The sequence below is a fragment of the Maribacter sp. 1_MG-2023 genome (assembly GCF_030547005.1).
Classification (GTDB): domain Bacteria; phylum Bacteroidota; class Bacteroidia; order Flavobacteriales; family Flavobacteriaceae; genus Maribacter.
This window is the reverse complement of sequence record NZ_JAUOPN010000005.1, coordinates 1-230,686: the sequence shown is the minus strand read 5'-3', so window position 1 is coordinate 230,686 and position 230,686 is coordinate 1. Positions and strand designations below refer to the sequence as shown.

Genomic DNA, 230,686 nt, shown 5'->3' with positions numbered 1-230,686 from the left:
GAAGCTACACGCCCACGCATATTATCGGGAGTCTTTAATTGTAATATGGTTTGTCTTATAATCATTGATACGCCATCAACCGCACCACTTAAAAATAATGCTATAACCGATAACCAGAAATAGGTAGATAGCCCGAATACAATCATACAAATTCCGAATCCAAATACAGCGAGTAATAGTTTTTTACCCGCATTCTTATGTAACGGAAATCTCGTAGACCCCAACATCGTTATGGCAGCGCCAACAGCAGGTGCTGCTCTTAGCACACCAAAACCTTCTGAACCTACATGTAATATATCTTGCGCAAATATGGGTAATAAAGCTACGGCTCCACCAAATAAAACAGCAATCATATCTAAGGTCAATGCGCCTAATACCGCTCTGGTCTTAAATACAAATGTTAGTCCCTCTTTTAAACTTTGAAAAACGGGCTCCCCTATCTTCGGATTAAGAATTGGTTTTTTAGAAATATTGAAAAGTGCCGTTAATGCCAGTAACGAAAAGCCAAAAATGACACACATGGACCAGTGCACCCCAATTAAACTAATAGAAAATCCTGCTAATGCCGGACCAAGTACAGATGCCATTTGCCAAGTAGTACTGCTCCATGTAGCAGCATTGGGGTATATTTTTTTTGGTACAATTAAAGCTATTAATGAAAATATAGTAGGACCTAGAAAGGCACGAACTAATCCGCCACAGAAAACCAAGGCATAGATACCATATAAAATTACTTTAGTTTCATACGTCTCTAGAACTGAAGGCATACTCAACATAAAAAGCCCAAAACTAATGACAGAGAACCCGAATATGCATTTTATTAAAAGATTTCTTTTCTCTTTTTGATCCACGATATGACCCGCAAAAAGTGCCATACCTACTGCAGGTATTACTTCCATCAAACCAATAATACCTAATGACAATGGGTCTTTGGTCATAGAATATACTTGCCATTCTATGACTATAAATTGCATTGACCAGGCAAAAACCATGGCAAAACGAACTAGAAGAAAAATATTGAATTCCTTATATCTTAAGGCTGCATATGGATCATTAACGCTCATAAGGCAATCGCTAAATAGGGTCTAAAGATATTTAATAAATAACAGGGCATATAAATAATAGCGAACTAATTAATCGACAGCAACAGTACAAGTTTCATTGCACACTAATCAATGCCTAATTCGCCAAAAAAAGTATCTAACTCTAGTTTAAATAATGTGCCATTTATTAAATCTCTTACCTCTACAGCTTCTTGATAACTTACCGCAAAGGTTACTTGATGTGCAGGAGTGCTCAACAATAGAGACCTGCAAGTCTCTTTTGTTTTACAATCTCCACAAAGATGATCTTTACCATTTTCAACAGTATCTGCAATGCATTTAGAAAAATGGCGCAATTCACTTTGGGTAAGTAATAAACCTATATCCCTGAAAATCACTTGAACTTTATTGGCTTGGCTAGCTTTATTTTTTTTCCATTGGAAGGCTATTCCAAAATCATTCTGGTAAATAGGATATATATCGTTCATAAGAATCTACATATTTAGTATAAATATATGCATCTTATTTAGAACTATTATAAATAGTATTGTTAAATGGTGATTTCTATCTGATTACCTTCCGGGTCTAGTACAACACTTTCATAGTAACCATCGCCGGTAGTCCTAGGTTCGCCGGCAATTGTAAATCCGTCTTCTCTCAACTTTTCAGTTAAAACATTTACTTGCTTTTTTGAGCCTACGGACATGGCAAAATGTATGAATCCGGTATTTACTTCATTATCTGTAGATGCAGGAATACTTGGTTTATGCATAAGTTCTAACCTTGCACCATCAGTAAAACTTAAAAAGTAAGATGTGAATTCTTTCGTAGGGTTATGATATTTTTCTCCTGCTATGGCATTGAAATACGTTTCATAAAATGTACGCATTGCTTCTAAATCAATAACCCAAATAGCGATATGCTCTATTCTCATTTAATATCCTTTAATTTCAATTGCAAATTCACATTACCTTGCCATTCATTTTCATCAATAGAGAAAACGGCGCTAAAAGGTTTTCTACCCGTTACTAATGATAGTTTATCGCCCTTATTAAAGCCAATACCATCAATTTTATGACTGTCTTGCTGTACCACCGAAACTTTTAAATGTGCTTCTTCTTTACCAACACCTTTTGCATAACCCGTATCTTTTAAGTCTTCTGCCATAAATATCGGAGACATATTACCGGGACCGAAAGGAGCAAACTGCTTTAGAATTCGCATTAATTTTGCATTGATATCTTTCAACTCAATAACCGTATCTATTGTAATTTCTGGTATTAACATTTGCGGGTCGATACTCTCTTTCACCACTTTCTCAAACTGATGTTTGAAGTTGTTATACTGTTCTTCTAACATCGTTAAACCCGCTGCATATTTATGACCACCAAACTGTTCTATGTAATCTGCACAACCTTCTAAAGCATTGTACACATCAAAACCTCTAACTGATCTTGCCGATGCTGCCAACTTATCACCACTTTTTGTAAAAACCAGCGTTGGTCTATAGTAGGTTTCCGTTAATCTTGATGCTACAATACCGATAACTCCTTTATGCCAAGTATCTTTATAAACTACAGAAGTAAAACCTTCTTCCTCTTGATTTTCTTGAATTTGCCCTAGTGCCTCAATCGTAATTTCTTGATCTAGCCCTCTTCTATCGGTATTGAATTTTTCGATTTCAGAAGCAAATTGTATGGCTTGATTCATATTGGTTTCTGTCAATAAGTTTACTGCATATTGACCATGTTTCATTCTACCGGCTGCATTAATTCTAGGTGCAATAATGAAAACTACGTCGGTAATGGTAAGTTCTTTTTTATTGATTTGATCAATAATAGCTTTAAAACCGATTCTAGGCTGCTGATTGATAACTTGCAAGCCATAAAAAGCCAGTATTCGATTTTCTCCAGTTATCGGTACAATATCCGCTCCAATTGCAGTTGCCACTAAATCAAGGTAATAGATAACATCGTCAATAGTTTCTCCTCTACGGGAACCTAATGCCTGAATCAATTTAAAACCAACTCCACAACCACATAACTCATCATACGGATATGAACAATCTTCTCTTTTTGGGTCTAAAACTGCTATTGCACTTGGTAATTTTGTGCCAGGCCTATGGTGGTCACATATGATAAAATCGATTCCCTTTTCTTTGGCATACGCTACTTTGTCAATTGCCTTCACTCCACAGTCCAACGCAACGATCAATGTAAACCCATTATCCTCTGCAAAATCAATTCCTTTATACGACACTCCGTATCCCTCATCATACCGATCGGGAATGTAGGTCGCCACATTCGGGTAATAACTCAACAGGTACGATGACATTAAAGCAACCGCCGTAGTACCATCTACATCATAATCACCATACACCAAAATATTCTCTCCGTTGGCAATGGCTTCCTCAATCCTGTTTACGGCAATATCCATGTCCTTCATAAGAAAAGGATCATGCAAATCTTCTAACTGTGGACGAAAGAAATTCTTCGCCTCTTCATAGCTAGAAATACCTCTTTGCAACAATAGCTGTGCTACCAAAGCATCGACACTTAGCGCATCGGCTAAAGCATCGATGTCTTCTTGTTTCGGTTTTGGTATAATTGTCCAGCGCATTCTATTCAAATTAAAGTTCAAGTTCAAAAATCAAGTTCAAGTTCAAAACCCTTAATAGAATCTTTACAACTCCTTAATAAATTCGAATTTAGTTTACTTTTTATTTTTAATGATTGTTGCTATAATTCGTATTAATTGTTCTAATTCGTCTAATATTTCAACTCTTTTAGATGCATTTCCATATTCTACTTTAGTCAAAATCTTAAGATTGACCCTAGACTCCTTCAATTCTTTTAAAGATATAGAAGCTTTATTAATATAATCTTTAACTGTATTTGTTCCTTGCGCTTCACCAAAATTAAGCGCAGAACTTCCTGCTGATCTTAGCAATTGATTACCATAATACTGACCGGTCATATCAGACGGCAAGTCTTTACAAAAAAGTACAATATTAGCTGCAAAATCAACCAATCTATCTTCAAGATCAAACTTTTTATCCGGCATCATATTTTATTTGAACTTGAACTTGTAAATTTATTTTTTGTGAAAAACAGTCTTAATATCAAGCTCGGCAAATTGTCTGAACATCTCCATTACTCCGCAATATTTTTCGACGGATAAGTCTACTGCTCTTTGTAATTTTTTCTCGGCTAAATTTGCGCCATGAAAATGATATTCTATAATTACTTTGTCATAAAACTTAGGATGCTCATCTGTTAAGTTTGCAATTGTTTCTATGTGAAACTCATCTACTTCTAACTTCATCTTCTTGAACATTGCAGCTACATCTAAGCCAGAGCAACCAGCTAATGAAGACAACATTAATGCTTTTGGTCTTAAACCACTACCATCGCCACCATCTTCTTTTGCAATATCCATTCGTAAAGAATGCCCTGAAGGATTATTACTTTCAAAGGACATGTTGCCCAACCACTTTGTGCTAATATGATTTGTTGTACTCATAATTTTATGTTTTTTGTAGGCTACAAAAATACAACAATATAGGCTGGGATGTTGTTTGGTAGATGGATGAAAAGAGCTAATGATTTAGGTGTTGGCTGTTGGCTGTTGGCTGTTGGCTGTTGGCTGTTGGCTGTTGGCTGTTGGCTGTTGGCTGTTGGCAAAATAAAAATCTGTCTTTGGAAGTGCAAGACAAACTGTTTATTTCAAAACTTATTTTTCCAGTTGTCTCTATTGTCAGTTCAAGTGGTTTTTATTTCAATTTTTCATTGAATTAAAAAATGTATTGAGAACCCTTCGGCTGTGCTCAGGACATCGCCTTTAGAACATGATTGCTTCTCGATACTAATTTTCACGTGCCTTCAAAATTTACTCGAAGTGATATTAAAAAGACTAATTAAATATCCTCCTTCGTAGCAATTAGCTATCGGAATCGCAACAAAGTCAACCCTACTCTAAAATCTTAGCCACTAATTCCTGCAACTCCCCAACAACCTCATCTTCGAACCATGGATTCTTTCCTCGCCAAAAATGATTTACTGGTGATGGATGTGGTAAGAGAAAAAACTTTGGCAGGTATTCTTTATAGTGCAATACATTCTCGGTCAAGTTCTTTTTGGCTTGCTTACCTAAGTATTGATCTTGAGAGTATTTACCGATCAGTAAAATTAGCTGTACATTTTTGAATTGGTCCCAAACCTGAGAATGCCACAAGGGGGCACATTCTTTTCTGGGTGGTAAATCGCCGGTCTTTCCCTTTCCCGGATAACAAAAACCCATGGGTAACACTGCAAAATTATCAGGGTTATAAAATACCTCTTCATTAACACCAAGCCACTCTCTAAGCTTTTTACCACTTGGGTCATCCCAAGCTTTGTTTTCAACATGGGCTTTTCTGCCTGGAGCCTGACTTACCAATATAATTTTAGAATTGTTAGTACCCGCAACAATAGGTCTTGGTTCTAATGGCAAATGTGCCTTGCAAACCTCGCAACCTCTTATTTCAGCTAATAATTCTTGCACGTTATCTTTCTATTGAATTGATTGTTTAATATAAATACTAACGAATTACCTTTTAGCAATGATAAATTAGATTGCCTTTAAAGCAACTTCAATGCTTCACTATCAAAAGACAATCCTTCAAAACCTGTTTCTATAAAGTTTCTAATATTTTGATGTGAGGTTCCTTTAAGATCCAACAATACCTCATCAAAATAATATTGACCAAAACAGGCCAAAGTTTCCTTTTTTGAAAGTCCTTCTTTTATGGCGAAAGAGAATAATTTACAAGACCCAGAATTCTGACCAACCTCATTTCTAACTTCACCATTGGTATAAGCGGTTGGCGTAAATGCATATTTAGAATCGATAGCCACCATAGTATCTGAAAAGGAAATCTCTTTAGGACTAGTAGCTAATTTTTTCTTGAATTCTTCTAAGGTCATGGTTAGTTATTTAGTTTTGAAAATAATCATCAATTAAATATTGATGTTCAAATATAACGAAACCCTATTTTTTACTTCAACTTTTCCTTCGTTCAAGTACTTAAATATATTTTACTTATTCCCTCCAACAATAATAACAATTTCTCCTTTTGGTGGTTTTTCGGTAAAATGCTTTAGAACTTCTTCGGCAGTACCACGAACAGTTTCTTCATAAAGTTTGGTCAACTCTCTAGAAACAGAGATAGGTCTTTCTGCTCCGAAATATTCCACAAAATGCGCTAATGTCTTTAGCAGCTTATGCGGAGATTCATAAAAAATAATGGTACGTGGTTCTTCTGCTAATAATTTCAACCTTGTCTGTCTTCCTTTTTTTACGGGTAAAAAACCCTCAAAAACAAACTTATCATTCGGCAAACCACTATTGACCAAAGCTGGTACAAAAGCCGTTGCACCTGGTAAACATTCTACCTCAACACCTGCTTCTACACAAGCGCGTGTTAAAAGAAATCCAGGGTCAGAAATTGCCGGGGTTCCTGCATCTGAAATTAGTGCAATATTCTCACCTCCTTTTAGCTTACCTACTAGATAGTCGACCATATTATGCTCGTTGTGCATATGATGACTTTTCATCTGCGTACCAATCTCAAAATGATGTAATAATTTTCCGCTGGTACGTGTGTCTTCCGCAAGTATTAAATCTACTTCTTTAAGAATACGAATCGCCCTTAAGGTCATGTCCTCTAGATTCCCGATAGGTGTAGGCACTAAATAAAGCTTTCCCATGTATTTTAAAGTGAAAAACCTCAAGGCATGCCCTCGAAGAATTGAATTGAAAATTTAATTTAGATTTCGGCGCAAATGTAAGAGCTTTTAAATCTCTATTATCGTGTAAAAAACCCAACACAGGTGCTGGGTTGCTGATACATATATTGTATTAACTAAGAGAATCTACGCGATACCAATTCTATAAAACGCTCTTCATATGGTTCTTTACCAGCCCAGTTATTATAATCTGGTTTTACCATATTTTTTATAAAAGATATCGAACGCTCTTCTGTATCAATAGTATTTAACTGAGATAGCACACGGTTATAATCTTCCATACTATTATTAAACAAATGTTTTACAAATGCTAAACGATCATTCAAATCTACTTTTACATTACTTTTTGCCAAACGGTCATTTAATGATTTTGGCGCAGCATCCGTTTTCTTTAAGTCTTCTTTAGATGGTGTAAAAAGCTCCATGTCATTTTTCATTAAATTAGGCTTTGACATAAATTCTGCCAAAACATCTTCTAACTGATCATTATCTGGCATTTCAGAAATAAAACCCTTAATAGTTTCCATGCCTGGGTGCTTCACTATATCCTCTTCATGCGGATTACTTTCCGGCACTCCTGTATTTCCTTTCATTACGGCATTCGCCATTTCTTCGAATTTTGCCGCAATAGCATTTTTAGAAACATCAACTTCCATATCATTGAGTTCTACCTCAATAAATTTAAGCACAGCGAGTTTCTCATATAGGCTTTTAGAAACCTCATACAATTTTGTAACATCATCTAAGTTCTCTGCAGTTAAAATTTCTGTAGATAACTTTCTCAATTCCAGTTTCAACTTATTTTTCATCTCACAATTTTTACGGTAAAGACCTAAATAGTGGGTTTTTTAAATACCTTTATCATCTTTAAAGAATAAACGAAAAACCCATTATTTTCGTCTAAAATTACAAAATGTTTCTTGAAAACACAGTTAATCATAAAGAACAATTCGGCTGGATAGAAGTCATTGCCGGGTCGATGTTTTCTGGAAAGACAGAAGAATTGATCCGTAGACTTAAAAGAGCACAGTTTGCCAAATTAAAGGTTGAAATCTTTAAACCTATGGTAGATACCCGTTATGATGATGAAATGGTGGTGTCGCATGATGCCAATGAAATTCGTTCTACTCCGGTACCCGCAGCTGCCAATATTCGTATTCTTGCAGATACTTGCGATGTCATCGGCATTGATGAAGCCCAATTTTTTGATGATGAAATAGTTACCGTTTGCAATGACCTAGCAAATAAAGGGGTTAGGGTAATTGTCGCGGGACTAGATATGGATTTTAAAGGAAAACCCTTCGGACCCATGCCTGCTCTTATGGCTACCGCAGAATATGTTACTAAAGTTCATGCTATTTGCACCCGTACAGGCAATTTGGCAAATTATAGTTATAGAAAATCTAGCAACGATAATTTGGTGATGTTAGGTGAAGTAAATGAATATGAACCTTTAAGCAGAGGTGCATATTACAAGGCTATGCTAAAAGAAAAGGTAAAAACGATGGATGTAAAATCTGAAGAAATCGATACCCTTAAAAAGAAGCAAAATGGCTAAGGCAGAAGAGACCGTTTTAGAAATTGACCTAAAGGCACTTGGTCATAACTACTCTTATTTGCGATCTAAAATAAAGCCGGAAACTAAATTTATGGCTGTGGTAAAAGCATATGCCTATGGTAGTGATTCTGTAGCTATTGCCAAACATCTTCAAGATTTAGGTGCCGATTATTTTGCCGTAGCTTATGTAGATGAAGGTGTAACACTTAGAGAAGGTGGTATTACCGCTCCTATTTTAGTGCTTCACCCACAGAAAACTCATTTTAAAATGCTCATCGAAAACAATCTTGAGCCTAGCATATATTCCAAAACTATTCTATCTGATTTTATAGCAACTGCCGAAGAAATGGGTAAGACGGATTATCCTATTCACTTAAAATTTAATACGGGACTTAATAGATTAGGTTTTTCTGCGGATGACTTACCTGAAATTTCTACTATTATTGATCAACAAAAAGCAGTTCAGGTAATTGCATTGTTATCACACTTGGCAGCAACGGAAGATTCTAACGAAACCGACTTTACCAACCTTCAATTAGAACGGTTTGATGCTATTTGCAAAAAGGCGGATGCACTGTTTAAAACCAAGACTTTAAAGCATGTGCTAAATACCTCGGGTATTATAAATTATGGGCAAGCACAATATGATATGGTTAGAAGTGGAATAGGACTTTATGGATATGGAAATGAACCCCATATAGATGAAGCATTGCAACCCGTAATGACTTTAAAAACAATTATTTCTCAAAAACATACCATCCCTACAGGGGAGTCTGTTGGTTATAATCGTAAATACAAATCTGATCATAAAACCGTAACCGCTACGTTGCCTTTGGGTCATGCAGACGGTATTGGCAGGGAATATGGACATGGAAAAACGTATGTACTTATACATGGCAAACCAGCTCCAATTATTGGTAATGTTTGTATGGATATGATCATGGTAGACGTCACCGATATCGAATGTGAAGAAGGGGATGAAGTAGAGATTTTTGGAAAAAACCTGTCTGCGAACAAATTTGCAGAAACAGCTAATACCATAACGTATGAAATACTTACGGGACTTTCTCAACGCATTAAGCGAATTATTAAAAATTGATTCGTTAACATTTCATTAAGGAATCGATTTTTTTAGTAAATTGCGATACCTTTTAAAATTAACCATTAATAAAAATTAAGTAAACATGTTAAAAGAATTCAAGAATTTTATTTTGACGGGTAACGTCATCGATTTTGCTGTAGCAGTTATTTTAGCCGGAGCAGTAGGATTAGTAGTAAACGGATTTGTTGCTGATATCATCATGCCAATCGTAGGTCACTTCGCAGGTGGAGTTGATTTTGCAGATTTGAAATTGATCTTAGATGAAGCAGTAGTTGGTGCAGATGGCGCAATTGCTAAGCCAGAAAATGCTATCCGTTGGGGTGCATGGATCAACACTATTGTTAACTTATTGATCGTTGGATTCGTAATGTTCTTAATCGTTAAAGCTTACAACAAAACTAAAACTCCTCCAGCTCCAGCTGCTCCAGCAGGACCAACTGCTGAAGAGTTATTAGCAGAAATAAGAGATGCTTTAAAAAAGTAATCTAAAATACACACCCTAAAATTTGGGGAACCGTTGCACTGCAACTCAAATTAATTAAAACCGTCAACTTTGTTACGCTAACATTGTTGACGGTTCTTTTTTTTAGCACATTTTCCAAATTACCTCCCAACAAACAATTGTTATAATTTAAACAATTTGTTATATTTTGATTATTCTTTTCTTTTTTACTTGCGCAAGTACCAGTATTACCTATTTTTGCTGCTTAATATAATTGTTTTACAAATGAAAGTAGCTGTAATTGGTGCCACAGGCATGGTTGGCGATGTAATGTTGAAAGTATTGGCTGAGCGTAATTTTCCGTTAACGGAATTATTATTAGTTGCCTCTGAACGTTCTGTTGGTAAAAAGATGACCTTTAAAGGTAAAGAGTATACGGTTATAGGTTTAGCAGATGCTGTAGCCGCAAGACCTAATATTGCCATATTCTCTGCAGGTGGTGACACCTCTTTAGAATGGGCTCCAAAATTTGCAGAAGTGGGTACTACCGTAGTAGATAACTCTTCTGCTTGGCGAATGGATCCAACCAAAAAATTGGTTGTTCCTGAGATCAACGCTCACGAACTTACCGCTGAAGATAAAATTATAGCAAACCCAAATTGCTCTACTATTCAGTTAGTAATGGCACTATACCCATTACACAAAAAATATAAAATGAAACGTGTTGTTGTTTCTACCTATCAGTCGGTTTCTGGTACTGGGGTAAAAGCAGTAAAACAATTGGAAAATGAAATTGCGGGGGTAAAAGGCGAAATGGCATATCCTTACCCAATTGGCAGAAATGCATTGCCTCACTGTGACGTTTTCATGGAAAACGGATACACTAAAGAAGAAATGAAATTGGCGCGCGAGCCACAGAAAATTCTAGATGACCGTACTTTCTCAATTAGCGCAACAGCAGTACGTATACCTACCGCTGGCGGACATTCAGAATCTGTAAATGTTGAGTTTGAAAATGATTTTGAGCTAAACGAAGTGCGTCGTTTGTTAAACGAGATGCCCGGTGTTACCGTTCAAGATAATCCAGACACCAATACCTACCCAATGCCAATATACGCTCATGATAAAGATGAAGTTTTTGTTGGTCGTATTCGTAGAGATGAAACCCAAAGAAACACCTTGAATATGTGGATTGTTGCCGATAACCTTAGAAAAGGTGCAGCAACAAACGCTGTTCAAATCTCAGAATACCTAGTAGAAAAAGGCTTAGTTTAATTTATACCCTTTACAACGTTAAAACCTTCAAAACTTCACTGTTTTGAAGGTTTTTTTATGGTATTTTAGTACAAACTGAACTACTAATGAAAAAAGTAATACCTGCGCACTTGTCTTTGCCCTAATCTCTTCCTGTAAAAACGAATCTAAACCTGAACCCATTATTGTGAATTATCCTGTTACCGCAAAAGTTGATACTTTAGATACTTATTTTGGAACCGAAGTTAAAGACCCCTATCGTTGGTTAGAAGATGATAGAAGCCCAGAAACCGAAGCTTGGGTTAAAGAACAGAACAAAACTACATTCGGTTATTTAGAACATATTCCTTTTAGAAATGATCTAAAAAATCGTCTTGAAAAACTATGGAACTACGAAAAACTAGGTTCACCGTTTAAAAAAGGCGACTATACCTATTTCTATAAAAATGATGGATTACAGAACCAATATGTGATATATAGAGCCAAAGGTGATGAGGAGCCAGAAGTATTTTTAGACCCAAATACATTTTCTGAAGATGGTACAACTTCTCTAGCAGGATTGAGCTTTACTAAAGATGGCTCATTAGCAGCCTATCAAATTTCTGAAGGTGGTAGCGATTGGCGAAAAGCAATTATTTTAAATGCCGAAACCAAAGAGATCGTTGAAGATACTTTGATTGATATTAAGTTCAGCGGACTCTCTTGGAAAGGAAAAGAAGGCTTTTACTATTCCAGCTATGATAAACCAAAAGGTAGTGAGCTATCGGCTAAAACCGATCAGCACAAAGTATATTATCATAAATTAGGTACTCCTCAAAAAGACGACGAACTTATATTTGGTGGTACTTCTTTAGAAAAGCATCGCTATATTGGAGCTAACGTTACCGAAGATAACAAGTACCTATTAATAAGTGCATCTGTTTCTACTTCTGGCAACAAATTGTTTATTCAAAATTTAGAAGACCCTAACGGATTACTTATCCCAATGGTCGAGGACACTGATTCTGATAATTACGTTATTGACAACATCGGTTCTAAACTGTATATCGTCACCAATAGAAATGCACCTAACAAGAAAATAGTTACGGTTGACGCTGCTAACCCAGAAGCAAAGAACTGGGAAGATTTCATCCCTGAAACAGAGAACGTATTGAGCCCGAATACTGGTGGCGGTTATTTCTTTACCGAATATATGGTAGATGCCATTTCTAAAGTGAATCAATATGACTATGATGGTAAACTAATTCGTGAAGTAGAGTTACCAGGTATAGGATCCGTTGGCGGATTTGGTGGTGAAAAAGAAGATAAAGAACTGTATTTTTCTTTCACCAATTACAACACACCCGGTTCTACTTATAAATACGACCCCGCAACCGGTGAATATGAATTGTACTGGAAACCAGAAATAGATTTCAATCCTGAAGATTATACTTCAGAACAAGTTTTCTACTCTTCAAAAGACGGCACTAAAATTCCAATGATCATCACCTATAGAAAAGGTACAGAATTGAATGGTAAGAACCCAACCATTCTTTACGCCTATGGCGGATTCAATGTTAGCTTAACCCCGTCTTTCAGTATCGGTAACGCGGTTTGGATGGAACAAGGCGGAATTTATGCTGTTCCCAATCTACGTGGTGGTGGCGAATATGGTAAAAAATGGCATGATGCTGGTATCAAAACTAAAAAGCAAAATGTATTCGATGACTTTATAGCTGCCGCTGAATATTTAATAGAAAATAAATACACTTCAAAAGAATACTTAGCTATACGCGGAGGTTCTAATGGCGGATTGCTAGTTGGCTCCACAATGACACAGAGACCAGATTTAATGCAAGTAGCGTTACCTGCAGTAGGTGTAATGGATATGTTACGCTATCATACATTTACGGCTGGTGCCGGATGGGCTTATGATTACGGTACCGCAGAAGACGATAATGAAATGTTTCAGTACTTGAAAGGATATTCACCTGTACATAATGTAAAAGCGGGTACAGCTTATCCTGCTACTTTAGTTACTACCGGTGATCATGATGACAGAGTAGTACCAGCACATAGTTTTAAGTTTGCTGCAGAATTACAAGAAAAACAAGAAGGCACAAACCCGACCTTAATACGAATTGAAACAAATGCCGGTCATGGTGCTGGTACTCCTGTTAGTAAAACTATAGAGCAATATGCAGATATTTTCGGCTTTACACTCTACAATATGGGCTATACAGAGCTACCGAATAAAAGTGTTTTAAAAGATTTTAAGGAGTAATTACCTTTTGAAATCAATAAATTATTGAAAAATCCGTTTCAAATTGGAACGGATTTTTCAATTTTGCATTCCTAAGAACAAAAACATGTTACGAGTAGAGAATCTATCATTTTCATATGATAAACTTCCAGTTTTAGAAGCTATCAATTTACGTATTCAACGTGGAGAGCATGTGGCTATTATTGGTGAAAGTGGATGCGGTAAAAGTACCTTGCTGAAACTTATGTATGGTTTAATGGATTTAGAAGAAGGAGAAATTTTCTGGGAAGATGAACAAATTTTAGGTCCGGCTTACAATTTGGTTCCAGGTATGCCTTTTATGAAATACTTGTCTCAAGATTTTGATCTAATGCCGTTCATTACCGTTTCTGAAAACATTAGCCAGTATCTTTCTGTTTTTTATCCTGATGAATTAAAAGAAAGAACAGAGGAGCTATTAGAGATGATAGAGATGATCGAATTTGCCAATAAAAAGGTAAAAACGTTAAGCGGTGGTCAGCAACAACGTGTAGCTTTAGCAAGAGTATTAGCACAAAAACCACAAGTGTTACTTTTAGATGAACCCTTTAGTCATATCGACAACTTTCTCAAAAACAGTTTACGTCGAAATATTTTCAATTACCTGAAAGAGAATCTAATTACAACTATTGTTGCAACCCACGATGTAAACGATGTTTTGCCTTTTGCCGATCGTGCCGTTGTTTTACGAGATAAAGGCATTATAGCTAGAGCAAGACCTATGGAGCTTTATAAAAATCCGAAAAATCTGTATGTCGCTTCACTTTTCGGTGAGGCAAGTATGATTTCTATAGATGTGCTTAAAACGTACGCAAATACTAAAAGAAAAATTATCGTTTATGCACATGAGTTTCGAGTTTCACCTTCACAAGGATTTCATGTTTCGGTAGAAAAAGCATACCCTATGGGTGCCTATTACTTGACTGAAAGTAAAAGCGATGAGAATGAAACTATCTTCTTCAATGCAGATAAATTATACCCAAAGGGGAAAGAATTGTTTTTGAATGTGGCCATTGAAACTATCAATCAACGCATACAAGAAGCAGCTGCTAATTAATTTAAAAGCGTGTTGTGAACCAAGAACAAATACTTACCGAGTTACAATTTAAAGCCATTAGAAGTAGTGGTCCTGGTGGTCAGCATGCCAACAAAGTTTCTTCTAAAGTAGAATTATCTTTCCATGTCGAATCTTCAGCCGGACTAACAGAGCGCCAGAAAAAGAGGGTGCTACTAAAATTAGAAAATAAACTTAGTAAAGAAGGACTTCTAATATTACAATGTGATGAATCTCGTAGTCAGCACAAAAACAAAGAATTGGTTATTAAACGATTCTTGAAACTTTTAGAAAAATCTTTGGTAGTACCTAAGGCAAGAAAGAAAAGCAGACCCACCAGATCATCTATTGAAAAAAGATTAAAAGGCAAGAAAATTGCTTCACTTAAAAAGCTGAATCGCGGTAAGCCAGACTACTAATAGCTATATGGTTTTATGCGAAAATGGAATAGAATACAAAAACGGTTATCGCACCTGTAAGACCAAGAACACCTGTACCTAAGCCGAAAAGACGATATCCTGTTTTTACGTTCATGCCGCTCATTTGTGTTACCACCCAAAAGAAGCTATCGTTCGCATGAGAAATAACTGCAGAACCCGCACCAATAACCACAACTACCAAAGCTTTCTGTATTTCAGTATCAAAACCAAGTGATGACATCATCGGCATGATTATAGATGCTGTTGTTACCAATGCTACAGTAGAAGAACCTTGCGCGGTTTTCAATGCTGCAGCTAAAACAAAAGGCAAGAAAATACCCATATTATAATCGGTCAATGTTTGCCCTAGTATATCGGCAATACCTGAGTTCTGTAATATTTTACCAAAAATGCCACCAGCACCTGTTATCAATAGTATAGAAGCCGCATCTTTAATTGCCTTGCCTACCCAACCTGCAGATGAGAGCATATCGTAATTTAATTTTTTAGGCAATAGTAGACATAAGAAAACCCCTATCAATAGTGATATTACCGGTTCACCCACAAAATTAATAAAATCTAATAGTCCGTTTTCTTGTCCGATATCCATGGAGTTTAAAACGGACTTCAAGACAATTAGAAAAATAGGAACCAGTATTGGTATAGATGCTTTTAATGCACTAGGCGAATCTTTAATTTCTTGTTCTGCCTCTAATGCATCTTCAACATCAGGTTCTATCATGGTTTTAGATGCATATTTCTTGGCGAATATGATTCCGACAATCAATGCAACAATACTTGTTGGAAATCCGAAAGCGATAACCAAACCTAAATCTGCCCCAAGAATACCTGCTGCAGCTATAGGACCAGGAGTTGGCGGCACCATCGTGTGCGATGCCATTAAGCCCAAACCTAATGCTATTGCCGGACCGGCAATTGAGATTTTCGCTTTTTTGGAAAGACTTTTATTCAAAGGATGCAGCAGCATAAAACCACTATCTGCAAATACCGGAATAGAAACAATATAACCGATGATTCCCATTGCCATCGTCACCCGTTTCTTCCCTATTACACCCAATACTTTTTCTGCAATTGCAAATGCACCACCGGTATGTTCTAAAAATGCACCGATAATAACTCCAAGCACTATAATCAACCCTATTTTACCAAGTGTACCACCAAAACCTTCATTGATAGAAACAATGATTTCAGCATAAGGCATGCCAGCAAAAATGCCATATAAAATTGAAATGATGAACAATGCCAAAAAAGCATGGATCTTAAGCTTTGTCGTCATTATAATTATGGCAATGACCGCGATTAGTAAATAGAATATTTCCATGATTGGTGGTTATAAAAGTGGTTAAGGGTATTTTTACTGGTTTAAGATAGCCAAATAAATATCAGGATGTATTTATTGAATACCAACTATAACCAACTCCTTACCATTAAAACTAAAAACATCCCCGACAGCTTTACCAAATACTAGTTTGCCGATAGGTGTTGCGGCAGAAATACAATAGACAGACCTAGGTTTACTTTTAAATTCCCCTGCCGATATGGCTATATAATAATTAAAAACATCTGTGATGACCAAACTACCCAAACCTACGGTTGGGGCATTTCTGTCTTTTGGCACTTTTGAAAGTAGTTGTTGGGTTTTTTCTAATTCTGCTAGTTGTTGACCTAGCTTTTCTCGCTCTAATTGTATCATGGCACGACCAGTCTCATGCTTGTCACCAGCGCTACTCTTAGTCTCTGAGGTTAATGCCGACTCCAATTCTTTAATTTGATTCTGTATTCTTGCCAACCTATCGTTTACAAAAAGAACACAAAAGTCGTAAGCGTCTTTTTTTAAAATATCAAGTGATTCAGTTTCCTTCAATGTGATACAGATCTGCTAGTTTATAGATCAAGTAATTTACGATTTGATTATCACTTTCACCACCACTTATCATCTTTTGAATCTCGATTTTATTTTCAGCTTTAAAATAGTCCAAATCACCAGACCGATCATCACTAAAAATATTCCACGATTTAAGTCCGTTTAGCATTGCTTTATGTGCTTCATACCGGTTTGTAATTGCTTGAACTCTCTTCTTATCAATTTTTACCACTGACTCGTTTTCGTCTAGCAACTCATAATCGGCCGTAATTTGTGCATCTGCTTTTTCTGCTTCGGTTATAATTTTAAAATAAGCTCTAGATACTAAAGATTCATATTTAGAATAGAATCTAGATTCCACGATATCATCATCAGCTAATGGCACTTCAGCATCTGTACTAGCATATAAGTCATCTTGGTTATATGAGTTATCAGCAATCAGCGATTGTTTCCAAGCCTCGCTCTTAATATGTTCTTTCCAGACTTTTGCATATTCTCGTTGGTAGTCAGTTTTCGACAATGCACAACTGTTAAGACAAAATGCTGTAATTACAACTGTTAGCACAGCTGAAGTATTTCTTTTAAAAAATGTTTTCATATAGTATAATGCTATTACAAACCATCTTATAAGTCTACTGTTCTAGATAAACTGATAGGTGCACTTTTGGGTAATAGATAATCAGAGGGGACGTACAATTTAAAAATAAAAACAAGAGTACAGTTGCCTTTTGGATAAGATTTAAAAAAACTGGTTAAACGGGGCAAACATTAGTTCATCAAATTAGCCAATCTCTTACCAGTTGTACTACCTATGGCAATGCCCATACCGCCTAGTCGGACTCCGCATCCCACATTGTTAGACACTTGTTTTACTATTGGTTTCTTTTGTTGACCAACACCCATAATCCCACTCCAGCTGTAATCGATTTCAAAGGCGGTATTTGGTAAAATGACTGTATTTAATAGTTGCTTTAGTTTGTTTTCGACCAAGGTAGTAGTAGCAAAATCAGTAGTTTCTTCTGTTTTAAAGTCCAAATTACGCCCACCGCCCAACAAAATTCGATTATCAATATTTCTGAAATAGTAATAGCCTTCTTCTAAATGAAAGGTACCTTTAACATGCAGGTTTTTAATAGGTTTCGTAATCAACACCTGCGCACGTGCCGGTTTAACATTCTCAGATAATAATTGAGCTGCAAAACCATTTGTTGCTATCAGTAATTTTTGGGTCGTAAATTCTAGGTCATCTGTTCTGACTATTACTTCTGCACCTGCATCTTCAAAAGAATGTACTTCGGTTGAATTTATAATTGTGATGCCTTTTTGCTGTGCTAATTGCACTAAAGATATCATCATTTTACCGGTATCAATTTGCCCTTCAAAAACCTGAGATATATAGTTGCTATTGATTCCTTTGAAATTAAAACTATCTGATGTAATCTTAAAGGCATCCTCGTTAAAAATGGGTTGTAGTAGTTCATTTACCGACCTTAATTCCGTCAGACAACGCTCGTACAGCTCTAAATCTTTGCTTAAAAATAACTCGTGCCCACCATTGTTCTGATATCCAATTGCGTCATCACCTAAAAGATTTCGCAAAGAATGTATACCATCATATCTTTCTTGCACTAAGTTAATTACCTCTTGTTCTGAGTGTGTTTTTAAGTCGGATAAAATTTCTGAAATACTGCCAAAACAGGCAAATCCGGCATTTTTGGTACTGGCACCTTGGGGAAGTTTCCCTTTTTCCAAAATAAGAATACGTGCCTTCGGATGCATCCGTCTTAATTCTAAAGCACAATTTAAGCCTACAATACCACTACCAATAATTGTATAATCGATATTCAAAAACCACGATGTACGTTCCCAGTAACTTAAATTCATAGTAGTATGTTGATTGCGATAGAAGATAAAAAAATCAATCTAAAAAAAGGATAAAAAAAACTCCAACATTGCTGTTAGAGTTTTTTTGATTAATCTTCTTTAGGTGGATTCATTTTCCAACTATCCATAAAGGCTGTTGTATAATTACCAGCCAAATAATCTGGATGGTCCATTAATTGCCTGTGAAACGGAATAGTCGTCTTTATTCCTTCAATTACAAACTCATCTAAAGCACGCTTCATTTTATTGATTGCCTCTTCCCTAGTTTGGGCAGTAGTAATTAACTTAGCAATCATTGAATCGTAATTTGGAGGAATACTATACCCACTATATACGTGCGTATCCATTCTTACCCCATGACCACCTGGTGTATGTAAGGTTGTAATCTTACCTGGCGATGGTCTAAAATTGTTATATGGGTCTTCCGCATTAATTCTACACTCGATAGAATGTAATTTTGGAAGATAGTTTTTACCTGAAATTGGCACACCTGCAGCTACAAGAATTTGCTCACGAATTAAATCATAATCAATAACCTGCTCTGTAATTGGGTGCTCAACTTGAATACGGGTATTCATTTCCATAAAATAGAATTTACGGTGCTTATCTACCAAAAATTCGATAGTACCGGCGCCTTCATATTTTATAAATTCGGCAGCCTTAACAGCAGCTTCACCCATTGCTTCTCTTAACTTGTCCGTCATGAAAGGTGACGGAGTCTCCTCTGTCAACTTTTGGTGACGACGTTGAATAGAGCAATCTCTTTCTGATAAGTGACATGCTTTACCGAATTGATCACCTACAATTTGAATTTCAATATGTCTTGGTTCTTCAATCAACTTTTCCATATACATACCACCATTACCAAAAGCAGCAGTTGCTTCGTTAACGGCACTATCGAAAAGCTCTTCCATTTTGTCTTCAGAGAACACAGCGCGCATACCCTTACCACCACCACCAGCAGTAGCTTTAATCATTACAGGGTAGCCCATTTTCTTGGCTATTTTCTTGGCATCTGCAACATCTTTCAATAGACCTTCTGAACCAGGCACACATGGTACACCAGCTTCTTTCATGGTTTCTTTGGCTGTAGCCTTATCCCCCATTTTGTCTATTTGGTCACCAGAAGCACCAATAAATTTTATATCATGTTCTGCACATATACGTGAGAACTTTGAGTTTTCTGAAAGAAAACCATATCCTGGGTGAATAGCATCTGCATTTGTAATCTCTGCAGCCGCAATTATGTTAGGGATCTTTAAATAGGATTCGCTACTAGCAGCAGGACCAATACATACAGCTTCATCTGCAAAACGCACATGTAAACTTTCCTCGTCTGCCTTACTATATACAGCTACCGTTTTAATACCCATTTCTTTACAGGTACGAATAACACGCAAAGCGATTTCTCCCCTATTGGCAATCAGTATTTTTTTAAACATCTTTTAAATTTTAAGTTCTTGGTTCCATAACATTCTTAAACATCGTTTAGCAACGGCATCTAACAATAACTACTCAAAATTTAGTTAAGACGGATCTACCAAGAATAATGGTTGATCAAACTCTACTGGTGAAGAATCATCTACCAATATCTTAACGATAGTACCAGAAACTTCAGATTCTATGTCGTTGAACAATTTCATTGCCTCAATAACACATAGTACATCTCCAATACCAATAGTTTGTCCTACCTCAACAAAAACAGGTTTGTCAGGAGAAGGTTTTCTATAAAAAGTACCAATAATCGGAGACTTTATAGTGATGTATTTATCATCTTCAGCTTTTTGCTTTTCAGCTTCTGTAGCTCCGGCTGCTGCTGGAACTTCTACTGGTGCAGGAGCTGCTGGCATAGCTTGTTGAGCCATAGGCATCGTATGCACATAAGTTGGCTCAGAATTAGCTGATAAGCTTCCGGTACGAATGGTGATCTTAATATCATCCGTTTCCAGTTTTACCTCGCTAGCGCCAGACTTGGCAACAAACTTGATAAGGCTTTGAATTTCTTTAATATCCATATTTTCTAAGTTATAATTGGTAGTTGTTGTTAGTTAATAAGCCCATTTCAAGTAGATAGAACCCCAAGTAAAGCCGCCACCGAAGGCTGCAAATACCAGATTATCTCCCTTTTTAAGCTGTTTTTCGTAATCGAATAATAATAATGGTAAGGTTGCTGAAGTGGTATTACCGTAACGTTGAATATTCATCAACACTTTTGATTCGCCTACACCCATTCTTTTAGCAGTGGCATCAATTATACGTTTATTAGCTTGATGCGGCACTAGCCAGTCTACATCCTCTTCAGTAAGATCATTTCTATCCATGATCTTCGCTGCCACATCTGCCATATTAGATACCGCAAATTTGAACACCGTTTTTCCTTCTTGAAAAATGTAGTGTTTTTTATTGGTCACGCTTTCTATAGTAGCCGGCATTAATGATCCGCCACCTTCCATGCCCAAAAATTGTCTTCCGCTACCGTCTGCTCTCAAATACTCATCTTGTAGACCAAGACCTTCTGTATTTGGCTCAAAAAGCACGGCCCCGGCACCATCTCCAAAAATGATACATGTGGTACGGTCGGTATAATCAATAATAGATGACATTTTATCTGCCCCTATAAGTAGTACTTTTTTATATCTACCGGTTTCGATATGACCGGCAACTGTTGACATGCCAAAAAGAAAACTTGAACATGCAGCTAATAAATCGTAGGCAAAAGCATTAACGGCTCCAATTTCTGAAGCAACAAAAGCAGCTGTAGAAGCTACCATACTATCGGGTGTTGCCGTAGCAACTATTACAAGGTCTATTTCTGAAGCATCTAGCCCCTTCTTCTCCATTAGGTCTTGTGCCGCTTTAATGGCTAAATACGACGTCCCTTCTCCTTCTTCCTTTTTTAGTACCCTTCTTTCTTTAATGCCTGTTCTGGTAGTGATCCATTCGTCATTGGTTTCAACCAAATCTTCAAGCATTTTGTTGGTCATTACAAACTGGGGAACATAACCTCCTACCGCGGTAATAGCTGCTGTAATTTTAGTCATACTTTATTTGCTTTCTTGTAAAAAACTTAAAAAACCTGTCAAAAGTCATGAAAATTAGTGATTTTCAACGACTTTTTGGGTAAAGTTATCGGGTTTTTGAAAAATTGCAATTAATAGCCATATCCGTTTAAGCCCTTAGATTATCTGAATAACAAGGTGCTAAAAAACAAATTGGACTAAAAAAAACTCCCTCCTTCAAATGAAGTGGGAGTCTAGTATAATATAAAAGGGGCTTAAGCTTCTGCTTCTTCAGTTTTGTCAACCAAAACTTGACCTCTATAATGTAATTTTCCTTCGTGCCAGTGAGCTCTGTGAAATAGGTGAGTCTCGCCAGTTGTAGAATCTGTAGCCAAAGTAGGAGCTACTGCCTTATAATGTGTTCTTCTTTTGTCTCTCCTTGTTTTGGAAATTTTTCTCTTAGGATGTGCCATTTAAACCTTATTTATCCGTTAATAGTTTCTTTAATTCGTCCCAACGGGGATCGTTTTCTTCTTTTTCTGATCTTTTCTCTTTTGGTTGAAGCTCGTTTAACCTGTCTAACACTTCAGATTCTAAAGTGCCATCTTCAATACCAGGATGAATTCTTTTTTGTGGAACTGCCAATACTAGCATTTCATACACATACTGATCAATGTTCAATTGGTGTTCGTTATGCGGAAGAATTAATATTTCATCATTCTCATCATTATACTCTTCACCAAACTTAACTACCAAATGCAAATCTCCGCTTATAGCTTGATCATACGGCTCGCTAGTTATGTCACAATCAACATTCACTGTTCCTGATGCTTCCAAATCAACCTCCATCATTGTACTTGTTTTATGAAGTACTACATCTAAATTGATGTTGGTAGCATTGAATTCATCGTATCCAAAAGAATCAAAGAACGTATTTTCAATCTGGTAATTAAAGTTGTGTTTCCCTTGCTTCAATCCTGAGAAAGGAATATTGAACTCCTTTTGCTTCATCTCGTACACACTTAAATTAACACTAATCGCCCACAAAAGGCGGGTGCAAAGATACTATAATTTTGATAAAAGACAATAGTTATCAACTATTTATCTTTATAACTTTTTAATTGAACCAAAAATTAACGTTCCCGCTTTAAACGCTGCTTTTTTAACACGTCTTTTGTTAGCTCTTCGTACTCGGTTCTATTCTTAAATATCTTCAGCGCCATGAAGACCGCTTCTTCGAACGAACTCGAATCAGCCACCCCTTTTCCAGCTATTTCATAGGCAGTACCGTGATCCGGCGATGTTCTCACTTTACTTAACCCTGCCGTGAAATTTACACCTTGACCAAATGCTATTGTTTTAAACGGAATTAATCCTTGGTCATGATATGCCGCTAAAATTGCATCGAACTTTTTATAGCCATCAGATCCAAAAAAGCTATCTGCTGAATATGGTCCATATACTAAGTGACCCATATTTGACATTTCTTTTATCACCGGCTTCATTACCTCATCGTCTTCTTTGCCAATTACGCCATTATCTCCGCTATGCGGATTTATACCTAACAAAGCGATTTTTGGTTTACGAATACCAAAATCCATCATCAACGACTTTTCTATGGTATTGATCTTATCGCGTATTAATCTAGGAATTATTGCTGCTGAAACATCTTTTACCGCAACATGATCGGTTAGTAAACCAACCTTTAAGGTATCTGTCACCATAAACATTAAACTTTCGCCTTCTAGTTCTTGCGCTAAAAAGTCCGTATGCCCTGGGAATTTAAATTCTTCTGACTGAATATTGTTCTTATTGATCGGTGCCGTTACCAACACATCTATATCTCCCTTTTTTAATGCGTCTACTGCAGCTCGCAATGATTTAATGGCATATTCACCACCTTCTTTAGTTGCCTGCCCAAAATCAATTCTAGGCATTTCTTTCCAAACATTTACAATGTTAATCTTATTGTCTATGGCTTTCGAAGCTTCTGGTATACCATTAAAAACAATATTGAGCTTCAATTGTTTCATTTGAAAGGAAACCGTCTTATTAGAGGCAAATATAACGGGAGTACAAAAATCTAACATTCTGCTGTCTTCGAATGTTTTTAATGCTACCTCACAACCTATTCCGTTCAAGTCTCCTATAGAGATGCCTAACCTAATTTTCCTGTTTTCCTCCATGATAATCTGTACCTTTGTACTCAATTTTGAATATTCAAAATTACTTAAATTAAACGACACATGTTTACGGGAATTATTGAAACATTAGGTAAGGTTACTTCTCTTGAAGCTAAAGGCGGTAACTTAGATATAACTATAGAATCTAGTTTAACACCTGAACTGAAAATAGATCAAAGTGTAGCTCATAACGGCGTTTGTTTAACCGTTGTTAGCTTAACGGATACTACCTACACAGTAACTGCTATTGCTGAAACATTAAGCAAAACCAATCTTGATAGTTTAAAAACAAACGATACCGTAAACTTAGAACGCGCTATGATTTTAGGATCTCGGTTAGACGGACATATTGTTCAAGGTCATGTAGACCAAACGGGCGAATGTACTAGCGTAAAAGAAGATAATGGAAGTTGGATTTTTTCATTTACCTACGATTCGAAAACTGGAAACCCAACTATTGAAAAGGGGTCTATTACCATTGACGGTACGAGTTTAACGGTAGTGAATTCTGGCAAGAATACTTTTGAAGTAGCGATTATACCCTACACCTACGAGCATACTAGATTTAATACTTACAAACCGGGTACTATTGTAAATCTGGAGTTTGATGTTATTGGGAAGTATGTTGCAAAGTTGATGGCGAAATAACCCGCTATACCTTAATAAATATCTTTTTCTGATATAGAATATAGCCCAAAAGGCTATAAAACAGCACTACACTTAACCCGTACAAAAGGGATGATGTTTCTAGTGCCAGAAAATCATGGACATATACTGTTTGAAATAACCACCCATGTAAAGAGGTGTCACCAATTTTTATTTGCCCCATTACCTTACTGATAAAACTTGACAAGAAATAAATAACAATAGCATTTGCCCCTGCATACCTGAAGACGGAGCCGAATTCTATTTTCTTGACATCTGTTAAATAATAAATCAACGCCAGTATAAGATTTGCCCAACCTGCGGTTACCAACACAAAACTGCTTGTCCAAAGGGCTTTATTGATTGGAAAAATAATATCCCAAATATGCCCTATAATAAGAAGACTGCCGCCCAATCCCATTAATATAGTTGCTTTCTTTTCTTGCTTGCTGGTTAAAATGAGACCTGTGAACACTCCTAATAAGGAGCTTGCGATTGAGGGTATGGTGCTTAACAATCCTTCTGGGTCATAATCTGGCTTGTAATTATGTGAACCGAAGATTTTTACATCTATCCAATTGGCTAAATTATTTGGTGCCCTTTCTAATGTTGATGTCACTCCGTCTACAGGAACAAAAGTCATCAACAACCAATATCCTATTAATAATATCACTGTTACCCAAATCAACTGTTTCCAATTCAGGTTGATGAATAACAATGCGCCAAAAAAGAACACGACACCGATTCGTTGCAACACTCCCGGAAAACGAATATCACTGAAGCTTTTAAAGAACGGAAAGTGAATAAGAAACGCACCTAAGAAGAGTCCCAATGCAATTAACTTCAATGCTCTTATCGCAATCTTCTTATAAGCTTTAGCATCTACGGTTCTATTTTTATAAGAGAATGCTATTGATGTGCCCACGATAAATAAGAAGAAAGGAAAAACTAAATCAGTCGGCGTATAGCCATGCCAATCAGCATGGAGGAAAGGGGCGTATACATTAGACCATGTACCTGGTGTATTTACCAAGACCATTAGTAATATGGTAGCTCCCCTAAAAATATCGACCGATAAAATTCTGTCTTTTATCATCCTATTACTATAAGATATTACCTTTTAAGCGGTTCCAAGCTTTTACCAACAACACTCCTGCAATTGCTGATACTACGGTTAAAACAATAGCTTGTGTTGTTCTGCCATAGATCCAATACCCTGTAGCGAACATTATAGAATAAATTAGAATAACCCCTAACAACATTGCCGTTATACCTGCGGGTACACTCCACTTTTCTTTATCTTTTACAATCTCTACTGCATCGGTTTTTGCATCGGCGACTACTTTATACCAACCTGGTCCACCCGGTTGAATCTTCTTATAGAAACTTCTTAAGGTATCGTTAGATTCTGGTTGTGTCATAAATGTCGCTATCAACCAAATCGCCGTAGTCAACACTACAATAAATATGTATTCTGACCAGTCTGGCAAAACGCCTGTTTCCGTAGCAAAAAGATATGCACCTACGGGAGTCAGTTTTAATATGATAGAAATAATACCCGATGCGAACATCGCAGTAATCTCACTCCATGCATTAATTCTCCACCAGAACCATCTTAGTATAAATATAAGTCCGGTACCGGCACCAAATGCTAATAATATATCAAATAACTGAAGTGCATTTTGAAGCAACAATGCCAATGCAGCACTAAATAGCATTAAAACAACTGTTGAAATTCTACCTACTGCTACCAATCTCTTTTCAGATGCATTAGGATTTATCTGTTGCTTATAAAAATCAAAAACGATATACGAAGATCCCCAGTTTAACTGTGTACTTATCGTACTCATATATGCTGCGACTAAGGATGCTAAAACAACACCCAACAATCCGCTAGGTAGTTTGGTCAACATTGCTGAATATGCTAAATCATGACCTAATTTATCTGGAGTTACATTTGGGAAAGCTTCTTGTATACTCGCCAAATCTGGATATACTACTATAGAAGCTAATGCCACCAAAATCCATGGCCACGGTCTTAATGCATAGTGCATGATATTAAAGAAGAATGTTGCACCAATTGCATGATTTTCATCTTTTGCCGCTAACATACGTTGTGCAATATAACCACCGCCACCTGGCTCTGCACCTGGGTACCAAGAACTCCACCATTGCACGGCTAGGGGAATTATAAATAAGGTAATCAATGCCTTCTTATTACTGAAATCTGGCAATATGTTCAATTTTGAAGCTACATTTTCATTCGCCATTAAGGCTTCGATACCGCCAACCTCGGGAATATTCACTAAGTAATATGCTGCACCTATTGCCCCTGCCATTGCTACAAAGAACAAAAGGAAATCGGTATAAACAACACCTTTGAATCCGCCAAGGGCGCTAAAAGTTACTGTAATTAATCCTGCACTTACAACAGTCTGCCAAGGCTCTAAGCCTAACATAATGCTTCCTATCTTAATCGCTGCCAAAGTAACGGCAGACATGGTAATTACATTAAAAATAACCCCTAAGTAAATAGCTCTAAACTTTCTTAAAAAGCTAGCAGGTTTTCCGCCATAGCGCATTTCATAAAATTCTAAATCTGTATTTACATTCGACTTACGCCATAGTTTTGCATAAACGAAAACCGTTAACATACCTGTTATTAAAAAACACCACCAAACCCAGTTCCCTGAAACTCCGTTGGTACGTACGATATCTGTTACCAAATTGGGTGTATCTGTTGAAAAAGTAGTTGCTACCATTGAAAGCCCTAAAAGCCACCAAGGCATTGTACGTCCTGAAAGAAAAAATTCCGAAGAACTTTTACCAGATGTTTTAGATACATAAAACCCTATGCCTAAGACAAGGGAAAAGAAAACTATAATAAAAGTATAGTCTAGCGTACTGAGTTCCATAAGTTGGTTTTAGGTTGATTGTTAAAGATATATTATTTTAGGACATTCTTATACCTAATACGCTAAACGTACCACGTGCTTCTATCAATAACTACAGAAATTACCCCAACCGCTTGGATCTTGGCATCAATTGCGACCTTTATCATAGGGTTATCTAAGGCAGGCATTAAAGGTATTGCTGTTTTAAACGTTACCATAATGGCTTTGGCATTTGGCGCAAGACAGTCTACAGGCATGGTGGTACCTCTTTTAGTTCTTGCTGATATTTTTTCCGTTATCTACTATAATAAATATACACAGTGGAAATATGTTTTTAAAGTATTACCGTGGATGCTCGTTGGTTTATTAATAGGTGTATTCATAGGAAACGAACTGCCCGAAAAGTTCTTTAAAATAGCCATGGCAACCATAATTATCATCACCGTTGGTATGATGTTTTATTGGGATCGCAAAAAGGACAAGAACGTACCTTCTCACTGGACATTTGCCGGAGCCATTGGCACCATAGCAGGTATTACTACCATGGTAGGTAATTTAGCGGGAGCTTTCTCTAACATTTACTTTTTAGCCATGCGCTTGCCAAAAAATCAATTTATAGGTACGGCAGCTTGGTTATTTTTAATTGTAAATATCATTAAACTTCCATTTCATTTTTTCGTCTGGAAAACCATATCTATTGAAACTTTACAATTGAACTTGATGCTTTTACCTGGTATTCTTTTAGGGTTTTTCGTTGGAGTCCGATTTATAAAACACATTAAAGAAGCTTTCTTTAGAAAGATGATCTTAGTATTGACAGCTGTTGGTGCTGTGCTTATTATGCTTAGTTAGTACTTTGTTTTAAGTTTGAGTTATTTTGGTGTGAAAATCAATTTTAAAGACCTTTTCCGATACTAGATGAAAAATTACATTTTAATACTTTCAATTTTTTCTGTCTTAAATATATTCGGTCAAGATTCGATGACTGCAAGTTTAGTTGAAAGTGTTATTGATCATGATTTCCCGAAAGACTTTGAGCACTATTTGTTATTTAAAGAAGGTTTAGAAGAACCTATTATTAACGATTCGCTTCAAAAATTTCAAATACGAGAATTAAAATTGATAGCCAATAATTTTCCTTTAGACTTGATATATAAATCAAATGAGGAAACTATAGACTGGACAAACTACTCTTTAAAAAATGTAAAAAATCTGTCTAGTAAAAAGTATAAAAGATTTTCTCCACCTCTAGCAAAGAGTATCATTTTTGTAAAATATAATATTAGTCCCGGGAAATACGATAGTATTTTAAGAAATAAAAAACGCCATTCTATAGTTGTAAAGAAAAAACTTCTTTGGAATAAAAATAAGATTTGGGCAAATAAAAAACTTAACGAAGAACTGGTTAAAGCTTGGGAAATTGACGAGGAAATTAATGAAGAAGAGAATATATACTTTCAAATTTCTAAGCCTATATTTTCAAAAGACCATAAATATGCTAAAATTTCTATTTTTGAAAACCACCGTTGTAAAGGTGAAGGTTACACCCTACTTTATAGAAACCACAATGAAACTTGGGAAATGCTATTGAGATACAATTTTGTGTCATCTAAGATTTGGACATCGCATGCAAAATGTGGCAATATTCAAATAGTAGGCAAATAATATATTACCAAAGAAACAAATCTAATTAATAGGATTATTTTGGTGTTGATTTCTGTGGGAGCTGTGCTTATTTTGCTTAGTTAAAGATTGGATTTTTAAGTTTAGATTAATTATTCTCAACACGCTTGTAAATGAAACCAGAAGAATTTAAAAAATTATGGACTTCAAATGAAGAAAAACTTAACCCTATTAGTACAAATAGGTTAAATGAACTTGGATTACGTGATGCCTCTATCCAATTTCTAAACACAGTTGGACTTCCAGAAAGTGCTGCTCCATTTCTTAGTTTCGTTACGGATTCAGATGATTTATACAAGGGAATCCATAAACTGACAAAAATTTATGAGTTCTTAGAGCCTGAATTTGACAAGTACATAGTTATTGGAAGTTGCAGTGATGGAGACCCCATTGTCGTAAATACAGAATCAGAGGATCGAATAGAATATCTTGATCATGAAGATTATTTCTCCCCCAAACCTTTCAACTCAAATTTTAGCTCATTGACTGACTCCTTAATTGCTTACAAAAAATTCATTGATAGAGTTCTAAAAGAAAACGGAGAAGACGCAATTATGAATTCTAATTTTTCTGATGAACAATTTGAAGCCCTAAAATTGGAACTATTATTAGCAGATTCTAAAATTATAAAACAAGATGGGTTTTGGTTGGAGCAAATAGAAATGGAATTGGAAATGAGAAAAGATTTTCGAAACGAATAAGCTTTCTATAAATACATATAAAATGAAATATTAAATTTTAACATCAACCCAAAACCATTAACCCAATAAAGTCCACATATTTCAGATTAGGGTTAATCTTTACCTCACGTAACCAGTAATTTAGCAATACTAACCTAAATACCGTTACATATGAATATCATAGGAAATTTTATAAAAGGAGTTATCGATATTACCGACAAAATTACTGGTGATGATAACCCTATTGCAGATCAAAAAGCTGTTCTTCAAAACCTTTTAGAAACTGCAAAAGATACTTCTTTTGGTAAAGCCTATGACTTCAATAATATTCTAGAAAATGATCATCCGCAGCAAGCATTTCGTGATGCCGTGCCTTTTTTCGACTATAATCAAATCAATGAAAAATGGTGGCATAAATTGCACGAAGACCAGACCGATGTAACGTGGCCCGGTAGTCCAGATTATTTTGCGCTGAGTTCTGGCACTACAGGTAAAACTAGTAAGCGCATTCCGGTGACCGATGCTATGATAGATGCTATTAGACAAGCGGGTATTAAGCAAGTGTTGGCAATTTCGAATTTCGATCTTCCGGCAGATTTCTTTGAAACGGGAATTTTAATGCTGGGCAGTTCTACTGATTTAATAGAAAATGATGATCACCTAGAGGGCGAAATCAGCGGTATTAGCGCAAGCAATATACCATCTTGGTTTAGTGGATATTACAAACCCGGAAAAGAAATTGCCAAAATTGATGACTGGGATGAACGTGTTGCTAAAATTGCTGAAAAAGCTGCAGATTGGGATATTGGCGCACTGAGCGGAATCCCTTCTTGGATCGAGTTAATGCTGAAAGAAGTCATTAAAAAACACAACCTCAACAACATTCACGAGATTTGGCCTAACCTGCAGGTGTACACTTCTGGCGGAGTTGCATTTGGACCTTACGAAAAAAGTTTTAATGCCTTAATGGGGAAACCTGTAACGGTAATTGACACCTATTTAGCATCTGAAGGATTTATTGCCTTTCAAGCTAGACCAGAAACTGATGCGATGAAATTGGTGACGGATAACGGAATTTACTTTGAATTTGTTCCTTTCAATCCCGATTATATTTTAGAAGATGGTTCTCTTTCACAAGATGCTCCTTCACTAACATTATCTGAGGTTGAAACCGGTCAGAATTATGTACTTATTATTAGTACGGTTAGTGGTGCTTGGCGTTACCTTATTGGTGATACTATTGAGTTTACCGATGTGGAACGTGCCGAAATTAAAATTACGGGGCGTACCAAGTTCTTTTTGAATACTGTCGGCTCACAATTATCGGTCAATAAACTGGATGATGCCCTACAAGACATCATGGAAACTTTTGATATTGAAATACCCGAATACACACTTTGTGCGAAAAAGTACGAAGACGGATTTTACCATACCTGGTATTTAGGAACTAACGCTACCCAAGACCCAAAAGAAATAGCTAAAAAGCTAGATGAGTCTTTAAAAGCTGCCAATAAAAACTACAAAGTTGCAAGGTCTAAAGCTCTAAAAGGAGTGAAGGTTTTTACTATTAATCCTGATGTGTTTTACGATTGGAACGATAGCAACAAAAAGAAAGGCGGACAAGTAAAAATGGAGCGAGTAATGAAAGAAGAAAAGTTTGCCGAATGGGAAGCTTTTGTAAATGAGCACAATTAAGCCCCTATTTACCTTGACTTAACGCATCTCTCTCTTCAACCAATAACATAATTTCTTCTGGAGATAGGTACAGGTTTTTAATACGGTCTACATATTCTTTTGTTAATCCTGCTTTCTTTAAAATAAATTCTTTGGTGGCAAGAATATAAGTTTCCATACCATGTGTAACGGCAAAAGAATCTGCACGACGCTCTGCCTCTCGTATATAATTTTCAGAGGTTACATATTTAAATCCGAAGCCTATTAAATTAAAACCGCTTCGCTGCTGGTAATCCATTACATGACCAAGTTCATGGCCCAACCACCCTATCATAATTTCTGAAGGTATGTCTTTGGTATAGTACACCGAATCGGCAATCTTTATCCTTTCGCTAATCAAAATATTATAAGACCTATTTTTCTTAGACTTAAATACACTCCAAAATGAGGGCTGTGCCTGCATTGTTGACTTTTTGATTTCCTTTTTAAACTTAAATTCAATTTTAGTATTCGCAAGCTCAGGATAGTGAGACAGCGCAATTTTTGCTTCTTCAGTTATTTCATTGGGTATTGTATGTTGTGCAGATGCAACCATAGTGTAACTTAATAGTATTAAGATTAAATAATTCAATTTGTATTTATATAAGGGTTTTATCAAAGTAGGGGACTAAAGAATTTGGCAAGACCTTCTAAAAACTTACTGAACGGCGATCTCTTTTTAAATTTTTCTAAATCTACCTTCGCCTCATCGGTACAATGTTTTGAAAATAGCTCTTCTATTTCAGAAGCTTTTTCTTTATCATACAAAATAGCATTGGTTTCAAAGTTGTGCTCAAAGCTTCTATAATCAAAATTACCTGAGCCTACAGAAACTATTTCTCCATCGATAATGATAACCTTACTATGAGAAAAATCTGGTCTTAAATAAATATTAGCTCCTACTTCTAACAAAGCTTCAAAAGTGGAAAACATACTATATTGAGCCAATAAAGAATCTGATATTTTAGGGGTAAGCAAAGTAACTTCTACTCCGCTTAGTGCCGCTATTCTAATTGCTTCTAAAACCGGCTCTCCAGGTATAAAATACGGATTAGCGATACAAATACGTTTTGTTGCAATATTGATCATTGCCAAGTATTGCTGCATAATTGCAGGATATTTAGAATCTGGTCCGCTTGAAATTATCTGTGTAACCGTATTACCAACAGGTTCTACTTTTGGAAAATACTTGTCTTGCAACAACAATTCTTCTTTACCTGCAAAATGATAATCTTTTACAAAAACTCGTTGTAAACTATTTACTGCAGGACCTTCTATTTTTAAATGTAAATCTTGCCACACACCAAGTTCAGATACTGGTTTCATGTATTTATCAGACACATTGAATCCGCCAGTGAAACCAACTTTGCCATCAATGATTATTATTTTTCTGTGATTTCTATAATTAAGGGTGAACAATAGATTTCCGAAACGAATTGGCATCGTCGGATATGCTTTTACCCCAATATCTATAAACCGTTTTACCCTCTTGCCTCGCATAGAATTGCTACCAAAAGAATCATATAACATTCTAATTTCAACACCTTCTTTTATCTTCTTTTGAAACAGTTCGTGAAATCTGTCTAACAACATGCCTTCTGCTAAAATATAGTATTGAAGGTGTATGAAATCTTTAGCCTCTTCTATGGCTTTAAATATAGACCCAAACGCTTCTTCTCCACTATTTAACAAAGTTACCTCATTACCTTCATAGGGCGCGAAATAGCTGTTTTTTCGAATAAGTGAGGCTAATTTTTCTGGCTTATAGTCGTCGAACCTATGCACACTTTGTTCACCACCCTCAAGCTCTTTATGGGTTTCTGAATACAGTCTTCGTTTTTCGGTCTGCTTTAGTTTAAACAGCTTAAATTTTCTTCTGTTAATACCAAATAGGTAATATAAAAGCGGACCCAAAAAGGGGAAAATTATTACAGATAAAGACCAACTAACCATCTTAGTTGCCTTAGATCCATTAAATATAATATTGACTATACTCCATAAAGTTACCGCTATGTATGCAAGCCAAAAAACAGTATTCATTATTAATTATTTTGTTCCATAACAAGATACTATAATTTGCTTAAGCCCTAGTTTGATTAAACCTATTAAGATACTTTTAATTTTAAACGAGTTAATTACTACCTCTAGATGTGAGTACTTTTAAAAAAAAGTAATGGGAGTGATCGCTATGGACATAAAACAAATAACCTTATATTATAGTTCGCAAAATTCTATAGGCAAGCAATTGAATGCCTATGTTGAATCTTCAGGTAAAGATCATTTAACTATAGATATTTCTAAGACGAACGTGACAGGTACCCAATGGGCAGAATTAGCTGATGGGCTAACTAAAAACATTTCTGACTTGGTGAATACCGAGCACCCAGATTTTAAAGAAGCATATGGCGAAACATCTGTTGATCTTGATGATGACGGTTGGTTGAAAATTTTAAACAAGAATCCTAGTTTTTTAAAAAACGCCATCGTTATAAAAGGTGAAGATTTTATTGAGCTTACAAGTGCATCTGACTTTAAGAAATATATGGACCCAGATAGTACAGGTTTTGAAAAGCCTTATAAGTAGTAGCGATTTCAAAAACGCAACGCTTACACTGATACATAGGGTTTGCCAAACTTCTAAACAAATTGCTTTTAAAGATACCTTATGTCCAAAATTTTAAAATGGCTTGTTTTACTTCTTATTTTCTGCGTTGGTGGCTATTTGCTTGCCAAATGGAAAATGAAAAAAGAGGTTGTTAGCTTTTTAGAAAGAAAGGTACCGGATCATATAGATTTTTCATACGAACAATTGAACATCAGCCTTATAAAAGGCAATATAGCATTTAAAGACGTTGCCGTAATTAGCTTAGGTAAGCAGACTTCTTCTTGCGAAATTAAGGTGGATGCTGAAATGCTTTCAATTAGCGGATTTGACTATTGGAAAATACTATTTCAAAAGTCCATTTTTATTAAGTCTCTAACCCTTACCAAACCTCATCTAAATTTTAAAACTTGCCCTGAAAATGTTGACAATGAAGTTGCCAGCAAAAGCAACCCCATCAAATTATTAAAAGAAATATTTATTGAAGAAATCATATTCGATGCCGGTAGGGTAGAAATTTGGGATTCTAACGAGGAAGTAGCACTTATAGCTGTCGACCAAATAAATCTTACGTTAAAAGAAGTAGCTACCGATCCCGATATTATAACAAAATATGTTCCGTTCACATTTACAGATTACAACATCGAAATTCAAAACTTCAATGCGCCTTTAGGTAAATTCGAAAAGCTTGAAATGCAGTCGATGGTGATAAACAATTCCACTGTTGATATTACCGATATTGTACTTTCTACTGTCTATTCTAAAGCTGAATTAAGTAGAGAATTCACCTATCAAAGAGATTATGTTCATTTATCTATTCCCTTAATAAAAGTTGAAGACCACAACTATTTGGTCAGTAATGATTCGCTACATGTAAACCTCAAAGAACTTTTACTTTCACAACCTAAACTAGAAGTATACCGCGATAAATCCAAATTAGAAGATTTTAGAAATAAGCCTCTTTACGGTAGATTACTGCAAAAACTACCCTTTAAAGTGGCAATTGACTCTATTTTTATCAAAAAAGGAGCAATTGTCTATGAAGAGAATATTCCGAATAATGTAAAAGCCGGTGCATTGAGTTTTGAAAATTTAGATGCAGTAATCAGTAATTTATCAAATAAAAAAAATATTGAAGACCCTGTTCAAATTCAACTAAATGCCGATTTAATGGGAACAGGAAAATTTCATCTTAATTGGCAATTTGATGTTTATGATTCCCGGAGTACTTTTCTGATTTCTGGCGGATTAGCTAATTTCAATACTTCTAGTTTAAATGATTTTCTGGTGCCCAATTTAAGAACCCAAACTACAGGAACTATCGACCAGCTTTACTTTACTATTTCTGGAGACGAGTATGCTGCTGCAGGAGATATTAAAATGAGGTACGAAGATTTTAAATTTCAAGTACTCAACAAAGAAAGAAACGGAGTAAAAAAAGTACTTTCATTTATTGGTAATCTATTTATAAACGATGGGTCAAAAACAGATGAAAATGGATATAGATTTGGTGATATAGAAACTGAGCGAATAAAGAATAAATCTTTCTTTAATTATCTATGGATCAATTTAGAAGATGGTCTTTTAGATATACTAACAGGTAACGGAAGGAAAGATTAAACTAGACCGCTTAAAATTATTTTACTACTTTTCGCATTATATATAACATACCAAATTTCTTGGCAGCCGAGAATGCGGTCGATACCCAGTTATACGGACTCAAATCTTCTTGTACATCTTGTTTCAATCCTTTAAGCTCTTCTAAAGCAATTTCGCGCTCTAGTTTTAAGCGTTTTAAATTGAACTCTATTTCCTCAAAATTTTTGTACATATCTTCTTAATTAAAGAATTTAACAGACAGCTTTTTTACTAGCATATTATCAATTTTACCTCTAAAAACATAAGCTAAAATTAATAACGCTATAAATAAAGCTCCGGCAATTAAACATGCGCCAACCATACTCTCAAGAATGTTCGCCAAGAAAACGACACCAGCTACAGTTATAAATATAAGTGCCAAAAAAGCAAGACCACCTATAACTGCCATTTTTAGCAGCATACCGGTGGTCATTGTTAATTGTTGAAACACTTTTAGCCTGTAGTATTCTTGGGTTTTCTTATAGTAAACCTCTCCTACATCAATTGCCTTATTAGACGTTTCGTTAAGTGATTCAATTACTCCCATTTATACTGTTTTCTGCAGTTTCTTATTTTTTGTCTTCAACTCAGACAATTTCTTCTCTAAGGTTGAAATCACATCTTCTGTTTTGTAACTTAAATCAGATACTAAAGATTCTACTCTTGTATCTAAGGTTTCTCTCTCGTCAGACATTTTAGAGGCAACCCTGTTTTTAAGATCCACTGCACTATCTGCAAAATTATCTCTTGTAGCAGCTGCTTGGTCAGCAATTAATCTTCTTGTATTCTCACCTTTATCTGGTGCGTAAAGAATTCCTAAAGCTGCACCTATGGCAGATCCTGCGATAATTGCTAATAATGTATTTCCACTATTGTTCATATTATATATTTTAGATTAAACGTTTTTTTGTACCTGATAAAATATTTATTATCCTGCTTTACAAATGTCTCAAATAAAGATACAACTACTTAACTCAAAACCTTTTAATATTGACGTTAACAATAGCTAAAAGGGTTAAGAATTTTATGGAACGAATTAATGCATCAAACTGTTTAACTCTAAATTTGTAACATGAAAGAATATCAAACTAAAAATCCGTACAACGGTGAGGTTGTAAATACATATACACAAGACAGCACTGCCTATATAAAAGAAAAAATAAATAAAGCTTTAGCTATAGAAGCCTCTTGGGCAGCTATGGAAATTGAAGATAGGTGCGAACTTCTCACTAACGTAGCAGAACTGCTAATAGAACGTAAAGAGCAATATGCAGAACTCATGACACAAGAAATGGGAAAACCTTATTCGCAAGGTATTTCTGAAATTGAAAAATGTGCTTGGGCATGTGATTTCTATGCACATAACGCTGAAGACCTTTTGGCTGATGAGGTCATAGAAACAGACGCTGACGAAAGTTTTATAAGTCATGATCCCTTAGGTTGCATTCTTGCCGTAATGCCATGGAATTATCCTTTTTGGCAAGTACTTCGTTTTGCAGCACCTACATTAACCGCAGGTAATACTGCATTACTTAAACATGCGCAAAATGTAACTGGTTGTTCTATGGCTATTGAAAAACTATTCTTAGATGCGGGTTATCCTGAAGGATGTTTTCAAAGTTTAAAAGCGGGACATGAAGAAATTGAAAAACTTATTGCCAATGACGGAATCAAAGCAGTAACCTTAACCGGAAGCGAAAAAGCTGGTAAGTCAATAGCAGGTACAGCAGGGAAAAATTTGAAGAAATCTGTTCTTGAACTTGGTGGAAACAATGCTTGTGTTGTTTGGGAAGATGCCGATTTAGATCAACATATAGATACTATGGTGACCGCACGTATGCAGAATACCGGTCAAAGCTGTATTGCTGCAAAACGCTTTATAGTTTGTGAGGGTATTTATGATGTTTTTCTAGAAAAATTTACTGCAAAGATAAAGTCACTTCAAGGTGGCGACCCTATGAAAAAAGATACGTTTATTGGTGTAATGGCTCGCGAAGACTTAGCCAAAGAACTTCAAAAACAAGTGAACGACTCTATAAAACAAGGTGCTAAAGTTGTGTTAGGTAATATGCGAAATAATGCTTATTTCTCACCTACCATACTAACCGATGTTACTGTAGACATGCCGGTATTTAAAGAGGAAACATTTGGACCTGTTGCTGCCATCACCAAAGCAAAAAATAGAGAAGAAGCTATTGCCTTAGCGGCAAATTCTAGATTAGGACTTGGTAGTATGTTATTCACTGAAGATATAGATGCCGCAATGGATGTTATATCTAATATACCTGATGGCGCATTCTTTATAAACGATATGGTCAAATCTGATCCACGATTGCCTTTTGGTGGTACAAAAGCATCTGGCTATGGTAGAGAACTATCTAGAGAAGGCATCTTAGAATTCGTAAACAAGAAAACCGTTTACATCAAAAAATAGAATTATGACACAAGAGACGAAATTTATAAAAGAATCAGAAGAAGAAACACAACAATATATTCTACAAAAAAATAAAAAGACTAAAGTTGGCGTAACCATACTAGTAGTCTTTTTGGTACTTCTTATTGTTGGTGTCGTAATTTCAAACGTATTTTTTACAAACTAAAGAACAGGACCAACATATAAAAAGGTGAGCATAATTTATTCTCACCTTTTTTTAGTCCTATCTAACTCAAACCTTATGTGCTAAGGTTTATCGATTCTTACTTTCAATGAAGATGAATTCACGAAGGTTTCGAATTATCCACTAAAAGCAAGAGAATTATTTTTGTACTTTTCTAAAGTATTATAAAACTATCATGTCTATACTAGTTTCTACAGCCGAAGAATTTGCCACTAATCAATTAACAGGCAATACTGATCCAAAATTTTTGTATCATAATCTTAGGCATACACAACGTGTTGCAGATAGCACTAAAGAACTAATTGAAGGCGAAAAAATTGGCGATGAAGAGAGCGAATTACTTTTAGTTGCAGCTTGGTTTCATGACCTTGGTTACACTGTTTCTTATGAGAACCATGAAGAGCATGGCTGCCAATTATCTAGAGATTTTTTAACCAAGCATAATTGTACTCCAACTTTTATCACCAATGTTTGCAATCTAATTCTAGCGACGAAAAAGGGATACGAACCAAAAAATGAACTAGAAAAAATAATTCGCGATGCAGATTCTTCTCATTTTCATGTCAAGAATTTTATGGCAACGACCGAGTTACTAAGAGAAGAGCTTGCTTTAGTTGGTAAAGAAAGTAACACTTCTGCAGACTGGCTAGAAGAAAATATTATCCTATTACGAGCTAAGCACCATTTTTATACCAAATATGCCATAACTAATTTGCAAGAAGGAAAAGACAAGAATATTAAGAGGCTCATCAAAGCAAAAAAGAAGAATAAAGAGCTCATTAAAAAGGAAAGTTTAAAAGCTAAATTTAAAGGAGAATTACCAGACCGCGGAATACAAACATTATACAGAGTTACACTAAGCAATCACTTAAAACTGAGTGATATTGCCGATACAAAGGCGAATATTTTACTTTCTGTAAATGCTATTATCGTTTCTATGGCATTGGCCAATTTGGTGCCTAAATTAGATAACCCTTCTAATGACTATCTATTTTACCCAACGTTTTTGTTTATAATTTTTAGTGTTGTATCTATGGTGATGTCCATTTTAGCGACCAAACCGAACGTAACCTCTGGTCAGTTTACAGAAGAAGAAGTAACTAGTAAAAAAGTGAATCTATTGTTCTTCGGTAATTTTCATAAAATGAAACTAGAGCAATATAATTGGGCAATGTCTGAACTTATTAAAGATAAAGAATACATCTATAGTTCATTGACTAAAGACCTTTATTTTCTGGGGCTTGTTTTAGAGAGGAAATATCGAATTTTACGGTGGACGTATACCGTTTTTATGATTGGTATGATAATTTCAGTAATTGTATTTGGTATAGCGCTGAAGTACTACGGTCCAGAACGAATATTAGAACTACCCGTGATGCAGCCCTAATTAAAGCGGCTATTCTAAATTTAGAAACAATAAGCTAATTGCATTAATCACACTCCGAAAGTCATTAAAAGTATACACAACAAAATGCCGATTGCAGCAATTACAATAGTGAACTTTAAAGCTTGTGCCAATGCTGGTTCTTTTGTTTGATTATTTACATTTACCCTGGTCATGAGCGGTTATTTAGAATTATACCACAAATTTATGCCGAAACATTCTAGAGTTTTAACTTCATAAATGAATTTCTTGTCTTCATTGCATTCTATCTAACTCATTGACATCGTGTAAAGTAAAATTAACGGACAGTTACCTTTAACTCATTTGTATCATTGCTTCCTTAAATGTAGCTTTTGGAGCCGAACACATTGGGCACTCATACGAGTCATCTATATCTTCAAATTTGGTGCCTGCGGCAATATTAAATTCTTCATCACCAAAAGTCGCATCATAAACCGTTAAACAGTCTTGGCATTGATATAGCGATTGTGTTGCTTCGATAACTTCAACTCTAGTCGTTTCTTCATCATCTTCAGCGCGACCTAACTGATCAAAATACATTTTACTTAATTCCATTAACAACCCTGGCAATTCTATTTTATCTATGTCTTGAGCATAGGTAATGTACTTTTGGCTGTTAGGGTCAAAATGCTCAAAATGTAACACGTTATATGTGGGGCGCACTTCAAATTCTTTAACAATGGTGGGCAAACTATTCTTTTCAATAATCACCGAGGCAAAGTGCGAACGTTTACCCACCTCATTGCTAATGCCAAAAGTAAGACCGTAGGTACTAATATCATTTTGATCAAAACTTCTTACTAAATACTTCTTTAATTCTAAGGCCTCGCCATCATCAATAGGCACATGCCAATTCATCTCTAATTGAGAATGTCTTACATTGATTCCTCTTTTACCTAAAAAGCGCTCTAAGGCAGGTCTGCTAGATTTCTTAATACCTTTTACAACAAAAGATTTCCATGGGGTAATACAGATTTTACCAATACTGTTATCTAAACAAAAGCCGCAGAATTCTTTTAAGAAGGATAGGTCATATTTATTATTTCTCCAATAAAGACCAAGCCAATACATATCTGAACCCAAACGGTTCATACCTTCATAATACGGAAAGGTCTGAAAAGGAACTTTCAGTTCCTTTTCCATGGTTTTATTATTCGTTTCTAGGTTCTTGTTCATCACAAAGAACAACTCATCTATATCGGTAATATCTTCATAAATTTCTTCGATCTGTTTTGAGATAGAATTGATATCCCAACTATAGATAAGCACCGGATAAAAAGCAGATGATTTCCAGTGTGGTAATTTAATATTCAAATACCAATAATCTTCTTGTTCAGATGCTATAAAGTTGAGGTTACCACTAAAAATGGGAACTAAGCGTTGTTTTGGATCGGTAATATTGATTTTCAACTTCGGTAAAAAATCAAATCCTTCTAGAATATAGAGATAAGTAGAACCCTTAAGCCAATGGGTCATATCAAAAATATCTGCCGACACATAAGAACTGACGATGTTCTGATACGTGCGATTGGCAATAATATCGGTATTAAACTTAGAAATACTTTCTAGCTGCTCTTCTTTAGCTTCCTTTAGCGGAAACAAAATATCTTGTCGAGACCCAAAATTCACACTTGTGAGTCCGGCAGATTCCAGCATGGTAATAATATCTTTCAATTCACCAGGAGATGTAACACCACCTTTTATCAGTATTCTATGAAGATCATCGTTCATGTCTCGCTATTTTAATTTGCTAATACCAGTTGTTTCTTTAATAAATCTTTAATCTCGGGCTTACAACTTCCGCAGCCCAAACCGGCACCCGTTTCTGAGCATAATTTGTTGAAATCTGAGCATCCGCCATTGATGGCATCTACTACATTACCTTCACCAACCTGACTACAAGAACAAACCAATTTACCTTTTAGTGGTACAGAGGTCGAAGCTCCGCGCAGTAACTCATTCCGTTTTTCAGATAGTTCGATCTCTTCTTCTATCAGTCTTTTAAATTCTGCAAACTCATTTTTATCACCCAATAAAATGGCTCCTTTAAGCGTATCATCTTTTACAATACACTTCTTATAAAAGCGCTTGCTCACATCCATTAAAATAATTTCTTCATAAGAAGAATCTCCAATGGGTGAATTCACCATACCAATACTACAGAGATCAAGGTTTTCGAACTTTAAAATGTTCATTAAAACCGAACCGTTGTAAATACTACTAAAGTCTCCTAGAATAAAATTGGCTGCAATATCTGCTTGCTGTTCGGCTGCTGAGGTAATACCGAAAAGTGAATTTTTAAACTCAGCAATTTCTCCCAAAGCAAATATCGATGGGTCACTACTTTGTAAGTATGAATTTACCACCACACCTCTTCGAGTTTTAATCCCCGTAGGTTTTGCCAATTCTATATTTGGTCTTGTACCAATTGCATAAACTATAGCATTGCACTGAATAGAACGTCCTGTTTTTAGGTTTACAGATAGGCTATGTTTTTGATCTTTATCTTCAAAAACAGTACTCACTTCATTATCGAAATACAGATTTATACCTCGTTCTACGACATCTTCTGCCAATAGACGACTGGCAACATTATCTAACTGACGCTCCATTAATCGTGGTGCGCGTTGAATAATACTTATATTAATATATATTTTCTTAAGGGCGGCAGCGAGTTCTAAACCTAAAAGTCCGCCACCAACTATAACCACATTTTGGTCTTTAGCCTGCAGTCCGGTTTCTGCGAGGTATTTTCTTAATTTATCGGCATCACCTCTTTCACGCATCGTAAAACGACCAGGTAACTGTATCTGTACATCGCTAGGTATAAATGCCCTACTACCTGTTGCCATGATCAACAAATCATAGGTGTGTTCTTTTCCGTCAGAATCTAAAACCGTTTTATTCTCCGCATCAATATTGTCGATACCAATACCTTTATGTAAAGAGACCTCTAGCTTTTGTAGCTCGCCATCTTTTAACTTCTCTAAGGCTTCCCAAGAAAGCTCATCACTTACATACTCAGGTAGCAATACACGATTATAAAAAGGATCTTTCTCTTTTGAAAATACGTGTAACTCGTCTATACTATTTTTCTCTCTGTACGATTGTATAAAACGGTATGCCGCAGCACCTGCCCCAATAACAACAACCTTCTGTTTTTCTTTTACAAACTTGGTAACCTCAACGGCACAGTACTTAAAATCTGGCTCTTTAGATACGGGATCAACCAAATCGTTTGTTAAGTTATTTGCCCTACCAAAATCATTATTTAATACTTTACCCCAATGCATGGGCAAGAAAACAACAGACTCTCTTATGTCATAATTGAGCTGCACTTTTACTTGTACTTGCCCTCTTCTACTTTTTACTACTGCAATATCACCTTCCTTAATTTTTCTCAAATAGGCGTCTACCGCATTCATTTCTAAATAAGGCTGCGGTATATGGGTCAATAATCTTTTTACCTTACCCGTTTTGGTTCGGGTGTGCCATTGATCACGAACGCGCCCTGAATTCAATATTAGCGGATAGTTATTATCTGTTTCTTCAGACTTATTATACAGTGTCGACGGAGCATTAAAATGTGCTTTCTTATCATTGGTAAAGAACTGACGATCTGTAAATAATCTTGGTGTGCCTTTATGTGTTTTATGTGGTACCGGCCACTGAAAACTTCCTTCAGTGATTAAGCGTTCATATGACAAGCCTGAGATGTCTATTTCAGTGCCTTTTGTCAATAAACAGTGTTCGTCATAAACCTCGCTACTATTTTTATAATCGAAACCTTTATAGCCCATTGCCTGTGCAAAGCGCCATATGATTTCTGCGTCTGGTAATGCTTCACCTGGTGCATCTATTACTTTTGACAAATGACTAATTCGTCTTTCTGAATTGGTCATTGTACCTTCTTTCTCTAACCAACCTGCTGCAGGTAATAATAGATCGGCAAATTTTGTTGTTTCAGAATTATGAGAAATATCTTGAACTACTACGAACTTTGCCTTTTTTAAAGCTCTTTCTACTTTGTTCGAATTAGGCATACTTACAGCAGGGTTGGTACAGACAATCCAAACTGCTTTTAACTTTCCTTCATCGAGGGCATCGAACATTTCTGTTGCTGTGTACCCTGGCTCTGCTTGTATTTCACCACCTCCCCAAAAGTCTGACACTTCTTTTCTATGTGCCGCATTCCCTAAATTTTTATGTGCCGCCAATAAACTTGCCATACCACCAACTTCTCTACCACCCATGGCATTTGGCTGACCTGTTAATGAAAACGGGCCAGCACCTGGTTTGCCTATTTGTCCTGTTAATAATGATAGATTTAATAATGATACGTTTTTAGCTACACCAATAACACTTTGGTTCAAGCCCATAGTCCACATGCTTATGAACTTCTTTGCATTACCGATATATTCGGCAGCTTTACGAATATCACCTACAGGAATACCACATTTTTTTGCGGCTTCTTTAAGGGTTAAGGTAAACGCCATTTCTTTAACTGCCTCATAATTCGCGGTGTGCTTTTTTATGAAGGTGGAATCTATTTTTCTTTTATCGATTAACCTACGTGCAATGGCATTGAAAAGAATTACATCGGTGCCCGGTAAAATCTGTAAATGTAAATCTGCTCCTGCACAAGTCTGTGTTTTACGGGGATCTACGACAATTATTTTTACCTGCGGATTCTCCTCTTTGTGTTTTTCTAACCTTCTATATAAAATAGGATGACACCATGCCGGGTTAGCCCCAGCAATTAGAAAACAATCAGCCAACTCAATATCTTCATATGAAATAGGCACAGAATCTTCACCTAAGGTTTTTTTATAACCTACCACGGCAGAACTCATGCAAAGTCTAGAATTGGTGTCTATATTATTGGTGCCAATAAACCCTTTTGTTAGCTTATTGATAAGGTAATACTCTTCTGTTAAACACTGACCAGATACATAAAAACCTACACTATCAGGACCATGCTTGGCAATAATACTTTTGAATACCGCAGCGGCACGTTCAAAAGCAGCATCCCAAGAAACACGTTGCAAGGGGTGATTTCTACTCCACTTCATTTCTGGATACAGAATTCGATCTCTAGTATCTTGAGCTACGTAGTTAAGATTTCGTCCTTTAGAACACAGCATGCCTTTGTTAGATGGATAATCGGGATTACCATCTACAGAAATAGTTCCTTTTGCGTCAACATCTACAAGTATACCGCAGCCGACACCGCAATAGGAACATATTGTTTTATGAGTTTTATTACTATTCATTTTATCACTGATAAAGAATGGTTCAGAAGTATACTGCAAATTATAAAAAGTACGTATAAATACGTACTTTTTTATCGTAAATGTTCTGCGTATAATCGAGTGATCCGCAATTATTCTGCCTTAAGACTGAGAATGGATCAATAAATAGGAAAGTGAGGTGTTGAAATGTTAAAGTGAAAGAACGTGATGTAAATTGATTAATTCTTTAATTATAATAGAAAGTTGATTCTAAATATAGTACAGAGACATAAAGATTTTTGTTTTCGTGTACCTCTTAAGGTTATGCCGGCTGTTTAGTTTATTGAGTTACCAAGATGGTATAAATTCCATTTTCCTCATTCAATTCAAATTCAGCATTTTCAATTCTAATGTCATTATATCTCGTGAACTCGCAGCAATCTTCAGTAGTTCGTTCGGCGTCCACTATTAAATTTAAAATATCAATGCCAGACACATTTATTAATACATCTACCTTTTCAGACTCCCAGCCTATTGAGTTTAATTGAATCAAGTTAACATTATTCTCATCGATAAAATCAAATTCTAAATTCGAATTGTCGGCAAGGTTTGTCACACTAATTTCATTGGAATTAAAGGTCTCGTTGGTAAATAGATTTTCGTTTGTTGTTTTATCAACCAATTCAAAGGTGAATCCATTTGGCGGTGTAAAACAAGCTTTATCCTTACATTCATCGCAAGAGTTAAAAATCATGACAAATGTAACAAAGGCTATTAAGACGCTCCTTTTCATTTAAAGTATTTTCTTACAATATTATAAAAAAATCTCTAAATCAAATTGTGCTTCTGCGATTTTTTAGAAAGATCAATAAGATTTTTTACGTCCATCTTACGCATTAAATTAAAACGGTGCGTTTCAATAGTACGTTTGCTATTTTGTAGCTTCTCTGATATTTGTTGATTGGTTAAACCTGATAATACTAACTCCAATACCTTTAATTCTTTATTGGTCAAATCAAAGACATTATCTCCCGTTTTGCGAGGCGCTTCTTCTTTTACTTCTTCTTTTTTGGCACCTAATAAGTTATTTACTAAAACATTACTTATATCTCCACTAAAGTATTTACCGCCTTCTCTTACCGTATGTATTGCCTTAATGAATTCTGACTTGTCGGTGTCTTTTAATAGATACCCATTAGCGCCAGAGCTAATAGATTTTAAGATGTATTCTTCTGAGTCGTGCATGGAAAGAATAATGGTCTTCACTTGCGAATTGCTTTTGGTTAGTTCAGCTACGGCATCAATACCGTTCATGACGGGCATTCTAATATCAATGATTAAAAGATCAGGATCTACCTTCGCCACCAATTCAATAGCTTCTTTACCATTCGATGCTTCACCGATTACTTCCAAATCAGATTCAGATTCCAACAAAGAACGGATTCCGTCCCTAACCAAAGCGTGATCATCTGCCAATACTATCCTCGTTGTTTCACTCAAAATATAGGTAATTATACGTACCCTGCTAAATTACATATTTTAAAAACAACAATACGGCCTACACAACCAAGGCTGTATAGACCGCATAACTAACTACTTACTTTTATAAAACTACTCTTTCTTTGTGTTCAAAAATTGAGGTTTAATCGTTAATTGAACCCAAGCCCAATTTTGACTGCTAGCCGCCAAATCTTCTGTAACCCCTTTAAGTTCATACATACCATCTGCAGCAAACATTTGAGAGTAGCCAATTGCAAGACCATAACCATTGAACTTTTTGGCAAATACCATATCAATTTCTGTACCTAATGATTTTTCTCCGCTCGGTAACTCTTGCTCTCCACTAAAGTTCAATACTTTAACCAATAAACTAGATTTCTTTCCTAAATCGAATTTTGCACTGGCGTGAATATCAAATAGCCCTACAGAATTTGCGTGGTTACCTACATAGAAATAATCCATAAATCCGTTGAACTTATGATTGGTTCCGTATAACGGAAAAAATGCCTCTGTTTTGTCTGTGGTATCAGCTTTGTTTCCGCTGATTACTTCTGTACCTAAACCTAAAGACACTTTATCGCTAGCCTTATACCCAAGCTCTAAACCTAGCAAATAGGCACCCCCAACTTTAACTTCGTTCTGTCTTTCACCGGTTTGGATAAATGCATTTGCCTCTGCATTAAATTTACCTGCTTTATAACCCAAATGAGTACCTATAGTTTGTAAACTGCTTACCCCATCTGCATCGCCTTCAGTATCAAAATTCTGGAAACCATTATTTAATGCCAATATGCTACCGGAGAATTTATCCCATTGTTGTTTTGCATATAAATATTGCATGGTTTTATAGGTGAAAAACCCAGATGTGTTATACGCTGTACCTACAGATTGAAATCCTGTTGGGTTATCAAAATCTTGACTAAAAGCAAGACCTACATCCAACATAAATTTATCTTTCTTATACTTTAAAAGTCCCGCGTCATGGTTTCTACCTTGTTGCGCCCAATCGAGTCCGCCGAAAATACGTTGGTCGTCATATGAAATAACTTGTCTACCTAACTTAGTAGACCAGCCTTTGCCTAAATTAATGTTTGCCCATGCTTCAAATACTGAAAAAGAATCGTTTTGGTCAGCTGGTAGAATTTGTCTGTTCTCACCCCAAACCATCACATCTTGTATACTTAAATAAAATTGATATGCTTCCGATTCATACTTTGCATTTAAACGTCCACGTGTAGAGATTGCGAAACCGGCATCTGCAGCATCAGGAATTATACTTCCGAAACCATTTCTATATTCTGTTCTTGGTCTAAACTGCCCGTCTAATGTAAATTGGGCATAAATTGAATTTGCCGCCAGAAACAATAAGGTGATGAGTAAATATTGCTTTTTCATAATAATAAAATTTAATAATTGAGTTTGTTATTTGTTAGTGTTCTAAAAAGTCTATTAGGTGTTTTCTATACGTGTAATAATCATCGTTCTCCAAAACCGATTTACGAGTTCGTGGCCTTTCAAAATCTATAGAAAGGATATCTCCGATTTTAGCACTTGGTCCACTGGTCATCATCACCACACGATCTGCTAAAAAGATGGCTTCATCTACATCATGTGTAATCATGACCGCAGTAATTTTTTCTTTGTTCCAAATTTCTATGAGAATATCTTGAAGTTCTCCCCTGGTCAAAGAATCTAGCATTCCGAATGGCTCGTCTAGCAAGAGTACTTTTGGCTTTATGGCAAATGCTCTGGCAATACCAACACGCTGTTGCATACCTTGAGATAATTCTGATGCCTTTTTATGGAATGCATTCTCTAAACCTACTTTATGCAAATAATACTTTGCAATGTCTTGGCGCTGCCCTTTGGTTGCATGCGGAAAAACTTGGTTTACCCCTAACAATACATTTTGCAAAGCGGTCATCCACGGCATTAAACTTGGAGATTGAAATATGACCCCTCTATCTGGACCCGGACCTTTTACCGGATTTCCCAGTACTGAGATATTACCGCCAGAGATTGGGTTCAGCCCTGCAATCATAGAAAGCATGGTTGTTTTACCACAACCTGAGTGCCCTATTATCGTTACAAATTCTTCTTTTAAAATTTGTAAGTTCAAATCTTCGAGCACTACGTAATCTCCCTTTGGCGTTGGGTATACCTTTTTTAATTTAGAAAGGTCAAGCATTACATTATCAGGGTAGACAATGCCATTTTCTGAATATACTTCGTTAGATTGTTGTGTTGTGTTCATTTACTATTTCTTTAGGCTACAAAGCTTTTAGGCGTTAGCTCTGGTAATTTATATTCTACCTCTGATATTGTTTTTCTCTCATCGCCGATATCCATTAGATATTCTATAATGGCATTTCTGGTTTTCTTATATTCAGGATTATCGTTCATTGCCGTTTTATCCCTTGGTCTTTCAATGTCTATTTTAAACTCCGGTCCCAACGTTGCATTTGGCCCTGGCTTTAGAGGAATAATTCTATCTGCCATATAAATACCTTCGTCAACATCGTTAGTAATCAACAATGCCGTACGCTTGTCTTGACTCCAGATATTTAAAATTTCATCTTGTAGATTTCCTCGGGTCAAAGCATCTAAAGCTCCTAAAGGTTCATCCATAATGATCATTTCTGGATTCATGGCCAACGCACGGGCTACCGCTACTCTTTGACGCATACCACCAGATAATTCTTTTGGTCTCTTATTAATTGCAGGACTAAGGTTTACCATACCTACATACTCTTTTACCCTTTCCATCAGTACTTTTTTAGACTCTTTTGGAAAGGCTTCTTTTACTGCCATGTAAACATTTTGTCCTACCGTCAACCATGGTAAAAGCGAATAGTTTTGAAATATTACACCGCGCTCATGACTGGTATCGGTAACGGGAACTCCTTTAAAAAGCACCTCACCGCTAGTTGGTTGTAACAAGCCGTTTATAAGATTGACCAAAGTGGTTTTTCCACTTCCGGTAAAGCCTACAATAGCTACAAACTCTCCTTCTTCCATAGTAAGGTTGATATTAGAAAGTACCTCTGTACTATTCTCTCCCTCACCATAGGTTTTGTATATATTATTTAGTTCTAAGTATGCCATGTTCTATCTTTTAAAAACGTTATGCCATTTCATTTTTATTGAAAGAAACCATATTCTGCACGGCCAGCATCAGTCTGTCTAACAAGAAACCAATAATACCAATGACAAACATTGCCACAATGATTTTTGAGTTAGAATCATTAGCCCCGTTCTGAAACTCTTCCCAAACGAAAAGCCCTAATCCCTGACTTTGTGCTAAAAGTTCAATAGCGATCAATACCATCCAAGCCACAGAAAGTGTAATACGTAGTCCTGTAAAAATCAATGGTAAAGAAGAAGGTAAAATCACCTTGAACACTTTTTGAAAAGTGCCCAGCTTTAATACTTTGGCAACATTGATATAATCTTTATCTACTGATGCAACACCCATTGCCGTGTTGACCAAGGTAGCCCACATGGCACAAAGACCAACACTAATAAATGAGATAACAAATGCATTATCAGAACTGTCACCGATATACAATGTCTTTACGATCATAAAAACCAACAGGTACCATACAACTGGCGATACCGGTTTAAAAATTTGAATGAACCAGTTGAAGGCACTTCTTAATGACGGACTAAGACCTATAATTATGCCAATAGGTACTGCGATAAACATTGCTAAAAGAAAACCGGCAAATACTGTTTTTATACTTGTTAAGACTATATCTACAAACGAGGCTCTACCTGTATATACAATTGGATCTTTACCCTGAGAAATCATTTTCTCATTAGTGACCGCCATTTTCTCTGCAAATGCAGCTTTATCGGCACGAATGACCTGGTGGTCTGCGACTAAAGATTTTAATGATGCCCATACTTGAGAAGGCGATGGCAATGTATTTGGTTGACAACTACTATCACCAGATTCAATACACACACGTTCTGCAACAGCAGCCTCTTCGCCTCTTTCCGTTAGTGCTTTTTCAATTCTGTAATCTGCTTCTTTGTTGTAAAGTGCCTTAGAGCCCATTTGCCATAAACCAATAAACAATAAGATGGATAGAAAAGTTATACCAGTATTTTTTAAGGATTTTATAATACCATCTTTTTTAATACTTGGCGTAAGTTTCAAAAGCATTTGCTTCAAGCTAGAAAACAAACTATTCTCGTTTTTTAAGACCATTTCTTGTTCCATACTATTTAATTTAAGGTCAATGAATTACTTTAATTATTTCTTGTCTTTGTTTCCAATCGAGAAACTATTGATATACCCAATTGGATCTTTGGCATCATAGCTCGTTCCATCTATAAAATCTGAAGTCGCTGCTTTGTAACCATCAGTATCTGGAACATCTGCTGCTGGTATTTGACCCTCTGCAACCAAAAGATCTGCTGCTTTTTTCCAAATATCCGGTCTGTAGATATCTTTTATTGTACTTGCGTACCAATCGGAAGATTTTGATTCAGGAATTTGACCCCATCTACGCATTTGTGTCAAGAACCATATTCCGTCAGAATAGAATGGATATGTTGCGTTGTACTTATAGAAAACATTAAAATCTGGCATTTCACGCTTATCGCCTTTTTCAAATTCAAATGTACCTGTCATAGAGTTTGCCAACACTTCTTTTGGCGCACCAACGTATTGTGACATTGAAAGTATTTCTACCGCTTCGGCTCTATTAGTTGGTTCATCTAACCACTTACCAGCTCTGATCAATGCTTTAGTAACCGCTATGGCAGTATTCGGATTTTGCTCTACGAATTCCTTCGTCATTACAAATACTTTCTCTGGATTATTTTTCCAGATATCATAGTTTGTTGTAACCGGTACACCGATACCTTTAAAAACAGCTTGTTGGTTCCAAGGCTCACCTACACAGTATCCGTAAATAGTACCTGACTCTAATGTAGCTGGCATTTGTGGCGGAGGCGTAACTGAAAGTAAAACCTCGGCATCTATTTGACCTTGTACATTATCTGCAGTATACATACCTGGGTGAATACCAGCAGCAGCTAACCAATAACGCAATTCATAGTTGTGTGTAGATACTGGGAAAACCATTCCCATTTTAAATGGTTTCCCTTCATTTTTATACGAAGTAATCACCGGCTTTAAAGCATCTGCCTTTATTGGGTGAATTGGCTTACCATCTGAATCTGCAGGTACATTTGGCTTCATTTTAGACCAAACATCATTAGATACCGTAATTCCGTTACCATTTAAATCCATTGAAAATGGAGTAACCAATTCTGCTTGTCTACCAAAACCTGCTCCTGCAGCAATTGGCTGACCTGCCAACATATGTGATCCGTCTAATTGACCATCGATTACACGGTCTAAAACATTTTTCCAGTTAGATTGTGCTTCTACCGAAACGAAAAGTCCTTCTTCTTCAAAAAAGCCTTTTTCTTTTGCAATGGCCAAAGGCGCCATATCGGTAAGTTTTATAAAACCAAAAGTTAACTGCGGCTTTTCAATATCTAGCATTTTAGTTTTTGAGGCTACCGCTTCTTCTGCAATAGCTTCAGCTTTCTTACTCTTTGTATCTCCACAAGCCGTAAATACCAAGGCGAGGGAAAGAGTTAAAATAGATGAGGTAAAAATGTTTTTCATAATCTTATAATTTAGTGTTCTACGTATTAATACTTATTTCTACAAATATATACGTAATGATGTTTTTCATAAATGACATTAGGAATGTTCAAACGTCTTTTTGCACCATATTTTAATATGACCAATAACCATATCATAATATGCGAAAAAGCAGCTTTTATTTATAAAATGCTATTTAACAGCAACTTATTAAGTAAGAAACAGGAGAATTTAACTACGTAAGTACCGGGTTTGAGGAAGTACGTATTATTAACTATCTAAGTAGAAGTTGTGTTCTGAGATTTCTTTTTTAAGTAAATCAATATCAGAAATACCTACTCTTTTACCTTTAGTAATTAATAAGCCTTCTTTTTTAAGAATAGAAAACATTCTTATGACCTGTTCTTCTGTAGTACCAGCGTAGTCTGCGTACTCCCGTCTACTTAATAACAAGGAAGAAAATCCGTTGGTTTGCCCAAACTTACGATTGATATATAATAAGGTATCTATGACACGTTCTCTAACCGTCATTTGAGATAGCGATTTTACTCGAATTTCACTGCGATTAAGTTCGTTCGCATAAAACAACATGAAATCATATGTTAGGGTAGGTGTTTCTCTTAATGTTTTCTGTAATACTTCTTTTGAAAAATAGCAGAGTGTACAATCTACCAATGCAATAGCACTTATGGGGTAGGTTTCTTCTGTGCCAAAACCTCTATGCCCAATAATTTCACCCGGAGTTGCAAAGCGTACAATTTGTTCTTTACCATGAAGACCGGTTCTTAATACCTTGACCTTGCCACTTAGTAGAAAAAATAGTCCGGTAACAGAAGCACCTTCCATGATAAACTGCTGCCCCTTTTTACATTTAATTTCTTTTCTTGCTTGTACTAATTCGTCAATATTAGAAGAATGAATATTCTTTTGAATTAGGCATTTCTTATTGGTACAAATACCACAGGCACTATCAAGTAGTTCCGAATTATCGGAAGAGAACTTTGATATGTTTGTTGTGCCTGTACGCATAGTTAATCTTATTTATATAGTACTTGGAGATAAATCAATTACTGGCTTGCTAACTTTATTCAATTCTTCTTTTACTTGTTTTTCATCTTCTACAGAGAATTTAATAGCAAGTGTTGTCAAGGCCGTAACTACTACAAAACCACCAATTATGAAATAACCGCTTGACACTGCACCTGAAGCAGCAGCAGCCTGTGCCGCTTTCATGGCTTCTTCACCTAAATTTGAATTCGCCGCTAAGGCATTTGTTTCTGCCATTGCCGATTTCGATTTAAGTAATAATGCCGCTAAAAATGCACCAACATTACCACCTGCACCTACAATACCAGATATAGAACCAATTGCTTTTTTGTTTATAAATGGTACTACCGAGAAGGTTGCACCTTCTGCCATTTGTACCGTAACACTAAAAGCAATTAAGAATATAATACCCATGGTAAAACTTGTAGCTAAAGAAAATGTTGAAAGCATAACACCTTCAAGCGCTAGTATTACTGTCAAGAAAAGTACCCTACCTCTCAAACCTTTTAATCTACCAAAGCGATCACCGAAAAAGCCACCTAAGGTTCTTGCAAATATGTTCATTAATGCAAAAGAAAGTACCAAATTACCAGCCGTAGACCTTGTTAGTCCGAAGGTGTTTTGCAAGTAATCATCCATTGTACCATACACGGTAAGTTCCATACCAAAAGATGCTGCATAAACTATGAAAAGTATCCACACTCTATAATCTTTCAATACACTTACAAATGATTCTTCATCTTTTTTAAGCTTCGGCATTTTGCCAGCTTCTTTCAATTCTTTAAAATTGCCTTCGGGAGTATCTTGCGTAAAAAAGTAATACACAACACCCATTAACATCGCAATTACACCAGCGATGATCATTGAATATCTCCAAGCAATTTCATCGGCAACTCCAAAACTCACCACTGCAGCAGCAATTAATGGCATACCAAGACGATTGGCACCACCACCTAAATTACCCCAGCCAGCTGAGGTAGCATTGGCAGTACCCACAATATTGGGGGCAAACATAATAGAAGTATGAAACTGAGTAATTACAAATGATGCTCCAATAAACCCTATAAACAATCTACATATTAAGAATTGCGTTGGTGTTTGAACAAAGCCAATTAGTATTACTGGTATGGCTCCTAATATTAATAAATAGGTATAACATAATCTAGGTCCGTATTTATCACAAAGCTTACCAATTAACAGTCTAGCAAAAACGGTACCTGTAACCGCTAATATTATAGAGTTCCATTTTTGATCGGGAGTCAACCCTAAATCCTTAACTACATCTGGCATAAATGGTACAATACCAAACCAAGCAAAGAAGCATATAAAGAATGCTATTGATGTAATCCAAAAAGTACGTATTGGCATACTTTTCAAATCAGTTAACTTTAAGGTTGTGGATTTTTTAGATTGATTTTCCATAATAGTAAAAGTTTCGTTTATAACTCAGTACAAACCTACTATATTTAATACGTAATTATACGTAGTTTTAAATAATTTGATCATTTACTACGTATAATTGCACAATTTTAATTATTACGGCTGGTCAATTATCACATTCGGAATTTCAATAAGATGAAAATCAATTATTCGGAATTTCAGATTTAAAACAAGAAGTTATTTTCTAAAATTGCTACGTAGAAAGTAGTGTTTAAAGGAAGAGATATGCTTTAAATAGCATCATGTAATATACGCTGTACTTCTTCTTCAAAAAAAGATGGATGATCGGCTACTACATCACCTATTACTATAATTCCATGCATATTTGTATCTATGGATGATTGGTGTTGATGAATACTATCTAAGGTAGCCACAACGCAGCTTTCATTTTCTGTGGTTCCGTTTTGTATTACAGCTATAGGTGTCATTCTACCCCTATATTTACTAACCTCATCTACAATTTCATTAAGCTTTCTTATCCCCATTAATATGACCATTGTGGTAGATGATTTTGCGGCATATTGCAAATCTTGTGAAAATGTACCATCTTTTTTAGTGGCGGTCATCACCCAAAAACTACTGCTTACCCCTCTTTTGGTCATAGGTATTCCTTGACTAGATGGTACGGCAATTGAACTTGAAATACCCGGTATAATACTTACAGGTATACCAAAAGCCTCTACATATTCTATCTCTTCATTAGCTCTACCAAAAACAAATGGATCTCCGCCTTTTAATCTCACTACATGTCCAAACTCAAATGCGTATTTTACTATAAGTTCATTGATTTCATTTTGGGTATGAGAATGTTTACCACATCTTTTTCCTGTATATATCTTAGGTATATCGGTACGTAGTTCAGATAATAATTCATCGCTAATTAATGCATCGTATAATATAACATCCGCTTCGTTCAACACCTTCAAACCCCTTACTGTTATTAGATCTTTAGCTCCCGGACCCGCTCCTACTAAACTAACTTTTGCCGTTTTCTCTAATTCCATCTTCATAGTATTTAGCATTATTAATTATCGATTTAGCAACAAGAATACGTATTTATTTTGGTATAATTATAGAATATGTACGTATTTATACGTAATATTGCTATATAGCTAAATAAGTAAGCGTATGAAAACTATACTAGTTGTCGGTAATGGAATGGTAGGGTACAAATTTTGTGAGAAGTTTGTAGCTAAAGAAGAAAGCAAACAATTTAAACTTGTTGTTTTTGGAGAAGAGCCCAGACCTGCATATGATAGAGTTCACCTAAGTGAATTTTTTGAAAACCAAGATGCTAAAGCCCTAGAAATGGCTCCGGCAGAATGGTACGCAGAAAATGGTATAGAATTAATTGTAGATGAACGTGTTGCTGACATCCATAGAACCAATAAAACCATCACTACCGCAAAAGATAGGGAGTTCTCATATGACTATCTGGTTTTAGCCACAGGGTCATCTGCTTTCGTGCCACCTATTAAAGGTGTTGAGAAAGAAGGTGTTTTTGTATACAGAACTATAGAAGACTTAGAAGGCATGTTGGCTTATGCCGCTAAACTAAAGGCAAAAAACCCGAATGCAAAAGCTGCTGTTTTAGGTGGCGGGCTTTTGGGTCTAGAAGCTGGTAAAGCAGTAATGGATATGGGCTTAGAACCACACATTGTTGAGTTCGCCCCAAAATTAATGCCAAGACAATTAGACTCTAGAAGTAGTCAAGTACTACAATTGAAACTAGAATCTATTGGTTTAAACATACACCTTAGTAAAGCTACAAATCAAATTCTTGGGGATGATGGATACATTACAGGAATGGAATTTGGAGAAGATGATGTTTTAGATGTTGAAATGTTAGTAGTTTCTGCAGGTATTCGCCCAAGAGATGAATTAGGCAGAAGTTCCGGATTAGAAGTTGGTGTTCGTGGCGGTATTGTTGTCGATAACAAAATGCTAACATCTGATAACAATATATATGCGATAGGCGAGATTGCTCTTTATAATCAAATGATTTACGGGTTAGTTGCACCTGGCTACGATATGGCTGGTGTGGCAGTAGACCAAATTTTAGGCCATACAGAAACACTAATGCCTGCTGAGATAGACATGTCGACAAAACTAAAGTTAATTGGGGTTGATGTTGCTAGTTTTGGCGAGCCTTTTATGCCTGCAGCAAAGGGACACTCCATAATTTTTGAAAACAAAACACAACATTTATATAAGAGAATTAATGTTAGTCTCGATGGCAAAGAACTGCTAGGCGGTATTTTAGTTGGTGACGCATCTGATTATAGTATGCTACACCAAATTTACTTGAACGGAATGGCAATACCTGAAGATGCTTCTCAATTAATTCTACCTGCAAGCGAAGGTGGTTCTGCTTTTGGAAGTGCTTTAGATTTACCAGATGAAGCTCAAATTTGTTCTTGTGAGAATGTAACGAAAGGTGAAATTTGCAATTCAATTAAAGATGGTACTTGTGAAGATTTAGCTGGTGTTATCGGCTGCACCAAAGCAAGTACAAGTTGTGGTGGTTGTAAACCAATGGTAACGGATCTAGTAAATGAAACTTTAAAGTCTCTAGGTAAAACGGTTAAAAATGTTATCTGTGAGCATTTTGAATATAGCCGTCAAGAACTATACATCATTATAAAAACCAAGAAACTAACAAGTTTTAATGAAGTTTTAGATACTTGTGGTACCGGTCATGGTTGCGAGACTTGTAAGCCTTTAGTTTCTTCAATATTCGCAAGTTTATACAATGTTACCCCTAACGTAGAAGATGTTACTCAAGATACGAATGATAAGTTCTTGGCAAACATTCAACGTAATGGAACATACTCTGTAGTACCAAGAATCGCAGGTGGAGAAATCACACCTCAAGATTTGATTGTACTGGGTAAAATAGGTTCTAAATATAACCTGTACACCAAAATTACAGGTGGTGCACGTATCGATTTCTTCGGAGCGGAATTAAATGATTTACCTGCCATCTGGAAAGAATTAATTGATGCTGGTTTTGAAAGCGGACATGCTTACGGTAAATCTTTACGAACGGTAAAAAGTTGTGTAGGATCAACATGGTGCCGTTACGGCTTAGATGAAAGTATCTCTTTTGCAATAGAATTAGAAAATAGATATAAAGGGTTACGTTCACCACATAAATTAAAAGGCGGCGTATCTGGTTGTATACGTGAATGTGCTGAAGCACGTGGAAAAGATTTTGGCGTAATAGCAGTAGAGGGCGGTTGGAATTTATATGTTGGTGGTAATGGTGGTGCAACACCTAAACATGCCAAATTATTAGCCGAACAGATAGATAACGAAACTGTAATAAAATATTTAGACCGATATCTAATGTACTACATACAAACTGCTGCACCATTAATGCGAACAGCAGCTTGGTTAGATAAATTGGAAGGTGGTATTGAGGAGCTTAAAAAAGTAGTTATCGAAGACAGCCTAAACATCAATGCCGAGTTAGAGCAGCAAATGGCATTTTTGATCGATGCATATGAGTGCGAATGGAAACAGGCAATTGAAAATGAAGAAACAAAGAAACGTTTCAACCATTTTGTGAATTCTGATGATAGAGATGACAACTTAGTTTTTGTACCGTTGCGTGATCAGAAAATGCCAAAACATTGGGAAGCCAAACGCAAAAAGGCTGAAGAAGTACTATAAGCTATAAAAAAGGCATTGTTTTAAAAGATAAAATTATGAGCGAATTACTTTCAAAATATAAAACGGTAAAAGAAGAAGAAGTTAGCGTATGGTTTAAAGTTGCTCCTGTAAGCGCTTTTCCTAATGATGGTGGATCATGTGTAAAATATAAAGATTTACAGATTGCCGTTTTTAATTTCTCAAGACTTAACAAGTGGTATGCTTGCCAGAATTTATCGCCTGAGAAACTCGAAAATGTTTTGTCAAGAGGTATGCTTGGCGACCATAAGGGAATTCCGAAAATAGCTTGCCCATTACACAAAAGGACTTTCTCGTTAGAATCTGGCGAAAATTTAAATGGAGATTTGGACGCTATCGCCATTTACCCGGTAAAAATAGAGTCGGACTTTGTGTATGTTGGCTTTTCTGAATAGCTTTGAGTAAATAATTGACTTATGGCGACGACAGAAAAATTACTGGTAGCATTTCAACATTTTGACGAAGCCAACAAGCAAGATCCAAATACTGAAATTTTTGAAGGTACTACCTACCCTAAAGAAGTACTCTACGGTATTCGAATGACAGAACGCCTAAATGAGTTTGACCCAACTGCATCTGAAGCATTACGCCTTACAGCGCGTTGTCAACACATCTGCAGATGGGAAATACCTAGAGAGTCTTATGAAATGAACCGCGAGGGATATCTAAGATGGCGACAAGAACTAAAAAAATTCCATGGCAAGAAAGCTGCTTCTGTTTTAGAAGATGTTGGTTATGATGATAAAACCATTGACAAAGTCAAATTTCTTTTAGAGAAAAAACAGCTAAAGAAAAACGAAGAAACTCAATCTTTAGAAGATGTTATCTGTCTAGTATTCTTAGAGTTCTATTTTGAACCCTTTTCTCATAAACATCCTGAGGATAAGACTATAGACATCGTTCAGAAAACATGGAAAAAAATGTCTAAGAAAGGTCAAGAAGCGGCATTAAAATTACCGTTGTCTAAATATTCTTTAGATTTAATTACCAAGGCACTGCACGCCTAAGTATAATTTACTAATTACTTTTATGGCCAATAACGAGCACAATATACCATTGGATACGGCTACGTTTATACGTATACGTAAGTGGTATTTATTGGCATTGGCTGCCATTGCGCTTACCGTTATTATAGCCCAAGTACTTATTCAACTTCACCTAAAAGCACAATCTGGCGATTCTGAACTTATTAATGTAGCGGGTAGACAACGTGCCTTTAGCCAAAAACTGGTGAAAGAAACCTTGCTACTAAAAAATAGTAACGACCCTACAGATAAAAAATTAATATTATCTGAAATTGAGAAAACACTAAGCGTTTGGAAAGTATCGCACGACGGACTTCATTTAGGCGATGCTTCTTTTAACCTGCCTTACGAAGATGACCCCAAAGTACAGTCACTTTTCAAAGAATTAGAGCCGCACCATTCTGCCATGGTCACAGCTGTTGAAAACATTCTTGCAACTCACGAGCAAAATATCAACGCCAATGTTCAAGAAAATGACCTTAATACATTGTTGCATAATGAACGTCCGTTTTTAAGTATTATGGATCAAATCGTTAATGAATATGATGCCCGCAGTAATGAACAACTTCAGAAACTAAAAAGAAAAGAGTATTGGTTATTGGCATTCTCTTTGGCAATTCTTCTTCTAGAAATCTTTGTTATTTTCCGACCGTTATCCATTCAAATTAAAAATACCATCGGTCATTTAATGGGTAAAGATGAAGAGTCAAAAGATCAACTAGTAAAGATTCAAAGTTTATATGACGAGAAAGAACGCTCGCTCAAAGAGTTGCAAGAACTAAATTTTGTTATTGATAATGCTGCTCTTTTTGCCAGTATTCGAAAAGATGGTACCATCGTATTTATTAGTAAGAAATTCTTAGACTTATTAGGGCATGATACGGCACCTGTAAACAAACCTATTTCTGAAATACTCACTATTGAAGAAGGTCAGCAATCGTACCTTAAAGAGGTGCTGAAAATCAATAGAAAAAATGTAATGCGTAATGAAGAGCTGCAGGTAGTAACCACAAAAGGCGCTACGATTTGGTTAGATATGTCTATCGTACCCATGCATCAATCTACTTTAGAGCAAGACATTCTTATTCTATGCTCAGACATTACAGAACGTAAAGAAAATCAGCTTAAAGTACAGCAATTGACCAAGCAGAATTTTGAAGAACGCATGCAGCAAAAAAAAGTGCAGGCAAGTCAAATAGTTGAGGGTCAGGAAGAGGAACGCAAACGTATCGCCAAAGATATCCATGATGGAATCGGACAAATGTTGACCGCACTTAAATTCAATATTGAATCTATTGATATTGAAAACAAGGACAAGACGAGAGAGAAAATCGCCTATTTAAAATCTCTGACATCAGACTTAATAAAAGGTGTTAGAACAGCTACCTTTAATCTTACTCCACCAGAGTTAAGCGACCATGGTATATTCCCTGCAATTCATAAAATGACCACAGAGCTTTCTAAATTAACAGGTAAGACGGTTCTGTTTAAAAATAAGACCGATGCTAATATTAGGTTCGACTCGCTAGCTGAAACTAATATTTATCGCGTTACCCAAGAAGCGGTTAACAATGCCATAAAATATGCAGAAGCAAATTATATTTTGGTTACCTTAAATTACTCCTATCCTATTTTAAGTGTAGTCATAGATGATGATGGTAAAGGTTTTGATGATTCTATTTTAGGAAAATTACCAAAAAATAATAGTGAAGGCGGTATGGGTCTGTTTTTTATGAAAGAACGTATCGACTATATTAACGGTCGTTTATTCATAAACTCAGAACTTGGACAAGGTACACGTGTTACCATCAATTATAAAACAGAAGAAAACAAAATTGCAAATGGAACGGAATGAGCTTTACCCTGTATTTTTAAAAGTATCTAACCTTAAGATTTTAATTGTTGGCGGAGGCAATGTTGCCTTAGAAAAATTGACTTTCTTGTTAAAGTCAAGTCCGACCGCACAAGTTGAAATGGTGTCGCCAATGTTTAGGGAAGAAACTATTGCATTGGCCAACAGGTTCGACATAAAAATGAATGTAGCGCCCTATGAAGTATCATACTTAAAAGGAAAACATATTGCAATTGCGACTACAGACAATGTACCGGTAAATGAGCAGGTATATCATGATTGTAGAGAACGGCAAATATTAGTAAATGTAGCCGACAACCCTCCTTTTTGCGATTTCTACATGGGCGGCATCGTTACCAAGGGAAATGTAAAAGTGGCGATTTCGACCAACGGAAAATCACCTACCACCGCAAAAAGATTGCGTCAATTTTTTGAGGATGTTATTCCAGAAAATATAGACGATCTTGTAAAAAACCTTAACGAGTTTCGAAAAACCATCAAAGGAGATTTCGAAGAAAAAGTGGAAACCTTAAATGAGTTTACTAAAGGTTTAGTGAATAAGAAAGAGGAGTAATCTAGTTTTCAAAACTAAGATGGGCAACGTCATGGCTACAGCTATAATGCGCATTGTCTGCTGCATATACTGCTGAATCTGCAGACTCTTGTGCATCTCGCATAAGCCTTTGCGCTTTACGCATGTAAAACTGTAAGTTACCTAAGTTGTTTGCCTTTGCCGCATTTTTTACATTCTCATAAGCTTCGGTTGAAAAATCGCGAGAATCTATAGTATGTCTTTCGGCATCGATAGTATAGCTCATGGCGTCTTCTAAACCACATATTTGAGAATCGTATTGCGCTTCTGAAGCTAAAATTACAGCTTCATCGGTAGCATTAACTGCCTGTCCCATTAATAGCATTGCTGTTTTAGTATTTTTTCGCGCCGTACTTATAGAGGCGTCAAAAGAAGCAATCTCAACAGCGGTACTCAATGAATCTGAGAGCTGACTAAATTGCGACATGTACTGCTGTACATCGCTAATTTCACTTTTAAAAACTTCACATTGGGCATGAACATACGTTGATGTTAAAAACAGTACTGTAACTTTTAGGTAGGTTTTAAGCGTAATCATATTTGGGGGAAATTTGATAGGTTATGATACTAACTGCATTATTTTACAAATCGTATTATTATTAGGCCAACGGCATAAAATAAAGAAAATTCTTATTAATTAGGCTTTAATGCTCTCATAACCATTGCTCAAAAAAATGCCTAAGTTTCAATACCTTTAACCAATGAATCGTAGCGCTAAAACATGACTAAAGAATCCATCCGAAAAATACTTTCTGAATTCAACCTTAATGGAAGTTCTTTGCAATGGACACCCTTGACTAGCGGACTTATTAATGACACGTACTTGGTTACGGAGGATGATGACCAACAATATATACTTCAAAAGATAAATACACAGGTGTTTAAAAATGCTGGTATTCTGATGGATAATATTCAATTTGCTTTACCTGCCCTTAAAGCAGACTATTATAGCCAAATTACTTTTCTGAATACAATTGCTGGAACTAATCATTTAATTCTGGAGGATGATTTCTGGAGGATGATGACCTACATACCTAATAGTACCACCTATAATACAACAACCGAAACCTCAACTGCCTTTGAAGCGGGACGCATTATTGGCAAGTTTCATCAGCTCTTGCAATATTCAGATACGGCATTATTTAATGATACCCTACCCAAGTTTCATAATCTAGCTTTTAGAACTCTAGAGTTTCAAGAAGCACTGCAGAATGCTGATACGCAAAAAATAGAAATTGCCGACGGCGCCATTAAAAAGGCACAGTCACTTCTTAAAGAGCTTCAATATTTAAATACTAGTAATTTACCCACTAGAATTTGCCATAATGACACCAAGCTTAATAATATCTTATTCTCTAAATCGACAAAAAAAGCATTGTGCCTTATTGATCTTGATACTATTATGAAAGGCTATTTCTTCTATGATTTTGGTGATGCCATTAGAACTGTAGTTAACAATGCACCTGAAGATGAGCAGAACCACGAATTGATAAACTTTGATGAATCATTGTTTAAAGCTTTTGTTGATGGCTTAGCTGTTAATAGTTCATTTTTAACGACTGAAGATAAAGACAGCTTACCCTTAGGTGCCGTTTTTATGCCATTTATTCATGGTTTACGTGCATTGACCGACTACCTGAACAATAATAAGTATTTCAAAGTAATGTACGAGAATCAGAACTTAGACCGTTGCTTAAGCCTTTTTGATTTTGCGGAAAAAGCGTTAACCAAAAAAGATTTTATGGCGGCTTGTATTAAAAAACAACTTATCTATTCAGAATAATTTAAAACTAAATCATCTAACAGATTGCGTATTTTTTTACTGTTCCAATCTGCGGCACCTGTTTCTTTTATGATGATTTTTCCTGTAGCATCAATGACATAATTAGTGGGGATGCTATTTTCTTGTAACACTTCTGGAGCTTGCATTTGCGGAAAATAGATAGGTAATTCATATTCTTTTTTATCAATAAACCGCTGTACTTTATCTGGCTCTTCTTGGGTTAATAATATAAAATTGACTTTGTCTCCGTAGTCTTTATACAAATCTTGAATTCCTGGTAATTCTGCAATACAAGACGGACACCAAGTTGCCCAATAACTGATAAAAGTAACCTTGCCTTTACCTACAGAAATACTCTCGGTATCGCCTTGTAAATTAGTTACTGCATATTGAAATGGAGTTACTTGATCTTGGTCTTCTTCATCTTCAATACTGGGTGACCAAATTGCTACTTTCAGCTTATTGACGGCTACCTGAATTGGTGTTCTTGTCTGTGGAATTATCAACAACAAAATGAACACGACAAAAATGATATCACTGATTTTAAATTTTCGCTTTTTCATGTGATGTGTGAGTCGAAATACTTGGTGATTGTTTACGGAAATTTTAATTTCACAAACAAAACAACACTATTTTACCGCTTTAATGTATCATACAGCCTATAAAAAGTAATATTGTTCAACTTATAGTGTGATTATGAATTCTTTCGCTCCTTTAAATATCCATTCAAAATCACTCCAAATAAAGCAAACCAAATTAATCGATACATCCAAATATCCATTTCATAACCGAAGAATCGTCCTGTATCTCCCATACCCCAAAAGCTGTATGCGATGGTTATTAAAGCTAATATCATTCCAATAATTGACAGTGTTTTTCTCATAATATTTAATGTTATTTTCCTAATTAATTGCCTGAAAACTTAACGCTTATTTTCTGGAATCTAACTCCTTTTTCAGCGCATTCATATTCTTTACATTTAAGGGTATAATTGCTGATAACGCTAACGGAACTACCAATAACGGAGTAAATCCATCTTGAATAGAAACATAGATAAAAAAGAGTTAAACTCCAGTTAAACCTATCGCCAAAAGCCACACCATAGTTTTTGCTGCTGTATGCTTTTTTAGTAGTTCTTCGTTACTTAATTTAGAGAGTGATTCTTGATTCATATACGTTAAATTAAAATTTTATCACCAGTTTCCTTTCTCATATAAATCTAAGAAAGCTGCTGCTGAAACGCCAAGAAAATCCACTAAAAAGTGAGAAAATATTGTCCAACGTAAGCTGTTTGTCTTTTTATAAACCCATGCCCAAACGATACCCATGATCAAGGTAGAAATAACCAATTCAAATCCGCTATTGACTACAGAATTGACTCCGAATGCTGCATGATTAATTGCAAATAGTATTCCCGTAAACAACACAGAAGACCAATTAGACCACTTTTTGGTGTAATCTAACAATAGTCCGCGCCAGTAAAACTCTTCAATAAAGGGATTAAATACTGCAAGTAGAATCCAAGGTAACCAAATGGTCCAATGATTTAACAATTGGTAGTGCATTAGAAAAAGGGGTAACGGAATCAATCCGACCAATACCGCTACCAATTTCCAACCTAAAGCTCCTTTAGCTTTCTTTAACCAATTGGTAATCGATTCTTTTCCTCCGTATTTAACAATAAAGAACAACCAAAGAACCCAACCTATAAGAATCATGGGTATAAATGCCCATTTTCCCATAAATTCACCGAAGCCAAAAGCAACAGCAAAATTCACGGCAATTATCAAAAAAGGCGATACAATTACTAGCTCTCTTTTCTGAAATGCCATAGCATATATTTTTAGTTTAGGTTACAGTTATGTTGTGTAGTCTTGTTCTTCCATTGAATCCAATATTCCTGTAGTCCTTCAGTGGTCGTTTTTAGCTTACTGATATCTAAAGACTCGCCAGGCATTAAAAGAGAACTTAATTCCTTCTTTCTTCTGGGTAAAGATGGTGTATGATTCCAGCCACCAACATGATCAAAAGATGTATAGGCATCACATTTTGTAGCCACCGTAACAAACGGAATTTTCAGCTCATACCTCACCATACCAGAACCCATGCCCTTAGTAGACATCTCTATATTCTCAAAATCTACTTTTACGTATTTATCTTTAGACTAGAATTCCTTTAATTTATCCCCTACTTTACCTGACATGCTGTTAGAGAACTGATGAGCTACATCTGAACCATCTATAAATTCTTTGCCATAATAACTACCAAAACAACCATCGTCATTGCATTCAATATTGACTGTAATTTGTGTCTGAGTTTTTACTACTACTTTTTGAGAATAGGCAGCTTGAGACATCCAAGTAGAAATAAGAAATACTTGCATGTACTTTATAACTCTCATTTTTTATTAATTATAGCGAATGGATCTGCCAAAAGAAAATCTACTCTTCCACTTCTTCCTTGGACTTATTGTATTTGGTGAATTCTACCTTTTTGTCTTCCAAAATTTTGTAGAACCTACGGTGACTAATTTTAAGGTCTTTGGTTATTTGAGCTACCTTCTTCTTTTTCTTCTTGTACAGTTTTATCTCTGCCGTTACGGCTTTGTTGAAGTAATATTTGTGAAGAGCGTCTACTACCTCTAGTTCTGTTTTGCCGTTAGTACCAACTAACTGGTCAATTTCAGATTTTATTTCTTGTAAGCCTTTCATAGTATCACTTATTTTTCTGGAACAGCAGCTGAGAACTTGTTTATAAGATGGGCATACTTATCTAAATCTTCTAGAGAATGATTACCGTAATCATTGACGACATTAAATTTTATGTTGTTGTTTGCCAAGAAAGTGGCTACTCTTTCAAGCTCTTCGGGGGAACCTTTTATTTCAATTTTTGCCATTATTTACAAATGCATTTTATTAAGTGTTTGCCTAATTTAAGATTATTCTTTGAATTCTGTGCGGTAAAATACACCTCCAAGGCATATACCTTTTAAAGTTAATTGAATTTTTAGAATTTTCGCTGCTACACTGTCTATATAATAGATTTTGTTGAAAATGAGTTTTTGGTTTTTACTTGAATGAGGTAATTGGAGTGTAAGAAGTCTTGTCTCGAACGGACATCAACAAAAAAAGCCCAATAATAAATAGCTACACTAATAGATTCTGGGGGAACTTTAGTATACTAGTATTAAGGGCTGCCTCAATTTAATATTTTATTAGTAAATACAGAAATCAGTTTTTTAAATTTAATTGGACCAAATAGCATAAATATTACCTAAAAACCAAGAAAGCAGCCTTTTAAGGCTGCTTTTTATCATTCAAAAAATATCAATTTTCTAAGTTTTAACATCGGTTAGTATTTTTCAAATACATTATTCTGCCGCTCCTTCAAAAATGGAGTTGAATATAAGTTTATACGTTCCTCTTGGTTGCGCTCTAAATTGTGGTCTAAATGCAAATAACACAACTGATCCTTTGCCGTAAGTCGCTTTTACCATAGCTGGCTTTTTAGCAATGTATTTTTTCTCGCCCATTGCCCAACCGCTCATTAATAAATCTTTCTCTGCATAATTGGCAATAACCTCAACTTCTGGCACCGGCGCATCTTTAATCTCTTCTGTACCACCTTCTCCTTTTTTAGATTGCTTATCAATAACAAAAGCACGACTCTTATTAAATGAAACCGCTACCGTGTCTTGCATACCAAATGCTAACGGATGTGTGGTGTCAATTCCCGTTTTTATTAATGACCCGGGAATAAAGAATTCATTGCTATCCGTACCTTCGGTAGCATCTTTCAACGGCAAACCAAATTGCTCTATTACATAGTTACTAGCTTCATCGAAAGCCAATAATGTACCGCCATTTTTAACATAATTACTCAGTGCTAGCGATCCTTCTAGACCAATACCACCTGTAAATTTCTCTGGCATTTTTAAAGGAGAATTACCATGTAATATGGACTTTGGTCGTTGCGATGGTATGATTAATACATCATACTGGGATAAATCTTTTGTTTGAATGTCAGTATCATGAAGCGTATCTGTTTCGAACGAATATTCATCCATTATAAAGCGAGTCCATCCTTCATCCATATTAGCAACCCATGATTTATACAAGCCAACTTTTGGCGCATGCACTTTAGTTAGTTCTATTTTTGGTTCTGCGGATAATCCTATTACTTCTAAGCCATATTCCGTAGCCAAATCTTCTACAGACGCACTACCGCCAGAAACAATATAAGCACCTGCCGGATATGTTGTTTTTCCTGATTTGAAGGATGCTTTTGTTTTATAAGCCGTCCCACCTGCTTTTAATACTTTATTAGTTACTATAACCGATGCATTACTGTTGGCGCTTAACAAATACCCGTAAGAAGCATTCCCTTTTACTTCACCTTCATAATATGTAGCTGAATCCAACACCTTTTCTGTAGCTACCTCAAAAGGTTCTGCTATTTTATCTACAGTGATCCCCATTTGCATTGGTAGTGTCCAACCTGCTAAATCATAAGGAGTATCTGGTGGTCCACCTGGGTATTGAAAACGTGTTGGGTAATTTTGTTTCTCTAAAAGATCCATCAAATACGGTCTAAACGCTTGTGCCGTGTAAATTACATAGGCACCTTTCTCGTATTTCTTACCGTTGATTTCAACGCTTTTAGTGGTTTTTTCTATTTCGATTCCACCTTTAAGCAACACATTTACCAAGTTTACAGACTCGAAAGCATCCCATTGATCTTTACCGATTACGTATGCAAACGGACCTTCTTCTTTCGACTTCTCGATTGCCGAAGCTCCCATTTTGTAAATGTTATATAAATAATTACTCTTACGATCGGCAGCCAAATCTAAGGTTGCCCAGGTAGCGGTCAACATATAATCTACCGCATCTCGAAAGTGAGACTCACCACCTTTCCATGGATCAGGGTACATAATATCTGTACCATCCGTCGGTGTACCACCAGCAACAGTTTTAGGTAATTTCTCTGGATCATAAAATCTTGGTGTTGGAGAAGTATGACCAACTTCTGTTAAAATACCGATCATATTATGGTAGTAAGGCACAGTACGCCCACCACCGTTCCAGAACATAGTATAAAAATTATCGGCAATAGCACCTGGCATATTCTCAAGTGAAAATCTTTTAGTCATTGCTGAACCAACCTCACTAACACCTGCAGTAATTGCTGGGTGAATTCTTGGGTTTACTGGATCTGCATATGGTGGTAATGATATTTTTGTCCAAGATGGAGAAGATTGATGGTGGTTATACACAATCTGCGGATACCACTCATTGTACAATATCTTCGTAACATTATACGTCTCTGGCATGGTATTCATGAACCAGTCACGGTTATTATCGTGCCCCATGTAGTAGTGATACAAAATTGGAGGTCTTGATGTTTCATAAGCAGTACCTAAGTTCTTCTTGTACCAGTCTACAACAATATCCAGCCCATCAGGATTCATTACAGGCATCAATATCGTAATAACATTCTCTCTAATTTTCTTTATTTCTGTAGTTTCAGAAGTAGCCAAAGTATATGCAAATTCAGAAGTCATTTGCCCATGCGCCAATTCAGTAGAGTGCATACCGCCATCAATCCAAACCACAGCTTTACCTTCTTCAGACAATTTCATGGCTTCATCATTAGAAACTTGTACTCGTGCAAGTTTGGTGCTAATGTCTTTCCACTTGTCTAAATCTTTAAGATTCTCTTCGCTAGAGATGAATAAGATATACATTTTTCTACCTAGTACGGTAGACCCAATCTCTACTTTTTTTACACGCTCGGAAGATGCATCTAGTTGAGAAAGGTAATCTTCAATTTGGCTGTAGTCTGCCAATTTGTAGTCGGTACCTACCTTAAAACCGTAGACATCTTCTGGTGAAGGTACGGTTTGCGCCATCGTCACAGATATGCACGAAATGGCTAGTACAAAGGTCAGCAACGCCGCCTTGTACTTAGAGTTTTTTGTGGTCATTTTCGAATTAGTTTGTTTGAACTAGTAAATTAAGAAATAGAACAGAGTTGGGTAAATCTAACTAAGAAAGATTGTGTTAAAAGAAATGTTAATTTCTGATTGCGTAATCTGATGGGGGTGTTGTTGAGAAATTGGTGGTTGGTTTTAAATAAATGATGTCTACTTAATTGTAGATATCATTTATTTTACTCTTCTCTTATCATTCGATTAACTTCTTTAAATAAGTTTTCTAATTGTTCAATAGTTTCGGTAGAATATTCAAATTTGTACTTGATTATCTTTATATTTTCAATTGCCAAAGTATTCTCTAAATATGAATATTTCTCAATGAAATAATCCAAAGGCTTAATTTTAAAATCATCTCCAATAATTTCCCAATATTCATTTAAAAATAAGTTCTCTATAAATTCAGTCTTACTTTTAAATCGCGAAATGCGCTGATTAAGCTTACCCTCAAAAATTGACAAAACAACGTCTTTGCTTAAATTTTTGATTTCAGGTAAATCCTCTGATACTCCAATTATACCCAACTGCGGACAATTTACTACTAAGTCATTCTCTTCAGTATAATAAAGTAGTTGTACTATGGCTTCAGCTTTTTTCATATTTACTTTCAAACTCAATTTTAATGTACACTATAAAATTAATCAAATGGTTTTCAATACTTGTATATAAATATTCATGAAATAACTTAACATAGAACTTGTTAATTATTGAATAGTGTAAAGCGGTATAACTCTAAAATAAAAAAACCTCTCAAAAACTGATGTTTTGAGAGGTTATATGTGGTCCCACCTGGACTCGAACCAGGGACCACCTGATTATGAGTCAGGTGCTCTAACCAGCTGAGCTATAGGACCGGTTATAATTTTGAAATACGTATTCTGTTTAAAATCAGTAAGACTGGTGCTCATACCAGCTGCATTACAAAACCCGCAAATTGCGGATGCAATATTACTACTTATTTTTAATCGACACAAGATTTTTATGCATAGTTCGTGGATTAGTTTATTTGGATTAAACTAGCAATTGTTAAATGCCCAAGAGAAACGTACTAACCCACTAGGCAATTCGACTGCGCTCAGTATGACATCTCAACATTATTTCAGCAAACTTAAGCACCTATGACAGTTCGAGTGAAATTCTATTTTCAGAATTTTGTATCGAGAACCATTCTCGTTCGAAAAATTAAATAAAGTGAATCTTTACTCTCTAATTTCTTGACACAACTCTACCAACACTCCATTTGCAGTCTTTGGGTGAACGAAGGCTACTAGCTTGTTATCAGCTCCTTTTTTGGGTTTTTCATTCAATAAAGTGAAGCCCTCTTTCTTTAGCCGTTTCATTTCTGCAACGATATCTTCTACTTCAAATGCAACATGATGTATGCCCTCACCTTTTTTTTCTAAGAATTTGGCAATGGGTCCGTCTGGTTCTGTGGCTGCCAAAAGCTCTATCTTATTAGGTCCGTTTTGAAAGAAAGAAGTCATTACGCCTTCAGACGCTACTTCTTCTTGTTTATAGGGAGCAACACCCAATAATTTCTCAAAAAGCGCATTAGAATCTTCCATGTTCTTCACCGCTATACCTAAATGTTCAATCTTTTTCATGCCTTATTTGCTTCAGTGTACATCATATAGGGGTTAAGATACAATTTCTATGTATTTTTGCAGTATGGAAACGCAAAGACAACGTAAAATAGCTGGGGTCATTCAGAAAGATATTGTAGATATTCTACAAAAGGCTGCCATTGATGGCGGACTACGTAATACCCTAATATCAGTGTCTAAAGTTGCTGTAACTACCGATTTATCTATCGCGAAAATTTACTTAAGTATTTTTCCAAACGATAAAGCAGGTGAATTAATGGAAGGTATTAAGTCGAACCAACCGCTTATTAAACATGAGCTTTCTCAACGTACACGTAACCAATTACGTAGAGTGCCCGAGTTACTTTTTTACCTAGATGATTCCTTAGATTATATTGAGAATATTGAGAAGTCGTTAAAACGCGAAGAGAACCCAATAGAAAATAGAGATTTGTTACCTAAACGTAAAAAGTCCTGATCGATTGAATTTTCCTCTCTATATAGCTAAAAGGTATGTGCGTTCTAAAAGCACACAGAACGCGGTCAACATCATTAATTTTATCACCTTTTTAGTTATAGTTATTGGCTCTGCAGCACTTTTTATTGTGCTTTCGGCTTTCGCCGGATTAAAAACCTTTAGCCTTTCGTTTACCGAATCTTTCGATCCTCAATTAAAGGCTTTACCAGCAACCGGAAAGATATTTACACTATCCCCAGAACAAGAACAACGTTTACAAGCAGTTGACGGACTCGCATTTTACGCTAAAGAACTAGAAGAAAAAGTCTCTCTTGAACACCGAGGCAAAAACCATATTGCTTACATAAAAGGTGTAGACAGCAACTATACCAAAGTAACTGGGGTAGATAGCACGCTCTATATCGGTGACTGGACAATTAACGATACACAGGTTGTATCTGGTTTGGGCATTGCCAATATTTTAGGCGTTACCATCAACCAGTTTCGTAGCCCTATGCAGATTTATGCTTTTAAACCCGGTAAAGGATCTATTTCACAACAAAGTATTTCATCGCTCTACAATCAACTACCCATGGTTATTGGTGGTGTATATGCCGTTGAGGCAGATTTAGATAATAAATACGTTTTTGCAGATTTACGTTTGACGCAAGCTTTACTTGAAAAAGACTCACTTACTGTATCTGGAATCAACTTTAAAATGGATGAAGGTATTGAACCTAGTGCTGTACGTTCAGAAATTCAGTCTATTCTTGGTGCTGGTGTTCAATTAAAAAACAGACAACAACTGAACAGTACGTTGTATAAAATGCTGAATACTGAAAATGTTGCTACATACCTCATCTTTACCTTGGTACTTATCATTGCGCTTTTTAATGTTGTTGGTGCTATTATTATGATGATTTTAGACAAACAACAGAATTCAAAAACACTATACAGTCTTGGTACAACTATTAAAGAATTACGCAGAATTTACTTTGTTCAGGGTATATTGGTAACAGGTTTTGGCGGCTTCATTGGTGTCTTAATCGGTGTGCTAATCGTATGGTCGCAACTTACTTTTAGCTGGTTGAAGATTACGCCGTCGTTGGCTTATCCTGTAAAATTTGAATTCATCAATATTGCTATTGTTCTTGCTACAATTATTGTACTAGGTATCATTGCATCTAAAATTGCAAGTAGCCGTATCAATAAAAAATTGGTTGATCTTTAGACCGTAGTAAACTTATGGTCCCCAAACTTCTCTAATACCTCATCAAAAGCTGCGAATACTGATGCAGAATCATCACTAGTCACCATCTTCATGCGATACTCCTTAAAATTAGGAATTCCCTTGAAATAGTTGGTATAATGTCTACGGGTTTCAAAAACACCTAATATTTCACCTTTCCAGTCTATAGACATCTGTAAATGACGACGTGCAGCTTCTACGCGTTCTTCCATCGTTGGTGGATCTAAATGAGTACCCGTTTCAAAGAAGTGTTTTATCTCTCTAAATATCCAAGGGTATCCAATACTTGCACGGCCTATCATGGCGCCATCTAATCCGTATTCATCACGCATTTTCATGGCTGTTTCCGGCGAATCTACATCACCATTACCAAATACAGGTATATGCATTCTAGGATTGTTCTTGACGTCTCTAATTGGGTTCCAATCGGCATTTCCCTTATACATTTGTGCGCGGGTTCTACCATGAATTGAAATTGCTGCACAACCTACATCTTGTAATCGCTCTGCAACCTCAACAATTCTTATAGAATCATCGTCCCAACCCAATCTTGTTTTCACGGTAATAGGCAAGCTGCTATGTTCTACCATTGCCTTGGTCAAAGAGACCATTAAATCTATATCCTTCAATATACCAGCCCCAGCTCCTTTAGAGACTACTTTTTTTACTGGGCAACCAAAATTAATATCAATGATATCTGGTTTAGATTTTTCTACAATCTCTACAGACTGCAGCATACTCTCTAAGTTAGCACCAAATATTTGAATACCTACTGGGCGCTCCTTTTCATAAATATCTAATTTCATGACGCTCTTTGCGGCATCACGAATTAATCCTTCCGAAGAAATGAATTCTGTGTATACCACATCGGCACCTTGCTCTTTACAAAGGGCGCGAAATGGCGGGTCGCTCACATCTTCCATCGGTGCTAAAAGCAACGGGAAATCAGGCAGTTGTATGTCTCCTATTTTGGGCACTGGCGTATTTTAATTTTGGGTTGCAAAGTTATATAAAAATACGGGAAGGTCATTACAACCATTTTTGTATAAATTGTGCCTTTTTGAAGTGGATTGCTGAGGTCTGAAATACATGTTTGTAGAAAGGGTGTAAATTAGTTACTAAATTAGGTCTTCGACTACGCTTAGACTGACATTTTATCACTTAATTTTCTTGCCAATTACTTTATGAACAATACACTTCTTATCGTCTCGCTTCCTTTTGAGCCTGTTGTATTTGGTGTAAAGTTAAATATGCATCTTATTCTAGAGTACCTGGCTTTCTTTATTGGATTTCGATACTATGTTTTTCTAAGAAAAAAGAGTACTGATGTCATTTCATCTAACAATCGGCTTTCTATTATAATAGGCGCCGTCTTTGGGGCTTTGTTTCTCTCTAGGGTAGTTGCCTTTTTTGAAAATCCTGTGGCTCATATTCATGAAGATTGGCTATACAATCTGAACAATAAAACCATAATGGGCGGTTTATTTGGCGGACTTTTAGGTGTGGAACTTGCCAAAAAGATTATTGTTGAGAAACACTCTTCAGGAGACCTGTTTACCCTACCTATTATCTTAGGGATTATTATTGGTAGAATCGGCTGCTTTTTAGCAGGTATTAAAGAGTTTACTTATGGGAAAGAAACAACATGGTTTACAGGAATGGACTTAGGTGATGGTATTCAAAGGCATCCTATTGCGTTGTATGAAGTTGTGTTTTTGACGGTACTTTTTATGGTCATCCGTAGACTTAAAAATTCGAATCATACTTTTAAAAATGGCGACATATTTAAGCTCTTTATGGTTTGTTACTTTTCCCTTCGTTTCTTTATCGAGTTTCTAAAACCTAACGGTTTTTATATCCTTGGTCTAAGCAGCATTCAAATATTATGTTTAATTTGTTTGATTTACTACTATAAATTCATCCTTCAGGGAATTACATATGTCCGAAAAAAACTATACGTATTATGACTTTACTTTAAGCCTTTGCCCAGAATGTTTACGACGGGTAGATGCCAAAATCGTTTTTGAAAACGACAAGGTTTACATGCTTAAAAATTGTAAAGAGCATGGTAAATCTAAAGTGCTTATAGCTGATGATATTGAGTATTACAAGAATATTAGAAACTATAATAAGGCTTCTGAATACCCTAAAACATTCAATACAGAAACGCATTATGGTTGCCCATATGATTGCGGACTTTGCCCTGACCATGAGCAGCATTCTTGTCTTACGGTTATAGAACTGACAGATCGTTGTAACCTTACTTGCCCTACCTGTTATGCTGGTTCTTCGCCTACTTATGGTAGACATAGATCACTAGAGGAAATAAAAAAAATGCTCGACGTCATTGTAAAAAATGAGAGTGAACCAGATGTGGTGCAGCTTAGTGGTGGTGAACCTACCATACACCCCGATTTTTTTGAAATACTAGATTACGCAAAATCACTTCCTATTCGGCATTTAATGTTGAATACCAACGGAATAAAAATTGCCAAAGATTTTGAATTCGCAAAACGATTGGCCACCTATGCTCCAGATTTTGAAGTGTATTTACAGTTTGATTCTTTGGATAACAAAGTGCTACGAACTTTAAGAGGCGCAGACCTTGCGGATGTTCGTTTACAAGCCCTTGAACATCTTAACAAATTAAATCTTTCTACCACTCTTGTTGTTGTTTTACAAAAAGAACTCAACGATCATGAAATGGGAAGCACCATTGACTTTGCCTTAAAACAAAAATGTGTGCGCGGAGTTACTTTTCAACCTACTCAAATAGCTGGGCGATTAGAGAACTTTGAAGTAGATGAAAATCGTATTACATTAACCGAGGTACGACGAAAAATATTAGAGCAATCTCCCATTTTTGAGTCTGATGATTTAATACCCGTGCCTTGTAACCCAGATGCTTTGGTAATGGCTTATGCTCTAAAACTGGGTGATGAGGTAAATCCGTTAACACGTTTTATAAATCCGGATGACTTATTGAATGAGGGTAAAAACACTATTATTTACGAACAAGATGAGCAGCTACATGGTAAAATGATCGAGCTTTTTAGCACAGGGAACTCCGTAGAAAAAGCTTCGGAAAACCTGAAGAGTATTATGTGCTGCCTACCAGAAATTGATGCCCCAGAATTGGGTTATGACAATCTCTTTAGAATTATAATCATGCAATTTATAGACGCTCATAACTTTGATGTACGTGCCATAAAGAAATCGTGCGTGCACATTGTAAACAAAGATTATAAGATTATTCCGTTTGAAACAATGAATCTCTTTTATAGAGATGATAAGATCGAACGATTAAAAGAACTACAAAACGAAATGCTATGATTTTAGAAGTTGGTAATCTAGACGGTCTTGCTACCTTATTGTTTCTAATCATGTTCGGTCCTGCAATCTTTTTCATTATTATTGGAGCAATTTTATTTTATTATAAGAAGAAAAAAGCGGGTAAAGTCTTTATGATTTTAGCTGGAGTGTATTGCCTAATAAGCCTTGGTGTCTGCGGTGTTATGTTATCTTAGCGAATGTTATAATCGCTTATTTTCGTCTGTATTCTTACTTTTAGAATTATCGCGAATTTTAGTGTTTCCGAATTTATATCTAAAACCGAATACAAATAATCGACTTTCGGGTCTTGTACTTGTAGTGTTATTTTGGTCAAGGTAGTTTCTTGTAGAAAAGGTATTTCCGTTATTAAAAATATCTTCTATTCCTATTGAAACACTAGCATCTTTATTCCAAAAAGTCTTTCTAAAATTTATACCTAATTTACTATATGCTCTATTACTAGCATTACCTTTAACATATGGAGAAATATAGGTGAATGCCATGTCTGCATACAACGATTCATCTTTTAATAATGTGAAATAGTTATTAGCTCGTATATATGTAGTCCAAATAGAATTCTCTATAGTTGCATCTGTTGCTATATCAATAAACTTATTTTGATTATAATATTGGCTTACCAAAAAATAAGAGTACCAGTATGAGGTAAGATATTTAGACACACTTACATCTGCACCAAAATTGTAATTGGTTTCTAAATTTAGATATTGTGCTTTAAGGATATTGGTCGCATTATCTTGAATAAACTGTTGTACTTGTTCGTCTGATTTTATACTGGTAAATAGGGCAAACTTAAAGTCTTTATCAAATACATAATCGACTTCTACGTAAGTATTATAAGCTGGTTTTAAATTAGGATTTCCTTCATAGATAGAATTTGCCGATAAATAATATTGAAAAGGGTTTATACTGCTATATCTGGCCCGGGTAATTCGCCTGTAGTATTTTACCATGAAAGCATTTTTGTCTTTCGTATAAGACATTGACAGGTTTGGGAACAAATCAAAATAAGAAGTCGTGTTCGCCAATGGTAAAACATCTAATTCACCCTTTGTATCTGTATATTCTGTTCGAAGACCGGCATTTAATTTCCATTTTTCCCAGCTGTTGCTAAAACTGATATAACCGGCATAAATTTGCTCATCATAATTAAAAATGCCAGATTCTGTAGGGTTAATTCCCTCAACAGTATCATCAAAACCAGTCTGTATAATACTTGCTTCTGAGTTAATGTTTGCAATTCTTAAACCTGTCTCCATAGTAGAGTGTTCAGATATTGGCAGGGTAAGGTCAGTTTGAACACTAAAAAGATTTATAATTTGATCGGAATCTGTGTTTAAAGTGTTCTCTGATGTATTCTCTGTAAAACCCTCAACTATTTCATTATTTAATTCTTGACTATCTTTAGAATCATAATATGTAAAATGTGCATTTGTTGATATTTCTGCTCCTTTATCATTCAACTTATGCACCCAATCTAAATAGTTAGACGAGTTATAAGTATCATCGTTTAGTATATTGAGACCTTTTAAACGCGCTATTAAATCTTCATTGGTATTTTCCAGATCAGTTGTGGAAGTATATATAGTATTTCTATTGGGTGAAAAACTTGAGGTAGAAGAAAGACTAATTGCATTTTTCTCATTTAATTCGACATCTAAAAATAGGTTTAGATTATGGCTTTTTACCTTAGTTATAGATTTTTGCTCTGCTGACCAAATCTCACTTTCTTGACCGTCTTCAAAAAATGTTGTAACATCAGAATATCTGGTCCAATCTCTATCATGACTAAAGCTGTAATTGGTTGAAAAATCAATTTTTTTACCTTTAAAGAAGTGATCTGTACCTAAAGTATGTTTTGGTAAAACACCTTGCGAATATCTATTAAAAACAGCGCCGTTATACCCTGAAACAAGGTGTTTTTTCATTTTAATATCAATCAACAAGCCGCCTTCGGCACTATATTTTGCAGGTGGACTCGTTATTACTTCTATAGACTGTACATTACTTGCAGAACTGCCGCTGAGTAAATTAATAATATCACTTTCTGGTAAGTTGACTAGTTTACCATTGATCATCACATTAACATTAGGACTACCATTAATGTACAATCGATTATTCATTACCATAACACCAGGAGTACGTTTAAGAACATCCCAGATATCACCATCTGAAAGTGCCGTGTTTTCAACACTAAAAATATGACGGTCTGCTAATTGTTCTAATACCGGCTTTTTTTGAGTGACAACAACCTCATCTAACTGTTGAGAACTTTGAAGAATTAATGGCTTAAGTTCCATATTTTCGGTCACTGAGATTTCAGAGCTCTCTACGGTATTTGCTATGTAACTAGCAACAATGCTATACGCACCAGCAGTAACAGCTTTAAACTCATAAAAACCCTGGTCATTAGTAACCATGCCCTTAATGAATTCACCTTCGCTAGTTAGTAAAATTACATTTGCTAAAACAACGGGGTTTTGATTGTCATCTACTACTACGCCATTAATAATAAAGTCTTGGGAAAACGCTAGGGAAAACGTAAGACAAAACAGTAGTGTAATATAAAAATTCCTAGTCATTTGGTGTTCGTATACCAACTAAATGTAGGAAAGTAATATTGAATTATCTTACAGTATTATTAAAATTTTCTTAATAAAATTTTAATCTATTGACAACTAAATAGTTATCATTACTTGAGGCGTTCACGCTCTATTTTATCTATACCGCGTTGGTTATCTTCTAAGCGAAAATTACCGAAGTTGTACGTGAAGCCAAATTTTACATATTGGGTTTCGGGAGTCGTTATATAACCATTGTCTTGATTTAAATATTTAGAAGACACATATCCATTATATTTACCCAATAGATCATTTGCGCTTACACTCAGTATAGCTCTATTATTTAAAAATGATTTTCTTAATCCTACGGTTAAATTTGTAGTCTCTTCTTGTATAAATGAACCTTGCAACCAGCCTGACATATATACTAAGCCTAATTCGCCTTTAAAACTACCATCTTTAGAAAGGGTGATATAATTTGTAAGGTCTACATACGCTCCATTAAAGTCATTGGTAAAAGAATACTCATCGCTTTGTAAAGCAAGAAAAGATTCCTCTTCATGAAAAAGTGAAATATAACTGTACAAATACCAATTGTTAGTGATGGACTTACCATATGAAAAATCAAACCCGTAGGAGGTACTTTCTAAAACATTTTGAGTAACATCTCTTAATACTAGATTATCGTTATCTTGAAAAGTAATGGTAGAAATATACTTGCCATTGTCTCGGTAATAGAAGTCAAAGAAATATTCTTGATTCAGCGTGTAATTCAAGTTGAAATTATGACTGAAACTAGGCGTTAAATTAGGATTGCCTTCAACAATAGTTCTTTCGTTAACATAGGTTCTAAACGGATTCAAATCTTCATACCTAGGGCGTTCTACCTTTCTAGAATAATCAAATGATAAACTATGATTCTTGTTAATGGTATGAAGAATATACAATGAAGGAAATAATTCAAAATAACTTAAGGCGTTAATGTTTGACACATTTACTGACACACCAGAACTCTCTGTATGCTCTGCTCTTAGCCCCGTTTTAATACTCCATTTTTCCCAATCTTTTGACATACTAAAATAACCTGCATAAACACTTTCATCATAGATATAATCATCAGATAAATTTGGTATAAACTCTGTACCATTGTTCTGTAAAAAAAAGTCTAACCTGCTTTCAGAATTTATGAACGCACCTTTAATCCCTGTTTCAAAAAATACACTACCAAAATAATCTGTGTAATCTAATTGAGCGGTTTGTATTTCTATCTGCTGATCTGCAATGGTCGAAAAACTAAAATCACGTATAAATGAACCGTTAGGCATAAAATAATTGGAGTTTACATTTTGATTACGACCCAAATCAAAATACGTATAATGTGCATTTACAGTTAAATTTGCTTGGTCTTTAAATTGATGTTTAAAAGTAAGGTCACCTGAAATATTGTTTTTCTTTTCATCTAAAAAACTGTTTGTCGTAAAAATGGAGTCTAACACTCCGACAGCATCTTTTATGGTCGTTTCCTGAAAAAAATCAGAATCTCTTTTTGGTTGAAATTGCCCGTTACTTGTAAAACTAAGAGTGTTTTTATCATTGAAGTCATAATCTACCACAAGACCGGCAGCATGTGTATTACTTCTAATTATTTGGTCAAAATCAGTATCCCAAATAGAAAGAACATCACCATCTTCGATAAAATTGGTTGTATTCAAGGTGTTTTTAAATTCCTTTTTTGGACTGTAATTATAATTCGCATTTACATTCAACTTTTTAGTTTTATAAAAATGCGATGTGCCAAAATTATATTTAGGGAACACACCTTGTGTATACCCTACATTTACATTGCCTTTATAACCTACAGACAGGTTTTTACTGGTGACAATATTCAAAATTGAGCCCCCTTCCGCATCATAACTTGCTGGTGGATTATGAATAACCTCAACCGATTTTATATTCTCGCCTTGGTAATTCTCTAATAGACTTCTAACCTCCTCAGATGACAGTTGAACTTTACGGTTATTGATATAAACTGTAGTAGTTCTATTACGCACTTTAAGATCATCGCCCATGATAATGACACCTGGGGTCTGACTAAGAATATCCCACGAACTGTTTTGAGAAATGACCGTATTTTCTACATTGAAAACAATGCGATCAACTTCTCTTTTAACTACAGGTTTATTGCTTGTAACGGTTACCTCATTAAGTTGTTCTGCCTGTTGCTCTATTATTAAAGCTCCAATCTTGGTATCCTTAATAATCTCAATCGCTAAATTTTCTGAGGTTTGACCTACATAAGATGCATTTAAAAAATAGAGACCCTCTGCAATATCAGAAAATAAAAAAGAGCCATTTTCATCAGCAGAACTTCCTTTTACCAAAACAGAATCTTTAACAGTAAGTAGAAATACAGAAGCAAATGCGACGGGTTCTTGGTATTGGTCTTTAACCTCGCCTTTTAATTCAAATGTTTGACTATGTGCAACAAATGGTAGGCCTATGGCAATAAATAAAATAATAAATAATTTTTTCAATGGCAATTGGGGGTTGAAATTCAAATCTAGTAAAAATTGTTGTAATCCTTTACAATATATGTAATCCAAACTAATCTTCACAACCATAAATAGATAAGCACACTCAAGCATAGCGCTATAAATTAGATTATATTTGCAATTGCTCTTTAATTCCGGGCTACAATCCTGGTATAAATTGGCTTTATTATTACTGTTACCGCTATGAAGAACATTAGAAATTTCTGCATTATTGCACATATTGACCATGGTAAAAGTACCCTGGCAGATAGACTGTTAGAATTTACCGGATCTGTTACCGATCGAGAGAAAAAGGAACAGTTGCTAGACAGTATGGATCTTGAAAGAGAACGTGGTATCACTATAAAAAGTCATGCCATACAAATGGAATACACCTACAAGGGTGAAGAATATATTTTAAACTTAATTGACACACCTGGTCACGTAGATTTCTCATACGAGGTTTCTAGATCAATTGCCGCATGTGAAGGTGCATTATTAGTGGTAGATGCTGCACAGAGCATTCAAGCACAGACTATTTCTAATTTATATTTAGCTTTAGAGAACGACCTTGAGATTATACCTGTTTTAAACAAGGTTGATTTACCAAGTGCCAACCCAGAAGAGGTTACCGATGATATTGTTGATCTTTTAGGTTGTAAGGCTGAGGAAGTTATACCTGCATCTGCAAAAACCGGTATTGGTATTGAAGAAATATTAAGCGCTATTATTGAGCGTATTCCTGCCCCAACGGGTAACCCAGATGAAGCGTTACAAGCTTTGGTTTTCGATTCTGTTTACAACCCGTTTAGAGGTGTTGAAACTTATTTTAGAGTTATAAACGGCGAAATTAAAAAGGGACAAAAAATAAAATTTGTAGCAACCGACAAAGACTATTATGCCGATGAGGTAGGTACTTTAAAGTTGACACAAGAGATTAAAAAGAGTGTTAAGGCTGGTGATGTTGGTTATTTAATTACTGGAATAAAAGATGCTCGTGAAGTTAAAGTAGGTGATACTATTACAGATGCGGTCAACCCAACCAAAAACGCAATTGGAGGATTTGAAGATGTAAAGCCAATGGTATTTGCGGGTATTTACCCTGTTGATACCGATGAATTTGAAGAGCTACGTGCTTCGATGGAAAAACTACAATTGAATGATGCTTCTCTTGTTTTTGCACCAGAAAGTAGTGCTGCACTTGGATTCGGATTTAGATGTGGATTCTTAGGAATGCTACACATGGAAATTATTCAAGAGCGTTTAGAACGAGAGTTCAATATGACGGTAATTACTACGGTACCTAACGTTAGTTACCACGCATTTACACGTAAAGATCCAGAAATACCGATTGTTGTAAACAACCCAACAGATTTACCTGACCCGTCAAGTATTGATCATGTTGAAGAGCCTTATATTAAAGCTACCATTATTACGAAAGCTGATTTCGTAGGTAACGTAATGTCTTTATGTATTGAAAAGCGTGGTGTAATTACAAATCAAACGTATTTGACCACTGAGCGTGTTGAGCTTAATTTCGACATGCCTTTGGCAGAAATCGTTTTTGATTTTTATGACCGTTTAAAAACGGTTTCTAAAGGGTATGCATCCTTCGATTACACGCCTATAGGTATGAGACCTTCTAAATTAGTGCGTGTAGATATTTTACTAAACGCACAGCCAGTTGATGCACTTTCTGCTTTATTACATGCTGATAATGCCGTAAATATTGGTAAAAAGATTTGTGCCAAGCTAAAAGAACTGATACCAAGACAACAGTTTGATATTCCAATTCAAGCTGCTATTGGTGCAAAAATCATCTCTAGAGAAACTACTAAAGCTTTACGTAAAGATGTAACTGCAAAATGTTATGGTGGTGATATCTCGCGTAAACGTAAACTTCTAGAAAAGCAGAAGAAAGGTAAAAAACGTATGCGTCAAGTAGGTAACGTAGAGGTTCCACAAGAGGCATTTATGGCAGTATTGAAGTTGAATGACTAATTTCACTCTAACCACTTTCTAAAACCTGAAGTACTTAAAATGATGGTCATAGCCTTTTCTGTATATCCTTTTATGGTGATAAGTAATCGGTTTTAAAGTGATATGTACCATTTGAAAGGTTTTCAAACACCTAAGCACCGTTATCATTGCTAATTACTCCGGTTACCGCTTCTTCTTTTCCTACTTCATATAGAATAATGTTGGAAAATAAAGCGGCGCTTTTGTTGTGTCGGTGATTATACCGTTGATGGTGTTTTGTGAAATAGAAGTTGCTGTGATGAAGAGCGCTACTACTAGAAAAGTTAATTTGAATTTCATGACTGATCGTTTTTTGATTGATACCGTAAAACTATAGTCAGTACGTGCTTAAATAAAGTAGATTCTGCCCAATTAGGATAAAAAAGGGATAAGTAGGGTGTATCTATCGTAAACGGTTATCACATAAAAAATAGGTTTAGATAGAAAAAAATACCTCACAGTATTTAATAAGGTTTGAATGTGTAATTATGAATTCTCATTGGCTTCTTCTTTATCTGGATCTTCAAGAGGGAACATTTTACCCAAGTATGCCAATTTGTAACCTTTCTGAATGTCTGTGAATTCTTTACTAAATGCAGTGATAATATGTATTTCTCCTTCTGGATCTAAGAGAAATAAGGGAACAATATCTGCATCGGCCTTTGTTATTTCTATTAAACCTTCGTAATGTTCTGTATCATGAAGTTCAATTTCATGTATGGCAGGAAACTTTCGTGCCGCTTCGGTTAATTTAATAAAGTCGTCGGTGTGAGAAAACAATCCTTCTTTAGGGTTATTCTCTGGATCAGACATTTCATCGGCATCTACTAATCTAAAAGAGCCATTTTCACCAAACGCATCTTGAAATTTATCTATGGCATACCTATTAATATCTGAATTTGCAGTCAATGCCATTAAATAACCAATATCGTTAAGTTCAATATTATCAGTTAAATTATCTGAGTAAATGTTGGCCGAAATAGCTTCTAAACCTAATTTATTTGCCTTTTCAATATTAGACTGGTTATTATCTATTAGCACTACATGCCTATCGTTTTTATGTAAATATTCCCCAATTAAGCGAGATACTTTCGATGCTCCAAGAATCAAAATTCCTTCAGACTTATTTAGAAATACACCAATTAGCTTCGCAAAAATTCTAGCCGTAGTAGCATTTAATAAAACCGTACCTAAAACTATCATGAACACTAAAGGGGTAATATACTCTGCCCCTGGTTCTCCCTTCGCTATTAATTTAGAACCAAATAAAGACGCAATACCAGCTGCAACAATACCTCTTGGACCTACCCAGCTAATAAAAAGCTTTTCATTAAACTTTAAATTAGAACCAATTGAACTTAAGAAAACACCAAGTGGTCGAATGATTAATACAATAGCTAAGAACAGTACTATGGTTTTCCAAGTATAAATTAATTCTAGATCTGAAATATCAATATTAGCAGCTAATAAAATGAATAATATAGAGATTAAAAGAATACTTAACGATTCTTTAAAATAGAGTAATTCTTTAATATTCGGTAAATTGGTATTACCCATTACCATACCCATAACAACAACCGCCAATAAGCCAGATTCATGTGCAAAAACATCTGACATGACGAAAACACCCAATACAACAGATAGCGATACTACATTCAATAAATAATGTGGAATAAGACTCTTTTTGATTAAGAATGTTAGTGCGTGTGCAAAAGTGAAACCAAAGGTAAAACCAAATAACAGAATTTTTCCGAACTCAACTAATGCAGTCATGGTATACGCTTGACCTTCACCAACACTTATAAACTCATAGACCAATACCGCTGCCAATGCACCAATAGGATCTATTAAAATTCCTTCCCATTTTAACATGGCAGAAACATCTTTTTTAAGTGGAATGTTCCTTAAAATCGGAGTGATTACCGTCGGACCCGTTACAATTATCAAAGCAGAAAACAAGAAAGACAGCTGCCATGAAAGTCCGAATAAAAAGTATGCCGCCAATGCTGCGCCAAAGAAAGTCGTTAAGCTACCAAGGGTGATTAGCTTGGTTATTACCGGACCAATATTTTTAATCTCAGAACGCTTAAGTGTTAGTCCGCCTTCGAATAAAATGATGCTTATTGCCAGCGAAACAAAGTAATACAAGCTATCTCCAGGAAAAAGACCCTTAGTTCCGTTCCAAATAGGCTCGATAATTTTAGAGCCATCTTCTGTGTACAATGTTGATAACGGACCTACAATTAAACCGATAAGAATTAATGGTAAAATTGCGGGTAGTTTTAAGCGCCAAGCCACCCATTGAGCAAGTATCCCTAAAATGATAATTCCTGCAAGCTCTAGCATACATTTTATTTTGTATAAAAATAACAATTAAACGGCACTATATAACATAAAGACCAAGGGAAACAGTGCATTTTTGAGTGCTAGGTTCGACAGTACCAATTCACTTGTAATTATTTAGCCCTATCTTGTTCAGCACAATATTAGAACCAACTACTTATCAAGTTATATCATTCCATTTTATTCGGCTTTGCATTTTCGCCTTCACTCAACGTAAATATACTAGAATCTAGCCGCATTGCATATTACTTAAACTGCAAACTTATTCTTCTACATGTAGGAGAAAAGACCACTGAAAAATCTGAAAAGATTAATCGAATAATTTCTGAAACCGAACAGTCTGGTGATACCATCGAAGTAGTTTGGAAAGAAGGCAATCCAGAGACAATAATTACTAAAGCTTGTATCGATTTAAAGATTGATCTGTTGATTTTAGGCGCATTGCAACGTGAAAATAAGTTTCAATTTTATGTGGGTTCCATTGCTAGAAAACTAACTCGTAAAGTTCATTGCTCCGTTCTGTTGTTAATTAAACCTACACAAAAAAGAGTGCTTTGTAAGCATATTGTCGTCAATGGTCTTGATGCCCCAGAAACGCCAATGGCCATTGAACATGCTTTTTATGTATCGAGCCTTTTAGGTGCGCAACAAATTACCATTGTTGAAGAAATTATGTCAAAAGAAATTCAGGTGGACGTTGAAGATGACCGTACGTTAAAAAAGGCGAATATCATTAAACAACGTATTAGACATAGAGAAGATTCGAGGGTTAACACTATAGTCTGTTCGCTACCAGAGAATATTACTAAAGGTATTAAGGTGAAAACACAAAGTATTTTTGGTAAAAGAGGATATTCTATTGGGCATTATGCCGAGGTGGTAAGAGCTGACTTGTTAGTTATGAACGCACCTATAAAAACAAGTATTTGGGATCGAATATTTCCGCATGACATTGAATATATTCTATCTGATCTACCAACCGATTTATTAATTGTTAGAAAATAGATTTGACAGCTAAAAAGAAGAGTAATTCAAACTTTATAGCCACGCTTCCGAAGAATTTATTTTCTGGTTTCGTTGTTTCATTAATAGCCCTACCTCTAGGGCTGGGACTTGCTCTTGCTAGCGAGGCTCCCCCTATTTCGGGTATTATAGCTGCAGTCGTAGGCGGTATAGTTGTGGCGATTCTGGGCGGCTCGAATGTTACCATTGCAGGGCCGGGAAATGGTTTGGTCATAGTTCTATTAGGTGCCATTACAACCCTTGGTGATGGTGATTTGTATGCCGGTTATTTATTTACACTTGCAGCTATTGTTTTCTCTGGTGTTCTAATGATGCTTCTTGGGTTTCTTAAAATGGGAAGACTTGCAGACTTCTTTCCTGCATCTGCCATTGAAGGTATGTTGGCCGCTATTGGCTTGGGTATTTTAGCCAAACAATTTCATATCATGATCGGGCATAATAACGAACATGGTAGCATAATTCATTTATTGTCACAGATCCCTGAAGGAATAATGGGTCTTTATCAAAACTATCATATAGAAGAACTTATCGCTGCAATTATAGGTGTAATTGCGCTTTTGATTATGGCGTATTACTCTAAAATAAGAAACAAATATTTACACCTTATTCCCGCACCCATGTGGATTCTAATTTTGTCTGTAGGGTTTAGTTACATATTTGTTTCTTTAGGACTACCTTATCCTTTACAAGAAGAATTTTTGGTTAATATACCAGACAGTGTATTGTCGAACTTGGCTTTTCCTGATTTTTCAAAAGCTCTAGACATTGATTTTATAACTACCGTTTTTGCAATTACCCTTATAGCAAGTATAGAATCGCTTTTAAGTATTAAGGCGGTTGACAAACTTGATCCAGAACGAAGAAGATCAAATGTAAACAAAGATTTAAAGGCACTTGGACTAGCTACTTCTCTTAGTGGTTTGGTAGGTGGGTTAAATGTTGTAACCGTTATTGCTAGAAGTTCGGTCAATGTTAATAATGGTGCTACCAATAGATCTGCAAATATTTTTCATGCCTTATTCTTGGTCATTTTTGTATTGCTTTTTCAAGACCAATTAAGGCGAATTCCCTTAGCTGCATTGGCGGCGATATTGGTGTTTACCGGTTATAAACTTGCGACTCCGAAAAATCTGCAAAAAGTTGCTCGTATCGGTAAAGAGCAGATTATAATCTTTTTAGCTACTCTTTTGACCACATTGTTTACCAACCTAATATCAGGTATTGCGATGGGTATACTGGTTACTTTCATTATTCATGTAATGCTAAACAGAAGTTTATCTCTTTTTATAAATCATTTGACCAAGCCAAATATTTTAATGTTTAAAGAGAAAGATGCCGGTAATTATTATATCAGCGTTAAGTATTTTGCCACTTTTCTTAATTTCTATAAACTAAAGAATAAGCTAGATATCATCCCAGAAAATGAAAATGTCATATTAGATTTTTCGCACTGTAGCTTTGTAGATCACACCGTTATGGAGGGGCTAGAAAATTATGTAGATACGTTTACAAAAAAAGAGGGAAGTATTGAGATTATAGGTTTAGACAAGCATGGTGCCGACTCGAAACATCCGTTTGCTATTAGAAAAGTGTTACCGCTCAATAAACTAGGTTCTATAGAAAAATACTTTACCAAAAGACAGCGCCTTTTAAAAACAATGGCAAAAGAATATCAATGGTCTTATGAGCCAAAAAGGTCTGATAAAACTAAGTTTTTAAACAAGTTTATTTTCTTTAAAAATAGAAGAGTTCCTTATTACTACAATAGCCTTTACGATAATACCAAGACCTTTCATTTGTTTGATGTAGAATTTAACGAAGGGGAATTTATTGCTAAAGAAGTGGTTAAAACAACTATTCTACATATAAAACTAAAACATAAAATACCCGTTTTTTCTTTAGACAAAGAAGGGCTTTTAGATTTTGTTTACGGCATGGCCGGTTTTAAAGATATAGCATTAGAAAACCATCAAGATTTCAACAAACGTTTTTTCTTAAGCGGTGAGCATACAACAGATATTCAAAATCTATTTACCAACGAACTTATTCTTTTCTTAGAAAGCAACCCCTATTATCACATAGAAACCAATGGTAATTCTATACTTATTCTTAAAAAAGAACGTCTACTAAGTGTTAAAGAGATTAAGGCTATGCTCTACTTTGGTAAGCAACTTAATCAACTTCTTTGTAAAAGTGTCTCTGTTTAATTCGTTTTTGTTTTATAGAATAGCCACAATCACCCTGTTTAAGCTGATTTCTTACTAATTAGTTAAACAGTTTTAATCGCTGCTATTAAAAGGTTTAATTTCTATCTACATAACCACCTAGCTTATAGACAATAAGTGTGATAACTACATTAAAATAAATCTTACAAAACACGAAGAAAAAACCTCTTTATAAGAGCGACTTTTTTAACTTAGTATATCTTGATAGTTTAAGCTGTTATTATCAATGCTAAAGTGTTAAGTGATTTTATATAATATATATTAATAAAAATGTCTAATACCAACACCCGGTCTATCTTTAAAAACCCGCTATTTTACGGGTTTTTTGCATTTTTAATTGTCTTAATCATAACTCAATTTATTGCCTTTCAAAAACATCAGCTTCATCAAAAAACAGAACAACAAGAAATTGAACAACGTGTTTCTAAATTAAAAATAGACTTACAAGATATATTGAGCCAAAGCTTTAATGCTACGCAAACCCTAGCTTTTATAGTTGAACACTATGGCATACCTGATGATTTTGATAGTGTAGCTCAACTGCTATTAAATAGTAACAATAGTATTGATGCATTAGAATTAGTAAATAAAGAAGGTGTTATAACACATGTATACCCCCTAAAAGGAAATGAAGTTTTAGGACTGAACATTTTAAATGATCCGGATAATAAATTTGGTGCTAGAACTACAATTGAAAAAAAAGACTACTACACCGCCGGACCCATTTATCTACAACAAGGGGGCTCGGGTATAATTGGTCGCAGACCATTATATAAAGATGGAGAGTTTAATGGTTTTGTGGCGGCAGTAGTACGCTTAACAACAGTTATAAATGCTATTCAATTAGACGCTATTCACAACAAGCATTTTTCGTATCAATTGGTGAAAATTAATTCTGATAAAACAGAAGAAACCTTCTATTCTTCCAAAAACATTTCTAAAGAAGGTGCTACAACCTTACCACTTACTACTAGCCAAGGAGAGTGGAAATTATATGTTTATTTGAATAATAGCAATGCCAATTCAACCACCGTATTATTTGTTGTTTTAGGCATATTACTATCTTTAGTATGTGGTATTCTCTCCTGGTTTCTAATGAGACAGCCGGCAAAATTAAATAAGCTAGTTGATGAAAAAACAGCATTATTAAAATCAAGTCAAGAGAGGTATCGGTTACTAATAGAAGAGGCTTCTGATATTATTATTTTAAGTGACTTTGATGGTAATGTTCTAGAGATCAACCCTTATGGTATTAACATATTTGGCTATACTAAAGAGGAATTATTAAACAAAAACCTAAAAGAACTTTTAACACCTGAAGAGTCTAACCAACTACCTGCTCATTATTCTGAAATGAGAGAAGGTAAAACAGTACGTTTAGAAAGAAGATTGGTAAAAAAAGACCAAACTTTATTTTACGGAGAGGTTTGTGCCAAAAAATTAAATGAAACAACCGTTTTAGGTATTATCAGAGATGTTACCGAAAGAAAGGAGCTTGAATTAGCAGCTGAAGAAAATTTGGTGAAATTCAGCAAAGCATATAACAATCGTTTTGTCGGCATGGTTATTAAAGACCATAAAAATCGTTTTGTAGATGCCAATTCTATTTTTTTAGATTTAATAGGTTATTCCTTAGAAGAAATTAAGGGTAAAACCATTCCTGAACTTGGTTTAATTCATATTGATGGAACGCTAAAAACAAATCCTGTTCTCAATGCTTTTACATGTTCCGATAGGGTAGATAAAATTGAAGTTGAATTCATTTCTAAAAAAGGTAGAAAATTACATTTAATTACATCAATTGAACCCTTTGAATATTTAGGTAAAAAACTAAGTCTAAGCACCTATATAGACCAGACCGAAACAAAAAAAGCTAACCAAGAAATTTTAAAAAGCCAGAAAAAATATAAACAACTTACTGAACGTATTTCAGATGCATTTGTCGCTTTTGATCATGAATGGTGCTTTATTGATATTAATGCTAAAGCTGCTAAGTTAATAGGTATCAACATTGAAGAAACGCTTGGCAAAAACGTTTGGGATGAATTCCCTGAATTTAAAAATTCTGAAGCCCAAACTATTTTCAAAAATGTTATGGCAAAGCAAGTTTATACCTATTTTGAACAATATCACGAGAAATTTGATTTATGGATTGAAAATCACCTTTATCCATCGGCAAACGGTCTTTCTATATACTTTAGAGATATTACCAGTAGTAAAAAAGCTGACCAAGAAAAACAAAAATTAATTTCTATAATAGAAAATAGTCCTGGTTTTATTGGTTTAGCAACTTTAGCGGGAGAGCCTTTGTTTATGAATGATGCAGGTAAAAAAATGGTTAATTTACCAAGTAATGTCAATTTTAAAGACACCACAATATTTGATTATTTTCAAGACGATTATAAAGACGTTATAGAAAACACCCACTTGCCAACCATAATGAAAAAAGGTCTTTGGACAGGAGAGGTGCCTCTTAAAAACTTTAAAACCAAAACAACAATTCCTCTAGAATTTTCTGGCTTCTTAATCAAGGACAAAACAACTAACCAACCAATTGCGATAGGTGCTATTGGTTTTGATTTAACAGAAAGTAAAAAAATACAACAAGAGATTTTGACTCTTAAAAACAAAATGGATGCAGCTATTCGAATTGGTAAAATTGGATATTGGGATTTTAATCCGGAAACAAAACTCTTCAATTGTTCCCCGTTAATGTATTCAATATTTGATCTTGATTCAAATTCAATTCTATCTATACCATTTCTAGAAAATATAATTCACCCAGAAGATGTTGAATTACACAGATATCATATAAAAGAACTAATACTTCATAAAAATTCACATACTTTTTCTTACAGAATAATTGTTAGAGACAACTCTATTAAATATTTAATGGTAGAGGTAGAAGTTGTGCGAGACTCTAATAATATTGCGGTAGAGTTTAGAGGTACCGTAATAGATATAACAGAACAAAAAAAGGCAGATTCTGAAATTATCGAACTTAAGAATAGAATGGATGCCGCCATGAGAATTGGTAAAATTGGTTATTGGGATTTTGATTTTAATACGAAAGTTCTCAATTGGTCACCCAGAATGTACGAGATTTATAGTATTGAACCGGGTACTGAAATAAACTTAGAGTTTCTCGAAACAATAATTCACCCAGATGATATTGAAGCCCATAGAAATCTTCTTGAAAATTTAGCAATAGAATTTGACAACAACTCTTTTTCTTACCGAATAATTCTTAATGATAATTGTATAAAATACTTACTAGGAGAAATTGAAACAGAACGTAATGACAACGGCGAACCTATTAAATTTAGGGGCACTATAATTGATATAACAAAGCAAAAAGAAGCTGATAACGAAATACTCTCGCTACAGTCGAAAATGGATGCTGCGATACGAATTGGTAAATTCGGATATTGGTATTGGGACATGACAGGTGATGTCGTAGAATGGTCTAAAGAAATGTATGCCATTCATGAAGTTGATCCAAGCACTATAATAACCCCAACTTTATTAAGAGAGATTATTTATAAAGAAGATCTTGGTCTTGTAGATTCTAAACTTTCAAAAAATAAAAATGAAGACAATACAAATCCAAATTACTATAGAATTCAGCTAAAAGATAGCTCGTTTAAATACTTTTTAGCTTATTCTGAAGTAGAATATAATGATAATGACGAACCTATTATATATCGTGGTACTTCGATGGATATTACCAAAAACGTATTAGCAGAAGAGGCATTAAAAGAAAGCCAAGAGAAATTCTCTAAAGCCTTTCAAACAAACCTTATGGGTATGCTTATATTAGATGAACAAAGACAGGTAATCGATGCTAATGAAACCGCATACAGCATTTTAGAAACAACAAGTAAAAAATTAATTGGTAAAACAATTTTAGAATCTAAAGAGGTTTTCATTGATTTAAAAGAAAGAGAAAGGCTGTGGAAAAAATTTATTGATGAAGGTGAAATTATAAATGAAGAGTATAAAGTTGAACTTAAAAGTGGGGTGAAAAAAACTCTTATAATGTCTATTGTTCCTTTACGCTTGAAAGGTCAAATTAGTTATTTGATAAATATTTTTGATGACTCAAAAAGAAAAGAAGCAGAGGGTAATCTAGAGACCCAATTTCATGAACTTCAAAAGACAAATTCAGAACTAGACAGTTTTGTTTATAGTGCTTCTCATGAATTAAGAGCTCCTTTGACTTCTGTATTAGGGCTGATTCAACTAATACAGATTGAAAATATTGACCCCAAATTGTTTCAACATTTAAATATGATGAAAAAGTCTATCGAAAGATTAGATGACTTTATCAAAGATATTATCGAATACTCTAGAAATAAACACCTAGCCATTAAGTTAGATTCTATAAATTTTAGTACTTTAATCGAACATTCTCTTGAGAGTTTATGGTATTTAGAAAACACCCATAAAATAAACATACAAGTCAGTGTTAACGACAAGATAGAATTTGTATCAGATAGTAAGAGAATTTCAATTATATTGAATAATTTTATATCTAACGCAATTAAATATCATGATGTTTCTAATAATGATGCCGTTATTTGGATCCAAGTAAAAACCAACAAAAAAGAAGCGGTTTTAATTATAAAAGATAATGGTGTTGGTATCGAAAATGACCAACTAGAAAAGATATTTGAAATGTTTTATAGGGTATCTTCTAAAGTAATGGGATCTGGTATTGGGCTGTTTATCGTAAAAGAAGTACTGTCTAAATTGAATGGAACAATAGATGTAAAATCGAAAATTGGTGAAGGATCAACGTTTACTTTAAAAATACCAAATGAATCAGGTAAATAATAATATGGCTAAGGATATAAATATTTTATTGATTGACGATTCGGATGTGGATAATTTCATAAATAAAGCCATTATTTCGAAAGAGGACAATATTTCACAAATTACTACCATGACCTCTGGGCATGAAGCCCTAGCTCATTTAAACAGTATTGTAGACGATACCGAAGCATACCCCGATGTTATTTTCTTGGATATTAAAATGCCAAGAATGAACGGGTTCGAGTTTTTAGATGAATATGTTAAGTTACCAGGCTCACTTACTAATCACTGTAAAATATATATATTAAGTTCTTCGATAGATACTTTAGATTCTGAAAAAGGAAAAGACTATCCTGTTGTTAACAAACATTTGATCAAACCTTTGGCGCACCATATTATTGGTGATTTATTGCGAGAAGATTAGTTTTTTGCATTTTTGTTCAACCATTTAAGCGCTAATACTTTAACAACTTATTTTCATTTAATACCACTACACCTTCAATAAGTATTAATATTTTAAAGGTTAAATGATAATACTTTCTTAATAATTCTAGGATCTCATACACTTTTATTATTTTGCTCCTTATGAAAATTTATCCTGTTGAAACCGGTAATTTTAAATTGGACGGTGGTGCTATGTTTGGCGTAGTTCCAAAGGTAATTTGGCAAAGAACAAATCCTGCAGACAACAATAATTTAATTGATATTGCAGCAAGAAGTCTTTTAATTGAAGATGGTGATAGGTTAATTTTGGTTGATACAGGCATGGGTAATAAACAGTCTGATCAATTTTTTGGCTATTACTATCAATGGGGCGATTTTACCATAGATTCTTCTTTAAAAAAACATGGTTTTCATAGAGATGATATCACCGATGTCTTTTTAACCCATCTTCATTTTGATCATGTTGGTGGTGCCATTCAGTGGAACAAAGATAGAACCGGATATGAACCCGCCTTTAAAAACGCCAAATTTTGGACCAATGAAAAACATTGGAAATGGGCGACAGAACCCAACCCAAGAGAAAAAGCTTCTTTCTTAACAGAGAACTTAATACCAATGCAAGAAAGTGGTCACCTGACTTTTATTAATCATACCGACGGTGAATTTTTAAAAAATAGTCCTCTAGGTTTTGATATTCGTTTTGTAGATGGGCATACAGAAAAGCAAATGCTACCGCAATTTTCATATCAAGGTAAGACCATTGCCTACATGGCAGATCTTATACCTACAGTGGGTCATATTTCATTGCCTTATGTTATGGGGTATGATACTAGACCACTAATGACAATGTTAGAAAAAAAGTTATTCTTGAACGAAGCTGCAGATAACAATTACTATCTGTTTTTTGAACATGATGCACATAATCAATTATGTACATTAAAGCACACAGAAAAAGGTATTCGTTTAAATCAAGTTTATACGTTCAATGAACTCTTCAATTAACTATACACAATCATATTTAACTATAAATAAATTACAAAAAGTTACCCTCGTATGACAAATACATATTTAAAATCAATCTTCGTACTATCAATAGCTGCGGTATTAACCGGGTGTGGAAGCACAAAATCAGTTGGAGGAAGCGGACTAGTTCTTACACCCGTTGAAAACATAGACTCTACGCCTTTAAAAATTTCTGACCTTACTACTAGTGAAAAAAATAACTGGGGTCATTTAGATTTAGTTACCGACACTATACCTGGTATGAGTGTCGATAAAGCGTACAGCGAAATCATTAAAAATAGAAAAGGAACAAAAACAATTGTTGCCGTTCTTGATTCTGGTATTGACCTAAACCACGAAGACCTTGTTAATGTTTTATGGAAAAATACTAAAGAGAAAGCCGGTAACGGTATTGATGATGATGGTAACGGATTCATAGATGACATTCATGGTTATAATTTCTTAGGCGAGTCTTATAATGAGCAGTTAGAATACGTTCGTATGATTCGTTTGAATATTGGTGACGCCGCTACCTTATCAAAAGCTAAAACTAAATTAGATGCTAAATACAATGAGGCTTTACAAGGTAAAGAGCAGTATGAATCAATATACCAGGCTGTAAAAAATGCAGATGCAGATGTAAAGAAATATTTAAAAAAAGACACCTATACTAAACAAGATTTATCGACTATCAAAGCAACAGATGAAGCTATGCAGCGCAATGTTGCAATACTAAATCAAATGTTCGGTATTAATGAAACTATACCTGGTGTTCTTGAAGATTTAACTAACGGACTTAAATATTACACTGAACAACTTAATTACAATCTTAATAAAGATTTTAACGGTAGAGAATCTGTTGGTGATGATGCCTATGATTTAACCGATGTTGATTACGGTAACGGAAACCCTAAAAATAGAGTTGATGATGAAAGTCACGGTACTCACGTAGCGGGTATTATCGCTGCCGAACGTAATAATGGTAAAGGTGTAAACGGTGTTGCCAATAATGTAGCAATTATGAGCATTAGAGCTGTACCTAATGGCGATGAATACGATAAAGATATTGCAAGAGGTATTCGTTACGCTGTTGATAATGGTGCACGAGTAATTAATGGTAGTTTCGGTAAGTCTTTTTCTCCAAATGCTAATTGGGTTAATGATGCCATAAAATATGCTGCAGATAATAATGTGCTTTTTGTACATGCAGCGGGTAACGATGGTGCTGATTTAGACAACCCTATTAACGCAAACTTCCCTAATGATCAAATAAATAACGGACCAGAAATTGCTGACAATGTAATTACAGTTGGTGCTTTGAATCCTAAATATGGTTCTGAATTAGTTGCTAGCTACTCTAATTATGGTAAGATAAATGTTGATATTTTTGCGCCAGGTACAGATATCTATTCTTCATACCCTAATAATGAATACGAATATTCTCCGGGTACTTCTATGGCAGCACCGGGTGTTGCAGGTGTTGCTGCTTTGGTAATGTCTCAATACCCAAGTTTAACAGCTGCTCAAGTGAAAAAAATAATTCTGCAATCTGGCTTACCTATTAAAACGAAAGTAGTGTTGGGCAAAAACACGGGCAAAAGCGGTTCTTTAGATGAAATTTCTACTTCTGGTAAAATTGCTAATGCATACAACGCACTAGTTTTAGCTAGTAAAGTAGCTGCAAAACAGGTTAAATTATAATACTTACACACAACTCATATGACTAAATCATTTTTTACGTTTCTAACAGCTATTTTTTCAATAGGATTACTGGCACAAAACAAGACAGATTATTGGCAACAACATGTTGATTATACCATGGCGGTAGACATGAATGTTGACAATTTTCAATATACAGGTACTCAAACCTTGGTATACACGAATAACTCACCCGATGAGTTAAAACGTGTTTATTTTCATTTGTATTTCAACGCTTTTCAACCTGGTAGTGAAATGGATGTTCGTCTGCAGAACATCGCAGATCCAGACGATAGAATGACCACCCCAGATAAGAAAAGTAGAATAGCATCGCTTACCGATAGTGAAATAGGTTACTTACATGCTACCTCTTTAACACAAGATGGTAGTAAGGTTACTTTTTCAGAAGAAGGTACTGTATTGGTTGTTGATTTGGCTAAGCCAATAGCTGCTGGTGCGAAGTCTACATTTAACATGGAATTTAAAGGTCAAGTGCCTTTACAAATTAGACGTTCTGGTAGAAATAGTGAAGAAGGTGTTGCCTTATCTATGAGCCAGTGGTACCCAAAACTAGCGGAGTATGATTTTGAAGGTTGGCATGCAGATCCATATATCGCTCGTGAGTTTCAAGGGGTATGGGGAGATTTTGATGTAAAATTGACCATTGATAAAGAATATACGGTTGGTGGTACAGGTTATTTACAAAACCCTAATGAGATAGGTCATGGTTATGAAACACCTGGTACTAAAATCAAAAAACAAAAAGGCAAGACATTAACCTGGCATTTTAAAGCGCCTATGGTTCATGATTTTATGTGGGCTGCAGATCCAGAATACATTCATGATATTCAACAAGTACCAGACGGACCTGTGCTTCATTTTCTTTACAAAGACAATCCTGAAATTTTAGAGAACTGGAAAAACCTTCAACCTAAAACTATTGAGGCTATGCAGTTTTTTAGCAAAAACATTGGTAAATACCCATATGACCAATATTCGGTTATCCAAGGTGGTGATGGTGGTATGGAATATGCAATGTCTACTTTAATAACAGGCAACCGTAAATTTGGTAGCCTTGTTGGTGTTATGGCACATGAAATGGCGCACTCTTGGTTTCAACATATATTAGCAACAAACGAAGCTAAACATGAGTGGATGGATGAAGGGTTTACCTCTTTTATTTCTAAACTTTGTATGAGCGAAATAATGGACTACGAAAAAGAGAATCCTTTTGAGGGTACATACAAAGGGTATAGAAATTTAGCCCTTTCTGGTAAAGAACAGCCACAAGGTACATATGCAGATCGTTACGCTCTTAATTTTGCCTACGGTATTTCTGCTTATAGTAAAGGTTCTATATTTTTATCTCAATTGGGCTATGTTATTGGTCAAGATAAATTGATGGAAACTATTCGTCAATATTATGATGAGTTCAAGTTTAAACACCCGGTACCTAACGATATTAAGCGTGTTGCAGAAAAAGTATCTGGTTTTGAACTAGATTGGTATTTAACCGATTGGACACAGACAACTAATACTATTGACTACGGTATTAAAGAGGTGTCGGCATCAGAAAACAACACTAAAGTTACTTTAGAGCGTATTGGTTTAATGCCAATGCCTTTAGATATTTTGGTGGTATATAATGATGATTCTAGAGAAACCTTTTATGCGCCGTTACGTATGATGCGTGGTGAAAAAGCAAACCCTTATGAGGGTATTGAAAGAACTGTTATTGAAGACTGGGCTTGGGCTTACCCAACGTATAATTTTACTATTAACAAACCGATGTCTTCAATAAAAGCAATTGTTATTGATCCTTCGCAATTAATGGCAGATGTCAATTTAGAGAATAATGTTTGGCAAGCAGAGTAGTTTCTTCTTCTAAACTTTAAGATATTTACGCCCCCTCATTGGGGGCTAATTCTTTTTAATACTTCTTTTGTAATGGATACATCCTTCGGAAAAAAGGAAAAACTAAAAAGTAAAATACTCATCACCCAATTGTTCGAAGAGGGAAGAGGTGTTTCCGTATATCCGTTGAAATTAATTTACCTATCCGTAGAACAAAAAGAAGTGCCTATTAAAACAGGGGTTACCGTATCTAAACGAAATTTTAAAAGTGCGGTCGATAGAAATAAGATTAAACGGCTACTTAGAGAGTCTTATAGACTTAATAAAGCACTGGTTTTTAACAATACAGATGCAAACTTTGCGTTTCTATTTTTATACCTTGGTAAGGATATACCCACCTTTGAGCAGTTAGATCATAAAATGAAGCTCGTTTTAAACAAGTTTAAGCTACAGATTGATGAAAAAAATAATAAATAAAAAAGTACTTGTACCCATAATTGCCATCGCTTTTCTATTTGTAGGAAGTAGTTATAAAAGCGACTTTTTTGAAATAGCCAAACAGATTGAAATCTTTACCACCTTGTTCAAAGAATTGAACATGAACTATGTGGACGAAACCAACCCAGCAGAATTAATGGATACCGCCATTAAAAATATGCTGAACGAATTGGATCCGTATACCAAATTTTTAAACGAACAAGATGTTGAAACGTATCGCATAAACAATGCTGGCGAATATTCTGGTATTGGTGCTATGGTGCGTTCTTTTGATGATAAATTACTAATTATTGAACCACACCAGGGATACCCAGCAGATAAAGCAGGATTGAAAGCCGGTGATGAAATAATACAGATAGGCGATATCAAAGTAACTGATTTTGAAGATAATGCCAGTGAGCTTCTAAAAGGGGCTAACGGATCTACGATAGTTGTTACTTACAAGAGACAAGGTAAATTAAATACTACAGCTATTACCCGTGAAGGTATTGAAGTAGATGCGGTACCTTTCTTTAAAATGATAGATAACAAAACCGGGTACATTGTTTTAGCAAAGTTCAACGCCAAAGCAACAGAACAGACCAAATCTGCTTTATTAGATTTGAAAGGAAAGGGTGCAGAAAAAATCATCTTAGACTTAAGAGGAAACCCTGGTGGATTATTATCTGAAGCTATTAACGTGACTAACTTATTTGTACCAAAAGGAGAATTAGTAGTTACTACAAAATCAAAGGTTAAAAAGTTTAATCGAGAATACCATACCAATAACCAACCTGTAGATGAAGAAATTCCTCTTGTAGTTTTAGTGAACGGAAGCAGTGCTTCGGCAAGTGAAATTGTTTCTGGCAGCTTACAAGATTTAGACAGGGCAGTAATTATGGGTGCCAGAAGTTTTGGAAAAGGCTTGGTGCAACGCCCCCTTAAATTAACTTATGGTACACAATTAAAAGTGACCATTTCTAGATATTACACCTCTTCTGGTCGTTGTATACAATCATTAGATTATTGGAACAGAGATGAAAGTGGTAAAGCGGTGCGTAATACTACCTTCAATGATTTTACTACTCGTAACGGTAGAAAGGTACAAGATGGTGGCGGTATTTTGCCAGATATAGAAGTAGCCACTTCTAAAACAAATGACCTTACTATGGCATTGTTACAAAATAACGTCATTTTCGATTATGCTACCAACTACCATTATGCACATAAGTATAATACTGTTGCCGATTTCAAATTTACAGATGCTGATTTTAACGCTTTTAAAAACTATGTAAAGCAAAGTAGTTTCTCATTCGAGACCAAGGCAGAAGAAGCAATCAAAAAAGCGCTTTCAGGCGATGAAAACGACTTTTTAGGCTCAGATGTTAAGGATAGCTACAAAACCTTGTTAGCGAACATAGAAAAAGGTAAAATTAATGCTTTAGATAAATACCAAAGCGAGATTCAAAAGAATCTTGAAGATGAAATTGTAAAGCGTTATTTCTACAGAGATGGTTTGTACCAATATTACTTAAATAATGATGATGCTATTTTAGCAGCTACCGAATTATTAAGCAATAATTCTAAATACAGCGCTATCTTAAAATAATGTTCTTTACTTAATTTTTAAGTTACCATTCTAATTATAGGTACATGCTTTTGTATCTGAAACCTCGTAATACTTTTTGTAGTTCGTTGCTTTTGGGTCTGTGCAACCTTTTAAAATTCTAATTCTTATATTTTTGAAATCAATTGGTTGCCCTTCGCTTTGTAAAGCAATGAAACCTTCTTTCAAAAGCTTACCATCTTGTTTCATTTTTGGGTCATAACCTTTGGCTACACCACCACCAATTTGTGGTTTTGTGTATTCTAACACTATTTTTCCGTTAATGATATGCTTAACCAATGAATCGTGATAAACTACTAACTCTGCTGTTACCCACTGATCCCCGTAATACGTATCGGATGTTGAATTGATACAATGTCTAGGGTCTATTTCACCTTCATAAACAACATCGGTACCTGGTGAGCACATATTGCCTGTTGGGCGTTCTACACCTTCTTCTACACCCGCTAAAAATTGTATTTCTACACTAATGGGCCAATCTTGTTCTTTTAGCATTGTTTTGGGGTCTTGCGAATGAAACATTACACCGCTGTTTAAAATAGTATAATCTGGTGCACCTCTATATAGTTCACCAACAAAACGATATTGCATCGTTAAATGAAAATCTGAAAAAGGCTTGTCATAATATAAATGAGCATACCTATTATTAAATTCTCCTTCATATTTATCATACCTCACCTTTACCATATTATCTTCCGCCCTAAAGGTATCCGCATAGTTATCGCCCACTTCGTAATGGTGTACTTTAGTTGTCCATCCATCTAAATCATTACCATTGAACATAGTTTCCCAACCATCGTTTGTTTCTTGAGAATTAATAACTCCGCATCCTAATAACAATAAAAGAGAGGCACCTAGTACTTGCGATTTAAGTAGTTGTTTATTCATATTGATAGTGTTTAGTTGAATTATCAAGTAAGGGAACTGATGCAAAAAATACGTATATAAATATACTCAATGTTCTGATATCTTAGGTGATGCGATTATTCAGACATATTCCATTCAATGCCAGTAGAACTGTTCATTTATTATTCCTACTTTTAATAGAACAAACTAACAACACCATCAATACTTTTACTCAAAATGAGAAATCTACTAATATTGGCTAGTTGTCTTTTAATTCTTCAATCAACACAAGCTCAAGAACCAAAAAAGGAAACTAAAACGAAACCCATACCAGAAGCAAAATCTTTTATAACCAAGCACAAAGGTGTTTATGGAGGTACAGCTATAGACTATACCACAACGGCAAAAGAAACTTTTTTAACTAATAAAGACGGAGATTCTATTGCCACTTTTTGGTCTGTTGCTTACACCAAAACCAATATGGGAAATGTTACCAAAAGACCAGTAACTTTCGTTTTTAACGGCGGACCAGGATCTGCTTCGATGTGGTTACACATGGGGTTCTTCGGACCAAAAATTGTAAAAGTAGATTCTGATGCCAAATCTGATGATGGCGCAGCACCTTATAATTTAGTAAACAACGACCATGGTTTACTTGATGTCACCGATTTAGTTTTTATTGATCCCGTAGGTACTGGTTATAGTCGTTTGGTTGGTAAAGGAGAAGGAAAAGATTTCTACGGATTAAAAGAAGATGTGAATTCATTTGCCCAATTTATTAGAAAATGGGTGACTGAAAACGAACGTTGGTTTTCACCTAAATATTTAGCTGGTGAAAGTTATGGAACTACACGTGCCGCAGCATTAGGAAAAGCTTTAGAAGGTTCTGGTCAAAATATGGCTTTAAACGGAATGATTCTAATTTCGCAAGCATTAGATTATGCCGGTTCTACTTCTATAAAGAACAATATTACTTCGTTCATTACCTACTTACCAAGCATGGCTGCCACAGCTTGGTATCATAAAAAAGCAGGTCAGGGCAAGTCTTTAGAAAACTTTACACAAGAATGTAGAGATTTTACATACAATACCTATATACCTTCTTTATACAAAGGCAATTCTTTAAGTGAGGCTGAAAAAAATACAATAGCAGAAAAACTTTCTTATTTCACAGGATTGGATAAAACCTATATTCTACAATCTAACTTGAGAATATTAATGGGTCGTTTTCAGAAAAAACTATTAGAAGACAAAGGGTTTGCTATTGGTAGACTAGATGGTCGTTTTATGGGTGATGAGGAAGATAAAGTATCTGAGAATCCGCATTTGGGCGATGCGGCAAGTTATCAAATAAGTGCTGCCTATACTGCTAGCTTAAATCATTATTTCGCTTCAGAATTAAAGGTAAAAATGGATAGACCATATATAACTTCTGGTGGTGGATCTAATTGGAGATGGAGAACAGTACCCGATGGAAAATATTGGGAACCTATGCCTGTAAATACTGCTCCAGATTTAGGTGAAACCATGCGTAGAAATACAGCTATGAAAGTAATGGTAGCGAGTGGATATTATGATTTAATTACTCCGTTTTTTGATGCTGAATATACATTTGATAGAAACGGAATCGTAAAAGAGCGTGTTGAAATGAAGTATTATGAAGCGGGACATATGATGTATACACATGAACCAGATTTTATTAAACTAAGTAAAGATATACGTGAGTTTATTACTTCAGATTAATAAAAATAGAAAGTACGGTTGTACTATTTTTTAAGAATAAGCACATGCTGCTCATTACATTTTAGATTGTAAAAATTAACAATGTCTCTAATGTGCCTTTTCTTGTATTCTTTATTTATAATTTTCTCCACTAAAACCGGACAATCTAAAAAATAAGCTGAAGCTGCATTTTTAAAATTCTTACTAAAAAGTTGATTAGACCCCAAGTGTGTAATTTCTCCACTTACACCCTTGCTAACATAAAGGTTTTTAATATCGTAGTAATTACCGTGAGCCATATTCATTTGACCGTTTACACCACCTACAAACATGGGTGCAGAATATCCGGTTTGTTCAAGAACATATAAATTTACAGCACCTATTTCTAATTCTCTTACTACATTGAAATAGCCTTCTCGAGTTTCTAAATAAATGTAGGTAGAAGCCTCTTCTCTATCATTGATAACTACCTGTTCAAGATTATCAAAATGATATTTTTGTGCCTTATCTCCTTTAAACTTTTTAAATTTTACCTGGTCTCCATTTATAAGTTTAGCTAAACCTTGAAGTTTAGTTCCGTCCTTAAAATATATCGTAGCGGCATCGTTTTGAGCGATGGCAAAAGATGATCCTACAAAACAGCAGATTAAAACTAGAAGAATTGTTTTTTTCATAGTACGTAAATGATCGTTCTATATTAAAACGAGCTCATTATTACTATGTTATATTATTTATCTTAAAATCGATGAAACGCTATTTTTAAAATCAAGGGTTTAATCTTTAATCGGTTTTGTAAGGTTTAAATTCTGAAGCAATGGGTCTTCTTCATTTAACAAGCGCTGGGTTCTTAAATATCTACCTACATTAAATGCATCATAATTTGGCGAATCTTCATCAACACTACTTATACGTACCATTTCAGATGAATGTATAAATTGGTTATCACCGATCCACATACCTACATGAACTACTTTTTCTGGGATTGTTTCTGTAGCTTTTCTTCCGAAGAACAATAAATCTCCTTTCTGCAATTTACTGAAATCTGCAATAGAATCTATAGGCTTACCAGCATGCACTTGCTGAGATGCATCGCGCGGAATTACCATCCCATTTAAATAATAAATAGTCTTTGTGTAACCGCTACAATCAACACCTTTTGTAGAAGTACCACCCCATAAATACGGTACACCCATTAAGGTTTTTGAAGTAGCAATAAGTGAATCTGCGTTATAACTTAAATTTGATAACCAAGTATCGTAGTCTTCCGATTCGTCTTTAGAAATGTACCCCTGTCTACCATCTGGAAATTCAATTTTATAAAATTCATCATCACTACTTAATAGTTTTAATAAGCTTCCTGCAACAATATCTGATATTCTATTCTTACCCTCTTCAAAATTATATGCATGACCATACGTATTGGTGTAAATAATTTTATCTGCAGTATTCCACCCTTTAATATCATTAGCATTCATTAATTGTATTCCTCCATTATCTACCCAAGCTAAATACATGTCTGGTGTCTGTATTAAGTACCAATCTCCTTCTTTTTTTAGTACGTTAATAACAGTACCCAAAGTTGCTTGTGTTGCTAATTCTGCCGAATGTTTAGGGTTGCTTCTAAGGTTTGCCGCTGAAATATTAATAACGGCTTTGGTCATCCCCTCTAATTCTTCTGCGGGTAAAATTTTTATATCGTTAGTTGCTTTAATGCCTTTTTCTTTTAAAAGACTATTTAAAGAATCTACAGCTAGCGGTAAATTAGTTTCACCAGCCAAAGTAAAACCCGACGGACCATCTAATACTTCTAAATTGAAAAGTGCAGTACGCTTATCGGGTGCAAAAGTGCTTTTTATGATTTCAATTTCTTTGACCAATAATTTCTTTTCGTCAATATGTACACTGCATGCTGTATTTAAAGCAATCAAAATCAATACAAAAGACCTCTTTAAGATTATTCTCTTCATCTGTAAAATAATTTCTAATAGTATTAGCCTTGTGAAATTATGTAATTTTATCGCAAATGAAGAAACTAAAGGTCATAGAACTTTTTGCTGGCGTTGGCGGATTTCGCTTAGGATTAGAGGATACCGAGAACTACGAAGTAGTTTGGAGTAACCAATTTGAGCCTAGTACGAAAGCACAGCATGCCTCTACAGTTTATGAAGCTAGATTCGGTCATGAGAATCACAGAAATGAAGATATTTCTGAAGTACCCACTAAAGACATACCCGATGCCGATATTTTAGTGGGTGGTTTTCCTTGCCAAGACTATTCTGTTGCCGCTACTTTAAATAACTCTAAAGGTCTTATAGGTAAAAAAGGGGTTTTATGGTGGAGCATTCATAGAATTTTATCGGAAAAGAAAAATCCGCCTAAATACTTATTTCTTGAAAATGTAGATCGATTATTAAAATCTCCATCAAATCAAAGAGGTAGAGATTTTGCCATTATGCTTAAAAGTTTGGATAACTTAGGCTATGCCGTAGAATGGAGAGTCATTAATGCTGCAGATTACGGAATGCCACAAAGAAGAAGACGTATTTTTTTCTTAGGATACCATAAGTCTACGCCGCTTTACAAACAATTTAAAAAAGCTACGGCCGAAGAATGGATTTTTGAAAAGGGAACTATAGCAACAGCTTTTCCAATATCAAGCACTTCTTCAAAAATGATTTCGTTCGATATCACCGATGACCTAGTATCGCTATCTGAAAGTTTTAATTTGGGTGAAAAATTATCTCCCTTTCAAAATACCGGAGTCTTCATTAAAGGAAAAGTATACACCACTAAAACCACGGCTAGTTATATTGGCAAAAGAACGGTCTTAGCTGATGTTTTACAACAAGAAAAAATACCCGAAGAATTTTATATTCCTGAAGAAGAACATGATAAATGGTATTATTTAAAAGGTGCAAAGAAAGAAACCCGGACTTCTAAATCTGGTTTTGCATACCATTATAATGAGGGTAGTATGATTTTTCCTGATGCGTTAGACAATGCGTCAAGAACAATCATAACAGGTGAAGGTGGTAAAAGTGCATCGCGCTTTAAACATGTTATCAACACTAAAGAAGGGTTACGTAGATTAACTCCTGTAGAATTGGAACGCTTGAATATGTTCCCCGATAATCATACACTACTTGAAGGTATTTCAAATACTAAAAGAGCATTTTTTATGGGTAATGCTTTGGTCGTTGGGGTAGTGAAAAAAATAGGAGAAGTTCTTTCAGATAAAATTAAATCAACGTAATTATTCTTTTTTTTTTTAAAGTAAAGGGTACTTTTCTAACTAAAAATTATATCTAATTAAAATCTTTTTTTAACCACAACATATTGTTAATCAACGTTTAAAATTAGGAATTGTCCTTTATTTTATTATCTTATTAGGTATGGTAAAAGTAGAAAAGTCAGAAAACGTAGAATTTTTAGAAAAGTCAATTCAACATTTAGAAGCTACCGGTTTCGAGAATATTAAGGCTGATATGGAGGGTTACGAAACTCCGAAATCATATTCGAGAAAAGGTATGGAAGACAATATTACGCCAGACATAGTAGCTATTAAAAATGGAAGAAAATATTATTTTGATATAAGTTTAAAATCACCAAAAACCAGATTATTGAAATCGAAATGGTTGTTTTTAGATACTTTAAGTAGAATGAACTCGAACAGATTTAGAATAATAACTACTAAAGGTCATTATAAGTTTACAGATAATATGCTTGAGGATATTAACTTAAGTAATAAAACGCCTATCAAAATTTAAATATTTTAAAATAACGTATTAAAAAAGTCCGCTAATTGCGGACTTTTTTATTTTTTTATCATTTCTATATGCGGTATACCGTCTTCTAAATATTCTTTTCCGGTGGCATTAAATCCTAAATCAGTATAAAATTTGGTAAGGTATTTTTGAGCTGAAATTTTTATTTCATTTTCACTAAAACGTTCATTAACTGCTTTAATAGAAGCTTCCATAATTACTTTACCATAACCAAATTTTCTAAAATCTTTATGTACTGCTACTCTGCCAATACTCGCTTGATCAAAATAGTCACCTGGTTTAAAAATTCTTGTATACGCTACCACTGTGTTGTCTTTAAATCCGATGACATGAAAAGCTTTACCATCTTTACCATCTAGATCTAAATAAACACAATCTTGTTCTACGACAAAAATATCACTTCGTAAATGTAGTACATTGTACAGTTCTTCAATATCGAATTCTTTAAAACCAATTACTTTAATATCTAACATGAGTTTGCTTAATTAACTAGATATGTTCATATCTATAACTTAATAAATGTTTGATTATTAAGTAGTTGTAATAACTATTTTGGGTTATCAACATAGTTATAATAACTATCTATTGAAGTGGAATCTTTTCAATTCTGCGTTCATGTCTACCTCCATCAAAAGAAGTGTTTAAAAACGTAGAAACCATTTCAAGTGCTTGAGGTAAAGAAATATACCTTGCCGGTAAACTTAATATATTGGCATCGTTATGTTCTCTAGCTAGTTTAGTTATCTCTTTTGTCCAACATAAGGCAGCTCTTACATTTTGTTGCTTATTAGCGGTCATACAAGCCCCATTACCACTACCACAGATTATAATTCCATAATCGGCAGTACCATTTTCAACATCTAATGCCACAGGGTGTGCAAAATCAGGATAATCAACACTATCAGTACCATCTGTACCATAGTTAATAACTTCAACGTGTATAGATTTAAGTAAACCTATAATAGCTAACTTGTATTCTGTACCAGCATGGTCATTACCAATAGCTATTTTCATATACTTTGTATTTAAAGGTTATTAGTTCAAGGTTTATATCCAGTGGGGTTGAAACAAAACCATGCTAAAGGTACAATAATCAGGCATTCACAACAAAAAACGAGTGGTTCACAACAATTGTTGTTAAATCAGAAATTAAAATTGTTAATTAGTATGTTATAAGCAAGATTACTTAATGCATAAATTGTTTAGAAAAAGTTGTTTAAAAATTTGGTTATTAAAGTTAACATCTGCTTACACTTTTAATCTTCTGAAGACGAATTTAAATATTAGAAACTATTAGAGGATTTTCATCAAATTAACAACCCTAGTTAACATTAAAATTACATTTAGTTATTAATAAATTCATGTTAATAGCACTTATAAACCACGTTTAATAACTTCTCAAAATACTGATTTTCAATTGTAGATTAATATAATAGGTTGTCAACAAGTATTAGTATCTCATAAAGACAAGTAATATTGAAATAAGTTATTCTAGATATTAACAAGCTATAATAACCATTAATATTTAATTTAATTTAAAAGAAAAAATGTCTAATATGATATATATGTTAATAACAACTCGTTTACTTAACTTTTCAATAAGAAGTACAATAACAGGTAGTGGATTATAATTCGTAATTTTCCAATAAATTAAAAGTTTAAATGTCGAAGAAGAATAAGAAGGCGAAGAACCATAGAAAGAACGAAATTACAAGAGGAATTTTTACCGTTCTTGAAAAGGAGCCAAATAAAAGTTTCAACTATAAGCAGATTGCTGCTAAAATTGATATTACAGATGCTCAAGATAGAAATACCCTTATTAAAAGGTTAACGGAGCTTAAAGAGAAAAAAAGAATTCAAGAAGTAGATAGAGGTCAGTACAAAGTTTTAGAAGATACAAAGTCTTATCACGAAGGTACTGTAGATGTTACCGGTAAGGGTAATGCCTATATTGTTGTTGATGGTATGGACGATGATATCTTTATTCCTGCCAATAAATTAAATAAAGCTTTTCATAAAGATAAAGTAGAAGTATATATTTATCCTAGAAAGAAGAGTAAGAAGCTTGAAGGTGAAATAGTTAAAGTACTTGAAAGATATAAAACAACTTTTGTTGGTATTGTAGATATGCAGAAGACATTTGCATTCGTAAGACCTACAGATTTTAGAATGTATACTGATATTTTTGTTTCAAAAGATAAATTAAATGGAGCAAATGATGGTGAAAAGGTTTTAGTAGAAATAACCGATTGGCCCGATGATGTTGATTCTCCTTTTGGTAAAGTAACTGAAGTTTTAGGTATACCTGGTGAACATGATACTGAAATTCATTCCATTTTAGCAGAGTATGGTTTACCATATTCTTTTCCTGCAGATGTTCAAAATTTTGCAGATGGTCTAGATACCAGTATTAAAGAAGAAGAAATTAAAAAACGTAGAGATATACGTGATGTTCTTACGTTTACTATTGATCCAAAAGATGCTAAAGATTTTGATGATGCATTATCGTTTCAAAAATTGGAAAATGGTAATTATGAGATAGGTATACATATTGCCGATGTTTCTCATTACCTACAAAAAGATACCATTTTAGATGATGAAGCTTATGAAAGAGCAACTTCTGTCTATTTAGTAGATCGTGTGGTACCTATGTTACCAGAAGTACTTTCTAACAATGCTTGTTCATTAAGACCTAATGAAGAAAAATATACTTTTTCTGCAATTTTTGAACTAGATAGCAATGCGATTATAAGAAATCAGTGGTTTGGACGAACTGTAATCGATTCTAACGAACGTTTTGCATACGAAGAGGCTCAATATATCATTGAGAACCGTAACGGCAATATACCTGAAGATATATCGATAAGAGAAGCTGCATATAGCGTTTCTAAGGATGTTGTAGAGGCTACATTAGAGATGGATAGGCTTGCTAAAATTATGCGCGCTAAGCGTATGGATCAAGGTGCGCTTTCTTTTGATAAAGTTGAAGTTCGTTTTAATCTTGATGAGAATAGCGAACCGATCGGTGTTTACTTTAAAGAATCTAAAGATGCCAATAAACTTATCGAAGAGTTTATGTTATTGGCAAATAGAAAAGTGGCAGAATTTATTGGTAAGCAAAAACCTAAAAAGACATTCGTTTATAGAATACACGATGATCCAGACCCAGATAAGTTAATGGCTTTGAATGGTATCGTTTCTAAATTCGGACATAAATTAGATTTTAAGGATAAGAAATCCATAAGTTCTTCTTTAAACCAATTACTACAAGATGTAAAAGGTAAAAAAGAACAGAATATGGTAGATACGCTTACGATACGTAGTATGAGCAAAGCGATTTATACTATTGATAATATTGGGCATTATGGATTAGCTTTTGATTACTATACCCATTTTACTTCTCCGATTAGAAGATACCCAGATGTAATGGTGCATAGATTATTACAGCATTATTTAGATGGTGGTAGTTCTGCAAATGCTGAAGAATTTGAGAAGAAATGTAAGCATTCTTCAGACATGGAATATTTAGCATCAAGTGCTGAACGTGATTCCATTAAGTACATGCAGATTAAATTCATGCAGGATCATAAAGATGAAGAATTCCGCGGAGTTATTAGTGGTGTTACCGAATGGGGAATTTATGTTGAAATCATTGATAATAAATGTGAAGGCATGATTCGTATAAGAGACATCAAAGGAGATTATTATATCTTTGATGAAAAGCAATATGCTATTGTTGGTGAACGTACCAAAAAGACGTATACTTTAGGTGATGAGATTACTGTTATGGTAAAAAGCACCGATTTAGTTAAGAGGCATTTAGATTTTGCATTAATTCCGGATAACAATAAATAATTTGGAATAGATTTTGGTATAAGAAGCCTGAATTAAGAATACATTTTAATTTTAAAGTGTATTCTTTGAAAAATTACACAGAAAAGAATGAAACAAATTTTAATTTTGATGTTTCTCTTCGGATGTCTTTTGGTTACTGGCCAAGATAATGAGGTTACCCAAAACTTAGAACCTTTTAAAGAGTTGAAAGGTTTTGATGGTTTATCTATTAATCTTATTAAATCTACAGAAAACAAGGTTATCATAACAGGTGAAAATACTAGTAAAGTAGCTATTGTTAATAACGAAGGTATTTTGAAAATACGGATGCAAATTGGTAAGATATTTAGCGGTTATAAAACTTTTATAGATTTATATTATTCTGCAGATATATTAGTTATTGATGTGAATGAAGATGCTAGAATTGTTACAGAAGATGTTATTAAACAAGATATCCTGGAACTAAAAGCTCAAGAAGGTGGAGAATTAATTGTAAGTGCAGAGGTAGAACAGATGTTAATAAAGTCGGTTTCTGGTGGAGTTATAAGAACAGCAGGTTCTTCAAATCTGCAAGATGTTCAAATTAATACTGGTGGTGTCTATGAAGGTAAAGGCTTTGTTACTAATTTTTCTACGATAAATGTAAATGCAGGTTCACGAGCTGAAATTAATGCAAGAGATTATGTAAAGGCCACGGTTAAAGCTGGTGGGGAAGTTCTGGTATTTGGAAACCCTAAGAAACTTGAAGAGAAAACGGTATTTGGCGGTACCATTAAAAGAATGCAATAGTACATGTTAGAAGATATACAGGCAGCAATTCCTTTAGGCTTTTTCCTAAGCTTTATGGTTGGGCCGGTTTTCTTTGTTTTGTTACAAACAAGTGCAGTAAAGGGTTTTAGAGCTGCTATTACTTTCGATATAGGAGTTTTATTGGCAGATGTTTTATTTATTCTCGTAGCTTATTTTAGTAGTTTCCAACTTCTTGAAAATTTAAGTAATCAACCAGGTCTTTATGTTTTTGGCGGAGTAATTTTATTAGTCTATGGTCTGGTTACCTTTTTTAAGGTAGATAAAAAAGTAATACCTGTAGAGTCTAAAAAGATTAGAAAATCAGATTATTTCGGACTTTTTGTAAAGGGTTTTTTACTCAACTTTATTAATATTGGTGTACTTGTTTTCTGGTTAGGGATTATTATAATTATTGGTCCAACTTTAGATAATGAACCAAATCGTTTCTTTACCTTTTTTGCAACAGTATTACTCTCCTATTTTGTAACTGATATTTTTAAAATTCTTTTAGCAAAGCAGTTAAAGCGTAAACTTACGCCAAGAAGAATTGTGTATGTAAAAAAGATTATTGGAATTATATTGGTAATCTGTGGTATTGTTCTAATAGTTAAAGGTTTTCTACCTAAGGATCAGTTTAATATAGAACATGAATTAGAAAGATTTGAAACTAATACTATAGAATAAAAAAAGCCGGTCATTGACCGGCTTTTTTATTGGAATAATTAAAGGTTTTATTTCTTGTACTTATCATTAAGTAACTTTACTATTTTATCAGTAAGATCGTTAGCTTCTTTACCATAAAGAACACTACCACCATCTCCACCACCTAGAATGTAAGAGTAACCATTGGTTTGACCGTAAGCTTTAATTTCTTTTTTAACTTTAGAAACTATGCTGTCCATTTCAGTTTGACCTTCCATTTGTAATTGTTGATCTTGCTGTTGAAGTTGTTGACCAATAATTTGACCTCTTTGTTGCATTGCTGCATATTCTTCTTGAGCTTTTGATTGAGACATTTTTTGAGCTTTAGTTTGAAAAGCTTGCGCTTCAAATTGAAAAGCTTGAGAAATACTATCTCTAGTTTTTGCTAAAGCATCTGCCTTAACTTTGAATTTTGATTCTACATCAATTTTTTGTTGATACTCATCCATCAATTTTACGTTATCTACGTATCCGATTTTTTCTTGTTGGCAAGATGCTAATAATGCGATAGCGAAAATTAAAATTAGGTTTTTCATTTTTTCATTTTTATGTTGTGCAAAAGTAATAAAGCTTTTAGAATGAAAATATTTTATAATTGAGATAAATGATGATATTTAAGTTAAAATAGAAATATGCTATCGTATTTATTTATAATATCGATTTTACTTATTTTTATGATTGATTTTAAAGTATATTTAAGGGATTATTATAATAATTTAAATATGGTATATAATTTATATTATAAAGCTTCTTAAAACGTCTCTAAATAGCTTTTTACTCTTTTTTTAGCACATATATTAGAGAAGAATACTCAGTAGATGTCTTTGCCTTCATATTCGATATAAAACCTCTATAAAATGCTTTTAAGTAATTTGATGAACCAGATTTATATTTTTCAGATAATAGTGAAACATAGTAAGAATCAAAATACATTGGTAGGGTTTTAACTACTTTTATTTTTTTATTTTTAAAAATACTTTTTATTGCATTTTGTGAAAAGTGCCAAAGATGTCTTGGTGTGTCATAGGCCGCCCAAAATTCTTTGTAGTATTGAGCGTCATGTGATTTGTAATTTGGAACAGCTATTATGAGTGTGCCATTTTTATTTAAAAGAGATGCTATTTTATTTATTTGATTGTCTAAATCTGGTAGATGTTCAAGTACATGCCATAGTGTTATTACATCAAATTTTTGATTATTTAAATCATCTAATGATTTATAAATTTCTAGTTTTTTATCTAATGCTTTCTTTCTTGCACTATCGTTTAACTCCACCCCTATTGTTTCCCAATTTTTGTTTTTTGCACTAATTAGAAATTCTCCGGTTCCGCATCCTATATCAAGTAATTTTTTTTCTTCGGTGGTATATTCATTTATCAGTTTGACTTTTTTATTTAATGTGTATTTTTTTACAGTTTGATAAATTTTTTCAAGTAAACCATTTCCACTATCTGAATGTGAAATATAGTTATTTGGGTCGTAGTATTTTTCTAAATCTTGGGGTATAGGTTTTGTTACTAGCATATCAGTTTTAGAATCATATTCTAATTCAAATGATTCTAGAGTGACCAGAAAATCTTTTGTCGATATTTTTGAAATATTGTTAGGCATGACTTGATTAAGAATGTTGAAATTGATGTTATAAATTTTCATTGTTCCACGTGGAACAATTTGCCCTACCTTCCAAGAAAAACTAAAAGTACACTGATATCACTCGGAGTAACTCCACTAATTCTTGATGCTTGAGAAATGGTAACTGGTTGAATTTTTGTCATTTTTTCTCTTGCTTCAAAAGATAAAGATTTCAATTTTGAGTAATCAAAATTAGCAGGAATCTTAACCGCTTCTAATCTATGAAGTTTATCGGCATTCAATTTTTCTTTTGCTATGTAGCCAGAATATTTTATTTGTACTTCTGCTTGTTCAAGAATTTCACCATCGAATTTATTTTGTTCAACAAATTCAGATACTGCATCTAGTTGAAGCATGTGGTCCATGGTAACATTTGGTCTTGAAAATGCTTTGTACATTTTATCAGACTGTTTTACTAATGATGAATCAACGCTTTCGAAAATAGGATTTATGTCTTTTGGTAGTACACTAGTTTCTCTAAAGAAGTTAACAAGAGCTTCAGATTGTTCTAGTTTTTGCTCCATTCTTTTCATTCTTGAATCTGTTGCAAAACCTATAGCATGGCTAAGAGGTGTTAACCTTAAATCAGCATTATCTTGTCTAAGTAAGGTTCTATATTCTGCACGAGATGTAAACATACGATATGGTTCTTCTGTACCTTTCGTAATTAGGTCATCAATTAAGACACCAATGTAAGCTTCGTCTCTTTTTAGAATTAAAGGATTTTCTTCTTTTAGTTTTAAGTGCGCATTTATACCAGCCATTAATCCTTGCGATGCTGCTTCTTCATATCCGGTGGTTCCATTTATTTGTCCCGCGAAATATAAATTTTCAACTAGCTTAGTTTCTAGTGTATGCTTTAATTGTGTTGGTGGAAAGTAGTCGTACTCTATCGCATAACCTGGTCTAAAGAATTTTACTTTTTCAAAACCTACGACAGAACGCAAAGCTTTGAACTGAACATCTTCTGGTAAAGAAGTTGAGAATCCATTTACATATACTTCTACAGTTTCCCAGCCTTCTGGTTCAATAAACATTTGGTGACTATCCTTATCAGCAAATCTGTTTATTTTATCTTCAATAGAAGGGCAATATCTTGGACCAATACTTTTTATTCTGCCATTGAACATTGGTGATCTGTCAAATCCTTCACGCAATAAATCATGAACCATTGCACTTGTATGTGTCATGTAACAATCACGTTGGTGTGTTAATGGTTTTGTATTTGTATAAGAAAATTTTTCAGGAATTGCATCACCAGGTTGTACAATCATTTTAGAATAATCTAAAGATCTACCATCTACTCTTGGTGGAGTTCCGGTTTTCATTCTTCCGCTTTCGAAACCTAATTCAACCAATTGTTCTGTAATTCCAGTTGCTGCTTTTTCTCCTGCTCTACCTCCACCAAATTGTTTTTCACCAATATGGATAAGTCCATTTAAGAAAGTACCATTAGTTAATACAACTGCTTTTGATCTTATGTCAATTCCTAAAGAGGTTTTTACACCAACAACTTTATGATTTTCTACCAATAATCCAGAAACCATTTCTTGATAAAAGTCTACATTCGGAGTCCGTTCTAACATTAAACGCCACTCTTCTGCAAAACGCATTCTATCGTTTTGTGTTCTTGGACTCCACATTGCGGGTCCCTTAGATTTGTTAAGCATTTTAAATTGTATGGCAGATTTGTCAGATACAATTCCGCTGTATCCACCGAGAGCATCTATCTCTCTAACAATTTGTCCTTTTGCAATTCCACCCATTGCTGGGTTACAAGACATTTGTCCTATATTTTGCAAATTCATAGTTACTAATAAGGTTTTTGAACCCAAGTTTGCAGCTGCTGCTGCCGCTTCTGCACCGGCGTGTCCTCCGCCAACTACAATTACATCATATTCTTCTCCAAACATATCTTCTATTGTTCCACGTGGAACAGCTTTATTTTTTCTTCTTCTTTAGCGCGCATTTCGGCAGTAGCTGCATCCGATTTATCCGAATAACCCATAAGGTGTAAAACCCCATGAATCATTACGCGTTTTAATTCATTATCAAATGAAACATTAAACTGATCTGCGTTTTCTTTTATGCGGTCAATTGAAATGTAAAGGTCGCCCGAAACATTTTTTCCTGACACATAATCAAAAGTGATAATGTCTGTTAGATAATCGTGTTTTAAGTAATCTTGATTTATTTTAAGCAAGTAGTCATCACTACAAAAAATGTAGTTGAGTTCAATTATAGAAAACCCTTCGGTATTACAAGATTCTGTAATCCATGAATTGAAGTTATTTTCTGCTACAAGTTTAAATTCTGTTAGGTAATTGTAATTAATCATTTGCTTTGAAGTACTCTTTAACCTTAGATTGAAAATTTTGCCGCAAAGGTAAGCTTTGCCTATTTAAAATTTCAACTTCATTACGATAATTATCTAATAATGAGGGTTTAGTAGTAATAGGATTTGTGAAGTCTTTGGTATTCCTATAACTTTCTCGCTCAGATTTCTCTCCTTGCTTAAGTGCTGCGTTCTCTAATTTCAACAATTCATACTGTATAGTATTGGCTTTGTTGATGGTACGTTGTGTTATTCCATTTTCTAAAAGATCGTTCTCAAAATCTTCCATCTGTTTGATTAATTTTTGTCCTAATTTTTGATCACCAGAATTAATCATATTTTCAAGTTGTTTTTCTAATTCTTGTCTTAATTTTTGTTGATTTTGATAGATTTCATATATTTCTTTTAGTTCGGTTTCACTCATTGCCCCTTGCCCTTGCCCATTTGTACCGTTGGATCCATTATTTCCTTGACCGTTTTCTCCACCCTGTCCATTTTTACCATTTTTTCCACTTTTTCCTTCTCCATTTTTCCCATTTTCTCCTTCACTTCCGCTTTCTCCCTCTTTTCCGTTAGCCCCCTGTTTACCACGTTCGCCTTGTTTTCCACCTTCACCACTTTCTCCCTGTTTTCCTTCCCCACTTTTACCTTCTTTTCCTTCACTGCCAGATTTACCTTGTTGTCCCATTTTTTCACCTAATTGTTGTTGTCCTTTGATGATATCTGGTAATTGAAAACCACCTTCGCTTTGTCCAGAACCTTTTCCCATTTGCATGCTAGAGTTCATATTGTCCATTACTTCGGCAAGAAAATCTGCAAGGCTATTTGCTGCTGTTAAGACATATTTCTGATGAGAAATTCCTTGAAACATTTGACCATCTGCCATGGTCTCTAAAGATTTATCAATGTTGTAATACACTTCGGTAATTTGTTCATTTACAAATTCTGAAAGCTCAGCCTGGCGAAGGGATAATGCAAAAAGACTATCATCAACATGTTCGAATAAACCCTTTAATTCATTCTGATCACGAACTGTTTCAGAATATTGAGTAGCATCTTGGTCTTCTCTAGCTGTTAGTCGATCATATAAAGTTTCTTGTTTAAATGAAAATATGATAAGGTTATCAAGAATTTGTCTTAACATTTCAGCATCTTCTGTTACAGATGAACCACCGCCTCCACCAGAAGATGATTCGCTTAGTTGTTCACTCATTTCTTTCATTTTATCTGCGGCAGATTTTTGCTTTTTATTTGCGTCAGAACTGGTTGGTTTATTTTGGTCTTTAGAGGTGTTTTTTTCAAGTTCTTCTAGTGCTTCTTTTTGGTCTTCTTCAACACTCTTTTTTTTACCTTTTTCGATATTTATATCAATTGGTTTTTTGAGCTTTTCATTGTCCTTTTTTAGGGCTTCAATTTCAGCTGAAATTTTATCAAATTGTTCATTTAGTTCTTTCTGTTTTTCAGCGGTATTATTTTCATTATTCTGTTCTGAAAGTTCTTCTTGTTTTTTGGCTAGCTCTTCTAAATCGCGTGCAATCTGAGATGCCTTTTCTGTAACATAATACCGTTTGGTTAATTCTAACAACTGTTCAAGGCTACGTTGACTGTTTTTTTGTTTTTTACCAAGTTCTTCTAGTTTTTTTGTAAGGTCTTCTTTCTTGATTTTATCAGCTACTTTATTAAGTTCTTCAAGGAGTTGCTGGTTTTTCTTGGCTTGTTCTTCCTGCCGTTCTAAACGTTCTTGTAACAATTGGTTTAATTTATCATCCTTGTTTTCTTTATTTAGATTTTCTTTTAATTCTTTACTAAATTTTTGCATCAGCTGTTCTTGCTGTTCTTGTTTTTTTAGATAATCTTTTATTTGGTTTTTGTCATTGAAATTTAGACTGTTTTTTTCTTTCTGATTTTGATTAATCTCTTCTAAAGATTCTTTCTGTTCTTTAGATTTTTGCAGTGATTTATCAAGGTCTTTTATTAGTGATTGTTGCGATTCTAAATCTTTGTTTTTTAATTGATTTTCATCTAGCAATACCTGCTGGTATATTTGACTTTTTATAGTCTTACCATTATGTATAGCATCGTTGTCTGTAACTTCAAAATAAAAACCATAATTTTTGCCTTCTTCAAGGTTCAAACCAGAAGGGAAAGTGTAATAAAATTGTTCATAATTTGAAGTTGGTTTCAATAGGTTTACGGTATTCTTTTTTTCTTCTTTTCCAACTTCAAAATACACAACATCTATTTTTCGTAAACCATAATCATCAGTTGCATTTCCGGTGTAATAAGATACATTCGGATTTAAACTATCAAGAACTTGATTAACCTTGATAGTAGGGTACCCATCTTTAATTACTTTGAAGTTGTAGGTTAGACGTTCGTAGTCTTCAACATTTTTGTTGGTGGTTGTTAGCTCATAATTGAAATCATTGTAGATACGTTTTTCCAGTTTGAACGTATTGTTTTCTTTTGTTAGCCGTAGTATGGTGTCTTTTATGGAGAGATTAATTTCATCGGTATTTTCCCCATTTATTATCCATTGTATTTTGGTGCCTTCAGGTATTACAGCGTTTCCCGTACTTTTTACTCTTTCATTTGGTTTGTTCAGGTACGAAGGATATGTAAGATTCATGGTGAAATCTAAAATAGAAGGTGTCTCTAAAGCGGTAAGGGTGTATTCTCTAGAATTGACTTCATTTGCCTTAAACTTAAAGTTTGTTGTAGTTAATGGTGGAGTGAATTCATATTCATACAAACCATTGTTTTGTTGCAAAAGAATTTGTTTGCCATCTATTTCTATATATACATTTTCAGGTTTTACTTTCCCTTTAGTAGCAACTTGTATGGTAAAAGTTTCATCTTGTAATGTTTTTAAATTATTTGATAATAATTCGAATTGAAATGGTGCTGGCTTTTCATATGCCATTTCATAGTTCACTACCCGTTCATAAGTACCAAAAAAACTATTCCAATTACCTGTTAATAACAATAGCCCTATTATGACAATGGGAATTATAGCATATTTCAAATATTTTAAGGAATCTTTAAAGTCAATTGCATTCGAAAACGGAATTTGGTCTAGTTGTTTTGATCTTTGGTTTATACTTGCGAGTAATAATTCGGACTGTTCTGGGTCGTTTGCTAGATCCAATAAGTTGGTAAGCTTATCTCCCACTTCAGGAAAATGCTTTCCAATCATTTGAGCAGCATCTTTTGGTCCGATACCCTGTTTTAGTTTAAATAAGTAGAAAATTGGGGTTAAAATGTATTTAAAAAGAAGAAAAAGTTCAACGAGTATAAATATTACGAAAAGAATCATTCTTCCGGTAGTGTTCATCCATAGAAAATATTCTACTCCTAATATCATTAAGAAGAACAGTAATCCGAAGGCGAAAAATAATAATATACCTTTCAGTAGAACTTGAGAGTAGTGTTTTTGAATAAACTGATTTAATCGGTCTAAAATGTGCTTATAGTCTTGCAATTGTTCTTTTTTATACCAAGATAACGGTTATCACTAATGTTTGTTGGGAAATATTTGTTAAATCAAAACTCTGACCTGTTGATAACTACATAATTAAACGGTACTATTTAGCTGCTTTTTGTAAAATTCCTATTTCGCATTATTAAGTTAAAAAGTTAGGGATGCGTATCTTTGTAGCCTTATAAAAATACTATGTCGAAAAAAGTTCGTGTTCGTTTTGCCCCTAGTCCTACTGGGCCTTTACATATTGGTGGTGTTCGTACTGCCCTATTTAATTATTTATTTGCCAAGAAACATGGCGGCGATTTTATTCTAAGAATAGAAGATACCGACCAGAATAGATATGTTGAAGGTGCTGAGCAATATATAGTTGATTCTTTAAATTGGTGCGGAATTCCTTTTGACGAAGGCATTGGTAAAGATGGTGGTTTTGGGTCATATAGACAGAGCGAGCGAAAAGCATTGTATAAAAAATATGCAGACGATTTAGTTGAAAGTGGTAATGCATATTACGCTTTTGATACTTCTGAAAGTTTAGATGGGCACAGAAAAGATCATGAAGAAAAAGGCAAAAACTTTATTTACAATTGGCATAATAGATTAAAGCTAGATAATTCATTGTCTTTAATGCCAGAAGAAGTTAAAGCAAGGTTAGATAATGGCGATGATTATGTTATTCGTTTTTTAACTCCGCCAGATGAAACACTACATCTAAAAGATTTAATACGCGGCTCAATAAAAATAGACACTAACGTTTTAGACGATAAGGTTTTATTTAAGAGTGACGGAATGCCAACATACCATTTAGCAAATATTGTTGATGATCATTTAATGGAAATTAGCCATGTAATTCGTGGTGAAGAATGGTTGCCTTCTATGGCATTACACAAACAATTGTATGATGCTTTTGGTTGGGAATCGCCAGAATTTGCACACTTACCTTTGATTATGAAACCAGTAGGAAAAGGAAAGTTGAGTAAACGTGATGGTGAAAAAATGGGATTCCCGGTTTTTCCTCTTTCTTGGAATGAATCTATTGGGTATAAAGAATCAGGGTATTTTCCTGAAGCAGTTATAAATTTCTTGGCGCTATTAGGATGGAATCCTGGTACCGAACAAGAATTATTTTCTTTAGATGAATTGGTAGAAAGCTTCAGTTTAGACCGTGTAAATAAATCTGGAGCGCGATTTGATCCAGAAAAAACTAAATGGTACAATCAGCATTATCTTCAAGAAACAGCTGATAATGAGTTAGCTAGGTTATTCTTACCGACAGTAAAGGAGAATGTTTCTGATGATGATAAACTGAATTTAGATTATGTTACCAAAGTGGTTACACTTATAAAAGAACGTGCAGTTTTTGTTTCTGACTTTTGGAATTTGAGTAATTACTTCTTTGTTGCTCCTGCTGAATACAATGAAAAAGCAGCAAAAAAACAATGGAAAGAAGATACCGCTTCAATCATGAATGATCTCATTTCTGTATTAAAACCTATAGAAGATTTTTCTTCTGAAAACAGCGAAACCATTGTAAAGGCATGGATTGGCGAGAAAGAATTGTCTTTTGGAAAAGTGATGCCACCTTTACGCCTATTCTTAGTTGGTGATATGAAAGGGCCACATATTTTCGATATCATGGCGATGATCGGTAAAGAAGAAAGTATCTCTAGAATAGAAACAGCTTTAAACAAATTGGGATAAAATAAAATTTTCAGGAAAATGAGACAGTCTTTATTTTCCTGAAAATTCACTTAAAACTTCCATAGCTTTTTTTGTGTCTTTGGTTGCTACAAAAATATGGTCGTGATAATATGCCGCAACTACATTGCAACTGATATTATGTTTTGTTAGTGCTGTAGAAACTGCAGCTGTTAAACCAACGGCATCTAATGCAGAATGAACATTAAGTGTTATCCACGATGCAACAAATTCGTATTTTAATTTTTGGGCATCGGCTTTCTCTTTTTCAAGAATAATGGTGATACCTTCTCTTTCTTTAAATTCGAATAAAATAGCTGACCTAGAAATTTGTTGAATATCTTTAAGAGTTAAGAAAACATAACTTCCTTCGTTTAAGCTTGGTTTTAAACTCTTCAATAGAATGCTAAGATCTGTTTCTCCTGCCATTTTAGCTAATTTGCTTATTTTCAAAAAAATTTTCGACCCTTCGGGTCTATTTTTAAATAAAACCGCTTAAACAGGCTTTATTTTAAGTCTAAAGAGGTTTTGGCCGAATTTTTATTCAGCTTTCCATCTATCGCTTGCCCAGCTTTCCATTTCTTGTGCTGATAAAAATGTCCAAGCAATTATTCTGCTTAGTTTATTGCCCTGCCCCATAGGAGTAGTTTTATGTTCAACAACACCAACTTTTTCTAATCTATCATAAAACGCACGTAGATTAGATTGCTTTGAAACCAAAGATGAAAACCACGCACAATTTTTAGAATATTGAGCACTTTCATTAATCATATTAAGTACAAAACGTTTTTCGCCACCATCTGTCCAAAGTTCTCCACCTTGACCGCTAAAGTTCAGCTCGGGTTTCTTGACCCTTTTTTTCTTTAGGTTGCTTAATTTTCTAAGTGTTCCGGCTTCAGCCTCTGCTTGTGTAGCGTGAAAAGGTGGGTTACAAATAGCTAAATCAACTTTTTCATCAGCATTTAAAATTCCAGAAAATATATGTTCAGGTTTCGGTTGAAGTCTAAATTCGACTTTACCGTGAAGTGAAGGGTTTGATGTCACAATTTTTTGTGCAGCTTCAATTCCCTTTGGATCTATGTCGGTACCTATGAATGACCATCCGTATGCACTATTACCAATTATTGGATATACACAATTTGCTCCTACTCCAATATCCAGGCATTTAATTTTATCACCCTTAACTAAATCACCATTGTTGCTGGCTGCTAAGATGTCTGCGATGTGGTGAATATAATCTGCTCTTCCTGGTATGGGGGGGCACAAGAAACCATCTGGTATATCCCAGAAGTCTAACCCGTATTGAGAAATTAAAATTGCTTTATTTAGGGCTTTTACAGCAACCGGATTAAAGAAGTCTATTGTAAAGTTTCCATATTTATTTTTAGTTACAAACGGCTTTAAATCAGTATTTATTAGTTTAAGCGCCTTTAGATCGTAACGACCGGTATGTTTGTTTCTTGGGTGTAAAGTTGGTTTTTCTAAACCCTCTTTTTTCTTTTGGTCTGCCATAATTATTGAACCTTATTAAGACCCCAAAGCTAACCTTAATTTTTAAGCAGTTGTTTTATTTTTTCGCATTCGCTTTGGCCCATACCACAACCAAAAGCCTGTTATCGTAAAAAGAAGAAGGGATAGCCCCATTACTGTGGTGTAAAATACTTTGATTTGGTTATCACTTGTACCTACATAATCATCTAAAATTGAACCATCATGTATTTGCTCTATTAGGTCAGAATATCTACGCTCTATATGAAGTAATTTACCAGTTGCCCCATCTAATTGTAGCCCCCAAAGATGATCTGCATATACAAATTTGACCATTCCTTTTTCTTTCCTGATGTCAATTCTATCAATTTTTGTTGATAATTCTTCAGATACGTTTTCTAATAGATATGCATTAGCTAGGGTGTGTAAACTATCGATAGGTAACCAATGTTTTAATTCGGTCGAAGTGCCTTGATAAGATTTTGATAGAATTACTCCCCCACTGTGTTTTTTCCATCCTAAAATAAGTCCAGTAATTGAGATGAAAAAAAAGAATATAAATAATGCAGCTCCTGTTGCTCTATGTGCTTTTCTAAAAATGCGCAACCATTTGGCTTGCCCTTGTCTTTTAGTTTGCCTCGCCATATATAACTGTGATATTGCTATGCAATATAGTCAGATTTACTAGGCTCATAAATACGTAATGTGTTAAAAGAGAATGGTTATATTATATATTTCAATAGATTATAACATTGTTGCAAATACCTTAGTTTTCGTAAACTTTTGGCTAGTAATGTTTTGCTAATCTTTTCTTTATCTTAAAAAGGAATTGATACGATTCAAATTACGTATATTTAAGAGCCGTTCTAAATGGTATTTACAAGGTAAAATGTTAATAATATAATTGTGTCATAAGAATTATCTATTATAATATAATTTACCATAGACGTAATACCAATACTTTTACATAAAATTAAAAACAACTTAAAATTTATATAATCATGAGTAGTACTAACGATAAAGGTGAAGCTTGGGATGTTAATGATCCTGCTGCAGCGAATTGTCCATTTTTGAATGGCGAGATGCATCAAGCAGCTGGCGGTGGAACAACGAATAGAGATTGGTGGCCAAATATGTTGAATCTTAATATATTAAGATTGCATTCTAAAATGGCAGATCCAATGGATGATGATTTTAATTATGCTGAAGAGTTTAAATCTCTAGATTTAGCTGCTATAAAAAAGGATTTATCTGATTTAATGACTACTAGTCAAGACTGGTGGCCAGCTGATTACGGGCATTACGGACCATTCTTTATTCGTATGGCTTGGCACAGTGCTGGTACATACCGTATTTCTGATGGTAGAGGTGGAGCTAGTTCAGGTAACCAACGTTTTGCCCCATTAAATAGTTGGCCAGATAATGCCAATTTAGATAAGGCCCGTTTATTATTATGGCCTATTAAGCAGAAATATGGCAAGAAAATTTCTTGGGCAGATTTATTGATACTTACTGGTAACGTTGCTCATGAAAGTATGGGTTTACCAATGTTTGGTTTTGCAGGTGGTCGTGAAGATATATGGCAACCAGAAGAGGATATATATTGGGGTTCAGAAACAGAGTGGTTAGGGAACAAACAACGCTACGATGAAGATGGCAATGAGTTAGAAAACCCTCTAGGTGCTGCACATATGGGCTTAATTTATGTAAATCCAGAAGGGCATAATGCAAATCCTGATCCATTAGAAGCTGCTCATTATATTAGACAGACATTCAAAAGAATGGCAATGGATGATTATGAAACCGTTGCGCTTATTGCAGGAGGACATACATTTGGAAAAACACACGGAGCTGCAGATCCAGAAAAGTATGTAGGTTCAGAGCCTGCTGCTGCAGATATCACAGAACAAGGTTTAGGTTGGAAGAGTACTTACGGTACTGGTTCTGGTGCAGATACTATAACGAGTGGGATAGAGGGCGCATGGACACAAACACCTACAAAATGGAGTCATTATTTCTTTGAAAACCTGTTTGGTTTTGAGTGGGAATTAACTAAGAGTCCGGCTGGAGCTTGGCAATATAAGCCAGTTGGCGATGCCGGTGCTGGTGAAATGCCAGATGCTCATATACCAGGTAAGACACATCAACCATTTATGTTGGTTACCGATATGTCGCTACGTTTAGATCCTGAATATGAAAAAATTTCAAGAAACTTTTTAGAGAATCCAGACGAGTTTAAAGATGCCTATGCAAGAGCTTGGTATAAACTAACTCACCGTGACATGGGACCTACTAATCGTTATTTAGGACCAGAAGTACCAAAAGAAGTGCAGATATGGCAAGATCCAGTACCTGCCGTTGATTTTGATTTGATTAATGATGCCGATATTGAAAACTTAAAGACATTAATTTTAGCTTCAGGACTTTCTACGGCAGAATTAGTTTCTACTGCATGGGCTTCTGCATCCACTTTTAGAGGGTCAGATAAGCGTGGTGGTGCTAATGGTGGTCGTGTGCGTTTAGCTCCTCAAAAAGGTTGGAAAGTTAACAACCCTACACAGTTGGCTAAGGTTACCGCTACTTTAGAAAGAATTCAGAAAGAATTTAATGATAATCAATCTGGAAACAAGAAGGTGTCTTTTGCCGATTTAGTTGTTCTTGCTGGTTCAGCTGCTGTTGAAAATGCCGCAAAGTTAGCTGGTTTTGATACCAAAGTTGCTTTTAACGCTGGTCGTACAGACGCAAATCAGGAGAGTACTGATATTGAATCTTTTGATGCGCTTGAGCCTATGGCAGACGGATTTAGAAATTATACAAAACAAAAACTATCTGTTCAAGCAGAAGAGTTATTAATAGATAGAGCAAACCTATTAACTTTAACTGCACCAGAAATGACTGTTCTTGTTGGTGGTCTTCGTGTACTTGGCGCCAATTATGATGGTTCTGATTACGGAGTATTTACTGATAAACCAGGATTGCTTACAAATGATTTCTTTATCAATTTATTAGATATGGGAACTACTTGGAAGGCTGCTTCTGACAACGATACTGTGTTTGAAGGTAGCGACCGTAAAACTGGTCATGTAAAATGGAAAGGGACTAGAGCAGATTTAATATTTGGTTCTAATTCTGAATTACGTGCATTGGCAGAAGTATATGGTACGGAAGATGCAAAACAGAAATTTGTCCGTGACTTCGCTAGAACTTGGACCAAGGTTATGAATTTAGATCGTTTTGATATCTAATTTATTCACTTTATAAATATTAAAAAGGCAGCTATAATTAGCTGCCTTTTTCTTTTTTAATATCTTTCATTTGTTAAATGATTCTCCAAATGTCAGTAAGTTACTATCGGGGTCTAATAGAGCAAACTCCTTTTGTTTCCAAGGTTTAAGCTCTAGTTTTCCATTAGGGTGTATAGCTACATTGATATTTAATAACGATTGGTATAAGGTTTCTATATCGTTGGTGCGGATATAGACCTGACCGTAGTTCTCTTTTGGATTTAGAGCTTCGAACAAAAAGAAATGTATTTCGATGTCCTCCTTTTCTACCATCAAATACTCAGGATAATCTATTGTGCCTACTTTTTTAAACCCGAGTGAATTAACATAATAATCTATGGTAGCACTTTTGTTTCGCATCGGTAACTTCGGATTTATAGAGACAAGCATAGTTTGTGTGTTTTGATTAGCTCTAAATTAATCAATCTAAACCTAAGTTATGAAAGTCAGAAGTTCATTGATATAGTTTGAAAACCTATCGTAATCACAAAGTAGATTGAAGATTATGTATTTCTAGGCGCTATTCTGTAACAAATATGAAATAAATGCTACTAATACTATGAAGGCATTTAGTATCTTTCAATATTAACCTTAAAAGAAATAATTATGGGCTCATTTATTTGGATTCCGATTGCGTTTTTAGTGATTGCCACTATTCTATCGGGTGTATTTATTGTAAAACAGCAAACAGCGGTATTAATTGAAACATTTGGAAAATTTACCAGTGTAAGACAATCTGGTATTCAATTTAAAATTCCTTTTGTACAACGAATTGCCGCACGTATTGGTTTAAAAATTCAACAATTAGATGTTATTATAGAAACTAAAACACTTGATGATGTTTTTGTGAAACTAAAAGTATCAGTACAATATGTGGTGATTAAGGAAAAAGTTTATGAAGCATATTACCAGTTAGAATATCCACATGAACAAATTACTTCTTATGTATTTGATGTGGTTAGGGCAGAAGTACCTAAAATGAAATTGGATGATGTTTTTGTTAAAAAAGATGATATTGCAATAGCGGTAAAATCTGAACTGCAACAAGCAATGTTAGATTATGGATTTGACATTATTAAAACTTTGGTAACAGATATTGACCCAGATGCACAAGTAAAAGAAGCTATGAACCGTATTAATGCTTCTGAACGTCAAAAAACTGCTGCGCAGTTTGAAGGAGATGCTGCTCGTATTTTAATTGTAGAGAAAGCAAAAGCAGAGGCTGAAAGCAAAAGATTACAAGGTCAAGGTATTGCTGATCAAAGAAGAGAAATTGCTCGTGGTCTTGAAGAGTCTGTAGAGGTATTAAACAAAGTAGGGATTAATTCTCAAGAAGCTTCTGCGTTAATTGTGGTAACACAACATTATGACACGTTACAGAGTATTGGTGAGGCTACTAATACGAATTTAATATTATTACCTAATTCGCCTCAAGCAGGTAGTGATATGCTGAATAATATGGTTGCTAGTTTTACGGCAAGTAATATGATTGGTGAAACAATGAAAAAGACCAATAAGCCTAAACTTAAAGAATAAGTAATTTTAGATTATTTTTCTAGTATGTAACCCGAGAACAAATGTTCTCGGGTTTTTTTATGTTTTTCAAACACTATTCTTGGTAATATACTAATTTAGTTATCGAGCTTTCTTAAAAGCCTAATTTAAAGCCATTAGCGCTTGTTTTTATTTGAATTAATACCAATTAGTCTAAAAAAAGAAAACCACCTGTAGGCGTTATGTCTACAGGTGGTTTTTTATAGTAAACCTTAATGAAACTGAGGTTTTACAATAAGGTATACTTATACTAAGTTATCTATTGAATTTTTGCCCAAGAATCGCGTAAACCAACAGTTCTGTTAAAAACTAAATTATCGGTAGTGGTATCTGGATCAACACAGAAATATCCAATACGTTGAAATTGAAAACGATCTCCTGGTTGGGCATCTTTTAATGCAGGTTCAACATATCCTGTAATTACAGATAAAGAATTAGGATTAATAAAATCCATGAAATCTTTGTCTTTATGTGTATCTGGACTTTCATCTGTAAAAAGACGATCGTATAATCTTATTTCTGTTTTTACAGCGTGTTCTATAGATACCCAATGTAATGTTCCTTTTACTCTACGTAAGCTTTCTTCGGTACCGCTGCCACTTTTACTTTTTGGGTCATACGTACATTGTACCTCTGTTATATTCCCATCGGTATCTTTGGTACAACTTTCCGCTTTAATAATGTATCCGTTTTTAAGACGCACTTCATAACCAAGCTTTAGACGAAAGAATTTCTTATTCGCTGCTTCTCTAAAATCTTCTTGTTCTATATATAGTTCTCTTGAGAAGGGCACTTGTCTTGTACCGGCATTTTCATCTTCTGGAGAATTTTCTGCTTCTAACCATTCCGTTTCTCCTTCAGGATAATTAGTGATAACCAATTTCAAAGGATTCAAGACACCCATAACCCTATGAGTGGTTTTATTTAGATCTTCTCTGATATTAAATTCAAGTAAGGAAACATCTATAAGATTGTCTCTTTTGGCTATACCTATAGTATCTACAAAATTACGGATCGAATCTGGAGTATATCCTCTTCTACGTAATCCTGATATTGTTGGCATTCTTGGGTCATCCCAACCATTTACAACGCCCTTTTCAACCAATTGTGCCAATTTCCGCTTACTAACTACGGTATGGCTTAAGTTACGACGAGCAAACTCTCGTTGTTTAGGCCTTACTTTAGTTTCATCATATACTTGATCTAAAAACCAATTATATAACTCACGGTGCATTGCGAATTCTAGTGTACAGAAAGAATGCGACACTTGCTCTATATAATCGCTTTCACCATGTGTCCAATCATACATCGGATAAATACACCAATCGGTATTTGTTCTATGGTGTGCTTTATGTAGTATACGGTACATAATAGGATCTCTCATTAACATATTAGAAGAAGCCATATCTATTTTGGCTCTTAATACATGAGTACCTTCCTCAAAGTCTCCGTTTTTCATCTTTTCAAAGAGCTCTAAATTCTCTTCGATAGATCTATTTCTATTCGGACTATCGGTTCCTGGTTCTGTAGGTGTGCCTTTTTGGGTGGCCATATCTTCAGAAGACTGATTATCAACATAAGCTTTGCCCTGTTTCACCAATTCAACAGCCCAATCATATAATTGTTGGAAATAATCCGAGGCATACCGTTCGGTATCCCACTTAAAACCTAACCATTCTACATCCTTTTTGATGGCATCTACAAATTCTTGCTCCTCTTTTGCTGGGTTGGTATCGTCAAACCTCAGATTTACAGGTGCATTATATCTAAGACCTAAACCAAAGTTTAAGCAAATAGAACTTGCATGCCCAATATGAAGGTAACCATTAGGCTCTGGAGGAAAACGAAAACGTAATTCGTCTTTGGTATAACCATTTACCAAGTCCTCTTCAACAATTTGTTCAATAAAATTCAAAGACTTCGATGTCTCACTCATGTCATTATTTTTCAGGGTACAAAAGTAGTAAAATTGGCTTAATTGGCAGGTTTAAAATAAATACACCTTACATAAAATGAGTTTCACAACAGAAATCTTCCTTCCGACAACATAAAGTTCCACTTCGTCGTATTTAATGACATATTTGTCTAAGAAATGTTGAAGACATAAAAACTTATTAACCAACTTTTCAACCGTAGTGGCCCCCAAAACTACAAATACATATGAAAACTTTGAACAAACTTACCGTATTTACAGCACTATCCATGCTATTCTGCGCTTTTCAATTATCTGCGCAAGCAATAGTAATTAATGCTCCAGAACCTGCAGACAATCCAAACCTGTCAGGTAGTACTCCGTGGTCTGCCGTATGTGCAGGTAATGGAGGTTTCAACGAATATTTTGTAAATATTACTTGGATAGGTACCGCCAATGCAGGCAACGAGTTTATACTTGAATTGTCTGATGCCAGCGGAAGCTTTACAAATGCTCAAACTTTGCAAACGATTACTGATCAAAATGCCGTAAAGGATTTTGATACGAGTTTTGCAATACCTACCGACACTCGTGGAGAAGGGTATAAGATGAGAGTAAGAAGTACTGACCCTGTAAAAGTGGGTAGCGAATCTGAGGCATTCAACATGTATTATATGGATGTTACTTCAAATCTAAATATTAGTGAATTGGGTGACGGTGTTCCTCCTGGTACAGTTTGTAGTACAGGAGCTATAACACTTCAAGTTGATAATATAGCTAACCCAGAAACCTATCAGTATATTTGGTTTCGTAGTGGAACAGAATTAACAAGCGAAACTGGGCATACATTAAACGTTACGCAATCGGGTATGTATAATGTATATATTAATTACGGACCAAGATGTACAGGTTCTGGTAATACAGATTCTAATATTGTAGATGTAACTATTGGCGGTTCAGGAACTGGTATTGCAGTTATTGCTCCAACCAAAACTTCTTTATGTAGTACCGATACAGAAATGTTAAGTATAGACCAAACAGATGCTTCTTGGAACTACCAGTGGTTTAAAGATGATGTTGAGATTGTTGGTGCAACAGCAACTTCATATAATGTTAATGCTGCGAATGCAGGTTTCGAAGGAGATTATGCAGTAGAGATTTCTGGAACAGGTATCTGTAATGAAAGATCACCTGTAGTTACGATAACCAATGCAGAATTATATACCGTAACTGTAGAGAATGAAATCAATATGGTTTTATTGCCTACACAAAACGAAGTTTTATCAGTTAGTACAACAGCGGTTACACCAAGTTATAAATGGTTTAGAAATGCTATTGAGATTTCAGGTGAAACAAATAGCACACTTACAATTACTGAAGATGGAGAGTATTATGCAGAAGTAACACAAACAGGCGGTGCTTGTTCAGTATCTTCTAAAAACTCTGATGTAACTACAGTAGTGTCTCCTGCTTCTTTTGAAATAACCATAAATTATACCGATGCGTATACATCTTGTGAAACCACAAGTACTATATTAGGTGTTGAACTTATAAACGCAGTTGCCGCAGATGGTACCATAACAGATGTTACCAGTGCTTTACTTGACGGGTTTACCTATGAATGGAGTAAAGATGGAGCTGCTATAAGTGGTGCAACTAGCAACAGTATTAGTTTGGCTTCAAATTCTGAAAATGGTGATTACGATTTAAATGCAACCATTAATAGTTTTGATGTAGATTCTAATGTCTTGCCTGTTCAATTATTAACTAATGAAACAGTAAGTATTACAAGTTCAGGAACTGTTTTCTGTAGCGGTGGCGAAACCATTACATTAAGCACAACTACTGACTTAAGTTCAGCTACATATCAATGGCAATTAGACGGTTTATCAATTAATACTACGGATGCTGTATTAACGGTTTCTACTGCAGGTACATATACTTTAGCGATAGATATAGATGGTTGTTCTCTTATCTCTAATGATATTGTGGTAACACCGTTAGATGAAAACCTAATTACACTTGATCCTGGTACAGAAATAGTAATGCCAGAAGGTACTTCTAGAGTAGTTACGGCAAGCGGAGGAACTGCGTACAGATGGTTAGATGCCAATGCGGTAGAATTAAGCAACTCTGATAGTATCACTTTTACCGAAGCCGGTAGTTATACCCTAATAGCTTCTATTGATAATTGTGAGATTGTTAGACAGATAGAGGTAACCTATTTAGACACCTTTAAAGTGCCTAATGTAATAACCGTGAACGGAGATGGTATTAATGATCAATGGATCATACCAAACTCTTATTCTAATAAAGCCGATGTCAATGTAATTATTTACAATGAGCAAGGTCAAGAAATTGTAAACGAATTCGAATATAAAAATAACTGGCCGCAGTCAACTACTGCGTTCACCAAACAAAACATGGTATTCTACTATAAAATCAGGAATGCCAGTGAAGTACTTAAACAAGGTACGATCACAGTAATACGTTAAGCTCACCATGCTAAAGAAAAGTGTTTTATATCTATTGTTATTTGTGTTAGCTATCATGAAGGTTAGCGGGCAAGAGGAAAATCCGTTTGTATCATACGATGTTCCTGCCCAGAACCTTTTGAAGTATAACCGATTCTTAATCAACCCAACGTTTTCAACGGTTAGGGAAGACAAATCTTATATCAATTTATTACACCGAAACCAATCGGTACAATTTGATGATAACAATCAAAACTATTTCTTAAGCTATAGTGGACGTATCAACGATAAAACCGGATTAGGTCTTAGTCTATATTCTCAAAGAGAGGGTATCTTAAGTAACTTTGGTGTGTTGGCAAATTATGCCTACGGTATTAAGTTGAATGACAAGAGTAACTTTACTTTTGGTGCAAACGTTTCTTACTACCAAAGTGGTTTTGATAATGGTAGAGCATCTACTGTAGAAGAGGATCCTTTTTTAGCCGGATTGCAAGATCAAAACTTATTATCGTTTCAGCCTGGTTTTAACCTTTCTTACGGTAAGTTTGATGTTGGTGTTTTTGCAGAAAACCTTTTTGACTACAACTTAAAGACCAGCGAATCGGTAACTGAGTTTAAAGACAAAACATATTCTGGTCACCTACAATATACCCATCAGTTTGAAAAGCAAGATGGTATTTTTGAGCAAGGTCGTTTAATGCCTTTGGCAAGAGTAAGAAAAGTTGGAGAAGAAGATGTTACTTTAGGTGGAAGTTTAATTCTTGATCTTCCAAAATTAGGATGGATCCAAGGTGGATATGATAGTTTTTATGGCGCAGCTGCTGGTGTAGGTTTTAACCTAAATCAAAGAATTTCTTTAGGCTATACCATGGAAAAAGGATTGTCCAACAACTTTGATAATTTTGGAGTTACTCATGAAATTTCATTTGCATATTCATTCTCTCCAAACCTTACGGAAGATAGGGTAATGTTAGAAGATGACTTTGAAGATGATTTAGTACAGAATGATGAGGAACCAGAGAATATTGCTACTAATGAAGAAATACAAGAATTGAAGATGAAATTGGCAGAAAACGATGCCATCATCGAAGAGCTGATGTTTCGTCAAGATTCATTAGAAGCTATTCGTCAATCAGATTTAGAAAGACGTTTTGCCATGGTAATGCGTATGGTTAGAAATGAAACAAATGGAGAAAGACCGGACCTTGAGAATAAAGCAAAAGAGCTTTTCCTTGATGAGAATGGTAACACTGAAGTTGCTTCTAGTTATAACCTAAGTAATTCAGGTGAGGCAGTTACAAGTAATCAAGCAACTGGTCAAATACAACAAGACAGGGTAGCAGTGGTAACAAACGAAAGACAAGAAGTAGTAGAAACAAATACAAATTCAAATACGAATTCTTCTGTTGATAGCAGATTTAAAGAACAAGTGCAACCAAAAGATGCTGTAGTTGCAAATAGTCCACGAAATACTTCTACTCCCGTTGCTAAAGCAACTAGAGAAGTAGCTCAGGACGGAGTTAAAAGCAGAAGGTTTAAAGATTTACCTGACGTTACAGATGGTTACTATGTAGTTGCTAATGTATACAAAGGCGGACAGTATATGAACAACTTTATTGATGGACTAAATGATCAGGGCATTAATGCAGATTATATAGACAATCCTAATACTGGTTTAAAATATGTGTACTTAGAACGTTATGATACTTTTGAAGAAGCAGTAGCGGCTCACGATAATAAACTGAACGGTACATATGATGGTGCTACTTGGATTATGAACGTTGATAACAGATACACTAATGAGGCTTACGCAAGTAATGTAAATAAGATCAAAGAGAAATCTTCGAAGTATGATTCTAATGTTCTAACCTCAAATGAGGTGGTTAGAGATAATGTTGATTCTAGAGAAGCTGATTCAAAATCTTATGTTATTGAGGGTGCCGGTTCTGGTTATTACCTTATTGCAAATGTGTTCGCTAACCCTAAGAATGCAAAACGATTTGTGACCTTGCTAAATTCATTCGGATTAAATGCAAGTTACTTCATCAACCCTAAGAACAATTACAGATACGTATACCTTAAAAAGCACGACTCTTGGACCAAAGCTTTAATCTCTTACTACTCTAAGCTAAACGACGCTTACAATGAGAAGATGTGGATTATGAGGGTGAACCATGAACTGCTGGTTTAGAACGACTGTAAGTTAACTTAAAGATTATTTAAAGACCTTTTCATCCAAGATGATAAAGGTCTTTGTTGTTACTACTAAATACTACGTTTAAGTTAGAAACAATAGTATTTTATTTAATCGAAAATATACTCTTCATTATATTTTTAATTGTCATTGAATATTGTTTCAACAACATTCATCTATAAAATTAAGTTGAAAGAATCTGATATATGTATAGATTACGATACCAATTAGTATTTTTAAATGTCTTTCGTATTTGATAGTACTTTAATCATTGATTGCATCTCTACTCAAAGTGAAGATTTCCTAAGTTTTTAAATTACCGTTTACATAGCACTTAATGTTATAAAATTTTTAAGCTATACATTGCTTTTGCTATTTCTTTATTAAATGAATTGCAATCAAATTACCAAGATGTAAATTCAACTTGCTTTTTTTAAAAGTGATTTTTGAACGATAATATTCTTGATGGTTTTTCGATTTTATAATAAGATAATCATCTTCTAAATACCAAAGTATCTCCTCTTTATACTTAAACTGAAACCAGTTACTTTTTGAAGTTATCAATAGTTGTTGACTTTCTGTAAATTTAAAAGTAGTCCCAATCATTTGGCTGAAATCATTTTGAATGCAAACTCCCGGTCGTGTGACCTGAACTTTTTCAATTTTCCATGTACCAATTAATTCTTTCTTCAGTATGCTATCAGATTCAACTTGACCTTGAATTAGTATGAGAAGTACTATTAGTATTCCTTTCATAAGTTCAAGACGAATGAAATCAATACACGTTACTTGATTTTAATATGGAATCATCAATGTAATAAGAGAATAGTAATCTTCAATTTCTTTTGCAGGCAATGTTACTTATGTTGGAACGGTTCTTGTTTTCTCTGATTTATGAGAAATTCAATAATATTGCTTACTCTTTTTTTAGCTCAATTAAGTTTTGCTCAAGAGAAGGAAATATCTAAATCTTTTCTAATTGATCGTTGGAAAGTTTATAAAATTATAAAAGAAGGTGATACTGAAATTACAGTTTATAAGCGGAGTAGAACTTTGAAAATTGGTAGTGAACTTCGTTTTTTTACTACCGGTAAATTTCGCATGACTTTTAATTCTGAAAGGAGAATCGGGCGGAGATGTGGAAATGAAATTCACCAAGGAGGAATTTCTGGATATTATCTTTTTAATACTCAAGATCAATCAGTAACTCTTGAAAGCTACAATACACGTCCTATTATACATTGGAATCTTGTTTGGATTGATGAAAATTCATTTGTAGTAAAAAATGTAAAAGATAACATCACTTATAATTGAGCAAGTCTTTTTACTGTAGGTACTTGCCAAATGACACTATAAAAAACACTTTTCAAGTATCCGGAAACCAAACAGATTTCCGGATGTTACTTGTTATATTAAATCTTGAAAATCAAGATTATTGTTTTTCCCGTTTAAATTGAAATCCGTTTTTTAAAAATCAACCTAGCCGATATTTATTTTCAATATCACCTACTCCTTTTATTTATAACCCGATAATTACAAACACTGTTTTCGTCATATCTAATTCTATGCTCAGATAACAGTTGTGTAATTATTTCTCTGGTTTCATTTTCATCTAGTTGAATTTTTTCTCCTAAGTCAATTTCATTTAATTGATTCTTATTTTCAATTAATGCTTTAAAGTATCTGTCTTTATTTTCCATGTTTTTGTTTTATTACAGCTATCATCATATGCGGACTAAAAGGTAAAATGTAGCTATCGTTTTCTGTAACTTGTAGTAGTTCAACTAATGTCTTTCTCTTTTTATGATTTAGCATGTTTGCAAAGAAGTCTTTATCAAGCCAAGCCATTCCTTCAACCGCATATGTGTTCAAGTAGGTTAAATCTTGCTGTCTGAATTCTTCTTTTAGTTGTTCGGGTTTGTGATAATAGGCTTCGGTCAAGAGCCAAGGAAAAGCATCTGGTGGATTGTGAATTCCAGAAGTCAATTCATTCTTGCACATTTCAAAGAATGACCTTTTGTGTATGAGTCCGTTTAAGAGCCCAACCAAAGTTGATGCCGTATAATTGATAGCGAATCCTAAGATGATTCCGCCATTTTTTAAAACACGCCTAGCTTCTATAATGGTTGATTCTCTATCTTCTTTTCTCTGAAGATGATAAAGAGGACCATGAAGTAAGATGAGGTCTGCATAATTATTTGGGAAGTCTAATTTTCTAGATTCACCCAAATGAACCGAGAACTTGTTCTTTAATTTCTTAGCTCTATTTTCTGCTAGTTGTAAATGTTTAGCAACGGGTTCTACCAAATAAACTTCATGACCTTTTTTGGCAAGCCACTCAGCATACTTTCCTGTACCACCACCAACATCTATAATCTTAGAAGATGATGTAGAAAGGTGTTTTTCAATAAGCGATTTTATTCTTTCAAACTCAAATAGGCCCATGCCTTTTTCTAGTCTGGTTTCTTCAGATGCTTTGTTATAGAACATCTCTATATTTCTTGGTATTAACTGTTCACTTTTCATTTTTGATTTACGGTAAGAGCATCGCATTTCGAATTGTGTACTACAATTGAAAGAGATACTGCAATCGATTTTTTAATCAATTGTTTCTGTTTAAATTTTTATAAAATAATGGGTTGTTATTATCTGTGCATTAGAAAGTCTCTATGCACTAAGTACTCGTTGGTCGAGCTCGTCTTTTTAGAAAGACCTAGATAATATGTAGAATTAGTATAGCAGATTTTAAAGATAGCCATTCTTAATTTATACTTGGCTTACTACAATAGATAATTGGCGGGACTAAGGATTAAAGAAGTTTGTTTAACACACTTATTAGCCTCTTTTAGCAATTGTGAATTAGATACCCAATAAAGTGCTTCAAATTAATAATTGTTCTGTAGAGCGACTAATTCGCGCCTGAACCAAGTACATTTTAATGGACTGGATTTCGAATGAATTTTTGTAAAATCAATACAACTATTTAAAAAGCATTCATTTTGTGTGCATTATTATAAAACTCAATCATCTTTATTAATACAATTATTCTTATTTCTACTTCTTTTATATATCCACCTTAAGAATGTGTCGTAGTAAATTTGAGGTGTTTTTTAAGAAAGAATTGACTTCAAAACTCTCATTTTTTAATAGTATTATTTCAATTTTTTTTCCGCTTAAAATCGAATTTCCCCTATCAAAAACTGGGTCCTTCTAATATAATAATTGCCACTTTAGAATTCAAAAACTGGTAGGTTTTTCGAGAGTTTTCACAACTAATTTTTTACCTAATTATTAAAAAAATCAAAATATTAAAGTTGCGGTAGTACGTACTTAATCGTTGAAATACACTCTTTTCTAAAAAACGTAAACCCATTCTATTTGCTGTTTCACAACAGAAAACATCGTTGCTACAACAATAAATTCTTTAGCCAACTAGTATGGTTAATATTTGTTATTGGAAAATTCCCCATTGAACGATGCGGTATTGATATCGAATGATAGGAAGGCTTCAGCAAATTTATAAAATGACCAAACTGACTCAATTTTTAGATTTTACCAAATACATTTCTCTTATGGGAAAAAATTCCTCCAAATATTTATTTTTCATTTTATTCTTGGCACTAGGTTTACAGACCGCCGTTTCTCAAGTTAAAAATGATTTTGACGTACGTTACGAAGCTGATATTCGAGGTGAACTTACCTTCATAGCGAATAACATTGTCAACAGACGTATACCAGAAAGCACTCGTAGACAATGGGTTTTTAGAAATGGTAGATGGAGAAGGGAAAACGTTACTACCCCAGAAGTATCTCCAAATGATCCTTTGAATGACACAGGTAGTGCTTCAAATTATAATGATAATTATGACATGCAATACATTGATGTCGATAGTGATACCAGTACTTTTAGTTCTAGTAGTGCGAACTTGGTAATCCCCGATGTTGATTGTTCTTTAGTGCGTTATGCAGGTTTATATTGGTCAGCTGTATATGTAAATTCAGATAGAAGTAATATTGATGATATTAAGTTTAGAACCCCTGGTGGGTCTTATCAAGACATTACTGCAGATGAGATAATTTTTGATGGTGCAGGCGATGCTGATTTTGGATATTATAGTCCATACGCTGCATACAAAGATGTAACTTCTATTGTATCAGGATTGGCAAATCCTAATGGAGATTACTTTGTTGCAAATGTTAGGGCAAGCACTGGTAATAATATTTCAGGTGGTATTTCAGGTGGATGGAAAATGGTTATTGTTTATGAAAATCCAAACCTTCCCGGTGACAAATTTATAACCACTTTTGATGGTTATGCGGGTGTTAAATCGGGAGAAAGTATTGATATTCCAGTAAACGGATTTACAACCTTACCAGCTCCTTTTCCAGTGTATGCAAATATGGGTGTTGCTGCTTTAGAAGGTGATAATAGGATTGGTGGAGATGCATTACAAATTAATGCAAACGGTTCTTTTACTACATTGTCAAATGGTCAAAACCCAGCTAATAATTTTTTCAATTCTAGTATTACTCAATTTGATACTCAATATACAACCAGAAACCCTAATAGTATAAATACCTTAGGTTGGGATGTTGACCTTTTTGAAATACCTAATGGTGGTGCTAGTAATACTATAATACCTAATGGTGCCAATAGTGCCGTTTTAAGGGCTAGTTCTTCACAAGACAAATATGATATTTTCTTTACTTCTTTTGATGTAGATATTATTGCCCCAAACATTATTTTGGAAAAAAGAGTACAGACACCTGGTGGTGTAGACATTACCGGGCAAGGTGTAAATTTAGGTCAAACTCTTGATTATGTATTGACCTTTGAAAATATTGGTAATGATGATGGGGTAAACTATACCATTAGAGATATATTGCCAGTAAACGTTTCACCACCAGATGGTAGAAGCTTTTTTAATGATACCGATTTTTCTTTTCCCGCGCCGATATGTACCGGGTCACCTAGAACCTGTTATGAAATAACCTATACTTATGATTCAGCAAGTAGAGAGATAGTATTCAATATACCAGATGTTTATGTAGAAGATGAAGATGGTGAGTATTCTATTATTTTTCGAGTTCAAGTTGCCGAAAATTGTTTTGACTTTATCAATGCTTGTTCAGATTTAATAGAGAACCTTGCTTATAGTTCTTATAGAGGAGAAAATAATTCTGCCCAAGTTACAGATGATCCAAGTGTTACCGATTTTAATACATGTGGGTTTATAATTCCAGGAGCAACCAATTTTCTTTTAGATGATCTATCCGATTGTAATTTTGAAAGAACCATAGAGCTTTGTGGTGCTAGTGCCATTTTAAATGCGGGCGATGGATTTGATTCTTACATATGGTATCGCGATACAAATAACAATGGAGAAATTGATGCATCTGATATTGAAATTAATGATGGTGATCCAGATAATGACCCTAGTACACAAGTTGTAACTCTTGTTGGACAGTATATAGTAGATAAAATTGTTGCTGACCCTTGTAAAGGGTTTAAAGAGATTATTACTGTAGAACCATTTGGTTCTGGTAATTTACCTAACCCGGTTACAGAATACTTTAATGAAGTAAATGGCGATACTGACCCTAGCAACGATATACCTGGCGAGATTGTTTTTTGTTCTGATGACAACTCTTACTTACCAAAAATATTCTTATGTGGTATTAATGATTCGCAACCTTTAGCAGTAAATATAGTTGATGCACAAAGTGTAGCTTGGGAACGTTTGGTTGAAGGTAGCTGTGGTGTAGATGTTGGAGAAGATTGTGCCAATAGAGCACTTACATGTGCATATACAGAAGTTGGTACTGGCAGTAATTATTTATTAAACGCGCCAGGTGAATACAGGCTTTCAGTTGTTTATCAAAACGGTTGTACAAGTAGTTTTTATTTTAAAGGTTTTCAGAATAACTTAGATATAGAATTTAATAATAGTGATATCATTTGTGATACCGAAGGTAACATTACCATTACAAATCTTGGAAATGGATATGGATATCAACTCGTAGATAACGACACTAATGCTAATATCGTTCCATTTAGTGCAAACAACGGACCTAGTTTTGATTTTGCTTCTAGCGAAAATGGTTCTTATAGAGTAGAGGTTACCCAACTTGATTTAAACGGCGACCCTATACAAGATGCCTGTATCTTTACTACACCAGTAATAGGTATTAGAGAAAGAGCTATAACTTATAGTGTAAGTGTAACTCCAGAAACGTGTTTCAATTTAGGTACTGTTACGCTACAGATTACTGATGCCGATCCACCATATGCTTTTGAACTTAGAAGAGATGATGGTACAAATAGCGGATTAGGAACTTTAATAGACAGCCAAAATGGTCATGCAGATAATAATTATTCTTTTACAGATGTAAGTGCTGGCGATTATATCGCTTATATTTCTACAGATGATGGTTGTTCTTATAGCGAAGAAGTTACTGTTTTAGATGAAAACGACTTAGAACTGACCGCAAGGGTTTCTCAACATATTACGTGTAGAGAAGGTAATATTTTAATGGACTCAGAAGGTGGTAAAACACCGCACACCTATGCAATTTGGTCTTATGTTGATGAATCTGGAACTACGGTTACTTCTTATCCTACTTATGCAGATATACCGGCAACTGACTTTCAATCAAGTCAAATATTCGACATTTTAAATCCAGGTGATTATGTCTTTGTAGTATTAGATAGAAATGGTTGTTATAAAGAATCTAATACGGTAACTATCGAGTTTGAGCCGGCCGCCGAGTTCGATGCTATAACACTGGTTGATGTACTTTGTTTTGGTGAATCTACAGGTAGAATTCAATTTAACTTAATAGATAATAACGGGTATCAATTAACCTTCTTTCTTTTTGATTCTGATGACCAACCTTTAGGCGAGAATACAACAGGTCTTTTTCCAAACTTGGAAGATGGTGATTATAGAGTTGTAATCAATCAAAGAAAAGGTAGTGCATCATGTGATTACGAAGAAAACTATTCAATTGCCGCACCTGCTTCTGCAGTTAGTGGAACTTCGGTTTTAATTCAAGATTATACTTGTCTTCAAGAGGGTATTATTGAAGCACAAAATGTTACCGGAGGTACTGCTCCATATGAATATAGTATTGACGGAATCAACTTTATTCCAGATACTACCGTAAACGCACATCGTTTTGAAAATTTAACTGACGGTACTTATAATCTTGTAATTAGAGATGCCAATGGATGTACGCTAAGTACAGACGAAATTGTAATTGACAGACCAAATCCTCCAACAGATTTAACTATTACAGAATCACAAATTTCATGTCCGGCACAAACCGCTAATTTAACAGTAAATGCAATTAATGGTGCGGCGCCATATGTTTATACAATTACGGCACCTTCTGCTTTAACCCCTACAAGTACTTCAGGTAACGAAGCTGTTTTTGAAGGCTTGGCTCCTGACACTTATACTGTAAGAGTTACCGATGTCGATGGTTGTTTTTATGAAGAAAATTATACGATAAATGCGATTAGCCCAATATCGGCAAGTGGGCAAACAACACAACCAATTAGTTGTTTTGGTGCTGCAGATGGCGTTATCCGTTTTAATGTAAACTTCCAAGCAGGTCAAAATTTCACGTACACAATTACGGGTCCAACAGGAGTTGAAAGAACTGGTGGTACTGAAGCTTTAATCGATAATATCAACAACTTAGCTGCTGGTATGTATACCATAGCTATTGTTGACACTGATACTAACTGTACATACAGTGCTTCACATGAATTAGAAGGTCCCGCTTCGGCATTGGCAATTTCTAGTTTAACAGAAATACAGCCAAGCTGTACATCGGCCGGTAGTGTAAGTGTTCTTGCAGATGGCGGATGGGGAAGTTATGTTTATGAACTGAACAATCCAGATAATACCGTATTTGGTTCTAATGCTACAGGTTCTTTCAATGGCCTATCACAAACAGGAACCTACAACGGTACTATTACCGATGCTAATAACTGTAGTATTCCTTTTACTTTTGATCTAAATCCTGCGACTGCTCCAGTTTTAGAAATAACACCTAATCAAGATTGTTTTGACAATGCTGTATTATTGACATTGACCGCTAGTGTTTCTTCTGGTGGTGATGGCACTTTTGAATATAGCTTGAACGGTGGTGCTTTTAGTAGTACTAGTGTATTCCCAGGATTATCAGCAGGAACATATACTATCGATGTTAGAGATGGCAATAATTGTACAGGTACAGAAAGTATTACTATAGACCCAGCGTTAACGGTTACTGCAAGTGCTAGTAATATTACGGCATGTGGTACCGAAACCGATATTACTATTAGTGGTGCTGGTGGAGATGGTAATTATGTGTACGCTGTTGTTGATGATGGAATTACACCAACAGCTGGTGATTTCGACCCAAGTAATACAGTTACGGTGACCGGAACAGGTGACTATGATGTGTATGTAAGAGACAATAGTGGAACGGCAGATTTCTGTGAATCTTCATATGTGATTACAATAGACCAAGATGCTCCTGTAGCCGCAACAGAAACTGTTGTAGATGTTACTTGTTTTGGCGGAAATAACGGTAGTATTTCTTTAGCACCAAGTGGTGGTGAGGCGCCTTATACATTTAGTATCAATGGCGGTACTTTCGGTACGGAAAGTTCTTTTAATAGCCTTACCGCTGGAACTTATGATGTTAGGGTAAGAGATGCAAATAGTTGTGAAGCGATATTATCACTTTCTGTAAATGAATTGCCTGAAATTATAGCGGAAAGCGCACAGACAGAAGATTATACGTGTAATCAATTAGCAGAAATTACTGTTGGTGGCATAACACCTACAACAGGTGGTTCTGGTTCTTACCAATATAGCTTAAATGGTGGCGCTTGGACGGCGGCTACGGCGGCGGGTGCAGTTTTTACAGATTTAACGGATAATACATATCAGGTTCAAGTTAGGGATGCAAACAATATCAATTGTGTTGTAACTCTTCCTGAAATTATAATAGCTCCATTACCAACGGTACCTTCTTTAAGTAGTAGTGTTGCTTATAGTTGTGATGGTACAGGAATAATTACAATTCTTCCAAACAATGCAACGTATACCTATAGTATTGATGGTAATACGCCTCAAATAGGTGATAATGTATTTATTAATGCAACAGTAGGTCAACATACCATTACCGTAGATTATGGTAGTGATTGTACTACGGTTATTGTTGTAGATGTTCAAGATGGTTTTGCTTTCGAAGCAGCAGTGCTTTCTTCTAAAGATTTGGATTGTAATGCAGATAACTCTGGTTCGATAACTTTTGAGGTAGCTAATTATGGTGCAAGCGGATTCGAATATAGTTTAGATAATTTTGCTAGTATTTTAGGTAGTACTACAGTATCTCCACAAACAATATCAGGACTTGCAGCTGGTAATTATACAGTTTATGTTAGAGATGCGGCAAGCACTTTACCAGGGTGTACAACATTTTTCGATCGTACTATTGATGAACCAACATTAGTTGTTGCCGATGCAGATCTTACACAAGATTTTACATGTAACAATGGCGGTGCAGAAATTACGGCTAGTGCAACAGGTGGTACTCCAGGCTATACGTATCAATTGGAAGAAGATGTGCTCGGAATTGTAACTGCATACCAACCAGATACTGTTTTTAACGGATTGCCCGCCGGTACGTATTACGTTCGTGCTAGAGATACAAATGGTTGTTCAGATGTAAGCGATACTCCAATTGTAGTTACAGCACCAGAAACACCAATCTTCACTTTACAGGAAACAACGTGTTACAGTGGCAGTAATGATGCAACTATTGTGGTAGATGTTACTGCAGGAAATGGTGATTACCAATTTAGAATCAATGGTGGTTCTTATGTTACTCCGGCTCCAATAGATGCTACAACGTATACTTTCACGGGACTTTCAAATGGCACATATACTGTTGAGGTTACCGATGCATTTGGTTGTGATGCTGCGGCTCAAACCATAACTATCGAACAACAAGTAACGGTTAGCGCAAGTGCAAGTACAATAACTGCTTGTGGTACCGATAGTGAAATAAATATTACCGCTGCAGGTGGTGATGGTAATTATGTATATGCGGTAGTTGCCAATGGAGTTACTCCAACAGCTGGCGATTATGCAACAACGAATCCGGTTACCGTTTCTGGTTCTGGAGATTACGATGTGTATGTTCTTGACAATAATGGAGGCGCAGATGCGTGTCCTGCAATGTATGATATTAATATTGCTCAAGATGCTCCTGTAGCAGCAACACCAACTGTTGTTGATGTTACTTGTTTTGGTGGTAATAACGGTAGTATTTCTTTAGCACCAAGTGGTGGTGAAGCACCATATACTTATAGTGTTGATGGTGGAACTACTTTTGGTTCTGTTAGCTTATTCAATAATCTAACGGCTGGTACGTATGATGTTCGAGTTAGAGATGTAAACGATTGTGAAGTTACATTATCTGTTGATGTAGATGAGTTACCTGAAATAGTAGCAGAAAGTCTACAAACAGAAGATTATTCATGTAATCAATTAGCAGAAATTACGGTTGGTAGCATAACACCTACAACGGGTGGTTCTGGTTCTTATCAATATAGCTTAAATGGTGGTACTTGGACAGCGGCAACTGCTGGTGGAACAGTATTCACTGGCTTGTCTGATGGTACATTTACCGTTCAAGTTAGAGATGCAAACAATATTGCTTGTTTAATAAGCCTTCCAAATATTATTATTGCTCCTTTACCGACAGCTCCTTTGTTAAGTAGTTCTGTTGATTACAGTTGTGATGGAACGGGAATTATTACAATACTTCCCAATGATGCATCGTATGCATACAGCATTGATGGAAATACGCCTCAAACGAGCAATGTGTTCAATAATGCTGCAGTTGGTCAACATACCATTACGGTAAATTATGGTAGTGATTGTACAACAGATATTATTGTAGATGTTCAAGATGGTAATGCTTTTGAAGCTGCAATTTTATCTTACGAAGATTTAGATTGTAATGCCGATAATTCTGGTACGATAACTTTTGAAGTTGACAATTTCGGAGCAGGTGGTTATGAGTATAGCTATGATAGTGCTTTTGCAACTATCGAAGGTAGTGATACTGCTGCAACACATCAAATAACAGGTTTAGCTGCTGGTACTTATACCATCTATGTTAGAGATGTAGACAACCCAATTGCTGGTTGTACTGAAATGTTGACTCAAATTATTAATGAACCTGCAGTTTTAACGGTTTCTAATACGGCAACACAACCTACATGTATTGATGACGGTGTCGTAAACATTACGGTTACTGGTGGAACTTCTGCATATTCTTATGTAATTCAATTACCAGATGCTTCTTTGACGCCAGCACAAAACACAGGAATATTTACTGGTCTTGATCAATTAGGTTTACATACCATTACGGTTACCGATGCAAACGGATGTACTGATACGGATACCTTTACTTTGGTAGCACCGGTTATTCCAGTAGCTAGTATTTTACCAACTTCAGATGTATGTTTTGATACTTCTGTTTCAGGTTCTGCAACAATAGTAGTTGGAGCAACTGGAGGGTTAGCTCCATATTCATATAAAATGAATACAGGTGTATTTGCAGCTTCAAATACGTTTACAAACCTTACTCCAGGTAGTTATACTTTTGAAATTAGAGATGCCAATGGTTGTACAGATACAGTAACTTTTGATATTGAAACTCAGTTAACAGCTAGTCTTGCTTTAACTAAAGATCTAGATTGCTCGGCTTCACCAGAAGCTAGTATGAATTTAGTAGCAACTGGCGGTTATGCACCATATGCTTATGAATTAGAAATAAATGGTGGTGGGTTTACTGCATTCGCAGGAACTTTCCCACATACAACTGCAGCTGCTGGAACATATAGATTTAGAGTAACGGATGACCAAGGTTGTACGGCTGTTTCAAATATAGTTACGGTTACGCCAACGGTAAACCCGGTTGCAACGGAAACAGTTACTCCACCAACATGTTTTGGTGATGCTAATGGAATTATAGAAATAAACATTGATCCTAATTTTGGGTCATCTCCTTATCAAATTAGTTTTGAAAGTAGTGCCTTCACAAGCCAAAGGGTTTATACAGGTTTGGCTGCCGGTACGTATACTTATACGGTTAGAGATTCTAAAGAGTGTGTTTATACCCATTCTGTTACAATTATCGACCCAGTATTATTTGACGCTAATGTTGTTGCTACCGATGTTAGTTGTGGCGCAACAGGAGACGTTCCTGGTAGTATTGATATCACTATTACAAGTGGTGGTGTGCCTAATTTTACATATACCTTATATGACAACCTTAATAATATCGTTGCTACTACGGGTCCAAACCCTATTGTAAATACAGCGGCGACTACTGCTACTTTTGATGGCTTGGCGTTTGGAGATTATTATGTTCGTGTATTAGATGCTAATGGTTGTGAGTTTTATCAAAACCCGGTAAGAGTTCTTTCTAATCCTTACTTATCTGTAGATGCAGTTGTTCCTGCAGTAAGTTGTATTACTGGAGGTACTGTAGAGCTTTTGGCTAGTGGTGGTTCTGGTAATTATGATTTTACCATATATGGTGCGGGAACTATTCCAGATTCAGAGGCTGCAGGTGCTAATCCAAATGAGGAAGTAGCTACTTATAACGGACTTAATCCTGGTCAATCTTATGTTTTTCAAGTAATTGACACCAATACTAGCTGTTCTAGTTTCGTTGAGGTCGATATTCCTAATTTATCAGCAATAGATGTTGTTGCAGACCCAACAGTTACCGATGTAGCTTGTTTTGGAGATACAAACGGTTCTATTTCGTTCCAATTTGAACTATATGATACTAGTGTAACCACTATTAATTATGAAATTAGAGAAAGTATAACGAATACACCAGTTGGTGCTGCATATTCAGGTAGTGTAATTGGTCCAAACGGACCTGGTCCAACTGCTTTGGAAACAGTATCAAGTATTCCTCCTGGAGATTATGTATTATTCTTCCAAGAAGCGGCTACTCCTGAATGTACGAATACATTTGAGTTTAGAATTTTAGAGCCTAATCCAGTTACATTGACTTTGGCAGACCAAAATAATGGATACTGTTCAGAAGATGCCAATGTTACTGTTATTGCAGGAGGTGGTAATGGTTCTTATACCTATGCATATGTTGAAGACGGAGTTACTCCGGTAGCTGGCGATTATGAGACTAATAATTACAAAGAATTAGATCCTTCTACAAATACAGATTGGGATATTTACGTGATGGATGGTAATGGCTGTTCAACTGCCCTACCAATAGATGTTACTATTGCAGATGACCCAACACCAGCTATTTCTGGTTTGGTAATCAACCAATGTACTGCAGATGAAGGTGACTTTATTATAGAAATTACATTAGATGGCGAAGGGTCTCAACCATACACACTAAGTGTAAACAGTGGTTCATATCAGTCTTCTACGTTAACTACTGCTGGTTCAACGCATCAGTTTACTGACCTTAGTTCTGGAAATTATACTGTTCAGGTTCGTGATTTTAACGGATGTGGAAATGTAGAAAACATTGAGATTTTTACCCCAGTTTCTATTTCAGCTGAGGTTGTGGCACAACCATCTTGTGCTGAAGGAGACGGTGAAATCTTAATAAAAGGTTTTGGCGGTTCTACAAATTATGAATACGAATTATTTGAAGGTGGCGTAAGTGTAAACGGAGCTCCACAACCATTGGCTAGCTTTACAGGTTTAGATTCTGGTACGTATACTGCATTTGTATATGATACTACGCTAAGTGGATGTAGTGCTCAAACAGTTATTGAACTTGAATTGGCTACACCTGTATTATTTACTACGGTGATGACAGATGTTACTTGTTTTGGTGATTCTGATGGTACTATCGTTGCTACATTGGATGCATCAATGGATAATCCTGTTTATGAATTCCAACTATATATTAGAACAGCACCATCAACGTTAACTCCGGTTGGCACACCACAAACAACAGGTACTTTTACAAATTTACCTGCTGAAGATTATGTGGTTGGTGTTACTTCTGGTCGTGGTTGTGAATTAGAAGTTGACAGTCCTGTTGGAACTCCTCTACAGATAACAAATGTAACTGCTGACGTTGTTGAATTTGGTTGTACCGTTGGTAACAATTCAAACAATGCAACGGTAACTGTAGATACTGCAGCAATAACAGGCGGCAGTAATACTTACGTTACGTATGAGTTCATTGATAGCAGTTCTGCTGTTGTTCAGTCTGGACCATCAAATGTATTAACGGTTACTGATAGAACAGGAGACACCTATACTATTAATGTATATGATGACAATGGTTGTTCAGGTAGCACCACGGCAACGGTATTGCCTTATGATGAATTAACAGGAGCTACGGCAGATGTAACGACAACAGTTACTTGTGCGCCAGGTAGTGACGGAGTAATTACTGTTACGGCAACATCTTCTGCTAGTGATGATACGAAATATGAATATAGTATCGATAACGGTACAACTTATGTTCCTAACAATGTGTTTGGTGGATTATCAGCAGGTAACTATAACTTCTTAATAAGACATACGGATACAGGTTGTATTATAACAGCTTCAGCTATAATTGAAGAACCAAATACATATACAATCGATGTAGTTAAGACAAGTGATGTAGTTTGTTTTGGAACAAATACTGGTGAAGTAACCTTTGAATTAGTAGACGCTACATATAACACAGGTTTCGATTGGGAAATTTTCCGTACCGATAATACTTCTGTCCTTAGTGGTACAGAATTAGCAAATGGTCCTACACCAATTATTAATTTAGGTGTTGGTGAATACTATGTTTCTATATCACAAACAAACAATCCTTTCTGTACTAATGTTGAATTTTTCAATATTGCTGGTCCTGATACTGATATTACAGGAGATACTATAGTAACTGATATTACATGTGTTCCTGGAACTGATGGGTCAATTACGATTACTGACGTAGTCGGTGGTTGGGGCGGTTATACATATTTTGTTGATACGGTAGCACCAACATTACCAACTGATTTCGTAGCAGATGCTTCTTTCACAGCATTAGGAGCGGGTACATACCAAGCATGGGTTCGTGACGCAGAAGGTTGTGAGCGATTAATTCAAGATAATATTGTACTTGATACTCCAGACCCAATAGCAGCTACTTTACAAGTAACTCAGGAAAACTGTACTAATTTACAAGGAGAGGTTACTGTTAGCGGTGTAATTGGCGGACAAGGAAGTAACTATACTTACCAATTGGTAATGGATGGTACTAATTTCCGTTCACCACAAAACACGTTAGTTTTCTCTGGTCTAGGTGCCGGTGAATATGAGGTAATCGTTACAGATCAGTGGGGTTGTACTTTTACAACATTACCTGTAGAATTATACGAACAGTTAAGCGCTACTACTTCTGTAGATAAAGCAATTGATTGTACAAGTATACCAGGTGGTACAATTACGATTAATGTAACGGGTGGTTCTACAAACCTTGAGTTTGTAATGACACCTCCAACAGGTGCTAATGTTACACAAACAAACGATCCAACATTTACAGGATTAACTGTTGATGGTAATTATAGTTTCTTAGTAAGAGATTTAGATACAACAAACCCGGTTTGTGAATTAACGGTAACGCAAGAATTAGCTCCTGCAATTCAGCCGGTATTTACAGATTCTCATATAGACATAACATGTTTTGGATCAAACGACGGTTCAATTACATTGACTCAAACCGAAAACGGCGTAAATCCGTTAACGTTTACCATATCTCCTGTAGCAGGAACATTTAACCCAAGCAACAATACGTTTGAAGGTTTACCTCCAAATACCTATGTTGTGACTGCAACAGGAACAAATGGCTGTAGTACTGTTTCTGGTAACATTGTAATAGATGAACCCGCATTAATTTCGAATATCAATACTTCGGTAGTTGAATTCGGTTGTACTGTAGGTAATAACCCGAACAATGCTACAATTACGGTTGACGAGACCGCCATTACGGGAGGTAGCGGTAACTATGTAATTTATGAATTTTCAGATAGTGGTTCAGCTATTGTACAATCTGGTGCGTCTAACGTATTGATTGTTACAAATAGAGCAGGTGATACATATACTATCAATGTGTATGATGATAAAGGATGTTCAGGTTCTACAACCGAAACCATTCTTCCTTTTGATGAGATTACTAATGCAGTTGCAAATGTTTCCAATACGGTTACTTGTGATCCAATTAGTGATGGGGAATTAACAGTAGTCGTAACTTCAACCTTAGGTGATGCTACTAAATTTGAGTATAGTATTGATAATGGTGTAAACTACCAATCAATGAACGTTTTCGGCGGATTATCTGCGGGATCGTATACGATTCTAACAAGGCATTTAGATACAGGGTGTATCGTTTCTGCGACGCAAACTCTCGTAGAGCCAAATACATTTACCATTGATATTGTAAAAACAAGTGATGTTATTTGTTATGGCACTGCAACGGGCGCAGTTAACTTTGAATTAGTTGATGCAACATACCCTGGCGGATTTACTTGGACTATTTATGACACTGAAGGCACATTAGCAAATATTGGCGATGATACTATTGTTATTTCTGGTACAGAAGCAACTACAAATGGTCCTACAGCTGACATTAGCTTAGAAGCTGGTAATTACTATGTTTCCATAACACAAGATAATAACCCATTCTGTACAAATACAGAAGCATTCACTATAAACGGTCCTACAGCTGATATTAGTGGGTCTACAGTAGTAACTGATATTACCTGTAATCCTGGTGATGATGGTTCAATTACAATCATTGACGTAGTTGGTGGTTGGGGTGGCTATACATACTATGTAGGTGTGGGAGTTCCTGCAACTGTAGATTTCGTGGCAGGTGCTACTTTTAATTCGCTTACCGCTGGAACGTACCAAGCTTGGGCTCGTGACGCTGAAGGTTGTGAAAGATTAATTCAAGACAATATTGTACTTGATGTTCCAGACGCGATAGCGGCAATATTAGAAGTAAACATAGAGAACTGTACAAACTTACAAGGAGAAATTGAAGTGAGTATGCCTACTGGCGGACAAGGAAGTAACTATACATACCAATTAAGATTAAACGGTACTGATTTCCGTGCACCACAAAATACGAGAGTATTCTCAGGTTTAGGTGCTGGTAGTTATGACGTAGCGATTATAGACCAATGGGGTTGTCCTTTTACAACTAATGCGGTGGTACTTTATGAGCAAATGGATGTTTCTACGATAGTAGATAAGTCTATTGATTGTTCGTCAATACCAGGTGGTGAAATCACGGTTTATGTAACTGGTGGTTCAACAAACCTTGAGTTTGTAATGACACCACCAACAGGTGCTGCTGTAACTCAGACGAATGATCCAATCTTTACAGGTTTAGTCATTGAGGGTACATATAGTTTCTTAGTAAGAGATTTAGATACAACAAATCCTATTTGTGAAAGAACAGTGACTCAGACATTAGATGCGCCGGTTGATCCAGTGTTGTTAGATGCAACAATTGTAAACGTAAGTTGTTTCGGTGGTACAGATGGTAGTATTAGAGCTAATATTGATCCGGCTACAAATACAAACCCTGAGTATCAATATGAATTATATGATATTGCTGATTTGGTTACTCCGATTGCATCTCAAACAAATCCTTTATTTACAGGATTAACAGAAGGTGATTATCAAGTAAGAGTTATTTCTAGTAGAGGTTGTGAAGACATCAAGAATGAAACTATCACAGAACCATTAGAATTAACGGTTAGTGCAGTGGCAACAGAGTTTAGTTGTTCATTAGACAATAGTGTTAACACGGCAACAATAACGGCAACTGCTGGCGCAGGTACAGGTACCGCACCATACTTATACAGTTTAGATAATAACATCTTCCAAGCACAAAATACATTCAATGTATCCGATACAGGAAGTGCACAAACTATAGATGTATATGTAAAAGATGCCAAAGGTTGTACTACGTTTGATACGGTTACAATTCAACCTATCAACACGTTCACAGCTTCAATTGCTCAAGATGTAGCTATAAACTGTACTATTGATGAAACAGTAACAATTACTGTTGCAGATAATGGTTTGGCACATAACTATGGTTATGAATTGCTACCTATAGGAAATACATCGGCTACGCTTATCAGCTCAACAGCAACTTCTGCAACGTACGATTTAAACACTGTTGGTTCTTATGTATTTAGAGTTACAGATTTAGATACGGGTTGTTATGTAAATACAGCTAGTTATACTGTTGCTCCGTTCGATTTTATTACGGCAACGGCTACTCCGGTATCAGCAGTTACATGTTTTGGTGATGCAAATGGTAGCTTAGAAATTGATATTGATGGGTACACGGGTAATTACACTTATGAAGTGTTCAATGCTGCAGGTACATCTGTTATACCTTCTACAGCATCAAATACTAGTGTTAACCCAAGAACAATAACAGGATTATCTGGCGGTAGCTATTATGTTACTATTACAGAAACCGATATTCCTTTATGTTCAGAAGACACGAATATGGTGACTATTGTATCTCCAGATATAGCGTTAAGCGGAACTGTTACAACTTTGGCAGAAGCAACTTGTACTGATGACCAAGGTGTAATAAGAGTTGAGGTTGAAGGCGGGTATAGGCTTTATGATATTGTATTAACAAACACGACAACTGGTGATGTCTTTACAATGGATGATGTTAATGAAGGAATATTTACTGATTTAGCTTCAGGCGCTTATACCATAAGTATTACCGATAATGCCGGATGTGTAGTAAACTATACAGAAACATTGGCAGCAGCGACACCAATAGTGGCAAACGCAACTCCGCTTGTAACAGACTTAGCTTGTTACGGTGATACTGGAGCCGTAGTTACTGCAAATGTAACCGGTGGCGGTAGTGGTATATATAGCTATCAGTTGAACTATTATGATGAAGCTGGTACTACAATTACAACCACAACGGGAGCACAAACGAATCCTAATTTCAATGATTTAGGTGCAGGTTTGTATAGTATTACCGTAGTTGATGGATGGAATTGTGATACCACAACAAATACTGTTGAGGTTAGAGAGCCAACTGAAGTACAGGCTAGCTTAATAAGAACCGATGCATTAACATGTGCACAAGGTGCAGAATTTGAACTTACCGCGTCAGGTGGTAGTGGTTCATACGAGTATAGTGTTGACAATATCAACTTCTTACCAATGACAGGCAATGTAGTTTACTTGCCAGAAACTGGTACATATCAAGCTGGTAGATATCAATTCTATGTACGTGATGCAATTAACGGTTGTGAATCTGCAATCTCTAATGCGATTACAGAAAGCGAAATACCGCCATTATTGTTATTTGTTGATGAAACTGCTGCAGTACTGAATTGTACTGGCGAAAGCACGGCAATTATTTATGCAACTGCTGATGGCGGATTAGGAAACTATCAATATGAATTATTTACCGATAGTTCTTTAAGCGTAGCTTCTAGAATTGCTGGTCCACAATCTCAAGGAGTGTTTAGAGATTTAGGTGCAGGTACGTATTATGTAACTGTAATTAGTCATGATTGTGAAACAACACCAGAAACTGTTATTATTGTTGAACCAACACCATTGACATACACAGAAAATGTAATAGATATTACATGTTCTGGTGAAAATGATGGCGAGATTACGGTTACACTTTCAGGTGGAGCTGGTGGTTATCAATATGCAATTTCTCCGAACTTGAACCAGTTTTATGCTGATGGTACATTTACCGAATTGACAGCTGGTGAGTATACAATAATTGCACAAGATCAAAATGGCTGTTTCGAATACTTGACATATACTATTTCAGAGCCGTCAAGTTTAGAAGTAACTGCAGAGACAACACCAGAAATTTGTGTTGATAGTCAAGATGGTTCTATCATCCTTGAAATAACAGGTGGTACGGCACCATATAGCACGGCACTGAATTCTAATGACGATGCAGACTTTGTATTGAACAGAACAGAATTCTATGACATGGCTGCAGGTAATTACCTAATCGTAATTAAAGATGCCAATGGTTGTGATACTAACGTAGTAGTTGATATTGAAACAGGTGTAAACTTAAATGCTACTGTAGTACCAGTTTATGAATGTTCAAGTGATACACCAGACAATTTTGTGAATATAACTTTAGAAGATGATAGTGTAATTGGCGATGTGCTTTATGCGATAGATTCTGTTGATCCAGCTGCTTTTCAGTTGAATCCTGATTTTAGAAACTCGGCACCAGGTAACCATTATATTACCATTGCACACTCTAATGGTTGTTTACAAACAATTGACTTTGTAATAGAAGCATTTGAGCCATTGACACTTGTTTTGGAGCAGAATAACATGAATGAAATAACTGCTGTTGTAGAAGGTGGTCGTGAAGGCTATACTTACTACTTCGATGGTTTTGACAATGGTGATAATAATATATTCTATGTTACAAGAACAGACACCTACGAAGTGCGTGTTGTTGATGAGAACGGATGTTCTACGATTGCTAACATATTTATGGAGTTCATAGACATTGAAGTTGATAATTTCTTTACACCTAATGGTGATGGGCAGAATGATTTATGGATACCTAGAAACATTGAACAATACCCTCAAATACTAATAAAAATATTTGATCGTTATGGTAGAGTGGTTTCCGAACAAGAAGTTGATTCTGAAGGTTGGGATGGAACATACTTAGACAACGAATTGCCAACCGGAGATTACTGGTATGTAATTAAACTGAACGGCGATCGTGATGAAAGAGAATTTGTTGGACACTTTACTTTATACCGTTAAAAACTTAACCTAAAATGATGATGCGGAACAGTCTATTGACACTGGTATTATTTATAAGCGTATTCTCCCTAAGAGGGCAGGAGCTTACTATACCTCAATTATCTCAATATCTTGCCGATAACCCCTTTGTAATGTCCCCAACTTACGCAGGTATTGGTGACCATGTTAAAATAAGACTTAATGGTCTTACACAATGGGTAGGTATTAAAGATGCACCCGATACCCAATCTCTAGCAGCAGATATGCGTGTTGGTGAAAAATCTGGTATTGGTATGGTATTATATAACGATAGTAATGGTGAAACAAAGCAACAGGGAGCTAGATTCTCATTTGCTCACCACCTTACGTTAGACCGTTATGATGATGAGTTTTTATCATTCGGTATCTCGTATAATTTCAACCAATTTAGAATTGATAACACAAATCCTGATTTAATTGCTGATCCGGCATATGTTGGTGATAAAGCAACTACAAATCATAACTTTGATATTGGTGCACTATATAGGTATGACAAGTTTTATTTCAGTGTTAATGCTTCAAATATCTTAGACAAAGATTTAAGTAATTTCGATGAATTATACGAGCCTAATAGACTAAGAAACTATTATGTGTACACTGGTTATAGATACATGAAAAAAAGAACCAGCAAGATGGAAATAGAACCTTCTGTGTTGTTTCAATTGTTCGAGAGTGATGGGCGTTCTGTTACCGATTTAAACTTGAAATTTAGATTTTACGATTTTGAAGATTATTTCTACGCAGGTGTCAACTATCGTTTCTTAAATGATCAAATTGGTAATCCTCTGTATATAGCTCCTATCGCAGGTTTAAAGAAAAGTAATTTTTACTTCGGATACTCTTATCAAGTTATTCTTAACGAACTTCTTGGGTATAGTTCTGGTACGCATGTAATCACCTTAGGGGTAGATTTATTTCAGGGTATCAGTAATTGTCGTTGTACGTATTAATTCTAAATGTAGATTGATTAAATTTGATCTCCAGAATATAAAGAATGGGTAAAGTACAATTAGAGAATATAAAAGCATATGCCCACCACGGGTGTTTGCCTCAAGAAACTAATATTGGTAGTGATTATTTGGTCAACGTATCCGTTGACACAAATTTATTGATAGCCTCAGTTTCAGATGAATTGAAAGATACTGTTGATTATGTTCATATCAACAGAATTGTAAAGCAAGAGATGGCAACGCCTTCTAAGTTATTGGAGCATGTCGCAAAAAGAATAATCGACCGAATTTTTATTGAACTCCCGACCGTAGATTCAGCTATGGTTTCCGTTTCTAAAATCAATCCGCCTATAAACGGAGACGTAGAAAAGGTAACGGTATCATTGAATTTACAAAGAGGACAATCTGTTCAGTAATCCATCCAACCTTAAATAAATATAATTTCTTAGTTGTTAATGCAGCTTAAATTGGGAATAATGTTTATTTTTGCTCTCGCTAAAAAATGGCATCGTGGCCGAGTGGCTAGGCACAGCTCTGCAAAAGCTTGTACAGCGGTTCGAATCCGCTCGATGCCTCCAAGACCCTCCTAACTAGGAGGGTCTTTTGTTTCCAAAACTTTAGAATAAAAATGAGTCTTCACTTACAAGTAGGTTTAACTCCTATTAAAAATGATAGCTCTGAGCTTGTAGTAGAAATACAAGAAAAATTGTTGGTATAAAATAAACAGCTATTGTTTTAGCACCTTCGTAATCTTTTGCAAGTCTCTGCCCGAATAATAGCATAAGCAATGTTATACCTGATAGTATTGCTCCATATAGTGCGATACTTGATTTTCCTGAACTAAAAACTTCATAAACACCTACTACACATAGTAAACCGGCAATAATCTCGGTTACCAAAATAATACCGACCAATAAAGGGACTATGTTTTTAAAAATAGTTTTTGAGAAGTGTTCTTTGAGCCAAGATATATTTCCGTTCCAATCGGTTATTTTATCAAATCCGCTTTGTAAAAAGGTGATAATCAAAAATAAGAGCAACAATATTACAGTAGAATTTTTTAGTAAAATATTCATGGTGGTTTATTTAAGTTCAGACTTCTTTCTGTGAAGTAGTCTAGTTAGTTTAATAGAAAGGTCGGTAAATATGATTTTAGAATTCCCATTTCTTTCCACATGATAAATAGCATCTTCCAGCTCTTTGGTGATGTCCAAAATGTTGTTTTCATGTACAAAAGGTGCAAATTTCTTCAGTTGAAATCCTTCGGCATGTATTTTTAGATAAGCTAGCTCTTCTGCACCATAATTTATCATTAACGCCTGTCTCATAACCGTAATACAGTAACTTAGAAAGTTCTTCTGTGTTTCTCTACCGGTTTTTGCAACTTCTTCGCTCCACAATAACAATTCATGAATTGCAGCCTTATTACCCTTCGCCTTAAAAGCTGTTCGCACCCATTGTACAAACCAATTTTCGAAAACCAGATCTTCAGAATCCTTATTTAAGAGATCCAATGCTTTATTGTAGTTACCATTTGCTTCATGTGCCAATAGCATGGCTTCTGGCTTGCTAGCACCTTTCTCAGTTAAGGCTGAGGCAATAGTATCTTCTGCTAAAGGAGGAAAATGAACAACCTGACATCTAGATTTAATGGTCTGTATAATTTGCTCTTCGTCTTCACAAAGCAGTAGAAAGATAGTTTTATCGGGTGGCTCTTCTATTAGCTTTAATAATTTGTTCGAAGCTGCAGTGTTCATCTTTTCAGCCATCCAAATAAGCATCACCTTATATCCACCTTCATAAGACTTTAATGATAATTTTTTTACGATATCCTGTGCTTCGTCAACACCAATTTGCCCTTGTTTCTTTTCAATTTCAATGTGGCGGTACCAGTCAAAGAGATTCCCATAGGGCTGTTCTAGTATAAACTCTCGCCATTCTTTCATGTAATGGTTACTAACGGCGTGAGATTTTACCTTATCAGAATTAGAAACAGGAAAAGCAAAATGAACGTCTGGGTGAGCAAATGATTTGAACTTTAAATTACAAGCTTCATTGCCACCATTATTTTCTCCATTCGTGTTAGAACATATAATATATTGAGCATAAGCCAATGCCATAGCCAAAAGACCGCACCCTTCTGGACCAACAAATAATTGTGCATGTGGTATTCTACCGGCATCTGCACTTGATGCCAGGTGTTTTTTAATGTGTGAAAGTCCTAAAATTTCATTGAATAACATAGATTCAAATATAGTTGTTTAAAGCACAACAAATTTAATGGTATTGGGTGTAAATTATCCTATTTAGCACTTTATCCCAAGCCATTTAATCTTTACATTTGTTACCTAACAAAAGTAATATCACATGAAAGTATTGAATGACTTTAATTTTGAAGATAAAAAAGCGTTAATTAGAGTGGACTTCAATGTTCCATTAAATGACAAATTTGAAGTAACTGATAACTCTAGAATTCAGGCAGCTAAGCCAACAATTATTAAGGTGTTAGAAGATGGCGGTAGTGCTGTGCTTATGAGCCATTTGGGAAGACCAAAAGGGGAACGCAATCCAGATTTATCCCTAAGTCATATCGTAGATGCTGTTTCTGATGTTATTGGGGTTACTGTAAAGTTTGTAAGCGACTGTGTTGGTGAAGAAGCTGAAAAAGCGGTTGCAGAATTACAGAATGGCGAGGTACTTTTATTAGAGAACCTTAGATTTCATAGTGAAGAAGAAAAAGGTGATGAAGCTTTCGCAGAAAAACTTTCAAAACTAGGTGACATATATGTTAATGATGCTTTTGGTACGGCTCACCGTGCACATGCATCTACTACTGTAATAGCTAAGTTTTTTCCTGAAGCTAAGTGTTTTGGTTATTTATTAGCGAAAGAAATAGAAGCTATCGATAAGGTTATGGCAACAGGTGAAAAACCGGTATTGGCAATTCTTGGGGGAGCAAAAGTTTCTTCTAAGATTACTATCATCGAAAATATTCTTGATAAAATCGATGACTTGATTATCGGTGGTGGTATGACTTATACTTTTATTAAGGCTCAGGGTGGTAAAGTAGGAGATTCTATTTGTGAAGATGACAAGATGGAACTTGCCATGGAAATTCTTAAACAAGCAAAGGAGAAAAATGTTAATGTACACATACCTGTAGATGTTATTGCTGCAGATGCTTTTGATGCCAACGCGAACACACAGATAGTAGATGTTGACAAAATACCAGATGGTTGGCAAGGACTAGACGCCGGACCAGATACATTACAAAACTTCAAAAAAGTTATTCTAACTTCTAAAACAATTCTTTGGAACGGACCAATCGGAGTTTTTGAAATGGAGAAATTTGCTGCTGGTACCATTGCTGTCGGTAATTATATCGCCGAAGCTACAAAAGAAGGTTCTTTCTCTTTAGTTGGGGGAGGAGATTCGGTTGCGGCAGTGAAACAATTTGGCTTTGAAAACAAAGTTAGTTATGTATCAACAGGCGGAGGTGCAATGCTAGAAAGTTTAGAAGGTAAAACATTACCAGGGATAGCCGCTATATTAGAGTACTAAAGGGGTTATCGATAAACGGCATATAACGAAAATTTGTGCATTTTAAGAGAATTTATTTTATTCTCATTAAAAAATGTACGATTTTCGTTTGTTCCGTTAACGTAATTTAGCCCATTATGAATAAAGTAACCTATAAGTGTTTTTATTTACTAGGATTAGCTTTGATGCCAGTCTTAGGATCTGCACAACAAGAAAATACTGTTTCTGCTGTTTCAGATTCTTTAAACAGCACTACCATAGTTGTCAATGATTCACTAACCGAAGTGGTCCCTTTGAATCAATTAGGTGTTGTAAAAAGTTCTAAAACCGAAAGTTTGGTTTTATACAAACCAACTGAATCTTCTTCTTATAATCTTCAGGATAATGCATTAGCAGCCAAGTTCGATAGTCTTTGGATGAAAGAACTCGTAGATGCAGCACCTCTTTACAATGAAATGTATGAGGAAATTATGGTAGAGCCAGATACTGTTTCTACTTTCGTTTTAGATTTACCTACAGATACGTTAAAAATGCGTTTGGCAAAATTGAACGCTAAAACGCCTTTCAATGTAGAATACAATAAGTCTTTAGAAAGCGTTATCAAATCATTTCTTACTAGAAAGAGAGGCTTAATGGAGCGTATGCTTACTATTAGCCAATTTTACTTTCCTTTATTTGAACAAGAATTTGACAATAAGAACATTCCGTTAGAGATGAAATATTTGTCTATTGTAGAATCTGCTTTAAACCCTAAAGCGCGTTCTAGAGTTGGAGCAACAGGTCTTTGGCAGTTTATGTACGGTACAGGTAAAGAAATGAAATTGAACATCAATAGTTATGTTGATGAGCGTAGTGATCCAATTAAATCAACTGCTGCAGCCGCTAATTACTTAAATAGATTACATAGAATATATGATGATTGGGATTTAGCCTTGGCTGCTTATAATTCTGGTCCAGGTAATGTAAATAAAGCAATTCGTAGAAGTGGCGGTCAACGTAATTACTGGAATATTAGAAGAAATTTACCTAGAGAAACTGCAGGCTACGTTCCAGCTTTTCAAGCTACCATGTATATTTTTGAGTATGCAGAAGAGCATGGTTTAAAAGGAAAGAAAGCAGATCGCGCCTATTTTGAAACAGATACGATTCATGTTAAAAGCCTAATTACTTTTGATCAAATTTCTGAATTAGCAGCTATTGATAAAGAAGAATTAAAGGTGCTTAACCCTCATTATAAATTAGACGTTATTCCTTTTGTAGAAGGTCGAGCTCATGCGCTAAGATTACCAGTGCACAAAATGGGAAAATTCGTAGCGAATGAAGCAGCTATTTATGCTCATGTAGAAAAGGAATTGAAAAGTAAAGAAAGTCCGATTGCTCAAATTACAAAGCAAGCAGACGCAAATAGTATTAGATATAGAGTTAGAGATGGTGATTTTCTTGGAAAAATTGCTGAGCGCTATGGTGTGCGCGTAAGTCAATTGAAACAATGGAATGGTTTACGAAGTAATAATTTGAAAATTGGACAACGATTAACAATTTATCCAAAACATAATTCGGGTTCTTCTGTAAAACCTAAACAAACTCCTTCTAGAACAGCTGTTGCAAGTAATTCTAAAACGCATGAAGTTAGAAGTGGAGACTCACTATGGACGATTTCTAGAAAATATCCTGGAGTAACTATAGATAATTTACGAAAGTGGAACGGTATTAGTGGTAACAATTTAAAGCTAGGCACAAAACTTAAATTGTGCGACTGTTCATCGTAAACCAAAACACCAATGAAAAAAAGAATTTCACTTTGTTTTTTAGCAATTTTAGGATTGTCAATTGCCTGTAAAGAAGACGGCAAAGCAGATTACCTACCAGAGTCAGTAGGTGCCATGAACACTTTAACGGTAGTTATAGATAATGATTTATGGAACAGTAATGTTGGCGATGCTATTCGTGAAAACTATACTGCTGCAGCTCAAGGTTTAACTTGGGACGAGGCGCTTTTTAGTGTTACTCAAATACCACAACAAATTTTTACAGGTTCTATTCGTAATACCAGCTCTGTGCTGTATGTTATGGAAGACACCCTGAATGTTGCCCACATGAAATCTAACATGTATGCCAAACCACAGAAAGTGGGGGTGATCAAAGGTCAAAATAAAGAGGAGATAATTGCAAATATTAAAAAGACGGCTCCAGAATTTATAGCTGACTTTAAAGCCCTTGAAATTGCAAAGGCTCAGAAAAGATTTCAGAAATCATTGAATAAAGAAAAGGCGCTAGAAGATAAATTCAATATTTCAATGAAAATACCTTCTATTTATAGAGTTGGAAGGGAAGAGGATAATTTTGTGTGGATAGATCGCCAAATTCAAAAAGGGAATATGAATATTATCGCATACACCATGCCTTGGGATAGTTTTCAGAACGATTCTACTTTTGTTCAAGACATTATAAAGATGCGTGATTCTATTGGCGGACTGTATATTGGCGGTGAAGATATTCCTGGAAAGAATAATCATATGATAACCGAAAAGGCTTTTTCCCCATATGTCTTCCCTGCTGAGGTTTCAAGTAAAAAAGCGGCAGAAGTAAGGGGGATTTGGGAAATGTCGGCTTACCCTATGGCAGGTCCGTTTTTAACCTATATCATTAGTGATAAAGAAAACAACCGTAAATTGATTCTTGAAGGATTTGTTTTTGCTCCTGCAACCAAAAAAAGAGATTACATGTTTGAGTTAGAAGCAATAATGAAATCTGTGCGGTTCAATGTTAATGAACAAAACAAATAACTAATTCAATTTAGTTTTATAAAAAGTAAAAAGGCTCAGGAATTTCCTGAGCCTTTTTTATATGAAATAGGTTCGTTTATGATTACAAACCGTCATTTGCTAATTAGAATTATAAATTGCTGAAAGAAAAGCCCGTAGACACTCTAAAAATTAATACGATAGAGGCATAAGCAATCAATACAAAACACAGCCACGAAAATATTTTAAAGTAGTGTTCTAAAAGGAAACTTTTCCAATTTTTAAAAGCTTCAATGTATATTTCTTTAACTAGGGTAATTTTTTCCATGTTCAATGATTTAGGAGTTCTTGCGAGTAAAGATGTTCAATCTTAATGCCTTTATTGAAAAGCTTAGGTAAAAGGCCCAATTAATCTATAAAATGTAATAGGTTAAAATCTACATCTATTAACAGTAAAAAAACTTGGATAAACAGCACACCCGGCAAGTATTAGATAATCGATAAAGGGTATATAATCATAGACAAATAAAAAATAGCCTGATTAATCAAGATGACTAGTATTTAAAATAACTAAATATTAAAACAGAAATGTATTATAACAAAAAAGACCCGCTAATTAGCGGGTCTTTTTTATTGATGTTATTTTATATTACATATCTACGATAATAAACTCTGATCTACGGTTAAGGTAATGTTGCTCTTCTGTACAACGAATGGTACCATCACAACCATTAATTAACTGTTCTTCTCCATAACCAATGGCGCTTTCAATTCTACTTGGATCAATACCTTGAGCAATGATATAGTCTCTGGTAGATTTAGCACGCTTATCAGATAAGTATTTGTTATAAACGTTATCACCCCTTGAATCGGTATGAGATTCAATTTTAATGACCATATTAGGCGAATCGTTCATTACTTCTACTAGCTTATTAAGTTCTACAGCAGCATCGTCACGTATGTATGATTTGTCAAAGTTAAAGTGAATCATCTCTGTCTTAAGCTTCTTAATGCCATTCTCAACAGCGATCATATCATTAAGTTTTCTCATAGAGACATCTACATTAACAATTTCATTGTCCTTGGTTGCAGCTTCTCTAGTATCATCAAAGTACGAACCTTTGGTGGTCTTTAAAACATATCTTGTATCAGCATCTAAATCTTCAAAAATGAAGTTTCCATTTTCATCGGTTTCCATTTCTTTAAGTTTGATGTTATTTTCATCAAGTAATTCTACTAATGCGTTTGGCATTAAATCGCCAGTGATTAACTCGGTTACAATACCCGATATAGCATTTATACTGGTTGGTATTTCTTCTAGTTGTAATGTTTTAAATGAATAGATATCATCATCGCCTTTACCACCATCACGGTTAGATGCAAAGTATCCCTTCTGAGACTCTTCATCTACAATAAAAGAGAAATCATCTTTACTACTATTTACAGGCTTACCTACATTGCGTACTTCTAAAAATCCAGCTTCATCATCAAAAGCAACTTCAAAGACATCTAATCCTCCTAGACCAACATGACCATCAGATGAGAAGTATAGTTTTTTGTCATTTATAAATGGAAACATTTCTTTATGCTCCGTATTAATTTCTGGACCAAGATTTCTTGGAGAAGAGAATGTACCGTCTTCAAGAACATCTACAACGAAAATATCTGTTTCACCTAAAGTACCTGGCATATCAGAAACAAAATACAATTGCTTTCCATCAGGACTTAGTGCCGGATGACCAGTAGAGTAATTGTCACTGTTGAAAGATACTTCTTCAGCTTCTAACCATTCTCCATCTACTTTTTTAGAACGGTAGATTTTGAGGTGGTTAATTCCGTTTTTATCACGCTTTAGTTTTTTACCATAATTGTTTCTGGTAAAATACATGGTTTCATTATCAGGTGTGAAAGCAACAGATGCTTCGTGATATTTTGTATTTATCTTTTTAGAAAATTTAATGGCATCTTTAAAGTCTTGAGATTCTTCATTTACCTTGGCAACAAACAGATCTAAATAAGGTTGATTGTTCCATTTGTATTTTCTGGTAGTAAATATAGAAGAATCTTTAGCAGATGCATAAACCATTTCATCACCACCATAATACATAGGTGAAAATTCTGAATACTTTGAATTTATGTTCAGGTTGTCGATATCAAATTTCTCTTCCATTCTTAGAAGACCATCTAAAACTATTTCGTTCTGTTCTGTATCTTGTGCAATCTCTTCGCCAGCTAATTTTCTATTATATAACTTTAATAAACGTTTTGACCTTTTATAATTTCCAATACCTTTAAGAGAGTGGGCATATTTAAATAGGTAGTCAGAACTCATGTCAGACTCATATTTGGTATATAGTATGTTGTACCACTTATAGGCGTTTTCCATATCTGTATTAAAGTAATGCGCATCTCCTGCTTTCTTCAATACATCATATGTATAAGCTTTTTCTCCTTTAGATAAAGCTTGTTCATAAAGTTTGGCTGCTTCGGCGTACCACATTTTGTCAAAATACTCATCAGCTCTTTTTATAAGCTTTGATTTAACAGCTGGGTCATTTTCTTTTGATGCCGTAAGCATATCATAAGAAACATCTTCTACTGGTATAGATTCTGTCTCTAACAAAGTTTCATTAGCTAATACTAGTTCTGGTGTTTTTTCTAATGTTGAGCTTGCTTCTAATGCTGTAGTTGTTTCTATTTCTGATTCGGTTGGTAACTCAGCTATTGATTCAGCATCAGTATATAAATTACTATTAATCATTTTTAGTATCCACACTTCATCATCATAACGATTATCGAATTGTGTAGAACAATCGTTTATAGCATCTTCCCAAGATGTATAATGATTTAAATATAGATAGTATAGTAGGTTTTGAGGATTTTGAAAGTATCCTGCGTTAAAGCCTTTTTTATTAAGTTTCTTAATTTGAGAGTTAAGATTTTTGTTTTTAGAAAAAGTGCCAGAAATTACATAGTAACCATTCTCTGTTTCTTCAATATCATGAAAAGCTCTGTAAGGAATAGACAGCTCTTCTGCGGCTCTTTGAAATGCCGCTTTGTCATCTTCCTCAGTTTCATAAACCACTGGGCTATCAATAGTATTATTAACCTCAGACTCAAGTTCGCCTTGAAGATCTTGCGCTTGGGCAAAAACGATAAAAACCAGAAAAAATAAATTTAATACACTTCTCATAGACATAATTCTTTGTTGAATACGAAATTCAACTGGGGTTTTAAGTATAGTACCAACGGTTAGTTATGGCTGTTTAGTACTATATGTCTAACGAAATTAGCGGTAAAGCGATATTCTAAATATTAATTGTTGTGAAAGAAGGGTTTTATGTCGTGAATGAATAGTATTTAGTAGCCTCGTAACCAATGAGATCCCGATAAACGGTTAATTTAAGCGTTTTGTGGAGTGTACGGGGTTATAAAACGCGACCCAGTATTTTTATAAAGAATCTGGAAAACAAAAAAAGCCCTGAAAATCAGGACTTTATAAAATATATGAAAGAATAATTTGTTTACTATTCCTTTTTCTTTTCTTCTAGTTGCTCATCTTCTTTAGAGGCATCTTTAAATTCTTTTATTCCGCTACCTAAACCTCTCATTAGTTCCGGAATCTTTTTTCCTCCGAATAATAGTAGAATTACGACTACCACTAATATAATTTGTGGAGCGCCTATAACCAAAAAAGTAGATAATATTGTCATAAGACTATGATTTAAAATAGATTTCAAAGATACTAAAAAGTTATTAGTTTGCTATTAATATTACTATCAAGTAATTATTTATTTATAATTGTGGCAAGTATACAAAATATACTTATCTGTATATTTTGTAAAATACTTAAAGACATCCTATTGCTAAGTATATTTCTTTTAAAAGTAATTATCGAGTTTTTTATTAATTGATGAACTTCAATTTATTGCTCAATTAAAGAGAGATAGATTGTTTTAGAAATAGAACAGTATTATTTTATAACTTGATTAAGTTATGTATTGGGGTTAAAAGAACGGTAGCACATATAAGTAAGCATACTATGAAATATATATTTTTGTTAGTTAAATTCTTTTAGAATGTTGTAATTAATTTAAGTTTTAATTGCTCTTTATAAATAATTCATTTTAAAGAAGGTCTAAAATTAAATTCTAAGTTTATCTTTGTTAAGATGGCCAAAAAGAAAGTCAAAAAAAGAAAAGAAATAAAAAGGAAACTACTTCACAAGTACCGTTTGGTAATACTAAACGAAAGTACTTTCGAAGAGAAGATTTCTTTTAAGTTAAGCAGGCTCAATGTATTTGTGACAGGATCTCTTTTTATGATCACCTTAATCGGACTTACAACACTACTAATCGCTTTTACTCCGCTAAGAGAATATATACCAGGTTATTCTTCAACAAGATTAAAGAAAGAAGCCACGGAGCTTACGTATAAAACAGATTCTTTAATTAGAACATTAAATTATACCAATAAGTACTTAGATAATATTCGTATGGTTTTAAAGGGTGATATCGAAAATACGGTAGTTAACAGAGATTCTCTTTTTCAAAAGTTTAAATTAGATCCAGCATCAGTAGATTTAAACCCTATTAAAGAAGATTCGTTATTACGAGCAGAGGTCGCTCTTGAAGATAAGTACAACTTATTTGAACGTACAATCGATAAGAAAAATTTAGTACTGTTTACTCCGGTTTCAGGGTCTGTATCTATGAGCTTCAATCCTAATGAAAAACATTATGCGGTTGATATTACTGCTGTTACTGATAGTCCGGTAAAAGCAATTGCAAACGGTACAGTAATTTTTTCTGAATGGACGGCAGATACTGGTTATGTAATTATAATTGAGCACGAAGGCGGATTATTAAGTGTATACAAGCATAATGGTTCATTATCAAAATATCAAGGTAATATTGTTAGAGGTGGTGAAGTAATTGCTGCAGTGGGTAATACCGGTGAACTTACCACTGGACCACATTTACATTTTGAACTTTGGGATAACGGTACACCTATTGATCCTTTAAATTATATCGACTTTAATTAAAACGAAATGTCACTAAAGACTATTGCTGCTAAAATATTTGCACATCGTATCGCGAAAAGAACCGATATATGGGTCAGTAATCCTATTGAGACACAAGCGAGGGTTTTTAGTGAACTTATTGCAAAAGGAAATGAGACAAAGTTCGGTAAAGAACATAACTTAAAGACTATTAAAACCCATAGCGATTTTATAGCTCAGGTTCCTATTAGAGATTACGAAGAACTTAAAGATTATGTGAATTTAGCGGTTGCTGGGCAAGAAGATATTCTTTGGCCGGGTAAACCATTATATTTTGCAAAGACATCTGGCACCACATCTGGAGCAAAATATATACCCATTACAGAAGGTAGTATTAAAGAACAAGTAAAAGCATCTAGAAACGCCATTCTTAATTACATACATGAAACTGGCAAAGCAGATTTCGTAACCGGTAAAATGATTTTTTTACAGGGTAGTCCTGTTTTAACAGAGAAAAACGGAGTAAAATTGGGTAGGCTTTCTGGTATTTCAGCACATTATGTGCCTAATTATCTGCAGAAGAATAGAATGCCCAGTTGGGAGACTAATTGTATTGAGGATTGGGAAACCAAGGTAAATGCCATTGTAGAAGAAACCAAGAATGAAGATATGACGGTTATTGCCGGTATACCATCATGGGTTCAAATGTACTTTGAGAAACTAAAAGAAAATACCAATGAGTATGTAGGTGATTTATTCAAGAATTTTGAGCTATTTATTTATGGTGGAGTCAATTATGAACCGTATAGAAAGAAGTTTGAATCATTAATTGGTCGTAAAGTAGCAAGTATAGAATTGTTTCCGGCAAGTGAAGGTTTCTTTGCTTATCAGAACTCTCAAACAGAAAAGGGTATGTTACTGTTATTAGATGCAGGCATATTTTATGAATTTGTACGATCTGATGAATTTTTTGATGAACACCCTAAAAGGATAACTTTAAAAGATGTTGAAATTGGTGTAGATTATGTTATGATTATAACGACTAACGCTGGGCTCTGGGCATATAACCTAGGTGATACCATTCGGTTTATTTCAACCTATCCTTTTAAAATAGTAGTATCTGGGCGTATAAAACACTTTATTTCTGCTTTTGGGGAACACGTTATTGCTAAAGAAGTTGAAGAGGCTATGTTGGTAGCTACAAAAGCAACCGATGCCAGTGTAAGCGAATTTACTGTAGCACCACAAATTATCCCGCAAGAAAATGAATTGCCATATCACGAGTGGTTTATAGAATTTGAAAAACTACCGTCTAATATGGACACTTTTATACATGAATTGGATACGGCACTTCAAAAACAAAACAGTTATTATTATGACCTTATTGTAGGCAAGGTGCTGCAAACTTTAAAAGTTATTCCCGTTAAAAGTGGCGGGTTTTTAGAGTATATGAAATCAATAGGTAAGCTCGGCGGACAAAATAAAGTTCAGCGACTATCTAACGACCGAAAAGTAGTTGAAAGTCTGTCAAAATATAAGGCATAGCGCAACGAGCTTTTAAATAACAAATTATAAATCGTAATTTCGTTTGAAATCATCAATGGGAAAAGCAATTACAACAACAAGAGCGCAAGAGTCTACAAATGCAATAGAACGCATGTATATTACTATGCGTCATCTTTTTAATAGAGGTTTTTATAAGCCAAACGGAGTTTCTGGTGAAGCATTGAAAAATGCCTTACTGCAGTTAAGACCAGAAATATATGGTTCCGTAGGAGAAGAAAAAGCCGAATTAAACGGACTCATATACGTTTTAGAAAGATTACCAGAAGGTATAGAACAATGTTCATTCATAAATCTAACATCAGATGAAGGGTATGGTATTTCTCATATCAATCCAATCATTCCACCAAAAAGAAGAAGAAACTGCTATCGTATAGACGAAGAGCAGATGAATATAGAAATCACCAGAGGTCGTTCAGATATTTATGATATTCTTACTCACCTTACTTTTCTATTCATTGAATCTGAAAAAATATGTAAGCGTGTTTTAATAACAGATACAGAAAGAACTATAAGAGATTGGGCTAAACTTGAAGCTGCGGTTCAAAAAGAGGAGTTGACTCAGGCTGAGCGAGAAATTGCACTTATACATACAGCCAACATTTTAGGTAGGTCTTTTGAAGAAATTTTAGAAGTCTATAAAAAGTTTAGTACCAAAAACAATCCGGATAGATTTCTGAATGTTATTTATTGGTTGGGTAAACTAGCCTTAGATGAAGAAATCTCAGGAGAGAAAAGAGCTGTTACTTTTAGTGCTTTGCTAAGAGAACGATTAGGGCATCATATTCATGGAGAAAGATGGGCAAATAACATAAAGGAGGTTTTGACCAAAAACAAACTTATGCATAGGCCAATTCATATTATTTCTGCGAATATGCATAGTGTAATGAATTCTTTATTTGCAAAAGCAGCCTTGAAAACTGAATTTCCGAATACAGATTCATTAGAAATTTTTGAAGCACTTAGTAGTTCTGGCAATGCAGCGCTAAGAAAGAAAGTTACTGATCTAGCTGAGAAGAATGGTATGATTATTATGGATGATACCTCTGGAACCAACATTGATGTACAGATTTTTGATACGGCAAAAATAAAAATCAACAATTGTTCGTATGAATTTTCTGAAGAAGAGGTTGATAAAAAACCTGTTATATTTGTAATGGATTACGCATTTGGTGAGCAAGCGTATGAAACAATTGATGAATTATTGAAACCGTACAATACCAAAAAGAACAATGTGTCTTTGATAAATGTTGATTCTGTTTCAATAATGGGAAAAGCAGGTATTCTAGAAGGAGGAAAAGGAGATTTAATGATTCCTTCTGCACATATATTTGAAGGAACAGCAGACAATTATCCATTTAAAAATGAATTGTGTGCCAAAGACTTTGAAGGTTATAGTTTAGAGGTTTTTGAAGGGACTATGGTGACTGTTTTAGGAACATCACTTCAGAATAAAGATATTCTTAAGTTCTTTCATAAGTCAACTTGGAATGTAATCGGTTTAGAGATGGAAGGTGTGCATTATCAAAAAGCAATACAGTCTGCCTCTAAAATTAGAAAGAGTATAGGTGAAGATGTAAAAGTGCGTTATGCGTATTATGCATCAGATAATCCTTTAGAGACAGGAAGTACGTTAGCTTCTGGAGGATTAGGTACAACAGGAGTGAAACCTACATATTTAATTACTGATAAAATTTTAAAGCAAATATTTAATAGATAGAATGGCAAGCAATCAACCACCAGCTACACAAACCAATTCTGATGAAATTGATTTGGGGCAGTTATTTCAATTAATAGGAAGAGGCTTTAGTGCTGTTTTTCGTTGGATTTTAAGAGTATTCTTATACCTTAAAAAGAACATTCTTTTACTTATTGGTCTAGTAGTTGTTGGACTTGCAATTGGTTACGGTTTAAATCAAATTATATCAAAAAAGTATAAAACCGAGGTGATTGTTAAACCTCAAATTGAAAGTAAAAATTACTTGTATGATGTTGTAAGTGAAATTCAATCTAATATAAAATCAAAGGACACTTTATTTTTTAAATCTATAGGTGTCGAAAATATCGATTTCAATGGTTTAAACATTAACATTAGCAGAGTTGCTGAAGTTGGTAACTCTGAGAGTGATCTTAAATATTTAGAATTACTTCAAAGTTTTGAAAATACCGATGCCATAGCGGATATTGTTAGGGCAGAATTACAGAATAAGAGCTCGTTTAACCATAGAATTACCTTATATTATAAGGATACAACTTTCGGTAAACAATTTGCTGAACAAGTTTTGAATTATATCAATACCAACTCATACTTCAATGGTCTTTTAGAAGTTTATAGAAGCAATGCAGCAGCTAGGATAAAGGAGGATGAAAAATTATTGGTGCAAGTTGATCAAATTATTACTAATTATACAAAGGGATTAGCAAATAATGGGAGTTCTTCTTCAAATGATAAAATTGTTTTAGACAATCAAGAGCAAGTCAATATAGCTGATATTTTTGAATATAAAACCAGTTTGATTAGGGACATTGAAACTAAGAAATTAGAACTTGAAGAACGTAAAGAACCGGTAAGCATCATTAATTTAGGGCAACCTCAAGTAGAGCAAAAATCATTTTTCGGAAAAAGTATTGTGTTAATTCCTATTATTTTTGTTTCTGTATTTTTTATACTATCTGTACTTGTTTATTTAAATAGAAAATCAAAATCTATAGTATAATTTATGGCGGACCACCATTCTATTAATACAATACTAATTACTGGTGGCGCTGGTTTTATTGGGAGTAATTTTATTCCTTATTTTTTAGATAAAAACCCAAGTATCAAGGTCGTAAATTTAGATGTATTGACATATGCTGGAGATTTGGGTAACCTTAAGGAAGTTGAGAACCATCCAAATTATACATTTGTAAAAGGAGATATATGCGATAACCTTTTGGTTAAGAATTTATTTGAGAAGTATAATATTAGTGGAGTTATAAATTTTGCTGCAGAATCTCATGTAGATAATTCAATAAATTCTCCGAGGCAATTTATAAAAACAAATATAGAAGGCACTTTTAATCTTTTAGAAAATGCTAGAACTTTTTGGAAAGGTAAAAACAATAGGTTCCATCACATATCAACAGATGAAGTTTATGGTTCTTTAGGGGGAAATGGATTTTTCACAGAGGAATCGAACTACCAACCAAATAGCCCATATAGTGCGTCTAAGGCATCTTCTGATTTTTTGGTCAGAAGCTATTATCATACGTATGGTATGAACGTGGTGACCAGTAATTGTTCTAATAATTATGGTCCTAAACAGCATGATGAAAAGTTGATTCCTACAATAATTAGGTCTGCCATCAATGGTGTTAAGATTCCCATTTATGGGAATGGAAAAAATATAAGAGATTGGTTATTTGTTAAGGATCATTGTAGGGGTATAGGCTCCATTTATCACAAAGGAAAAGCTGGAGAAACTTATTTGTTAGGGGGGAATAATGAATATGATAATTTGACGATAGCGACGAAGATTTGTAAAATTTTAGATATAAAAATTCCTAAAAAAAAGAGAAGCTATAAAGATCAAATTGAATTTGTTGAAGATCGTCTAGGACACGATTTTAGGTATGCAATTGATGCGTCAAAGGTTTCAAAAGAACTAAGTTGGAAAGCCAATGAAAGCTTTGATTCTGGTCTAGAAAAAACTGTTGACTGGTATTTAAATAAATATCAACTTTAAATATATGAAAGGAATCATACTCGCAGGTGGTACCGGATCACGTTTATGGCCATTGACAAAGGCTTTAAGTAAGCAGCTCATGCCTATTTATGATAAACCAATGATATATTACCCGTTGTCCACTTTAATGACAACTGGCATACGAGAAATTTTAATTATTACTACTTCTGATGATTTGCCCTTATTTAAAAAGTTACTTTCAGACGGCAGTCAGTTAGGTTGTAGATTTGAATATGCCGTTCAAAAAGAACCTAAAGGATTAGCGGAAGCATTCATTATAGGTAAAGATTTTATTGGCTCTAGTAAGGTTGCCTTAATTTTAGGGGATAATATTTTTTATGGTAATGGTCTTGAGAGATTATTAAAGGAAAATTATAAGCCAGACGGAGGTATTATATATGGGTATCACGTAAATAACCCAAAGAGATATGGGGTAGTTGAATTTGATAATGACGGAAAGGCTATTTCAATTGTTGAAAAACCAGAAACACCGAAATCTAATTATGCTATACCAGGAATCTATTTTTATGACAATGAAGTAATTGAAATTGCTGAAAACATAAATCCAAGTAGCAGAGGAGAATTAGAAATTACAGATGTTAATATTGCTTATTTAGAAAAGGGAAAGTTACAAGTAAGCGTTCTTGATAAAGGAATTGCATGGCTAGATACAGGTACATTCAGTTCTTTAATGCAAGCCTCTCAATTTGTTCAGGTAATAGAAGAGAGACAAGGATTAAAAATTGGTTGTATAGAAGAAGTAGCTTTTACACAAGGTTTTATTGATGCAAAACAGCTTGAAGACTTGGCAGAACCTTTGTTAAAAAGCGGTTATGGAGAATATTTAATGAATTTGATTAAATGAAAATAACCGAAACAAAATTAAAAAGTTGCTTAATTCTAGAGCCTCAAATTTTTGAAGATAATAGAGGGGTCTTTTTTGAAGTTTTCAAAATAAAAGAACTGAGTGATTTTTTAGGGTATAAAGTAGACTTTGTACAAGAGAATAAATCAATTTCTAAGAAAGGTGTTTTAAGAGGACTTCATTTTCAAAAAGGAGAAAGCGCACAAGCCAAGTTAGTTTCGGCTCAAAATGGCAGCGTAGTCGATGTAATCGTTGATATTAGACCTGATAGTTTAACTTTTGGCGAACATATTAAAGTGCATTTATCAGATATAAATAATAAAAGTATTTTTATACCAAAAGGTATGGCTCATGGTTTTTTAGCTCTTACCGATCAAGTGGTGTTCAATTATTTATGTGATGACTATTATAACCCTAAAGAAGAGTCGGGCATTTTATATAATGATCCTGCTTTAGCTATAGACTGGAATTATCCTTTATCAGAATTAATAGTGTCAGAAAAAGACTTGTTATTACCGACTTTCAAAAAGTTAATGCAATGAAGAAGGTATTAGTCACAGGGGCAAATGGGCAACTAGGACTGTGTTTGCAGAAAATAGCTCCTAAATATAAGGAGTTAAAATTTGTTTTTAAGAATTCCAAAGACTTGGATATTACGAATAAGGAGCAAATGAGTTCTTTTTTTGCAGTAGATGATTTTGATTATTGTATAAACTGTGCCGCCTATACAAACGTTGAGCAAGCTGAGAAAACCCCAGATATTGCTTACGAGGTCAATGCAAAAGGGGTTAAAAATTTGGCTTTAGTATGTAGAGAAAATAATACATCTTTAATACATATTTCTACTGATTATGTTTTTGACGGGGAGAAAAAGGAACCCTACACAGTAGATGATCAACCTAATCCAATAAATGAATACGGTAAATCTAAATTGCTAGGAGAAAAATATATTCAAGAGATAATGGAAGATTATCTTATTATTAGAACTTCCTGGTTATATTCAGAATTTGGAAAGAATTTTTATACTACAATTTGGGAGAAGGCTAAGGCTGGTGAAAACCTTTCGGTAACCGATGAACAGATTGGCTGTCCTACTAATGCCAATAATTTGGCATTGCACATAGTAGAAAAGTTAACCCAGAATAATAACTTTGGTATTGACCACTTTACGGATAATTATTCCTGTACATGGTTTGATTTTGCCCAAAAGATATTAATTGAGCATGGATTACAAATGTCGGTTCAACTACGCAGAGATAAGAATTATCGTACTTTTGCTAGAAGACCTTTAAATAGTGTGCTGAAATAGCACTAATTAAATCTGAATTATGAAAATACTTAACCTTATTGGAAGGGAAAGGGAGTTATTTAAGAATGATATTACTACCCATGAAGATGAATTAAGTCAGAAAGTAGGTAATTCTTCATTTCTTGTCATTGGTGGAGCGGGCTCGATAGGACAAGCAGTGACAAAAGAAATATTTAAACGAAATCCTAAAAAACTCCATGTTGTTGACATTAGTGAGAATAATATGGTGGAATTAGTTAGAGATATTCGTAGTTCTTTTGGTTATATAGACGGTGATTTTCAAACTTTTGCTTTAGATATTGGTTCTAGAGAATATGATGCTTTTATAGAAGCAGATGGTAAGTATGATTATGTGCTTAACCTTTCGGCCTTAAAACACGTTAGGAGTGAGAAAGACCCCTTTACATTGATGCGAATGATAGAGGTCAATATTTTTAATACCGATAAAACTATTAAACAGGCAATAGCAAAAGGATCAAAAAAATATTTCTGTGTATCGACGGATAAAGCTGCAAACCCGGTAAATATGATGGGTGCATCAAAACGTATTATGGAAATGTTCTTAATGAGAAACAGTGCAGAGATACCTATCTCCACTGCCCGTTTTGCAAATGTGGCTTTTTCTGATGGGTCATTATTACATGGATTTGATCAAAGGATTAAAAAAAGTCAGCCCATTGTAGCACCTAATGATATAAAAAGATATTTTGTTATACCTAAAGAAAGTGGTGAGCTCTGTTTAATGTCCTGTATTTTTGGTGAGAATAGAGATATTTTTTTTCCAAAACTAGATGAAGGGCTGCATTTAATATCGTTTGCGGATATTGCAGTGAAATATTTAAAATCTTTAGGTTACGAGCCTTACATATGCGAAAATGAACAAGAAGCTAGAGATTTAGTAAAAGTACTCCCTAATGAAGGAAAATGGCCATGTCTGTTTTCTGGTAGCGATACAACGGGGGAGAAGGATTTTGAAGAATTTTTTACAAATTCGGAAACTTTGGATATGAACCGATTCCAAAAATTAGGAGTTATAAAAAACGAACTTGAGGTCAATCATGAACAGTTAGAATATTTTGAAAATACTATTGACCAAATAAAACAGCAAAGAACTTGGTCAAAAGAGCCAATTGTAGATTTGTTCTTTGAAATGATCCCTGCGTTTGGCCATAAAGAAACCGGTAAGTATTTAGATAGTAAAATGTAGCTGTAATGATTCAAGAAACAATAGATTTTATTAGGTCGTATTATCAGAGCGAAGACTTTATACCTCTTCATGAGCCTTATTTTGCCGGTAATGAAAAAAAATATTTAAATGAATGTATTGATACAACATTTGTATCTAGTGTTGGTAAATTTGTAGATAAATTCGAAAAGGATATAGCAACTTTTACAGGTTCAAAATTTGCGATAGCAACTGTAAACGGTACTTCAGCTTTACATATTGCATTACAACTTGCAGGCGTAGAAAGAGATGATGAAGTGTTAACTCAGTCATTAACGTTTATCGCCACTTGCAATGCAATCAGTTATATAGGAGCACATCCTATTTTTATTGATGTAGATAAAAATACAATGGGTCTGTCCCCTGAGAAATTAAAGCATTTTTTATCGGAAGAAACAATCATGAAAAATGATGTTTGTATCAATAAAAAAACCAAACGCAAAATAAAGGCGGTAGTACCAATGCATACATTTGGAATGCCAATTAATATTGATGATTTAAAAGCGATTTGTGACCCATATAATATCAAAATTATTGAGGACGCAGCAGAATCGTTAGGAAGTTATGATAACCTAGTTCATACAGGAACTAAAGGTTTGTTAGGTACATTAAGTTTTAATGGAAATAAAACCATTACTACTGGTGGTGGTGGTATGATATTAACAGATGACGAAAGTCTGGCAAGAAAAGCCAAACATATAACGACTACCGCTAAAATTCCTCATCGTTGGGATTTTAACCATGATCAGATTGGTTATAATTATAGAATGCCGAATGTTAATGCAGCACTCGGTTGTGCCCAATTAGAAAAATTACCTGAAATTTTACAGAACAAACGAGATTTAGCCCAAAAATATATAGGCTTTTTTATGAATAAATCGGCACGTTTTGTCACAGAACCTGATAATACATCTGCAAACTATTGGTTAAATTCAATTATTCTTGAGAATCCTAATGATAGAGATGAATTCTTGTCAGCTACTAATGATGCTGGAGTGATGACCAGACCAATTTGGAAGTTAATGTCTAGTTTGCCCATGTTCGAAAAAGCTCAAAAAGGAAACCTCGATAATTCTGTTTGGTTAGAACAACGTGTAATTAATATTCCAAGTAGTGTCAAAAAATAAACATATTTATTTTTTAGGATATTCGGGACATGCATATGTAGCCATTGATGTTGCTAATAGTAATGGATTTTGCGTAGAGGGTTATTTTGATCGGCATGAAAATACAGAAAACCCATATGATATTCAATATTTTGGGAATGAAGCCGATATTGATTTAAAGGATTTTGTCAATGATTGTTATGTTTTCCCAGCTATGGGGTCTAATACCATAAGAAAAAGATTATATACATTATTAAAGCAGCTAAATATTAATCAATTGGTCTTGGCACATCCTACTGCCTTTATTTCTAATACGGCCGTTATTGGTGAATCTTCTTTAATAAATCCTAACGTCTCTATCAACGCTTTGGTAAGAATAGGAAAAGCATGTATTATAAATACTGGAAGTATAATAGAACATGAATGTTGTATTGGTGATTATTCACATATTGCACCAGGAGCCGTGTTAGCAGGGAACGTTAAAATAGGAGAAAATTGTTTTATAGGAGCAAAGTCTGTTATAAAACAGGGAGTGTCAATAGCCGATAATGTAATTATTGGTGCAGGCTCTGTAGTTTTAAAAAATATAGAGGAAGAAGGGACATGGGTAGGTAATCCTGCTAAACAACTTATTAAATAATGAAAAATAAAGTACTGATAATTGCTGAAGCGGGTGTAAACCACAATGGAGATATTACTTTAGCGAAAAAACTAATAGATGCAGCAGCAGCAGCAGGGGTAGATTATGTTAAGTTCCAGACATTTAATTCTAAAAAACTTGTTAGTAAATCTGCTCAAAAAGCTGATTACCAAAAACAAAACACAAATAATGAAGTAGAATCTCAGTTAAAGATGCTTCAAAAACTTGAACTTAGTAAAAACGACCATCTTATATTAATCGATTATTGTAACGCTAAGAATATTAAGTTTCTGTCAACAGCTTTTGACTTAGATAGTATTGATTTTTTAGAAGAACTTAAAATTGATTTGTGGAAAGTACCTTCTGGTGAAATTACCAATTTACCATACTTAAGAAAATTGGGTGGCTTAGGCAAACCGGTAATAATTTCTACAGGTATGGCCGAGATGTCAGAAATAGAGGACGCAATAAATGTCGTTACTTCATCTGGTACAGATATAAAAGATATTACTGTCTTACATTGTAATACTGAATATCCAACACCTATGCAAGATGTAAACTTAACAGCCATGAACACTATAAAAGACGTGTTTAAAGTGCCTATAGGTTATTCTGATCATACTTTGGGTATAGAAATCCCTATAGCTGCCGTAGCTCTTGGAGCCACCGTTATCGAAAAACATTTTACCCTTGACAATACTATGGACGGTCCTGATCATAAAGCATCCTTAGAACCCCAAGAGCTTAAAAAAATGGTGACTGCAATAAGAAATATAGAACAGGCTTTGGGCAATGGTGTAAAAGTGCCTAGCCCAAGTGAGGTTAAAAACAAACCTATTGCGCGTAAAAGCATTGTTGCAAATGTGGATATTTCTAAAGGAGAAGCTTTCAACGAAAACAATATAACGGTGAAGCGACCGGGAACAGGAATATCTCCTATGAAATGGGACGAAGTTATTGGTACAACTGCAACTAAAAACTACAAAGCTGACGAGTTAATATGAAAAAAATTGGTGTCATAACAGGTACTAGGGCAGAGTACGGTCTATTAAAGCCATTGATTAAAGCCATTGATGATGCCAAAGTTTTACAGCTTCAACTTTTTGTTACCGGCATGCATTTAATGTCAGAATTCGGAAATACGTATTTACAAATAGAAAAAGACGGGTTTACCATAGATGCAAAAGTTGATGATGGTTTGAAAGGCGATAGTGCTTTGGCAATCTCAAAAGCGGTAGGTAAAGCTACAATAGGTTTTGCAGAAACTTTTGGTGAATTTAACCCTGACATGATTGTAGTTTTAGGTGACCGTAGCGAAATACTTGCTGCAGCTACGGCCGCAGTAATCAGTAACATTCCTGTAGCTCATATTCATGGCGGTGAAACAACAGAAGGGGCTTATGACGAGTTTATTAGACATGCAATTACTAAAATGAGTCATTTACATTTTGCAAGTTGCGAGGTGTATAGAAATAGAATCATACAATTAGGGGAGCAGCCCCATACTGTATTTAATGTTGGTGCAATAGGTATAGATAGTATAAAAAACCTTCAGTTGTTAGATAAAAAATCTTTTGAAGAATCTATTGCTACAAAACTTGACAAAAAATCGGTATTAATTACTTTTCATCCTGTTACTATGGAAAATTGTACTGCCGAGGTACAATTTCAAGAATTATTATCTGCTTTAGATAAATTGAAAAATACTACATTAATTTTTACAAAACCTAATTCGGATAAAGGCGGTAGGGCTATCATTGATATGATTGATTCCTATGTAGAAAATAATATCGCAAAAGCAATTAGCTTTATATCGTTGGGTCAACTTAGATACCTTTCAGCATTAAAATATGTAGACTTTGTAATCGGTAATTCTTCAAGTGGAATTCTAGAAGTTCCTTATTTTCATATTCCTACTATTAATATTGGAGATAGACAAAAAGGTCGCGTAGCTCCAATAAGTGTTATACATTGTGCGCCAAATGAGCATGAAATTTCATCGTCTATAATAAAAACAACAAATAAAAATTTCTTGGATGAGATTTCAAAACAAGAATTGTTATTTGGTAATGGCGATGCAACAAATAAAATAATAAACAAACTAACTACATACAATAATAAAAATCTTAAGAAGTCATTTTACGATTTAAAACCAACATGTTTTGAGAAACTATAAAGACCATTTACTACTTACACAAAGCACCATCAGGGAAGCCTTGATAAAGTTACAAGATTTAGCAAAAGATGCCATTTTATTCGTCGTTGATGATGAAGATAAACTTTTGGGTTCGCTCACTGATGGCGATATTAGAAGGGGATTAATAGATGGTGTTGAAGTTACCGATAACGTAAACAAAATAATTCAGCCCAATCCTAAATTTATTAGAAAAGGCGAAAAAAATTTAGAGAAAATAATTGAATATCGAGAAGGTAATTATAGAATTTTACCCGTTTTAGACGATAATAATATCGTTGTAACCGTTATTAACTTTAGATTAATACGTTCTTATTTACCTGTTGATGCTGTAATTATGGCCGGAGGTAAAGGAACGCGCTTAAGACCTTTAACCGAGCATACGCCAAAACCTTTGTTAAAAGTTGGCTCTAAACCTATTATGGAGCATAATTTAGATAGACTTGCGTTATACGGAATAGATGATTTTTGGATATCAGTAAAATATCTAGGAGAGCAAATTGAAGATTATTTTGGAAACGGAAGTCAAAAAAATATTAATTTAAGTTATGTATGGGAAGACAAACCTTTAGGAACCATTGGAGCGGTATCTAAAATAGATGATTTTTCACATGATTATGTTCTGCTTACCAATTCTGATCTTTTAACCAATTTAGATTATGAGCATTTTTTCTTAGATTTTAAGAACAATGATGCGGATTTGGCCGTTGTTACAATTCCTTATCAAGTGAACATTCCGTATGCCGTATTAGAAACAAATAATGGTCATGTAATAAATTTTAAAGAGAAACCTACTTATACATACTACTCTAATGGTGGCATATATCTAATTAAAAAATCGGCATTAAAGTATCTTCCTAAAGAAAGCTTTTTCAATGCTACCGATTTGATGGAAAAATTAATTGAAGATGGTAAAAAGGTTGTTTCTTATCCATTATCTGGTTACTGGTTAGATGTAGGCAAACATGAAGATTTTGAAAAAGCACAAAGAGATATTGAACAAATTAAATTTTAAATGAATATACTAATTACATTATGTGGAAGAGGAGGCTCTAAGGGAATACCTGGTAAAAATATTAAAAAATTAAATGGTGTTCCTCTATTGGCATATTCTATTAAACATGCCAAAGAATTTGCTTCAATACATGATAATGTAGATATTTTACTATCAACTGATGATAGCGCTATTAAAGAAGTAGCCTTTTCATTTGGTTTGGAAACAGATTATATTAGGCCAGATTACTTGGCGAATGATACGGTTGGTAAAATTGATGTTTTAAAAGATGCGATAAAGTTTCAGGAAAGCAAGAATAGCAAAAAATATGATATTCTTTTAGATCTTGATGTTACTTCTCCCTTAAGAACTCAGAAGGATCTAAATGAAGGTTTTATAAAGCTTTTGGCCGATGACAAGGCCATAAATCTGTTTTCAGTATCTAAACCTCATAAAAATCCTTATTTCAATGTTGTAGAGGATGCTGATAATGGCTATTGTAAATTGGTATGCCCAAGTGACACAAGATCTAGACAAACGGCACCACAGGTTTTTGATATGAATGCCTCATTTTATTTTTATCGTAGAACATTTTTTGAAAACGGCTGTAAGTCGGCGATTACAGAAAGAAGTTTGTATTATGTTATGGACCATATATGTTTTGACCTAGATGAGCCTCTAGATTTTGATATGATGGAATATCTTTTGGCAAGTGATAAACTAGGAATGAACTTATGAAAGTACTGGTCGTAGGTCTTGGTTCTATCGCTTTAAAACATATTGCGGCTTTAAGGAAAATTGATTTTAATGTTGAATTGTATGCTATACGATCTTCATTAAAAGCAGATGCCAAGAAGGGGATTATCAATATATTTTCATTTGAAGATTTAGATCATATAGAAATTGACTTTGCCATAATATCTAATCCTACATCGGTTCATAAAGAAACAATTGAGCACTTAATACCTAAAAAAATACCCTTATTTATTGAAAAACCGCTTTTTTCTTCATTGGGGAACAAGGCTGTATTACAAAAAATTAATAGTAATAATATTATTACCTACGTGGCGTGTAATCTTAGGTTTTTAGATTGTATAAAATTTGCTAAAAAGTACATACAAGGAAAAAGAATCAATGAAGTAAATGTTTATTGTGGATCTTATTTACCAGATTGGAGACCGGGTATAGATTATACAACTACATATAGTGCAAATAGAAAACTTGGTGGAGGGGTACACATTGATTTAATTCATGAAATAGATTATACATATTGGTTGTTTGGTAAACCTCAAGAAGTACATAAGATTTTTTCAAATAAATCCTCTTTGAACATTGATGCTTATGATTATGCAAATTATATGTTAGGGTATACAACATTCAACGCAAACATAGTTCTAAACTACTTTAGAAGAGACCCCAAAAGAACACTTGAAATTATTTGTGATGATCATACATTAACAATTGATATTCTAGAAAATACGGTTTATCAAAATAAGGAGATTATTTACACTTCTAAGAAAACAATAATCGATACCTACGAAGATCAATTACGATTTTTTATTCATGAGGTCGTTGCAAAAGATAATAAGTTTAATACAGCTAATGAAGCTTACGAAATATTAGAAATATGCTTGCAGAACGATTAAAAAATAAAGTAATTATTGTTACAGGTGGTAGTGGTCTAATAGGCAAACCAACATTAGAGCTTTTAAAGAAAAGCCAAGCTATTGTAATCAATGCCGATATCAATGCAAATACGAATATCGAAAATGGCGATTATAATTGCGACGTTACTTCTGAAGATTCTATAAGGGAGTTGGTAGCACAAGTGTATGCCAAGTACGGTAGAATAGATGGTTTGGTAAACAATGCTTATCCGAGAACAAAGGACTGGGGCAATAAATTTGAAGATGTACCGCTAGAGTCATGGCGAAAGAATGTAGATATGCAGATGAATAGCGTATTTTTCTTATGCCAATGTGTTTTAAAAGTAATGAAAGAACAAGGGTCAGGCTCTATCGTAAATATCGCTTCGATATATGGTGTTGTTGGTAATGATTTTACTATTTACGAAGGGTATGGCGGCACATCACCTGCTGCTTATGCCGCTATCAAAGGAGGGGTCATTAATTTTAGTAAATATTTAGCTTCTTATTATGGCAAATATAACATTAGGGTAAATTGTGTTTCACCTGGCGGAATTAAAGATGCTCAGCACCCTTCGTTTATAGAGCGGTATGAAGATAAATCACCATTGAAAAGATTGGGTCAACCAGAAGAAATAGCTCCTGCAATTGCTTTTTTACTGTCAGAAGACGCCTCATTCATTACCGGTCATAATTTAATGGTAGATGGCGGGTGGACGGCAATATAATAATTAGATGTACTTGGGTATAAAGATATAAAGACAGTATTTATGAGGACTAACATTTTTTTAGTACCAATTATTTGTTTTACTCTTTTCATTAACTGTAAAACAGATGATGTAATTGAAGAAACCGAAGAAATATGCCCTAGAAATGTTGATATTGGCCTAGAGGCTTTATCACCTTACAGTGCCACCATTAAATGGTTAGAGACTCAAGGTTTTGCCTCAAATTATGAATATGGTGAGAAAGGCTTTGTGTTGGGCACAGGTGTTAAAGGAAATACATCTGATGAGAATGCTGAACTGAAAGATTTAAAACCAAATACGAAATATGATTTTTATCTGCAATCTATTTGTTCGGCTGACATTATAGGAGAGTTTATCACAAACCCATATACCTTTACTACCCCTACTTGTTATGAGCTAGATGTGGATAATTTAGGCTTCATAGGTTATGTAGAAAATGGCGATTTTAGAGCTTTTTGGATTCCAAACAGAAACGCAGAAGAGTGGCAAGTTGCCATGTTGGCAAACGGAAATAGTAACCCTACCGAAGCACAGATATATACTTTAGAGCGTAATACTGATATTTTTAACTTTACCAATATTGAACCAAATGTTGAATATACTTTTCTTGTTAGGGGAAAATGTAACGATGTCTACGGTGAATGGGTTACAAAAAACATAAATACTGGCGATGAAAATCTAACTTCGCCCTGTATAGCAACCATAAGAGATGTGTATGAAGATGGATATAACATTAACTTTTACGTAAATACTCAGTCAAGTTACGTTGTAGAAATAGTAGAAGAGAATACAGAAAAAGGGACTGGTTTAGAGTTTGAAGATTATTTTAATTTAAACAAACTTACCTTTCATAATGAATACTCAGATTATATAAAAGCAAATACTAATTATGATATTTTTGTAAGAGTAGCTTGTGGTTCTTCTTTTTCGGAATACACAAAGGTCTTAACTTATCGTTCTCCAATTGCCAATGTGGTGTTCATTACAGAGAGCAGTGTTGTTGACGATCAATTACAACTAAGCTGGCCTGATTATCATTATGGTTTCAATTATGAATACTGCCAATCTTATGATCAGGTAGTTTACGAAATTGAATATGGTCTGCAGGGTTTTTTAGAAGGTGAAGGAGTTTCGATTGAAATAACGCAAGCTACACGCAGTGGGGGATTATTCTCTTATAGTTTACCATTAAGTAACTTTGAATCTGGTAGCACTTATGAGTTCTCAATTCGTTCTGTTGTTAATGGTAATAGTAGAGGTGTGTGGAATTCTCTAAACAGCGGAGCCTGTAATCAGACTAACAAAGATCGATTCGTTTTTACAGCACCATAGACATGCTAATTGTTGTTTTGGTTTTAGTATTTTTACTGAAACTTAGTTAAAGTCTTTTATACTAATGCGAATAGCATCACTTGATTATTTACGAGGACTAATGGCATTGGGTATAATGTGTTATCATTATCTTGTATGGTCTTATGGAGTATATGGTAGTGAAACCTTTCTTGGTAAAATTGGTATTTATGGTGTTTCGGTTTTCTATGTGTTAAGTGGCTTAACATTATATCTTGTATATCAAGATAAATTAACTTTGAAAACAATAAAGAGCTTTTCTGTAAAACGTTTGGCTAGAATATACCCTTTATTATGGTTTTGTATTTTATTAAATATACTTCTTTTAGCTAAAAGTTATCCCTACGAAAAGATTTTACTAAATATAACTGGACTATTTGGTTTTTTTGCCGTGGATCAATATATACCTACTGGAGCTTGGTCAATAGGGAATGAATTAGTTTTTTATGCTCTCTTCCCCATCATTGTAATAGCATCAAGGAAGTTTAAATATTTAGTTCCCGTTTTCTTTTTAATTACTTTATTTATCGCACTGTATTTTGCGTTTTTCCAATTATCAGAATTTGATAGTTTAGGTAAGGCATGGAAAACCTATATCAACCCATTAAACCAATTATTTTTATTTGTTGGTGGAATATTAATAGGTAGTTTATTTGCATTGAAAGAGAATAATAAGCTCGGATCAATTCTATTATTTCTTGCTCTTATTATTTTCCTGTTACCCTTGTCAGAAGGCGATTTAATTCATATAATCAGCGGTTCTAATAGAATAATTTATAGTGGTGGTTGTTTTATTTTAACGTCTGCATTTTTGCTTATTAAATTCCCTAATTTTAAATGGGTTAATCTAGTCTTAGAACGCCTAGGTCATATATCTTACTCCCTTTACCTTATTCATCCAATTGTGTATTGGTTTCTAGCTAAACAACTTAATATAGCTGAAAGTTCTTATAGCTTTTTAAGCTTAGCTGTGATTATAACTTTAGTTTTAAGTTATGTTGTTTTTTTTTATTTTGAGAAAAGATTTATAGAATATGGAAGAAAATTTAGAGAAGTTAATTTTAATATATCTTCAAACTTATATTTGAAACCCCTTGTAACCATTATACTTGGAACAATTCTTATTCTACAGGCAAACAAAAGAAATATACAATTAGACAAAAAGGAAAAACAGCAAATAAAGATGTTGAAGACTGGTAGTGAATACTCAAAACTTCTAGCTCAAAGAAGTGTTTACTCAGATAGTGTTTACAAAATATTCATTGCCAATTTTGATGGTAAAAAAGAAATAGTTTTTCTTAAAAAAGGTACATTGACCAATATGCAACAAGAAAGTAAGTTCTTTGTTCATTTGTACCCTAAAAACCAAAAAGATCTTTTGGGAAAAGCCAACCATAATCCTATAAATTTTGACAGCAACTTTACATCGTTTGATTATGAAGGTCAATTATATCATGTTGCACATACGGAATTACCTGATTATGTAATTGAAAAACTTAACTTAGGGCAATATAGTTATCGTGGAGATAATTCAATAAACTATAAAATTCAAAAATTAATTATAGGTACGGAAATTGCCAGGATCCTTAAAGAAAATAAAGAGGAGATGAATAATTTTGAATACTTGCAAGAAACATTTTAATTATGATTGGTTTTTTAAATAAAAGAAGGTTTGATAAAAAGGCAGATCGCCTCGGACCAGATTGTCCATTTACACATTGGAGACTATTTTTTAAGAAAACCTCTCGTAAATTATGTGAAAAGAAATTTGGACATTTTGGCGTTGGGTCAGAATTTAGACCATATGCGTTTGCAATTAATTGTTCAAAAATTAGTATTGGCGATAAAGTAGTTATAAGACCTGGCAGCATGTTATTTGCCGATATACGTGAACCGGAAAAAGGAAAGATTATAATTGAAGACCATGTTTTAATTGGTTCAGGAGTGCATATTTATGTATCTAACCATAAGTACGGAGCATTAAATACAATGATTATGGATCAAGGTCATTTTAATGCAGAGAATACAATTTTAAAAAAAGGTTGTTGGGTAGGCGCTAATGCAATTTTATTACCAGGTGTAACAATAGGTCATAATTCCATTGTAGGTGCAGGTAGTATAGTTACCAAAGATGTTCCTGATAATGTTGTGGTTGCCGGTAATCCTGCAAAAGTTTTAAAAGTCATTAGTTGAAAAATAGTTTAGAAAGTTTATTTACAAGGGGTATTTCAATAGCTTCTAAGTTTTTGTTGCTTGGTTATTTAGCTAAAAACCTTAGTCTAGATGATTATGGTAGTTTTCAATTAATTAGTTATTTCGTGCTAATATCCACTACTATTTTTGGATTGGAATATTATAATATTACCAATAGGAATATTGCACAAGCGACAGAGAAAAAGCAAATTTATAACGAACATTTTTCGTTTTTTGTCACAATTGCTCCATTCGTTTTAATTGCACAAGTACTCTTGTTCTTAATAGTTTTTCCAAATGAATTGATAACATCGGTAAATGTAGTGCTAGTACTCGTAATTGGACTGTGCGATTATTTTTCACAAGAGGTTTACAGGTATTTGATGATAAATAAATCTTTTAGAAAAGGTAACATACAGCTAATTTATAAAAGCTTACTTTTTGTTCTATTGATTGTTGTTTATGACATTTTTTTTGAAGCATTGACTTTTGAAATAGTTCTTTGGATTATGCTAGTTTCTTACATTTTATTGTTTATAATAGCTTACAAGGGTTTTGTTGGAACTTTACATAAGGTTACAAATTCTATGTTCAGGAGAATGTCATCAGAACAGCTGAAATTAAGTTTAAAGGCTATTTTGCCCTTTGTTGTCTTGATACTATTTTTAAAAGGAATTGAATTCTCTGACAAATTTATAATAGGTAAGGTACTTAGTCTTGAGGATACCGGTATCTACTCTTTCCTTTTTTCAATAGCTTCAGTAATACATATTTTTATTGTAAGTGGTTTTTACATTATCTACCTGCCACAATTAATTCAAAGCTTTGCCGACAATAAAAATATATTTATATCTGAATTAAAAAAGTTCGGTCTGTTGACATTAGTATCAAGTATTACTTTAGCAGTAGTAATTCCGTTTATCAGTCCTTTTATTTTTAGTTTAATTGATAAAGAGGCCTTTATAGCTCATATAGATTTATTGTACATATTCTTATTAGGATTTGTTTTTAATAATTTGTCATTGATACCCCATTTGTTTTTGTATGTTAGTCATGATGAAAAGGCTATTACAGTCATTATGGCTGTTTCATTTGTAATAAATTTAGGTCTTAACCTGGTTCTAATACCTAAATTTGGAATTTTAGGGGCTGCATACAGTTTTGTGATTACATATTTTACAGTTCTAGTATTAAAATTATTAAGAGCACAAATTAAATGGAGGGAAATAAAGGTTTAATAATCTTTGAAAAAGCAATGAATAAACGTTTCATGGATATGGCAAATATTCATGGTTTAGAGGTTTTTAAAGCCAATTTGGAAAATAACTTTGATGGCAACCCGGTAAAAAATATCTTTAAAAGATTGTTGTCGAAAAAGAATCTTTTAAAAACTACCTCTGAAATAGAAGCTTTTATAATAGAAAATAAGCTTGAAACTGTTTATTTTTCATCATCAGAAGGTTTTATAAGCCATAATATTATATGTCATTTAAAAACTAAGTTGCCTGACATTTACTTTATAGCCCTACAGCATGGTGTTTTTCCTCTAGAATTTTCTAAAAGTAAGGAATTAGCTAGAGGAATAGTTAACAGTTTTTCGAAGGCGATTTTCGGAGTATATGCTGTAGGTGCAGGTTTTGGTGGTATTATTTTAAATTCATATTATGTTTATTCTCTAAGGGAAAAGAATTTTTTAATTAAATATAAAAAGTGGAAAGACAATCAGGTTTTTGCGAAATTAGATTTTATTAAGGCAGATTTGTTGTCTCATTACAATAATAGCGAAGTAGAACAAGATTCAGAAACAGCTATTTTTTTAATGCAATGTTTACACCTAGCAGGGTTATGTTCAGCTGAGGAAGAAATTAAGTATACCAATATTATTATTGAATATTTATCTAATAAATATCAAAATGTGCTAATAAAACTTCATCCGGCCTGCATTAATCAGTTAGATAATATCAATTTACCAAATAATGTTATTGTTGTAAAAGACATGATAGATGGCTTTAAAAAATGTAAAAACGCTTATAGTTTTTTTTCGACGGCATTAATCGATGCTAAAATTTTTAATCTTAAAACGATCGGTATAAAAATTAAGGGAATTAATATTGATGATGAAATTTATAAAAACTTTGATTTAACACTTGATTTTGAAGACATTCTCGTTAGCCAAGTTTAGCTTAATCTTACTTTTATTATCTCTTCCGTTTAATTTTATTTTAACGGACGGCGTGGGAAGTGTATATCTATCTACTATTTTGATATTTTTAAATTTTTTAATCGTCGTTTTCTTTTCTAAAGGACGGTTAATATTGAAAAAGGAAGCATTTATTGCAATATGTGTTTTTATATACTTTTTACTTTTTACAATTCTTAATGTTTTAGTTAGTAAAGGTTTTTTGTTAAAGGAACAGTTAATATTCTCTGTAATTCACTTACAGCTTTTTCTTGTTTTGATATTGGGTAATTATTATTCAAGTTATATAAACAAAGAAGTTTTATATAAAATTTTGCTTTATGTCATCCTGCTTTTTTCTTTTAGAATTTTTATAGATGACTGGGACAAAGTATTTAATTTGAGTTCCGTAAGGGGGTTTAGGGTAGAAACTATTTTTGCAGGTGGTGTAAACAATTTTGGTTTAATCGTTGGGCTTGGTTTTATAATCAGTTTTTTTCATTTAAAAAAAGGCATACTAAAAGTTGTATCATGTCTTTATTTTATAGTTGTAATAATTCTTACAATGTCTAGAGGTGCTTTATTTGGGCTTGTAATAACATTGTTTTTGGTAGCATTATACGATCCTAAGGGTAAAATTCTTTCTTCTTTATTGAAAACTTCTTTTTTCTTAACTATAATTGGTTTTGTAGTGCTATTATACTCAAATGCAGCTCAAGATATAGCACTACAGTTCAGTGAAAGATTTTTGAGTATCTTTTCAGGTGAAACAACAATAGAACAAGCATCTTCCGGAAGGGGTTTGATTGTAAGGGATATGTATAATAATCATATTAAAAACTCATCAATATTAGAAATTTTGTTCGGGCATGGTATGGGAAGTATCAATTTTATGGTTAATGGTTCACCTTACGAGTCCTCTCATAATTTCATAGTGGACGTTTTTTATAGAAATGGAATTTTAATGTTATTAGGATATTTAGCTCTGGTAATGTATTTGTGTTATATGTTTTTTAAAAATAGGAAAAGTGCTGATTTAACCTTTTTCGGTTTTTTTGTCTTTTTACACTTTGAAATTTTGGTCAACCCTTACGTTTATGCAGCTCAAACAGGATGGATTTATGGACTCTTTTTAGCTGTCTTTTTTAATCAAAACAAGCTTGGTCGTCACAAGCGTAGCAAAATCATTTTGGAATGATTAAAATGATTAAAAATGGTGCTTTACCTTTTCTTTTAGGAATATTTCCTTTCATAGGTATATTTATAGGAGAAAAGTATGTTCCCTTTTTATATGTATTATTTGCCTTTGCCCTTATTTTTGAAAAAAACAAGAAAATAAATTTATATTCCAATAGGAAGGTATTATTTCCTTTTCTTATAGCAATCGGAGTTTTCATAACGTTTACAATTTTATCTCCAGATTTTAAATTGGCTTTAAAAATTCTTGAAAGGCAGATTTCGTTGTTAGTTATTCCATTTATAATAGTTGCAGCGAAATGGAATTTATCTAGGATAAAAATTTTTATCAAAATTTTTATATCCACAACTTTTTTTATTGGTTTATATTCTATTGTAAAATTCTCAAGCTTTGTGATTAATAATTATGACTGGGTCAAACATATGGCTGCAGAAAAAGGAAGTTTATTTTTATACTTACAATATAAATTCCCACATGTAATCGGTGTTCATCCTACATATTGGAGTTATTTGATAGTAAGTGCTTTAATATTTCTTTTATCAAATAAAGTGCTAAAGGTTTATCAAAGTAAGGTTTGGGCTATACTCTTAATTTCTTTTTTAAATATTAACTTGATTATCCTTGCTTCTAGAATGCCCTTATTGGTAAATTGTTTGGTTCATCTTTTGTTTCTGGGCAAGTATATAAAGGTTGACAATGTTTCTTTATTAAAAAGACTAAGTTTACTATTTTTATTGGTTACCCTATTCTTTGTAGGTTCCAAATTGCCCTTATTATCCAGTAAATTAGATATAACTAAAAATGATGAACGTATTTATCACTGGCCAACTGCTTTTAAAACAATTTCGGATAATTATTTTATTCTTGGCGAAGGTTTAGGTCAGAGCAATGAAGTACTAAGACGAGAAGTAATTAAAAATGGAGATGAACGAATTAGGTATTTCGGTTATGATTTGCATAACCAATACTTAAGGCAATATATGGACATGGGCATATTAGGTATTATAAGCTTATTGATTTTATTGTTCTACCCTTTTCTTTTGCATAGAAAAAAAAGCATTTTTAACAATGAAATTAATATTTCTTTCTTAGTGCTTTTTGGGCTAGGCTTATTGTCAGAGTCCTTTTTATACCGTTTAAAAGGTATTGTATTTTTTACGGTAATTTCTTCATTCTTATATTTGAGTGCTGTTAATTTTAACAAAGTAGATGACCATCAAGATTAGTGCTTTAGGGTATCTATTAACTATTAGTTTTAAATATTTCCTAAAACTTGTGTCGTTCTTTTTAGGTTTATTAAATAGTATGGAAGAGTAACAGTGTTTTATTAACTATTGAAAAATATGAAAGTAGCTATAGTACATTATTGGTTAATTACCAGAAGAGGGGGAGAAAAAGTTATAGAAAGTATTTTAAAACTTTATCCTGATGCGGATATTTATACCTTGTTTCTGGATGAAAGTATTTATGGTTCTAATTTACCTAAGAATACTATAATTTCTTCTGTATTAGACAAGCCGTTGTTAAAAAAATATTATCAAAAATTATTTCCATTATATCCAATAGGAATTAAATCATTAAAGCTAAAGGAGGACTATGACTTAATTATATCTTCTGAATCAGGACCAGCTAAAGGTGTCAATTTTAAGGCAGGTACACCCCACATTTGCTATGTTCATTCTCCAATGCGTTATTGCTGGGGCTTTACTGAAGATTATCTTTTAAGTATGTCTAAACCGTTGCGACCAATTGCAAATTATTTTTTCAAAAGATTACGTAAATGGGACATTACGACAATTAATAATGTCACCAGTTATGTTGTTAATTCAGAAAATGTAGCAAAAAGGGTTAAAAAGTTTTATAGAAAAAATTCGACGGTGATATATCCGCCTATCGAATTAGCTCTTTTCGAAAGACCTTTAGTGAAAAACGTAGAGCGTGATATTTATTTAAGTTTTGGTGCTATTACCCCTTACAAAAGAATTGATTTGTTAGTTGAAACATTTAATAAGAATGGTAAAAAACTAGTAGTAATAGGAAATGGATCAGAAAAAGAAAAACTTTCTTCAATGGCTAATTCCAATATTTCTTTTTTAGGTAGTTTATCTTGGGGTGAAATTGAAAAATATTTAGATAGAACAAGAGCTTTAATTTTTCCAGGAGAAGAGGACTTCGGAATGATTCCGCTTGAGGTAATGGCTTATGGTGTTCCTGTCTTAGCATTTAAAGGAGGAGGGGCTTTAGAAACCGTGGTTGAGAATGAAAATATCAGCGAATCTAGCGGAGGTTTTTTTGACGAACAGAATTCTTATTCTATTCAAGAATGTATTGATTTATTTGAACTGAATGAAACAAAATATAATTCGGAATGGATTAGGGGTCATGCAAGAAAATTTGGGGAAGATCAATTTTTAGAACGTTTCAATTCTCACGTAAATAATATATTTTCATCAAATTAATAAATCTGCTTATATAATTTGGTACGATTAGTTATGTTCAAAAGCGATAGAAACATAGTTGTTCTTATCCAAATTGTTTTAATTTGCATATTACACATATGCAAAATATGTTTAGGGTGTTTCAACCCTTTTATAATTAATAAATAATCTCAAGTGAAATATAGAAATGGAAGGTGGTCGAAATTATTAAGGCCTTTAATGGGGTTAATTGATTTGACTATACTTATTTGTGGTGTTTTTTTGTTTGAAATTCAATTAGTTAATTATTATTTGTTTATAGGTTACGTGTCGATTGCTTGGACCATAATTTCTTTGAAAAATGGTTTTTATGAGGTAGAAAGACAAGCTAGGTTAATTCAACTATTCTCACTATTAATAAGGCAAATACTCCTGTTCATAATAGTCTTATATGCATATATGGGATTTTTTAAACAACCTGATGTTGGTAGATTAGCATTAGCTAATTATGTCGTTTATGTAACATGTGTGGTCTTTTCCTTTAAATGTTTAGTTTTTTTCCTATTAAAAAAATTCAGGGTATTGTTAAAGGGAAATGGTAGAAGCGTTATTGTAATTGGAGACAATGCAAAAACTAGACAGCTTATAAAAATTTTTCAAACAAAATTGGATTATGGTTTAAATTTTAAAGAAACATTCTCTGTTAGAGATAAAAACTTTTCTTTAATGAAATGTATGGAGTACGTTGTAGAAAACAATATTGATGAAATTTATTTTTCTGTAGCAGAATTAACTAATGATCAAATAACGCACCTTGTTGACTTTGCAGAAAACAACTTAAGAACATTAAAGTTTATTCCTGATAATAAAGATATTTTTGCTAGAAACCTGAAATACGAGTATTACGACTATATTCCAATTTTATCTTTACGTAAAATCGCATTACATGATCCTATAAATGCGTTTATCAAGAGAGCGTTTGATATCGTTTTTTCTTCAGTAGTTATATTGCTTGTTTTGTCTTGGTTAACACCATTAATGGCTATTTTAATCAAGTTAGAATCTAAAGGGCCAACTTTGTTCTTGCAAAAAAGGCATGGATTGGATAACAAAGAGTTTTACTGCTTTAAATATCGATCGATGGCAGTTAACCGTGGTAATGATGCTCTGCATGTTACAAAGAACGATATGCGAGTTACCAAAATAGGAAAATTTATTAGAAAAACTAGTTTAGACGAAATGCCCCAATTTTATAACGTATTCTTTGGGCAGATGTCTGTTGTTGGACCAAGACCACACATGGTTTCTCTTTCTGAAGTTTATATGAAGAAAGCTAATAGGTATATGTTGAGACACAGTGTTAATCCTGGTATAACTGGCTTGGCTCAAGTAAGTGGGTTTAGAGGAGAGATAGAGGCAGATACTGATATAATCAATAGAGTTAAATATGATATTTTCTATCTAGAAAATTGGTCTCTGTTATTGGATTTAGGTATTATTATTCAGACGGTAACCAATTTATTTAAAGGAGAAGAAAAAGCCTACTAGAATTATTATGAAAAAAATATTAATTACAGGTGCTGCAGGTTTTTTGGGTTCTCACTTGTGCGACCGTTTTATTGCTGAAGGCTTCCATGTTATAGGAATGGACAATCTCATTACAGGAGATTTAAAAAATATTGCTCACTTATTTGCATTGGAGCATTTTGAGTTTCATCACCACGATGTTTCGACATTTGTTCACTTGGAAGGAAAGTTGGATTATATTTTGCACTTTGCATCACCCGCAAGTCCCATTGATTATTTGAAGATTCCGATTGAAACTTTAAAAGTAGGATCATTGGGTACTCTTAATTTACTTGGTCTTGCAAAAGAAAAAGATGCTAGAATTTTGGTGGCATCGACTTCAGAAGTTTATGGAGACCCTTTAGTTCATCCTCAAAATGAGGAGTATTATGGTAATGTTAGCCCTATAGGTCCACGTGGAGTTTATGATGAAGCTAAGCGCTTCATGGAATCTATTACAATGGCTTATCATAGACATCACGGACTAGATACACGTATCGTTCGCATATTTAATACCTATGGGTCTAGAATGCGTTTAAATGATGGTAGAGTTGTTCCTGCATTTATGGGTCAAGCGTTACGTGGAGAAGATTTAACCGTTTTTGGAGATGGCTCTCAAAGTAGATCATTCTGTTATATTGATGATCAAGTAGAAGGTATATACCGTTTGTTATTTAGTGATTATACAGATCCTGTTAATATTGGTAATCCGCATGAAACTACTATTAAGGAATTCGCAGAAGAGATTATTGCTTTAACAGGAACCAAACAAAAGGTAATTTACAAACCGCTACCGCAAGATGATCCTACCCAACGTCAGCCAGATATTACCAAAGCAAAAGAAATTTTGGGCTGGGAACCAAAGGTACACAGAGCCGAAGGTTTAAAAATCGTATACGATTATTTTAAATCCTTGTCTTCAGAAGACTTACAAAAGAAAGAGCATAGAGATTTCTCTACTAAATAAGGTTATATAAAAGCAAAAAGTAATTTTGCAAAAATTGAAAAAATGAACATTTTAATTTTAGGATCAGGTGGTCGTGAGCATACTTTTGCTTGGAAATTGGCACAAAGTAATAAACTATCAAAACTATTTGTAGCACCGGGAAATGCAGGTACTGAGAAAATTGCCACTAATGTACCAATTGGTGTAAATGATTTTGGAGCTATTAAGGAATTGGTTTTAAAGGAGAACATTGAACTGGTTATGGTTGGTCCAGAAGATCCTTTGGTAAATGGAATTCATGATTTCTTTTTAGAAGATGCTCAGTTGAAAAATGTTGCAGTTATCGGTCCGGAAAAATTGGCGGCTACTTTAGAAGGTAGTAAAGAGTTTGCGAAAGAGTTTATGATGCGTCATGAAATTCCTACCGCTCAGTATAAAAGTTTTACAGCTGAAACGGTCGAAGACGGATTTAAATTTTTGGAAGAATTAAATCCTCCGTTCGTTTTAAAAGCTGACGGATTGGCTGCTGGTAAAGGGGTAGTTATTCTCAATGACTTAAACGACGCCAAGGTAGAATTAAAATCTATGTTGGTTGATCAAAAGTTTGGTGCTGCAAGTGCAACTGTAGTTATTGAAGAGTTTCTTGATGGTATTGAATTAAGTGTTTTTGTGCTAACCGATGGTGATAGTTATAAATTGCTACCAACCGCAAAAGATTACAAAAGAATAGGTGAGGGTGATACCGGACTCAATACTGGCGGTATGGGAGCTATTTCACCGGTTCCTTTCGCAAGTAAGACCTTTATGGATAAGATTGAGCAGCGAATTGTAAAACCTACCGTAGAAGGGCTTAAAAAGGATAATATGCCTTATAAAGGTTTTATTTTTATTGGACTTATAAAAGTTGGCGATGATCCTAAGGTTATTGAATATAACGTTAGAATGGGTGACCCAGAAACTGAAGTAGTTTTACCACGTATTCAAAACGATATGGTAGAATTGTTAAATGCGGTTGCTGGGCAAAAACTATCAGAGATTGATTTAAAGCTAGATGAAAGAACAGCAACAACTGTTATGACAGTATCCGGTGGGTATCCTGGTTCTTACGAGAAAGGAAAAGAAATTTCTGGTATAGATGCTATTAGCGAATCTTTGGTATTTCACGCTGGTACTACGCTTAAAGATGGTAAAGTAGTTACTAACGGTGGTAGAGTAATGGCCATTACTTCTTTTGGTACTGATTTTAAATCGGCACTTGCGCAATCGTATAAAAATGTAGAAAAACTTTCCTTCGAAGGAATGAATTATAGAAAAGATCTAGGTTTCGATCTTTAATAAATAATCAGTTATCAGTTTTTAGTCTTTAAAAATTGATAACTGATTAAATTTGATATTATAAGTAAGAGTGAGAAGTACTCGACTTATCCTCTTCACCGTTATCATTATATTTCTTCAATTGAAGCATCCAATACACAAATGCTACAGAACCTATTAGCATAAATACCCAGTTTAAGATATTTGCCAAAGCCCAGCTATCTGCAAAACGTAAAAAATCTAACGGTGCAAATAGTACATTTACGAACAAATCTGCGATACCTTCAAAAAATGATTTCATCTTATTACTATATTTACCAGCAAAAATATAAAAAGCTTAGATGATTTCAAGCATTTTTGAGAAAACAAAACCGGTGAATTTCATCATTCTTCTGGTTTTTTTGTTTCTTTTCTACTGGTCAGTCCAATTTTACCTCTTTGATTTATCGATGAGCAATGTAGAAATTGCCCCGTCAATGGGTATTTTGACCATTTTATTATTCAGTGTCTTTATTGTTGACTTTGTTGTTAAACGTAACAAACTTACGAGTACAAATTCTTTTGCAATTTTGTTTTTCACCCTGCTTTTTGTGGTTTTCCCTGAGACGCTAGGTGATAATAATGCCATTTTCACCAGTTTTTTCTTATTGCTCGCGATGAGGCGATTGCTAAGTATTAAATCTCTAAAGAATATTAAACTTAAAATTTTTGACGCCTCACTCTGGATCTGCATATCAAGTGTTTTTTATGAATGGGCTTTGCTTTATTTGCTTTTGGTTTTTGCAGCAATATATATTTATGAGCCAAAAAACATACGAAACTGGTTGGTAATCATATCGGTTGGCTTCTGCTTTTTTATGATACTATACGGTATATTAGTATTGCTTGACAAACCTAATTTTATTCTAGAGCATTATGATTTTGCAATTAACTATGACGCTATATTCCCCATTAAATGGTGGACTAGCTTAAAAATGACATTATATGCCTTGTTCAATATGGCTCTTGCTTTTTCTGCTTTTGTTCATTTGAGTAAGTCGGGTGTAGGTAAAGTAATTGTAATGAGACTTATTGCATTTTCGTTTGTAATAGGGTTGGTTGTTAACGTGCTAGTTACTTCTGAAAATAACAATGCCGTGATGATTACCTTTTTTCCTTCGGTAATTTTCATCGTCAACTATCTTGAATCTATTAAGAAACCCAAGTTTCTAGAATTAATTCTTGTTTCTAGTATTTTAATACCCATCATAGTTTTTGTTGTGAAACTTTAGGTTTATGCTTTAAACTTTATCTTTGTTAAAAACAGTTCATATGTTTAGCGAATTCGCATTTAATATCTTTAATACCAGTATTGAAAAATATCACATAGCAGATGATGTGTATCAAAGTTTTCATAATCCTTATTCGAAAGAGGATATAGAGCATTTGCTATATCGCAAAAACTGGATTGATACCGTTCAATGGCATTATGAGGATATTATTAGAAATCCTGATATAAATCCAGACGACGCCTTGGTTTTAAAACGTAAAATTGATGCTAGTAATCAAGACAGAACTGACTTGGTGGAGTTCATTGATAGTTATTTTCTTAATAAATACCAATCGGTAGAAGTTAAGGCGGATGCTACTATTAATACGGAGAGCCCTGCTTGGGCAATTGATCGCCTGTCTATTTTAGCGCTGAAAATTTATCATATGAATGAAGAGGCTACTAGAGCAGATGCTTCTTTAGAGCATAGAGAAAAATGCCAAGTTAAACTCGAAATCTTGCTTGAACAGAAAAACGACCTTTTTGTAGCTATAGACCAACTACTTGCAGATATTGAAAGTGGTACCAAGTATATGAAGGTATACAAGCAAATGAAAATGTATAATGATGAGGAACTAAACCCCATCCTTCGTGGTAACAAATAAAACGAATCACATACTGGTAATACGACTTTCCGCTATGGGAGATGTCGCTATGACTGTCCCGGTGCTTTTAGGGGTTTTAAAAAAATATCCTCAGGTAAAGATTACGGTTTTAACAAAAGGATTTACAGCACCTATATTTGAAAATATACTAAATGTCTCAGTTTTTAAAGCTGATGTAAAAGGAAGACATAAAGGCTTTTTAGGACTTTGGAAATTATACAAAGAATTAAAGGGGTTACAGATTGATGCAGTTGCAGATTTGCATAATGTTTTACGTAGTTCTATTTTAAAACAATTTTTTAAGCTATCTACAATTCCTTTTATTCAAATGGATAAAGGCAGGGCAGCGAAGAAAGCTTTGGTAAACCCCGAACGAACTTCATTTATTCCTATATCAACTACTTTTGAGCGCTATTCTGAGGTCTTTGGTAAGCTTGGGTATCCTATTGCTATAACTGAGATGGAAACCTTATCTAAAAGACCAATTCCTGAATCGGCAAAAACCTTAATCGATTTTGAAGGAAAGATGCTTATTGGTATTGCCCCGTTTGCGGCTTTTAGCGGAAAAATGTATCCATTACCATTGATGGAGAAAGTTTTAAGTGACCTGAACGCATCCAATAAATATTCAATAGTTTTATTTGGAGGAGGGAAAAAGGAAATTGAGGTTTTAGCAAAATGGGAATCTCAATTTAACAATTGCTCAAATGCAGCAGGTAAATTGTCATTTTCAGACGAATTGAGCTTAATATCTAATCTTCAGTTAATGTTAGCGATGGATAGTGGGAATGCCCATTTAGCTGCAATGTTTGGTGTGCCAACCGTTACAATATGGGGCGTTACGCATCCGTATGCAGGTTTTTCGCCTTTTAATCAGCCTAAGCATCATGCCCTTTTATCCGACAAAAAAAAATATCCTGCTATACCCACTTCCATTTATGGTAATAAATATCCCGATGGTTATGATAATGTAATGGAAACAATATTACCTGAAACAATCGTTCAGAAAATCAGTGAAATTTTAAGTGTTTCGGTTTAAGAATTTACGGGCTTAGCTTCTATACTTTTAAAGTATTGACGTATCTGAGACATAAATCGATATTTTTTAGAAGAAGGAGCTGCACTTGTCATTAAAATTCTTACTCCGAAATAAGAACTCATTATAAAAGTAGCTGCAGCTTCACAATCTGCATGGCGGTCTAAATAGCCATTAAATTTTCCTTTTTGTAGAGCAGTTACTAGATTTACCTCCCATACAGTAACAATCTCATTTAGATGACGCATAACAACATCATTCTTACCATTGAATTCGGCCAAAAAATTACTTAGAACACAACCATAATCCATTTCATTATGAACTGCGGTTTCCAAAGCATCGTCGAAACATTTTGTAATAAGTGTTAATGGATTATCATGACCCTCAATAGGTTCTATTAATGTGCTGTATATTTTACGTGCAAGAAGATTTTCTATAATTTGTATAAAAAAATCTTCTTTAGATTCGAAGTGATAATAAAAAGCACCTTTAGAAAGGTCTAGTTTTTTTAAAATATCATCTATACTAGTATCGTAATACCCTTGGGCATAAAACAATTCTAATCCGGTGTTCTGTAAACGTTGCATGGTTGCCATGCGCTTAAGGCTCTTGTTCATAATATGTAGATTTGGGTAAATCCGACCATGTGGTCTTTTTATAGAACGCTAGATTGTCAAACAACCTCAGGATTTATAGATTAGATGCATTTTTTTTCGATAAACGTACATTTTATCGGTGTATGACATCCTTTTTACACTGCTAAACAAACTAAGTGGTCAGTTCTGTACGTGATTTATTTGGTTGGTTTATAGTAGAATGAGTTCGTTTAAAACAAAAAACTGCTCAATTTAAATCATCAAACGGTTCTTTAATTTCATCCTAAATTGTATTAAGCAACAGTACCCTGGCAACTACTACCGGCACCTGCTGTACAACCATAACAATGCTGTGATATGATAATGTTTCTATCGTTTAACAAATCTTCATTATAGTCCTTAATATGCTTCACCTTGCTAGCTACTTTTAGGTCTAGCATTTGGTTAAAATCACAATCGTATAACCATCCATCCCAACTAATAGATATCGTATTGGTACACATAACATTTTCTACTGCAGAGGGGTTATAAGCTTCTACTAGAGCATACATATAATCTTCATAATTCTCAGATGCTATTAAGTAGTCTAAGAAACGTGCAATGGGTAAATTTGTAATGGCAAAAAGACTATGAAACTGAATATCAAAATCCTCTTTTAAAGCTTTTTTGAAATCTTTTTCCATCGCTGCTTGATCACCTGGTAAATATGCACCTGATGGATTATAGACTAAATCTAGCCTTAAATCGCTACCTGGCATACCGTAGCCTCTTTCGTTTAATTCTTGCAATGCCTTGATCGACTTATCAAAAACACCGTCCCCTCTTTGCTTATCTGTTTTACCACGTGTGTAGTGTGGCATTGAAGAAATAACGTGCACATTATGTTTCTTAAAGAAATCTGGTAAGTGATAATATTTTTTATTAGCTCTAATTATAGTAAGGTTAGAACGAACAATAAAATCTTTAATTCCAGCTTTAGCCGCTTCTTCTACGAACCACTCAAAATCAGGATTCATTTCTGGTGCTCCACCAGTTAAATCCAATGTGTGAGCTCCCGTATTTTTAATGACCTCTAGGCATTGGTGCATGGTTTCACGCGTCATGATTTCTTTGCGATCTGGACCAGCATCTACGTGGCAATGTTCACAAACTTGATTACACATGTAACCTACATTGATTTGCAAGATTTCCAATTTTTTAGGTCGTAATGGAAAACGTCCTATTTCGGCAATTTTATCTTTAAAATAAGGAAGTTCGCCATCAGCAAAGATTCCTCCGCTTAATATTTCTAATTGCTTATTGGAAACTGCTAAATCGTTTCCTGTCGCTTTTAATGATTTTGTAGCCATTTTTTAGTTGTTCGTTGTTCGTTGTTCGTTGTTGGCATTTTGTAAATGCTTCAAACTTTAACAAGACAACAATTAATTTCTTATTCTTAACCGTGAATATTCATAATGAATATTCCATTTGCAATATTTTTTAAACTAGCTTTAATTTCAATGTATTGATTATTAAAGAGGCTGCTACCAACAACCATCAACGAATAACCAACAACGAAATTTACATGGACAATTTATTATACTTATTCATCATCTGTACACCATGTACCAATGTTGCACCGCTTTCAATGGCAGCACCAACATGAACGGCTTCCATCATTTCTTCTTTCGTAATTCCTTTTTGCAATCCGTCTTTGGTATACGCATCAATGCAATACGGACACTTAACTACATGAGAGACAGCTAAAGCAATTAGGGACTTTTCTCTAGCACTTAGTGCGCCTTCTTCGAAAACCTTACCATAATAATCGAAAAATTTTGTTCCTAGCTCTTCGCTCCACTCAGTAATTTTTCCAAATTTTCTTAAATCTGCTGGGTCGTAATACGTATTTGCCATCTTTTTTTGTGTTTTAGGTTTTATTGAATCTTTTTGATCTTGGTTAAAGTGAATTGGAATTCCCTGTCCCATTTTTTCTATTTCAGGGAGAATTTCCATGTTGTCCCAAATGCCAGAGGTAAGTGTATCGCCATAGGCTTCGGGCAAGTGATTTTTATACATTAATTTTTGTGCGGTTTCGGCATCGTATTCAAATGATTGATGTGTGTAGGATACTTCGCCATCAAGAACATCTAAAAGCATATACCAAACTCTAGTTGTGCCATCATTTGCGGGCATTCCAATTACTCCAGGATTAAGCCATAGCTGATCTTTGATAGATTGATGAAATGGTAGACCGCAATGACCTGCTATGATGATATCACTTTTAGTCTCATTAAAACAGCGTACTTTACTTTCTGTGGCATTTGACTTGAATACGAATTCAGAAGTATTTCCATAGTTTCCATGGACTACGGTTACTTTCTTACTACCATAATCGAAACTGATGTACTCTGGTATTTCCTTCATCCAACCTAAAGACTGTTGAGATAAATGTCCCTTAGTATACGGAAACCACATTTTTGAAAAATCATCACAACGGCTACCACTTTTGAAATCGCATCCACAGTCTTCGCTATCGCTAGCCAATTGTAGCTCTACATTACCTGCAATGCTTAATGCACCCCATGTTTGAAACAGTTGTACGGTTTCTTCTGGTTGTGCACAATACCCGGTAAGATCTCCGGTGCTAATACAATTCTCAGGTTGAATTCCTGCTTCTTCAGCTATCGAAATCAATTGCTGTAAAGCCTGAAGATTACTGTACACGCCACCAAAAAGTAACAGCTTTCCGTTCTTGGCACCAATATGTTTTATTTCTTTATCCATGTAGGTATTATATAAACGAATAGGCAACATAAAATGCCCCAAAAATTAATCCAAAGTAAATCGGCATACTTGCCGGTGGTGAAAATCAAATTATCTGGAAACCATTTAAAAATTAAAAGGAACCCAAATAGCAATCCTATAAATACGCTTAGGTGAAAACTGATTTTAGGTGCTTTATCCTTCCAAAAAAGGAATACAGGAGTAAGCCCTATCACCATAGTTCCACTAATCGTCGTAGCAGATAATATCTCTGCATCTAAAAAAACAGGAATTGTACCTAGCACTGCAATAGCAACCATAGACCAACGACCGAATTTTAAAGTGTTTCCTAAGTTTAAGTCGAGAGCTAATAGTTTTGAAAATGATGAAAAAGTAGAATCTAATGTAGATGCAGCAGAGGTGATCATGATGAAATTGATGACTAATAATATTACGGTTCCAAATGCTTTACCAACTTGTACTGCAGCCTGACCGTGCATACCTTGAAATTGTGCATATACTCCGATAATACTAAATAAGATGATACAGATAGCACCTAGTACACTTGCCCATAAAAAACTCTTCAATGTTACTTTCGGACTACTGATAAATCCTCTATCGGTTAACACCGGGTCATGAAAGGGATAACTAAAGGATTGTAGCAATGCAGCGAATAGTAAATTAAGCCCTGTTTCAAAAGACCATATTCCAGAGTTAACCACTTCGGTAGTGGTGATTGCATTATCCTTTCCAAAAATAGTGAACAATATTACCGCTAATAGTATAGAGAATAGCCCCATTTGGACAACATCGGTAAAAATTGAACTGCTCATGCCTCCTTTGAGTACATAAGCCAATGTTAGTCCGGTAAATACTAAAATGGACCAATAATATGGGCTCGTACCCATATCACCAAAGTAAGAACCAATAACCATAGTGTTACTCCAGACTTCATTGAATAAACGAAATGCTATTAAAATGGAAAAAATATTTACTGCTGCCTTACCAAATTTGGAGGAAAGGAAATGATGAATACTGGTGTATTTACCATGTAGCCTCATTTTATAAATGACGATACCCGCAACTGCAAAGGATAAATAATATCCAGCATACGCCACTCCACCAACAATGCCGAAGTCCAAACCTAAATTAGCGGCATTTGTAATACTCTTTGCAAAAATCCAAGAGATGATCAAGCTACCCATTAACATAAAAGTATTGGGTGCTTTCTTTTTCTGGACTGCCTTAAAAAACTGGTTAGTGTCTTTTGCCCATGGGGAAAGGAAAAACAACACCAAACTTGATGTTATTATTAATCCCCATTGCCAAATTTTTACTTCAGTCATTTTTTTGTTCTTACCTAACTCCTAACTCCTAACTCCTAACTCTGTTACTCATCCCACCAAACAGGTACATTTATACTATTGCCTTCCGTATTGTTTGAAGCTTCGGTATAATTGGCATTATTTAAAGCTTCTTCTTCTGAAGGATATGGCATGCGAATCGGAATTAAATTATTGTTCAAACTAGCGGAAATTGTTTTCAATTGCGGAAAACCTGTTCTTCTATATTCAACCCAACCTTCATAACCGTTTATACTATTTGCAATCCATTTTTGAGTGATGATATTTTCTATAGGATTGCCATTGCTTAAAGAAGCATCAACCGTTAAATAATCAGCAGGAAGCGATACTTGCCAATATTCAAATGCTTGGGTTATTCCCGTATTATAAAGACTTTCAGCATCGGCAGTAATCAACCCTTTTTGGGCGGCTTCTGCTAACAATAAATGAGTTTCCATACTGGTCATGAAATTGGCGTCTAAAAGCCCTGTATTTTCTCTAAAAATCGTCCCTAATAAGGAATAATCAGCTAACGAGACTCCGGCAGAGGCATCAATCCCATTTAATAATCCGTTGTAACCGCCATCAGTACTATTTGCAAATGGTTTATACATTCGGCTAATACGTGGGTCATTTAAACCGGTCAAGATTTCGTCCATAGTTTCTGATAGCACGTAGTTGTTGAAATCACCTATTCTCAATCGTGCTAATCTGAAATTGTTTGGCTCACCATCGGTAAAATTGAAAATCGCATTTTCGCTGTTATCATCAATGAAATTACCATTAGTAACTATTGTCTGTAATTGAGACGCAACATCTATTTTACCTGAAACACGCATTAGATATTTAATCTTCAATGAATTTGCTAAACGGATCCATCCATCCAAATCGCCATTAAATAAAATATCACCTTCTAAGGCAATTGTACCTGTGTAGCTCTCAAGCGCAGCAATACCTTTATCGAGATTATCAAATATGCCACCTTCATCCATATAAATAGATTCTTGAGAATCGTAAACGGGAGTGACGGTTTCTGTATCACCTTTGAATGCTTCAGAATAAGGAACGTCACCAAATAAATCTGTTAAACCTGCCGCCATATATGCTTTCATAATTCTTGCGGGACCCTCATATACCGCAAAGGCAGTATTTTCTTGAGATAAATTCAATATGATTTCATTGTCCCTTAGATTTTGATAGAATATAGGCCACGGATTTCCACCTAATTGTGGAGATTTCAAATCATGACGATCGAATAAGTTGAAATCGAGAGCTGTACTATATTGACCTAACAGATTGCCTGCAGTAAAACCTTCATATGACATTTGTTCACCAAAATCATAGATAACCTGTCTTAACAATAGACTAGGTTGTACCGCTACAGGATCATTGGTATTCGTATTAATTTCTTCAAAATCTTTTGTGCAGCCAACGACCAATAATAAGATTAGAATGCTATATATATGTTTCATCTTTTTTTCTTAAAAATTAAATCCGGCTTTGAAACCTATGCTTCTTGTGGTGGCGTATGACATATCTTCAACACCACTTATAAATCCTTGTCCTTGTACCGCTAGCTGCTCTGGGTCAAAATGTGGATTCTCCGTAATGGCGAACAAGTTCTTTCCGATAAGAGATAAACTCAGGGTTGCATCTTGGTTAAGTACACTAAGATTGTCAAACGTATAGCCAACAGATAATTGACGCAACTTTAAAAAGGAAGCGTCATAGGTGTTGTTTTCTTCATGGTTTCTATCATAAAACTGACGGTAGTAACTTTCTGCCGAAACTGCCACAGTGTTCTGTGAATAAACAGTATTATCTGCAGTACCTGTATTCAGAACGCCTTCGGGAACAATACCACCTTCGGGTCTAAAAGCTGTTTCAGCTAATTGACCACCAACATTACCTAAAGCCCTTGTTCTAGAAACTATGATTCCGCCTTGGCGCCAATCGAAAAGGAAACCCATATTCCAGTTTTTATAATTGAACTGGTTATTGAAACCCAACATAAAATCAGGATTGTAATTACCCAATTTTTGAAGTTCATTATCTGGTATGTATCTGCCTTCATCCGTAAGAATAAAATCGCCATTATCATTTTTAAGATATCCTGTTCCGTATAGGTCACCAACGCGACCGCCTTCTTCTGCCTGTAAAAATACCGTTTGGTTTTGACTATCGTAGATTCTAGAATATGCCAGTGTTAATCGTCCTTCGTCTTGTGGTAAACTTTCTACCGTAGATTTATTAGTACTAAAATTTAAAGTGCTATTCCATTTTAAATTCTGACTTATTACTGGCGATATGCCCAAAATAATCTCTACTCCTTTAGAACGAACTTCACCACCATTAACTACTTGCTGTGTATAACCGGAGGAGATACCTATAGGCAAAGAAATGATTTGATCTTTGGTCAAAGCATTATAATAAGAAACATCGAACCGAACCTGATCGCCAAACAATCGTACATCTGCACCTACTTCAAATGAAGAGGTTAGTTCTGGTTGTAGATTTGCATTTGCAATCGTGTTTGAATTACTGAAAGTAGGTTGACCATTAAACGGTGTCTGCGCTACAAAAGCACCTGTAGTCTGATACGGATTTGTATCGTTACCAACCTGTGCCCAACTTGCCCTTAGTTTTGCAAATGAAATTGCTTTAGGTAAAGCAACCACTTGAGATAATATAAAACTACTAGATACCGATGGATAAAAGAATGAGGTATTATCTACCGAAAACGGAGTAGCCAAGGCACTAGACCAATCGTTTCTGCCTGTGACATCTAAGAAAAGAAAGTCTTTATATCCGAATTTTGCTAAACCGTAAAAACTGTTTATTCTTTTATTCGAATCGAACTCAAAAACTTCAATTGGTGAAGCAGCATTCGATAATCTAAAAATACCCGGTTGTGCTAAGCTTGTGGTTTGCGCTTGTGAGGTGAATGCCTTTTGATCTAAACGATTTCCGCCAAGTGATACATCAACTTTAAAGTCATTGAATTGATTTGAATAATTTAATAGAAAATCGGTATTCACTTCTCTATAGAAAACATCATGCTCGGCATAAGCACCATTAGAGAAACGATTAGAACTATAAGCCCTTTTTAATTGGCGTAATTCACTTGAATAATCCATTCCTGTTCGTATAGATGCCGTTATGTGCGCTGTAATATCATAGCTGGCTGAGATGTTTCCAAAAACACGATCTCTATTGAAAGAGTTGGTATTTTCATTAAGAATAAAATACGGATTATCGAAAAAGGTATAGTTATATGAATACTGTTGTATGCCTTCTAAACCTGGTTGCCAGTAGTTTTTTAAATTTTCAATGTTTAAAGAACGCGGACCCCAAGCGACTAAAGAATAGTTGGCATTTTCAGAACCATACCCATTAGAAGGTCTGTTGTCACTATTTGAATTTATATAACTTATAGATGAATTGATGCGTAATTTATCAATAGGATGAAAATTCAAACGTGCACTTACGGTTTGTCGGTTTAAATTAACTCCCGGTATTATAGATTCACTTCTCAAATCCGTAAACGAAAGACGATAGTTACCTTTTTCAAATCCGTTAGAAATAGCGATGTTATTAATTAACGTTGTTCCGGTTTCATAGAAATCCTTCAAGTTATCAGGATTCGATTTAAACTCCGTTGGTGTTATCGCATTGCCATTGTAAAGAGCAGTATCACCACCACGAACAATTGTTCCGTCTGCCAATGTCACGGGACTATCATATTGCGGGATTAAATTGCCAACATCTAAGCGTGGTCCCCAGCTGTAGGTGATTAAGTCATTTGTTCCACCACCTAATCCGTCTACAAAAGCAAATTCCCCAGAATTACCTTGACCGTATTCATTTTGAAAATCGGGCAATTGAAAAGCTGAATCCACAAAAAAGCTGGTATTGTAACTAACTCCCAATCCTTTCGAATTTTTACCGCTTTTGGTTTCAATAATGATAACACCGTTAGATGCTCTTGTGCCGTAAAGCGCTGCCGCACTTGGTCCTTTTAATACAGATACTTCTGCAATATCATCAGGATTCACATCCATAGCGCCATTTCCAAAATCGATTTCTTGAAATCCTGCTGCTGCTTCATTGGTAAAGTTGAAAACCGAGTTGTTATTAATAGGCACTCCATCTACAATAAACAACGGATTGTTATTAGAGAAAGAAGCTTCACCACGAATAGTAATTTTTGATGAAGAACCAACACCAGTAGCACCTTGGTTAATAGTTACACCTGCCAGTTTACCAGAGAGGTTGTCTAGAAAGTTCACTGATTTTACTTCCGTAACTCCTTTGGCGTCTAAACTTTGAACTACATAACCTAATTCTTTGGTTTCTCGTTTCAACCCTAATGCAGTTAATACGACTTCGTCTAAAACTTCAGATGAATCTGCCAAGGTGATATTTATAGTACTTCGATTGTTAATGGAGACTATTTGAGTTTCATATCCTAAAACTGAAAATTCAATAGCGCCTGCGAGGTTAGGTATATCAATAGTATAAAAACCATTTTCATTAGTGGTCGATCCAGTTACGGTGCCTGACAGTAGAATGTTTACGTATGGTATCGTATTTCCATCGGTATCTGTTACGATACCTGTTATAGTTTCTTGAGCATTGACCATGTTTATCATAAACAGTGTCAACACTAATATTAAGTGTCTCATAAAAAGCTTTAAACTGAAGTTGTATTTGCCCAACTATTGGGCAAAGAGGGAATTAGATAAATGATACTTCAGGGGAGCCTTTGTTATAAAGAAAGCTGTTGGGTAATAGTTTAGAGAAGTTCTGTTTAGTGTAGTATAGACTTCTGTTTATTTCTAATAAACCGATAATCAACAATAATATGGTTGATGATAGACCAGAAGAAAACGATAGTATAGATTTTAAATCTCTTTCGTTATCCAAATCTTGTAGAACAGGTAATTTTATTAATTCAGACGACTCTTCTTGTAACCACAATGAAATTTGGTGGTATAAGCTGAAGCGCTGCCATGGTAAATTTTGAAATTCTGCAACCTGAAAGTTAGATTTTTGTAGACCTAACAAATAGAAACCACCATCATTTGAAGGACCAATTACAGTCTTACCAATTGCCAATTGGTGGGCAGTATGCTTAAGATGCTGTGTATTTAAATGCGGAGTGTCATTACCAATGGTAATAATGTTAGAAAAGCCTCTTTCAAAAACGTTGGCAATGGCATTGGTAAAACGCTCACCAAAAGTAGCACCAACTTGATCTTTGTCTGAAAAGTGAAAAACAGGTAAACCTGTGTTTTTTGCTTTCTTGAGTGTAGTTTGAGTTAAAAGATCAAATAACTGTTCGCCTTTAGCAATGTGCTTGTTCGCTAAATCTTCTTTAGCGGAATTGGCAAAAACCAGAATTGCAGTAGTACTCAGTGAATTCAATTATATGTTATTTCTCGTTGTTAAACTTACGTAAAAATATAGCAAAGGTTTTTTAAGTATGCATAATAGTTAAATTAAAACATACGAAATACTTTACTTTAAGTCAAAATGACAGTTTTAGACCACTTGGTCGGTTTTATGCTCGCTATTTAGTATCCTATCTTATATATTGGACTATAAACATGCTCATAAATCAGTTTAATAACTTGTTTTTAGTCGTGATTTTGACAAAATTTTAAGGTTACAGACTGGTTAGTCTAAAAAAAGCCTTAAAATTTCAATCAGTTTTAATTTTTTTTTAGCATTGACAGCAATATGCATGGCATAGCTATTGCGATTAGGACATCAGAAGAATTATAAAAATTTAAATACATATGAAATCAGACACAAATACCAGAAGCGCTTGGAAGGTTTACTTCTTCTCAGCAGTTATTGCTCTTGCAGTTAGTTACGGAGTACTACATTTTAACAAACAGGAGATGAAAGAATCTACTGGTGTAACAGTCGTAGAATCTGTACCTGGTGCACAAGCTTTATACACTAGAGATAACGACGGAAATATTAAACCTTTAGATTTTACGGAAACTTCTGAAAAAGTTTTAGATGCCGTAGTGCATATTAAATCTACCCAAACGGGGTCATCGAATCAAAGCCAAGGTGCACGCGAATTGCCAGATCCTTTTAAAGAGTTTTTTGGTGATATGTTTAAAGGGCAATCTCCAAACGGTGCGCAGTCAAGACCTAGAGTGGGTACGGGATCGGGAGTAATTATTAACGACCAAGGATATATCGTTACCAATAATCATGTTATTGATAATGCCGATGAGGTTGAGGTTACCTTATATAATAACCAATCGTATAAAGCGACGGTTATTGGTACCGATCCAACGACAGATTTGGCGCTTTTACAGATTAAAGCCGATAATCTAAAAACGATGTCATTGGTAAATTCTGATGATGTAGAAGTCGGTGAGTGGGTATTGGCAGTTGGTAATCCGTTAGGGTTGAATTCTACGGTTACTGCGGGTATCGTAAGTGCTAAGGCAAGAAGCATTCATATTAATACAGATAAGTTTGCGGTAGAAAGCTTTATACAGACAGATGCTGCTATCAACCCAGGTAACAGTGGTGGTGCTTTAGTGAATTTAGATGGTAACCTTGTGGGTATTAACACTGCCATAGCAAGTACAACAGGTACATATACAGGATACGGATTTGCGGTACCTAGCAACATCGTTACCAAAGTAGTCGAAGATTTACTGAAATTCGGTAACGTGCAACGTGGTATGTTAGGAGTTTCTATCAGAACTATGGACAGTAACTTAGCGAAAGAGAAAAATGTTGACTTTACCAAAGGGGTATGGGTAGAACAAGTTGGTGAAGATAGTGGCGCAGATTTGGCAGGTATGGAATCTGGCGATATTATCGTTAGCGTAAATGGTAAAGAAACAGGAACTTCACCAAGGCTTCAAGAAATTATTGCTGGTAAAAGACCTGGCGATAAGGTTGCCATTATTGTAAATAGAAACGGTAAAGAAAAAGAATTAGAAGTAGAGCTTCATAATTCTCAAGGCGGTACCGATATTATTAAAAAAGAAGAGAAAGAGGTTTTTAATCTGCTCGGAGCTGATTTTGAGAACGTAAATAAAGAAGTTGCTAAGAAGTTTGGTTTAGATGGCGGTGTTCAGGTTACCAAATTATACCCTGGTAAGATTAAGAAAGAAACTCAAATGAGAGCAGGGTTTATAATCACGCATATTGATGGTAAACGAATAAAGGATGTTGATGACGTTGCTGCTATTTTAGAGAATAAAAATGGCGGAGTAATGTTAGAAGGAATTTATGAAGATGGCACTAAAAATTATTATGCCTTCGGATTGGATTCATAGTCCACATTAATGTTTAATTTTATGCCGAGCGAATAATAATATTTGCTCGGCATTTTTTTTGAAATTAATTCTAGATAGATGCAAATAGGTTCTAAGTCCGTAGGTTTAGTGCTTTCCGGTGGGGGCATAAGAGGTATGGCACATATAGGGGTAATTAAGGCAATGCAAGAGTTTGGTCTAGAGGCCAACGTTGTATCCGGAAGCAGTATTGGTGCTTTGGTAGGTGCATTGTATGCAGCCGATAAACCAGTTGTAGATATGCTCAAGTTTTTTAAGGAAACTCCGCTTTTTAAATATAATTACTTTGCGGTCGCTAAACCAGGTTTATTGAACAGCGAGAGTTACATATCTTCTTTCAAACAATATTTTCCAGATGATAGTTTTGAGGCTTTAAATAGAGAGCTTCACGTGGTTGCCACCAATTTGCAAAAAGGCGAAGAGCTTTTTATAGACAAAGGTGAGTTAATAAAGCCCTTATTAGCATCTGCAGCATTACCTCCTGTTTTTAGTCCGGTGGAGTACAATGGTGAATTATATGCCGATGGCGGAATAATGAATAATTTTCCTTCAGAGCCGGTTTTATCTAGAGTAGAATATGTAATTGGCAGTAATGTTTCGGTAGTTTCTAAATTAGAAAAGAAGCATTTGAACAATTCATTTCAATTAACAGGCAGAGTAACTGGGTTGATGATTTACGCTATTAACCGACAAAAAATTAATAATTGCCATCTTATCCTCGAATCGCAAGAATTGGAACATATCGGTTTACTTGATCGAAGAGGTATCGAAAAAGCCTATGCAATTGGGTATGAGACTGCAGTGAGAAAATTTGAAACTATGTTTCCATAATAGTTATTAGATAAAAAAAACCTCATTGCGATGTACGAAACAATCTCACAGATAGTAACAACTATTAAACAGATTGTTTCACAACGTTCGCAATGAGGTTTTTATAAAGTTTATTTAGTACTTAACTAAACATCATCATAATCTACCTTAATAGTAGGGGTAGTAGCATGAGCCTGACAGGTTAAAATAAATCCGTCTGCGATTTCTTTATCGGTCAGAATCTGGTTCATGACCATTTCTGCTTTTCCTTCCGTTACCTTGGCAATACAACTACTACATACTCCGCCTTGGCAAGAATACGGGGCATCTATATTTTCCTTTAAAACGGCGTCAAGAATAACCGTCTTTTTATCCATGGTAAACTGAAATTCTTCATCATCAACAAGAACGGTAACCGAAGTTTGACCATCTGCCTGTACAGGTAATTCTTCTTTTATTTCAGTAGGAGTAAAAAGTTCAAAATGGATTTTATCCTTTTCAACTTCATTCTCTATCAAAGTATCTTGAACTAAACGAATCATCTCTTCTGGTCCGCATAAATAGTAGCCATCAAAACCAACATCCTTATGCTTATTTAATAATGCATAGTTTACAGTTGAGGTATCAATTCTACCAAATAAAGCCTTGTCTTCGCGAGTTTGACTGTTAGTGAAGTATACAAAAAACCGATTGGCATATTCTAGTTCTAGTTTCACCAAATCAGTATAAAACATCGTCTCTTCGTAAGATTTGTTTCCGTAAACCAAAACGAATTTGTTCTTTGGGTTACTGTCTAAAACAGACTTTACAATACTCATAATAGGGGTAATACCACTACCCGCAGCAAAAGCCGCTATATTCTGTACTTCTTTGGTAGTTTTGAATACGAAACGACCTTCTGGTTCCATAACCTCTAATGTATCACCTACTTTTAATTCTGAGTTGGCGTAGTTAGAGAATCCCCCATTATCTACCTTTTTTATACCAATGGTGATTCCATCTTTTTCGGTAGATGAACTAATAGAATATGCTCTTCTAAGTTCTTTACCTTTAATTTCTTTTTTTATGGTGATATACTGACCTGCGGTAAAGGCGAAAGCCTGTGCCAATTCTTTCGGAATTGAAAATGTAACGGCAACAGATGTTGGCGTTAATTTCTTGATATGTTTTACCGTTAATGGGTGAAAATGCGACATATGTTGGTTTCTTTAAATCGATTTACAAAATTAAGCATGCTTTTGCGATAAAATATGACATTTGTCAAAAAAGTATAATTCTCTATGTTTTGTCGTGATGTTTCAGTTTAAAAAATGCTTAAATTATCTTTTTGAAAAAATTATTCTAAAAATTGTCCCTAATTTGATTTCGGTAACGTCATGGGGTAAACAATATGAACTTAGAACGAGTTCTATGTAAAAACTAAAACAGTTAAATTATGAAAGATTTTATGATGATTTTTATTGGTGCAGATTACCAAGAATTAGGTTTATCCCAAGAGCAATTACAAGAACGAATGGGGAAATGGTTTGCTTGGAATGAAAAAATGATGGCTCAAGGTATTGTAAAAGGTGGTGACGCTTTAGTTCCACATGTAAAAAGAGTTTCTGGTCCGAAGCGTACCGTAACCGATGCTCCTTTAATAGAGGGTAAAGAGTTGATTGGAGGGTATTACATTGTACAAGCGGAAAATGCCGATGCTGTGGTTAAGATTGCTGAAGATTATCCAGATTATGATTTGAACGGTACCGTTGAAATTAGAGAAGTAATGGTATTTGAGCAGTAAGATATATGGAACATAAAGTAGTTGACCATCTTTTTAGACATCATTACGGGAAGATGGTCGCTATTCTAACCCGCTTTTTTGGTCTCTCTTATTTAGAAACTATTGAAGATGCGGTACAGGATACGTTTATAAAAGCAACTTGGCAATGGAGGACAAAGATTCCAGATAATCCTGAAGCATGGTTGAACAGGGTTGCCAAGAACAGAACTATTGATATCTTACGAAGTATACAAGCCGAAAAGAATAGGAATTTTAAAATTACTACAGGGGCATCATCGCTACAGATTGATGAACTTTTTCTAGACCATGAAGTTGCCGATAGTCAGTTACGAATGATTTTCGTTGCATGCCACCCAAGTTTGCACCCTAACGAGCAAATTGCTTTTGCACTAAAAACAATTTCGGGATTCAGTACTAAAGAAATTGCTGCGGCCTTGCTGACCAAAGAAGATGCAATTGTTAAGCGATTGACCCGTGCTAAGAAATCTATTCAAGAGAATAATATTCAATTTAAATATCCAAATCCTGAAGCTATTCAGGAACGGATGCTACGCGTTATGGAAGTTATTTATTTGACATTTAATGAGGGGTTTCATTCTACCAATCAAGACAAATTGATTAAGGAAGATTTGTGTGGCGAAGCCATTCGACTTTGCCAACTTCTTTTGAAAAAAGAGCAATTTAGAAGCGGAAGTTTGTATGCACTTTTTGCTTTACTATGTTTTCACATGTCTCGATTAGAAAGTAAAATATCTATTGATAATCAAATAGTTAATTTAAAAAATCAAGACCGTACCAAGTGGTATTTTCCATTAATAAAAATGGGAGATAGTGCTATGAATAAAGCAGTTGAATACGAAGATACTTCTGTTTATCATTACGAAGCGGCAATTGCGTCAGAACATTTAAATGCAAAAACATTTGAGGAAACCAATTGGAAAAAAATCTCCTATTGGTATGAACAAATGTATGCGTTCGAGCCAAATTCGTTTACCTTATTAAATCATGCTACCGTATGTATTCAATTGAGTGATTTTAAAAAAACACTCCATTTACTAAATAGTATAGATGTTTCTGATTTAGTACAAAGAACGTATTTATATTATGGTTGTTATGCCGAATATTATATTAAGAAAGGGGATAAAGAACTAGCGATTTCTTTTTTAAATAAAGCACTTTTGGAAACTTCAAATACGTTGGAAAAGGAGTTTTTTATGGGGAAGAAGGAAGGATTAATCGGTTAATTTTTTCTGGATATATAGTAAGGTATAAAATAAGAGCTTAATGAATATTTTGAATTTTGTTTGTAACAAACTCTAGATTTTTCTTACTTATATTCAGAATACTAAAACCAACCGAATGTTTAAACGTTTTTCTTCATTACAATGGAAATCCTTTTTCAGGTCCTCTAACCTTGGTAAAAGCTTGGGGATAAAAATTTTCATGGGCTTTATGGGGGTATATCTGCTTTTATCACTTGCTGGTGCAGGAGCCGGAATGTACTTTCTTTTGAAAGAAATATTCCCAGATCAGAGCCCAATGTGGAGCATTAGCCAATATTTTATTTACTGGATTTTAATTGAATTATTACTTCGGTATTTCATGCAGAAATTACCGGTAATGGATATAAAACCATTTTTGACCACCCCGGTTAAAAAAAGTACCATCGCACATTATATATTAGGTAGATCGGCAGCATCCATATATAATGTATTGACATTATTCTTTATAGTACCCTTTGCAATTGTATTACTGTTTAATGGCTATCCTGCAGTAAATGTTCTGTTATGGATAGTAGGTGTAATGGCAATTGTAATGTGTATTAATTATGTGAACCTGCTTGTAAATAAGAATGATAAAGTTCTTATTGGAATAGGGAGTATTCTTGTTCTAGGGTACGTATTGGATTATTTCGGAGTGTTCTCTGTAAAAGAGTTTTTTGCACCTGTTTTTCATGCGCTTTATGCATATCCAATCACCGTATTGATTCCTATTGCTTTGGCAGCACTTATATATTATGTCAATTTTAAATACTTACGTGATAAGATTTATCTAGATGCGAAGCTTCAATCGAAATCGGTAGAAGCAAATACGTCAGATTTAGCTTGGACAAAGCGTTTTGGAGAAATGGGTTCATTCTTACAGCTTGATCTAAAAATGATTTGGCGAAATAAAAGAACAAAATCTCAAGTGTATATTTCCCTACTTATGGTGTTCTACGGATTGGTGTTCTACACGCAAGACATGTACAGTAGTATGATGCCAATGAAAGCATTTGTGGGTATTTTTATGACGGGTATTTTCTTAAGTAATTTCGGTCAATTTATCCCCGCTTGGGACAGTAGCTACTATAGCATGATGATGTCGCAAAATATACCTATGCGTAAGTATTTAGAATCTAAAGTATCTTTAATTACGGTAAGTGTTGTATTTATGTTTTTATTGACTTTGCCTTATGTATACTTCGGTTGGGATGCTTTGGCAATCAATTTTGGTTGTGCATTATATAATTTAGGGGTAAATATACCGATCATTTTATATTTTGGTTCATTTAATAAAAAGAGAATCGAATTAGATCAGAGTCCGTTTGGTAACATGCAGGGCGCAAGTGCTACTCAGTTTCTGGTAATGCTTCCGGTAATGGTGGTTCCAATAATTATATTTTCCATCTTTTATTACATCTTTAATTTAGAAGTTGCAGTAGGTGTATTATCAGTTTTAGGCATTATTGGTTTTGCCATGAAGAACTACTTAATCGATTTAATCACCGAGCAGTACAAGAAAAAGAAATACGGAATGATTGCAGGTTTTAAAGAAAAGGCTAGTTAAGGTTTTTCATTTGGCGCATTTAATTTCATCCTAAAAAATTAGAATAATAAAATTATGATTACAATAGAAAATTTATCAAAGATATACGGTTCACAACAAGTTCTTAATATTGAATCTTTAAACATACCAACGGGGCAAAGTTTCGGTTTGGTGGGTAATAACGGGGCAGGTAAAACAACACTTTTTAGTTTGTTGTTAGATTTGATACAACCAAGTACTGGTCATATCATTAATAATGATGTTCAGGTAAACACTAGTGAAGATTGGAAACCATTTACATCATCGTTTATAGATGAAACCTTTCTGATTGGGTACTTGACTCCTGAAGAGTATTTTTACTTTATAGGCGACCTTCGCGGTCAAAATAAAGCCGATGTAGATGCATTATTGGCACAGTATCAAGATTTCTTTCACGGTGAAATTTTGGGTCAGAAAAAGTACTTGAGAGATTTGTCTAAAGGGAATCAAAAAAAGGCAGGAATTGTAGCTTCTTTTATTGGTAATCCAAAAGTGGTCATTTTAGATGAGCCTTTTGCAAATTTGGACCCAACTACACAGATTCGTCTAAAGCAAATTATTAAAGAACTTGCTGCAAAAGAAGATGTCACCGTTTTGGTATCTAGTCACGATTTAATTCATGTAACCGAGGTATGCGAACGTATAGTCGTATTGAACAAAGGAGAAGTAGTTAAAGACATTGAAACATCTGCTGAAACCTTGAAAGAATTAGAGGTGTTCTTTGGTGCAGAAAGTGCTCTGCCGGTTACGGAATAATCCGGATGTCTGTTCGTTCCAGGGCAGTGGCGAACTACAACTCGTTAAAAAATCAATGAGATTTCGGCAGCGTGTGATTAGACGAACTACACTTTTAACTAAAAGCCACAAAAAAATATAAAACCGACCACTAGGTCGGTTTTTCATTTCTGAGTTTTATAGGGAGATAGATAAAATCCGATGAATACATATTTGATCAGATTATCTGCAGTTACCATATAAATTCTTGGTCATTTAAATTTAAAACAAACTACATAGTCGGTAAAAAATGGTGTTAGTGCTTTAGAAATGTTGCGAATGCTTAAAAATAAATATGCTGTTTACCGATTAACTACATAATAATGTGGCTGTTTTTAAGTTAAACATACATACGTAGATCAACTATTTTGAATCTTAGAAACAAACTTATTTTATCGGGTCTTTTGGCGAGTATGCTTTTTAATGCATGTTCTGTTAAGAAAGACAAGTTCGTAAACCGTAACTGGCATGCGCTCAATACCAAATACAATACTTTGTATAATGGTAATATTGCTTTTGAACAAGGTCGAGAAACTTTGAACGATACCTATCAAGATGATTATTTTGAAGTCTTGCCTATAGAACGTTTAGAGGTTAGCGGCGAAATTAAACTTGACTCAGAAGACAACAATCCTAATTTCCTTATTGCAGAAGAAAAAGCCACTAAGGCTATTCAACGCCATAGTATGGATATTAAAGATGAAGAACGAAACCCACAAATAGATGAAGCTTTTCTTCTTTTAGGAAAAGCAAGATATTTTGATGAACGCTATATTCCGGCATTAGAATCTTTCAATTATGTACTAAACAAATATTCTGAAAGTGATAAGCTAAACGAAGCTAGTATTTGGAGAGAGAAAGTAAACATCAGGTTAGAAAACGATGACCTGGCAATAAAGAACTTAAAACGCTTAATGAAATATGAGCGTTTAAAAGATCAGGAATATGCAGATGCAAGAGCAATGATGGCGCAAGCGTTCATCAACCTTAATGCACCAGATACGGCAGTTCAAAATCTTAAAATTGCATCGCACTACACTACAAAAAATCCAGAGAAAGGAAGGTACTATTATATTATAGGTCAGTTATATAATCAACTAGGCTTTAAAGACAGTGCTAATTACGCATTTGACAAGGTTATTGAATTAAATAGAAAGTCGCCACGTGTATACATGATCAATGCCGAAATTGAAAAATTAAAGAATACCGAGGTTACAGCTGAAAATAAAGAAGAGGTACTGGAGTATTTGACCAAATTAGAACTCAACAGAGAGAATAGACCTTTTTTAGATGGTATTTACAGACAATTGGCAGAGTTTCATTTAAAGCAAGAGTCTGATAGTTTGGCGTTGGTTTATTTCAATAAATCTTTACGTGCTTCGCAGAACAAGCCAAAATTGAATGCGCTTAACTATGAGAATTTAGCGGAATACAATTTTGATGAAAGTGTATATAAGCCGGCTGGTGCATTTTACGATAGTGTATTGACCAACCTTAATGAAAACACCAAAAAATTTCGTTCTATTAAGAAGAAGCGCGATAATTTGGAAGATGTTATTAAATACGAAGACATTGTACAGTATTCTGACAGTGTAATTACAATTTATCAAATGCCTAAAGATGAGCAATTGACTTATTTTGGAAAACATATTGAAGAATTACAGAAGGCGAAAGAAGCTGCACAGAAAAAAGAAAAGGCAAGAATTACCGATGGTTTTGCTGCATTTAGCAACAGTAAAGGTGGCAAAGAAAACAAGGGTAAATTTTACTTCTACAATATTACCAGTTTAGGCTATGGTCAGAACGATTTTAAGAATCGTTGGGGTAATAGAGAATTGACAGATGATTGGCGTTGGTCAGACAAATCGGTTATCAATACTGAAAATATTGCATTGCAAAATGCACCGGATGTAAATGATAGTTTAAGTATAGTTAGTGAAGATGAGAAATTCTCATTAGACTTTTACATGGATCGTTTGCCAACAGATGTTGCTGTTATTGACAGTTTAAAAACAGAACGTAATTTTGCTAACTATCAATTAGGATTAATATATAAAGAGAAGTTTAACGAGAATCTTTTGGCAGCTGCCAAATTAGAAGATGTATTGGCATCTAATGCCGAAGAGCGATTGATTCTTCCTTCAAAATATAATCTATATAAGATTTACGAAGAAGTTGATAGTCCGTTGAAAGAGACTATGAAGGCAGACATTATTGCCAACCATGCCGACTCTAGATATGCTGAGATTCTATTGAATCCGCAAGCGGTATTGGCAGATAGTTCCGATAGTCCAGAGAAGCGCTATGAGAGCTTATTCAAACAATATAAAGAACAACAGTATTTACAGGTAATTACAGGTGCAGAGGAAAACATTAATAGATTTACCGGTGACCCTATTGTTCCAAAATTTGAAATGCTGAAGGCAAATGCAATTGGTAGACTTCAAGGTTTTGAGCCTTTTAAAGAAGCATTGAATTATGTGGCATTGACGTATCCTAATAATCCGGAAGGTAAAAAGGCAGAGCAAATGATTGCGGAGCAGCTTCCGAAGTTAGAACCAAAGGAGTTTTTTCCTGAGACAGATTCAAAAGGAACATCGAACTGGAAGGTAGTTTTCCCGTTAAAAAGAAGTAATACCGAGCAAGCATTGAAATTAATGGAATTGTTAGATAAATCCATCACTGATTTAAAATATGAAAATACAGTTTCTAAAGATATTTATAACCTAGAAGAACAATTTGTAGTAGTTCATGGGTTTAAGTCTGAAGATTTTGCCCGAGGTTATGCAGAACTGCTAAAAAACAATAAGGATTACTACGTTGCTGAAGAGAATTTTGTAGTTTTATCGGAGAACTATAAGATTATACAAGTACACAAGAATTTAATCGATTATAGAAATACACTTTTAACCCCAAAACCGTGAACAATGTTTTCAGACAAACAAAAACCTAGAGCTATGAATGAAGTAGGAGGGCAACCTAACAGAATAGAAAAGAATACCAAGATAAAAGGAGATATTATATCTGAAGCAGATTTTCGAATAGATGGTAAGCTAGATGGTAATGTAAAAACTTCAGGTAAAGTTGTTATCGGTAAAGATGGCTACATTCATGGTAAAGTAGAATGTGTAAACGCAGATATAGAAGGTAGCTTTAATGGCGAGCTTTTAGTGTCTGACCTATTATCTTTAAAATCTTCTGCTGTAATAGAAGGTACCGTATCGGTAAATAAATTGGCTGTTGAGCCAGGTGCTACGTTTAACGCCTCATGTACTATGGGTGGCGGTAAAGGTGCTGCGGGTTTAAAATCTTCTAATAATGGAGCCGCAAAAGCCTCGTAATGATAATTCTGAGCTTTTAAGAAATGCCGCAAGCTTATCTGGTGTTGCGATACAAATGGGTGTCACTATATTCTTGGGTAATCTTTTAGGGGAGTGGTTAGATCAAAAATTTGAAAAAACCTTTTTAGAAGACACATTTACGTTACTTGCTGTATTTTTGTCAATCTATTTAGTCATAAAAAAAGTTATGGCGTTAAATAAATAAGCGTTGCTAAAAAATATCATTTTATATATAGTCGTGTTCACTGTTGTGGGCGCGACTTCTTATTTTCTACAAGATTTGGTTCTTTCGACTGCACCAATTTATTTTGGTCCGCTTTTGATCAATGCATATACTTTTCACTTCTTGTTTTCCTTAACATTGGTTGTCATATTCTTAATTGCTTCAAAAAACAATTCATTTTTTGAACAATTAGGTTTTATGTATATGGGTGTGTTGGTTTTTAAGATTATGGTTTTCGCAATATTGTTTTATCCATACTTGTTGGGTGAACTAATTATGCCTCAAATATATAGGGGTGCGCTGCTTATACCGGTGATTATTTTTTTGTTTCTAGAAGTGTTTTTTATTTCGAAAATTATGCGCAAAAAAAGACTCTAAATTTTAAAGCTTTAAAATTGGGTAGATTATGCAATAATTAACTATTTTTGCGCAAAATTTCTAGGAGCTAAATTTTTTGATAAAGAACTAATGATGCAAGTTTCAAATACGATTAAAACCTTATTACAACTTCTAATACTTTGTTTTTCATTGCAAAGTTTCGCTATATCCGATACTGAGCCAGAAGGAGCGGTAAGTGGTAAGGAACAGGTAGATGCTTATATTTTACATCACCTTAAAGATTCTCATGATTTTCATTTGTTCTCTTATACTAGTGATTCAGGAGAAAGAAAGCATGTTGGTTTTCCGCTTCCTGTTATTCTTTGGTCAAGCAATGGTTTGGCAACTTTTATGTCATCAGAATTTCATCATGATGATAACGGACATGTAATTGTTGAGAGAAACGGTTCTAAATTCGTAAAACTTCATAGTAAAATATATGAATTGGATGCTGGAGCATCTTCTGTGAATTTTGATGAAGAGCACCATGCCACTAATGCACACAAAGTTTTAGATTTTTCTATTACTAAGAGTGTTGTTGGGGTATTGTTGGTTGGCTTACTTATGTTATTGGCCTTTTCTTCATTGGCGAAACAATACGGAAAGAAAAAAATTCCTACTGGCTTCGGTAGAGTATTAGAGCCATTGGTGCTTTATGTAAGAGATGAGATTGCTAGACCTAATATTGGGGAAAAGCATTACAGAAAATTTACAGGATACCTTTTAACAGTATTCTTCTTTATATGGATACTAAACTTAATGGGTCTTACTCCATTCGGATTTAATGTAACGGGTCAAATTGCAGTAACAGCTTGTTTGGCAATATTTACTTTGGTTATTTATACAGTTAGTGGTAATAAAGATTATTGGATGCACATTTTATGGATGCCAGGTGTACCTGTATTCGTAAAACCTATTTTGGCTATAATAGAATTAGCTGGTGCATTTATCATTAAACCATTTTCATTGTTAGTGCGTTTATTCGCAAACATATCTGCAGGTCACATTGTAGTAATGAGCTTAATTGCAATTATGTTTACATTGAAAGAGAGTTTAGGTGTAGCAGGAGCTACAGGTCTATCATTGGTGTTATCATTTTTTATTACGCTTATTGAGGTTCTAGTAGCCTTTTTGCAAGCATATATTTTTACCGCGCTTTCAGCCTTGTTTATAGGTATGGCAGTTGCAGAACACGATCACGATCATGAACATGATGAGGCGGGTCACGAAGTTGCCGATACAGAAGATGTAAGAGCGGACTTCATTTAATAAGAGTTTTTTTAATTTAATTATATAAATCAATTAGTATGGTAACTTACAATTTAATTGGAGCAGGTTTAATCGTTATCGGAGCAGGTCTAGGTCTTGGTCAAATCGGTGGTAAAGCAATGGAAGGTATTGCTCGTCAACCAGAAGCGGCAGGAAAAATTCAAACTGCGATGATTATCGTAGCTGCACTTTTGGAAGGTTTAGCATTCGGTGCTTTGTTCTTAGGAAAATAAGAACACGAAAACCCAAAGACATCTTCCTGTAACGGTTGGTTACAGGAAATGTTTTTTTAATTATTGATTTAGATTTTAAAGATTAGGATATGGAAGTTTTATTGAACGATTTTTCACCAGGTTTGTTTGTTGTTCAAACAATATTATTATTAGCATTAATTTTCTTAATGGTAAAATTTGCTTGGAAACCAATTTTAAATTCGTTGAACGAAAGAGAAGCTGGTATAGAAGAAGCATTGGCTGCTGCTGATAAAGCACGTACAGATATGCAGAACTTACAAGCTGATAATGAGAAGATGCTTCAAGAAGCGCGTGCTGAACGTGAAGGGATGTTGAAAGAAGCTCGTGAAATCAAAGAGAAAATGATTTCTGACTCTAAAGAGCAAGCTAAGCTAGAAGGTGATAAAATGTTGAAGCAAGCACAAGCTGCAATCGAAAGTGAGAAAAAAGCTGCTGTTGCTGATATTAAAAGTCAAGTTGCAGAATTGTCTGTAGCTATAGCAGAAAAAGTATTGAAAGAAGATTTATCTAGCAATGACAAGCAATTGAAATTGGTTGATTCAATGTTGAGCGATATAAAACTTAACTAAAAGAAATAATGAGCGAATCTAGAGCTGCATTACGTTACGCAAAGGCAATATTGGATATGGCCAAGGAAAACAAAGCCTTGGATGCTGTTGAGAAAGATATGCGTTCAATCGCCGCTACTATTTCAGGTAGTAAAGAACTTAGAGATGTGCTGGCTAGTCCGGTTGTTTCTGGTACTATGAAAAAGAATGCCTTACTTGAAATTTTTAAGGGCAGTCATTCTATCACAGAAGGTGCTATTAATATGTTGGTAGACAACAAACGTTTAGGAATGCTAAACGAAGTTGCCTTAAAATACATTATCATCAATGAGCAATTAAAAGGTAAAGATGTAGCGTATGTTACAACTGCTGTACCTTTAGATGCTGCAATGGAGAAAAAAATATTAAAGAAAGTTGCTGCACTTACCGGTAATGAGGTTACCATTGAAAGTAAAGTTGACGAAAGTATAATTGGAGGTTTCATCTTAAGAGTTGGAGATTTACAGTATGATGCTAGCGTAAGCAACAAGCTTAATAATTTAAAAAGAGAATTTTCAAATAGTCTATAATAACTATATAAGGCTTCGGATGGTTACATTCATCGCCTAATATCTTATATCTAATTAAAAATGGCAGGAGTAAAAGCCGCTGAAGTATCAGCAATTTTAAAGAAACAATTATCAGGATTTGATGCTACCGCTACTTTAGACGAAGTAGGTACTGTATTAACGGTAGGTGATGGTATCGCAAGAATCTACGGATTAGCTAATGCTCAATACGGAGAGTTAGTTGAGTTCGAAGGCGGACTTGAAGGTATCGTTTTGAACCTTGAAGAAGACAACGTTGGTGTGGTTCTTTTAGGACCTTCTAAATCTGTTGGTGAAGGAGATACGGTAAAACGTACGCAACGTATTGCTTCTGTAAAAGTTGGTGAAGGTATTGTTGGTCGTGTAGTGGATACTTTAGGTAACCCTATCGATGGTAAAGGACCTATTGCCGGTGATACTTATGAGATGCCATTAGAGCGTAAAGCTCCAGGGGTAATCTACAGAGAGCCTGTAACTGAGCCAATGCAATCTGGTATTAAAGCAATTGATGCGATGATCCCAGTTGGTAGAGGACAAAGAGAACTTGTTATTGGTGACCGTCAAACTGGTAAGACTACAGTTTGTATCGATACCATTTTGAACCAAAAAGAATTTTATGATGCTGGCGAGCCTGTTTACTGTATCTATGTTGCCATAGGTCAGAAAGCATCTACTGTTGCCGGTATCGCACAAGTATTGGAAGATAAAGGAGCAATGGCATATACTACTATTGTAGCTGCTAATGCATCTGATCCTGCGCCAATGCAAGTATATGCACCATTTACTGGAGCATCTATTGGTGAATACTTCCGTGATACAGGTCGTCCTGCATTAATTATATATGATGATTTATCTAAACAAGCGGTTGCTTACCGTGAGGTGTCTCTTTTATTAAGAAGACCACCGGGACGTGAGGCTTACCCAGGTGATGTTTTCTACCTACACTCTAGATTATTGGAGCGTGCAGCAAAAGTTATCAATGATGATGATATCGCAAAAGAAATGAACGATTTACCAGAGGTATTAAAGCCAATTGTAAAAGGTGGTGGTTCTTTAACGGCTTTGCCTATTATTGAAACACAAGCGGGTGATGTTTCTGCTTATATCCCAACAAACGTAATCTCTATTACTGACGGACAGATATTCTTAGAGCAAGATTTATTCAACCAAGGTGTAAGACCGGCAATTAACGTGGGTATTTCTGTATCTCGTGTTGGTGGTAACGCTCAGATTAAATCAATGAAGAAAGTTGCAGGTACATTGAAACTAGATCAAGCACAGTTCCGTGAATTGGAAGCGTTCGCTAAATTCGGTTCAGATTTAGATGCAGCTACGTTGAACGTTATTGAAAAAGGACGTAGAAACGTTGAAATATTAAAGCAAGCACAGAACGATCCATTTACTGTTGAAGATCAGGTTGCAATTATCTATGCAGGTTCTAAGAACTTGTTAAGAGATGTTCCTGTTGAGAAAGTAAAAGAATTCGAACGTGATTACTTAGAGTTTTTGAACGCTAAGCATAGAGGTGTTCTTGATACATTGAAGTCTGGTAAATTAACTGATGAGGTTACCGATACATTGACTTCTGTTTGTAAGGAGCTTTCTGCGAAATATAAGAACTAAAAAAAGTACTGAGTACTGAGTAGTTGGTACAAAGTGTTATAATTGCTTAATACTTTGTACTACTTACTAAATACTGAATAAAATGGCAAATTTAAAGGAGATACGTAATAGGATTTCATCGGTTTCTTCAACGATGCAGATTACCAGTGCTATGAAAATGGTATCTGCTGCAAAATTGAAAAAGGCGCAAGATGCTATTACGGCAATGAGACCTTATGCAGATAAGCTGACCGAACTACTACAAAACTTAAGTGCTAGTTTAGAAGGTGATTCTGGTAGTGTTTATGCCGATAATCGTATTGTGAACAGGGTTTTAATTGTTTCCGTTACTTCTAACAGAGGTCTTTGTGGAGCTTTTAATACTAATATTTTAAAGCAATCGGTTAATCTAGCAGATAATGTTTACGCTGGTAAATCAGTTGATTTTATTGCTATTGGTAAAAAAGCAAATGACTTTCTAGGGAAACGTTTTAATGTTATCGAAAATCATAGCGATGTATATGACGATTTAACCTTTGATAATGTTGCTGAAATAGCTGAGCGTTTGATGGTCCTTTTCACAGAAGGAGCTTATGACCGTATTGAAATTGTGTATAACAAATTCAAAAACGCGGCAACTCAAATTGTAATGACAGAGCAATTTTTACCTATTGTTCCATTAGAAGAAGTTGAGGTAACTGCAAGTGCAGATTATACTTTTGAACCTTCGAAATTAGAAATTATTGAACAATTGATTCCTAAATCTTTAAAGACACAATTGTATAAAGGTATTAGAGATTCATTCGCTAGTGAGCATGGTGCACGTATGACTGCAATGCACAAAGCAACCGATAACGCAACTGAAATGCGTGATCAATTAAAATTAACATACAACAAAGCAAGACAGGCAGCTATTACTAACGAGATATTAGAAATCGTTGGTGGTGCAGAAGCATTGAATAACTAATACTTCTATTGTATTTAATGACTGAGTTGAGTGAAGTCATTTAAAGCTTGAAAATATATTGAACTTAAAACCCCATCTAAAAGTGGGGTTTTTATTTTTATCTCTTTAAGATTACTTTTTTTGTCCGACTTTTGTCTTGACCATGAAATCCAATAAAACCGCCTTACTCTTTATTTTTATTACTATTCTTGTTGATGTAATAGGTATCGGTATTATTCTACCTATTATTCCCGAATTGATAATGGAATTAACGGGGGAGGGTAATCACATGGCAATTATCTATGGTATGTGGCTGACCACTGCATTTGCAGGTATGCAGTTCTTGTTTTCACCCGTGTTAGGTGAAATATCTGATCGATTTGGTAGACGCCCTATATTACTTCTCGCACTTTTAGGTTTAAGTATAGATTATTTGATTCATGCTTGGGCACCGACAATTACCTGGTTATTTCTAGGTCGTTTCTTAGCTGGAATAACTGGTGCCAGTTTTACTGTTGCCTCGGCCTATATCGCAGATGTAAGTACTAAAGAAAATAAGGCAAAGAACTTCGGATTAATAGGTGCTGCATTCGGAATTGGATTTATCATAGGTCCCGGTATTGGTGGTTTTTTCGGGGAGATCAATATTCGACTTCCATTTTACATAGCTGCAGGCTTAACATTTGCCAACTTCCTTTTTGGGTATTTCTTTGTTCCAGAATCTTTAGCTCTAGAGAATAGAAGACAGATTAATTTTTCAAAAATGATTCCGGGAGTTTCTTTGTTTGCATTACGAAATTATAAAGGCATCTTGTTATTGATATCTGCTTTCTTCTTGGCAAATCTTGCCGGCCAGGCATTACCATCAACGTGGTCTTATTATGGTATTGAGCGATATGATTGGACTCCGAAACAAATAGGATTGTCGCTAATGGTTGTAGGCTTATTAGTTGCAATTGTACAAGGGTTTTTAGTAGGTAAGATTGTAAAGAAGTTTGGAAAACGTAAAGTAATTACATTCGGTTTTTTGTTATGGACAGTTGGTATGTTCTTATTTTCTTTCGCCAAAGAACCGTGGATGCTGTATGCGTTCTTAATTCCGTATGCCTTAGGCGGTATTGCGGGTCCTACTGTGCAAGGCGTAATTTCAAACCAAGTATCTGAAAAGGAACAGGGAATTTTACAAGGATCAATTACCGGTCTAGTTAGTATTACTGCTATACTTGGGCAATTTATCTTTGCACCCGTGTTTTATTATTTTATACGTCCTGAGACATCAATTTACTTTCCTGGTGCACCATATGCTCTGGCGGCAGTATTTCTCTTAGCTGCTTTTATTTTAGCGTCCACAGCTATAAAAAGAATGGATGTAGAGCCAGAATAAAATCTTTTTTCAATTTAGGATGTAACATTTTTAATTTTTTGAATCTAAAGGGCAAACAAACAAAAACTCTTATGATGAAAACAATTAAAAAGTTACTATTCGGATTACTTATTATTTCCTCTCTTTCAATAACTGCTCAAGACAATCCTTTTAAAGTCGAAGTAATTGGTAAAGGAGAACCAATACTTTTATTTCCAGGCTTTACGTGTACAGGTGAAATTTGGGAAGCTACAGTTGCAGAGCTATCAAAAGATTATGAATGTCATGTATTTACATTTGCTGGCTTCGGTAATGTCCCTGCTATTGAAAAACCATGGTTACCCAAAATTAAAGACGGAGTCGTCAACTATATTTCTGAAAAACAATTAGAGAATCCTGTTTTGCTAGGTCATAGTTTAGGTGGTGCTTTAGCATTGTGGATGGCAGCAGATGGCAATTCATTTAAAGAACTAATAATCGTTGATGCTTTACCATCAACAGGTGCTTTAATGATGCCCGATTTTAAAAGTGAATACATGGTGTATGATTCGCCATATAATAAACAACTATTAGCTATGGGCGACTCTGATTTTGAAGCTATGGCACAGCAAATGGCGAATAGTATTACTAAAGAAAAATCTAATCAAGAAATAGTTAAAAATTGGATGATTCAGGCAGATCGAGAGACCTATGTCTATGGGTATACCGATTTATTAAAGTTAGATTTACGTGAAGATTTGGCTAAAATAAATTCACCGGTTACTATTCTGGCCGCTACAGAACCTTATGGTTTAGAAATGGCGAAATCCACTTATGACCTACAGTATAAAGCGCTTGCAGAATACACCATTGAATTTGCTAATGGGTCATCTCACTTTATCATGTATGATCAGCCACAATGGTTTATCGAGAATCTTAAATATGCGTTGAACGAATAATGGGGTCTAAAGAAATTACATATCAGAAGATATATGAGGAAAATTACCCCAAGATTATTCGATTGTGCATGGGGTATACGGTAGGTAACGACGCTCTTGCCAAAGATCTGGCTCAAGAAATTTTTATTAAGGTTTGGCAGAATTTAGACGGATTTAGAAATGAAAGCGGACTCTCAACTTGGATCTACCGAATTTGTGTAAATACATGCCTGGCTGAAATAAGACGAGAACGTAAAAAGGATAAAAATCTACAAATTGATAATCTTCAAGTAAGCGATTCTGTTGACAACGCTACAGAAAAAGAAGATATGTTAGTTCAGCTTTACAAATGCATCAATAAATTAAGTAGTACCAATAAGGCTATAATATTATTGGAATTAGAAGGATTACCGCAGCTAGAGATTTCAGAGATAATGGGAATCAAGCATGAAGCCATCCGTACTAGAATACATAGAATAAAACAACAACTTACAAAATGTGTCCATAATGAATAATTTTGAAGATTTACAGAATAAATGGCAGAACCAAACTACAGTTTCTGGCACCGAAGACGGATTTCAAGGGCTTTTAAAAAGTGTAAAATCCATAGAACAAAAACAACGAACAGGAAATATAGTATTAAGCATCACGATTATCATTCTGGTTGCGTTTCTACTATATGTTTCTGGATATAAGAGTGCTACATTCATGCTTGGCATCGGTTTAATGATCGGTAGTTTAGTGGTTAGAATAGCTGTTGAGTTATATAGCTTAAAGAAGTTAAGAACTATTAATTTCAGCAAAGAATCAAATACTTTTCGTAACGATTTAACCAATTACTATAATTTCAGAAAATATACCCATTACCTAGGTACGCCATTGGCCATAGGCGTTTATACCGTTGGGTTTATTATTTTATTACCATTATTTAAAGCTACTTTATCACCGGGGTTTTATTTATATATTTTATGTTCATCAGTTGTGTTTTTAACGCTGTTCTCTGTGTTTTTATACAAACAAGCAAAGAGTGAACTCTTAAAATTGAAACAATTACAAATAGAGGAATAAGCCCTTAATTTGTGACAGCTTTTTTATGGGTATTTCGTAAATAAAATACAATGTAAAAATGTAAAATATGAATTTCATAAGTGTATTGGTGCTGAGTTCAACCCATAAGTGCAACACACTTATCATTTAGGACTTCAATTGGGTTATTATAATTAAACTTTCTAATG

Annotated in this window: 195 protein-coding genes, 2 tRNA genes and 2 pseudogenes (1 of these 199 cut by a window edge); 109 read left to right on the top strand and 90 right to left on the bottom strand. The window is 34.7% G+C overall.

The genetic code is table 11. The features are described 5' to 3' along the window. From Q4500_RS08245 to Q4500_RS08200, 10 genes are all read right to left on the bottom strand, one after another. Positions 1 to 1,064 carry the 5' portion of an MFS transporter gene (locus tag Q4500_RS08245; protein WP_303599207.1) on the bottom strand. 199 nt of this gene lie to the left of the window's left edge, so 1,064 of the gene's 1,263 nt are visible here — the first part of the coding sequence; the start codon lies at positions 1,062 to 1,064; its stop codon lies off the left edge, out of view. Between the two features lie 104 nt (positions 1,065 to 1,168). Next, on the bottom strand, positions 1,169 to 1,531 hold the full coding sequence (locus Q4500_RS08240; protein WP_303599206.1) for a hypothetical protein: 363 nt from the start codon (positions 1,529 to 1,531) through the stop codon (positions 1,169 to 1,171). A 62-nt stretch (positions 1,532 to 1,593) separates the two neighbouring features. Further along, positions 1,594 to 1,977 carry a VOC family protein gene (locus Q4500_RS08235; protein WP_303599205.1) on the bottom strand — a complete coding sequence of 128 codons (384 nt, stop codon included), beginning with the start codon at positions 1,975 to 1,977 and terminating at the stop codon, positions 1,594 to 1,596. Beyond that, complete coding sequence (recJ, locus tag Q4500_RS08230; RefSeq protein ID WP_303599203.1) at positions 1,974 to 3,662, bottom strand: single-stranded-DNA-specific exonuclease RecJ; 1,689 nt, start codon at positions 3,660 to 3,662, stop codon at positions 1,974 to 1,976. The genes Q4500_RS08235 and recJ overlap by 4 nt, the downstream gene beginning before the upstream one ends. Positions 3,663 to 3,755: 93 nt before the next feature. Continuing rightward, a complete protein-coding gene (locus Q4500_RS08225) occupies positions 3,756 to 4,109 on the bottom strand; it encodes a four helix bundle protein (RefSeq protein ID WP_303599202.1) in 354 nt (117 codons plus the stop codon). A 27-nt stretch (positions 4,110 to 4,136) separates the two neighbouring features. Next, complete coding sequence (locus Q4500_RS08220) at positions 4,137 to 4,565, bottom strand: OsmC family protein (RefSeq protein ID WP_303599201.1); 429 nt, start codon at positions 4,563 to 4,565, stop codon at positions 4,137 to 4,139. A gap of 447 nt (positions 4,566 to 5,012) precedes the next feature. Next, a complete protein-coding gene (locus Q4500_RS08215; protein WP_303599200.1) occupies positions 5,013 to 5,585 on the bottom strand; it encodes a uracil-DNA glycosylase family protein in 573 nt (190 codons plus the stop codon). A 77-nt stretch (positions 5,586 to 5,662) separates the two neighbouring features. Continuing rightward, on the bottom strand, positions 5,663 to 6,007 hold the full coding sequence (locus Q4500_RS08210; RefSeq protein ID WP_303599199.1) for a HopJ type III effector protein: 345 nt from the start codon (positions 6,005 to 6,007) through the stop codon (positions 5,663 to 5,665). A 111-nt stretch (positions 6,008 to 6,118) separates the two neighbouring features. Next, positions 6,119 to 6,790 (bottom strand): 16S rRNA (cytidine(1402)-2'-O)-methyltransferase, encoded by a 672-nt coding sequence (gene rsmI, locus Q4500_RS08205; protein ID WP_303599198.1) that lies wholly within the window; start codon positions 6,788 to 6,790, stop codon positions 6,119 to 6,121. Positions 6,791 to 6,945: 155 nt separating this feature from the next. Beyond that, entirely contained in the window at positions 6,946 to 7,638 is a 693-nt protein-coding gene (locus Q4500_RS08200) for a hypothetical protein (RefSeq protein ID WP_303599197.1), read from the bottom strand. A 104-nt stretch (positions 7,639 to 7,742) separates the two neighbouring features. Here Q4500_RS08200 and Q4500_RS08195 point away from each other — a divergent pair, with 104 nt between their 5' ends. From Q4500_RS08195 to arfB, 7 genes are all read left to right on the top strand, one after another. Continuing rightward, a complete protein-coding gene (locus Q4500_RS08195; RefSeq protein ID WP_303599195.1) occupies positions 7,743 to 8,387 on the top strand; it encodes a thymidine kinase in 645 nt (214 codons plus the stop codon). Beyond that, a complete protein-coding gene (alr, locus tag Q4500_RS08190) occupies positions 8,380 to 9,486 on the top strand; it encodes an alanine racemase (RefSeq protein ID WP_303599194.1) in 1,107 nt (368 codons plus the stop codon). Before Q4500_RS08195 ends, alr begins: the two co-directional genes overlap by 8 nt. A gap of 85 nt (positions 9,487 to 9,571) precedes the next feature. Continuing rightward, a complete protein-coding gene (gene mscL, locus Q4500_RS08185; protein WP_299798948.1) occupies positions 9,572 to 9,973 on the top strand; it encodes a large conductance mechanosensitive channel protein MscL in 402 nt (133 codons plus the stop codon). 243 nt (positions 9,974 to 10,216) lie between these two features. Beyond that, positions 10,217 to 11,206 carry an aspartate-semialdehyde dehydrogenase gene (locus Q4500_RS08180; RefSeq protein WP_303599193.1) on the top strand — a complete coding sequence of 330 codons (990 nt, stop codon included), beginning with the start codon at positions 10,217 to 10,219 and terminating at the stop codon, positions 11,204 to 11,206. 166 nt (positions 11,207 to 11,372) lie between these two features. Then, positions 11,373 to 13,448: a prolyl oligopeptidase family protein gene (locus Q4500_RS08175; protein WP_303599192.1), complete on the top strand. Its 2,076-nt coding sequence runs from the start codon at positions 11,373 to 11,375 to the stop codon at positions 13,446 to 13,448. Positions 13,449 to 13,533: 85 nt separating this feature from the next. Continuing rightward, positions 13,534 to 14,523, top strand: a complete 990-nt coding sequence (locus tag Q4500_RS08170; RefSeq protein ID WP_303599191.1) for an ABC transporter ATP-binding protein — start codon at positions 13,534 to 13,536, stop codon at positions 14,521 to 14,523. A 14-nt stretch (positions 14,524 to 14,537) separates the two neighbouring features. After that, on the top strand, positions 14,538 to 14,939 hold the full coding sequence (gene arfB, locus Q4500_RS08165; RefSeq protein ID WP_303599190.1) for an alternative ribosome rescue aminoacyl-tRNA hydrolase ArfB: 402 nt from the start codon (positions 14,538 to 14,540) through the stop codon (positions 14,937 to 14,939). Between the two features lie 13 nt (positions 14,940 to 14,952). On the opposite strand, the gene Q4500_RS08160 is transcribed toward arfB, so the two are convergent. From Q4500_RS08160 to pdxA, 10 genes are all read right to left on the bottom strand, one after another. After that, positions 14,953 to 16,281: a GntP family permease gene (locus Q4500_RS08160; protein ID WP_303599189.1), complete on the bottom strand. Its 1,329-nt coding sequence runs from the start codon at positions 16,279 to 16,281 to the stop codon at positions 14,953 to 14,955. Between the two features lie 72 nt (positions 16,282 to 16,353). After that, a complete protein-coding gene (locus Q4500_RS08155) occupies positions 16,354 to 16,824 on the bottom strand; it encodes a 3-oxoacyl-ACP synthase (RefSeq protein ID WP_303599188.1) in 471 nt (156 codons plus the stop codon). Further along, the gene (locus Q4500_RS08150; RefSeq protein ID WP_303599187.1) at positions 16,811 to 17,422 is read right to left on the bottom strand and encodes a hypothetical protein; all 612 of its coding nucleotides are present in this window, start codon (positions 17,420 to 17,422) and stop codon (positions 16,811 to 16,813) included. Before Q4500_RS08150 ends, Q4500_RS08155 begins: the two co-directional genes overlap by 14 nt. Positions 17,423 to 17,592: 170 nt before the next feature. Then, positions 17,593 to 18,708 (bottom strand): FAD-binding oxidoreductase, encoded by a 1,116-nt coding sequence (locus Q4500_RS08145; RefSeq protein ID WP_303599186.1) that lies wholly within the window; start codon positions 18,706 to 18,708, stop codon positions 17,593 to 17,595. Positions 18,709 to 18,797: 89 nt separating this feature from the next. After that, positions 18,798 to 20,150: an acetyl-CoA carboxylase biotin carboxylase subunit gene (gene accC, locus Q4500_RS08140; RefSeq protein ID WP_303599185.1), complete on the bottom strand. Its 1,353-nt coding sequence runs from the start codon at positions 20,148 to 20,150 to the stop codon at positions 18,798 to 18,800. Between the two features lie 84 nt (positions 20,151 to 20,234). Continuing rightward, positions 20,235 to 20,723, bottom strand: coding sequence for an acetyl-CoA carboxylase biotin carboxyl carrier protein (gene accB / locus Q4500_RS08135; protein WP_303599184.1), 489 nt, complete (start codon positions 20,721 to 20,723; stop codon positions 20,235 to 20,237). Between the two features lie 33 nt (positions 20,724 to 20,756). Next, positions 20,757 to 21,749, bottom strand: coding sequence for a beta-ketoacyl-ACP synthase III (locus tag Q4500_RS08130; RefSeq protein WP_299798936.1), 993 nt, complete (start codon positions 21,747 to 21,749; stop codon positions 20,757 to 20,759). A 233-nt stretch (positions 21,750 to 21,982) separates the two neighbouring features. Next, complete coding sequence (gene rpmF, locus Q4500_RS08125; RefSeq protein WP_027065618.1) at positions 21,983 to 22,180, bottom strand: 50S ribosomal protein L32; 198 nt, start codon at positions 22,178 to 22,180, stop codon at positions 21,983 to 21,985. 7 nt (positions 22,181 to 22,187) lie between these two features. Next, positions 22,188 to 22,718 (bottom strand): DUF177 domain-containing protein, encoded by a 531-nt coding sequence (locus tag Q4500_RS08120; protein ID WP_303599183.1) that lies wholly within the window; start codon positions 22,716 to 22,718, stop codon positions 22,188 to 22,190. Positions 22,719 to 22,840: 122 nt separating this feature from the next. Then, positions 22,841 to 23,893, bottom strand: a complete 1,053-nt coding sequence (gene pdxA, locus Q4500_RS08115; protein ID WP_303599230.1) for a 4-hydroxythreonine-4-phosphate dehydrogenase PdxA — start codon at positions 23,891 to 23,893, stop codon at positions 22,841 to 22,843. A gap of 60 nt (positions 23,894 to 23,953) precedes the next feature. On the opposite strand from pdxA, the gene Q4500_RS08110 reads away from it, so the two are divergent. Then, complete coding sequence (locus tag Q4500_RS08110) at positions 23,954 to 24,538, top strand: riboflavin synthase (RefSeq protein ID WP_303599182.1); 585 nt, start codon at positions 23,954 to 23,956, stop codon at positions 24,536 to 24,538. Between the two features lie 4 nt (positions 24,539 to 24,542). Here Q4500_RS08110 and Q4500_RS08105 read toward each other — a convergent pair whose 3' ends face one another. Further along, entirely contained in the window at positions 24,543 to 25,631 is a 1,089-nt protein-coding gene (locus Q4500_RS08105) for an acyltransferase family protein (protein WP_368389737.1), read from the bottom strand. A 7-nt stretch (positions 25,632 to 25,638) separates the two neighbouring features. After that, entirely contained in the window at positions 25,639 to 27,450 is a 1,812-nt protein-coding gene (locus tag Q4500_RS08100; protein WP_303599181.1) for a sodium:solute symporter family protein, read from the bottom strand. 75 nt (positions 27,451 to 27,525) lie between these two features. Between Q4500_RS08100 and Q4500_RS08095 the strand changes: the two genes are divergently transcribed. From Q4500_RS08095 to Q4500_RS08080, 4 genes are all read left to right on the top strand, one after another. Further along, positions 27,526 to 28,281: a sulfite exporter TauE/SafE family protein gene (locus Q4500_RS08095; protein WP_303599180.1), complete on the top strand. Its 756-nt coding sequence runs from the start codon at positions 27,526 to 27,528 to the stop codon at positions 28,279 to 28,281. A 66-nt stretch (positions 28,282 to 28,347) separates the two neighbouring features. Further along, complete coding sequence (locus Q4500_RS08090; RefSeq protein ID WP_303599179.1) at positions 28,348 to 29,094, top strand: hypothetical protein; 747 nt, start codon at positions 28,348 to 28,350, stop codon at positions 29,092 to 29,094. Positions 29,095 to 29,225: 131 nt separating this feature from the next. Continuing rightward, positions 29,226 to 29,813: an SUKH-4 family immunity protein gene (locus tag Q4500_RS08085; protein ID WP_299798930.1), complete on the top strand. Its 588-nt coding sequence runs from the start codon at positions 29,226 to 29,228 to the stop codon at positions 29,811 to 29,813. Between the two features lie 150 nt (positions 29,814 to 29,963). Beyond that, positions 29,964 to 31,487 (top strand): GH3 auxin-responsive promoter family protein, encoded by a 1,524-nt coding sequence (locus Q4500_RS08080; RefSeq protein WP_299798929.1) that lies wholly within the window; start codon positions 29,964 to 29,966, stop codon positions 31,485 to 31,487. A gap of 4 nt (positions 31,488 to 31,491) precedes the next feature. Here the strand turns inward: Q4500_RS08080 and Q4500_RS08075 are convergent, their stop codons facing one another. Together Q4500_RS08075 and cls are read right to left on the bottom strand one after the other, a co-directional pair. After that, positions 31,492 to 32,061 carry a hypothetical protein gene (locus Q4500_RS08075; protein ID WP_299799044.1) on the bottom strand — a complete coding sequence of 190 codons (570 nt, stop codon included), beginning with the start codon at positions 32,059 to 32,061 and terminating at the stop codon, positions 31,492 to 31,494. Positions 32,062 to 32,120: 59 nt separating this feature from the next. Then, on the bottom strand, positions 32,121 to 33,545 hold the full coding sequence (cls, locus tag Q4500_RS08070; protein WP_303599178.1) for a cardiolipin synthase: 1,425 nt from the start codon (positions 33,543 to 33,545) through the stop codon (positions 32,121 to 32,123). A 133-nt stretch (positions 33,546 to 33,678) separates the two neighbouring features. Here cls and Q4500_RS08065 point away from each other — a divergent pair, with 133 nt between their 5' ends. Further along, complete coding sequence (locus tag Q4500_RS08065) at positions 33,679 to 34,089, top strand: arsenate reductase family protein (protein WP_303599177.1); 411 nt, start codon at positions 33,679 to 33,681, stop codon at positions 34,087 to 34,089. 81 nt (positions 34,090 to 34,170) lie between these two features. Further along, positions 34,171 to 35,727 (top strand): hypothetical protein, encoded by a 1,557-nt coding sequence (locus tag Q4500_RS08060; protein WP_303599176.1) that lies wholly within the window; start codon positions 34,171 to 34,173, stop codon positions 35,725 to 35,727. A gap of 16 nt (positions 35,728 to 35,743) precedes the next feature. Here Q4500_RS08060 and Q4500_RS08055 read toward each other — a convergent pair whose 3' ends face one another. The 3 genes from Q4500_RS08055 to Q4500_RS08045 are packed head-to-tail and all read right to left on the bottom strand — an operon-like array spanning position 35,744 to position 36,625. Continuing rightward, positions 35,744 to 35,938 (bottom strand): hypothetical protein, encoded by a 195-nt coding sequence (locus Q4500_RS08055; RefSeq protein WP_299798917.1) that lies wholly within the window; start codon positions 35,936 to 35,938, stop codon positions 35,744 to 35,746. Positions 35,939 to 35,944: 6 nt separating this feature from the next. Next, positions 35,945 to 36,292: a hypothetical protein gene (locus tag Q4500_RS08050; RefSeq protein WP_303599175.1), complete on the bottom strand. Its 348-nt coding sequence runs from the start codon at positions 36,290 to 36,292 to the stop codon at positions 35,945 to 35,947. Further along, positions 36,293 to 36,625: a YtxH domain-containing protein gene (locus Q4500_RS08045; RefSeq protein ID WP_303599174.1), complete on the bottom strand. Its 333-nt coding sequence runs from the start codon at positions 36,623 to 36,625 to the stop codon at positions 36,293 to 36,295. It lies immediately after the preceding gene. Positions 36,626 to 36,817: 192 nt separating this feature from the next. Here Q4500_RS08045 and Q4500_RS08040 point away from each other — a divergent pair, with 192 nt between their 5' ends. The 3 genes from Q4500_RS08040 (at position 36,818) to Q4500_RS08030 (ending at position 39,750) form a co-directional block, all read left to right on the top strand. Continuing rightward, a complete protein-coding gene (locus Q4500_RS08040; RefSeq protein ID WP_303599173.1) occupies positions 36,818 to 38,179 on the top strand; it encodes an NAD-dependent succinate-semialdehyde dehydrogenase in 1,362 nt (453 codons plus the stop codon). Between the two features lie 4 nt (positions 38,180 to 38,183). Beyond that, positions 38,184 to 38,345, top strand: a complete 162-nt coding sequence (locus Q4500_RS08035; RefSeq protein WP_303599172.1) for a hypothetical protein — start codon at positions 38,184 to 38,186, stop codon at positions 38,343 to 38,345. 193 nt (positions 38,346 to 38,538) lie between these two features. After that, positions 38,539 to 39,750 (top strand): Pycsar system effector family protein, encoded by a 1,212-nt coding sequence (locus Q4500_RS08030; protein WP_303599171.1) that lies wholly within the window; start codon positions 38,539 to 38,541, stop codon positions 39,748 to 39,750. 47 nt (positions 39,751 to 39,797) lie between these two features. Here the strand turns inward: Q4500_RS08030 and Q4500_RS08025 are convergent, their stop codons facing one another. The 13 genes from Q4500_RS08025 to cobA all read right to left on the bottom strand — a co-directional run bounded on the left by Q4500_RS08025 (position 39,798) and on the right by cobA (position 55,616). Further along, a complete protein-coding gene (locus Q4500_RS08025; RefSeq protein ID WP_303599170.1) occupies positions 39,798 to 39,923 on the bottom strand; it encodes a hypothetical protein in 126 nt (41 codons plus the stop codon). A gap of 139 nt (positions 39,924 to 40,062) precedes the next feature. Beyond that, positions 40,063 to 41,499 (bottom strand): rubredoxin, encoded by a 1,437-nt coding sequence (locus Q4500_RS08020; RefSeq protein WP_303599169.1) that lies wholly within the window; start codon positions 41,497 to 41,499, stop codon positions 40,063 to 40,065. 11 nt (positions 41,500 to 41,510) lie between these two features. After that, positions 41,511 to 45,041: a nitrate reductase gene (locus tag Q4500_RS08015; protein WP_303599167.1), complete on the bottom strand. Its 3,531-nt coding sequence runs from the start codon at positions 45,039 to 45,041 to the stop codon at positions 41,511 to 41,513. Between the two features lie 298 nt (positions 45,042 to 45,339). Then, positions 45,340 to 45,792 (bottom strand): hypothetical protein, encoded by a 453-nt coding sequence (locus Q4500_RS08010; RefSeq protein WP_303599166.1) that lies wholly within the window; start codon positions 45,790 to 45,792, stop codon positions 45,340 to 45,342. 35 nt (positions 45,793 to 45,827) lie between these two features. Continuing rightward, positions 45,828 to 46,499, bottom strand: coding sequence for a response regulator transcription factor (locus Q4500_RS08005; protein ID WP_303599165.1), 672 nt, complete (start codon positions 46,497 to 46,499; stop codon positions 45,828 to 45,830). A gap of 111 nt (positions 46,500 to 46,610) precedes the next feature. Further along, entirely contained in the window at positions 46,611 to 47,894 is a 1,284-nt protein-coding gene (locus Q4500_RS08000; RefSeq protein ID WP_303599164.1) for an alginate export family protein, read from the bottom strand. 34 nt (positions 47,895 to 47,928) lie between these two features. Beyond that, positions 47,929 to 48,753, bottom strand: a complete 825-nt coding sequence (locus Q4500_RS07995) for an ABC transporter ATP-binding protein (RefSeq protein ID WP_303599163.1) — start codon at positions 48,751 to 48,753, stop codon at positions 47,929 to 47,931. Between the two features lie 11 nt (positions 48,754 to 48,764). Then, entirely contained in the window at positions 48,765 to 49,604 is an 840-nt protein-coding gene (locus Q4500_RS07990; RefSeq protein ID WP_303599162.1) for an ABC transporter ATP-binding protein, read from the bottom strand. A gap of 19 nt (positions 49,605 to 49,623) precedes the next feature. Continuing rightward, positions 49,624 to 50,724 (bottom strand): ABC transporter permease, encoded by a 1,101-nt coding sequence (locus Q4500_RS07985; RefSeq protein WP_303599161.1) that lies wholly within the window; start codon positions 50,722 to 50,724, stop codon positions 49,624 to 49,626. Positions 50,725 to 50,757: 33 nt separating this feature from the next. Further along, the gene (locus tag Q4500_RS07980) at positions 50,758 to 52,146 is read right to left on the bottom strand and encodes a CmpA/NrtA family ABC transporter substrate-binding protein (RefSeq protein ID WP_303599160.1); all 1,389 of its coding nucleotides are present in this window, start codon (positions 52,144 to 52,146) and stop codon (positions 50,758 to 50,760) included. A gap of 249 nt (positions 52,147 to 52,395) precedes the next feature. Next, positions 52,396 to 53,154: a Crp/Fnr family transcriptional regulator gene (locus tag Q4500_RS07975; RefSeq protein WP_303599159.1), complete on the bottom strand. Its 759-nt coding sequence runs from the start codon at positions 53,152 to 53,154 to the stop codon at positions 52,396 to 52,398. 12 nt (positions 53,155 to 53,166) lie between these two features. Continuing rightward, positions 53,167 to 54,594 (bottom strand): MFS transporter, encoded by a 1,428-nt coding sequence (locus Q4500_RS07970; RefSeq protein WP_303599158.1) that lies wholly within the window; start codon positions 54,592 to 54,594, stop codon positions 53,167 to 53,169. Positions 54,595 to 54,842: 248 nt separating this feature from the next. After that, positions 54,843 to 55,616, bottom strand: coding sequence for a uroporphyrinogen-III C-methyltransferase (gene cobA / locus Q4500_RS07965; RefSeq protein ID WP_303599157.1), 774 nt, complete (start codon positions 55,614 to 55,616; stop codon positions 54,843 to 54,845). A 124-nt stretch (positions 55,617 to 55,740) separates the two neighbouring features. Between cobA and nirB the strand changes: the two genes are divergently transcribed. From nirB to Q4500_RS07940, 5 genes are read left to right on the top strand one after another with little or no spacing between them, the layout of a single operon-like run. Then, complete coding sequence (gene nirB / locus Q4500_RS07960) at positions 55,741 to 58,287, top strand: nitrite reductase large subunit NirB (protein WP_303599156.1); 2,547 nt, start codon at positions 55,741 to 55,743, stop codon at positions 58,285 to 58,287. A 35-nt stretch (positions 58,288 to 58,322) separates the two neighbouring features. Next, on the top strand, positions 58,323 to 58,700 hold the full coding sequence (gene nirD, locus Q4500_RS07955; RefSeq protein ID WP_303599155.1) for a nitrite reductase small subunit NirD: 378 nt from the start codon (positions 58,323 to 58,325) through the stop codon (positions 58,698 to 58,700). A 21-nt stretch (positions 58,701 to 58,721) separates the two neighbouring features. Further along, positions 58,722 to 59,312 (top strand): DUF4202 domain-containing protein, encoded by a 591-nt coding sequence (locus Q4500_RS07950; RefSeq protein WP_303599154.1) that lies wholly within the window; start codon positions 58,722 to 58,724, stop codon positions 59,310 to 59,312. Positions 59,313 to 59,334: 22 nt separating this feature from the next. After that, a complete protein-coding gene (locus tag Q4500_RS07945; RefSeq protein WP_303599153.1) occupies positions 59,335 to 61,185 on the top strand; it encodes an ATP-binding protein in 1,851 nt (616 codons plus the stop codon). Beyond that, positions 61,172 to 61,756: a bifunctional precorrin-2 dehydrogenase/sirohydrochlorin ferrochelatase gene (locus tag Q4500_RS07940; protein WP_303599152.1), complete on the top strand. Its 585-nt coding sequence runs from the start codon at positions 61,172 to 61,174 to the stop codon at positions 61,754 to 61,756. The genes Q4500_RS07945 and Q4500_RS07940 overlap by 14 nt, the downstream gene beginning before the upstream one ends. A gap of 1 nt (position 61,757) precedes the next feature. On the opposite strand, the gene Q4500_RS07935 is transcribed toward Q4500_RS07940, so the two are convergent. After that, a complete protein-coding gene (locus Q4500_RS07935) occupies positions 61,758 to 62,312 on the bottom strand; it encodes a hypothetical protein (protein WP_303599151.1) in 555 nt (184 codons plus the stop codon). 183 nt (positions 62,313 to 62,495) lie between these two features. Here Q4500_RS07935 and Q4500_RS07930 point away from each other — a divergent pair, with 183 nt between their 5' ends. Continuing rightward, a complete protein-coding gene (locus Q4500_RS07930) occupies positions 62,496 to 63,557 on the top strand; it encodes a phosphotransferase enzyme family protein (protein WP_303599150.1) in 1,062 nt (353 codons plus the stop codon). Here the strand turns inward: Q4500_RS07930 and Q4500_RS07925 are convergent. The 11 genes from Q4500_RS07925 to mce all read right to left on the bottom strand — a co-directional run bounded on the left by Q4500_RS07925 (position 63,545) and on the right by mce (position 71,153). Further along, on the bottom strand, positions 63,545 to 64,120 hold the full coding sequence (locus Q4500_RS07925; RefSeq protein ID WP_303599149.1) for a TlpA disulfide reductase family protein: 576 nt from the start codon (positions 64,118 to 64,120) through the stop codon (positions 63,545 to 63,547). The genes Q4500_RS07930 and Q4500_RS07925 overlap by 13 nt on opposite strands. Positions 64,121 to 64,251: 131 nt before the next feature. After that, positions 64,252 to 64,440 carry a hypothetical protein gene (locus tag Q4500_RS07920; RefSeq protein ID WP_303599148.1) on the bottom strand — a complete coding sequence of 63 codons (189 nt, stop codon included), beginning with the start codon at positions 64,438 to 64,440 and terminating at the stop codon, positions 64,252 to 64,254. Between the two features lie 310 nt (positions 64,441 to 64,750). Beyond that, positions 64,751 to 65,389, bottom strand: a complete 639-nt coding sequence (locus Q4500_RS07915) for a CPBP family intramembrane glutamic endopeptidase (RefSeq protein ID WP_303599147.1) — start codon at positions 65,387 to 65,389, stop codon at positions 64,751 to 64,753. 11 nt (positions 65,390 to 65,400) lie between these two features. Then, positions 65,401 to 65,679, bottom strand: a complete 279-nt coding sequence (locus Q4500_RS07910; RefSeq protein ID WP_303599146.1) for a hypothetical protein — start codon at positions 65,677 to 65,679, stop codon at positions 65,401 to 65,403. Positions 65,680 to 65,721: 42 nt separating this feature from the next. Beyond that, complete coding sequence (locus tag Q4500_RS07905) at positions 65,722 to 65,958, bottom strand: hypothetical protein (RefSeq protein ID WP_303599145.1); 237 nt, start codon at positions 65,956 to 65,958, stop codon at positions 65,722 to 65,724. 40 nt (positions 65,959 to 65,998) lie between these two features. Beyond that, positions 65,999 to 66,268 (bottom strand): hypothetical protein, encoded by a 270-nt coding sequence (locus Q4500_RS07900; protein WP_303599144.1) that lies wholly within the window; start codon positions 66,266 to 66,268, stop codon positions 65,999 to 66,001. 8 nt (positions 66,269 to 66,276) lie between these two features. Further along, complete coding sequence (locus Q4500_RS07895) at positions 66,277 to 66,453, bottom strand: hypothetical protein (RefSeq protein WP_303599143.1); 177 nt, start codon at positions 66,451 to 66,453, stop codon at positions 66,277 to 66,279. 474 nt (positions 66,454 to 66,927) lie between these two features. Next, a complete protein-coding gene (locus Q4500_RS07890) occupies positions 66,928 to 69,543 on the bottom strand; it encodes a M14 metallopeptidase family protein (RefSeq protein ID WP_303599142.1) in 2,616 nt (871 codons plus the stop codon). Positions 69,544 to 69,728: 185 nt separating this feature from the next. Continuing rightward, positions 69,729 to 70,148, bottom strand: coding sequence for a hypothetical protein (locus Q4500_RS07885; protein ID WP_303599141.1), 420 nt, complete (start codon positions 70,146 to 70,148; stop codon positions 69,729 to 69,731). Between the two features lie 181 nt (positions 70,149 to 70,329). Beyond that, positions 70,330 to 70,403 (bottom strand) — tRNA-Ile (locus Q4500_RS07880). A gap of 345 nt (positions 70,404 to 70,748) precedes the next feature. Further along, positions 70,749 to 71,153 carry a methylmalonyl-CoA epimerase gene (mce, locus tag Q4500_RS07875; RefSeq protein ID WP_303599140.1) on the bottom strand — a complete coding sequence of 135 codons (405 nt, stop codon included), beginning with the start codon at positions 71,151 to 71,153 and terminating at the stop codon, positions 70,749 to 70,751. A gap of 64 nt (positions 71,154 to 71,217) precedes the next feature. Here mce and rbfA point away from each other — a divergent pair, with 64 nt between their 5' ends. Both rbfA and Q4500_RS07865 read left to right on the top strand, forming a co-directional pair. After that, complete coding sequence (gene rbfA / locus Q4500_RS07870; RefSeq protein WP_027065546.1) at positions 71,218 to 71,610, top strand: 30S ribosome-binding factor RbfA; 393 nt, start codon at positions 71,218 to 71,220, stop codon at positions 71,608 to 71,610. A gap of 4 nt (positions 71,611 to 71,614) precedes the next feature. After that, positions 71,615 to 72,820, top strand: a complete 1,206-nt coding sequence (locus Q4500_RS07865) for an ABC transporter permease (protein WP_303599139.1) — start codon at positions 71,615 to 71,617, stop codon at positions 72,818 to 72,820. Here the strand turns inward: Q4500_RS07865 and dusB are convergent. Beyond that, on the bottom strand, positions 72,817 to 73,815 hold the full coding sequence (gene dusB / locus Q4500_RS07860; RefSeq protein ID WP_303599138.1) for a tRNA dihydrouridine synthase DusB: 999 nt from the start codon (positions 73,813 to 73,815) through the stop codon (positions 72,817 to 72,819). The two genes, Q4500_RS07865 and dusB, sit on opposite strands and share 4 nt — an antisense overlap. A 207-nt stretch (positions 73,816 to 74,022) precedes the next feature. Between dusB and Q4500_RS07855 the strand changes: the two genes are divergently transcribed. From Q4500_RS07855 to Q4500_RS07845, 3 genes are read left to right on the top strand one after another with little or no spacing between them, the layout of a single operon-like run. Beyond that, entirely contained in the window at positions 74,023 to 74,805 is a 783-nt protein-coding gene (locus Q4500_RS07855) for a prolipoprotein diacylglyceryl transferase family protein (protein WP_303599137.1), read from the top strand. Continuing rightward, positions 74,777 to 76,171 carry a radical SAM protein gene (locus Q4500_RS07850; RefSeq protein ID WP_303599136.1) on the top strand — a complete coding sequence of 465 codons (1,395 nt, stop codon included), beginning with the start codon at positions 74,777 to 74,779 and terminating at the stop codon, positions 76,169 to 76,171. The genes Q4500_RS07855 and Q4500_RS07850 overlap by 29 nt, the downstream gene beginning before the upstream one ends. Beyond that, positions 76,168 to 76,365 (top strand): hypothetical protein, encoded by a 198-nt coding sequence (locus Q4500_RS07845; RefSeq protein ID WP_303599135.1) that lies wholly within the window; start codon positions 76,168 to 76,170, stop codon positions 76,363 to 76,365. The genes Q4500_RS07850 and Q4500_RS07845 overlap by 4 nt, the downstream gene beginning before the upstream one ends. 6 nt (positions 76,366 to 76,371) lie before the next feature. Here Q4500_RS07845 and Q4500_RS07840 read toward each other — a convergent pair whose 3' ends face one another. After that, complete coding sequence (locus tag Q4500_RS07840) at positions 76,372 to 78,771, bottom strand: outer membrane beta-barrel family protein (protein WP_303599134.1); 2,400 nt, start codon at positions 78,769 to 78,771, stop codon at positions 76,372 to 76,374. 110 nt (positions 78,772 to 78,881) lie between these two features. Continuing rightward, positions 78,882 to 81,284: an outer membrane beta-barrel family protein gene (locus Q4500_RS07835; protein WP_303599133.1), complete on the bottom strand. Its 2,403-nt coding sequence runs from the start codon at positions 81,282 to 81,284 to the stop codon at positions 78,882 to 78,884. Between the two features lie 201 nt (positions 81,285 to 81,485). Between Q4500_RS07835 and lepA the strand changes: the two genes are divergently transcribed. Then, on the top strand, positions 81,486 to 83,282 hold the full coding sequence (gene lepA, locus Q4500_RS07830) for a translation elongation factor 4 (RefSeq protein ID WP_303599132.1): 1,797 nt from the start codon (positions 81,486 to 81,488) through the stop codon (positions 83,280 to 83,282). Between the two features lie 180 nt (positions 83,283 to 83,462). Here lepA and Q4500_RS07825 read toward each other — a convergent pair whose 3' ends face one another. Both Q4500_RS07825 and Q4500_RS07820 read right to left on the bottom strand, forming a co-directional pair. Next, on the bottom strand, positions 83,463 to 83,600 hold the full coding sequence (locus Q4500_RS07825) for a hypothetical protein (protein WP_303599131.1): 138 nt from the start codon (positions 83,598 to 83,600) through the stop codon (positions 83,463 to 83,465). 186 nt (positions 83,601 to 83,786) lie between these two features. Further along, positions 83,787 to 85,646 (bottom strand): sodium:proton antiporter, encoded by a 1,860-nt coding sequence (locus Q4500_RS07820; RefSeq protein ID WP_303599130.1) that lies wholly within the window; start codon positions 85,644 to 85,646, stop codon positions 83,787 to 83,789. Positions 85,647 to 85,802: 156 nt separating this feature from the next. On the opposite strand from Q4500_RS07820, the pseudogene Q4500_RS18665 reads away from it, so the two are divergent. The 10 genes and pseudogenes from Q4500_RS18665 to Q4500_RS07775 form a co-directional block, all read left to right on the top strand. After that, positions 85,803 to 86,108 (top strand): annotated as a pseudogene (locus Q4500_RS18665) (universal stress protein); the annotation flags it as partial. Between the two features lie 84 nt (positions 86,109 to 86,192). Continuing rightward, on the top strand, positions 86,193 to 86,648 hold the full coding sequence (locus Q4500_RS18660; RefSeq protein ID WP_368389736.1) for a hypothetical protein: 456 nt from the start codon (positions 86,193 to 86,195) through the stop codon (positions 86,646 to 86,648). 2 nt (positions 86,649 to 86,650) lie between these two features. Then, the gene (locus tag Q4500_RS07810) at positions 86,651 to 88,873 is read left to right on the top strand and encodes a SulP family inorganic anion transporter (RefSeq protein WP_303599129.1); all 2,223 of its coding nucleotides are present in this window, start codon (positions 86,651 to 86,653) and stop codon (positions 88,871 to 88,873) included. 288 nt (positions 88,874 to 89,161) lie between these two features. Next, complete coding sequence (locus tag Q4500_RS07805; RefSeq protein ID WP_303599128.1) at positions 89,162 to 93,727, top strand: PAS domain S-box protein; 4,566 nt, start codon at positions 89,162 to 89,164, stop codon at positions 93,725 to 93,727. Continuing rightward, positions 93,711 to 94,130, top strand: a complete 420-nt coding sequence (locus Q4500_RS07800; protein WP_299318223.1) for a response regulator — start codon at positions 93,711 to 93,713, stop codon at positions 94,128 to 94,130. The genes Q4500_RS07805 and Q4500_RS07800 overlap by 17 nt, the downstream gene beginning before the upstream one ends. Before the next feature lie 161 nt (positions 94,131 to 94,291). After that, positions 94,292 to 95,152 (top strand): MBL fold metallo-hydrolase, encoded by an 861-nt coding sequence (locus Q4500_RS07795; protein WP_303599127.1) that lies wholly within the window; start codon positions 94,292 to 94,294, stop codon positions 95,150 to 95,152. A 51-nt stretch (positions 95,153 to 95,203) separates the two neighbouring features. Further along, positions 95,204 to 96,853: a S8 family peptidase gene (locus Q4500_RS07790; protein ID WP_303599126.1), complete on the top strand. Its 1,650-nt coding sequence runs from the start codon at positions 95,204 to 95,206 to the stop codon at positions 96,851 to 96,853. Between the two features lie 18 nt (positions 96,854 to 96,871). Beyond that, entirely contained in the window at positions 96,872 to 98,725 is a 1,854-nt protein-coding gene (locus tag Q4500_RS07785; RefSeq protein ID WP_303599125.1) for a M1 family metallopeptidase, read from the top strand. Positions 98,726 to 98,797: 72 nt separating this feature from the next. Next, on the top strand, positions 98,798 to 99,181 hold the full coding sequence (gene rnpA / locus Q4500_RS07780; RefSeq protein ID WP_303599124.1) for a ribonuclease P protein component: 384 nt from the start codon (positions 98,798 to 98,800) through the stop codon (positions 99,179 to 99,181). Next, positions 99,162 to 100,790, top strand: a complete 1,629-nt coding sequence (locus Q4500_RS07775) for a S41 family peptidase (protein WP_303599123.1) — start codon at positions 99,162 to 99,164, stop codon at positions 100,788 to 100,790. Before rnpA ends, Q4500_RS07775 begins: the two co-directional genes overlap by 20 nt. Positions 100,791 to 100,820: 30 nt before the next feature. Here the strand turns inward: Q4500_RS07775 and Q4500_RS07770 are convergent, their stop codons facing one another. After that, complete coding sequence (locus tag Q4500_RS07770) at positions 100,821 to 101,696, bottom strand: DUF1080 domain-containing protein (RefSeq protein WP_303599122.1); 876 nt, start codon at positions 101,694 to 101,696, stop codon at positions 100,821 to 100,823. A gap of 195 nt (positions 101,697 to 101,891) precedes the next feature. Here Q4500_RS07770 and Q4500_RS07765 point away from each other — a divergent pair, with 195 nt between their 5' ends. Continuing rightward, positions 101,892 to 103,397, top strand: a complete 1,506-nt coding sequence (locus tag Q4500_RS07765) for a S10 family peptidase (protein ID WP_303599121.1) — start codon at positions 101,892 to 101,894, stop codon at positions 103,395 to 103,397. A 23-nt stretch (positions 103,398 to 103,420) separates the two neighbouring features. On the opposite strand, the gene Q4500_RS07760 is transcribed toward Q4500_RS07765, so the two are convergent. Together Q4500_RS07760 and Q4500_RS07755 are read right to left on the bottom strand one after the other, a co-directional pair. Beyond that, on the bottom strand, positions 103,421 to 104,050 hold the full coding sequence (locus Q4500_RS07760; protein WP_303599120.1) for a hypothetical protein: 630 nt from the start codon (positions 104,048 to 104,050) through the stop codon (positions 103,421 to 103,423). A 99-nt stretch (positions 104,051 to 104,149) separates the two neighbouring features. Then, positions 104,150 to 105,343 (bottom strand): SH3 domain-containing C40 family peptidase, encoded by a 1,194-nt coding sequence (locus Q4500_RS07755; RefSeq protein WP_303599119.1) that lies wholly within the window; start codon positions 105,341 to 105,343, stop codon positions 104,150 to 104,152. Between the two features lie 56 nt (positions 105,344 to 105,399). On the opposite strand from Q4500_RS07755, the gene dcm reads away from it, so the two are divergent. Together dcm and Q4500_RS07745 are read left to right on the top strand one after the other, a co-directional pair. Beyond that, positions 105,400 to 106,629: a DNA (cytosine-5-)-methyltransferase gene (dcm, locus tag Q4500_RS07750; protein WP_303599118.1), complete on the top strand. Its 1,230-nt coding sequence runs from the start codon at positions 105,400 to 105,402 to the stop codon at positions 106,627 to 106,629. Positions 106,630 to 106,768: 139 nt separating this feature from the next. Next, positions 106,769 to 107,143, top strand: a complete 375-nt coding sequence (locus Q4500_RS07745) for a hypothetical protein (protein WP_073241380.1) — start codon at positions 106,769 to 106,771, stop codon at positions 107,141 to 107,143. A gap of 47 nt (positions 107,144 to 107,190) precedes the next feature. On the opposite strand, the gene Q4500_RS07740 is transcribed toward Q4500_RS07745, so the two are convergent. Further along, positions 107,191 to 107,634, bottom strand: coding sequence for a GNAT family N-acetyltransferase (locus Q4500_RS07740; protein WP_303599117.1), 444 nt, complete (start codon positions 107,632 to 107,634; stop codon positions 107,191 to 107,193). Between the two features lie 109 nt (positions 107,635 to 107,743). Further along, a complete protein-coding gene (locus Q4500_RS07735) occupies positions 107,744 to 108,175 on the bottom strand; it encodes an RpiB/LacA/LacB family sugar-phosphate isomerase (RefSeq protein ID WP_303599116.1) in 432 nt (143 codons plus the stop codon). A 648-nt stretch (positions 108,176 to 108,823) separates the two neighbouring features. On the opposite strand from Q4500_RS07735, the gene rnr reads away from it, so the two are divergent. The 3 genes from rnr to Q4500_RS07720 all read left to right on the top strand — a co-directional run bounded on the left by rnr (position 108,824) and on the right by Q4500_RS07720 (position 112,468). Then, positions 108,824 to 111,016, top strand: coding sequence for a ribonuclease R (gene rnr, locus Q4500_RS07730; protein ID WP_303599115.1), 2,193 nt, complete (start codon positions 108,824 to 108,826; stop codon positions 111,014 to 111,016). Positions 111,017 to 111,103: 87 nt separating this feature from the next. Then, positions 111,104 to 111,784 (top strand): head GIN domain-containing protein, encoded by a 681-nt coding sequence (locus Q4500_RS07725; RefSeq protein WP_303599114.1) that lies wholly within the window; start codon positions 111,104 to 111,106, stop codon positions 111,782 to 111,784. A gap of 3 nt (positions 111,785 to 111,787) precedes the next feature. Further along, positions 111,788 to 112,468 carry a LysE family translocator gene (locus Q4500_RS07720; RefSeq protein ID WP_303599113.1) on the top strand — a complete coding sequence of 227 codons (681 nt, stop codon included), beginning with the start codon at positions 111,788 to 111,790 and terminating at the stop codon, positions 112,466 to 112,468. Positions 112,469 to 112,515: 47 nt separating this feature from the next. On the opposite strand, the gene Q4500_RS07715 is transcribed toward Q4500_RS07720, so the two are convergent. The 5 genes from Q4500_RS07715 to Q4500_RS07695 form a co-directional block, all read right to left on the bottom strand. Then, entirely contained in the window at positions 112,516 to 113,022 is a 507-nt protein-coding gene (locus Q4500_RS07715; RefSeq protein WP_303599112.1) for an OmpH family outer membrane protein, read from the bottom strand. A 238-nt stretch (positions 113,023 to 113,260) separates the two neighbouring features. Continuing rightward, complete coding sequence (locus Q4500_RS07710) at positions 113,261 to 114,097, bottom strand: bifunctional 2-polyprenyl-6-hydroxyphenol methylase/3-demethylubiquinol 3-O-methyltransferase UbiG (RefSeq protein ID WP_303599111.1); 837 nt, start codon at positions 114,095 to 114,097, stop codon at positions 113,261 to 113,263. A gap of 65 nt (positions 114,098 to 114,162) precedes the next feature. After that, the gene (gene mnmG, locus Q4500_RS07705) at positions 114,163 to 116,031 is read right to left on the bottom strand and encodes a tRNA uridine-5-carboxymethylaminomethyl(34) synthesis enzyme MnmG (protein WP_303599110.1); all 1,869 of its coding nucleotides are present in this window, start codon (positions 116,029 to 116,031) and stop codon (positions 114,163 to 114,165) included. Between the two features lie 5 nt (positions 116,032 to 116,036). Continuing rightward, on the bottom strand, positions 116,037 to 116,456 hold the full coding sequence (gene ybeY, locus Q4500_RS07700; RefSeq protein WP_303599109.1) for an rRNA maturation RNase YbeY: 420 nt from the start codon (positions 116,454 to 116,456) through the stop codon (positions 116,037 to 116,039). Then, positions 116,449 to 119,934: a DUF4175 family protein gene (locus Q4500_RS07695; RefSeq protein WP_303599108.1), complete on the bottom strand. Its 3,486-nt coding sequence runs from the start codon at positions 119,932 to 119,934 to the stop codon at positions 116,449 to 116,451. The genes ybeY and Q4500_RS07695 overlap by 8 nt, the downstream gene beginning before the upstream one ends. 192 nt (positions 119,935 to 120,126) lie before the next feature. On the opposite strand from Q4500_RS07695, the gene gltX reads away from it, so the two are divergent. Then, positions 120,127 to 121,635, top strand: a complete 1,509-nt coding sequence (gene gltX, locus Q4500_RS07690) for a glutamate--tRNA ligase (RefSeq protein ID WP_303599107.1) — start codon at positions 120,127 to 120,129, stop codon at positions 121,633 to 121,635. A 30-nt stretch (positions 121,636 to 121,665) separates the two neighbouring features. Here gltX and Q4500_RS07685 read toward each other — a convergent pair whose 3' ends face one another. From Q4500_RS07685 to Q4500_RS07675, 3 genes are all read right to left on the bottom strand, one after another. Further along, positions 121,666 to 122,061 (bottom strand): ACT domain-containing protein, encoded by a 396-nt coding sequence (locus Q4500_RS07685; RefSeq protein WP_303599106.1) that lies wholly within the window; start codon positions 122,059 to 122,061, stop codon positions 121,666 to 121,668. A 111-nt stretch (positions 122,062 to 122,172) separates the two neighbouring features. Next, the gene (rlmF, locus tag Q4500_RS07680) at positions 122,173 to 123,144 is read right to left on the bottom strand and encodes a 23S rRNA (adenine(1618)-N(6))-methyltransferase RlmF (RefSeq protein ID WP_303599105.1); all 972 of its coding nucleotides are present in this window, start codon (positions 123,142 to 123,144) and stop codon (positions 122,173 to 122,175) included. A gap of 42 nt (positions 123,145 to 123,186) precedes the next feature. Next, positions 123,187 to 123,765 carry a PepSY domain-containing protein gene (locus Q4500_RS07675; protein WP_303599104.1) on the bottom strand — a complete coding sequence of 193 codons (579 nt, stop codon included), beginning with the start codon at positions 123,763 to 123,765 and terminating at the stop codon, positions 123,187 to 123,189. Between the two features lie 356 nt (positions 123,766 to 124,121). Here Q4500_RS07675 and katG point away from each other — a divergent pair, with 356 nt between their 5' ends. Continuing rightward, positions 124,122 to 126,365 carry a catalase/peroxidase HPI gene (katG, locus tag Q4500_RS07670; RefSeq protein ID WP_303599103.1) on the top strand — a complete coding sequence of 748 codons (2,244 nt, stop codon included), beginning with the start codon at positions 124,122 to 124,124 and terminating at the stop codon, positions 126,363 to 126,365. 66 nt (positions 126,366 to 126,431) lie between these two features. Here the strand turns inward: katG and Q4500_RS07665 are convergent, their stop codons facing one another. Then, positions 126,432 to 126,794, bottom strand: coding sequence for a VOC family protein (locus Q4500_RS07665; RefSeq protein WP_303599102.1), 363 nt, complete (start codon positions 126,792 to 126,794; stop codon positions 126,432 to 126,434). 216 nt (positions 126,795 to 127,010) lie between these two features. On the opposite strand from Q4500_RS07665, the gene Q4500_RS07660 reads away from it, so the two are divergent. Further along, the gene (locus tag Q4500_RS07660; protein WP_073241412.1) at positions 127,011 to 127,940 is read left to right on the top strand and encodes an SPFH domain-containing protein; all 930 of its coding nucleotides are present in this window, start codon (positions 127,011 to 127,013) and stop codon (positions 127,938 to 127,940) included. A gap of 277 nt (positions 127,941 to 128,217) precedes the next feature. Here the strand turns inward: Q4500_RS07660 and Q4500_RS07655 are convergent, their stop codons facing one another. Beyond that, on the bottom strand, positions 128,218 to 129,894 hold the full coding sequence (locus Q4500_RS07655) for a glutamine--tRNA ligase/YqeY domain fusion protein (RefSeq protein ID WP_073241414.1): 1,677 nt from the start codon (positions 129,892 to 129,894) through the stop codon (positions 128,218 to 128,220). Positions 129,895 to 130,118: 224 nt separating this feature from the next. On the opposite strand from Q4500_RS07655, the gene Q4500_RS07650 reads away from it, so the two are divergent. Next, positions 130,119 to 132,365, top strand: coding sequence for a gliding motility-associated C-terminal domain-containing protein (locus Q4500_RS07650; RefSeq protein WP_303599101.1), 2,247 nt, complete (start codon positions 130,119 to 130,121; stop codon positions 132,363 to 132,365). Positions 132,366 to 132,372: 7 nt separating this feature from the next. Beyond that, positions 132,373 to 134,535, top strand: coding sequence for a type IX secretion system membrane protein PorP/SprF (locus tag Q4500_RS07645; protein ID WP_303599100.1), 2,163 nt, complete (start codon positions 132,373 to 132,375; stop codon positions 134,533 to 134,535). A gap of 375 nt (positions 134,536 to 134,910) precedes the next feature. Here the strand turns inward: Q4500_RS07645 and Q4500_RS07640 are convergent, their stop codons facing one another. Then, on the bottom strand, positions 134,911 to 135,294 hold the full coding sequence (locus tag Q4500_RS07640) for a hypothetical protein (RefSeq protein ID WP_303599099.1): 384 nt from the start codon (positions 135,292 to 135,294) through the stop codon (positions 134,911 to 134,913). A gap of 138 nt (positions 135,295 to 135,432) precedes the next feature. Here Q4500_RS07640 and Q4500_RS07635 point away from each other — a divergent pair, with 138 nt between their 5' ends. Then, on the top strand, positions 135,433 to 135,852 hold the full coding sequence (locus tag Q4500_RS07635; RefSeq protein WP_303599098.1) for a hypothetical protein: 420 nt from the start codon (positions 135,433 to 135,435) through the stop codon (positions 135,850 to 135,852). Positions 135,853 to 136,040: 188 nt separating this feature from the next. Here the strand turns inward: Q4500_RS07635 and Q4500_RS07630 are convergent, their stop codons facing one another. Further along, entirely contained in the window at positions 136,041 to 136,238 is a 198-nt protein-coding gene (locus Q4500_RS07630; protein ID WP_303599097.1) for a hypothetical protein, read from the bottom strand. Next, positions 136,228 to 137,064 (bottom strand): class I SAM-dependent methyltransferase, encoded by an 837-nt coding sequence (locus tag Q4500_RS07625; protein WP_303599096.1) that lies wholly within the window; start codon positions 137,062 to 137,064, stop codon positions 136,228 to 136,230. The genes Q4500_RS07630 and Q4500_RS07625 overlap by 11 nt, the downstream gene beginning before the upstream one ends. 998 nt (positions 137,065 to 138,062) lie before the next feature. Between Q4500_RS07625 and Q4500_RS07620 the strand changes: the two genes are divergently transcribed. The 4 genes from Q4500_RS07620 (at position 138,063) to Q4500_RS07605 (ending at position 156,954) form a co-directional block, all read left to right on the top strand. Next, a complete protein-coding gene (locus Q4500_RS07620) occupies positions 138,063 to 155,408 on the top strand; it encodes a T9SS type B sorting domain-containing protein (RefSeq protein ID WP_303599095.1) in 17,346 nt (5,781 codons plus the stop codon). Positions 155,409 to 155,428: 20 nt separating this feature from the next. Then, entirely contained in the window at positions 155,429 to 156,376 is a 948-nt protein-coding gene (locus Q4500_RS07615) for a type IX secretion system membrane protein PorP/SprF (protein ID WP_303599227.1), read from the top strand. 44 nt (positions 156,377 to 156,420) lie between these two features. After that, entirely contained in the window at positions 156,421 to 156,792 is a 372-nt protein-coding gene (gene folB, locus Q4500_RS07610) for a dihydroneopterin aldolase (RefSeq protein ID WP_303599094.1), read from the top strand. Between the two features lie 88 nt (positions 156,793 to 156,880). After that, positions 156,881 to 156,954 (top strand) — tRNA-Cys (locus tag Q4500_RS07605). Positions 156,955 to 157,038: 84 nt separating this feature from the next. Here Q4500_RS07605 and Q4500_RS07600 read toward each other — a convergent pair. Together Q4500_RS07600 and Q4500_RS07595 are read right to left on the bottom strand one after the other, a co-directional pair. Further along, positions 157,039 to 157,452: a DoxX family membrane protein gene (locus Q4500_RS07600; protein ID WP_303599093.1), complete on the bottom strand. Its 414-nt coding sequence runs from the start codon at positions 157,450 to 157,452 to the stop codon at positions 157,039 to 157,041. Positions 157,453 to 157,458: 6 nt separating this feature from the next. Then, positions 157,459 to 158,619: a DNA polymerase III subunit delta' gene (locus Q4500_RS07595; protein WP_303599092.1), complete on the bottom strand. Its 1,161-nt coding sequence runs from the start codon at positions 158,617 to 158,619 to the stop codon at positions 157,459 to 157,461. Positions 158,620 to 158,743: 124 nt separating this feature from the next. Between Q4500_RS07595 and pgk the strand changes: the two genes are divergently transcribed. The 3 genes from pgk to Q4500_RS07580 all read left to right on the top strand — a co-directional run bounded on the left by pgk (position 158,744) and on the right by Q4500_RS07580 (position 162,702). Next, positions 158,744 to 159,937: a phosphoglycerate kinase gene (pgk, locus tag Q4500_RS07590; protein WP_303599091.1), complete on the top strand. Its 1,194-nt coding sequence runs from the start codon at positions 158,744 to 158,746 to the stop codon at positions 159,935 to 159,937. Positions 159,938 to 160,053: 116 nt separating this feature from the next. Next, the gene (locus Q4500_RS07585; RefSeq protein ID WP_303599090.1) at positions 160,054 to 161,685 is read left to right on the top strand and encodes a LysM peptidoglycan-binding domain-containing protein; all 1,632 of its coding nucleotides are present in this window, start codon (positions 160,054 to 160,056) and stop codon (positions 161,683 to 161,685) included. Positions 161,686 to 161,697: 12 nt separating this feature from the next. Further along, positions 161,698 to 162,702, top strand: coding sequence for a DUF4837 family protein (locus tag Q4500_RS07580; RefSeq protein WP_303599089.1), 1,005 nt, complete (start codon positions 161,698 to 161,700; stop codon positions 162,700 to 162,702). A 109-nt stretch (positions 162,703 to 162,811) separates the two neighbouring features. Here the strand turns inward: Q4500_RS07580 and Q4500_RS18655 are convergent, their stop codons facing one another. The 3 genes from Q4500_RS18655 to tatA form a co-directional block, all read right to left on the bottom strand. Next, a complete protein-coding gene (locus Q4500_RS18655; protein ID WP_317614936.1) occupies positions 162,812 to 162,988 on the bottom strand; it encodes a DUF6747 family protein in 177 nt (58 codons plus the stop codon). 321 nt (positions 162,989 to 163,309) lie between these two features. After that, positions 163,310 to 165,853: an OmpA family protein gene (locus Q4500_RS07575; RefSeq protein ID WP_303599088.1), complete on the bottom strand. Its 2,544-nt coding sequence runs from the start codon at positions 165,851 to 165,853 to the stop codon at positions 163,310 to 163,312. Positions 165,854 to 166,187: 334 nt separating this feature from the next. Next, on the bottom strand, positions 166,188 to 166,373 hold the full coding sequence (tatA, locus tag Q4500_RS07570) for a twin-arginine translocase TatA/TatE family subunit (RefSeq protein ID WP_303599087.1): 186 nt from the start codon (positions 166,371 to 166,373) through the stop codon (positions 166,188 to 166,190). A 458-nt stretch (positions 166,374 to 166,831) separates the two neighbouring features. Between tatA and Q4500_RS07565 the strand changes: the two genes are divergently transcribed. The 28 genes from Q4500_RS07565 (at position 166,832) to purD (ending at position 196,862) form a co-directional block, all read left to right on the top strand. Next, entirely contained in the window at positions 166,832 to 167,704 is an 873-nt protein-coding gene (locus tag Q4500_RS07565) for a M23 family metallopeptidase (RefSeq protein ID WP_303599086.1), read from the top strand. 6 nt (positions 167,705 to 167,710) lie between these two features. Continuing rightward, a complete protein-coding gene (locus tag Q4500_RS07560) occupies positions 167,711 to 169,207 on the top strand; it encodes a GH3 auxin-responsive promoter family protein (protein WP_303599085.1) in 1,497 nt (498 codons plus the stop codon). A 55-nt stretch (positions 169,208 to 169,262) separates the two neighbouring features. Then, positions 169,263 to 170,945: a hypothetical protein gene (locus Q4500_RS07555; protein ID WP_303599084.1), complete on the top strand. Its 1,683-nt coding sequence runs from the start codon at positions 169,263 to 169,265 to the stop codon at positions 170,943 to 170,945. Between the two features lies 1 nt (position 170,946). Next, complete coding sequence (locus Q4500_RS07550) at positions 170,947 to 171,942, top strand: hypothetical protein (protein ID WP_303599083.1); 996 nt, start codon at positions 170,947 to 170,949, stop codon at positions 171,940 to 171,942. Positions 171,943 to 171,945: 3 nt separating this feature from the next. After that, on the top strand, positions 171,946 to 172,950 hold the full coding sequence (gene rfbB / locus Q4500_RS07545; protein WP_303599082.1) for a dTDP-glucose 4,6-dehydratase: 1,005 nt from the start codon (positions 171,946 to 171,948) through the stop codon (positions 172,948 to 172,950). 4 nt (positions 172,951 to 172,954) lie between these two features. Next, positions 172,955 to 173,815, top strand: coding sequence for a glucose-1-phosphate thymidylyltransferase RfbA (gene rfbA / locus Q4500_RS07540; RefSeq protein WP_303599081.1), 861 nt, complete (start codon positions 172,955 to 172,957; stop codon positions 173,813 to 173,815). Beyond that, entirely contained in the window at positions 173,812 to 174,357 is a 546-nt protein-coding gene (gene rfbC, locus Q4500_RS07535; protein WP_303599080.1) for a dTDP-4-dehydrorhamnose 3,5-epimerase, read from the top strand. Before rfbA ends, rfbC begins: the two co-directional genes overlap by 4 nt. After that, positions 174,354 to 175,124: a dTDP-4-dehydrorhamnose reductase gene (gene rfbD, locus Q4500_RS07530; protein ID WP_303599079.1), complete on the top strand. Its 771-nt coding sequence runs from the start codon at positions 174,354 to 174,356 to the stop codon at positions 175,122 to 175,124. The genes rfbC and rfbD overlap by 4 nt, the downstream gene beginning before the upstream one ends. Positions 175,125 to 175,143: 19 nt before the next feature. Then, on the top strand, positions 175,144 to 176,331 hold the full coding sequence (locus tag Q4500_RS07525) for a UDP-N-acetylglucosamine 4,6-dehydratase (protein ID WP_303599078.1): 1,188 nt from the start codon (positions 175,144 to 175,146) through the stop codon (positions 176,329 to 176,331). Positions 176,332 to 176,336: 5 nt separating this feature from the next. Continuing rightward, complete coding sequence (locus tag Q4500_RS07520) at positions 176,337 to 177,476, top strand: LegC family aminotransferase (RefSeq protein ID WP_303599077.1); 1,140 nt, start codon at positions 176,337 to 176,339, stop codon at positions 177,474 to 177,476. Further along, a complete protein-coding gene (locus Q4500_RS07515; RefSeq protein ID WP_303599076.1) occupies positions 177,463 to 178,095 on the top strand; it encodes an acetyltransferase in 633 nt (210 codons plus the stop codon). Before Q4500_RS07520 ends, Q4500_RS07515 begins: the two co-directional genes overlap by 14 nt. After that, positions 178,095 to 179,099, top strand: coding sequence for an N-acetylneuraminate synthase (gene neuB / locus Q4500_RS07510; RefSeq protein WP_303599075.1), 1,005 nt, complete (start codon positions 178,095 to 178,097; stop codon positions 179,097 to 179,099). The genes Q4500_RS07515 and neuB overlap by 1 nt, the downstream gene beginning before the upstream one ends. Then, positions 179,096 to 180,271 carry a UDP-N-acetylglucosamine 2-epimerase gene (neuC, locus tag Q4500_RS07505; protein ID WP_303599074.1) on the top strand — a complete coding sequence of 392 codons (1,176 nt, stop codon included), beginning with the start codon at positions 179,096 to 179,098 and terminating at the stop codon, positions 180,269 to 180,271. Before neuB ends, neuC begins: the two co-directional genes overlap by 4 nt. Further along, the gene (locus Q4500_RS07500) at positions 180,258 to 181,304 is read left to right on the top strand and encodes a nucleotidyltransferase family protein (RefSeq protein ID WP_303599073.1); all 1,047 of its coding nucleotides are present in this window, start codon (positions 180,258 to 180,260) and stop codon (positions 181,302 to 181,304) included. Before neuC ends, Q4500_RS07500 begins: the two co-directional genes overlap by 14 nt. After that, positions 181,305 to 182,021, top strand: coding sequence for an acylneuraminate cytidylyltransferase family protein (locus Q4500_RS07495; protein WP_303599072.1), 717 nt, complete (start codon positions 181,305 to 181,307; stop codon positions 182,019 to 182,021). It begins immediately after the preceding gene. Continuing rightward, positions 182,018 to 182,929 (top strand): Gfo/Idh/MocA family protein, encoded by a 912-nt coding sequence (locus Q4500_RS07490; RefSeq protein ID WP_303599071.1) that lies wholly within the window; start codon positions 182,018 to 182,020, stop codon positions 182,927 to 182,929. Before Q4500_RS07495 ends, Q4500_RS07490 begins: the two co-directional genes overlap by 4 nt. Continuing rightward, positions 182,911 to 183,657 carry an SDR family oxidoreductase gene (locus tag Q4500_RS07485; RefSeq protein ID WP_303599070.1) on the top strand — a complete coding sequence of 249 codons (747 nt, stop codon included), beginning with the start codon at positions 182,911 to 182,913 and terminating at the stop codon, positions 183,655 to 183,657. Before Q4500_RS07490 ends, Q4500_RS07485 begins: the two co-directional genes overlap by 19 nt. Positions 183,658 to 183,699: 42 nt before the next feature. Then, positions 183,700 to 185,010, top strand: coding sequence for a fibronectin type III domain-containing protein (locus Q4500_RS07480; RefSeq protein ID WP_303599069.1), 1,311 nt, complete (start codon positions 183,700 to 183,702; stop codon positions 185,008 to 185,010). A 64-nt stretch (positions 185,011 to 185,074) separates the two neighbouring features. Beyond that, complete coding sequence (locus tag Q4500_RS07475; protein ID WP_303599068.1) at positions 185,075 to 186,670, top strand: acyltransferase; 1,596 nt, start codon at positions 185,075 to 185,077, stop codon at positions 186,668 to 186,670. A gap of 2 nt (positions 186,671 to 186,672) precedes the next feature. Then, positions 186,673 to 187,221: a DapH/DapD/GlmU-related protein gene (locus tag Q4500_RS07470; RefSeq protein WP_303599067.1), complete on the top strand. Its 549-nt coding sequence runs from the start codon at positions 186,673 to 186,675 to the stop codon at positions 187,219 to 187,221. Further along, entirely contained in the window at positions 187,218 to 188,459 is a 1,242-nt protein-coding gene (locus tag Q4500_RS07465) for a polysaccharide biosynthesis C-terminal domain-containing protein (RefSeq protein WP_303599066.1), read from the top strand. Before Q4500_RS07470 ends, Q4500_RS07465 begins: the two co-directional genes overlap by 4 nt. After that, a complete protein-coding gene (locus tag Q4500_RS07460; protein WP_303599065.1) occupies positions 188,438 to 189,403 on the top strand; it encodes a polysialyltransferase family glycosyltransferase in 966 nt (321 codons plus the stop codon). Before Q4500_RS07465 ends, Q4500_RS07460 begins: the two co-directional genes overlap by 22 nt. A gap of 133 nt (positions 189,404 to 189,536) precedes the next feature. After that, positions 189,537 to 190,598, top strand: coding sequence for an O-antigen ligase (locus Q4500_RS07455; RefSeq protein WP_303599063.1), 1,062 nt, complete (start codon positions 189,537 to 189,539; stop codon positions 190,596 to 190,598). Continuing rightward, on the top strand, positions 190,595 to 191,824 hold the full coding sequence (locus Q4500_RS07450) for an O-antigen ligase family protein (RefSeq protein WP_303599061.1): 1,230 nt from the start codon (positions 190,595 to 190,597) through the stop codon (positions 191,822 to 191,824). Before Q4500_RS07455 ends, Q4500_RS07450 begins: the two co-directional genes overlap by 4 nt. Before the next feature lie 117 nt (positions 191,825 to 191,941). Next, the gene (locus Q4500_RS07445; RefSeq protein ID WP_303599060.1) at positions 191,942 to 193,057 is read left to right on the top strand and encodes a glycosyltransferase; all 1,116 of its coding nucleotides are present in this window, start codon (positions 191,942 to 191,944) and stop codon (positions 193,055 to 193,057) included. Between the two features lie 198 nt (positions 193,058 to 193,255). Further along, positions 193,256 to 194,563: an exopolysaccharide biosynthesis polyprenyl glycosylphosphotransferase gene (locus Q4500_RS07440; protein ID WP_368389735.1), complete on the top strand. Its 1,308-nt coding sequence runs from the start codon at positions 193,256 to 193,258 to the stop codon at positions 194,561 to 194,563. Positions 194,564 to 194,570: 7 nt separating this feature from the next. Next, positions 194,571 to 195,548: a UDP-glucuronic acid decarboxylase family protein gene (locus Q4500_RS07435; RefSeq protein ID WP_303599058.1), complete on the top strand. Its 978-nt coding sequence runs from the start codon at positions 194,571 to 194,573 to the stop codon at positions 195,546 to 195,548. Positions 195,549 to 195,590: 42 nt separating this feature from the next. Further along, entirely contained in the window at positions 195,591 to 196,862 is a 1,272-nt protein-coding gene (gene purD, locus Q4500_RS07430; protein ID WP_303599057.1) for a phosphoribosylamine--glycine ligase, read from the top strand. Positions 196,863 to 196,920: 58 nt separating this feature from the next. On the opposite strand, the gene Q4500_RS07425 is transcribed toward purD, so the two are convergent. Further along, positions 196,921 to 197,142, bottom strand: a complete 222-nt coding sequence (locus Q4500_RS07425; RefSeq protein WP_299318433.1) for a uracil phosphoribosyltransferase — start codon at positions 197,140 to 197,142, stop codon at positions 196,921 to 196,923. Between the two features lie 40 nt (positions 197,143 to 197,182). Between Q4500_RS07425 and Q4500_RS07420 the strand changes: the two genes are divergently transcribed. From Q4500_RS07420 to Q4500_RS07410, 3 genes are read left to right on the top strand one after another with little or no spacing between them, the layout of a single operon-like run. After that, complete coding sequence (locus Q4500_RS07420; protein WP_303599056.1) at positions 197,183 to 198,112, top strand: DUF6427 family protein; 930 nt, start codon at positions 197,183 to 197,185, stop codon at positions 198,110 to 198,112. 40 nt (positions 198,113 to 198,152) lie between these two features. After that, positions 198,153 to 198,755: a DUF4254 domain-containing protein gene (locus Q4500_RS07415; RefSeq protein ID WP_303599055.1), complete on the top strand. Its 603-nt coding sequence runs from the start codon at positions 198,153 to 198,155 to the stop codon at positions 198,753 to 198,755. Beyond that, positions 198,742 to 199,794, top strand: coding sequence for a glycosyltransferase family 9 protein (locus tag Q4500_RS07410; RefSeq protein ID WP_368389734.1), 1,053 nt, complete (start codon positions 198,742 to 198,744; stop codon positions 199,792 to 199,794). Before Q4500_RS07415 ends, Q4500_RS07410 begins: the two co-directional genes overlap by 14 nt. Here the strand turns inward: Q4500_RS07410 and Q4500_RS07405 are convergent. From Q4500_RS07405 to Q4500_RS07370, 8 genes and pseudogenes are all read right to left on the bottom strand, one after another. Further along, positions 199,791 to 200,408, bottom strand: a complete 618-nt coding sequence (locus Q4500_RS07405; protein ID WP_299318443.1) for a TetR/AcrR family transcriptional regulator — start codon at positions 200,406 to 200,408, stop codon at positions 199,791 to 199,793. The two genes, Q4500_RS07410 and Q4500_RS07405, sit on opposite strands and share 4 nt — an antisense overlap. Before the next feature lie 272 nt (positions 200,409 to 200,680). Further along, positions 200,681 to 201,736 (bottom strand): arsenosugar biosynthesis radical SAM (seleno)protein ArsS, encoded by a 1,056-nt coding sequence (arsS, locus tag Q4500_RS07400; RefSeq protein ID WP_303599054.1) that lies wholly within the window; start codon positions 201,734 to 201,736, stop codon positions 200,681 to 200,683. A gap of 211 nt (positions 201,737 to 201,947) precedes the next feature. Beyond that, entirely contained in the window at positions 201,948 to 202,283 is a 336-nt protein-coding gene (locus Q4500_RS07395; RefSeq protein ID WP_081819435.1) for an arsenosugar biosynthesis-associated peroxidase-like protein, read from the bottom strand. 240 nt (positions 202,284 to 202,523) lie between these two features. Next, positions 202,524 to 203,153, bottom strand: a pseudogene (locus Q4500_RS07390) (metallophosphoesterase); the annotation flags it as partial. Further along, positions 203,138 to 204,478 (bottom strand): sodium:solute symporter, encoded by a 1,341-nt coding sequence (locus tag Q4500_RS07385; RefSeq protein WP_303599053.1) that lies wholly within the window; start codon positions 204,476 to 204,478, stop codon positions 203,138 to 203,140. The gene Q4500_RS07385 and the pseudogene Q4500_RS07390, both read right to left, overlap by 16 nt. Before the next feature lie 44 nt (positions 204,479 to 204,522). After that, positions 204,523 to 205,947 (bottom strand): SusD/RagB family nutrient-binding outer membrane lipoprotein, encoded by a 1,425-nt coding sequence (locus Q4500_RS07380; RefSeq protein WP_303599052.1) that lies wholly within the window; start codon positions 205,945 to 205,947, stop codon positions 204,523 to 204,525. 9 nt (positions 205,948 to 205,956) lie between these two features. After that, on the bottom strand, positions 205,957 to 209,160 hold the full coding sequence (locus Q4500_RS07375; RefSeq protein ID WP_303599051.1) for a SusC/RagA family TonB-linked outer membrane protein: 3,204 nt from the start codon (positions 209,158 to 209,160) through the stop codon (positions 205,957 to 205,959). 52 nt (positions 209,161 to 209,212) lie between these two features. Beyond that, positions 209,213 to 209,902, bottom strand: coding sequence for a DUF2064 domain-containing protein (locus Q4500_RS07370; protein WP_303599050.1), 690 nt, complete (start codon positions 209,900 to 209,902; stop codon positions 209,213 to 209,215). A gap of 374 nt (positions 209,903 to 210,276) precedes the next feature. Between Q4500_RS07370 and Q4500_RS07365 the strand changes: the two genes are divergently transcribed. Beyond that, entirely contained in the window at positions 210,277 to 211,791 is a 1,515-nt protein-coding gene (locus Q4500_RS07365; RefSeq protein ID WP_303599049.1) for a Do family serine endopeptidase, read from the top strand. Positions 211,792 to 211,869: 78 nt separating this feature from the next. Continuing rightward, positions 211,870 to 212,640 (top strand): patatin-like phospholipase family protein, encoded by a 771-nt coding sequence (locus Q4500_RS07360; RefSeq protein ID WP_303599048.1) that lies wholly within the window; start codon positions 211,870 to 211,872, stop codon positions 212,638 to 212,640. A 125-nt stretch (positions 212,641 to 212,765) separates the two neighbouring features. Here the strand turns inward: Q4500_RS07360 and Q4500_RS07355 are convergent, their stop codons facing one another. Further along, positions 212,766 to 213,815 carry a ferredoxin--NADP reductase gene (locus Q4500_RS07355; protein WP_303599047.1) on the bottom strand — a complete coding sequence of 350 codons (1,050 nt, stop codon included), beginning with the start codon at positions 213,813 to 213,815 and terminating at the stop codon, positions 212,766 to 212,768. A gap of 239 nt (positions 213,816 to 214,054) precedes the next feature. Between Q4500_RS07355 and Q4500_RS07350 the strand changes: the two genes are divergently transcribed. From Q4500_RS07350 to Q4500_RS07270, 18 genes are all read left to right on the top strand, one after another. Next, positions 214,055 to 214,402, top strand: a complete 348-nt coding sequence (locus tag Q4500_RS07350; RefSeq protein WP_299318479.1) for a YciI family protein — start codon at positions 214,055 to 214,057, stop codon at positions 214,400 to 214,402. A 5-nt stretch (positions 214,403 to 214,407) separates the two neighbouring features. Then, entirely contained in the window at positions 214,408 to 215,646 is a 1,239-nt protein-coding gene (locus Q4500_RS07345) for an RNA polymerase sigma factor (RefSeq protein ID WP_303599046.1), read from the top strand. A 115-nt stretch (positions 215,647 to 215,761) separates the two neighbouring features. After that, entirely contained in the window at positions 215,762 to 217,231 is a 1,470-nt protein-coding gene (locus Q4500_RS07340) for a DUF5687 family protein (RefSeq protein ID WP_303599045.1), read from the top strand. Between the two features lie 54 nt (positions 217,232 to 217,285). Continuing rightward, the gene (locus Q4500_RS07335) at positions 217,286 to 218,005 is read left to right on the top strand and encodes an ABC transporter ATP-binding protein (protein WP_303599044.1); all 720 of its coding nucleotides are present in this window, start codon (positions 217,286 to 217,288) and stop codon (positions 218,003 to 218,005) included. A 386-nt stretch (positions 218,006 to 218,391) separates the two neighbouring features. After that, a complete protein-coding gene (locus Q4500_RS07330; RefSeq protein ID WP_303599043.1) occupies positions 218,392 to 220,947 on the top strand; it encodes a lipopolysaccharide assembly protein LapB in 2,556 nt (851 codons plus the stop codon). 3 nt (positions 220,948 to 220,950) lie between these two features. Further along, a complete protein-coding gene (locus Q4500_RS07325; RefSeq protein ID WP_303599042.1) occupies positions 220,951 to 221,364 on the top strand; it encodes a polymer-forming cytoskeletal protein in 414 nt (137 codons plus the stop codon). Next, a complete protein-coding gene (locus Q4500_RS07320) occupies positions 221,342 to 221,569 on the top strand; it encodes an AtpZ/AtpI family protein (RefSeq protein WP_036150997.1) in 228 nt (75 codons plus the stop codon). The genes Q4500_RS07325 and Q4500_RS07320 overlap by 23 nt, the downstream gene beginning before the upstream one ends. A 3-nt stretch (positions 221,570 to 221,572) precedes the next feature. Continuing rightward, positions 221,573 to 221,965, top strand: a complete 393-nt coding sequence (locus Q4500_RS18650) for a DUF6168 family protein (RefSeq protein WP_368389733.1) — start codon at positions 221,573 to 221,575, stop codon at positions 221,963 to 221,965. Positions 221,966 to 222,058: 93 nt separating this feature from the next. After that, positions 222,059 to 223,234, top strand: a complete 1,176-nt coding sequence (atpB, locus tag Q4500_RS07315) for a F0F1 ATP synthase subunit A (protein WP_303599225.1) — start codon at positions 222,059 to 222,061, stop codon at positions 223,232 to 223,234. A 38-nt stretch (positions 223,235 to 223,272) separates the two neighbouring features. Continuing rightward, positions 223,273 to 223,467 carry an ATP synthase F0 subunit C gene (gene atpE, locus Q4500_RS07310; protein ID WP_027065438.1) on the top strand — a complete coding sequence of 65 codons (195 nt, stop codon included), beginning with the start codon at positions 223,273 to 223,275 and terminating at the stop codon, positions 223,465 to 223,467. Between the two features lie 89 nt (positions 223,468 to 223,556). Continuing rightward, a complete protein-coding gene (locus tag Q4500_RS07305) occupies positions 223,557 to 224,057 on the top strand; it encodes a F0F1 ATP synthase subunit B (RefSeq protein WP_073241516.1) in 501 nt (166 codons plus the stop codon). A gap of 8 nt (positions 224,058 to 224,065) precedes the next feature. Further along, entirely contained in the window at positions 224,066 to 224,605 is a 540-nt protein-coding gene (atpH, locus tag Q4500_RS07300; protein ID WP_073241518.1) for an ATP synthase F1 subunit delta, read from the top strand. A 60-nt stretch (positions 224,606 to 224,665) separates the two neighbouring features. Beyond that, the gene (gene atpA / locus Q4500_RS07295) at positions 224,666 to 226,246 is read left to right on the top strand and encodes a F0F1 ATP synthase subunit alpha (RefSeq protein ID WP_303599041.1); all 1,581 of its coding nucleotides are present in this window, start codon (positions 224,666 to 224,668) and stop codon (positions 226,244 to 226,246) included. A gap of 82 nt (positions 226,247 to 226,328) precedes the next feature. Further along, entirely contained in the window at positions 226,329 to 227,192 is an 864-nt protein-coding gene (gene atpG, locus Q4500_RS07290; RefSeq protein WP_303599040.1) for an ATP synthase F1 subunit gamma, read from the top strand. Between the two features lie 142 nt (positions 227,193 to 227,334). Beyond that, positions 227,335 to 228,555, top strand: coding sequence for a TCR/Tet family MFS transporter (locus tag Q4500_RS07285; RefSeq protein ID WP_303599039.1), 1,221 nt, complete (start codon positions 227,335 to 227,337; stop codon positions 228,553 to 228,555). A gap of 71 nt (positions 228,556 to 228,626) precedes the next feature. After that, on the top strand, positions 228,627 to 229,472 hold the full coding sequence (locus tag Q4500_RS07280) for an alpha/beta fold hydrolase (protein WP_303599038.1): 846 nt from the start codon (positions 228,627 to 228,629) through the stop codon (positions 229,470 to 229,472). Next, a complete protein-coding gene (locus Q4500_RS07275) occupies positions 229,472 to 229,966 on the top strand; it encodes an RNA polymerase sigma factor (RefSeq protein ID WP_303599037.1) in 495 nt (164 codons plus the stop codon). Before Q4500_RS07280 ends, Q4500_RS07275 begins: the two co-directional genes overlap by 1 nt. After that, the gene (locus Q4500_RS07270) at positions 229,959 to 230,519 is read left to right on the top strand and encodes a hypothetical protein (RefSeq protein WP_303599036.1); all 561 of its coding nucleotides are present in this window, start codon (positions 229,959 to 229,961) and stop codon (positions 230,517 to 230,519) included. The genes Q4500_RS07275 and Q4500_RS07270 overlap by 8 nt, the downstream gene beginning before the upstream one ends. Positions 230,520 to 230,686 lie beyond the last annotated feature (167 nt).

Excerpts from the sequence above, each read along its gene's own strand:
- Q4500_RS07770 (WP_303599122.1), bottom strand. The coding sequence starts at position 101,696 with ATGAATAAACAACTACTTAAATCGCAAGTACTAGGTGCCTCTCTTTTA.
- Q4500_RS07625 (WP_303599096.1), bottom strand. The coding sequence starts at position 137,064 with ATGAAAAGTGAACAGTTAATACCAAGAAATATAGAGATGTTCTATAAC.
- Q4500_RS07630 (WP_303599097.1), bottom strand. The coding sequence starts at position 136,238 with ATGGAAAATAAAGACAGATACTTTAAAGCATTAATTGAAAATAAGAAT.
- Q4500_RS07950 (WP_303599154.1), top strand. The coding sequence starts at position 58,722 with ATGGCGACGACAGAAAAATTACTGGTAGCATTTCAACATTTTGACGAA.
- Q4500_RS08120 (WP_303599183.1), bottom strand. The coding sequence starts at position 22,718 with ATGAAGCAAAAGGAGTTCAATATTCCTTTCTCAGGATTGAAGCAAGGG.
- Q4500_RS07675 (WP_303599104.1), bottom strand. The coding sequence starts at position 123,765 with ATGGCGAGGCAAACTAAAAGACAAGGGCAAGCCAAATGGTTGCGCATT.
- Q4500_RS07850 (WP_303599136.1), top strand. The coding sequence starts at position 74,777 with ATGTCCGAAAAAAACTATACGTATTATGACTTTACTTTAAGCCTTTGC.
- Q4500_RS07985 (WP_303599161.1), bottom strand. The coding sequence starts at position 50,724 with ATGGAACAAGAAATGGTCTTAAAAAACGAGAATAGTTTGTTTTCTAGC.
- Q4500_RS07795 (WP_303599127.1), top strand. The coding sequence starts at position 94,292 with ATGAAAATTTATCCTGTTGAAACCGGTAATTTTAAATTGGACGGTGGT.
- Q4500_RS07495 (WP_303599072.1), top strand. The coding sequence starts at position 181,305 with ATGAATATACTAATTACATTATGTGGAAGAGGAGGCTCTAAGGGAATA.
- Q4500_RS08045 (WP_303599174.1), bottom strand. The coding sequence starts at position 36,625 with ATGAACAATAGTGGAAATACATTATTAGCAATTATCGCAGGATCTGCC.
- mce (WP_303599140.1), bottom strand. The coding sequence starts at position 71,153 with ATGAAAAAGATTGAACATTTAGGTATAGCGGTGAAGAACATGGAAGAT.
- Q4500_RS07420 (WP_303599056.1), top strand. The coding sequence starts at position 197,183 with ATGATTTCAAGCATTTTTGAGAAAACAAAACCGGTGAATTTCATCATT.
- ybeY (WP_303599109.1), bottom strand. The coding sequence starts at position 116,456 with ATGATTAATTACAATTACCTAACAGAATTTAAACTTGTAGCAGAAAAT.
- Q4500_RS08220 (WP_303599201.1), bottom strand. The coding sequence starts at position 4,565 with ATGAGTACAACAAATCATATTAGCACAAAGTGGTTGGGCAACATGTCC.
- Q4500_RS08110 (WP_303599182.1), top strand. The coding sequence starts at position 23,954 with ATGTTTACGGGAATTATTGAAACATTAGGTAAGGTTACTTCTCTTGAA.
- rfbA (WP_303599081.1), top strand. The coding sequence starts at position 172,955 with ATGAAAGGAATCATACTCGCAGGTGGTACCGGATCACGTTTATGGCCA.
- Q4500_RS07575 (WP_303599088.1), bottom strand. The coding sequence starts at position 165,853 with ATGAGAAGTGTATTAAATTTATTTTTTCTGGTTTTTATCGTTTTTGCC.
- Q4500_RS07285 (WP_303599039.1), top strand. The coding sequence starts at position 227,335 with ATGAAATCCAATAAAACCGCCTTACTCTTTATTTTTATTACTATTCTT.
- Q4500_RS07520 (WP_303599077.1), top strand. The coding sequence starts at position 176,337 with ATGATTCAAGAAACAATAGATTTTATTAGGTCGTATTATCAGAGCGAA.
- Q4500_RS07970 (WP_303599158.1), bottom strand. The coding sequence starts at position 54,594 with ATGGAAAATCAATCTAAAAAATCCACAACCTTAAAGTTAACTGATTTG.
- Q4500_RS07755 (WP_303599119.1), bottom strand. The coding sequence starts at position 105,343 with ATGAAGAGAATAATCTTAAAGAGGTCTTTTGTATTGATTTTGATTGCT.
- Q4500_RS07650 (WP_303599101.1), top strand. The coding sequence starts at position 130,119 with ATGAAAACTTTGAACAAACTTACCGTATTTACAGCACTATCCATGCTA.
- Q4500_RS07990 (WP_303599162.1), bottom strand. The coding sequence starts at position 49,604 with ATGGCATACTTAGAACTAAATAATATATACAAAACCTATGGTGAGGGA.
- Q4500_RS07270 (WP_303599036.1), top strand. The coding sequence starts at position 229,959 with ATGAATAATTTTGAAGATTTACAGAATAAATGGCAGAACCAAACTACA.
- Q4500_RS18655 (WP_317614936.1), bottom strand. The coding sequence starts at position 162,988 with ATGGAAAAAATTACCCTAGTTAAAGAAATATACATTGAAGCTTTTAAA.
- Q4500_RS07490 (WP_303599071.1), top strand. The coding sequence starts at position 182,018 with ATGAAAGTACTGGTCGTAGGTCTTGGTTCTATCGCTTTAAAACATATT.
- Q4500_RS07470 (WP_303599067.1), top strand. The coding sequence starts at position 186,673 with ATGATTGGTTTTTTAAATAAAAGAAGGTTTGATAAAAAGGCAGATCGC.
- dcm (WP_303599118.1), top strand. The coding sequence starts at position 105,400 with ATGAAGAAACTAAAGGTCATAGAACTTTTTGCTGGCGTTGGCGGATTT.
- atpE (WP_027065438.1), top strand. The coding sequence starts at position 223,273 with ATGGTAACTTACAATTTAATTGGAGCAGGTTTAATCGTTATCGGAGCA.
- Q4500_RS07735 (WP_303599116.1), bottom strand. The coding sequence starts at position 108,175 with ATGAAAATAGCTATTGGTAATGACCATGCTGGTACAGAATACAAGTTA.
- Q4500_RS07580 (WP_303599089.1), top strand. The coding sequence starts at position 161,698 with ATGAAAAAAAGAATTTCACTTTGTTTTTTAGCAATTTTAGGATTGTCA.
- Q4500_RS08160 (WP_303599189.1), bottom strand. The coding sequence starts at position 16,281 with ATGGAAATATTCTATTTACTAATCGCGGTCATTGCCATAATTATAATG.
- tatA (WP_303599087.1), bottom strand. The coding sequence starts at position 166,373 with ATGACAATATTATCTACTTTTTTGGTTATAGGCGCTCCACAAATTATA.
- atpA (WP_303599041.1), top strand. The coding sequence starts at position 224,666 with ATGGCAGGAGTAAAAGCCGCTGAAGTATCAGCAATTTTAAAGAAACAA.
- Q4500_RS07715 (WP_303599112.1), bottom strand. The coding sequence starts at position 113,022 with ATGAAAAACCTAATTTTAATTTTCGCTATCGCATTATTAGCATCTTGC.
- Q4500_RS07640 (WP_303599099.1), bottom strand. The coding sequence starts at position 135,294 with ATGAAAGGAATACTAATAGTACTTCTCATACTAATTCAAGGTCAAGTT.
- Q4500_RS07995 (WP_303599163.1), bottom strand. The coding sequence starts at position 48,753 with ATGAACACAACACAACAATCTAACGAAGTATATTCAGAAAATGGCATT.
- Q4500_RS07615 (WP_303599227.1), top strand. The coding sequence starts at position 155,429 with ATGCGGAACAGTCTATTGACACTGGTATTATTTATAAGCGTATTCTCC.
- cls (WP_303599178.1), bottom strand. The coding sequence starts at position 33,545 with ATGAATACTGTTTTTTGGCTTGCATACATAGCGGTAACTTTATGGAGT.
- Q4500_RS08085 (WP_299798930.1), top strand. The coding sequence starts at position 29,226 with ATGAAACCAGAAGAATTTAAAAAATTATGGACTTCAAATGAAGAAAAA.
- Q4500_RS07935 (WP_303599151.1), bottom strand. The coding sequence starts at position 62,312 with ATGATTACGCTTAAAACCTACCTAAAAGTTACAGTACTGTTTTTAACA.
- Q4500_RS07565 (WP_303599086.1), top strand. The coding sequence starts at position 166,832 with ATGGCCAAAAAGAAAGTCAAAAAAAGAAAAGAAATAAAAAGGAAACTA.
- Q4500_RS07385 (WP_303599053.1), bottom strand. The coding sequence starts at position 204,478 with ATGACTGAAGTAAAAATTTGGCAATGGGGATTAATAATAACATCAAGT.
- accC (WP_303599185.1), bottom strand. The coding sequence starts at position 20,150 with ATGTTTAAAAAAATACTGATTGCCAATAGGGGAGAAATCGCTTTGCGT.
- folB (WP_303599094.1), top strand. The coding sequence starts at position 156,421 with ATGGGTAAAGTACAATTAGAGAATATAAAAGCATATGCCCACCACGGG.
- Q4500_RS07840 (WP_303599134.1), bottom strand. The coding sequence starts at position 78,771 with ATGACTAGGAATTTTTATATTACACTACTGTTTTGTCTTACGTTTTCC.
- Q4500_RS08000 (WP_303599164.1), bottom strand. The coding sequence starts at position 47,894 with ATGAAAAAGCAATATTTACTCATCACCTTATTGTTTCTGGCGGCAAAT.
- Q4500_RS07375 (WP_303599051.1), bottom strand. The coding sequence starts at position 209,160 with ATGAGACACTTAATATTAGTGTTGACACTGTTTATGATAAACATGGTC.
- accB (WP_303599184.1), bottom strand. The coding sequence starts at position 20,723 with ATGGATATTAAAGAAATTCAAAGCCTTATCAAGTTTGTTGCCAAGTCT.
- neuB (WP_303599075.1), top strand. The coding sequence starts at position 178,095 with ATGAAAAATAAAGTACTGATAATTGCTGAAGCGGGTGTAAACCACAAT.
- Q4500_RS07380 (WP_303599052.1), bottom strand. The coding sequence starts at position 205,947 with ATGAAACATATATATAGCATTCTAATCTTATTATTGGTCGTTGGCTGC.
- Q4500_RS07980 (WP_303599160.1), bottom strand. The coding sequence starts at position 52,146 with ATGAAAAACATTTTTACCTCATCTATTTTAACTCTTTCCCTCGCCTTG.
- alr (WP_303599194.1), top strand. The coding sequence starts at position 8,380 with ATGGCTAAGGCAGAAGAGACCGTTTTAGAAATTGACCTAAAGGCACTT.
- Q4500_RS07475 (WP_303599068.1), top strand. The coding sequence starts at position 185,075 with ATGCGAATAGCATCACTTGATTATTTACGAGGACTAATGGCATTGGGT.
- Q4500_RS07595 (WP_303599092.1), bottom strand. The coding sequence starts at position 158,619 with ATGTTATTCAATGAAATTTTAGGACTTTCACACATTAAAAAACACCTG.
- Q4500_RS07485 (WP_303599070.1), top strand. The coding sequence starts at position 182,911 with ATGCTTGCAGAACGATTAAAAAATAAAGTAATTATTGTTACAGGTGGT.
- Q4500_RS08035 (WP_303599172.1), top strand. The coding sequence starts at position 38,184 with ATGACACAAGAGACGAAATTTATAAAAGAATCAGAAGAAGAAACACAA.
- mnmG (WP_303599110.1), bottom strand. The coding sequence starts at position 116,031 with ATGTTTGGAGAAGAATATGATGTAATTGTAGTTGGCGGAGGACACGCC.
- cobA (WP_303599157.1), bottom strand. The coding sequence starts at position 55,616 with ATGGAATTAGAGAAAACGGCAAAAGTTAGTTTAGTAGGAGCGGGTCCG.
- recJ (WP_303599203.1), bottom strand. The coding sequence starts at position 3,662 with ATGCGCTGGACAATTATACCAAAACCGAAACAAGAAGACATCGATGCT.
- Q4500_RS07360 (WP_303599048.1), top strand. The coding sequence starts at position 211,870 with ATGCAAATAGGTTCTAAGTCCGTAGGTTTAGTGCTTTCCGGTGGGGGC.
- Q4500_RS08025 (WP_303599170.1), bottom strand. The coding sequence starts at position 39,923 with ATGACCAGGGTAAATGTAAATAATCAAACAAAAGAACCAGCATTGGCA.
- neuC (WP_303599074.1), top strand. The coding sequence starts at position 179,096 with ATGAAAAAAATTGGTGTCATAACAGGTACTAGGGCAGAGTACGGTCTA.
- Q4500_RS07395 (WP_081819435.1), bottom strand. The coding sequence starts at position 202,283 with ATGGCAAATACGTATTACGACCCAGCAGATTTAAGAAAATTTGGAAAA.
- Q4500_RS07925 (WP_303599149.1), bottom strand. The coding sequence starts at position 64,120 with ATGAAAAAGCGAAAATTTAAAATCAGTGATATCATTTTTGTCGTGTTC.
- Q4500_RS07655 (WP_073241414.1), bottom strand. The coding sequence starts at position 129,894 with ATGAGTGAGACATCGAAGTCTTTGAATTTTATTGAACAAATTGTTGAA.
- Q4500_RS08200 (WP_303599197.1), bottom strand. The coding sequence starts at position 7,638 with ATGAAAAATAAGTTGAAACTGGAATTGAGAAAGTTATCTACAGAAATT.
- katG (WP_303599103.1), top strand. The coding sequence starts at position 124,122 with ATGAGTAGTACTAACGATAAAGGTGAAGCTTGGGATGTTAATGATCCT.
- Q4500_RS07345 (WP_303599046.1), top strand. The coding sequence starts at position 214,408 with ATGGAACATAAAGTAGTTGACCATCTTTTTAGACATCATTACGGGAAG.
- Q4500_RS08210 (WP_303599199.1), bottom strand. The coding sequence starts at position 6,007 with ATGACCTTAGAAGAATTCAAGAAAAAATTAGCTACTAGTCCTAAAGAG.
- Q4500_RS07665 (WP_303599102.1), bottom strand. The coding sequence starts at position 126,794 with ATGCTTGTCTCTATAAATCCGAAGTTACCGATGCGAAACAAAAGTGCT.
- pdxA (WP_303599230.1), bottom strand. The coding sequence starts at position 23,893 with ATGGAGGAAAACAGGAAAATTAGGTTAGGCATCTCTATAGGAGACTTG.
- Q4500_RS07415 (WP_303599055.1), top strand. The coding sequence starts at position 198,153 with ATGTTTAGCGAATTCGCATTTAATATCTTTAATACCAGTATTGAAAAA.
- Q4500_RS07790 (WP_303599126.1), top strand. The coding sequence starts at position 95,204 with ATGACAAATACATATTTAAAATCAATCTTCGTACTATCAATAGCTGCG.
- Q4500_RS07425 (WP_299318433.1), bottom strand. The coding sequence starts at position 197,142 with ATGAAATCATTTTTTGAAGGTATCGCAGATTTGTTCGTAAATGTACTA.
- Q4500_RS08065 (WP_303599177.1), top strand. The coding sequence starts at position 33,679 with ATGGGAGTGATCGCTATGGACATAAAACAAATAACCTTATATTATAGT.
- Q4500_RS07760 (WP_303599120.1), bottom strand. The coding sequence starts at position 104,050 with ATGAAAAAAACAATTCTTCTAGTTTTAATCTGCTGTTTTGTAGGATCA.
- mscL (WP_299798948.1), top strand. The coding sequence starts at position 9,572 with ATGTTAAAAGAATTCAAGAATTTTATTTTGACGGGTAACGTCATCGAT.
- Q4500_RS08040 (WP_303599173.1), top strand. The coding sequence starts at position 36,818 with ATGAAAGAATATCAAACTAAAAATCCGTACAACGGTGAGGTTGTAAAT.
- Q4500_RS07480 (WP_303599069.1), top strand. The coding sequence starts at position 183,700 with ATGAGGACTAACATTTTTTTAGTACCAATTATTTGTTTTACTCTTTTC.
- Q4500_RS07335 (WP_303599044.1), top strand. The coding sequence starts at position 217,286 with ATGATTACAATAGAAAATTTATCAAAGATATACGGTTCACAACAAGTT.
- Q4500_RS07275 (WP_303599037.1), top strand. The coding sequence starts at position 229,472 with ATGGGGTCTAAAGAAATTACATATCAGAAGATATATGAGGAAAATTAC.
- Q4500_RS08225 (WP_303599202.1), bottom strand. The coding sequence starts at position 4,109 with ATGATGCCGGATAAAAAGTTTGATCTTGAAGATAGATTGGTTGATTTT.
- Q4500_RS07660 (WP_073241412.1), top strand. The coding sequence starts at position 127,011 with ATGGGCTCATTTATTTGGATTCCGATTGCGTTTTTAGTGATTGCCACT.
- Q4500_RS07885 (WP_303599141.1), bottom strand. The coding sequence starts at position 70,148 with ATGAAAAAAGCTGAAGCCATAGTACAACTACTTTATTATACTGAAGAG.
- atpB (WP_303599225.1), top strand. The coding sequence starts at position 222,059 with ATGCAAGTTTCAAATACGATTAAAACCTTATTACAACTTCTAATACTT.
- Q4500_RS07720 (WP_303599113.1), top strand. The coding sequence starts at position 111,788 with ATGTTAGAAGATATACAGGCAGCAATTCCTTTAGGCTTTTTCCTAAGC.
- Q4500_RS07765 (WP_303599121.1), top strand. The coding sequence starts at position 101,892 with ATGAGAAATCTACTAATATTGGCTAGTTGTCTTTTAATTCTTCAATCA.
- Q4500_RS07940 (WP_303599152.1), top strand. The coding sequence starts at position 61,172 with ATGGAACGGAATGAGCTTTACCCTGTATTTTTAAAAGTATCTAACCTT.
- Q4500_RS07745 (WP_073241380.1), top strand. The coding sequence starts at position 106,769 with ATGGTAAAAGTAGAAAAGTCAGAAAACGTAGAATTTTTAGAAAAGTCA.
- Q4500_RS08100 (WP_303599181.1), bottom strand. The coding sequence starts at position 27,450 with ATGGAACTCAGTACGCTAGACTATACTTTTATTATAGTTTTCTTTTCC.
- nirD (WP_303599155.1), top strand. The coding sequence starts at position 58,323 with ATGAGCGAATTACTTTCAAAATATAAAACGGTAAAAGAAGAAGAAGTT.
- lepA (WP_303599132.1), top strand. The coding sequence starts at position 81,486 with ATGAAGAACATTAGAAATTTCTGCATTATTGCACATATTGACCATGGT.
- Q4500_RS07725 (WP_303599114.1), top strand. The coding sequence starts at position 111,104 with ATGAAACAAATTTTAATTTTGATGTTTCTCTTCGGATGTCTTTTGGTT.
- Q4500_RS07585 (WP_303599090.1), top strand. The coding sequence starts at position 160,054 with ATGAATAAAGTAACCTATAAGTGTTTTTATTTACTAGGATTAGCTTTG.
- Q4500_RS07740 (WP_303599117.1), bottom strand. The coding sequence starts at position 107,634 with ATGTTAGATATTAAAGTAATTGGTTTTAAAGAATTCGATATTGAAGAA.
- Q4500_RS07895 (WP_303599143.1), bottom strand. The coding sequence starts at position 66,453 with ATGGCAAAAATTGAAATAAAAGGTTCCCCCGAAGAGCTTGAAAGAGTA.
- rpmF (WP_027065618.1), bottom strand. The coding sequence starts at position 22,180 with ATGGCACATCCTAAGAGAAAAATTTCCAAAACAAGGAGAGACAAAAGA.
- rnr (WP_303599115.1), top strand. The coding sequence starts at position 108,824 with ATGTCGAAGAAGAATAAGAAGGCGAAGAACCATAGAAAGAACGAAATT.
- Q4500_RS08170 (WP_303599191.1), top strand. The coding sequence starts at position 13,534 with ATGTTACGAGTAGAGAATCTATCATTTTCATATGATAAACTTCCAGTT.
- Q4500_RS07355 (WP_303599047.1), bottom strand. The coding sequence starts at position 213,815 with ATGTCGCATTTTCACCCATTAACGGTAAAACATATCAAGAAATTAACG.
- Q4500_RS07405 (WP_299318443.1), bottom strand. The coding sequence starts at position 200,408 with ATGAACAAGAGCCTTAAGCGCATGGCAACCATGCAACGTTTACAGAAC.
- Q4500_RS07930 (WP_303599150.1), top strand. The coding sequence starts at position 62,496 with ATGACTAAAGAATCCATCCGAAAAATACTTTCTGAATTCAACCTTAAT.
- Q4500_RS07525 (WP_303599078.1), top strand. The coding sequence starts at position 175,144 with ATGAAAATACTTAACCTTATTGGAAGGGAAAGGGAGTTATTTAAGAAT.
- Q4500_RS07855 (WP_303599137.1), top strand. The coding sequence starts at position 74,023 with ATGAACAATACACTTCTTATCGTCTCGCTTCCTTTTGAGCCTGTTGTA.
- Q4500_RS07890 (WP_303599142.1), bottom strand. The coding sequence starts at position 69,543 with ATGACCACAAAAAACTCTAAGTACAAGGCGGCGTTGCTGACCTTTGTA.
- Q4500_RS07365 (WP_303599049.1), top strand. The coding sequence starts at position 210,277 with ATGAAATCAGACACAAATACCAGAAGCGCTTGGAAGGTTTACTTCTTC.
- Q4500_RS08060 (WP_303599176.1), top strand. The coding sequence starts at position 34,171 with ATGTCCAAAATTTTAAAATGGCTTGTTTTACTTCTTATTTTCTGCGTT.
- Q4500_RS08150 (WP_303599187.1), bottom strand. The coding sequence starts at position 17,422 with ATGAAAACATTTTTTAAAAGAAATACTTCAGCTGTGCTAACAGTTGTA.
- Q4500_RS08050 (WP_303599175.1), bottom strand. The coding sequence starts at position 36,292 with ATGGGAGTAATTGAATCACTTAACGAAACGTCTAATAAGGCAATTGAT.
- Q4500_RS07280 (WP_303599038.1), top strand. The coding sequence starts at position 228,627 with ATGATGAAAACAATTAAAAAGTTACTATTCGGATTACTTATTATTTCC.
- Q4500_RS07785 (WP_303599125.1), top strand. The coding sequence starts at position 96,872 with ATGACTAAATCATTTTTTACGTTTCTAACAGCTATTTTTTCAATAGGA.
- Q4500_RS08195 (WP_303599195.1), top strand. The coding sequence starts at position 7,743 with ATGTTTCTTGAAAACACAGTTAATCATAAAGAACAATTCGGCTGGATA.
- Q4500_RS07900 (WP_303599144.1), bottom strand. The coding sequence starts at position 66,268 with ATGAAAGGCTTACAAGAAATAAAATCTGAAATTGACCAGTTAGTTGGT.
- Q4500_RS07975 (WP_303599159.1), bottom strand. The coding sequence starts at position 53,154 with ATGCGTACAGGCACAACAAACATATCAAAGTTCTCTTCCGATAATTCG.
- arsS (WP_303599054.1), bottom strand. The coding sequence starts at position 201,736 with ATGGCTACAAAATCATTAAAAGCGACAGGAAACGATTTAGCAGTTTCC.
- Q4500_RS08030 (WP_303599171.1), top strand. The coding sequence starts at position 38,539 with ATGTCTATACTAGTTTCTACAGCCGAAGAATTTGCCACTAATCAATTA.
- Q4500_RS07340 (WP_303599045.1), top strand. The coding sequence starts at position 215,762 with ATGTTTAAACGTTTTTCTTCATTACAATGGAAATCCTTTTTCAGGTCC.
- Q4500_RS07555 (WP_303599084.1), top strand. The coding sequence starts at position 169,263 with ATGGGAAAAGCAATTACAACAACAAGAGCGCAAGAGTCTACAAATGCA.
- Q4500_RS07775 (WP_303599123.1), top strand. The coding sequence starts at position 99,162 with ATGAAAAAAATAATAAATAAAAAAGTACTTGTACCCATAATTGCCATC.
- Q4500_RS08130 (WP_299798936.1), bottom strand. The coding sequence starts at position 21,749 with ATGACTAAAATTACAGCAGCTATTACCGCGGTAGGAGGTTATGTTCCC.
- Q4500_RS08145 (WP_303599186.1), bottom strand. The coding sequence starts at position 18,708 with ATGAATTTAAGTTACTGGGAACGTACATCGTGGTTTTTGAATATCGAT.
- Q4500_RS07350 (WP_299318479.1), top strand. The coding sequence starts at position 214,055 with ATGAAAGATTTTATGATGATTTTTATTGGTGCAGATTACCAAGAATTA.
- Q4500_RS07600 (WP_303599093.1), bottom strand. The coding sequence starts at position 157,452 with ATGAATATTTTACTAAAAAATTCTACTGTAATATTGTTGCTCTTATTT.
- Q4500_RS07645 (WP_303599100.1), top strand. The coding sequence starts at position 132,373 with ATGCTAAAGAAAAGTGTTTTATATCTATTGTTATTTGTGTTAGCTATC.
- Q4500_RS08105 (WP_368389737.1), bottom strand. The coding sequence starts at position 25,631 with ATGATAAAAGACAGAATTTTATCGGTCGATATTTTTAGGGGAGCTACC.
- Q4500_RS08020 (WP_303599169.1), bottom strand. The coding sequence starts at position 41,499 with ATGAACGATGATCTTCATAGAATACTGATAAAAGGTGGTGTTACATCT.
- Q4500_RS08240 (WP_303599206.1), bottom strand. The coding sequence starts at position 1,531 with ATGAACGATATATATCCTATTTACCAGAATGATTTTGGAATAGCCTTC.
- Q4500_RS08015 (WP_303599167.1), bottom strand. The coding sequence starts at position 45,041 with ATGAATAGTAATAAAACTCATAAAACAATATGTTCCTATTGCGGTGTC.
- Q4500_RS08075 (WP_299799044.1), bottom strand. The coding sequence starts at position 32,061 with ATGGTTGCATCTGCACAACATACAATACCCAATGAAATAACTGAAGAA.
- Q4500_RS07820 (WP_303599130.1), bottom strand. The coding sequence starts at position 85,646 with ATGCTAGAGCTTGCAGGAATTATCATTTTAGGGATACTTGCTCAATGG.
- Q4500_RS07825 (WP_303599131.1), bottom strand. The coding sequence starts at position 83,600 with ATGAAATTCAAATTAACTTTTCTAGTAGTAGCGCTCTTCATCACAGCA.
- Q4500_RS08180 (WP_303599193.1), top strand. The coding sequence starts at position 10,217 with ATGAAAGTAGCTGTAATTGGTGCCACAGGCATGGTTGGCGATGTAATG.
- Q4500_RS07845 (WP_303599135.1), top strand. The coding sequence starts at position 76,168 with ATGATTTTAGAAGTTGGTAATCTAGACGGTCTTGCTACCTTATTGTTT.
- Q4500_RS07910 (WP_303599146.1), bottom strand. The coding sequence starts at position 65,679 with ATGTCTACTAAGGGCATGGGTTCTGGTATGGTGAGGTATGAGCTGAAA.
- Q4500_RS07445 (WP_303599060.1), top strand. The coding sequence starts at position 191,942 with ATGAAAGTAGCTATAGTACATTATTGGTTAATTACCAGAAGAGGGGGA.
- Q4500_RS07800 (WP_299318223.1), top strand. The coding sequence starts at position 93,711 with ATGAATCAGGTAAATAATAATATGGCTAAGGATATAAATATTTTATTG.
- rbfA (WP_027065546.1), top strand. The coding sequence starts at position 71,218 with ATGGAAACGCAAAGACAACGTAAAATAGCTGGGGTCATTCAGAAAGAT.
- Q4500_RS08080 (WP_299798929.1), top strand. The coding sequence starts at position 29,964 with ATGAATATCATAGGAAATTTTATAAAAGGAGTTATCGATATTACCGAC.
- Q4500_RS07305 (WP_073241516.1), top strand. The coding sequence starts at position 223,557 with ATGGAAGTTTTATTGAACGATTTTTCACCAGGTTTGTTTGTTGTTCAA.
- Q4500_RS07325 (WP_303599042.1), top strand. The coding sequence starts at position 220,951 with ATGTTTTCAGACAAACAAAAACCTAGAGCTATGAATGAAGTAGGAGGG.
- Q4500_RS07635 (WP_303599098.1), top strand. The coding sequence starts at position 135,433 with ATGAGAAATTCAATAATATTGCTTACTCTTTTTTTAGCTCAATTAAGT.
- Q4500_RS07805 (WP_303599128.1), top strand. The coding sequence starts at position 89,162 with ATGTCTAATACCAACACCCGGTCTATCTTTAAAAACCCGCTATTTTAC.
- atpH (WP_073241518.1), top strand. The coding sequence starts at position 224,066 with ATGAGCGAATCTAGAGCTGCATTACGTTACGCAAAGGCAATATTGGAT.
- Q4500_RS07560 (WP_303599085.1), top strand. The coding sequence starts at position 167,711 with ATGTCACTAAAGACTATTGCTGCTAAAATATTTGCACATCGTATCGCG.
- rfbD (WP_303599079.1), top strand. The coding sequence starts at position 174,354 with ATGAAGAAGGTATTAGTCACAGGGGCAAATGGGCAACTAGGACTGTGT.
- Q4500_RS07435 (WP_303599058.1), top strand. The coding sequence starts at position 194,571 with ATGAAAAAAATATTAATTACAGGTGCTGCAGGTTTTTTGGGTTCTCAC.
- rsmI (WP_303599198.1), bottom strand. The coding sequence starts at position 6,790 with ATGGGAAAGCTTTATTTAGTGCCTACACCTATCGGGAATCTAGAGGAC.
- Q4500_RS07550 (WP_303599083.1), top strand. The coding sequence starts at position 170,947 with ATGGCAAGCAATCAACCACCAGCTACACAAACCAATTCTGATGAAATT.
- pgk (WP_303599091.1), top strand. The coding sequence starts at position 158,744 with ATGAAAGTATTGAATGACTTTAATTTTGAAGATAAAAAAGCGTTAATT.
- rfbC (WP_303599080.1), top strand. The coding sequence starts at position 173,812 with ATGAAAATAACCGAAACAAAATTAAAAAGTTGCTTAATTCTAGAGCCT.
- Q4500_RS07450 (WP_303599061.1), top strand. The coding sequence starts at position 190,595 with ATGATTAAAATGATTAAAAATGGTGCTTTACCTTTTCTTTTAGGAATA.
- purD (WP_303599057.1), top strand. The coding sequence starts at position 195,591 with ATGAACATTTTAATTTTAGGATCAGGTGGTCGTGAGCATACTTTTGCT.
- Q4500_RS07460 (WP_303599065.1), top strand. The coding sequence starts at position 188,438 with ATGGAGGGAAATAAAGGTTTAATAATCTTTGAAAAAGCAATGAATAAA.
- Q4500_RS07685 (WP_303599106.1), bottom strand. The coding sequence starts at position 122,061 with ATGGCAGGAGAAACAGATCTTAGCATTCTATTGAAGAGTTTAAAACCA.
- Q4500_RS07920 (WP_303599148.1), bottom strand. The coding sequence starts at position 64,440 with ATGAGAAAAACACTGTCAATTATTGGAATGATATTAGCTTTAATAACC.
- Q4500_RS07915 (WP_303599147.1), bottom strand. The coding sequence starts at position 65,389 with ATGGCATTTCAGAAAAGAGAGCTAGTAATTGTATCGCCTTTTTTGATA.
- Q4500_RS08010 (WP_303599166.1), bottom strand. The coding sequence starts at position 45,792 with ATGAAAAGGAGCGTCTTAATAGCCTTTGTTACATTTGTCATGATTTTT.
- Q4500_RS07945 (WP_303599153.1), top strand. The coding sequence starts at position 59,335 with ATGGCCAATAACGAGCACAATATACCATTGGATACGGCTACGTTTATA.
- Q4500_RS07710 (WP_303599111.1), bottom strand. The coding sequence starts at position 114,097 with ATGCCTAACAATATTTCAAAAATATCGACAAAAGATTTTCTGGTCACT.
- rfbB (WP_303599082.1), top strand. The coding sequence starts at position 171,946 with ATGGCGGACCACCATTCTATTAATACAATACTAATTACTGGTGGCGCT.
- Q4500_RS07440 (WP_368389735.1), top strand. The coding sequence starts at position 193,256 with ATGGGGTTAATTGATTTGACTATACTTATTTGTGGTGTTTTTTTGTTT.
- Q4500_RS08055 (WP_299798917.1), bottom strand. The coding sequence starts at position 35,938 with ATGTACAAAAATTTTGAGGAAATAGAGTTCAATTTAAAACGCTTAAAA.
- rlmF (WP_303599105.1), bottom strand. The coding sequence starts at position 123,144 with ATGGCAGACCAAAAGAAAAAAGAGGGTTTAGAAAAACCAACTTTACAC.
- atpG (WP_303599040.1), top strand. The coding sequence starts at position 226,329 with ATGGCAAATTTAAAGGAGATACGTAATAGGATTTCATCGGTTTCTTCA.
- Q4500_RS07905 (WP_303599145.1), bottom strand. The coding sequence starts at position 65,958 with ATGAGAGTTATAAAGTACATGCAAGTATTTCTTATTTCTACTTGGATG.
- Q4500_RS08090 (WP_303599179.1), top strand. The coding sequence starts at position 28,348 with ATGAAAAATTACATTTTAATACTTTCAATTTTTTCTGTCTTAAATATA.
- Q4500_RS07620 (WP_303599095.1), top strand. The coding sequence starts at position 138,063 with ATGACCAAACTGACTCAATTTTTAGATTTTACCAAATACATTTCTCTT.
- Q4500_RS08235 (WP_303599205.1), bottom strand. The coding sequence starts at position 1,977 with ATGAGAATAGAGCATATCGCTATTTGGGTTATTGATTTAGAAGCAATG.
- nirB (WP_303599156.1), top strand. The coding sequence starts at position 55,741 with ATGAAAACTATACTAGTTGTCGGTAATGGAATGGTAGGGTACAAATTT.
- gltX (WP_303599107.1), top strand. The coding sequence starts at position 120,127 with ATGTCGAAAAAAGTTCGTGTTCGTTTTGCCCCTAGTCCTACTGGGCCT.
- Q4500_RS07320 (WP_036150997.1), top strand. The coding sequence starts at position 221,342 with ATGGAGCCGCAAAAGCCTCGTAATGATAATTCTGAGCTTTTAAGAAAT.
- rnpA (WP_303599124.1), top strand. The coding sequence starts at position 98,798 with ATGGATACATCCTTCGGAAAAAAGGAAAAACTAAAAAGTAAAATACTC.